This window comes from Gardnerella sp. DNF01199S (genome assembly GCF_049244155.1).
Lineage (GTDB): Bacteria > Actinomycetota > Actinomycetes > Actinomycetales > Bifidobacteriaceae > Bifidobacterium > Bifidobacterium piotii.
In genome coordinates this window covers 1,211,101-1,441,786 of the sequence record NZ_CP058380.1, presented here as the reverse complement: position 1 = coordinate 1,441,786, position 230,686 = coordinate 1,211,101, and the positions used below count along the sequence as shown (strand labels likewise).

The window sequence follows — 230,686 nt, the reverse complement described above, 5'->3', positions numbered from 1 at the left end:
TAAGCCCACAAACCTTGCGCTGGCTATAATCGACGAGCAACACAGATTTGGCGTTGAGCAGCGCGATTCGCTTATACGAAAAATGAGCAATAATGCGGATGTTCATCTTCTTGTTATGACAGCTACGCCAATCCCTAGATCTGCTGCAATGACTTGGTTTGGCGATTTAGACGCGTCTTATTTAACGGAGCTTCCAGGCGGCCGTAAGCCGATTCGCACGTTTGTTATAAACGAGCTGGACTTTGCAAAAATGGCCGCAATGTTTAGCCACGTTCGTTCCAGAATTGACGCGGGGGAGCGCGCGTACGTTGTTTGTGCGCGAATAGACGATGATGATAATGGCGATGTTGATAATGGCGATAGTGGCGATTCGCATTATGGTGCGGCTGCTGGCGATTTTGGCGCATACGGATCTAATCCACTAAACGATTCGCAAGTTAACACGCAAGCGCAAACCGATATTCAAGTTCACACAGTATCGCAAATTTCAACTCGTCTTAAAAACCTCTCTCAATTTAGTGGCGTCAAATTTGCTGAGCTTACAGGCCGCACAAGTGACGACGAAAAGCGCAAAATTATGAGCGACTTTGAAAGCGGAAAAGTGCAAATCTTGGTTTCTACAACTGTAATCGAAGTTGGTGTAGACGTTGCAAAAGCAAGTTGCATAGTGATTTTTAACGCAGAGCGATTCGGGCTTGCGCAGCTTCATCAACTTAGGGGACGAGTGGGGCGCTCTGGTACGCAATCATGGGCTTTTCTGGTATCTGCAGCTCAAGACAACGAGTTGGCGGCAGCGCGTTTGCAAGTTGTAGAAGAATCGCTAGATGGCTTTGTAATCGCGCAAAAAGACTTGGAGCTTAGAAACGTTGGAGATGTTTTAGGAGACAGTCAGTCTGGCGGAAAATCAAGCTTAAAGCTGCTACGAGTTGTTAAAGACGCGCATATTATTGCAGACGCAAGGCAGTGCGCAACTTCGATTCTTGCAAGCGACCCGACTTTGCAAAATCGCACTCAACTCGCTGGAGCTGTTTTAGACTTTACTCGCGGAAGCAGCACGGCAATTTTGAGCAATTAGAAGAAAATCGAGAAGAAAATCGCACATTTTTTTACAATTTACGTGCGAAAAAGACAATTTTTGAATATTCTAGAGATATAAGGTAAAAACGCGAGAGACGAGGCAAAGATGACTGAACGCGAACAACAAATATTGTCGTGGATTCAGCAGAATCCTATGATTAGTCAGCAAGAGCTTGCAGATTTAGCTGGCATTACGCGATCGGGCGTGGCCGCGCACATTTCTAATCTGATTCGCAAAGGATACCTTAGAGGCAAAGGCTACATTGTTACGCCGCCAAGCTACGTGACTGTAATTGGCGGAATAAGCATGGACGTTTTGGGAATTGCGTGCGGAGACCTTATGGACTACACGTCGAATGCTGCAAAAGTGCGGTATGCGCTTGGCGGAGTTGGGCGAAATATCGCAGTTGCTTTAGAGAGGATGAACACGCGCGCAAGTCTGGTCTCTGTGTACGGAGGCGACCACAATGGCGAGTTGTTCAAAATCGATGCATCCGTAAACGGACTAGATATAGGCTACTCAAAGCAGCTGCCAGACGCAATGACAGCGTCTTACATGTACGTTGGAGACGCTTCGGGGCAAAGGCTTTTGGCACTAGACGATATGAGCATCTACGATTACATGACGCCAGACTTTTTGCGTGAAAGAATATCAATCATAGAAAACGCAGACATTGTTGCGCTCGACACAAACATTTCGCAAAAGTCATTTGAATGGGTGTGCGATAACTACCATAAGCCGATTATGGTGCGCGCAATAACGGATGCAAAAGCTACGAGAATACTTTCGCGCTTAAATTGCATTGATACTCTTGTTTTAGACACTGCAGAATCGCAAGCGCTTACTGGAATTTGCGCTGTAGACGAAAGGTCAGCTGTGCAATGCGCAAAGGCGCTGCTTAAGCGCGGAGTTAAGCGCGTGTTTGTTAATTCTGGGCGAGAAGGCGTTGCGTATGGAATACTTGGGGAAGGCATTGCGTTTTATCCTGTGCCTTTGCGGCGCGTTCAAAGAATGATTGTTTCTAGAGGAAACGGATCCGAAGGTGCTAAGGCTGTTGGCAACGACAACGGTTCTAGCGATACTGCGACTGCTGCTTTGATTTACGCGCGATACAACCACTTTGATAATTCCAAGACGGGGCGATTTGCGGTTGCTGCTGCTGCGCTTAACATGGAGTCTGTTGAAGCGGTGCACGAGGCGATGACGCCAGAGCTTGTTGAGGAGCGTATGCAAAGCATTCATGAGCGCGCTTGAATACTGCCTGGCAAATATAAAAAAGACCGCAGCTAAAAACTGCGGTCTTAGTTTATTCTGCTATTTTCTTGTGATTGATTAGTAAATCACTCGCAATCTTCTGGCTTAGGGATTAAGAACGAGCATGCAAACGCGAGCGCAAGTAGCACGATTCCAGCAATCATCGAAGCAGCGTAGCCAGTGGTGGCTCCAGCGTTCTGCGCAAAATTGGTCATAACAGCGTAAAGAATCGCAAAGCTCAATCCTGCACCAAGGTTAAACGCTCCAGCATTCATACCAGGCAAATATCCAGGATTATCCTTAGGCGAAAGCACAATTCCAAGGCCGTTAAGCATAATGTTTGCAACACCTGCGTAGCTAATTCCAAGCCACAAGGAAAGCACTACGAGTCCCCAAACAGAAGGCATCTCGGAAACATACATTCCAAATACAACGCCAAGAACGCTTACGAGGATTCCAGCGCGCAAAACGAGTCGGTAGCCAAACTTTGCAGCAAGCATGCCAGCAACAGGGCCAAACACAAAGCCAATGATTGCGTATGGCGTAAGAGTTGCAAAGCTCACAACACTTGCGCTCATTGCAGCACCAGACTTAGCATCTTGTGCAAGCTGTGGAACAACGCCATTCATGATTGCAAAAACGCCCGTCATTGTAAGAAGCGTGCAAGAAAGCAAGCCCCAAGTGCGGCGTTGGCTCATATATTTTGTAGAAACAAGCGGAGCGGAGTTTTTGCCCTCTACGTTCCAGAAGATTACAAAGAAAACGATTGCAAGAACTACAAGAACTGCAACAAGCGTCAAGTTGGCGCCAGCAAGCTTGCCGATTTCGTTAATCGCAAGATATGCAGCCAAGAACGCGATGCCAAGCGTTACAACGCCAACCCAATCCATCTTAGGAGTGTCTTGAGCGTGCGATTCTTCAGTCTGGAATATAACCAAAAGAACTGCAATTACGCCGATTACAGCCATAGTCCAAAATACGGATCTAAAGCCAAAGTTGCCTGCGAGCCAGCCGCCTGCAAGTGCGTCCACGCCTGCAATTCCGCCGTTTACAGACGTTAAAATTGCCATCAACTTTGCGTAGCGCTTTTCTTCGCTAACGCGCACGCGCAGCATAATCAAGCACATTGGCACAACAGGACCGCTTGCGCCTTGAAGGATTCGGCCAATCATAAGAACCGTAACATTTGGTGCAATGGCGCTAATAACGCATCCTAAAATGGTTGAAACCAGAATGCCTGTAAGTACTTTTTTGCGACCAACAATGTCTGCCAAGCGAGGTAGGAATAGCGAAAACAGCGCTGCCGCCGTAAAGAACACGGTTTGTGTTAGCGCGATTTGCGTATCCGTTGTTTTAAGCTCGTGCGTCATAGTGGCGAGTGCTGGGGAGAGCATGGATGCGTTTAGCTGGAACGCAAAAATGGCCACTAGAAGTGCGGTCATAAGTGCTACGATTGAGCGCCCGCCCTTGTCTAACATGTGTGGAGCTGGAGATGAAACCTCAGTCATAATAACTCCTATATATTTGTTTGGTTATTAGGGATCTTCTCTTGTTAGGGATTTTCTCTATTATCTTTTATTTATTTGTTTGATGTCTATTGTTTGACTTATTTGGTTTATTTGACTTATTTGGTTTATTTGATTCCATCGATTCGCTTTAGAGCGTCGATAATCAAATCCCAGAACTTGTTAAAGTCAAGCTTAGTGGCCACTTGCGTATGGCATTCGCTGGCTGATGGCTCTGGTCCGCGCAAATCTGCAACCGTCATTCCAAGTGTTAAATCGCCTTTAATTTCAACGTCTAGAGGGCATCTGCGAGTTTGTACAACACTGTGGTCAATCAAGTACGCAACCGTGCAAGGATCATGCACAGGTGGGTCAATAAAATCTTGATTGTTTTGGTATGTTTTGCGGAAGAAGTCCATCAAACCGCTTGCAAACGCAGAAAGAGGTGTGCTGATTGCGTCGATTTTAGCTTGTACTTGCGGCGTGCAAAGTGCTTGGTGCGTTAAATCAAGACCAACCATTGTAATAGGCCAATCTTCATTAAACACAACGTGAGCGGCTTCAGGATCTACCTTAATGTTAAATTCTGCGACCGCGCTCCAATTGCCAACGTGGTAGCCGCCGCCCATAAGCACAACTTCCTTAACGCGGCTAACGATTCGCGGCTCCATTCGTGCAGCCATTGCAATGTTTGTAAGTGGGCCAGTTGGAACAAGCGTAATCGTGCCTGGCTCGCTGTTCATAATCGTGTTGATAATCCAGTTTACTGCGTGGCCTTCGTCTAATGGGCGAGTTGGCTTTGGAAGCGTTACTCCGTCTAGGCCAGTTTCGCCATGAATGGATGCAGCCACTTCTAGCGGGCGAATCATTGGACGATCGCATCCTGCGTGAACTGGAATGTTTGTTGCGTGAGCCATTTCTAGCGTTGCTCGCGCGTTGTACGTAACTTTTTCTAGGCTTTGATTACCGCCGACTGTTGTTACGCCAATCAAATCAATGTTTGGGTTGCCAAGCGCTAGAAGAATTGCCATCGCGTCGTCGTGGCCAGGGTCGCAATCTAAAATGATTGAAGTCATTGCTGCTCCTTAGTGGTTTAGTTATATGTCAGTTGTATTTGGGATTTAGATACTTTATGCTTAGGCTTTTTAGCAAACTTCATTGTTTAGCGTAGTTTGGGATAAATCGCCAGAAACCAGTGCTAAGCAACATTTGTTGATGTTAATAAACAAATGACCAATACAATTTTAACAAGGATAAAATTTGACACAAGTCAAAAAGATGCATAAGGCAAAATAAATTAAAATGATATGCTTAAAATATGCACGTAATTGCAGGAAGATTTAAGGGCACGCCATTATGCGCCGCAAAGTCATGCACAAGACCAACAACAGACCGCACAAAAGAGGCGATTTTTTCTAGACTCGACTCGTGGGGAGTGTGCGGGGGAGCGCGCGTACTCGACTTATTCGCTGGAACCGCGGCGTTGGGTGTAGAGGCGATTTCTAGAGGCGCAAACGAGCTGGTGTGTGTAGAGGCGAACGCGGCTGCGGCGTCACTAATTGCAAAAACCGTTAAAGTGCTAGAAAGTCAAAGCGCGTGGAGCCAGGATTTAAGCGTGCGCGTAAATAAAAAGCGCGTGGAGCAGTTTGTGCAAGACTACAGTGGCGAGGCGTTCGATTTGGTGTTTGTAGATCCGCCGTATGCGTTGGAGACGGCGCAAGTTGAGCTTTTGATTGAAAACATGGTTAAAAACGGCGTTGTAAGCGATGCTGCAGATACGTTGATTGTTCTGGAGCGTAGCGCACGCAGTGTTGCGCCTAAGATTTGTGCAGGGTGGGAGATTTTCGACACGCGAAACTATGGCGAAACTGCCGTAATGTTTATTCAAACCTCGCATTGATGGCTTTGTTTGCGTTTAGAGCGTGACCAAGTGAGGTAGAGATTCAAGATTTTTCTTGTAGTGCGTTTGTATTAAAAAACACCAAAATCAAGTACAATCGCACTACAGTTTTGTTTGTTTGTGTAGTGCGATTGTATGACGACACGCCGTAAACTCGGTACAATCGCACTACATGGCAGGTCCTGTCGTTCGCGCGGTCTAAGCGCGCGAACGTCTTCGCCGCCGTAGAAGCACACCGTGCTTCTACGCTAAGCGGCTCAGCGCGCCAAATTGCCTTCGCGCGCTGAGCTTTGAGCGCTACGGCAGGTTGGCGCGCCTCGGCGAATCGCCAGAAACCTCCCACCCAAGGCTAATCAGCGTTTTTCTATCTTGCCTACTAAGCGACTTGCAATCAAGCTTTTCAATCAAATCTGGTCTAATTTGGCTTGTGCGCTCCAACGCATCGTCTCTGCGGAATCGATCCACTTTAGCGTGGTCGCCCGAAGTAAGAATCGCAGGCACACTAAGGCCGCGCCAAGTTGTTGGACGCGTGTACTGGTGATGCTCAAGAATCGCGTCCGCGCCCGTGTACGACTCTTCCACAATCGACTCAGGGTTACCCATAAAGCCTGGAATCAAGCGCGTAATGGCCTCTACCATAACGCTAACAGCAACTTCGCCTCCATTAAGAACGTAGTCGCCAATCGAGTACTCGCGCACATCCACTCCGCGAGACTTGTAGTATTCTGGGATTCGCGCGTCATAGCCTTCGTAACGGCCGCATCCAAACACAAGTCGCTTTGCGTTTGCTAATTGCGTTGCGTCTTTTTGCGAAAACAGTGGTGCAGAAGGATTTGGGAAGATTAGAATTGTGCCGTTATCAACGCTATTGTTTGCGATGCAGTTATTGTCGTCGCAGACATTGCAGACATCGCAGCCGTCGCCGCTGTTATCTGCGATATTATTGCCACTAAAAAGCAGCTCATCCAGGCACTCCGACCACACCTCTGGCTTCATCACCATTCCAGCGCCGCCCCCAACTGGCGTGTCGTCAATAGATTGATGAACGTCGTGTGTCCATCTTCTAAGATTGTACGCGTTAATTTTAAGCAAGCCATTATCTTGCGCTTTGCCGAGCAAGCTAAGATCAAGCATGCGAAAATATTCAGGGAATACGGAGATTATGTCGATTTGCATTTTTATAAGCCTTAAGCTTAAGTCTTTAGCTAAAGCCCAGGGATTAAGCCGCCTGGAGGGTCTAAAGTTAAATATTCGTCTTTAAGATTTACTTCTGGAACAAGCGCTTGAACAAAAGGAACTAGCGCAATTTTATCATCGCCAACTGGCTCCAAAAGGCGGATTTTAAGCAGCGACTGCGCGCCGTCCACAACGTCTACGACTTTGCCGATTTCGCGAGGAGCAACACCAAGTGAATTATTCTTACAAATGCGCGCGCTAAGGCCTACTAAATCCTTAATATACCAGGCGTTTTCTTGCTCTAACTCTTCCGCGCTTTGAGCCTTAGTGTAAAGCTCCAAGCCGTTTAATGCCTCTGCATCATTACGATTTAGACTCTGTTCAAAAAGCAGAATCCAGCGGTTTTTGAAAGTGCGAGAAGCTTCAATTGTAAACTCGCGCTTGCCGTCTTGAGTGTAAAGCACATTGCCTGGTTCAAAGCGATTATAAGGCTCGTCTGTAAAGATTTGAACCGTAACTTCGCCTTTTAATCCTTGCGCTTTTCCAATACGACAAACCCTCAGTAGGGTGTTTGAACCTTGCTGAGGGTTGTCAAAAAGTTGGTTTTTAGCCACGTTCAATCTCACTTACGTACGTCCATAATGTCTACGCGCACATTGCGACGGCTTAGAGCCTGAACAACAATGCGAATAGCATTAGCGGTACGACCGTTTCTTCCAATAACGCGACCGATGTCTTCTGGATTTACGCGCACGCGCAAAAGTTCGCCGCGAGCGTTTGAATGAGAACGCACGGATACGTCATCTGGAAAATCCACAATGTTCTTAATGAGATGTTCCACAGCTTGAGCCAGCATAATTACTCAGCCTTTTCCTCGGCTTCAGCATCTGCTGCTGGAGCTTCTTCAGTGGCTTCTTCGGCTTCGTTCTTAGCGGCTTCTGCAGCGGCCTGAGCCTTTGCAGCGGCTTCGGACTTAGCAGCCTTAAGCTTCTGAGCTTCGGCTTCTACAGCTTCAACGCGAGCCTGAGCGTCTGGGCCAGCCTCAGAAGTCTTCAAAGTGCCTTCTGCACCTTCAAGACCCTTGAACTTCTGCCAATCGCCGGTAATCTTTAGCAGCTTCAACACTGGTTCGGTTGGCTGTGCGCCAACGCCAAGCCAGTACTGTGCGCGATCAGACTTAATCTGAATCAAAGATGGCTGCTTGTTTGGATCGTAGATGCCGATCTCTTCGATGGACTTGCCGTTGCGCTTGTTGCGCGAATCAGAAATCACAACGCGATAGAAGGCGTAGAACTTCTTGCCCAATCTCTTAAGACGAATCTTGGTTGCCAAAATGGCTCTCCTTATAACTAGAGTCGTAGAATTTCGCTCGGGTGTGGGGCACTCCTTGCGAGTTCCACTGTTCCTCGCGTGGTCGATAAGAGGGCTTCGATTCACGCGAATAACTTTTCTATTATGACTGATTGCGTGGACTATTTGTTTTGCTAATAATGTTGCTCAAACTGGCGTGTTGAGCTACAAACTCGGGCTAAGACGCTGGCGTCTTTTCCTTGCTTGCTATTTGCGCGACTTCATATTTGGTGTGTAGGAGGGCTGGGTGTTTCTGCGTTCGCGCGGATTAGCCGCGCTCACGTCTTCGCCGCGCAGAAGCAGTGCTTCTGCTTTGAGCGGCTCAGCGAATCGAGGTGACTTCTCGCGCATTATGCAGCTCGAAGTCGTCGATTCGCCGCGAAAAATCTCGAATCTCTACCTTACTTAGTGGGGTATTGTATGCAAAGAGCATTGTTATTCGGGCGAATAAGCGGGGAGATAGAGGAGGAGCTAGAGGGGGAGAGAAACGCAAACGATTAGCGCAAAGTGGTCGCTGCCGTCCACGCGAATTGTGCTTTGCTCTGTGGCTTTAGCGCTGCAGCCTGTTGATTTTACTAGCACATGGTCAAGCGCAAGATTTGGCCATTTTTGCCACGTTGGCCAAGTCTTTAGTCGCTTGCCGATTTGCATTGATGCGTCTAAAAAGCCTGATTTTAGTAGCGTTCTAAAGCTTGGGTGGTCTGGGGTGGAGTTTAAGTCTCCGCCGATTATTGTGACTTTTTTGCATCCGCTTTTATTATGATTTTCGCCGATTTTTGCAAGCGCCATTATTCCGCTGCACCAAGCCGCGCATCCGCGCATAGGCGATTTTGGATGCGCTGAGGCGAATGTTATTAGAAGATTTTCCGCGGAAGAATCGCAAGCCTCCGCCGTAACAATTGGCACGTTTGCTGCATCAATCTTAATCGACTTACCAAAAGATTTAACATTGCTTAGTCGCGTATAAATCGCGTTAAAGCCGCCATTTTCGTGGTCGTTTGCGTTGCCTAATTGCACATGCGCAAAATCACGCTTAATGCCAAGTTTTTCAAGGTTTTTTACAAGTTTTTTGCTTACTTCTTGCAAAAGAATCGTATCTATTTTATGCGTTTTTGCGATCTTTATTATTTGACTTGCGTTTGCGTGGCCATATCTGCAATTAAGCGTCATAACGCGGATTTCTAGTGATTTTTCCTGCGATCTTGTCTGCGATTTTTCCTGTTTTATTCGCATCAATCGTTTTGCAAAATAGGGCGAATACGATTTCAAAGAGATTACGAACAACACAATATACGCAACGCACAAAAATACGTAAGATTTATAAAATTCATTTTGCGAGCGCGTTGCAATTGCACTTACAATGCTGGCGATTAGCCCAAACCCTGCGCAAAACGGCGCAATCGGAAGCAGTGCAATAACATAGGGCAGTGGTTTTAGCCCGTCTGCTCCAGCTGGCAGCCACCTAAGCAACTGCCAAGCTAGAAGCAAAACAAGCGCAACAAGTAAAATCGCAAGTAAAATCGAGTAAATCATCTACTGATTATCTGTTATTAGCTTATTTGCCAAAAAGACCTGCGAGTCCGCCGCCCAAGTTTGGCGGCAAATCAGGCATTCCGCCAGCAAAATCACCTTCGCCGCTCATAAGGTTTTGAAGATTTTCTGGCAGATTATTAGGCAAATCCTGCTTCTTCTTCATAAAAGCAGATTCGCCATTCGCGTCATCGCCATTATTCGAATTATTTGCATAAGAATTTCCAGACAAGCGGTCTCTTAGCGCGCGCTCCTCAGCCTCGCGGCGCATAGGATTACCAGACTTTCCGCCCTTCTTCTTGCTCTTTTTGTCTTTACGCTTCGACTTTCCTGCGCCGCCGCCAAACCCAGGCATTCCGCCCATTCCTGGCATTCCTGCGCCGCCGCCATTGCTCATGCGCTTCATCATCTTAGCTGCCTGCTCAAAGCGTTGCAAAAGCGCGTTCACTGCGGAAACCGAAACGCCCGCGCCAGCTGCGATTCGCGCGCGCCTAGAACCATCAATAATCTTTGTGTCTTTGCGCTCCTTAGGCGTCATCGAGCGAATAATCGCCTCTGTGCGGTCTATCTCGCGGTCGTCAAACTGCTCAAGTTCCTGCCTGTGCGCCGCCATTCCAGGCATCATGCCAAGAATTTTCTTCATAGAACCAAGCTTTTTAACCTGCTGAAGCTGATCCAAAAAGTCATCTAGTCCAAAAGTTCCTTCGGAAATCTTAGCCGCCGCTTTTCGAGACTCTTCCTCGTCGAACTGCTTTTGCGCATTCTCAATAAGCGTTAGAATATCGCCCATATCTAGGATTCTGGACGCCATTCTATCTGGATGGAAAATCTCAAAATCCTTCAAACCTTCGCCAGTAGAAGCGAACAAAATCGGCTTGCCTGTAACGCTTGCAACAGATAGCGCAGCGCCGCCTCTCGCATCGCCATCTAACTTAGAAAGCACAACGCCCGTAAAGTCAACGCCCTCGTTAAATGCTTGAGCTGTGCGAACAGCGTCCTGACCAATCATGGCGTCTATAACAAACAGGATTTCTTGCGGATTAACAGCATCGCGAATTTCTCGCGCTTGATGCATAAGAGCATCGTCCACGCCAAGGCGACCAGCGGTATCAATAATAACCGTGTCGTACATTTTTGCGCGCGCGTAGTCAATGGAATCTCGCGCAACTTTAACAGGATCCCCAGTGGCTAAACCAGCCGAAACAACTTCGCCGCCGCCATCACTTTGCACGCCTCGCTCTGGCGCAAAAATCGCCACGCCTGCGCGCTCGGCAACAACCTCAAGCTGCGTAACGGCGTTAGGGCGCTGCAAATCCGCCGCAACAAGTAAAGGCGTATGTCCCGAATCTTTAAGCCAGTAGCCCAATTTTCCTGCAAGCGTTGTTTTACCAGCGCCTTGCAAACCAGCAAGCATGATTACGGTTGGGGGGTATTTTGCAAAATTCAGCGGTCGCTCAACGCCTGCGCCCAAAACGTTTGTAAGCTCGTCGTTTACAATTCGCACAACCTGTTGAGCAGGATTTAGCGCGCTAGAAACCTCTTCGCCTAGTGCGCGCTCGCGGATTTTAGCGGTAAAAGATCGCACAACGTCTAGAGCCACGTCTGCGTCTAAAAGTGCGCGGCGGATTTCGCGAATCGTGCCGTCTATGTCGGAATCGGATAATTTGCCTTTTCTGCGCAAGTGCTTGAATGCGCCAGAAAGTCTTTCTGTTAACGAACTAAATGCTGCCATAATTGCTCTATTCTATCTGCTGTTGTTAACGTTGCGTGATTACTGCTATTTTGGTTGCGTTTACTAGCGTTGCGTTTATTAACGTTGCGTTTTCTGTACTTACGCTTACTTCAAATGCCACGAAGATCCTTGAACCGCATCTTCAATCACAATTCCCGCGTTATTTAGCGCGTAGCGAATCGCATCCGCTGTCGCAAAATTCCTCATCTCTCTGGCATTCGCTCTAGCTTGAAGCAGCGAGTTGATTAAAGCGTTCAAAGCAGTGCGCTTCTTGCTGATACTGCCGCTGCCGCTGCTACTGACGCCCTTGCTGCCATTTGCGCCTTCTGCAGAAGATTTCGCATTAGAAGCCCAAGGTTCTGCATAAATGTCTAATCCGAGTGTGTCTAGCATGGCGCGCACTTGCAAAACCTCGTTATATAGCAGTTCTTGAATGATTTCGATTTGTGATTGCGCCTCATTTTGCGATATTTTATGCGCTTTCGCAGCGTTTTGCATTTGTGTATAGTAGTCAAGAAATGCATTTCCTTGTCGAATTGCTGTAAATATTGCTGCGTTTGCGCCGGAAACGTTAATATCGTCGTTCATTGCGCGCGTAAAGTCTTCCGGAAGCTCGTCCGCGTTTACGCTTACTACCGCTTCTCGTGTCGGCTGCGCTTTAATTACGCGTCCGGCTCGCTCAAGGAAGTTGCTTATGCGATTGTAAGCAGCTTTTGATTCTACCAAAGCTTGATCCGACCACTCCAACATTGCGCGATACTGCACAGCTCCCAGCGCGTAACGCACAACCCAAGCCGAATTATTCGCCAAAACTGTTGGCACGGAAAGCCCATTTCCCAACGATTTGCTCATCTTCTCGCCTTTGGCTGTAACCCACGCGGAATGCATCCACACATTCGCGCTTTCCCAGCCGGCGGCACGCGTTTGTGCCATCTCGTTTTCGTGATGCGGGAATCGCAAATCCAATCCGCCGCCGTGAATGTCAAAATCGTCGCCAAGATAACGGTGGCTCATAGCAGAGCACTCAATATGCCAACCTGGGCGCCCCTCGCCAAAAGGTGTTTTCCAGCGCGCGTCCGGCTGATCGAAATCGCAAGGAGCTTTCCAAAGCGCAAAATCCCTAGGATCGTGCTTGTCTGGGGAAGCGTCGGCCGGGTCGGTCGGGTTGTAAATATCGTTGCCGGCTGAGTCTACGCTTGGGCCTTTTGTATCCGCAATTGAGGACGCTTCGTCGCAACTGTTTACATCACGATTTTGATTTTGGTGCGTAAGCTCGCCGTAATGCTCCCAACTTGGCACGTCAAAATAAACGTTGCCAGTAGGATTTCCCGAATCGTCTTTAATAACGTAAGCGTGACCGCGCTCAATCAAACGCTCAATCAGCTCAACCATATCCGTAATATGACCGGTAGCTCGCGGCTCAACCGTCGGCGGCAAAACGCCTAAAGTGTTATAAGCTTCACTAAATTCGCGCTCGTAAAAGTAGGCGCGCTCCCACCAAGTTTGGCCGGCTTCACTAGCTTTTTTCATGATTTTGTCGTCAATATCTGTGACATTGCGCACAAAAGTAACGTTGTAGCCTAAACGTAGCAGCCAGCGGCGGATTACGTCGAAGGCGATTGCTGCGCGAATATGACCTATGTGCGGCGAGCTTTGCACAGTTGCTCCACACACGTACATTCCAACGTGGCCAGGAGTAACGGTTGTAAACTCGCTAGTGCTGTGAGTTGCCGTGTTGTATAAGCGCAATCGCGCGGCTGCTGCTGTAAGAGTTCTGTTCGTATTTTCAAGCATAATCTCAATTATAATAACTCACGCTCACGTCTTCGCCGCACGTAAAGTCCACTGGACTTTACGTTTAAGCGGCTCAGGCAGGTCGTCGCGCTTGCTTTTGTTTCCAAAATCGGCCGAAATGTAAACAAATGCGGGCAAAAAGAAACAAACGCAGGAAATCGCTCGCGCGCTACGCTTTGAGCACGCCGTAACTCGCGAGCGATTTGCAGAGAATGTTGCTCAAATCGGCGTGTTGAGCAACAAAATGCGTAGATAGGCATAGGACTATGATTGTTCGCAGGTAAAAGTCACAGATAGAAGTCGCAAGTAACCGCGCTTTAATTTTGATTACTAAAATCGCAAGAAAGGATTGAAAATGATTGATTCTTTTGATTTCGCAAAGTCTGAAGTAAAGTCTGACGTAAAATCCTACGCAAACTCTTCCGTACTCATGACCGATATGTACGAGTACACAATGCTAGACGCAGCGCTAAAAGACGGCACAGCAGACCGCAAATGCGTTTTTGAGATTTTTACGAGGCATCTTCCGCAAGGCCGACGCTACGGAGTGGTAGCAGGCACTGGCAGAATCCTAGAGGAGCTAGCGCGATTCCACTTTAGTGACGAGGATTTGCGATTTTTGCAAGACCGAAAAATCGTAAGCAAAGACACCATTAAATGGCTGGAAAACTACCATTTTAGCGGCAAAATTCGCGGTTACAGGGAAGGTGAAATGTTCTTCCCAGATTCGCCGATTTTGCAAGTTGAAGGCACTTTCGGCGAGTGCACGCTGCTAGAAACGCTGCTGCTTTCCGTGCTTAACTACGATTGCGCAGTGGCGAGCGCCGCCGCACGCATGGTTTCCGCATCTGCTGGAAGGCCGTGCATGGATATGGGTGGCAGGCGCACAAACGAGTGGTCGGCAGTGGCTGCCTCTCGCGCGGCAGTAATCGGCGGTTTTAAGGGCACTGCAAACTTGCTTGCGGCCAAGCTTTACGGGCTTAAGGCGATTGGAACGGCTGCGCATTGCTTTACTCTTGTGCATGATTCGGAGCGCGCAGCCTTTGAGTCGCAAATTGCCGCGCTCGGCAAGGGAACAACGCTGCTTGTAGACACGTACAACGTGGAAGAGGCTGTTAAAACCGCCGTTCAGGTTGCTGGCGCGGATCTTGGCGGCGTTCGCATTGATTCGGGCGATTTGTGCGTTATGGCTCGTCGCGTGCGCGCGCAGCTCGATGCGTTGGGTGCTAAAAACACTAAAATCACAGTTACTAACGATTTAGATGAGTACGCTCTTGCGTCTTTGCAAAACGCGCCAGTCGATTCCTACGGCATTGGCACAATGCTTGTTACGGGTTCGGGCGCGCCTACTTGCGCAATGGTTTATAAGCTTACGGAGCGCCAGGGCGCGGATGGCGTTATGCAACCTGTTGCTAAGAAGTCTAAGAATAAGGCGACTGTTCCAGGGCGCAAGCTTGCGTATCGTTCATACGATTTTAGTGGCGGTGCGAATGGCGGTGCTGCTGGCAATGGCGCGGCTGACTGCGAACACGTAATTTCTGGTTCAGAGAGCGCACTCGCGACTTTTAAGCCGCAAGATTCTTGGGAAGATTTGCTAGTTGACTACGTGCAAAATGGCGAATTTAATACAGAGCTTATGGGTCATGACGCGATTATGCGAGCACAAGATTATTGCGCCAAAGCGCTTAGCAGACTTCCGATTTCTGCTCAAAGTCTTATGCGTGGCGACCCTGCGATTCCTACAGAAATCAGCGTTTTAGGCTAGTTTTGCTAGTTTTGCTAGTTTTGCTAGTCTAGGCTGGCTTAGGCTGGCTTAGGCTAGTTTATAAATCAGCTTTAATTTGACGTTACTCTAAAAGCCCAGATTGTTCATCTCTTCGTAGATTTTTTTGCACTCTGGGCAAACAGGGTAGTCGTTTGCTTCGCGCTTTGGAATCCACACTTTTCCGCACAGCGCCACAACAGGGCGGCCAGTCAAGCGCGATTCGATTACGCGATCTTTGGAAACGTAGTGTGCAAAGCGGTCTGCGTCGCCGCCATCGTCCATTTTTGCGGATTCGTCTACTTCTGGCTTTTCGAGCACACTTGTGCTTGTGCTAGACCCAGAATCTGGGAGGCTTTGCGAATCGTCTTCCATAACAGCGTTCAAATTAGCATTGTTTGAGGTTTCGCTATATTTTGAATCATTTGAAAACGTCATTGCATCCCTTTCGTACAAATCCTTTTCACACAAATCATGTTTGCATAAATCGTGTTTTGTTGCTTGCGATTTATGTTTATACAAGCATAAGCCATAATCGCAACAAATGCGCGACGACCTACCTTTTCGCTTAGAGCGTCGTGCGAATCGACGATTTCGAGCTGCATAATGCGCGAGAAATCACCTCGATTCGCTGAGCCGCTCAAACGTAAAGTCCAGTGGACTTTACGTGCGGCGAAGACGTTCGCGCGCTTAGACCGCGCGAACGACGACATGACTTGTAGTGTGTTTGTACTGAATTTCCGTATTTTTTGATACAAACACACTACACAAACAAGCAAAACTGTAGTGCGATTGTATTTGATTTTGGTGTTTTTTGGTACAAACGCACTACACAAACAAACAGAACTTTAGTGCGATTGTACCTAAAATACGGCGTGTCGTGTCGCTTGCGCAGGTTAGCTGCGCTCGCGTCTAGCTCGTGGCAGATTCGTGGTAACCTAAAAGCATGACTATAGCTGTTTGCCCAGGCTCCTACGATCCCGTTACAGCCGGACACTTAGACGTGATACAACGTTGTACGCATCTTTTTAACGAAGTGCATGTTTTAGTGGCGGTTAATGCGGCCAAAACGCCCATGTTTTCCGAGTCGGAGCGCGTGGATATTATTCGCAAAGCGTTGGAAGACTTAAAAGACGATTCGCCAATCGGCAAGTTTGCGCCACCTTTGCGCGGTGCTGCTAAATCGCCAGCATGTAAAATAGTTGTTTCTTCTACAGATGGTCTTATTACAGATTATTGCAAAAAAGTCGGAGCAACCGTAATCGTTAAGGGATTGCGCCAAAATGGCGACTACGAGGCGGAGCTTGGAATGGCGCTGGTTAATCGCAAGTTGGCTGGCATTGAAACCATGTTTTTGCCAGCGGATCCTATTTTGGAGCATGTTTCTAGCTCTGTTGTAAAAGATGTGGCTCGTCATGGTGGCGATGTTTCGGGAATGGTGCCAAATAATGTGATTCCACTTTTGCAAAGCGTTTTCTCTAAAACAAATGCAATATCGTAATCATAAAATTAGCGAAATATTATAATGGCAAGTTAAATATCACCGAAATAAGTACAATATTACTAAAATAAATACGTAGTAAATAAATACGTACTAAAATACATACAATAAAATTGTTAAGAGATAAGAGAGCAGCTACTTAGCGAAGGAGCGAAAATGAGCGAAAACGAAGACGACACAATGGAAAGCCAAGTATCGGCAAATCGCAGCCAAAAGTTGCCATTAAATCCAGTGATTGCAAACAACGACGATTCGCCTAGTGCTGCTTTTGAAGCTTACGATGCTGTGCCTGCGGCAAGTAAGGCTAATGATGATGCGGCTAGTGATAGTACGGCTGCTGGCGATTCTGCTGGCGATTCTTCTGCTGATTCTGCGGCTGCTGGCGATAATGTTCAAAACTTGTTCCCAATGCCAGATTTGCGCGAGCGAGAAGACGGCGGCGCAATAGAATTCGAAGACGAAGAAGAAAACGTGTTTAAGGCAGCGGATCCGCAAACCGTTAGTGAGGAAGTGCGCACAAAGTCGCGTGAAGAGTTCACTACTGTGTACGACATAATCGACACGATGGAAACGGCGTTAAATAGCGCAAAGGGAGTGCTTTTTGCTGCTGGAATGGCAAAGGTGGATCGCGAAGAGTTTGGCGATTATTTGTCTAGGCTAAAAGACATGCTGCCTGTTCAGCTGGAGCGCGCTAGTGCGTTAATGCGAGAGGCAGAGAGGCGTTTGCGAACGGCTCAAGCTCAAGCAAATTCTGTTGTAAGTTCGGCTCAAAGTCAGGCTGCGCAAATGGTTGAGGAAGCTCAGGAGCGAGCCAGATTCTTGGCAGGTCAAGAAAATGTTGTTGCGATTGCAAAGAATCAAGCGCGCGAGATTGTAAACAATGCGCAAGCAAAGGCCGAAAAGCTTACTCGCGGTGCGGATCAGTACAGCGCCACGGTTATGGAAGGCTTAAAGCAGCAATTAGATAAGCTTGAGCAAGACGTTCAAGCAGGTCAGCGTGTTTTGGAAGAGCGTAGACGCGCAGCTGCACATGTGCAAAATCAGGCTGCTAGTAAGATAGATGAAGAATTTAACAGCGAAAGCAGTGAAAGAAGCGACGACGAAAGGAATTAAAATGACATCGCATCCCTCCCAGTCTTTGTGGGCGGTTCCAGTTGCGCAAATGGCAGCGCGTGCAGGAAGTAGCATGCAATTGCATCGCGATTTTCCAGCGCCAGAAGGCATTGGAGACAGCGTTATTGGCGTTAAGCCAGGGAGTGATGTTACGGTAGACGGCAATTTTGATTCCGTAGTGGACGGGCTTATGTTCCAGGGCACGATTACGGCGCGAGTGCATGCAGAGTGCTCGCGATGCTTGATGCCGTTGCATAGGGATTGGCCTGTTGATGTGTGCGCGTTTTTTGCGCGCGTGGAAAGCGGCAAAGGCGGCAAGAGCGCAAATGGCGGCGCGCGTTCTAATAACTCTAAATCTAACAGAGCTAATGGCGATAATGATGATTTAGAAGATGCTGATATTTGGGACGAGGGCGACGATTCTGGAAACGTGTATCCGTTGGTTGGTGGCGGCGATTTTGCCGACATTGAGGCGCTGATTAGAGACACAATGGTTAGCGAGTTGCCACTTAAGCCTTTGTGCGAGCCAGATTGCAAGGGGCTTTGTTCTCAGTGCGGCGAGAATCTAAATGAGCATCCAGAACATCATCACGACGTTACGGATATTCGTTTTGCTGCGCTTGAAGGTCTTAAGGAAAAGCTTGAAAACTCGCAAAATCGCGGCTGATTTGCGCTTTGACTGAGCTTGAAATTGCATAACGCATTTCAAGCTCCTTCAAAGCGTGATTTGGCTCAAATGTAAAGTCCAGTGGACTTTACATGCCAAATCAGCCGAGCGGCTACTAATAGATGCGCGCGCCAACCTGCCAGAGCGCTTGAAGCGTAGCGCGCGAGGGCAATTTGGCGCGCTGAGCCGCTCAAAGCAGAAGCACTGCTTCTGCGCGGCGAAGACGTTCGCGCGCTTAGACCGCGCGAACGAAACGCCTCGATAGCGGCGAAAAATCTCGAATCTCTACCCAGTTTGGCGTAATTTATGTGAGTTTATGTAGTGAGATTCTGAATAATGTATGGCGCTTGCTGTAATATACAGAACGCTTAAGCTCAATCGGTTGAACGAAATAGAGGAAAGATTATGGCACTGCCAAAGTACAAGACCTCGCGCGCTAATACTCATTCGCGTCGCGCCAATTGGAAGGCTTCTGCCGTGCAGACTATTACCTGCCCGAACTGCGGTTCGCCAGCGTTGTCTCACATGGCTTGCCCAACCTGCGGTAACTTCCGCGGTCGCGTGTATCGCGAAGCAATTCGCTCTGCGCACACCAAGTAGGTTATATTTTAAGAGAACCCTGCCATCGACGGGTGGCAGGGTTTTTGCGTTTTTTTGCTAGTTTGTGTTGTTTCCCGAAAATGTACGTGATTTATGTGTTTTTTGGTACAAAGTCGGGAAAAGTTGACGGGTTTTGTTGTTTTGCACGCTGATTATAGCAACAAAGTCGGGAAGCATATAGTGCAAATCAACGACTTCAACGCATGCGCTATAATGTTGAAAATATGAGTGGGAACAATACAAAAGATCAAAATGGCGTCAAAAACGATATAAGTGGCGTTCAAAATGACGACCAGCACGGCGCATACACGAACTCAAATCAGTCACAAGACGCTAGAACTAGCAGCATTGGCGTTGCGCGCACTCAAGATGGCCACATGCAAAATGGTGACCCTACTCAGGAGCTTTTGCGCGCGCTTGGCACTACGATTTCGCCAGATTTGCTTGTTGAGGCTCTCACTCATCGATCTTTTTCGCACGAGCATCCAGGCACTAAAAACTACGAGCGCCTAGAGTTTTTGGGAGACGCTGTTTTGGAGCTTGTTTCTACGGAAACGCTGTTTTCTGCTCACCCAGATATGACGGAAGGCCAGTTGGCTAAGCTTCGCGCTAAGGCTGTTTCGGAGTGGGCTTTGAGCGCTGTTGCGCGAGATAAGTTGCACGTTGGGCCGTATATTCTTTTGGGTCATGGCGAGATGGAGCATGGCGGCGCTCAAAAAGACTCGATTTTGTGCGATATTGTTGAGGCGCTTATTGGAGCGACTTTTGTTGAGCATGGTATTGACGAGGCGCGCGCTGTAGTGCATCGCTTGATTGACGAAACTTTGGCGGAGGTTCTTACGGAAGGCCCTGCGCTGGATTGGAAGACTTCGCTTACGGTTTTGGCGCACGAGATGGGGCTTGACGAGCCGCAATATAGGATGTCGGTTTCTGGCCCAGATTATGCGCCTGTGTTCCGTGCGCGTGCGGTTTTGGCGCACGAAAGTGGCGATGAGTTGCTTGGCGAGGCGGATGGCTCTAGCAAGCGCAAGGCTCAGCTTGCTGCTGCAGATAAAGCTTGGCATGTGTTGGATAGAAGGCGTAAATCGAGCAGAGAAAGCGGTAATTAGATTTTCTGATTGCTGTGATATAGGCGATTCGAGGCGGTTCTATGGCTAGCAGTCGTAATAATAATGATTTATTATTTGACAATGGTTTAGTATCATCAACGGCTGCTGGCGACTTTTGCGACTTACGCTACCACTGTGCGCGCTACGTTGACTATTTGCGCGCAAACAAAGGCCTTGGAAGCGCCACCTTGCGCGCGTATAGCGCTGATGTTTTGCAATGCTTAGAGTGGTGCAATCGCAATGGTTTTTGCGATTTGCGCGCGGTTTCTACGAGTGTTTTGCGCCAATGGATGTATTGGCTTAACAAGAATCACGCGCGCTCGAGTTTGGCGCGCAAAGTGGTAGCTGTGCGCGGCTTTTTTGCGTGGGCTACGCACGTTGGTTTGATTAGCGCGAATCCTGCGCAAATTCTTGCAACTCCTAAGATTGCTAATGAGCTTCCTACTGTTTTAGACGAAGCGCAAGCGCAAAAGTTGCTTGATTATGCGGATAATTGCGCGGATAACTTTGCGCAGGATTCAACTGAGCAGGATTCAACTCCGCAAAATTGCACGCAAAAAAAGCCGCGCGCGCAAAAGTCGCAAGCTTCCGAGCGTAAAGAAAATACGCCACAAAAATCGCCACTAAAATCCCCTCAAGAACATGCAATCGCCCTTAGAAACGCTGCGATTCTAGAGCTTTTATACGCAACGGGCATGCGCGTGGGGGAGCTTACAAGCATTAATGTGCAAGATGTGGATTTTGAAAATCACACTGTAAAAGTTACAGGTAAAGGAAACAAGCAGCGCGTTGTGCCTTTTGGCGTTCCTGCTGCAAACGCTTGCAAAGAGTGGATTGAGCATGGGCGAAATGTGCTTCTAGAAAAGCATGCAGAAAGCTCAACAAGCTCGCAAGCGCTGTTTTTGGGCGCGCGAGCAAAGCGCATTGACCAGCGCATTGTTAGAAGTATTGTTCACGCGGCTGCAGCTGCTGCAAACGTGCCAGATGTTGCACCGCACGCGCTGCGCCACAGTGCTGCAACGCATATGCTCAACGGTGGAGCGGACCTTCGCGAGGTTCAAGAGCTTTTGGGACATTCGTCGCTTAACACAACGCAGCGCTACACGCACGTTTCTATTCAGGCTCTTAAGCAGCGCTACTCGCAAGCCTTCCCGCGTGCGTGATTTTTGCTCCACCCCCACGCCTCATCTGTCCAGGCTTTAATCATCGAGCGGAACCTCGTGTATAGTCCCGCCTGTTTCTTCCATGTGTGCTATGGATTTTTTTAGACGACTTATATTTTCTGGATTGTAAAACGGATCTGCTGAAACTTCGAATGGTATTCTGTGTTCTCTTCCAACTTTCTTAGCAAATATTGTAAATGCTGCACTCATTGAAAGCCCTAGCTCTCGGCAAACATTTTCCATAAGTCGTTTATCGTCTGCATTTAGCTTGAAATTAATGTTCACTGTATTTGTTGTCATCTAAATTACCACCTTTCTAAATAAGATTTTAATAAAAATGCAATAAAAAATAAAGTATTTTTCTTTGTGTTTGATTGATATATGGAGAAAATGAAAAGATGTGATTTGAATCACGTAATGTCAACGCGTGGCTAAATGTATAATCGATTTATAAGCTTGATAGGAGGGTAAAACAGTGGTTGATGATTCAAATAAGCCTGAATCAAGCGCATCATTGAATGAGAATGCAGCGAATCAAAACGAATCCAGCGCCGCAGACGTTGAAATGAGCCAGTATGTGGCAGATCGCGCTCGCGTAAACGAAGAGAAAATTCGCCAAGACGAGCAAATCGTTGCCGAATTTGGTGAGTACAATTATGGCTGGCATGATTCGGATGCTGCAGGCGAAGCTGCTAAGAAGGGTATTGATGAGTCGGTTGTTCGTGCAATTTCTGCCGATAAACATGAGCCAGAATGGATGCTAAACCTTCGTTTGCAAGGCTATCGCGCGTTTCTACAAAAGCCGATGCCTGATTGGGGCGTGGATTTAAGCGGTTTTGACGCAGACGATTTTAAATACTACGTGCGCCCTGTCCATGATCAAGCGAAAACTTGGGATGATTTGCCAGAAGATATTCGCAAAACTTACGATAGGCTTGGCATCCCAGAAGCGGAGAAAAAGCGCTTAGTTTCAGGTGTTGCAGCACAGTACGAGTCGGAAGTTATTTACAATTCGATTCGCGAGGACTTAGCAGCTCAAGGCGTGATTTTTGTTGATACAGATACAGCAGTTCAAAAGTATCCAGATCTTGTAAAAAAGTATTTTGCAACTGTGATTCCAGTTGACGACAACAAGTTTGCGGCTCTTAACACAGCGGCTTGGAGTGGCGGCTCGTTTGTGTACGTGCCAAAAGGTGTGCATGTGGACATTCCGCTTCAGGCTTACTTCCGCATTAACACGCCGAACATGGGTCAGTTTGAGCGCACGTTGATTATTGCAGACGAAGGATCGTACGTGCATTACGTTGAAGGTTGCACAGCTCCGATTTATTCCACGGATTCGCTCCACGCTGCAAACGTTGAAATCGTTGTAGAAAAGCATGCGCGCGTGCGATACACAACCGTGCAAAACTGGTCAAATAACGTGTACAACTTGGTAACTCAGCGAGCCTACGTGCGCGAAGGCGGCACAATGGAGTGGGTTGATGGAAACATTGGCTCCAAGGCAACGATGAAGTATCCTGCTTGTATTCTCGCCGAGCCGTACGCAAAAGCGGAGACTATGTCTTTGAGCTTTGCGGGCCGCGGTCAGTATCAGGATACGGGTGCGAAGATGATTCATTTGGCTCCGCACACGAGTTCTACGATTGTTGCTAAGTCGATTTCGCGCGGCGGCGGACGCTCTGCTTACCGCGGTCTTGTGAAGATTGTTAAGGGTGCGAGCGGCTCTAGCTCTTCGGTTGTGTGCGACGCTTTGCTTGTTGACGATTTTTCTAGGTCCGACACTTATCCGCATGTTGACGTGCGCGAAGATAACGTTTCGATGGCTCACGAGGCCACTGTTTCCAAGGTTTCCGAGGATCAGCTTTTCTACTTGATGAGTCGAGGTCTGGAAGAAAAAGAGGCTATGGGCATGATTGTGCGCGGCTTTGTGGAGCCGATTAGTCGCCAGCTGCCGATGGAGTATGCTCTGGAGCTTAATCGTCTTGTGGAATTGCAAATGGAAGGATCCGTGGGGTGATGAGCGAAGATTTGAAAAAGAATTTGAGCGATAATTTGAGCGATAATTTAGGCAATAAAATGACGGAAAAAGAAATTAATATTCCTGTAGCAGACCCTAACGATCCTTACGCTGTTCCTGCTGCAATGCCTTCTAGTGCAGATAAATCCGTTCGCTCTTTTAACGTGCAAGACTTTGCGATTCCAACGCGCAAGCAGGAAGATTGGCGATACACGCCAGTTGAGCGAATCTCCGAGTTTTTTGAAAGCTTTGAGCCGTCTAACAACGTTACGGTAGAGCTAAAAGGCGTTGATGGCGATTCGCATGCAACTCTACAAATTTTGCCGAAAAGTGAGGCTCCGCACACAGAAATGAAGCCTTCGGATCGCGTGGCTGCTGTTGCGTGGAATTCTGCAAAGTCGGCATACGTTTTGCATGTTTGTGGCGAAATTACAAAGCCAGTAATATTGCAAATTCACGGGAACAACTCGCAATCGCTTGACGCTGCGAAATCATTAGACACTGCGCAATCACTAGACGCTTTGCACTTAGTGATTGAAGCAGATTCCAGCACAAACGCAGATATTATTGTGGAGCACACGGGAGTTGCAAAGCTTGCCGAAGGCGTGGAAATCATTCTTGGAGATAACGCGCACGTTTCTACAACGTTCATTCAAGAGTGGGATTCGGGCAGCAAACACGTTGGAAATCATAGGATTCACGTGGGCGCGGGCGCTTCACTTCGTCACACAATGGTCACGCTTGGTGGAGACGTTGTGCGAATCCGCATGGATCAGGATTTTGGCGGCGAAAAGGGCGATTTGAACATGCTTGGCATGTATTTTGTGGATCCAGGCGAGCACGTTGAGCATCGCACGATGGTTGTGCACAATCACCCAGAATGCAAGTCGCGAGTAGTGTATAAGGGCGCGCTGTACGGCAAAGGAGCGCATTCTACGTGGGTTGGAAACGCGCTTATTAAGCCAGAAGCTCCTGGCACTGATTCGTACGAGTTGAACCGAAATTTGGTTCTAACTCCTGGCGCGATTGCTGATTCGGAGCCGAATCTAGAAATCGAAAACGGCAATATTATTGGCGCAGGTCACGCAAGTTCGGTTGGTAGATTCGACGACGAGGAGCTGTTTTACTTGCAATCTCGCGGAGTTAGCGAGGCGGATGCTAGAAAGCTTGTTGTGCGAGGATTCTTTAACGAGCTTATTGATGAGATTGGCGTGCCGCAAATCGTAGATCATTTGATGGCTGCGATTGAGAGGCGTTTAGCTAAGACGGAAGAATCAGCAAATGCACGCGAATCGCAAGCAGCCGAAAAGTCGCAAGCAACCGCACCATCACGCGAATCGCAAGCAACCGACGAATCGAAATATGCGGAAGAATAGGAGATAAACATGTCAACTTTAGAAATCAAGGATTTGTACGCGTCTGTAGAAACAAAAGAGGGACGCAAGCAAATCTTAAAGGGCGTAAATCTTACAGTTAATTCTGGCGAAACGCACGCGATTATGGGTCCGAATGGCTCTGGAAAGTCTACTCTCGCATACACTTTGGCAGGTCACCCAAAGTACGAGGTGGATTCGGGCCAGGTGCTTCTAGACGGCGAAGATATTTTGAAGATGACTCCAGACGAGCGCGCAAAAGCTGGGCTGTTCCTTGCGATGCAATACCCTGTAGAGGTACCTGGCGTTTCGATGACGAACTTTTTGCGCACAGCAAAAACAGAAGTGAGCGGCGAGGCTCCGACTTTGCGCGCGTGGGTTAAAGAGCTTAACGAAGCAATGAAGCGCTTAAGAATGGATCCAAAGTTTGCATCTCGTTCTGTAAACGAGGGATTTTCGGGCGGCGAGAAAAAGCGCGCGGAAGTTTTGCAACTAGAGATTCTAAAGCCAAAGTTTGCGATTTTAGACGAGACGGATTCTGGACTAGACGTGGATGCTTTGCGAATTGTTTCGGAAGGCGTAAATCGTGCTAAAGAAAGCACTGGTTTGGGCATTATGATGGTTACGCATTACACGCGAATCCTTAAGTATATTAAGCCAGATATTGTGCACGTTTTTGCGCAAGGTCACTTTGTAAAGACGGCAGGGCCAGAACTTGCAGACGAGTTGGAAGAAGAAGGATACGACAAGTATTTGCCAGAAGGCGCCAGCGAGTCTGCAATTGCATGAATCGACCTGCATGGGCGCTTTGACTGAGCTTGAAATTGCATAACGCATTTCAAGCTCAGTCAAAGCGTGATTTGGCTCAAATGTAAAGTCCAGTGGACTTTACATGCCAAATCAGCCGAGCGGCTACTAATAGCCGCGAGGAATAGCGTAGCGCGCGAATGCACTTCGATTCGCTGAGCTTGCTTAAGGTTGAAAGCACAGTGTGCTTTCAACGCAAGCGAATACGTTAGCGCGCTTAGACCGCGCTAACGATGCAAAACGATGTTTCGAGCTACAAAATGCGTCAACATCTCTCGTATAATGGCGTGTCTAAAGCTGCGAGTAAACTCGTTTAGGTTTGGCTAAATCAAATGGAAGAGGTTTGTAATGACTGTTCGCGGTGATATTAGAAATGTGGCAATCGTAGCGCACGTTGATCATGGTAAAACAACGCTCGTAAATGCCATGCTTCAGCAGTCGCACGTATTCTCCGAGCGAGAAGAAGTGCCAGACCGCGTAATGGACTCCAACGACCTCGAGCGCGAAAAAGGCATCACCATTCTTGCCAAGAACACGGCCGTGCAATACACTGGCCCGCTTGCAGAAAAGTACGGTCATCCAGAGGGAATTACAATTAACGTAATCGATACCCCAGGTCACGCCGACTTTGGCGGCGAGGTGGAGCGCGGCATCTCTATGGTTGATGGCGTTGTGCTGCTTGTTGACGCTTCCGAAGGCCCACTTCCGCAAACTCGATTCGTTCTACGCAAGGCACTTGAGGCAAAGCTGCCAGTGATTCTGTGCGTTAACAAAACGGATCGTCCAGATGCGCGTATTGACGAGGTTGTTAGCGAAGCTACAGATTTGCTTCTAGGCCTTGCGCAAGACGTTGTAGAAGAAGGAATCGACCTCGATATTGATTCGCTTCTTGATTTGCCTGTTATTTATTGCGCTGCAAAAGCTGGCTATGCATCCTTGAATCAGCCAGAAAACGGCGGTTTGCCAGACAACGATAATTTGGAGCCGCTTTTTGACTCCATTATTTCCAATATTCCAGCACCAGAATACGAGGAAGGCGCACCTCTTCAGGCACACGTTGCAAACATCGATTCCTCTGACTTCCTTGGCCGCTTAGGTTTAGTGCGAATCTACAATGGTATTTTGGAAAAGGGCAAGACTTACGGGCTTTCTCGTGTAGACGGCTCGATTGAAAACTTCCGTGTTTCCGAGCTTTTGCGCACTCAAGGCTTGGAGCGCACTCCTGTTGCATCTGCAGGTCCTGGAGATATTGTTGCAGTTGCAGGCGTTAACGACATTATGATTGGCGAGACGATTGTGGATCAGAACGATCCAAAGCCTCTTCCATTGATTCACGTTGACGACCCAGCTATCTCCATGACTTTCGGCATTAACGATTCGCCGCTTGCTGGCACAGAGGGCAAGGATCACAAGCTTACAGCGCGCATGATTAAGGATAGGCTTGATCGCGAGCTTATTGGTAACGTGTCTATTAAGGTTCTTCCAACAGACCGCCCAGATGCTTGGGAAGTTCAGGGTCGTGGCGAGTTAGCGCTGGCAGTTTTGGCGGAGCAAATGCGTCGCGAAGGCTACGAGCTTACAGTTGGCCGCCCTCAGGTTGTTACTAAGACGATTGACGGCCAAATTAACGAGCCTATGGAAAACACTACGATTGACGTTCCAGAAGAATACATGGGCACTGTTACGCAGCTTATGGCGGATCGTAAGGGGCGCATGGATTCTATGAGCAATCACGGATCTGGATGGATTCGCTTGCAATTTACTGTTCCTTCTCGCGGTCTTATTGGTTTCCGCACAGCTCTTCTTTCTGCAACTCGCGGAACTGGAATCGCAAGCTCTATTTCTGCAGGCTACGCTCCATGGGCTGGTCAGATTGTAACTCGTCAAAATGGCTCTATGGTTTGCGATCGTAAGGGTGTTGCAACTCCTTACGCTATGCAGCGTTTGCAAGCGCGCGGCGTGTTCTTTGTGGATCCGCAAAGCCCTGTTTACGAAGGCCAAATCGTTGGTATTAACAATAAGCCAGACGAGTTGGATGTTAATATTACGCTTGCTAAGCATATGACTAACATGCGTTCTTCTACAGCAGATGTGCTTGAGACTTTGACTCCACCAATTAAGATGAGCTTGGAAGAGTCGCTTGACTTTGCTAACGAAGATGAGTGCGTGGAGGTTACGCCTGAGTCGATTCGCGTGCGCAAGATTATTTTGAGCCGTGATGAATGGTATAAGTGGCGCGCTAAGCAGCGTAGGCAGAACAACAACGCTGCGTGATTGCTTAAAATATTCCTCAAAATGATGTTTAACATAAAGTCGCATTCTGTGCTATTTGCTAGCAAGTGTGCGGCTTTATGCGTTTTGGCGGCATTTTGCGCGGTTTTGGGCACCTTTGCGCACCGAATGGGCGCTATGTACGGCTTTCCGTACGGTCTTGTAATCGCGCTTTTGCTTGTTACTTTAAGCGCGTGTTTTGCTCGCATGCTTTGTGGCATGTTTGGCTTGATTTTGCATGCAATCGTGTGTTGCTCGGTTGTGTGGATGATTGCGCTTGGATTGTTTAGGATTTTTGGCGCGTTTAATGGCGTGCTAGTTGCCATTGGATTTGGCGTGGATAATCTTCCGTGGATCGCGCAAAATGCTGGATATTTTTGGCTTTATGGCATTATTGTTGTTCACGTAGTTTTGCTTTGTATGCCTAATAAATTCTGCATTATTTCTGGCGCCAAATAAGTGGTAGTGGTGCTAAATAAGTGGTGCCAAATCAGTGTAAGGTAGTCTTACTTATAGTCTTAGTCTTATAGTCTCACAGTCATATAGTCTTAAAGTAGTTTGAGGAATAGTCATGAATAGCAATAAGAACAGCAGTAGTGACCGCAAATTATGTTATTTAGGGCCAGAAGGTTCTTTTACTCATCAAGCTGCTTTAAAAGTTAAAGAGCAATGTAAATCGTTAGGTGCTTCGCGTCTTATTCCAACTGCGTGTGAGAATATTTGTAATATCGCTAGCAAAATTGAAGATTGCTACGATTTGGGTATTATTGCGTGGGAAAACAATATTGAAGGCGTAGTAATACCTAATTTAGATTTATTAATTGATGCAAAAAATATGGTTGGCATTGCTCGCGTGAGTGTTGATATAAGTTTTGATGCTGTTGTTTGCAAGTCGGATTCAATCGATAACTGTTCGACTATTGTTGCTCACCCTCACGCGTTGGCACAATGCCGTAAGTTTACTCAAAAGCACGGTTTGAAAGAAAAAACTGCGTCTTCAAACGCTGCTGCTTGTAGGGATTTAGTTAATGGCGAAGTTGCTTTGTGCCCTAAAATTTGTGCTGATTTATACAATAGGCAGATTGTGAGCGAAGCTGTTGAAGATTTTTCTGGCGCGCGCACTGAGTTTTTAGTGTTAGCTCCTAGAGATGAGGCTTTCAATTTTGTTAGTATGCAGCGCGAAAGCTATTCATCTTTTTCTTCGATTATTGCCTTTATTCCGCGTTGTACAGGTGCTGGAGTATTAGCAAATTTGCTTGATGTTGTGCGCGATCATGGTCTTAATATGACTGCTTTTATGTCTAGGCCGATTAAAGGTCAAGATGGTTTATATAGTTTTATTGCCACTGTTGATGCTGCTCCTTGGGATTCTACGTGTAAAGCTATGATTCAGGAGGTTGTTGAACATGGTGATTGGGTGCGAGTTTTAGCAGTGTATCCTTCCTATAATCGCAAGAATCCGATTATGAATGATTGGATGCTGCCAAATGGTGGAGTGTGTATTGAGACTTCGAGCGATTTGAGTACTTTGAACGTAATGCGTGCAGAAAGAGAATTATTATGGTAGAAGATGCTGAATTTTCTCAAAAATTTTCTGTTGGTATTGTAGGACTTGGGCTTATTGGTGGCTCAATCGCAAAGCGTTTGGTGGCCACTGGCTCTTGCAAAGTGTACGCGTATAATCGCCATCAAACAATGTACAGCGAGGCGCGCGCCATTGGAATCACTTGCGTTGAAAGCGTTGCGGATCTTGCGCGTATGCAGCCGAATGTTTTGATTTTGTGCAATTCGCTTGCATCTATGCCAGAAGTTCTTGGCGAGATTTCGCGCGGAATCAACAAGCAGCGCACTACTTTGACGGATGTTGGCAGCGTTAAGGGGCTTGTGCGCGAGCAGGTTAAGGCCGCAGGTCTTGGTGATTGCTACATTGGCGCGCATCCTATGGCTGGAAGCGAGTTTACGGGTTGGAGCGCGTCGAGCGCGGAGTTGCTGCGCGGCGCACTTTGGGCAGTTAGCGTTGATGAAAGCAGCGATTTTTGGCGGTTTTTGGCGGTTTTGCGCGTGATTGTTAAGCTGTGTGGAAACCGCGCGCTTGTGTTGAACGATTCTATACACGATGCTTCTGCGGCGCTGATTTCGCACATGCCGCACGTTGTTTCTACAGCGCTGGCGAACGTTTTGTGTGAAAGCGCGAATCGCAATGTTGCGTTGCAAATGTCGGCTGGTTCTTGGCGAGATATGACTCGAGTGGCGCTTACGGACCCGAATCGCACGCGCGCGATGGTTGCGGAAAATCGGCGAAATGTGGCGGATTTGCTTGGTAGTGTTATTGCGGAGTTGAGTTTTGCTAAGAAGATGCTTGAGGGGAGCGATGGCGATTTGGCGGAGGCTTGCGATGAGTGTGATGAGCGTGATGTGGCAGAGCGCGCGTTTTTTGCTAAGGCTGATTCTTGGCGAGAATACAAGTATAAGGAGCGCGCGGCGGCTTTCGATGAGTCTGGCGATTCGCGTGATTCTGCGGCGGCTGCTTTCGATTCGCGCGAGCTTCGATTTTCGCTTGATTGCCCAGGCGATTGGCAAAGTCAGCTGATTCAAAGCGCGCAAAGCGGTGAGCAGATTGTTGGGGTGTCGTTTAGCGACTCTGTGGTTACTTGCGATTTGCGCAACTCGAACTGGTAGATTCGAGCGGCATATAATTAACATATGACCGAATCGCAGCAACCGCATCAACCGAGCACTGACCAATCGAACCAATCGCATGCAAATCAATCGCAACAATCGCCATTTTCCCCAAAAATCCAGCAGTTTCTAAACCACATAAGCGTGGAGCGCGGGCTTTCTCCAAAAACCGTTGAAGCATACGAGTCGGATCTTACAAAATACACGAACTGGCTGCGCGAAGCCCGAAAAATCAACGATGTTAGCAAAATCACGCAACTAGACATCGAAGAATACGTGCGCGCAATGTCATCACAAGCAATGGCAGCGCAAAACTTAGGCCCTCGCACGATTGCGCGGCGAATCGCAAGCATCCACGAGTGGAACAAATTCATGCTTTCCAACGCGCAAATCGCAAGCGACCCTTCTGTAGAAGTCAAAGCGCCAAAGCAGTCAGAACATCTTCCGGACGTGCTCAGCATTAGCGAAGTTGAGCGCGTAATCGATGCTGCTGGCGGCTTTGGTAGCACAGATGCCGTCTCGCTGCGAGACCGTGCGCTCGTGGAATTTTTGTACGCTACGGGCGCGCGCGTTAGCGAGGCGGTTGGCCTAAAATTTGAGGATATTGATTTAGCGGAATCGGTTGTGCGACTTAGCGGAAAAGGGCAAAAGCAGAGGCTTGTGCCGATTGGAAAGTGCGCGGTTAGTGCGTTGCGCGATTATTTAGATAAAGCTAGGCCGATTCTTGAAAGCCGCGCGCAAAAGTCGCAAGCAGCCGCAAAGTCGCAAGTAAACTCATCATCAAAATCCGCAAATTCTCACATGATTTTCCTAAACAAACGCGGCAAATCGCTGTCTCGCCAATCCGCGTGGGAGGCGATTTCGCACGCTGGTAAGATGGCAAAAATCGGCAAAGAATTGCATCCGCACACGCTTCGTCACTCCTTTGCAACGCACCTGATTTCGGGCGGCGCAGACGTGCGCACAGTGCAGGAGCTGCTTGGCCATGCATCCGTTACAACAACGCAAATTTACACACATATAAGTCCAGCCGCGCTTATGGAGGCGTATGTGATGAGCCATCCGCGCGCAAGGTAGCTACACGTAGACGCGCAAATCCACTGAACATACCTTTTGATAGACTGGAGCGTATGCCTACTGATTTACTTGGACGCGAATATGAGACTTTCCGCGCGCCCGATGCGCTTACAACGCACGGTTCTGCGCGCATTATTGCTATGTGTAACCAGAAGGGTGGCGTTGGTAAAACTACCAGCTCCATCAATATCGCTGGTGCGCTGAGTCAATACGGTAGGCGCGTTTTAATTGTTGACTTCGATCCGCAAGGCGCTGCAACGGTGGGGCTTGGGATTAATGCGAACGCGCTTGACAACACTGTTTACACGGCGCTTTTTGATTCTTCTGTAGACGTGCACGATGTGATTCGCCACACTGCCACAGAAAACATTGATGTTATGCCTGCAAACATTGATCTTTCGGCAGCCGAGGTTCAGCTTGTTACCGAGGTTGGTCGCGAGCAGATTTTGGCTGGCGTGTTGCGCAAAGTTCGTAACGAATACGACGTTATTATTATTGACTGCCAGCCTTCGCTCGGCTTGCTTACCGTCAACGCGCTTACGGCGGCGGATGGCGTGATTATTCCTGTTGCTGCGGAGTTCTTTGCGCTTAGAGGTGTGGCGCTGCTTATGCAGTCGATTGAAAAAGTGCAGCACAGAATTAACCCAGATTTGCAAGTGTTTGGCGTGCTCGTTACCATGTTTACGCGCACTTTGCACAGCGAAGAGGTTTTGCAAAGGATTTACGAGGCTTTCCAAGGGCGCGTGTTGCATTCTGTTATTTCGCGTTCGATTAAGCTGCCAGATTCTACTGTTGCGGCGGTTCCGATTACGATTTTTGCTCCTGAGCATAAGACTGCTAAGGAGTATCGCGAGGTTGCGCGCGAGCTGATTTCTAACGGCGTGGTTGCGTAATTTTTTGCTCAAAATGCTAATTAGAGCTACAAAGTGCGTCGAATCGTTCGCGCGTTACAACGCGCCATTCCTCACGGCTATTAGTAGCCGTTCGGCTGATTTGGCTTAAGGCATAAAGTCCACTGGACTTTATGCCTTAAGCCAAATCACGCTTTGACTGAGCTTGAAATGCGTTATGCAATTTCAAGCTCAGTCAAAGCGCTTTGCAGCACAGAAGCAGTGCTTCTGCCTTGAGCTGCTCAGCGCTACGAATTGCCTTTTCGCGCTACGCTTTAAGCGCTCAGGCAGGTCGTCGCGCAGATTAGCTGCGATGTTTGCGCTCGGGTATTGGCTTTAGCCTTACGATTGTGTGCGCGTCGATGAACATTTCTTGCTCGGGTCGGCTTCCGTTTGCTGCTGCGTCGCGCATAAGGTGCAATGTTGCTCCGTCCCAGCTGATTACGTGGCCGATAGCGTCGTGGTATTCAATTTTTTGCGTGCTGCCAGTGGTTGTTTGTGCGCTGCCGTCGGTTTCTTGTGCGCTGCCAGCGTTTTGCAATCTTTCGCCGCCGCCTAATTGCGCGATTTTGTATGTTCGCACCACAATTCGCGCGCCAACTGGTATAAACTCTGGCAGAATCTGCCGCCTAATTAAGCTAATCGTAGTGCTGCCTTCCGTGTTATTTGTGTCTTCGTGTTATTTGCTGTGTGTTTTGCTTTGACTTTGTTAATTGTATCGTAGTGCTATCAAACTCGTAACGTTTTGCAATGCACTGTAACGCGCGAGCGATATTTCCGCTTTTTGTTGTTGATTTTGTGGTTTTGCGCCACAAAGTCGGCATACATCAAATATCACTGTATCGTGATATAATTATCAATATGGTTTAATTCGTAAAAGAGAAATCAGAAAAAGAAAGAGGGGTGAATGTGCCTGTAATTTCAAGGTTTTATGGGATTGTTATACGAATGTATTTTGCCAGTGCAGAGCATAATCCGCCGCATATTCATGCTATCTATGGTAATTATGTTGCTGCTTTAGATATTCAATTGTGCAAAGTAATTGACGGATATTTGCCAAAGCGCGCAGAGTGCATGGTGATTGAGTGGATGACAGTTCATAAAGATGAGTTGATTTTTATGTGGAATACTCAAGAATTTAAGAAGATAGAACCGCTAAGTTGATATGTGTAGTTAGCTAGCAAGTTGATAAAGTACTAAAAAATTAGTGCGTTAAAGCACATTTGAGGCAGCAATATTAGCTAGGCGATAAGTGCAACAAAGGAGAAAATATGAATTTCCACAAGATTAAAGATGTAAAAGCGTGCGCAAATATGAGGCTCCTCGTGCATTTTGTAAACGGAATTGTTAAAGAATACGATGTTCATAATCTGCTGCGCAAGTTTTCAGCGTTCAAAGCATTGGAAGACGAAGAGTTGTTTAATAAGGTTGTTGTGGATACAGGCGGATATGGCATTATTTGGAATGATGATTTAGATGTTTCTTGCGATGAGTTGTGGAACAATGGCAAGCAGATTAAAACGCCATTTGACAATTTAATGTCTTTTGCGGATGCGAGCGATTTGTGGAATTTAAGCGAGTCGACTCTTAGAAAAGCGGTGTCGTATAAGAAGCTTGTTAAGGGCGTTGATGCTCAAAAATACGGTAAGCAGTGGGTTGTTACTCGTAGTGCGATGGTACGAGAGTATGGGAATCAAGTTGGTGCTTAGAGCTACAAAGTGCGTCAATTGACGATTTTATGTAGTGCGTTTGTATAGCGACATGTTGCTGTCTTTAGCAAGTGTTGTCTTTTTATATTTTGTTATTATCTTTCGTGCTCTATACGGTATTTACATTTGAATATTGACTTTATGATTAATAGATGAAATACTAGATAAATAGTAACTAGATATCGGCAAAAAACTATAAGATTTGCCGATGTGTGTTATAGTGTTTTTATAAGAGGGAAGAGGGCAATAAAAACATGAAGTGGTATGAAGAAGTGCTTGACGAAATTGGTGCAAGCAGAACTTATTCTCATGGGGAATTAGTGAGCAAGCTTAAATCGTTGAAGTCAAATATGTCAAATAGTACTTATCATTGGTCTATATCGTCTTTAGTTCGCAATGGAAAATTGCTTAGGCTTGGGTATGATTCGTATAGTCTGCCAGAAGCTTCTCGCAAAAAACAGTATTATCCAGATTATTCCAATAAGGCTATTAAATTAATAAAGGTTATTGCTAGAAAATATCCCCGCGTTCTTTTTACAGTCTTTGAAACAGTTTTAATGAATGATTTTTTGAATCATTTAGTTGCTCAAAATACAATTTTTTTGCAAGTTGAGAAAGAAAGCAGTATATATGTTTTTCGATTTCTTCAAGAAGCTGGATATAAAAATGTTATGTATAATCCTAGTAAAAAAGAATTTGATTTGTATTGGTCAAAAGATTGTATTGTTGTAACAGATATAATATCTGAATCTCCAGTTTTTGCAGCGGATTCTTATTTGTCAACTGATTTTCATTCAATAACCTTAGAGAAAATTCTTGTTGATATGTTATCGGATAAATTAATATCTACAACTTATAGTATCGCTGAATTTAGTGATGTTATTGCGCAGGCTAAAAGTGTATATCTTCTCGATAAAGTGAGAATGCTTAGATATGCAGCAAGGCGTAATCGCAGGAATATGCTCGTAAAGTACCTAGAAGGATAGAAGGTGGTTATGTTTCTTAAAGAAAATTTTACAGCAGAACACATCTCTAGGCTTAGGGCTGAAACGAAATCTGATCCTTCTATATTAGAGAGAACTGTTTTTGCTTTTGGTTTGCTTGAGGCGATTGCTAAAGTTGGTCTTCCCTTTATATTTAAGGGCGGAACGTCTCTTTTAGTTATGCTTAATTCTCCAAAGCGTTTAAGCACTGATATTGATATTATTGTTAATCCGAATACAGATATTGATGCTTATATTGAAAAAGCTGGGAAAATATTCCCGTTTATAAGTGTAGAAGAGAATATTCGAGAAAGCTCTCGTAACATAGAAAAGCGTCATTTTAGATTCCATTTTCTTTCTCCAAGAACTGGTAAAGATATTAACGTGCTGTTAGATGTCTTGTTTGAGAATAATCCATACGAAGATATAGTTAAATATCCAATTGAGAATAAGTTCCTTTTAAGCGATAATAACAATCTTATTGTAAATGTTCCTAATAAAAATTGTATTTTAGGAGATAAACTCACTGCGTTTGCACCTCATACTACTGGCATTCTTTTAGGCGACGGCAAGGAGTTAGAGGTTATAAAGCAATTGTTTGATTGTTGGACGCTTATACAAGAAATGGACGATTACAACTTAGTAGTTAAATCCTATAACAGAGTTTCTCAGATTGAGCTTGAGTATAGGAATCTTAGTATTAGTTCATCGGATTGCTTAAAAGATACTATTGATAGTTGCATTTGTATTATGGGCAGAGGTTCTGTAAATTCAAATGATTATGAGAGTTTTTCTTTAGGTATAAATGCTATTAAGGGTCATGTTTTTTCCGAAAGAATCAATGGCGAGAATGCTTGTATTTATGCTAGCGAAGTAATGTATCTTGCTGCATGCATTTTAACTGGCAAAACTGTTTTCAAACGTATTACAAATCCAGATGAATACAGAGATGTGTGTTTGAAAATAAGTGGTATGAAGAAGATTAGTAGTATTCGAAACGCTAATCCATTGGCGTATGTTTATATGATTGAAGCGTTGCAAATGTTAAATGATGTTGGGCTGTATAACGAGAGCATTTTATAGACCGCGTGCGCGACGACTTGCCTTTTCGCTTTGATGTAGTGCGTTTGCGCGACGACCTGCCTTTTCGCTTAAAGCGTAGCGCGAAAAGGCAATTCGGAGCGCTGAGCCGCTCAAACGTAAAGCCCAGTGGACTTTACGTGTGGCGAAGACGTGAGCGCAGCTAACCTGCGCGAGCGACAAAACGCTGAAATTCGGTACAAACGCACTACGGTTTTGTGTGTTTGTGTAGTGCGTTTGTATTAAAAAATGCTGAAATTCGGTACAATCGCACTACATTGCTAGCGACTTGCGGTAGGGCGCTTGGGGGACCAGCGCGCTTGTGGTTAGCGGCTTGTGGTCAGCGGCTTGTGGTTAATGGCATGTCAAACCACAAGATGTTGTGGTTTTCGCGACACGCGGGTCACAAAAAACACTTCACCTACTGCATAAAAGTATTCGGTTATTATCTAGTATTCAATAGATTTTTTTGCAAAAGCCAATCATTATAAAAACTTTTACGCACTCCGCAATTTGTAGAGGTTTTAACTTGCAATTCGTTCTGGGGGGGGGGGTATATTTGCTAAATGCTTTTGCTTGAGTACTTTAGTAAAGCTGCGCGTTCTGCTGCTTTATTGTTGTGCTCACATGTGGAATTGCATTAAGCGTTGTGTAAATGTTGCGATTGCTAAATGCTAGTTCATGTATTTGAATGCTCTTAGTACTTCTGTACTGGATACACGTGTAGTATTCTGCCCAATTTTGGGATTCGTGTAAAAGCAGGGTGTTGCTTATGCAATAGCCGAAAATGGCTAGGATGTACAAACTAGCCAAAAATGACAATCGAAGGTGAGTCGATTATGTTACCTGCAAAGTTTGCTCGTTTCACATCTCGCGTGTGCCGTATTGCGCAGAAGGTTTTTTCTGTGAGCGATACTGACAATGCGAATAGCGTGGCAGATGCGCCTGCTGGTTCTGACTCTACCTATTCAACGCGCCCAGATTCCGATTACCACAGTGCGCCAATTTATTCGTACTCAAATATGCAAGTAAATTCTTCATCATCTTCTTCCTCATATTCTTCATCATCTGAGAATGATTCATTAGGCTCATACGTAGGTAAAACAGCAAGAAAATCGCATATCTTGCAAAACTCGATTCTCGCAATAATTGTCACCTTTGCCACCATAGTAACCATGCTCATCGTGCCGCCGCTAAAAGAAGCTAATGCAGCTAATGTTAGTTGGGATTACATTGGTAATGGATATATTTCTCCTAACTCTGTTGCGAGTTATGATGTATATAGGGATTTCGATGTTCAGCCGCCAGATATAAATACGGTAACCGTTAATGGAAAGAAAAAAACGACCATCACTTGGAATGTTCTTTTTAACGCAAATGGATGCAGAATTAAAAAAATAGAAAATCCAAATGTAGTGTGTAATGCTGACAATTTTGGACATGCGTATGGTGGTAGACCTGATTTTTACCTTATTCTTCCAAAAAACATCAAAGATAATAGCATAAGAATTACAAGGTATCGTACAGGATTTGTTATCGGTGGTGCTGGGGGCAACAAGTTTAAGTGGGAAGTACGAGGCAAAGATCAAACACCAGGCGAGTTTAATGGTGGTAGTAATGCTACGCGCTTACCGGGTGATTCTGATTATGAGAATTTCTGGAAAGCATCTGTTGAAAAATGTGGTTTAGGTACAGATGCAACATGTGAAGTCGATACATGGCGTAGAGCTGGTGATTTTGGTAGATTATTGAAATCTTGGGAACAAGATAACGATGCAGATTCTATTCGCTGGATTGTTACTGCAGAAGTTGAAGAAGGCGTTGATCCTTATAAGTTACCTTTTATGGCAGGTTGGATTTCCTACAGAGGAGATAAGCACAAGTTTACAGTTTTTGGTCCATATGATCACGATGGTGACGGCATACCAGACTTGGAAGAGTTTAAGTATGGTTTAAATCCTAAAAATAATGATGATATCCAATTCCCAAAGAAGTCTAAAAATGACGCTGTTTACGGTGAAGTTACTTCCGTAAAGCCTTATATCAACACTGGTGAGTGGGTTGGCGATTCATATTACGGCGACTTCAAATATTACAAGGACATGCCAAGTCATAGCGGCAGAAATACGTCTGAGATGATTCCAACTGATGCTGGAATAGAATTTACGTTTAAAAAGAATGAATTAGGAAATAAAGAGATTCTTCCGCCCGGTGTTACAAGAACTAATAGTCCTAATAATATAAAACCTGGCGAGGCGTATATTAATCCAAAAACAGGCGAGGTTAAGTATAGTCCTAAGACTTCTGATAGAGGTAAAACTATACATTTTGAAGTTCAAATAAACTATCCTGATCCTAGACCTAACAATTGTAAAATGAACAATTCAATTGTTAAAGTAAAGGGTGTTGACATTCATGTAGTTTCGCAAGCCTCACTGTATAATCCGTACTACGACACTACTACAGTAAAAGCTGGTGAAGGTAAAGATTCTAATTCTCCTAGGGATAGGGGAGGCAAAGCATTCCCATCTGGCACTAGTTTCAGAGCAGAAACTTATAATGATTATCAGAATCCACCAACATGGGCAAAGATTAAGAATGAGTCAACTGGTGTTGTTGCCTTCCACCCAAATAAGTGGGTTCCTGCTTCTAAACCTAATCAGCCTGAAAATAGACCTGTAGTTGTGTATTATCCTGATGGCTCAACTTCAAAGGATCGTGATTCTGGTAATAATGGTAATCCAGTTAATGCCCCTGTAATAGTCACTAGAGATGCTTCTGAATCAGGTGACTTGCAGCTCCATATTCATAAGAACCAAAATGGTCAAGAGATTGATTACACCAATGGATTCGTATTCCGCAAGAATCGTGATGTTACTCCACAGCCATGGATAGATTCTTGGTCTGTACGTGAGCCTGGAGATATTAGTATTCGTTCTGTGTGCGCTGATACTACGAATCCTATGAGTTTGAAGTATCATCTTAACGGTATTAATGGCATAAAAATAGAAGGTGATACACCTTGGCAGCATGCAACTGATGAAGAACAGGAAAAGTGTCGAAATGGTCAGGGTTGTGCAGCAAACAAATTATTTGATAGCACAGGCAATACCATGGAGCGTACGCGTGGCCATATTAAAGGAAAACCAACAAAGATTGGCAATTATCAGTGTACTGTGTATGCTTTGAAACCTAATGCTTTGAAGAAATTTGAAGAGGCAAAGAAAAAAGATTCCAAGATTGAAAGCTCAGACGGTTCTGCTACTAATATCATTAATACAAATACTTTCAATGGTCTAAGAGAAGGTGTTGATTATACATCTAGAACTGTGCCAATTAAGGTTCACTCTGACGCGCATTATTATAACCCGCAGTACACGAAGGTAAGTGTACAAGCTGGTAATACAGAAGGTGTAATGAATGCTGCTCCAGTAAGCCAAACTGGTGCCAATGGTGTTGCAGCTGATGATCAAAGCCAAAAGGATTTAGTGCAAGACGGAACATATTTGCCAAAAGGCACATGGTTTGAGCTTAAAAAGTATTCTAAGCATAAAGATTCTAGAGAAAAGCCTGTTTGGTCGAATTTTGAAGCAGATCAGAGCAATAAGAAAAATGGTAGTAATGAGGCAAAAGATAAAACTACTGATAAAAGGTATGGAAAGATTACGTTTAAACCAGAAAAGACTACAGAAGCAAGAGATTATTTAGTTCCTGTAATTGTGCATTATCCAGACGGCTCCACGTCGGAAGATTCTGATTCTGGTAATCTCGGAAAGCCGATTTACGCTCCTGTCTCTGTAACTCTTACAGAAGTTGCAGATGATGATTTGAAGTTGAAAGTTTATGATAGTAAAACTCATGGCGGACGACTTATTAAAGATAATGATAGGAATGGTGTGCGCTTCCGTAAGGGTGAAACGTTAGGCGATGGCAGTAATGATACTAAACCAATGTTCTTTGATTCTTGGTCAAGCAAGAAACAAGGAACTATTTACCAGAGAATGCTCTGCTATAAAAAGAATAGGCAAACTGGTAAGCCTGAAAGTTATGAACTTGATGGAATAAACGGTTTGAAGCTTGCAGGTAGAAAAAATGTCTACGATGGTGATTTGGTTAATGCTGTAGGTGGTAAAACTTCTCAATGGAAGATAGCTACAGAGCAGCAAAAAAAGGATTGTAAAGATAAAAAACAGTGTGATACGAAACATTACTTATATGGTAATGAGAATGATACTACTGCTCGCACTTGGGGATGGCTGCACGGCAAAGTGAAAGATAATGGCGACTTTGTGTGCACTGTGTACGCTATTAAAGAACTTAAATACAATGGAAAAAATGGTGAATTACAAAAAAAGTTTGATACGGCTGTAAATGAATTTGTAAAGAAACCTGGTGACCGTAAGTTTGAAGATGTTGTTAAAGGAGTATTAACAGATAAGCAAGATAAAACAAATCCTCAGAATAGCACTCAAAGACACGTTGATTGGGACTCTGTAACATTCCCAATTCACGTACACTCGGACGCTCACTACTACAACCCTAAGTATGAGACCATTACTATGGAGGCTGGTACTAAGAAAACATCAGAACGTCCAAAGAGTGCTCGTGATGCTAACAAAGCAACACTTAACCAGAGTGAGGTTCAGGAAGGAGAACTTCCTGAAGGTACTTGGTTTGAGTTTAAGATGTATAAAGGATATGCTCATAAACCTCCATTGAGTTATTCGTTCTTTGAAGATGGGCAAAATAATACTGATAATAATAATTCAGCTAAAAGCAAAGATGGATTATATGGTAAAGTAACATTCCGTCCGCACAAGTGGTTCCCTGCTACAAGTGAGAATAATCCAGATCAAACTCCTGTTGTTGTGCATTATCCAGATGGTTCTACATCAGAAGATTCTGATTCTGGTAACAACGGTAAGCCAGTCTTTGCTTCAGTTAACGTACTTCGTTCTCATGATGAAGATGCTAATAATCTACACCTGAATGTAAGTGATCGTGAAGGTGGCGGTAATTGGAATGATCCTACGATTAACCTTAGTAAGAACGAGGAACTTACAGTTAATAATAGTAAGGGTCGTTGGCTTGATTCATGGTCACAGTATAAGCCTGGTAAAATTAACCTGCGCACTATTTGCTATAGGAATAATCCAGATGGCACTAAGTCTCATTATCAATCTGGTGGCATTGCTGGAATTACCATGCAAAATGTAGAAAAGTGGGATCATACTGAAGATCCTGAAAAGCAGAAGAAATGCGAAGAAAATAGCAATGAATGTGAAGTTAAGCATTTATACGACGACTATATTTCTAACGGTAATTCGCAAAAAACTACCGAGCGTACTCGCGGATGGATTAAGGGTACTGCAAAGGAAACTGGCGACTACGAGTGTGTAGTGTACGCGATTAAAGAGAAGCAGTTCAGTAAAGATACTAATAATTTGCTTACTAACTTTGATAATGCAGTAAAAAAACTTAACAAAGATGCAAGTAAAAATAATACTGATCCTTTAAGAGATTTCCAGTGGAATATTAGTGGCAGTGGCAATAACATTGTTAAGGCTAAAAAAGGTGTCGATTATGACTCTCGCACAATACCAATCCACATTCACACTCAAGCTCACAACTACAATCCTGTGTATGATAAAGTAAATGTTCGAGCTGGTGATGAAGTACAATCTGGTTTGCCAAAGAATAAGAAGCCAACTGGGAAGCATGTAAATACTAAGTCGCTTGCGTATGGAGCTATATCAGACAGTGTATCGTTCCCTGACGGTACGTGGTTTGAGTTGAAGAAGGATGACGGTAGTGCTGCATCTTCATCTGAAGACGCATATGATTGGTCATTCTGGAAGAATGGTCAGAAGGATAGTAATGCTCCTAGAGATAATAACAATCCGCTTAATCACAATGGTAATGATACTGGAATAGGTGCAGGCTCTAGGTATGGTAATGTTACATTCCATCCAGACGTAACTGTTACTCCAAAAGACCACTATAAGACACATGTTGTTGTGCATTATCCAGATGGTTCTACATCAGAAGATCCAGATGCTGGCAATAACCAGTTTAAGCATGATGATAATGCAACTAATACTATGAACCCTGTGTATGCTCCAGTTAAAGTAACTGATTTGGGCTATAGCGGTAACGATTTGCGAATGAGTCTAACTAAATCTAAAGATACTAACAGTGTGCTTAATGGTAGTAATGATCTTACTGTTATGAAAGGCATTGGTCTTATTAGAAATCCGTTTGTACAAGCTTGGAGCGTAAAAAATAAGACCAAGATTCATCTACGTATGATGTGTTCAAAAGACAACACGAATAAGTGGAGTCGCGGACTTGAGGATACATTGAACATGCATTTGGGTCATGATTATGGCGAAAACACTCCTGAATGGACTTTTGCGACCGAATCTCAGCAGAAAGATTGTAGAGAAAATGGAAATTGTTCTGCTGACCATGTTTTGTATGGAATGCTGAATGCGAATAATACTCAGGCAGGAAGTGTGGAAAGTTCAACCGCTCGCAGGGAAGAAGAAATCGAAGGTGCTCCAAAAGAGACTGGAACGTATGTTTGCTCTGTTTTTGCACTGAAAGATAATGCGCTTACTGCTTTTAATCAAGCTGTTAAAGATGGTATTCCTCAGAATGATGGTAGTTATTCATCAACCGATATGTGGAATGTAAAACTTGCTGGCGTAGCGCAATCTAGAGACTGGGATCGCATATCCTTCAAAGTACACGTGGTCGAACAATTTAAGCTGCCAAAGACAGGTGGGGAAGATTGCGTGAACTGGAACATGGTGATGAGCGTTGTGTGCGTGCTTGGCACGGGCGCTATGGCGGCTGGATTCTTCCTTGACCAGACCAAGTGGGGGCGCGCGATGCTGGAGGCGTTGCTGCGTAAGGCGTTGTTGCGCGAGACACTGATGCGCAATGTGAAAATTAAAGCTTTTATCCGCAAAACTGCCAAAAAGCTTCGCGCTTTAAGGCGACGTAGCGAAAGGTGGCGATGCTGATGAAAATTTTCTGCAGCTTAAAAACTGCAGTGTCAACGTTCCATATGTCGGCAATGGCGTTACGTAGTTGCGTTACATAGTAACGACAATTATGCCGAAGCATGGTTCGGATTTAATCTTGCTGCGCGCGGCGCAAATCGTAGCCGCCGACAGAGTTCATGCGGCTTTGCGATGACTCCGCCGACCGTGCGCAACACAAAACATAACACATATCTCTCAAAGTGTTCGCAAGAACAAAACAAACAAGGAGAAAATATGAATAAGATAACAAAGCAGTGCGTGGCCGCGGTGGCCTCGCTCGCGATGGCTGGCACGCTGTGCGTTGCTGGCGCCGTGGTTGCTGGCAGCTCCGCTTGGGCGGCTAGTACTCCAGAAAAGGCTCCATGGGATACGACTCTTGAATCCAACAAAAAGGGTTCTATTACCATTACCAAGTACAGGGATGAAATTGACTCAACAAGTGGTAAACAGGCCAAAAAGACTCCTGTAGAAGGTGCAAAGTTTAAGGTTTACAAGGTTCTTACGCTTAATAAAAAAGATGTTAACCTTAAAGAATATTCTAATTGGCTAAATGTTGCTGCTATGGTTGATACACTCAACAAAACACCAGATCTCAACAATGCCGATCAAATTACTCTTGATGCTGGTTCTACAGAGCAGGCAACTAATAATAGTGGTGTTGCAAAGTTCCCTAACCTTGAAATCGGCTTGTACAAGGTTGTTGAAACTCAAGCCGCTAAAGATTATGCGCTACTTTCTAGCCCATTCTTCATGACGATTCCAGAAGTTACTAGCAAAGATGGTAAAACTAACCAGTACAAGTACGATGTAACTGTTGATCCTAAGAACGTATACACTGCTGATGCTATTCACAAGACAGCTGATACGTCTGCAATGGTCGGCGGTGGCGATACATTGCCATACACCATTACGACTACTGTTAAGACCAGTACTTCACATGAAGCTGGTAAATATACAGAGGATGATTTTACTGGTTTTGCCGTGTGGGATGACGCGTTGAAATCTGCTTATGATTCCGACACTAATGTTGTTAAGAGCGTGAAGATTGGTGATAAGGATCTTAAAGCGGCAAATGGTAAGACTTATTACAACGTTAGCGTTGTTGATACTCCTAATGACACTAACCGTAGTCGCATTAAGATAGAGTTTACTGAAGACGGACGCAAAGTTATTGCAGAAAAGCTTAATAATGATGCTGATAAGTCTAAGCCTTCACAATTAACTGTTGAGCTTAAGTTTACTCTTAAGACTACAGTTGCTGCTGGCGAACTTATTAACAAGTACGGCTTCCAGCCTGGCTATCCATCTACTACACTTGAAGATAAGAAGCCAAAGCCTGTAAATCCAGATAATCCAGATCCAAATTCTAAGGTAACTCTTCGTGACTTCCAGATTAAGAAGGTTAACGGAACCGATGGTAAGTCTCCTCTTAAGGGTGCTAAGTTTGCTGTCTTTGCTAATAAGACGGATGCTGATAACTGTGCAGCTGATTCTAGTCGTCCTGCTGAAAAGTGCGATAATAAGTCTACTAAGGGCTTTACAAACAATGCTAATGGAACGCCTGAAACTGGTTTGACTACTGCTTTCAAGGCAAAGGTTGGGCAAGAATTCTACGTTGTGGAAACCGTGGCTCCAGAAGGATTCGTTTTGTCTCCAGCTGTTGACAAGGTAACCATTCCAAATGAGAGTCTCACTACTGCTTATGTTCACAACTTCAAGGATCTTCCAAACGGTGGTCCTGATGGCGGCAAGAATTGGTTCAACCTTCCAAAGACTGGTGCTGCAGGCGTGATTATCTTTGCGCTTATTGGCCTCGGTCTTGTAGGCTCTGGTATGTTCGTATTCCTTAAGAATCGCAAGAAGGAAGAAGAGCAGGCTGCGTGATTTGCTTAGTATAATCAGCAAATCATAAGTGATTGAGTCTATAAGATTAAATCCATAAACGATTGAGTCTAGGAGTAAAATCCTAGACTCAATCCTATGTGGCCTGTTTAGCTAGAAAAGTGCAAAATCTCATTGCGTTTGTAGCAAAATCAAACCAAATATTATCTTTCATTCAATAGCTTGAGCTTGGAGGAGTTATGAAGCTAGCCGATATTAGCAATTGGTGCCGCTCATTGCGTGCGCGCGCTGTTGCTAAATTGTTCAAAAATAAGGCGAAGCGTACCTCCAATGCGGCTGGCGCGAGCAGTGTGGCTGGTGCGAGTGATTTGCTAGCGGATAAGTCGGAAGCTTCCGAAGAACAAATTCCACGCTCAATCTCAAGCCAAAATATAAACCAAAATACACTTAAAACTAAAAAAACAACTAAAAAAACAACTAAAAAAACAACTAAAAAAACAACTAAAAAAATAACTAAAAAAATAACTAAAAAGAAAAGCGCACTGATGCGCATTATAGAGCCGATTGCGCTGGTTCTTGCGGGAATTCTGTGCTTTAGCTACCCTGTGTGCTCAACGCTGTGGAATAATCACGTTTCCAAGGAGATTTCCACTGCGTACGATAAGTACAACCACGACCAGGCTGGCGACGTGCGGCGCGCGCACATTCGCGACGCAAAGCGCTATAACGCAACGCGCAAAGACATGCTCACGCGAGATCCGTACGGCGGCGACGGCCAGGAAAGCATAACTAACACGCCCGCGTACAAGCGCTACCTTAAAACGCTTGAGGAGCCGATGGGCATTATTGGCATTGTAAAGATCCCGAAGATTGGCGTAAAGCTGCCGATTTATCACGGCACGCTGCAAGATACTCTGGCGCGAGGCGCTGGGCACTTGTACGGCACGGATTTGCCAGTGGGCGGCAAGGGGCGACACACCGTGATAACCGCTCACACGGGATTGCCGAACGCAACCATGTTCGACTCGCTAACCGACCTTAAAAAGGGCGACTATTTTTACCTTGATGTGCAAGGCGAGACCCTGCGATACAAGGTGTTCCGCATAAACGTGGTGGATCCGCACGACATAAGCCTGCTGCAGCGCGAGCCTGGGCGCGATTTGGCAACGCTGCTTACGTGCACGCCGTATGGAATTAACTCGCATAGGCTGCTTGTTACGGGGTATCGCGTGCTGCCAGACCCTGTTGCGGCGCCAGAGGACCATGTGCAGTGGCCGCTTTGGATGACGCTGTTTGTTATAGCTATGATATTCTCGGCTGCGATTCTTTCCATGATGATTACGGCGGCGGCTGGCAAGAGGCGGCGCAAGTGGGATATTCGCGGCAAGCACATATTGCGCGACGACCTGCCTTTTCGCTTCGAGCGTAGCGCGAAAAGGTAATTCGGAGCGCTGGGCTTGCTTAAGGTTGAAAGCACGGTGTGCTTTCAACGCAAGCGAAGACGTTCGCGCGCTGTAACGCGCGAACGATGCGTGGCGAGATTAAACTGCGCTAGTGCTATTTCCCGAAAATGTAGCTCTACATGTGGTTTTGAGCTACAAAAAGCGGACTATTCACACAATTTGGAATATTGGCTTTGTGTTAATCGTTGTTACAAACGCTTTTCGTTGAATTTCCGCATCTTCGTCCGCTAACGGCTGTGTTACGTAACTTTTGTTAACTAGGTCGATTTTTCTGCCCAAGCAATCAGCGAGTGATTGCATTAGCTCTTGTTTTCGCACAATTCGCGAGGTTTCGCGTTCTAAGCTCGATTCGTTTTGCAGCTCGTATATAAAATCCACGTCTGAGTTGCGATTGGTGGTTCCTTGCGCAACCGATCCGAATAAATACAGCGATTTTACGCCGAGTCTGCGGGCGATTGGAGCACAAAGTTTTTGTACGATTGACGGGGTTAGGGTAGGAGGGTAAGCCAGTTTTGTGCTTTTTGAGATTTCCGCGGATTTCGCAGATTTCTCTGGATTTGCAGCTGTTGCACTAATTGCCATTTTTCCTCCTTACGCCCAAATAATTTGTTAATTTTGACTTGATGATACCTATACATAAGTTTATACGTTTGCGCGACGACCTGCCTTTTCGCTTCTAGCGTAGCGCGAAAAGCGCTTTGACTGAGCTTGAAATTGCATAACGCGTTTCAAACTCTTTCAAAGCGTGATTTGGCTTAAAGCATAAAGTCCAGTGGACTTTATGCGCCAAATCAGCCGAGCGGCTACTAATAGCCGCGAGGAATAGAGCGCTGAGCCGCTCAAGGCAGAAGCACTGCTTCTGCGCTGCGAACGATAGGACCTACCTTTTCGCTTCGAGCGCGCATATTCTCAGGCGATTATCAGACTTATAGCAAAATTGCGAGTAAAATAAAAAGACGTGATACTTGATCGTCATAATCGTTTAAATTTGGCTGAACTTTACGCCAGCTTGCAAGGGGCTAGTGATGGTGGGGCGCAAGGCGCCTCTGCGACAGATGCAGAAGCCGCGGAATCCGCGGAAAAGTCGCAAGCAACCGCCGACGAAAAGTCCGCGCAAAAATCACCTATAAAAAGCGAAACGCCGCATCTTCCGCCCGAGCAAATGGACGAATTCGTAAACATGATGCAAGTGTACGAAGGCGCGATGTACGAAATCAGCACCAAGCTGGAGATTTTGGACGGCGAGTTTCAGGTGCGATTTTCGCACAACCCCGTGCATCACATGGAGCGGCGACTAAAATCCGTGCACTCGATTTTTGAGAAGCTGCGCCGCAGAAACCTAAGCATATCAACGCGTTCGATTCGCGACAACCTGTTCGACGTGGCTGGAATCCGCGTAATTTGCAACTATCGTGACGACGTGTACGCGGTTGCGCAATACCTTTCCAAGCAAACGGATATTCAGGTGCTGCAAGTTAAGGACTACATTAAAAACCCAAAGCCGAATGGGTACCGCAGTTTGCACGTGATTTACGCTGTGCCAGTGTTTTTGTCGTCGGGCGCGCATTACACGCCTGTTGAGGTGCAATTCCGCACAATTGCAATGGATTATTGGGCGAGTTTGGAGCACGCGTTGCGTTATAAGGCGGATTTGCCAGACGCAAAGTTGGCGGAGCATTCTAAGACGCTGCTTGAGTGTGCGCAGAATTTGCAGGCCATTGAGGCGAAGATGCAGGGGATTCATCGCGATATTAATGGTGCGCCGCGCGTGGAGGATGCGCCTGAGTCGTGACAAGCTAATACATATTGATCTGTTCGACACGCATAGTCGTACAAATGTACTATAATTAGATACTTAATAAGAATTTAGGAGGATATATGGTAGATTTTGGAAATTTTAATGGCAATTATGCTGGCGATTTTGCGCAAAACCCAACAATTGTAGACTCGCAAGCTACTTATGTGCGCGAGCATGCTGAGCGCGTGAGCGTGCGTCGAGTTTACGCAGAAATGACCGTTGGACTAATCGTCACAACGCTTGTTGCAATGTTTACACAAAGTACGGGTGCGCTTTACTCTTACTTGTATGCTACGGGTAGGTTTGGTTTCTTCGGCATTATTATTGCGCAAGTGGTGCTTGCTGTTGTGCTTGGAATGCGCGTTATGAAAATGAGTGTTGTGGCAGCTCGCGCGCTTTTTTATGCGTATGCGGCACTTACAGGCTTTACACTTAGCACGATCTTTACTGTGTTTAGCCTAGGCTCTATTGCAATGGTTTTGGCTTTAACTGCTGGATTCTTCCTGTGTCTTACAATGCTTGCGCTTACTACAAAAGTGAATATGCTTAAGGCTGGCCCAATTCTTATGGTGGCTTTGTTGGTGCTGTGCGTAAGCCAGGTAATTCTTATGTTTGTTGCTCCAAGCGCTGGAACTATGCGATTTATTGCTGCGATTGCGGTGTTGATTTTTGCAGGTCTTACGGCTTACGATGCACAAAAAACTCGTGCGATTTTTGAAGCGTATGCTAATCAGCCAGAAATGATTAAGCGCGTTTCGATTATTTGCGCGTTTAATCTTTATTTGGACTTCATCAACATGTTTGTGTACTTGCTAGAGTTACTGGGGAATAGACGCGACTAGGTGCGGAGCCTGCGCGTTTTTTCCTAGGGATTATGGTAAAATATACGCTTGTGTGCTTTGCGTGCTTATAGTGCGACTAGCACACATGGATGGGTGTCCGAGCGGTCTAAGGAGACGGTCTTGAAAACCGTTGTAGGGAAACCTACCGCGAGTTCGAATCTCGCCTCATCCGCAAATAGGGTTTCTAGCAAATCGCTAGAAGCCCTTTTTCATGCCGAAAACCCTCGATATATCAACGTTTTTGGCTTGTTTTTAGTGGTTTTGTGTAGTGTGTTTGCGCGACGACCTGCCTTTTCGCTTGAGAGTCACGCGAAAAGGTAATTCGGAGCGCTGAGCTTGATTAAGGTTGAAAGCACACGGTGTGCTTTCAACGCAAGCGAGGTCTGCTGCGTCTCGATTGACGCAGCAGACACCACGCTATGCGTGGCTTAGCATGCGCCAAATCAGCCGAACGGCTACTAATAGCCGTGAGGAATAGCGCAGCTAATCTGCGTGCGAGTCGACGATTTCGAGCTGCATAATGCGCGAGAAATCACCTCGACTCGCTGAGCCGCTTAGCGTAGAAGCACGGTGTGCTTCTACGGCGGCGAAGACGTGAGCGCAGCTAATCTGCGCGAACGACGACCTGCCGTATTTTAGATACAATCGCACTACAGTTTTACGTGTTTGTGTAGTGCGTTTGTATAAAAAAATGACGAAATTCGGTACAATCGCACTACACCCTTAATACTTGTTTTGGTTACGCAACGGCCACAGGAACTCCCGCAGAAAGCAGCTTCTTCTTAAACTCAATCGGATTCAAGATATCGCAATAATCAAATCGCACAACCCTAACAACTCCGCAATCCATAAGCCACCGTTCTCTATTGCGTTCCTTCCTAACTGCATCACGATTATATCTATATAAGGTATTTGTGCTTAAGTTGTTGATATTTTCAACACTTCCATCAGAATCCTCAGTGCGCAAGTCGTAAGCAGCCGAGCGGCTATCAAGCAAAGTTCTATCTTCAATCAAATATTTATCAGTGCCATCAAACTCTCCAACAATAATTTTTCCGTTAACTTTCCACATAAAATCTGCGCGATATGGGCTCTGTGGATAATTCGGGTTTGGAAACTCGTGCTGCAACTCTGGCTCCACAAAACCAAGCTCAAGCATTATCGCCCGCGCAAGCGATTCTCCGCCGTTTTCGCTCTTAGGGTTCGCATAGTTTACCAAAGTCTCCATTCGCGACAAAACATCAAATTCATCGGTGCCAAGAAAATTTGGATTGTTGATAGGCGAATAATTTACACCATAAAAATCCGCGTTTTTTGGATTCTGAACACTGTTCAAGAACTGCGGCGTATCACTACAACAATCCATGGAGCCGTAAAATTTACGACAAACACGCAAAATTTTGTTAAGATCTTCACCTTTTCGAGCAGCAGAATCGAAAGTTGCTAGCGACTCGGCGAACGACCCCTTCCAAGCGCACACGTAGAGAACGTTGTAAATGCTGGCAACATGACTAATCGCAAGCTCTTCATCAGTTGCAATATGTCCAAATGACGATGTCGTCAAAAAATTCGTATTCTCATCTAATTTATTAAAATTGTCAGCATCTGAATCTAGATAAATTCCGTTTTGATTTTTAATAATATCTTGAATTGCAATCTTTTTAATCTGATTTCGCAACACAGGATTTTTGATTTTGCGCATATTTATATCATGATTGCGCTTAGCTTTTTTGCTACATGCTATAAAAATTTCTATATTGTTGGCATGTGTTGTTGGTAGTGCAACAACTTCCAGTCCAAGCAATGCTGCGCCAGTTGATGCTGTGAATTTCCATTTTTTCATCTTTATTTTTTGTGAAATTCCCGTAGCAACAAATCTAACTCTGTCCTTGTAGTGCATGTTGTTCCAAATTTCAGTTCTTACATATAGACCGCAATACGGTTCAAATAAATTTCCAGATTTGAAATTAGGACGCAAATCATTGCGAGAGTTGACTTTTGAGGCCATTAGGCATGAATTATTTCGCTCCGACTCAAGTAAATTGTTCATGAGTCTGGCAGGGAGATTTGTATTTCTACAAGATGTCTCTGTGTTGTATAAAACTTTTCTACTTTCCATAGGCTGATAATAAGTGGCGACGTTTTTCTTGTAAATAGATTTTTAGCAATGTGGTTAAAGGCTATTTTTTAATGATTGTGTAGTGTGTTTGCGCGCCAACCTGCCGGAGCGCTTAAAGCGTAGCGCGCGAAAGCAATTTGGCGCGCTGAGCCACTCAAGGCAGAAGCATTGCTTCTGCGTGGCGAAGACGTTCGCGCGCTTAGACCGCGCGAACGATTACCTGCCTTTTCGCTTAGAGCGTAGCGCGAATCGACTTGCATGAGCGCTTAAAGCGTAGCGCGCGAATGCACTTCGATTCGCTGAGCCGCTCAAAACAGAAGCACTGCTTCTGCTGCGCGCTTTGACTGAGCTTGAAATTGCATAGCGCGTTTCAAGCTCCTTCAAAGCGTGATTTGGCTCAAATGTAAAGTCCAGTGGACTTTACATGCCAAATCAGCCGAGCGGCTATTAATAGCCGCGAGGAATAGCTCGGCTAATCCGCGCGAACGACGACCTGCCGTATTTTAGGTACAATCGCACTACGGTTTTGTTTGTTTGTGTAGTGTGTTTGTATGTAAAAATGCTGAAATTCGGTACAATCGCACTACGGTTTTGTTTGTTTGTGTAGTGTGTTTGTATTAAAAAATACGGAAATTAGGTACAATCGCACTACAGCTAGATAGAAAGATAGTTGCGCTCTTGAGATTTGATGGAGTCAAGCACGAATAGCGCGCCGCTTCGATTCTCTTTGCTGCTTACAAAATCTTGCGGAGAATAAGGCGCCGCGCTGTTAAACATTTCCTCGTATTGCGAAACACTTAATTGCGTGCGATTGTTTAGTGCTTTTATGTGCTGATTAGAAAACAGCGCGCTACGCCAGCCTGGAACCAGTGTTGCGCTAAAGAATTCCGCTACAGCGCCAGAACCGTATGAGAACAAGCCGATTTTTTGGCCTGGGAGTAGGGGAGACGGGCGCGTCGGCGATTCGTTTGAGTGTGTTGCGGAGGATAAGTCGCAAGCAACCGTTGATGATGAATTGCTGGCAGACGTTGATGAATCGCAAGCAGACTCTGATGAATCGTCATCAATCGCAGAATCGCCAGAATTCCTAAAATAATCGTAATCAAGTAAAGAAATTAATCCCAAATAGAGCGAACCAGTGTAAATATTTCCGATTCGGCGACTATATTGTGTGCTGTCTTGGTATCGCGCAAGAAGACGTTCGCGAGTATCGCTTGTAAGAGACGCGCCGTCATTTGTGTGTAAAACGCCATCGCATGAGTGCGGCGCGCCCGAATTTGCTTCAAAACCAGCTCGAAGCGCCTTAAGCCCCATTTTTGTGTACGGAAGATGGAAGCAAATCGCCTCAAAATCGTTGAAATTGCAGGCGTTTTCCGTACTATACCGCTTCCACACGTCGCAGAACATGCGAATGTATTGCTCGGTTGAAAACTTTCCGCGCGCCAAGGCTGTGCTTTGATATACGGGCCGCCAAAAATCCTGGATTTCCGCCGATTTTACAACGCTGTCATCGTTGATTTGCAACACGCGCGGATTCTCGCTTACAAGCATCGCCACAGCACCAGCGCCTTGCGTCACCTCTCCAGGAGTGCCAACGCCGTAGCGCGCAATGTCTGCAGCAATCACCAAAACTTGCGCGCCAGGATGAGCCAGAACGTAGTCACGAGCCATCATAAGCGCCGCAGTTCCGCCATAACACGCCTCTTTTACTTCCACGCATCGCACCCAAGTGCTAAGGTTCAGCAGTTTGTGAATGTAGAGCGCGCTGGATTTGCTGGCGTCGACGCCGCTTTCTGTGCCAACAATCACCATTTTGAGTCGGTTGCTGTCGATGTACGGCAGTAGTGGCAGCGCAGCTTGAGCGCCAAGCGTTACGATGTCTTGATGATTTGGCGGCACCGCTTGCTGGTTTTGACCTATGCCGATTGTGAATTTGTTTGGGTCAATTCCGCGCGCGATTGCCAGATCTTTCATGCTTAAGTAGCAATTTGGAGTTGCGAAAGTTATGCGGTCGATGCCGATTTTTGGCGGAATTTGGGGCGTGTTTGGTGTGTTTTGTGGCGTGTTGCCTGGCGTGTTTTGTGAAGTATTGCTCATAGTTTCCTGTTTTTTTTTAAGTGTGATTTTTTAAGTGTAATTTTAGTGGTGTAAATTTTTTAAGGGCGATTTTAGTGGTGTAAATTTTACGGCGCGGAAGCTTTCGATTTTTCTGCGGAAAAATGGCCATTAACCGCGCGTTTTTGCGGTTTTACGTGTTCCTGCGCTTGCGCAAATTCTCAAGAATTATTCTTGCAGAATTCGTGTTCAAATCGGAAGAATTTTTGTTTAGAAGCTCGTGCACAACCTTCTGTATTTCGTCCCCATGCGCTCCAGAAGCGATGGCGATGTTTGCAGCCTGAAGTCGCATGTGGCCAGCCTGGATTCCAGGGCCCGCGAGTGCGCGAAGGGCTGCAAGGTTTTGGACGAGTCCAACGGCTGCTAGAACGTTGCGAAAATCGTTGGCATTCTTGACTTTAGCAAGATGCAACGCGACTTTTGACATTGGGAGCGAGGCGATTGCGCCGCCCACAGTGCCGATTTGCAATGGAATTTCGATGCGGCCGTAAAGGATTTGGTCGTTATTTTGCAAGGTCCACGTTGAAAGAGGCGTGTAGCGGCCTGATTTTGCGGCCCATTCGTGCGCGGCGCCTTGCAATGCGCGCGTGTCGTTGCCAGACGCGAGTGCTGCGGCCACTATTCCGTTTAGGATTCCTTTGTTGTGGGTTGCAGCGCGCTCCGCGTCTACGGCGGCCAGGGAGCTTAAGGAGGCGATGCGGCGCGCAAGGCGCATGCCGTCGGTGCGCTGCGAGTTGCGTTGCTCGGTGTTGTGTTGCTCGGCGTAGTGTTCGCAATTTTTGCCGCTGTTCTCGCAGCGCTCGTCGGCATCTCCAGCCGCGGCAGTTTTTGCGCTAGACACAAGCGCTTCTACGGGTATGCGTACTTCGGCGACTGTTGCCGCGAGGCTGGAGTTGGCAAGAATCGCCACCAGCGCCTTGCGCCCAACCCAGCTCTCAAGCTGGGTTTTAACAGCTTCGCCAATGGTGTTTGCAATGTTTGCTCCCATTGCATCGCACGCGTTTATGTCTAGTGTTAGCTTGGCGAAGCCTGTTAACGCCGCCGCCTGCGCGCGTTCTAATCCGCCGCCGCGTTGATATATTGATGGGTGCGCGGAGCGCGCAACCTCACTAATCGCCGTGCGTTTTAACTCGTCGCGCATTATGCTATCTAGTTTTTTTGCTACGCTTCCGTCCGCGTCTTCAAAAACGATTTGCGCGCGCGTAACGTAATGCTCGCTGCGTGCAACAACGCCGTTTTCTAGGCTTTTTGACGCGATTTTTGCGCCGTTGCATGCAGCAGCGATCACGGACGGCTCTTCCGTAGCCATCAGAACGTTTCGCATAACGCCGTTTACTTTTAGGCCGCGCACAACGCCTACTGGCAGGCTGAATCGCCCGATTTGGTTTTCAACCATGCTGTTCGCAACGCTTGCAGGAATATTTGTTTCGCCACTTTGCGCGAGCTGTTCGAGCAGAAGTTGCGCGCAATCGCAGCTAAGCGCGCCTTCTGATTCCAGTGTTTTTATGCGCTGTTCTACGCTTAATTCTCGAAAAGCTGACATATTTCTCCATTTTTTGCGCTATTTTCACGATTTTCATTTTTACGTTTTTTCACTTTTGCAATGTCTCTTTGACGCTATTGACGCTATTCAAGTCGCCAGTAACCGCCACATTCGCTAGCAGTCGCCACATTCGTCGCCAGCAACCGCGCGATTCGCGACACTCTGCACGCATACTGCGACTCACTCCGCGCGTGTCACAACACGCATCCTTCAGTCGTCACAACGCCAGTCGCGACACTCCGCACGTCAATCGCACGCTTCTACTTTCGCATCCTAACTTGCATGCTCACTCCAATTCCGCCGCCCACGCACAGCGCCGCAACGCCGTTTTGCATGTGATTGTCTTTAAGTGCGTAAAGAAGTGTTGTTAAAATCCTGGCTCCGCTAGCTCCCAAAGGATGCCCGAGCGCAATCGCGCCACCTCTTACGTTCAGCTTGCTTTCGCTTATGTTCAGCTGCTGGCACACGGCTATGCTTTGCGCAGCAAACGCTTCGTTAATCTCAAAAAGGTCAATGTTTTCAACGGTGTAGCCCGTGTTTTTTAGCATGCGCTCCATAACGTGTTTTGGCGCGTATCCCATAAGATCTGGGCTGATTCCGCCTTCTGCAAATCCCACGATTTCTGCCAAATAGTCGATTCCGTGCGTGATTGCGTAGTCTTTGCTCATTAAGACGAGTGCTGCTGCGCCGTCGTTGATGCCGCTTGCGTTTCCAGCTGTTACAGTAGGAGAGTGTTTTTTGCCAAAATCCGCCTCACTCATTCCATCAGCTTCGCGACTGCCAGAATCTGCCTCACTCAAACCACAGTTCGCTCCACTCATTACATCAGCTTCGCACGTTCCAAAATCCGCCTCAAACAACGTTTTAAGCTTAGCCAATTTCTCCATAGACGTGTTTGCGCGCGGATGCTCATCGCGGCTAATAATAGTTCCGTCCATAAGCTTTACAGGCGCAATCTCCGCGTCAAAATCGCCGTTATTTTGCGCAAAAACTGCTTTCTGATGGGATTTTAGTGCAAAAGCGTCTTGCTGCTCGCGCGTTATGCCAAACTTTGCAGCCACGTTTTCCGCGGTAACTCCCATTTCTTTGCCAGTAAAAGCGTCACAAAGTCCGTCTTTTTTTAGTCCATCCACCAGCGCGCTGTTGCCGTAGCGAAGACCACCAAATCGCACGTTTTGCGCGTAAAACGGCACGTTGCTCATGCTTTCCGTGCCGCCAGCAACTACGATTTGCGCATCTCCCATGCAAATCGCAGCTTGCGCAAGGCGAATGGCTTTAAGACCAGACCCACAAACTTCGTTGATTGTCATTGCGCAACTTGACTCATCAAGTCCCGATCTAAGCGCGATTTGACGCGCAACGTTTTGACCGCTACCTGCTTGAAGTACGTTTCCAAAAATCGCTTGATCTACGGATTTTGGGCTGATTCCTGCGCGTTCAATGGCGGCTTTTGCTGCGATTGTTCCTAACTCAACAGATGTTAGCGACTTCAACGCGCCTCCGAATTTGCCTATCGGTGTGCGCGCTGCGCTTACAATCACAATATCACTCATACGTTTAGCCGCCAATCAGTTGAAAACTAGCCGATTAAAGCTATCTTGATCAAGCTATCTTATTGAAAATTATTAAAAATTGCATGTTGAAAACTAGCACATTTAGAGTAATAGGTTTCAAACACCAACCGAACTACTTTATCGTATTTTTACGCAAAATTGCGATTTGTGAAGAATTATGTTTAATTTTTTCACAATTTGCGCACAATCGCATTTTTCGCATTTTTCGCATTTTCCGCATTTTCCGCTTTTTGTACGTGTTTTGGCCTGAATTTGGTACAAAATGCGGAAGTATCGTGTGGTATAAAATGCGAAAGTATCGCTATTTGCGGAATGTGATTGACCCATCGCTAGGATCCATCGACTCCACAATCGCCAGCGAATCCAAGTCATATCCAGCTTCGCGCAACGCATCTCCACCGCCTTGGAAGCCTTTTTCAATTGCAATGCCAATGCCAGCAACTGTGGCTCCAGCGTGATTGCAAATGTCAATCAACCCTTGTAAAGCCTTGCCATTAGCCAAAAAATCGTCCAAAATCAAAACGCGGTCGTCTGCGCTCAAATATTTTCTAGACACTATCACAGGGAATTCGCGCTGCTTTGTAAACGAGAATACGGTAGATACGTATTGATCGCCATCCAGGTTGATTGATTGCGCTTTCTTTGCAAAAACCACTGGAATGTTGCCAAAATGACGCGCAGCAACGCACGCGATTCCGATTCCCGAAGACTCGATTGTTAGGATTTTGTTGATATGCGTGTTTTGAAAATGCTGCGCCCAAGCGGCTCCCATTGCGTCAAAAAGCGCGCAATCACATTGGTGATTAAGGAATGCGTCGACTTTCAAAACATTTCCTGGCTTAACAATGCCGTCTTTTTGGATGCGTTCTTCCAGTTCTTGCACGATGATTCCTTTCAAATTGCGCCGTATTTTGCGTACGTGGCGTGTATCTGTATAGCTTACCCCCCGCTTTGACTCACTTTACATGCTACGCTTTAAGCTCGAAGGTATGTCGTATAGCCCGAGTTTGTTTCTTTCCCCTCCGAGTTTGTTTCTTTCCCCCGCATTTGTTTACCAAATCGACCAAAAAGGGAACAAACCCAGGAAAGTCGTTCGCGCGGTCTAAGCGCGCGAACGTCTTCGCCGCGCAGAAGCAGTGCTTCTGCCTTAAGCGGCTCAGCGCGCCAAATTGCCTTCGCGCGCTACGCTTTAAGCGCTCCGGCAGGTTGGCGCGCTAACGTCGTCGACTCGCAAAACGCTGCGATTGTGTTTGGCTGCCGTCCGTTAAAATTGGTTAGAGTTTAATTTTTGCGATTTGGAACACGGGGGAGAGTGGCTTTTGAGCAAGTACGGTTACGATTTTGATTTGTTTGGCAATCCAGAAGATGCCAGCGAGCAGAGCGATGCCCCTATTAATGAAGTTTTCGACGAGCAAAGTGGTGCTTCTGTTAGCGATGCCCCTATTATCGATGCTCCTATTAATGAAGATATGACGAGCGAAGTTTCTGCTTCTACGGTTGCTGGTGATTTTTCCGCACAATATTCAAATTCCGCACAATCTTCCCAAATAGTTCAATCTTCTGCAGCTGAACAATACGCTCAAACATCCGCACAATCTTCCAACCTTCCCGAAATCAACCCACAATCGCTTTTAGAAGGCTTAAATCCCCAGCAATCCAAGGCAGTCCAATACACTGGTCCCGCACTTTTAATCGGAGCTGGCGCAGGCAGCGGTAAAACGCGTGTTCTTACGCGCCGAATCGCGTGGATTTTGGCTAATCGCAAAGCGTGGCCGAGCCAGATTCTTGCAATCACGTTTACAAACAAGGCAGCTGCGGAGATGCGCGAGCGCCTGGCAAGCTTAATCGGCAATAGCGCAAATAGCATGTGGGTCTCTACTTTCCACTCTGCTTGTGTTAAGATTCTTCGCACTCATGGCGATTCAATCGGCTTAAAATCGGGCTTTTCTATCTACGATTCTTCCGATTGCGAGCGTCTTGTTAAAATAATCGCATCCGAATTGAACATCGATATTAAAAAGTTTACGCCGAAACTTTTATTGTCTAAGATATCTGATTTCAAAAATAATTTGGTTACATGGCAGGAAAATCTTAAAAATTACGCACCAGATTATAAGCCAGGCGCGTCTGTATTTGGCGCATCTAGCTTTAATGCTGCTGGCAATGCTGATGCGCTTTACGCTGCCGTTTACGCGGAGTACCAAAATAGGCTTAGTGTGTCGAATTCTGTTGATTTTGACGATTTGATTATGCTAACGGTTAAGCTTTTGCGCCAAAATCCGCAAGTTAGCGCGTATTACAAGCGAAAGTTCCGCTACATTTTGGTTGACGAGTATCAAGATACTAATCACGCGCAATACGTTTTGATTCGCCAGCTTGCAGGCGTGGGTGATGCAGGTGTGGGTGATGCAGGTGTGGGTGATAATTCCTCAGTTCCACAAGTTTCCGCATCTTCACCAGATTCTCCCCAGCTTTCGCAATCTTCAATCACGGTTGTTGGCGATTCCGACCAGTCGATTTACGCTTTCCGCGGTGCAGATATTCGCAATATTCAAGACTTTGAGCAGGATTTTCCAAACGCTACAACAATTATGTTGGAGCAGAATTATCGCTCTACGCAAACAATTTTGGACGCTGCAAATGCTGTGATTTCTAACAACACTAATCGCAAGCCTAAAAAGTTGTGGACATCTTTAGGCAAGGGATCTCCAATCGTCGGTTACGTGGCCGATAATGCGCAAGGTGAGGCTTCTTGGGTTGCTCAAGAAATCGCGCGTTTGGCAAGCGAAGATGGCGTAAACTACTCAGATATTGCGATTATGTATCGCGCAAATTCGCAATCGCGTAGCTTAGAAGATGCGCTTATTAAGTCGGGCTTGCCTTATCAACTTGTTGGCGGAACTAAGTTCTATGAGCGTCGCGAAGTCAAAGATGCGCTTGCTTACTTGCAATCGATTGCAAACCCTGATGATGATGTTAATATGCGCCGAATTTTGAACGTTCCAAAGCGTGGTCTTGGTGCGCGCGCTGAGTCGCAGATTACGTCTTATGCAAAAGAAAATTCTATAAGTTTTTGGTCTGCTCTTAGTCAAATAGATAAGATTGCGGAGCAAATTGGTATTTCATCTAGAACTTTTAATGCGCTTAAGAGTTTTAGGGATCTTATTACTTCGCTTATTGACTTTATGAAAGCTAACGATTCCAAGCCTTCTAAGGTTGTAGAGAACGTGCTTAACGAAAGCGGATTGTTGCAAGATTTGCGAGAGTCTAAGGATCCTCAAGATGAATTTAGAGTAGATAACTTGTCTCAATTGCAATCGGTTGCAGCCGAGTATGAGCAGAATACGCCTGATGCTAATGTCGCTGGTTTTTTGGAGACTACGGCTTTGGTTGCGGATTCGGATCAGCTTCCAGACCAGGGCGAAGATACTGGAAAAGTTACGCTTATGACGCTTCACACAGCTAAGGGCTTGGAGTATCCTGTTGTGTTTTTGACTGGAATGGAGCAGGGCACTTTCCCTCATTCGCGCTGTGTTGACAATCAAAAGGAGCTTTGCGAGGAGCGTCGTCTTGCATACGTTGGCATAACTCGTGCTAAGAAAATTTTGTACGTTACTTGGGCAGCTGAGCGATCGCAATGGGGAAAGTCTGCAGAGATGATTCAAAGCCAGTTTTTGGACGAGATTCCTGCTGATTTGATTTGCTGGAAGCGCACAGAAGCGGCCGTTATGCGAGCTGGACTAAGGGGAGCAGGCAGAGATTTTGGCCGTGATTTTGACCGTGATTTTGCTGGCGATTTCTCCGACGATTTTGGCAACGACGGCGTTTGGGGTGACGATTCGTATACAACTTACGGAGGCTCGAGTTACAGCGGATCTCGCTACAGCAAATCGCATTATGGCAGCTCGTATGGTTCTTCAAAGTCTTATGGCAAGTCGTATGGTTCAAAGTCGTATGGCTCTAGTTCATACGGCAGCTCATACAGCAAGTCGTATGGCAACTCATACGGCAAATCGTATGGCTCAAAATCTGGCAAAGTTACCACGCGAATCGCAAGAAAATCAAGCGCATCGTACCAGAGTCAATCGTCCACCTCAAATTTGCAATCGTCCGCATCGTCATTATCTTACAAAAAGCAGAGTTTGCAAGAAAAAGATAACAACTTAAACATTAATGATTTCCACGAAGGCGATAAGATTTCACACGACACATACGGTCTTGGAACTGTTCTTAAAACACAAGACAAGGGCAGAAACTCAATTATTACAGTCGATTTTGGATCGGATGGCGTAAAACGACTTATGTTAAGAGTTGCACCAATCGAGAAATTGTGAAATTGTGAAATTGTAAAATTTTTTGTTTTATAGATGTTGTACGCAAAATAATACAACCTTATTAAAGATTGCATTAAATTGTTAATTGTGATGTTGTTATAACTATTGCGTGATTATATACACGAAAACAAAATATTCAAGACTTGTTTTCTATTAAGCTATACGAAAAAATATAAAAGTAGGAAAATATAAGAGTAAGAAAAGTATAAAAGCAAGAAGAATAAAAGTAAAAAAGAATAAAAGTAAAAACTGCAAATGTTCAAGATTTTAGACTCAAGGGGAAGTTGATTAAGTTCTGAATCTTTGCAGTTGTATTTATGCGAGATTTAAAAGGCGTGGTGCTTGCAAACGTGAGTGCCGTAAAGCGTGTTGCATTAAAGAAAAAGCAACACTAAAAAATAATAACTAGATTTAATGAGGTATTTATTATGAAGAACAAATTATTCGCATCGCTTCATGCAATTGTGTTTGGAATTCTTATTGCCATAGCGCCATTGACATTTGCAAAACCATGCTCAACTGGTGGCATGAGCAAAATGTCTAAGATGCCTAAAATGCATATGATGATGCAACCTATGGCATGCTACTACACAAGCCGCGTGGCTATTGGAATTGGCGTAGTTATTGCGATTTTAGGCATCATTGCGCTATTTGTTAAAGAACACGTTCGCGCTGGCTTAAATATTGCTGTAATTGCTAACTCTCTGTTTATGATTGCTACTACAACATTCCTTATTGGTGTTTGCAAAAGCCCAATGATGCATTGCGCATCTGTTATGCGCCCAACGTTGATTGTGTTATCTGTACTCGCGTTGGTGTTTGCATCTGTTAGCGTGTATCTTGACACTAAATCTGCTTGCTAGTGCGCATCTAAGTAATTTGCTATGCACACTATTACATTAAAGCGATTGCCGCTAGAAAACCTAAAGCAAAAGCCGCTAAGAACCGCCGCGTTAATCGTGGTTTCCGCGTGCTTAGCTGCAGTGTTTTTTGGCGGCTCGCTAATCTCCCTAAATCTTTCAAACGGCCTAAACAGCATGCGCGCTCGCCTTGGCGCAGATATTATGGTAATTCCGCAAAACACCTACAATCGTGCGGAAGCGTTGCTCACTAATGGCGGATCGAGCACGTTTTACTTTACGAACAATATTGAGGATTTTGTGCGAAAGTCAAAAGGCGTTGAAAAAGCAAGCGTGCAAACTTACATATCTTCTTTATCTGCTGGATGCTGTGCGGAAAAGTTGCAAATCATAGGTTTTGACCCTACTAGTGACTTTGTAATCGCGCCATGGATTTATTCGCAACACAAAAGCGAGCTTAAAAGAGGGCAGATGATTGCAGGAGCAAACGTGCTTGTTTCTTACCAAAACACGGTTCGCTTGTATGGGCACGAATGGCCGATTGTTGCGCAACTTGCTAAAACGGGCACTAGCTTAGATAACTCAGTGTTTGTAAACAGAGATACGATTCCAGCGGTTGTTAAATATTCGTCGAAGGTTGGTCACACTGCGATTCCTGCAAAATATGCACGCAAGGCTGTTAGTGCGGTTCTTGTAAAAGTGCGTAAGGGTTTTAGCGCTAAGAGCGTTGCGGAAAATATTCGTAAAACTAGCGGAATTAAAAGCCTTGGAATGGTTTTTCCAGGCGGAATTACAGAGCAGACTAAAAAGAGCTTAGAGGTGCTAAACAAGGCGATTTTTCTTGGCATTCTTGCGTTTTGGCTTGTGGGCGTGTTGATTCTTGTGTGCGTTTTTGCGTCTTCTACATCGGAGCGCAAGAGGGAATTTGCTTCTTTGAGGATTCTGGGCGCAAATAAGCGCATGCTTTTTGGCATGATTTCGCGCGAATCGGCTGTGATTGGCGTTGCAGGCGGCGTGATTGGCGTTGCGTTTGCTTCGCTTATTTTGTTCCCATACAATATTGCGATTTCTAGCCAGTTACAATTGCCGTACTTGGAGTCGAATGTTTGGTTTGTATGCGCGCTTGCTGCGATTTCTGTAGCGTTTTCGCTCGCTAGTGTTTTGGTAACTTCTGCGATTATTGTGGGGCGAATCGCAAGCAGGGAAGCGTATTTGACTTTAAGAGATGGCGAGTAAGATGGCGGATAAAGTTGTTAGCAACGATTTAGGCGATTCAGTCGATTCAGTTAATTTAGGCGATTCAGTCGATTCAGTCGTAAATCTTAAAAATGTTACTCGCGAATTTAAGCGCAAAAATCGCAAGTTTATTGCTGTAGATAATGTTGATTTTTCGCTTAAAGCTGGCGATTTTGCGGCGATTGTTGGCAAGTCTGGAAATGGAAAGTCAACTCTATTAAACATGATTGCAGGGCTTCTAAAGCCTACTCGTGGAAGTGTTACGATTTTTGGATGCAATATTTCGATGCCTTCTATAAGCGACGAGCAAACTTCTGCGATTCGCGCAAAAAACATTGGTTTTGTTACGCAATCGCAAACGCTTCTTGCTAATTTGAATGTGCTAGATAACGTTATTTTGCCTGTTATGATTGCGCGCACATCTTCTAAGCGAGTAGGCAATTTTACGGAAAAACTTGAGCTGAATGATTACGCTAGTTTGGCTTCACGCGCTATGGATTTGCTTAAGCGACTTAACGTGGACGATCTTGCTCATTGCTATCCGCGCGAGCTTTCTGGCGGAGAAATGCGTCGCGTTATGATTGCGCGCGCTTTGATTAATAAGCCGCGTTTGTTGATTTTGGACGAGCCTACTGGCGATTTGGATTCGCAAAATACTCAAACTGTTGTGTCTTTGCTGCGCGATTGTGCGGCTTCTGGCGCGGCTGTTTTAGTGGTTACTCACGATGAATCTGTTGCTGCAAGCGCTGACTGTGTTTACACAATGGACTCTGGCGTGCTTCGCGCAAAATGATGATGTTGAGGCGAGCGCAACTATCTACAGTGCGGAGTAGTATGGGAAACGATGCCTATTTTCGTAGGCATTATCTGGAGCCTTAGCCCATCAGTGGGTCGGCGCGCAAGAATTATGGCGTTATTTCAGCGTTTTAATGCTTTCGCGTTCGTGTGTTTACACGAAGAAGCACTGGAGAGGCCGGCTCAGCGTGAATAATCGTAAAAGTTTGGTTCACGTTCCGTTCAGATAACGACAGAATAAAGGATTAGTAATGACTAATATTCAGCGTTCTCGCCGTCAGGTGCGTCTTTCTCGCGCCCTCGGCATCGCTTTGACCCCAAAGGCTCAGCGTATTTTCGAGAAGCGTCCATATGCTCCAGGTGAGCACGGTCGCACTCGTCGTCGTACCGAGTCCGATTACGCAGTACGTCTTCGCGAGAAGCAGCGTCTTCGCGCTCAGTACGGTCTTTCCGAGAAGCAGCTTCGTGCAGCTTACGAAAAGGGTACGCACACTGCAGGTCAGACTGGTGACGCAATGCTCACCGATTTGGAAACCCGTCTTGACGCTTTGGTTTTGCGCGCAGGTTTTGCTCGTACAACCGCTCAGGCTCGCCAGTTTGTTGTGCATCGTCACATCTTGGTAGATGGCAATCTTGTTGATCGCCCATCCTACCGTGTTAAGCCAGGCCAGACCATTCAGGTTCGCGCTAAGAGCCAGACAATGGTGCCATTCCAGATGGCTGCGGAAGGCGTTCATCGTGACGTTTTGCCAGCAGTTCCTGGTTACCTCGATGTGAATCTTGCCTCTTTGAAGGCTACTTTGACTCGTAAGCCGGAAGTCGATCAGATTCCAGTTGAAGTCAACATCCAGTACGTCGTCGAGTACTACGCTCGCTAAATTCTGGATTTCATTCTTAAGGACATACCGCTTGACCCCTGCTGTGCATTGCATAGTGGGGGTCAATGCGTTTTACTTGCGCTCCGACCTGCCTTTTCGCTTAGAGCGTAGCGCGCGAGCTTCCTTACTTGGTATTGCGCGAGGTTTGAGTATTTCTCTCCTCGCAAATCCCGTCGCTACGCTCCTCTTTTATTGCTCGTATAGAAATACATCAAACCTTCTGAATGTCTAGAACTTTTGCGTATCTTTCATCACCGAGATTCTCGATTTTTCTTGCTGCTTCAGCGAATCACCATCAAAGATGCTGAGGTTCGCTTCATCCGCTGCGAAAAATCTCGAATCTCTACCGCACTTGCGCGCCAACCTGCCGTAGCGCTTAAAGCGTAGCGCGCGAAGGCAATTTGGCGCGCTGAGCTTGCTTAAGGTTGAAAGCACGGTGTGCTTTCAACGCAAGCGAAGACGTTCGCACGGCTAATCCGTGTGAACGACACGACCTGCCTTATAGTGCGATTGTATAAAAAGCAATCTGAGTTATGCTAAAAGCTGGTTACGTGTTGGTGAGTATTAACTTTTGTTAGGGAAGGGTCGCAAGCAACCGAACATTATGCAATAAAACACTTTAATAATAAAACAAAATCACATATAATCATTACAACAATGCCCGTTATGTTACAAAATATAACATTGTGCGAGTGTTGAATCAGAAAATATATAATAGATAATTAAGCGTCTAAAGCGTGTTATTAAGATACAAAAGAATATATAAAAGAATAAAAGAAGATACAAAATACAAGTAAAACAGAATACGCAATAAAAGAAGATTAGAGAGTAGAAGAGACGATGGAGTCAAAGATGTCTCAACAAAATACCAAAGCGAATGCGCTAAAAGCACAACAACTTGCCACACGCGCAATTAACAAACACGCAAAAGACGCGCTAAACAATAACACTTTTGAAGGGGTGGTCTTGTGGTAGAGCCTAAAAAGATTGACGGGTTGCACAATATTCCAACTACGGCTGGATTTGCAGGCCCAGGCGGCGGCTTTGAAGGTGGTGCTGCTGCAGGATTCGAGATTGACGACGCATCTAAGCATAAGAAGGCAGATGAACGCGAAGTCGAAAAAAGCTTGGAAGACACAGATGCTTTTGATGCAATAGACGTTAACGCGATTCGCGCTAGAAGCAAAGCTAGCGGCGCAAACGAAACGGTTATGAGCAAGATTACAAGCACGGGTGTTGGGGATTCTTCGCTTAGTAGCCTTGTAGCTCAAGCCGAAGGAGAAGCTGCTGCCGATGTGCGCGATTCGTTGTATGTAACTCAGCAAATGCCTGCAATACCTTCGGTTTTAAGTGGTATTACGCCGCAAGAGCCGCCGCGCGCAACGCAATCTCCGATTCGCGATTTTGGTGGCGAGTATCCGTATAAGTTGTATCGCCCTGGAACTTACGCGCGCGAGCATATGCGCATTACGGCAACAAAGCTTTCCGACGGACGCGACTTTTTCTACATAGATGACAATCCAGAATACGTTAGCGGCCACAAAACAAGGGAGCTGATTGACCCTAGAAAGTTGGCATATCGTTTTACTTCGCATGTTGATAGCGACGGCAACGAAGTTCCTAGCGAAGTTCCACAAATGCGCCAAGATCCGCTTACAGGAGACTGGATTCCAATGTCTAGGTTGTGGGCAAAGCGGCCAGCTGCGATTCTTGGTGAGGATTCAAATAATCATGATTCTGCGGATTCTGCAGAAGGTTCTGCGCCATCAAGAATCGACCCATTTGCTGGCAGAAAAGCGCAATGCGAGTATCAAGATGGCGAAATTCCAGACGAAGACTATGACGTTGTTGTTTTTGAAAACCGCTATCCAGCTATGGCTCAGGTTGCAGGCGTGCCAAATACAACAACATACGTTGACGGAAATCCATTGTGGAAGCAGGCTCCTGCAGCTGGTCGATGCGAAGTGATTTGCTTTAGTTCAAACGAGAATATGCTTCCAGCTAATCTTTCTGTTTTGCGCATGCGCACGATTGTTGAAGCGTGGGCGTTTAGAACCGCAGAAATTAGCCAAATCGAAGGAATTGAGCAAATTTATCCGTTTGAAAATCACGGCAGTCAAATCGGCGTAACTTTGCATCATCCTCATGGTCAGATTTACGCGTATCCGTTTATTGCTCCTAGGTTAGAGCAGGAGTTGCGCCACACTGAGGCTTATTTTGAGCGCACTGGCAGCAATCTTCTTAAGGATTTGATGAATTCAGAGATTGAAGCTAAAAAGCGTGTGATTATGCATAATCACAGTTGGGTTGCGTATGTTCCAGCTGCTGCTCGATGGCCGCTAGAGGTGCATGTTGCTCCTGTTAGAGACGTTCTTACTTTGGATCAGCTTGACGACCAAGAGCGTTGGGATTTGGCGCAAATCTACATAACACTTCTTAAGCGTGCTAATAAGTTCTTTGGATTATCGTCTTCAAACGCAGGCGATTCGAGCGCTAAATCGTTTGCAAGTTCGGCTGCTTTCGACTTATCTTCTGGCGCGAGTGATGCAAATTCCAGCGAATTCGTTGATTTGCCTTACGTTGCAGCGTGGCATCAAGCCCCTGTGCATGATTCTCGCCGCTCGCATTATCGCCTTAATTTGCAATTCTTCTCGTTTATGCGAGATGCTAATAAAATCAAGTATTTGGCTGGGTCGGAAGCAGGGATGGCATCTTGGATTTCCGATACTACTCCAGAGTTGATTGCAAGCAGATTCCAAGAATTAGGAGATGTTGACTTGGATTAGTCTGACTTGATTAGTCGTGATTAGTTGTGATTAGTTGTGATTAGTCTTGTCTTAATTTGTTTAGTCAGTCTTGATTGCTCTGATTGTTACACGTTTTACTTAAAAAGTGAGATGATTAAGTTATGTTGTTGCATCTTTATTTAGTTCGTCATGGCCAAACCATGTTTAATTGCTACAATCGCTTGCAAGGATGGAGCAATTCTCCACTAACTCAAAAAGGGCTCAAAGACGCCGATTTAGCAGCTCAAAAGCTTAAGAACGTTGTTTTTGCTGCCGCATATTGCTCCGATACAACTCGTGCGCAAATCACAGCTGAGCGTATTTTAAGCGAAAACGAAAAGCATACGCATATTCGTCCGCATCTTGTAAGCGATATGCATTTTCGTGAGCAATGCTACGGCTATTTTGAAGGCCAAGATATGAATATGGCTTGGTGGGCTGCAGGCGCGCCTCACGGAGCAAAAACGTATAACGAAATCGTTGAAAAATTTGGTCTTGCTGCAACTCGAGACATGCTTAAAGAGGCCGACCCATTCCACGATGCGGAGTCAGATATTGAGTATTGGAAGCGCGTTGAAGGTGGTTTCAAAATAATCTCAAGCAATCCAGCGTTAAAAGATGGAGACAACGTTTTGCAAATCTCCCACGGAAACACGCTTTTAAGTCTTATGCATCGTTTTGCCCCTGTTGGCTACGATTTGAGTGAGCGCCCGCAAAATGGAAGTGTAACTCGCCTTGATTTCAACACGGCAGAGCCAATTGATCAAGCTATAACAATTAAGGGATATAACGAGTAAATGCGATTAGTTTGCGCAAAAAATGTTCGCTAAATTTACAAAAAGAGTCTTGACTCTTCGTTAATCTTTTAATACATTGCGTGGGTAGTCGTGTGTAAAACAGCAGGAAAGAGGTTACGATGAGCGTTGGAGACATTGCTGCTCTTATTGCAGCGATTTCGTTTGCGGTGCTTTCGGGATTTATGATTTATCCGCTTATTCGGCTGGGTAAAATGTTCAATCAGATTTCTCAAACTGTTAAGGAATCGGGTGAACACGCTTTACCTGCTATCGACGAATCTGTTACCACAGTAAAACAAGTGAACAAAACCCTTGAAGACGTTAATGCCGTTACAGATGCTGCTCGCACTACAGCTACAAATGTTGGCGCTCTTACGGATTTGTATGGCGCTTTTCTTGGAAAGCCAGTTGTTAAAATTGCATCTGCTTGCTATGCGCTTAAAGACACTTTTAATGCGTTCTTTAATAAGGCTACTGTTCCAACGGATGCTGCAGAATCTTCCGCTAGGCATGCGGCAAATTCTGGCGAGTCGTTTACGCCTAAGGGGGAGTGATGTTTAAGCGTTTATTTTGGATTTGCATCGGTTTTGTAATGGGAGTTATGTCTGTTACAAAAGCTCGCGCGTACGTTAAGGAAAAGTTACCACAAAACGCTAGGAATTTCTTCTTCGATAAAGATCCAAAAAATCTTACTTTAAGCACGATTTTGTCTTTGTACAATGATTTTAATTCCAGCAGAAAAGCCCACGAGTCGCAGATTAACTCTAAGTATGCTAGTAAGTATGCTGATAAGCGTGACGATTCGTTTACAAATAAGTCTTATACTAAGTAGTTACTAAGTAGTCTTATACTAAGTCTGATAAATAAAAAAGGAGTTCGTACCCATGCGCACAGCAGAAATTGCAAAGCGTTATCTTGACTATTTTGGTAATCATGGACATATGGTCGTGCCTTCTGCATCGCTGATTTCTCCAAATCCAACGACGCTTTTCACGATTGCAGGCATGGTTCCATTCATACCTTATCTTTTAGGAGAGCAAACGCCTCCTTCTCGCAGAATGACGTCTAACCAAAAGTGCGTGCGTACGCTCGATATTGACGAAGTTGGTAAAACAACTCGTCATGGCACCTTCTTCCAAATGGTTGGAAACTTTAGCTTTGGTGATTATTTTAAGGAAGAAGCAATCCACTACGCTTGGGAGCTTTTAACAACTCCGCAAGATAAGGGCGGCTACGGTTTTGACCCAGAAAAACTTTGGGTAACTACTTATACAGATGACGACGAAGCTCGCGCAATTTGGAAGAATGAGGGCTTCGACCCAGAGCACATGCAAGTTTTTGGCATGGAAGATAACTTCTGGACTACTGGTGGCCCTGGCCCTGGCGGCCCATGCTCCGAGATTTACGTGGATCGTGGCCCAGAATACGGTAAGGATGGCGGTCCTGCTGCCGACGAATCTCGTTTTATTGAGATTTGGGATTTGGTTTTTGAGAACTTCCAGGTAGACAACGTAAAGTCTAAGACTGATTTGCACATTGTTGGTGAGCTTGATCAAAAGAATATTGATACAGGCGCTGGTTTGGAGCGTTTGGCTTACCTTATGCAAGGCAAGGAAAACATTTACGAGACTGACGAAGTTTACCCAGTTATTGAAGCTGCAGAAAAGCTTAGCGGCGTAAAGTACGGCAGCAATGCCGATGCGGATGTTCGTTTCCGCGTTGTAGCAGATCACGTGCGTTCCGCGTTGATGATTATGAGCGATGGCGTGCGTCCAAGCAACGTTGGCCGCGGATACGTGCTTCGCCGTCTTCTTCGCAGAACTGTTCGCGCAATGCGCATGCTTGGCGTGCAAGACCCAGTTTTGCCAACCTTGTTCCCAGTTTCTAAGGGCGCTATGGAGCCAAGCTACCCAGAGCTTAACAACACTTTCCACGAGGTTAGCGAAGCTGCATACGGTGAGGAAGATGCATTCCGCCGCACTCTAGAAAAGGGCACGACTATTCTTGACTTGGCTGTTGAAAAAGCCAAGAAGGAACACAAGGATGACCCTATTGTTGGTGGCTCCGACGCATTTACTTTGCACGATACTTACGGCTTCCCAATTGAGTTGACTCTAGAGATGGCTGCTGAGCAGGGTGTTAAGGTTGATGAAGCTAAGTTCCGCGAGCTTATGAGCGAGCAGAAAGGTCGCGCTCGCGCGGATGCTTTGAAGAAGCGTCACAATGTGGACGTTAGCGTTTACGACGACATTAAGAAGGCACTCGAAAAGCCAATCGACTTCCTCGGTTACACAGACTTCTCCAGCCGTTCAAACGTTTTGGCAATTGTTGAAGCAGGTAAAGGCTCCGTTAAAAGCGTTAGCGCTCCTGCAAACGTTGAAGTTATTCTTGATCGCACGCCATTCTACGCTGAGCGCGGTGGCCAGATTGCTGATCAGGGCGAGATTATTTCCGATGACGGCGCGATTCTGGAAGTTGACGATGTTCAGCGACCAATCAAGGATTTGATTGTTCACAGCTGCCGACTTACCGAAGGAACTCTTAGCGTTGGCGCTCCTGTAAACACAAATATTGATCAGGTTCGTAGAGCTGCTTTGGCTAGAAGCCACACTGCTACACACACTCTTCACAAGGCTTTGCGTGAGGAGCTTGGCCCACAGGCAACTCAGCGCGGTTCCGTGGTTGATCCAGACCGTCTGCGCTTTGACTTCCAATGGCCAAAGGCTGTTGATAAAGATGCGTTGTTGCGTGTAGAAGCTCGCGTAAACGAGCGTATTCGCGAAGACTTGCAAGTTGTTCCAAAGGAAATGCCAATTGACGATGCTTTCAAGCTTGGCGCAATGCACTTGTTCGGCGAAAAGTATGGCGATATTGTTCGCGTTGTAGAGATTGGCGATGGCTGGAGCCGCGAGCTTTGCGGCGGTACTCATGCTAAGAGCACTGGCAAGATTGGTATGGTTACAATCCTTTCTGAGTCTTCTATTGGCTCTGGTGTGCGCAGAATCGACGCGCTTTGCGGCGAAGAAGCGTACCAATATGGCGCTCGCGAGCATGCTTTGGTTGCTCAATTTGCAGACATGGTGAACGCTCGCCCAGACGAGTTGGTTGAACGTTTGGAATCTTTGCTTAACAAGATGAAGGATTCGGATCGTAAGCTTGCAGCCGTTTACGAGTCTCATCTTGCTAATTCCGTTCCAGCTCTGATTGAGGCTGCTAAATCTGCTGCCGGAAACATTAAGTTGGCTCTTAAGAACGTTGGTAACTTCGGCTCGTTCGAAACGCTTCGTAAGACGGTGCTCGACGTGCGTGCTCGCTTAGGCGAGGATGCTCCTGCAGTAGTCGTGTTGTGCGGCGTAAACGAGGATGATAAGCCAATGGTTGCTGTTGCTACAAACGAGGCTGCGCGCGTACTTGGAGCTAAGGCTGGCGACTTGGTTCGTACCGCTTCCAAGGTTCTTGGCGGTGGCGGCGGCGGAAAGCCGGACTTCGCTCAAGGCGGCGGTACGGACGCTTCTAAGATTAACGAAGCGTTGGAAGCTGTGAAGCAGCATCTAAGCTCGCATAATGCGTAGCTATCCGCTTAAAACAGAACGATATAATCTTTACCAAGAGCAGCACGAAATTCATGGTGTGGTTAGGTATTGATTTAGGTGACGCCAGGGTCGGACTTGCACTTTCCGACCCTGAGCTGACTTTTGCTCACCCAATCGGTAATATTCAAGCCTATGGCGACTCATTTAATGCGATTGAAGACGTTATTAACGTTATAGAAGACAATAGTGTGAGCCGAGTCGTAGTTGGTTTGCCTTTACAGTTAGACGGATCCGAAGGAAAGTCTGCTAAAAAAGCGCGCAGATGGGGTGCTAATTTAGCCAAGCGCATTAAATCGCTTTTTGATTATGGCGATTGGTCGCTTGATTTTATTCCAGAAGTCGTTTTTAATGACGAGCGACTAACAACAGTTACTGCCCATAAGCAATTGTTAGATGCTGATTTTTCCACTAAAAAGCATCGTCCAATGGTTGATCAGCAATCGGCAGTGTTGATTTTGCAATCTGCGATTGACGATTACAGAAATGCTTGCAAAAATGTAAAAGGCGACTCGCAAAGTGATTCGCAAAGTGACTACATAAGGAAGGAAGCGTTTAATGAGTGAGAATATAGACGATTTTTTCAATCAAAACGCTAAATGGAGTCACAATTCATCCAATCCACCTGTTCCGCCAAAATCGCGAAAAGCAAGAACTGCGCGTAAAAATCGCAGAAACAAGCGGAATCGCATAATCGCATTTATTCTTACGCTAGTTTTTGCGTTGCTATTTGTTGTTGGATATGGCTTATATCGAGTTGCAGTTTATGTAAGAAACAATAGTCAGTCGTCAATAATGGAAGACTGGCCAGGCCCTGGAAGCGGTTTCGTTGAATTTACGATTGAACCAGGTCAAGGATCTATAGAAGTGGGAAATAACCTTGTTAAGGCGCAGGTTGTAAAGTCGCAATCCACTTTTTCTAATATTGTTGCAGCAAATAACAAGATTTTGTACCCAGGAATTTACGCGCTTAAAAAACACATGAATTCCATGGACGTAGTGGAAATTCTTTCCGACCAAAGCAAGGCTGGTGGATTCTTAGACGTTAAAGCAGGGGAGCGCGCAGCGGAGATTATTCGCAAGGCTGCACAAATCTCGGGAATTGACATTGCTCAATTTAACGCGATTCAAAAGGCGGACGGCGAGGGGATTTTGCCGCCAGAGGCGGGCGGAAGCTTTGAAGGATGGTTGGAACCTGGAGTTTACAACGTAAAAGCTATTAAGTCAGCCAGCAAGATACTGGCAAAAATGGTAGATAAGCGCATTGAAAAGCTTGATTCTCTAGGTGTTCCTAAGGGTGATTTGCGTCAAAAGATTCTTAAAATTGCTTCCATTGCAGAAGCAGAAGTCAATAATCGCGAATACTACGGCAAAGTTTCGCGCGTAATCTTAAATCGTTTAGCTAAAGACATGCCTTTGGGAATGGATACTACGGTTGCGTACGGAATTGGGATTAAGGCGATTAACCTTACGCAATCGCAGCTAGACGATGCAAGCAACCCGTACAACACTAGGATTCACAAGGGGCTGCCACCTACTCCTATAAGCATTCCTGGAGATAATGCGATTTTGGCGGCGCTTAATCCTGCAAATGGGCCGTGGATTTATTTTGTTACAACCAACTTAAAGACAGGCGAAACTAAGTTTGCGGATAACTACGACGATTTCTTAAAGATCCGCGACGAGTATAAGCGCTCCAACGAAAACGCCAACTAAGCTTTGGTATAACGTGCTTCTCTTTTTTGGTGTTGCGCGAGGTTTGAGTATTTCTCTCCTCGCAAATCCCGTCGCTACGCTCCTCTTTTATTGCTCGTAGAGAAATACATCAAACCTTCTGAATGTCTAGAACAATTGTGTATCTTTCATCACCGAGATTCTCGATTTTTCTTCTTCATTCGATGAATCACCACCTTCGGCGCTGAGGTTCATCTCATTCAGTGCAAAAAATCTCGAATCTCTACCTAGCTTTGCGCAATCTGCATAACTACAAAAGCCTTTAACCACATTGAGCAAAATTTGTTGCAATTCAATTTTCGCTTATTTAGCATAATCGAATGAGTCAGTTTATTATAGCGTGTTTATTTGCAACGCCAACGCTTGTATGCACGATTGCACTGTGTGCAACGGATTTAATCATCCGCGTTGTGCCTAGACTTTGGGTTGTACTAGCTGCTTTTGCGCAATCTGCAGCGAACCTTATTTTTTCGTTGATTACTTTGCACAATGTTAATTTTCTTTTGCGCGGCTGGCTTTGCGCAGTAACAGTTTTTGCATTCTACGTTTTGGTGCAAAAACTTTGCGTGCGCGGAGCACTTGGATTTGGCGATGTTACATGCGCTTCTATGATCGCTCAAGCTTTGGCGCTATTTGGATTTGATTGCATAATCTACTGGTTTGCATCAGTCGGAATATTTGGATTAATTTGGATTTTAGTGTGGAAAATCTGCTCTAGAGTCTGCTGGCGATTTTTCCGCGTTAAGTCTAAAAATGTGCAAAATAAAATCCCGTTCGTGCCTGTTCTAGCTGTATCTGCGCTCATCGCTGTTATGCTTTGAACTTTTGCTGCAATTCTATAGTGATAAGTAAGGTGGAGATTCGAGATTTTTCGCCATGAATGAGATGTTTCGTTCGCGCGGTCTAAGCGCGCTCACGTCTTCGCAGCGCAGAAGCAGTGCTTCTGCCTTGAGCTGCTCAGCGCGCCAAATTGCCTTCGCGCGCTACGCTTTAAGCGCTCCGGCAGGTTGGCGCGCCTGCGAGGAGAGAAATACTCAAACCTCGCGCAATACTAAATAGGAAGTCGCGCAACAGCAAACAAGGAATCACACAATACCAAATAAAGATAGTGGTTTCTAGAAAAGTTTGCCAGATTTTGCGATTGATTGCGTGGATTATGGGCAATACTGAGTGGTTAGTAGAATAAAGAATTTAGAATCGAGTACAGATTTAGAATAGTATGCATTACAAAGTGCAAACTTATAGAAACAATACGTATAGCAATAAAAGATAACGCACAACGCGATTGGAGAAGGCATGCTTAGATGGCAAACAGCAGGGGAGTCGCATGGTGAAGCGCTGGTGGCAATGATTGAAGGCATGCCAGCAGGAGTTAAGATTACTAGCGCAGACATTGTTTCTGCTCTTGCACGCAGGCGGCTTGGGTACGGTCGCGGCGCGAGAATGAAGTTTGAGCAAGACAAAGTGCGTTTGCTTACAGGCGTTCGCCACGGTGTTACTCTTGGATCGCCAATTGCTATAGAAATCGCAAATAGCGAGTGGCCAAAGTGGGTGGAAGTGATGAGCGCAGATCCGCTAGACCATGATTTGCCAAAAGAAGGCCGCAACTCGCCGCTTTCTAGGCCTCGCCCAGGGCACGCAGATTTAACAGGCATGCGTAAGTACGGTTTTAGTGATTCTCGCGAGGTTTTGGAGCGTTCGAGCGCTAGGGAAACAGCTTCCCGTGTGGCTTTAGGTGCTGTAGCTGATGCGTTTTTGCACCAGGCGTTGGGTGTGCGCACAGTTGCTCATGTTATTGGAATCGGCGGCGAATACGCAAACAAAAGTTTACCTCTACCAACACCAGACGATGTTGATGCTCTGGATGCTTCGCCAGTTCGCACTCTAGATAAAGATGCGCAAGCGCGAATGATGGCTCGCATTGATGAAGCAAAAGCCAATGCAGATACGCTTGGCGGTGTTGTAGAGGTTTTGGCTTACGGCATGCCTGCTGGGGTTGGAACGTATGTTGAATCGGATCGTCGATTGGATGCGGCGTTGGCGGCTGCGCTTATGGGAATCCAGGCGATTAAAGGCGTGGAAATTGGAGACGGTTTTGAAGAAGCAAATCGCCCTGGTTCGGCTGCTCACGACGAAATCGTAACAGGCGAAGATGGTAAAATCACGCGTCTTAGCAATCGCGCAGGAGGCATTGAAGGTGGAATGTCAAATGGAGAGACAATTCGCGTGCGTGCAGCAATGAAGCCTATTCCGTCCATTCCGCGTGCTTTGCGAACGGTAGATGTGCTTACTGGCCAGCCAGCTCAGGCGATTAATCAGCGCTCCGATTTTACAGCAGTTCCGGCAGCTTCTGTAGTTGCAGAGGCAATGGTTCGATTAACGCTTGCAAAATATGCGTTGGAAAAGTTTGGTGGAGATTCGCTAGAAGAAACTGCTAGGAATGCTAAGAGTTACGTTCAATCTTGGAAAGAGCATATGAGATGAGCGAAGAATCTTTGCAAAGTTCCACTCATGGTGTGCCTAAATACAAAATGCCGTTAGCTGTTATAATCGGCATGCCTGCAGCTGGAAAAACGCGTGTTGGCAAGGAATTAGCGCATATTTTGAATGTTCCTTTTATAGATACAGACGATTTAATTGAGCAAAAAATCAATATGCCGATTGCTCAATATTTTAAGGATTTTGGCGAAGAGTCTTTTAGAGATATTGAAGCTCAAATTGTTAAAGATGCTATTTTTGCATGTTCTGAGCAATCCGCCCCAATAATCTCCCTCGGCGGTGGCGCCCCAATGCGCGCGCAAACGCAAGAAGTCTTAAAAAAATACATAAAACTCGGCGGCCATGTTGTTTATTTGCAAGTTGATCCAAACGATGCAATTGAGCGCGTAAGCTGGAATTCAAATCGCCCTATGCTAAGCGGCAAAGACGGAGCAAAACGGTGGTTGGATTTGTTTGTTAAAAGAGACCCAGTGTTTTGTAAAGTAGCAAATTTGCACGCTCGCGTTTACGGATTAACGCCAAAACCTGCCGCAAGAAAGCTGAAAGATATGATTATGCAACGAATTGTGCATGTAAGTGGCAAAGATATTGAAGACTATAATGTTCATATTGGCGTTGGTGCTATGAGTCTTTTGCCTCAAATGCTTGGAAAAGAGCCTGTTCGGGTAGCTTTGATTCATACTCAGCCTGTTCAAACGCATAGCGATAAAGCAAGGACTATTTTGCGCGCTGCTGGCTACGATGTTCTAGACATTCTTATTCCAGACGCAGAGGCTGGCAAAACCGTTAAGGTTGCGGATTTTGTGTGGTCGCGCCTTGCAAACGCTGGCTTTACGCGTTCAGACGCGATTGTTGGCTTAGGTGGTGGAGCAGCCACGGATTTGGCTGGATTTGTTGCGTCTACTTGGATGCGCGGAATCCGCTACGTAAATTGCCCAACTTCTCTTCTTGCTATGGTAGATGCTTCGACTGGCGGAAAAACTGGCGTAAATACTGCGTTTGGCAAGAATTTGGTTGGTAGTTTTTACACGCCTGCAGGTGTTCTGGCAGATACTTGCGCGTTTTCTACGCTTCATAACGATATTTTTGTTGAAGGCTTAGGAGAGGTTGTAAAATCAGGGTTTATTGGCGATTCTAGCATCCTAAAAATTCTGGAAAATCCGCAAAATGCTAGCAAATTACGCACTCTTGATGGCTCTTCTGTTTTAAGCGATTCACATTTGAACAATATGGTTTGCGATTTAATAGAAAAAAGCGTGCGCGTTAAGGCGTATCATGTTTCTAACGACTTAAAAGAGCAAGGTTTGCGCGAATTTTTGAACTACGGTCACACTCTTGGGCATGCAATTGAGCAAATCGAGCATTTTTCTTGGCGTCACGGAAACGCGGTTGCTGTTGGAATGGTTTTTGCGGCGGAGCTTGCGAAAATTTTGGGCTATTTAAGTCCAGAAGACGTTGAGTATCATCGTTCGCTTCTAAAATCACTTGGATTGCCAATATCTTGGAATGGCGGCGGCAGTAATGACGATGCTTTTGCTAAGGTTCTTGACTTAATGCATAAAGATAAAAAAGCTAGAGGCAACACCTTGCGATTTGTTGTTTTAGACGGTATTGGAAACCCGATTCACTTAGATAATCCGCCGCTGGAGGCGATTCGCGAAGCATTTAATAAGATTAGAGGTTAGAAAATGGTAGATGCAGAAATGGTAGATGCGGAAAATCAAGAAAATTCAAAAAACGCTATAAATATTCGCAAAGTTTTAGTAGTAAATGGCCCAAATTTGGGGCGATTAGGGGTTCGCCAGCCAGACGTTTATGGCAGTCAAGATTTTGAAGCGCTGTGCGCGCTTTGTAAAAAGTGGGCGCAAGAGCTTAATTTGCAAGTAGAAGTGCGTCAAAGTGACGACGAAGCGCAAATGGTTCACTGGATGCATGAAGCTGCCGATACGCATACTCCAGTAGTTATGAATCCTGCTGCTTTTACGCACTACAGTTATGCGCTCGCGGATGCTGCTCACATGGTTTTGGATGCTGGAGTGCCACTAGTGGAAGTGCATATTTCTAATCCTTCTGCTCGCGATGCTTTTCGTAAAATTAGCGTGATTAGCGCTGTTGCTACTGGAACTATTACAGGCATGGGGCTGTACGGTTACAAGCTTGCGCTAGAAGCTGTTGCTCATTGTATAACACCCGAGTCGAGGCTCGAAGATACTATGGAGTTCCATGGTTAGAAGAAAACATGGTAACTCTCAGGAGCATATTACAAAGCATATTTTTGTTACTGGTGGCGTTGTTTCGTCCCTCGGAAAAGGTCTTACTGCATCGTCTTTAGGTAGGCTTTTGCGAAGCCGCGGTCTTCACGTTTTGCAACAAAAACTTGATCCTTACATCAATGTTGACCCAGGTACAATGAACCCATTCCAGCATGGTGAGGTTTACGTTACAGAAGATGGCGCAGAAACAGATCTTGATATTGGTCACTACGAGAGATTCCTCGATGTTTTTCTTAGCCAAAAAGCTAATGTTACAACTGGCCAGATTTATCAATCCGTGCTTAGAAAAGAGCGCGCTGGCGAGTATTTGGGTCAGTGCGTGCAAGTTATTCCACACATTACTGGCGAAATTAAGTCGCGTATGCGTGCGCAAGCTAGCGACGATGTAGACGTTATTATTACGGAAATCGGCGGTACTGTTGGAGATATTGAGTCGCAGCCATTCTTGGAGGCTGCTCGCGAAGTTCGCCGCGATTTAGGTCCAGAAAATTGCATGTTTGTGCACGTTTCTTTGGTGCCTTATATTGCTGCAGCTCATGAGTTGAAGACTAAGCCAACCCAGCATTCCGTAATGATGCTTCGCTCTCTTGGTATTTCTCCAGACGCGCTTGTTTTGCGTTCAGATCGTCCTCTTAATCAAGGCATTAAAGACAAGATTTCGCTTATGTGCGATGTTGATGCAGAAGGCGTTGTGAATTGCGTGGATGCTCCAAGCATTTACGATGTTCCAAAGATTTTGTTCAACGAGGGCTTGGATGCTTACGTTGTGCGCGAGCTTGAGCTTCCATTCCACGATGTTGATTGGAACGAGTGGGAAGATTTGCTTGAGCGCGTTCATCATCCAAAGCATGAGCTAAACATTGCAATTGTTGGAAAGTACATTGATTTGCCAGATGCGTATCTTTCCGTTACAGAGGCCATTAAGGCTGGCGGTTTTGCAAACTGGGCTAAGGTTAACGTGCGTTGGGTTGCTGCAGATAAGTGCGAAACGCAAGAAGGTGCTGCTGCGGCTCTCGACCAAATGGACGGCATGGTTATTCCAGGCGGCTTCGGCATTCGTGGCATTGAAGGTAAGATTGGCGCGCTTCGTTATGCTCGCGAGCATGGCTTGCCAACGCTTGGTCTTTGCCTTGGCTTGCAATCTATGGTTATTGAGTATGCTCGTCACGTACTTGGACTTGAGGATGCTAATTCCACAGAGTTCGAGAAGGATTGTGTAGATCCAGTAATCGCAACTATGGAAGAGCAAAAAGATATTGTTGCCGGCAAGGGAGATATGGGTCACACAATGCGACTTGGCTCTTATCCTGCAACTCTTGAAGAAGGCTCTATTGTTGCCGAGCTTTACGGTTCTACGCATGTTACCGAGCGTCACCGTCACCGTTATGAAGTGAACGTGGCGTATAAAGATCGCTTGCGCGAAGCTGGCTTGCGTATTAGCGGCCAAAGCCCAGATGGTAATTTGACTGAGTTTGTGGAGCTTCCAAAGAGTGTTCACCCATTCTATGTGGCAACTCAAGCTCATCCAGAGTTTAAGTCTCGTCCAACTAAGCCTCATCCTTTGTTTGCTGGATTAGTGGCGGCTGCTCTTGAGCATCAAACAAATAACGCTAAGTGATTTAATCAAACTAGTTGATTAGATTTGACTAGCTATTTGACTTAAATTATTAAGTGGTGTAAACTCGTGACTTTGGGTGCGATTTTACACCACTTTTTATTTTGATTAATATTTGAATGTCTTGTTGCATATTTTGCATCGTTTAACATGATTGTTACATATTCCAGATGCAAATTTACATTTTTGTAATATCTCTGTAGATGTAAAAGACTTGGCAAAATATCACATAAAATACGATTTAATCTAATATTTTTCTATTATAATAGTTGTTTTTACGATTTTTAGACAAAATAACAGTAAATTTTACATTTAAACTTTGAGCTTGCGTTGTTTAATAAAATCCGTATGATTGAATTTTAATCAACGAAGAGGCCTCCTTATTGGCTTTGCAAAGAATCCATCTGGCAATAAATACTAGGTGGATTTTATTTATTAATCCTATAGAGCCTGTAAAGCGTAAAGGCTTTGCAAAGCTTGTAATGAGACTTTTTCGTGATAATTAATGGAATCCTGCCATACCCGACGTTAGGAGAAAACATATGAAGAATAAGGCATTACTTTTTGCCGCAGCTGCGTGCTCGGTTGCTATGCTGCTCGGTGGATGCGGTTCTTCTGCCTCGAAGACCGCTCAAACAAATGGTGGCAAGGTTGTTATTACCGTAAACGACTCCGAGCCTCAGAACGAGCTTGTTCCAGGAAATATTAACGAGAATGCTGGTGCTCGTCCTGCTGTATTGGTCAACTCCACGTTGGTCACTTTTGACGAAAAGGGCAACACGGTAAACGAAGATGCCGAGAGCGTAACTCCAAACGCGGATGCAACTCAATACACTGTTAAGCTCAAAAAAGATAAGAAGTTCAGCGATGGCACTCCAATCACCGCAGAAAGCTTTACTAAGGCTTGGAGCTTTGTAGCAAACGCTAAGAATGCTCAGAAGTGCTCTTCCTTCTTCCAGACCATTAAGGGCTACGAAGACTTGCAGAAGAATGATGCTAAGGGAGACGAGCAGCTTTCTGGCTTAAAGGTTGTAGATAAGTACACCTTTACTGTTGATTTGAACCAGCCAGATTCTGTGTTTGCTATTAAGGTTGGTTACCTTGCATTCGCTCCTCTTCCAGAATCCTTCTATAAGAATCCAAAGGCTTATGGCGAAAAGCCTGTTTCCTCCGGGCCATACTTGTTCAAGTCTTGGGATCACAACAAGCAGATCGAAGTTGTAAAGAACCCAGATTATGATGGCCCACGTAAGGCTCAGAATGACGGCGTTACCTTTAAGATTTACACCGACGGCACCGCTGCTTACCGCGATGTTCAGTCTGGCAATCTTGATATGACGGATAACATTCCAGATACCGAAACCAAGACTTTCCAAAAGGATACCACTGTTAAGGCATACAACCGTCCAGGTTCTGTAATCCAGCAGTTTGGTATTCCTGCATCCTTGCCACACTTCGATGTAACTACTGAAGAAGGCCGCTTGCGTCGTCAAGCTGTTTCTATGGCAATCGACCGCGAAACCATCATCAAGAAGGTTCTTAACAACACTGCATCTCCTGCAAACGAGTTCACTTCTCCTTTGACTCCAGGCTACAAGGCAGATCTTAAGGGTCACGAAAACCTTAAGTTTAATGCCGCAAAGGCTAAGGAACTTTGGGCAAAGGCAGATAAGATCTCTAAGTATGATGGTCCTCTTACCTTTACTTACAACGCCGATGGCAACGCTAAGTCTGTGTTCGACGCAGTTGTAAACTCCCTCAAGAATCATCTTGGAATTAATGCTGAAACAACTCCAGTTCCAACATTCCAAGAGTTCCGTAACGCATGCGAACAGCGTCAGGTTAAGGGTGCATGGCGTGCAGGCTGGATGCCAGATTACCCAAGCCCAGAAAACTACTTGACTCAGGAATTTGCTTCCGTTGCTGCGGATGGCAATGGTTCTAACGAAGCTGATTACAAGAATCCTAAGTTCGATGCTTTGCTTAAGAAGGCTTCTCCTTCTCAGCCAGCTGAGGCAACTAAGCTTTATCAGCAGGCTAACGAGATTCTTCTTGAGGATCTTCCATACGTCCCACTGTTCTACTCGAACGCTAAGGCTGTTATGGTTCCAAGCTTGAAGGGCTTTGTAATGGATTGGCAGAATATGCCACTTTACTACAAGCTCCACAAGTAAAGATCAAAATCAAGTAGCTATTAAAATCAAGTAGCTATTAAAATCAAGTAGCTATTAAAATCAAGTAGCTATTAAAATCAAGTAGCTATTAAAAAATAAATCATAATTAAATAGCATGTAAAAACGTGCTGCTGCCTTCGAATGGCGAATAAAATTACAAAATTCTATCCGCTGTTCGAGGCAGCACTTTGTGTTTTTACTTAGGTTGGGTTAAATCAATATGCAAGCCACAAGTTGGGTGTGTGCTATGCGAATTTTTAAGTAAATATATAAGGAGAAACCAATGGGTAAATATGTTCTGCGCCGCGTTTTGCAGATGATTCCTGTGGTTCTCGGCACAACATTGTTGGTATACGCTTTGGTGTTTGCTTTGCCTGGAGATCCAGTAAAAGCAATGTTTGGCGATAAGCCAATTAACCATGCTGTAGAAGCGCAAATTCGTGCCGAGTATAACTTGGATAAGCCATTTATTATTCAATATTTGTTGTTCTTAAAGAATGCGCTTACTCTTGACTTTGGCCATACTTTTGCTGGTCAGCCAGTAATTGACGAGATTGGCCGCGCATTCCCAGTAACCATTAAACTTGCGTTGATGGCGTTTGCTTTTGAAGCCTTGTTCGGCGTAGCTTTCGGCATAATTTCTGGCTTAAAGAAAGGAAAGTGGTACGACAGTGTAATCCTGGTTGTATCACTTCTTCTTATTTCTGTGCCAACATTTGTTACTGGCTTTATTGGCCAATATTTGTTTGGTGTTAAGTGGCATATTATGCCTGTTACTGCAAGCAATGATCCTGGATTCTACGATCTTCTTCTTCCTGCAATAGTTCTTGGATCCGTTTCAATGGCATATATTATTCGACTTACAAGGTCGGAAGTTTCGTCAAACATATCGCTTGATTACGTGCGCACGGCTCGCGCAAAGGGCTTAAAAGAAGGCTCCGTTATTGTTCGACACATTTTGCGTAACTCGCTTATTCCTGTTGTTACATTCTTAGGTCAAGATTTGGGCGCTCTTATGGGCGGCGCAATGATTTCGGAAACAATCTTCAACATTCATGGCGTTGGATTCCTTACCTATCAAGGAATTCTAAAGGGAGAAGGAAACCTTGTTGTTTCTATAGTTACGCTTCTTATGTTGATATTTGTAGTCAGCAATCTTCTTGTTGACATGTTGTACGCGGCTCTAGATCCGCGCATTCGTTACGCGTAAGGAGAGCACATTATGGAAGATAATTTGATGGAAGATAATTTGACTACAAATAATGCAAATTACAATACATTGCCTGGTCAGGAACGCTATGTTGCTCCTCTTGACGATACGCCTCTTCAAGAAGTTGATTCTGTAGACGAATCCGCTCCAGCCACAAGCATGTGGTCAGATGCTTGGCGATCTTTGCGCAGAAATCCATTGTTTATTGTTTCTGCAATTTTGATTATTGCAATTATTTTTGTTGCGCTCTTCCCAGGCGTTCTCACAAAGCACAATCCTAATTACTGTGTTTTGGAGCACTCGCTTGAGCCAGCTTCTGCTGCACATCCGTTTGGATTCGACATGCAAGGATGCGATATTTACGCTCGAGTTGTATATGGAACACGTACATCTTTAAGCGTTGGCTTGCTCGCAACGGCTTTAGTGGTGTTAGTTGGTTCGCTAATCGGCGCTTTGGCTGGATTCTTTGGCGGATGGATTGATGCTGTTCTTAGCCGAATCACCGATATCTTCTTGGCTTTGCCAATGCTGTTAGGTGCAATCGTAGTTTTGCAAATGTTCCGCACATCTAAGTCGATTTGGAAAATCGTGTTTGTTATGGTTCTCTTTGGATGGGTAGGCGTTGCTCGAATCGCAAGGAGTGCTGTTATGGAATCCAAGAATCTTGAATTTAACACAGCATCTACCGCTTTAGGTTCTACTCCAATGCGAAACTTGTTCCAGCACATTATTCCAAACTCGCTGGCTCCAATCATTGTTGTAGGTACAACTTCTCTCGGCTCTTACATTGTTTTGGAAGCAACACTTAGCTTCTTGGGTATTGGTTTGCCAACTACAACAGTTAGCTGGGGTGTAGATATTTCTACCGCTAGAAATGTTCTTACTACGAATCCAGAAGTCTTGTTCTATCCGTCTATTGCGCTCGCCATTACCGTTCTCGCCTTTATTATGATGGGCGACGCCGTAAAAGATGCGTTGGATCCAAAGAGCCGTAAGGCGTAAGTTAGCGTGGAGGAATAGTGATTATGAACACAGCAACACGTAAAAATGTAGATACTATTGCAATGCAACGCGAGCAGGGTCCTTTGCTGGAAGTTAAAAATCTTCAAGTTGACTTTACAACGGATTCTAAAAAGGCCGTACACGCTGTTCGCGATGCAAGCTTTAACGTTTACCCAGGTCAGTGGGTTGCAATCGTAGGCGAATCTGGTTCTGGAAAGTCTACTTCTGCAATGGCAGTTCTTGGTTTACTTCCTGGAACAGGTCACGTTACGGGTGGTTCTATTAAGCTTAAAGGTCAAGAAATAAGTAATCTAAAGCCTAAAGATTATGCGGCTTTGCGCGGAACGGCAATGGGATTGGTTCCGCAAGACCCTATGAGTAATTTGAACCCTGTTTGGCGAATTGGAACTCAAGTTAAAGAAGCTCTTCTTGCAAATGGAGTTGACGTTAGCCATGAGAAGCGCTCCGCTTTGGCAGAAGCTTTAGCAGGAGACGCTGTAGAAGTTAAAAGCAACGAAGACGAAATCTTCCTTGGCTCTAAAGAACTGAGCGCATTGTTGGACGAAGCAAAGCAAGCTTTGGCGCAGGCTGGTCTTAGCGAGCAAACGAATGCCGAAAAGTTTAATGAAGCTATGGAATACTACAAAAAAGAGTGGGTTCCAGGCTCCGAAACTCGTTGGCGCGTTGCAGACGATTTAATCAAGTATGGCGTTGATGACGACAAAGCTTGGGAAATCGCCAAAAAGTATGTTGTTGGTGCAAGCGTTGAAGACCGCATTGCTGGTTTGCTAGATGAGGCTGGTTTGCCAGATGCTGCAACTCGCGCACGTCAGTTCCCGCACGAGTTTTCTGGTGGTATGCGTCAGCGCGCGTTAATCGCGATTGGCTTGGCTTGCCGTCCAGATTTGCTTATTGCAGATGAGCCAACTTCCGCACTAGACGTAACTGTGCAAAAGCGTATTCTTGACCATTTGCATACGCTTACAGATTCGCTAGGTACTTCCGTTCTGTTTATTACTCACGATTTAGGTTTGGCTGCAGCTCGCGCGCAGCACGTTGTTGTTATGTATAAGGGTCGCGTTGTTGAGTCTGGTCCATCTCTAGACGTTTTGCAGCACCCTCAGCATCCATACACTAAGCGACTTGTTGCTGCAGCTCCAAGCTTGGCTTCTCAGCGAATCATCTCCGTTAAGGAGCATGGCGGCAATGCTGATAATTTGCTTGAGCATCACGTAGTAGGCGAGCAAGCTCTTGAAAAGAGCGAGCATATTATTACAGTCGACCACTTAACGCGCGAGTTTAAGCTTCCGCGCAAGAAGGAGCTTTTTAAGGCTGTTGACGATGTTTCGTTCTCTATTAAGCGCGGAACAACGTTGGCAATTGTGGGCGAATCTGGTTCTGGTAAGTCTACTGTTGCAAACATGGTTTTGAGATTACTAAAGCCAACAAGCGGAACTGTTACCTACGAGGGCAAGAATATTGCTGACTTAAAGGGCGCAGATTTGCTTGATTTCCGCCGTCATGTACAGCCAGTATTCCAAAATCCTTACGGTTCGCTAGACCCAATGTATTCGATTTATCGTTCTATTGAAGAGCCTTTGCGAATTCATAAGATTGGAAGTAAAAAGAGCAGACAGAATCGCGTACGCGAGCTTTTAGATATGGTTCGCATGCCTGCTTCTGTTATGACTCGATTCCCGAACGAGCTTTCTGGCGGTCAGCGTCAGCGCATTGCGATTGCGCGCGCAATGGCATTGGACCCAGACGTAATCGTTTGCGATGAGGCTGTTTCTGCATTAGACGTGCTTGTGCAAGATCAGGTTTTGCACTTGCTTAACGATTTGCAAGCAGAGCGCGGATTAAGCTACTTGTTCATTACTCACGATTTGGCTGTTGTTCGTCAAATCGCAGATGAGGTTGTTGTTATGCAACACGGCAAACTTGTTGAGCATGCTACAACTGACGAAGTGTTTGATCATCCTCAAAAGGAATACACTCGCGATCTTCTCGACGCAATTCCAGGTGGAAATTTGGAGCTTGGATTGGATTAGTCGCAAGACTTGTATTAGTGCAAGCTATTAGATGTAGATAAAAGTGCAGGAGATAAAACTTCTGCACTTTTGTTTTATAACGCGCTTTAATAGACTTTAGAATTTTAGTCTGTTTATTTAGTCTGTTTATTTAGTCTATTTATATTCGCGTGTTTATATTCGCGTGTTTATATTATTAAATCATGGCTGATTTTTCTCATATTCTTGCAACGCGTCCAGATTTTGACGAGTCGGATCGCGAATGGTTGCATCACCTTGTAGCAGATTGGCAAGTAATAGCAGATTTAAGTTTTGCAGACTTGCTTTTGGTTATTCAAAACGGCAATGGCGATTACGTTGTAGCAGAACAATGCCGTCCGTCTACAGCAATCACACTTAGAACCGAAGATTTACTCGGCGTAAAGCTAGACGAATCAATGCATAATGAGCTAGAAGCAGCAATGAGTAAAGAAACAAGTTTCCACTCTTCTGTGTTAAGAACTGTTGGCAGAGCTACTGTTTGCAACGTTTACGCTCCAGTTCGCCACAACGGCAAAACGCTTGGTCTTGTTCTTAGAGAAACAAATCTTGCAACAAGAGAATCAAACGGTAGGTACGAGACGGAAAGCATTAATGCTGGCAAAACGTTGTTCGACATGATTGCGCGCGAGCAGTTTCCGTACCACGATTCAATGCTAAATCAGCGCCACAATGCTCGAGTTGCAGACGGTTTTATTATTTTAGAAGAAAGCGGTGTTGTTCGCTATGCTTCTCCAAACGCAATCAGCTGCTTCCGCAGACTTGGCGGATTAAACACTATGCAAGGCGAGTTCTTGTGCGAGTTTGGAGCGCGTCTTCTTCACACAAACGATGTTGTTCCCGAAAGCTTGCCTTTAGTTTTAAGCGGTAAAGCCGATGTTGATTGCGAGTTAGAAGTAAATAATTCCGTTGTTTCTATGCGCTCGCTGCCGCTTTATGGTCCTAACGATAGAACTGGTGCAGTTGTTCTTTGCAGAGATGTTACGGAGGTTCTTAGAAGAGAAAAGGAGCTTCAGACTAAGAACGCTACCATTTCCGAGATTCATCATCGTGTTAAGAATAATCTTCAAGCTGTTTCTGCTTTGCTTCGTCTTCAAGCTAGAAAAACCAAGTCGTACGAAGTTAGAAAAGAGCTAGAAGAAGCTCAAAGGCGAGTTCAAACTATTGCTCTTGTTCACGAAGGTTTAAGCCAGACTGCCGATGAGGTTGTTGACTTCGACAAAGTGATTTCTAGCTTGCTTAAAATGACGATTGAGCTCGCTTCACAAAATCAAAATATTACGGTTGATTTTTGTGGTAAATTCGGCAAGCTTGCAGCTCAAGATGCAACGCCTCTTTCTCTTGTCTTAACCGAGCTTGTTACAAATGCAGTTGAGCATGGTTTTGAAGGCATGAGCGAAGGTCATATTACGATTTCTGTTGGTCGTGGTGGAGACAACCTTAGTATTGTTGTAGAAGACAATGGCGGCGGAATCGAAAGCGAATCCTTGCATGGAATGGCAAAGTCTTCTGGATCTGGATTAGGAACTCAGCTAATCAACACTTTTGTTACTAACGATTTTGGTGGCACTGTTAAGTGGGAATCGCGAAGAGAAGGCGGAACTCGTGTTTTGCTGGATATTAAGTTGCGCGTTCCTGGAGTAGAGTAGTCTCTTACTTAAAATTCAGTGTTTTGATTTCTGCGCGCTCGCATTGCTCTACGCTTTAGCGAGCGCCTTTCATCTTCGCTAAGACCGCCCCAAACGCCGTAATCTTGGCTTGTTTCTAGAGCGCATCTTAAGCAATTGTCGGCAACATTACAAGTTCTGCACACTGCTTTGGCTTCTTCAACTTGCTGATTGGATGAGCTGTTGTTTCCTACTGGGAAGAAAAGTTCAGGATCCTTATCTCGGCAAGCTGCTTTTGCACGCCAGTCGAATGCGCTACTCATAAGTAAATAACCTCTTTTTAATACGCGTACGTTTTGACTAAATTTGCTAGATTTTGTATAAAACTATCCGCACTCCAGGAAAGCATGAATATAACTTTTTTTCAAGACTTTTACAAAATTTTTTTAATCTTTTTGAGTGATTTAAGTCATATTTTTATGTAAAACTCAATATTTGCAGCAAATTAGCTTTTCCAGGAATCACCATTATGCATCTTCCTGGTGTTTGATAATCTTCCACGGTTAGTGTTTTTAGTAAGTCGTTAGGTATTCCAAGCATTGAGTCTGTTGCAGCATCGCCTGTTGGGAAGATTATTCTTACTGGCGCTTGCTCTGGTACGCGTATGTGTCTTGCGTTTTGAGCGCAAAATATTACTGTTGTCTTAGTGTCTTTTAGTTTGCATTGCAATTCTTTAGACTTTTCGTCGCTGTTAAAAGGCTCTAAAAGTGAGTCTGCGTCGTCTTGAATGTGAATGTTTTTTGAATCAAGATTTTGCACACTAATAGCATTTTTAATCACATTTATAAGATTAGACTTTCCTCGTTTGCTTCCACCAATAATCGCTATGTTTCCAAGATTTATTGGCAAAATTGCTTCGCTTAAGTTAATTCCATCGTCTTTTAAGCCGATTAAAAGTCCAAACTCGCTATCTTTTGTGTTTTTGCAGTATTTATTAAGTGTTGAATTATTTAAGTATCTTGGTAGTGGAGCGCTAAACAATTGTTTAGGAGTTTTGTAGCAATAGAATTTTCCAGCCAATTCGATTGCTTTTATAAGCGAATTTTTATTTTTACTTTGTGAGCATTGTAACGCTACTATTCCGTCTCCCGTATTGCAATATGCTGCTCCAGGATTATTCGGGTTTATGCTTGCTGCAACTTGTGACCCAAGTAGTTCGTGCGATTGCATTGCGTCTCTAACTCTTAAACAAATGTTTATAGACATATTTGCCTTCATATCTGCGTTTACTTGTCCCATTGGATTTTGTGTGCACGCTATAAGATGCATTCCAAGGGACCTTCCAACCGAAGCTATGCGTATTAGGCGATTCATGTAATCGGGGAGTTGATTTTTAAGAGCATGGAACTCGTCTATAACAATCACCATTGAAGGCTCGCTTGGTTTTACTTGACTAATATCGTGGCAGCCTTGATTTGCAACTAATCTTTCTCGCCTGTCTAATTCCATTTCTAATCCGCGCAATGCTCTTGCAGCATGCTTAAGATTTAAGTCTCCAACGTTTCCAACGCTGTGTGGAAGTGTAGAAAGTGAATCGAATGTAGCTCCTCCCTTAAAATCCATAAACACAAATTGCAATAATTTAGGTGAGTATCTAAAAGCTAGAGCCAAACACCAAGATGTTAGTAAAACGGATTTTCCAGACCCTGTTGTTCCTGCTACAAGCGCGTGCGGCCCATTTTTAACAAGATCTATACAAAAATAACCGCTGCTGTTTATTCCGATTGGAGCTTCTAAAGAGTTTTTAGAAGACATTAGCCAAGCGTATACAACATTTTTCCATGGAGGAACACGATTTTGCATGTTTTTATAGTAATTTGTAGAAATAATTTGATTTGCGTTATTAATCAGCATTGCTTCCAGGTTGATTGGAATAAGAGTTTCTGGAATACCTTTAATATGAGAGTCGACTGTTGTTTTGCTAAAGTGAACGCTTTGATTCGTATTATTCTTTACTAAACTTTTGTTGTTTTTGTTTGAATTGTATTGAACAATTTGCGGTATTAAGCAAGCAATATACATCATTATGCTAGGAACAATCATTGCAAGCATCATCCAACTTTTTTGCAAAAACGCCATTATAGCAAGAGCAATATTGGCTAAAATAGGCACAATATTTGCCATTATTTGCATCCAAAACATTGGTTTTGAAGCCATGCTTTTAGTATTGTTTGCATTGTTTTCGTATTCCATAACGCAATAGTGTATTGCTGTTAAGAAATATGCAAGTAAAAACCACAAATGTGGTTAAAGGCTAAATTGGCTAAATATGATTAGCTAAAATTATGTTTATTGCTCTGCAAGCGTTCCAACGTTTCCAGGCGCATGCGTTCCAGCAGATAGTTGATCGAATAATTCAATGTTTTTAGCATCGTCTAACAAAACGGCTGATCCAACTGAATACACCCAATAATCTGGATTAGTCCAATAGACTGTTCCTGTTACGCCGTCTTTTCCTGTTGCTTCCTTAAAAGCAAGACCCATGTTCAGCAGTGTTCCAGGATTCGAGTTTTCGTCTAATATTGCAGAATCAAGCGATGCTTTTGCAAAACCTTTTACTTTCGAGAAGTTTGTAAGCGTGCTGCTAGATAAAGCTTTTTTCATTATTGCGCTAATTACCATTCGCTGTCTTGCAGCTCTTCCAAAATCAGATTGAGGGTCTGCATATCTCATTCTAGAAAATGCTAATGCAACGTTTCCGTCTGCGCTGTGGCATCCTGCAGTCCAATTAAGCCCACTGTAGACATCGCTAACTGTGCGATCGTAGCATAAGTCTATTGTTCCAAGCGAGTTTACAACGTTTGTAAGTCCTGCGAATTTTATTTCTGCAACGTGGTCTATTTTGTGGCCAGTAATTTTTTCAACGGTTTTTGTTAGTGCTCTATTTCCAAGATCTTGTGCAACTGTGTTAATCTTCATTTGCTGGCCGTTTACAGAAACTAGCGAGTCTCTTGGAATGGATATTAAGGAGCTGTGCCCACTTACTGGTTTTGTTAAAACAAGAATCGTATCTGTTCTAAATCCAGTTATTTCTTTTGCTTCTTCGCCTTCTCGTTGATCCGATCCTAAAATTAGCCAAGTTGTTTCTTGAGTATCTGGAGTATCCGTTAGCCAATTATCTCGCTTAATTTGAGAGTCAACCCAGTTCCAAGATAAAACGCCTAGTGCTCCTACAAGAATCAATATTGTTACTAAAAGCAGGGATAAGTACTTTAGTAAGCGATGTTTTTTTCTAAAAGCAAGAGTTCCAGCAGAAGAATTACTTGCTATTGGTCTAACTTCGTTTTGACTAAAGTTTTGGATTCTTTTTGGAGTAAAACTAGATGCACTTGCATTGTTTTGGCTTAAACGCTGACTTTGTTCGGGGTAGTATTGCTCGCTATATGCTTGTGTGCCAGTGTTTTGTGTGCGATAATTTTGCGAGTTTTGGCTTACTTTTCTAGGCTTTGGCTCAAACGACGGTGCACGCTGAACAGTCTCTTGCTTGTTTAATTCGCTGTTTTTATGCGCGTTATTGTGTGCGTTTTTAGGCGGAAAGCTCGGTATTGAATTCGCGTTTTTATTGTGTTTATTCGATGGAGTAAAGCTAGGTGGATTATTTTGATTCCCCAAAGCGTCTTCTGGACGTTGCTGGCTCATTTATCCTCCCTAAGCCATACATTTGCAATATTGATGGCGTCTATATGTATGCATAATTATTAGTGAAAACTACCAATGGCATTATAAAACAACGTAGTTATAAACGATTTAACAACGTGCTTTTTCTAGTGTATTATTTTCCTTTTGGAACAGCGCATATTGTATTATTTAGGTATTTATCTGCAATTCCCATGTAGTGACCAGTTTGTGGGTTTCTTATTGTTCCGTCTTCTGGGTTAACGATTCCGCCGCTATTTGGATCAATAAGTCTGCCTAAGCTGTCTTTTGCTAATCCAGTTTTTGGATCCACGCGCCCAATTTTAACTGCATTTGGATCTGCATAGGAATTAGAGGAATTAAGGCTATTCTCGCCAGAATTTGTGGACTCCGCAGAGTCGTTAGAATCTGCACTAGAAGAATCGGAGTTCTCTTTAGAATCAGACTTTTTACTGCTCTTTGAGTTCTTTTTTGAAGACTTTTTACTTTTACTTGGTTTTTCGCCTAAATCTTTAGTTAACGGCTTATCTTCTTGCATTAAATCCCAAACGTCTTGCGCACTTTCGTCTAAAATAACACGATTTTCATCGTATGGGTCGGTTGTAATCGGTATTGTTTGTGCGTAAATGTGCGAAGGCTTTAGATTACGAAGGCTTGCAGCTAAACCAACCAGTGTTGTAGGGTTTGCAAGACCCTGGCTCATATTAAGTGACTTTAGAGCTGATTTTGCAAGTTGATAAAGTTGGCCCGACTGTGTTAGAAGATTCTTAGATAGCGCTTGATGAATAAGTTGCTTAAGAAGATATTGCTGGCGCGTTGTTCGCATAATATCGCTTCCGTCGCTTGCGCTGTCGTGCCTCATCCTTGCATATTGTGTTGCTTGCACGCCATCAAGGTGTTGGAGTCCGCGCTTTAGATTAACGCCCGTGTAGTAATCCCTAGTGTTTACAGGAATGCACAGGGTTACTCCGCCAATCGCGTTAATCATATCGCTTAAACCGCTAAAGTCTGCAACAATAAAATCTGTTATGTTTAAGCCAGTAATCTCGTTTACTGTTGCAAGCGTACATGATGCTGCGCTTGCTAAGTCGCCTCCCTTAGCGTAGCCAAGTGCGAAAATCGAGTTAAACATAACTTTACGTCTAGCTGGAATTCTGCCTTTAGACGTATTGCACGCTGCGGCTTTAACCATTGAATCTCTTGGAATTGAAACAATGTTTATATAAGACCTATCTGCGCTGATTTGAACAATCATTGCTGTGTCTGATTGATGATTTTCGTCTTCTCCACCGCCCTGAAAAGCGCGATTCTTACCTTCTCGAGTATCTTGACCAAGAACAAGAATATTAATAGTTTTACCAGCATTAGGGTCTATTGACTGAATCTGTTTGGCGCTTGTTGAGATGGTTTTTATAACGCGCGAACTAATAGTAGAAGAAAAGTCAAGCCATACGGATGCGATTATTGTAGTTAAAAAGGTTAGAACGGCAATAATTGCCATGCAAATGATTTTACGAGTATTATTAAGCATTTGACTATTGAGAGTATGGTGTGGTGCAGATGAGTCCCAATAGTTAGTTTGGTACCGACGGTCTTGATTATACCGAGAGGCTGCCATGCTTCCTTCTTTCGTAAATGCACATATAAATCACCATTATAGTGTATTCTATTGAGATTTTAACATGCATAATACATACCCCTTGCGTAAACTGTTATGTATGGATTCAATAACCGCTGAAACTTGCACTTTTGAAAACGATGTTTTACAAGTCTTTTCTGCTATGAATAGAATAAAGCCTCGCGAGGTTGATTCTTCTATTGTTTCAATAATGAGCGTTGAGCAAGATACGCGGTTTTACGAAGAAACTTTGCAAGCGGTTATAAATCAAAGTGTTCTTCCTGGAACTATTGTTGTAGCTGATTGTGCTAATAGAACACAAAAAGAGTTAGTAAAGTCTTTTGACGTTCAAATAGAGCCAACTCAATTATCGGGATTAATTTCTAGTGCAGATTTTTCCAACGGAAATCAAGCTTTTAGTAATGCGTATGGCAATGCGTACAGTGGCAATAATGCTGAATCCTACAAACAATATAAGCAAGTAAAAGTTGTTATTCTTCCTATTAAGTCTGCAAAATCATTTGGAGATGCTGTAGAAAAGTCTTTAAGAAAACTTTTGCCATTGCAAGGCGTTAAGTCGTTATGGCTTTTGCACGACGATTCAAAACCTTGCGATTCAAAATGCTTGGAAGCTTTAAGAGAGACTTGGCGAAACACTCCAACAGCTTGCGTTCTTGGTGCAAAACAAGTTGATTGGCAAGGAAAAATTCTTCATAACGTTGGCATGTATGCGTGGAAGCATAAAGTGCATTCACTTAGCGTAGAAGGCGAGCCAGATCAAGAGCAATACGATTTTAGGGGAGACGTTTATTCTGTTTCTCTTGCAGGCGCTTTAGTTTCGCTTAGCACTTGGCAGACAATGCGAGGAACTCAGCCTTGGCTTACCACTTTTGAAGAGTCTAACGATTTTTGTAGGCGAGTCGTTTTAAGCGGTGGGCGAGTTGTTGTTGTACCACAAGCCAGAATCGCGCATAGAAGAGCGCGTTTTGACGGTCTTCGCACTAGGAGCGGCGAAGAGCGCGATGCAGAAAAAACCAATATTTGCTACGGCTTAGCTTATTCGATTATGGCAAAGCAAAGATACATGTATACAGATGTTAGCGTTATTATGTGGCCTCTTATTTGGCTTTGCTCTGTTCCAATGTCAATAATCCGCGCACTTCAATCTTTGTTTGCTAAGCAGCCGTATGTTGCGTTTATGCGTCTTATGCTTCCTTGGATTGCGTTAGCGCAATTACCTCGCGCTATTTTTGCAAGAAGACGAGTGTCTAGAGTTTCAAAAGTTTCCTTAAAACGACTCACTTCTCTTATAGCAAGTCGTAGTCAAATTACGCGTTGGAAAGACAAAACTATTGCTTTTAAGACTCAAAAAAAGGGTGTTATTTTAAGTCCGCTTGCAAGAAAACACTTGCATAGAAGAGTTTTGTTTAGATGGAGCGCTGCAATTTGTGCATCTCTTCTTGTTTTTGCAACCGTAATACTTCTTTACGGAGCGCCAATTAATAAGATTCTTTCTGGATCTTCGCTTTATTCAAGCCAGCTTCTTTCTACTGGAACAAGTTTTAGTGATTTGTTTAAGTCTGCGATTGGAGCATATATTCCAGACGACGGTTTTGCGTCTCCTCTTCCTCCGTCTCCGCTTCTTATGATTTGGATGCTAGCTTCCATTGTGTTTGGTGGAAATACGTTAGCTGCAATAAACGCCATATTTTTCCTTGCTGCTCCCGCTATGCTACTAAGTTTTTGGGCGCTCGCAGGCGTGTTTACTAGATCGGACATTGTGCGAGTGTGCTCTGGTCTTTGTTGGACAATGATTGCGATGGCTTTTGGCGTTTTTGCTAGAGGCGATTTGCCAATGATTCTAACAATGGTATTTTTGCCAGCTGCATTTGCGTTCGCTTTCCACGCTGTAGGAATGTACGTTACAGAAGACCCTGTTGTTCCAGTTGCGTCAATCCAAAGCGCAGCTTGCGCATCTTTGTGCTTTATGGTTCCGCTTGCTGCAAGTCCTCAGCTTTTGCTGCCAATGTTTGTTATTTTTGTTGCATCAATAATTATGGTGCGCTCGCATCGTTTTATGCTTGCGCTAATGCCTGTTCCATCTGTTCTAGTTCTTTTGCCAACTCTTGGTAGCGTTGTGCGCTATTTTGGAACTGGAATGTGGCGTCAAATTTTTGCTAGTATGGCTTTGCCTTCTCAAAAAATAAATGGCGCTCCTAGAGCTAGTAGTTATATAGACGTTTTGCTTCGAGCGTTTAACATTGATTTGAATCATTTTTCTTCGGGTTCAATGTTAATTTTGCAACTTCGCGGAATAATCATGATTGTGTTCGCAGCCTTAGCTGTACTAATGGCTTTGTGCGCGCTTGCTCTTCCGTTTGCTTTAAGAGCTTCAAGAATGATGTGGGTTGTAATAGTTAGCGGAATGGTGCTTTCTTTAGTCGCTTGCCGCGTTGTTGTTGCATCCGATTTTGACGGTCCTATTAGTGCAAGTGTTCTTCCAGGAGTAAGCTTGAGCGCTCTTGGTGTTCTTGCATGCATGTGCATGGTTGCAGGAAAAGCAGTTCGTAGATTTGAGCCTTTGCGAAAATCTAATTCTGCTAATCAAGACAATAATCCAGACGATTACACTACTCGCGTTTCTAAGCGTGCAGCTATGAATCGTTCTGCTAAAGCAATGATGAAAAAGCTTATTCATCTTGCAAGAGGAATTTTAGCTTTTGGAATTTTTGCAGTTGCTGCTTTGCTTGGATTATTTGCGATCATTAGCGGACCTGTAACCTCCGTTTACGCAAGCGATAGTGGCCTGCCAATGGTTGTTTCGGACTACTTAAATAAGAATAGTGCAAATCGCGTTCTTGCGATTAAAGCTGTGAATAGTCGTGAGTTGAATATTTCGCTTATGCGCACCGCTCGTGGCGATTTAGTTGACTTATCTCCATCTTTACAAGTTAGAGATGTTTTATATGGGAATTCTCCTAGTACGAATACGCTTTATTACGCGGCTTCTAAGCTTCTTTCTCACGCAAGCGATGAGTCGATTGTAACCTTAAAGCAGCTTGGTATTGGCGGAATTTACATTGTTAATGATTCTAAAGCCAAAAACGATTTAGCGGCTAATAATTCAATGATTAGCTTAGAAGGCGACGCAAATAAAGACGCAACAGAAAAGTTGATTGCAAACGTAAACGCTTCGGAAGGAACTCAGCTTGTTGTTTCATCTAGTCATGGAACGTATTGCAGATTTGACGATGTAGCAGACATGTCTTCTTCTAAAACTTCGATTTATAGCCATTCGCGTCCGCTTTCTTGGAGAATTCCATGGATTGTTGTTTTTGCTTTAGTGCTGCTATTGTATTGCCTGGTTGCTTTGCCTCGTTTTAACAGCAATAACGTAATAGAGCGTGAATAAATAGAGCGTGAATAATTAGGATGATTAGTTAGAAGCTATGATTGATTAGACGGATAAATGGCAGGTAGATTAATGAAGTCAGATACGAATTCTAAAAATAGTCATCGTCATGCACAAGATGCTGCTTCGATTAGCGCTTCTGTTCGTTTTAGAAGATTCAAGCTGTGGTCTTTGTCTATTTTAAGCGCTGCAATACTTGTTTCTTGTGCTGTTGTTGCGTCTTGCGTATGCCCTCTAAAACAGCTAACAGACGACCCGATTTTTCCTATTGGAAGCGTAGAAAAGCGTGTTAGTTCTACAAATTTGCAAACAGTTTGCCCTAGCAGAATAGCTTTACCAGATTCAGCAAAATATGGCGATAGCGAGTTTCAAGAATCCGAAGGAGACTTAAAGTCAATATCTAGATATGCGTCTTTTGGCAACGTTTATAAGTCCACTTTTAACGGCGTAAAATATGCTGGCGATTCTAAAGATTTAGTTAACAAATCTTTTAACAATCCTTCTAGTTCTTCTAGTGATCCTAGTGATTCAAGCGAAAGCCAAGATAGAGCCTATTTTGCAGAAAGTAATGTAGATAAAGACGCTCAAGTTTTGGAAAGTAGTCTTTTAAGTGCGCAATCTGGAACTGGGTCTGCTGCATCTGTTGCGTCTTGGGCTACAAACGGCGACTTAAAAGGATTATCTGCCACTTCTTGCGTATCTCCTTCAATGCGCCAAAACTTTATTATTCCAAGAATAGCGGAAGGTGTTTCTGTAAGATTAAATTCTGTTAATCTTTCGTCTAAGCCTACTGTTGTAAGCGTTAAAGCATGGTCAACTAATAAATCGGGAGCGCAGCTAAATCTTTCTACAGGAAGCACTTTTACTGTTCCAGCACATAGTGACGCTTACTTTAACATTTCTGCAGCTGCATCAAAGTCGGATGGTCTTTATATTCAAGTTTTAAGCGAGCAAGCTCCAGTTTCGTCGTTTGTTAAGTTTATTAGTTCATCTGGTCTTGCTTCTAAAGGCGTGGATATTATTTCTCCGCAAGAATCAGCATCTTTAGAGCCTGTTTTGCCAGGAGTTAGTGAAGGCGACCAAGCCAAAGCTTATATTTGGTCTAATAAAAGCGGAAAAGTCGATTTGTATTGGCTCGATGATTCTGGAAAAAAGAGCATAAAGCAAGTAGATTTTAGTGCAAGACAGATTCAAGTTGTTGATTTACCAGAAGTACCTAAGGGCGTTGGAGCGATTTTTGCGCAAAGTAACGTTCCGATTTTTGCTATGGCTTCTGTTGAAAAAAGTGGCAAAGATGGTCAAAGCGATATTGCTTTTGTTAATGCTGTTCACTCTATTACAAATAGTGCGCTTGTTTCCCCATTTTCTGCAGACGAAACTTCGCTGCATATTGCAAACGGATCTGTTGATAATGCCAATGTAAAGCTTAGTGCTTACGATTCTTCTGGCTTAAAAGTAGCGTCTAAGACTATTGAAGTTAAGTCTTATACTGTTTCAACGATTTTAGCAAAAGATATTAATCCTAAAGCTGTTATGTATACTCTTAAGTCTAAATCTGGAGTTTCGTTTGCGTCTAGGATTCAATCAAAAGCAGTAAACGACGCTGGTTTTGCAAGCGTTGCGTGGCTTCCTTCCAAGTCGCTTGACCCTAACAGTATAAGTGTTAAAGTTCGCTCGAATCCTTCGATTGTAAAGTAGACTTAGGGCTTTTAGGCTGTTATTTACAATCCCCAATCTGGGTCGATTTCTTCTGGTCTTCTTCCGTACAATTCTGCTAAACGTTGCACTATCTCGTCTCTAATCGCGTATTGAAGCTCCGCTCTGCTAGTAACGTGTGTGCATAGTGGAAGTCTGTATAAAACTATTCTTTGTGGTATTCCTTTAGATGCAGGAAAAGCTTGAGACATTATTCTTTTATTACTTTCCCACAAAACTGGCTGGCTTGGAGGAACATCTTCTACAGCAAATTGAACGTCTTTTATAAGATTTGACCAAGCGCTGTTAAGTCTTCTAATTTGAGCTGCCACCATTGAATCGAACATTCCGCTGGCTGTTCTGTATCTAGGAAGTCGCGTGCCAAACATTGGCGCACGCATACCGCGTCCGTGGCGGTTTCTGTATCTTTTTTGTTCCCATACTAAAGACGTCATACACTTAACTTTATTTGTATGCTAGGGCATTTGATTAATATGCAAACACAAAACGGTGTAGTAAATATGTTGATAATATGGAATACTTGAATTGCACAGTTTGTACAGGAGGAAAGCGTTGGAGCCAAATATTCATGAGTACAATGAGCAGGGGATTTGTGAGCGTCTTGCTTTGTGTTCGCTTATTGGTTTTGACTTAGACAACACTCTTGCATGTTCTAAAAAGCCTATGACTAGTCCAATGTGCAAGGTTTTTGGCGATTTAATCAATAAAATGCCAATTGCGCTAATTACGGGTGGAGACTTGCGACTTGTTAAAAGTCAAGTTCTAAGCGTTTTGCCTGCTTCTACGAATTTAGACAATTTTCACATTATGCCAACTAATGGAACAAGCTATTATCGAATTGTTGATGGCAGTCTTAAATGCGTGTATTCTCACACGATTTCCGTAAAAGACGCAAATCGAATTATTTGCGTTGTTAAAGATTGCGCTAAAAAAATGGGATTGCTAAAAAGTAGTGGAGACAAAGACCTTTGGGGTAGTCAAATAGAAAATCGTGGTACTCAAATCACTTTTTCTGCACTAGGGCAGCTTGCTCCAATCGAACTTAAAAAGGATTGGGATCCTAGCGGCAAGCTAAAGGAGCAGCTAGCTGAACAAATTTCTGCATATTTGCCCGACTTTTCTGTGCGAGCTGGCGGAGAGACAAGTGTTGATATTGTTTGCAAAGGAAACAACAAGGCTTATGCTCTTGATTCTCTTTGTAGTATTTGCGAAATTTCGCTAAAATCTGTTGCTTTTGTGGGAGATCGTATGTATAAAGGTGGTAACGATTACCCAACTTCTTTAACAGGAGCTCTTGCGATTTGCGTAAAAAACCCTAATAACACTTTTGAATTGTGCTCTAAGCTATTAGAAAGTCTTAAGTAAAGTTTTAAGTAAAAAGCCTTTAACCACATTGCTCTAATTTTATTGCTATTTGTTTTTAGCATTGCTATCGTCTTTTTATGATTTACAAAAACCTTAACAAAAGCAAACAAAATCGGCTTATTTCCAACGTTTCTTGGGTAAATTTGCTTAAGACCATTCTTAATCTTGCTTTTCCAATTTCTTGTGCTGGCTGCTCAATTGCAGATTGCGTACTTTGCAACGAATGCAAATCAAAGTTTAGTAAGTGGCATATGGATCCGTTTAGCGGAGTGTTTTGCAAAAATATTTATTCTTGTGCAACATACGGATGGGCTGTAAGAAGGTGTATTTTGCAATGGAAAGATCATGGAAACCAACTTTTAGATAAGCCTTTTTCAGACTTGCTTTTTAGCTTGATTATTAGTGTTGTTGGAAGCTCAAGCAAAGTGGCCATTATTCCAGTTCCTTCGTCTTTTGCGTCTAAAAGAAAGCGCGGAAGAAGTCATATGGAGCCAATAGCTAAAAATGTTGTTAAAAGTCTTAAAAAACAAGGCATTGATGCTACTTTTGTTAAAGCAATTAAAATGATTAATGTAAGGGGAAAATCGGTTCAAGCAAGTGGGAGTAGGCAAAGGTCTTTGCGCACGTCTAAAGGTTTATCTGTAAACGTAAAGGGCATTAAAAGCGGGTACAAAGTGATTATTATAGACGACATTATTACTACGGGGTCTACGCTAAAAAACTGCGTTAAAGAGCTAAATAAAAGCGGTGTTACTGTTTTTGCATGTTTTGCGCTGGCTGGAGTGTGGTCTAAAGAAAGCGTTTTATACTCTTAGATTTGCGTGATTATGGGCCTTGCGTGATTATGCTCTTAAAACTCGCGCAATCTTTCTATTCGCTGTATGTAAGCGGCAATGTTATCTCAAAATTAACTCCGCGCTTATCGTCTACAACTCTAATGTTTCCGTGATGAAGCAGAGCAGCCCATCTTGCAATAGAAAGTCCTAATCCAGTTCCGCCAGACTCTGTTCCTATTCCTTGACTTCCCTTAACAAATCTGCGGAAAATGTCTGCGCGATTTTCTTCAGGAATTTGCGTTCCAAAATTAATCACATTGCAAACTAAAATATTTTTTTCGTGATTCGACTTAGCGCTTATAAGAATCTTAGTGTTGTCTGCAGAATGCTTGATTGCGTTAGATACTACGTTTGTAAACAATTGAGATAGGCGATTTTTGTCTCCAACAAGCATAATGTTGTTTTCAATATTAAGACTTATGCTGTGATTGTGACCCGCGTCTGCGATTCTTACTGTTTCTACAATGTTGTTAATAAAGTCTTTAAAGTCAAAACTTGTAATAACAAGGCTTTCTGCGCCTGCTTCTACTCTAGATAAGTCAAGAAGAAAAGTGATTAAATCAGCTAATTTATGTGTTTGATTTACGATTGCTTCCATATTTGACGGTGTTGGTTCCACAACGCCATCTGCAAGGTTTTCTACCATTGCTTGCAAAGCGCTAACAGGCGTTCTAAGCTCATGGCTAACGTTTGCTATAAGGTCTCGGCGCATGTTGTCTGCGTGCTCTAGTTCTTCTGCCATCTCGTTAAAAGCAAGAGTGAGTTTTCCAACTTCGTCTTTTCTGCTTTCGATTTGAACACGCACAGAATAGTCGCCATCTGCCATCGTTTCTGCAGCATCGCGCATTTGTCTAAGTGGGGAAGTTAATCCTCTAGAAAACGCGTATGTTATTCCTAATGCAACTGCAAGAGTTAGTGGCATTGCAATCCAACCACTTAATCCAACTTTTAGTAAAAACCATGCCATAACAAATGCTATAGCGGTTGCAAAAACAATAATCGCAGACAATTCGCCTTTTAATGACGTAAAAAATCCTATTGCGCTTTTAGGATGAGGCAGTGGGTTTTTTAGTGGGCTTTTTAGAGTATTCTTCATTGAATTTTTTAATGAACGCTTTAGCAGATTGCTATTTTTTATGTTCTTATGATCTTTGCTATTTTTGAGAATCAAATTCTGGCTCATAATCTTCTTTAGGTGGCTCAAAAGCGTAGCCTACTCCATGTATTGTGCGAATCCAATCAGATCCAATCTTATGTCTTAAAGATTTAACGTGGGAATCAACTGTGCGCGTTCCCGAAGCATCTGGCCAATCCCAGACTTTTTCTAAAAGCGTTTCTCTTTTTAACACTTCGTGAGGATGATTTGCAAAAGTCGTAAGTAAAGAAAATTCTGTAGGCGTAAAGTGGATTGCTTTTTCGCCAATCGTAACAAGTCTCTGCTTTGTGTCAATAATCAAGTTTCCAAACTTAATTAAAGTGTTGTATTGTTCTCTTTTTGCTATTATTGCAGCGCGCTCAACTCTTCTTAAAAGCGCACCGCATCTTGCAATAAGCTCTCTAGGGGAGAATGGCTTTGTAACGTAGTCGTCTGCTCCTGCGCTTAGTCCAGCCAACTTATCTGCTTCTGAGTCTCTTGCTGTAAGCATAAGAACAGGAATCGGGCATTTAGATACTATTCTTCGCGTTGCTTCTATGCCATCCATAAGCGGAAGCATAATATCCATGATTATAAGGTCTGGTTTTAAGCTTAACGCTGCTTTAACGGCAGACACTCCATCGCAAACAACTCTAGCTTTCCAACCTCTAGCAGCAATTCTTTGTGCTATAGCTGTAGCTAAATCTGGCTCGTCTTCTACAACAAGAATTGTTCGAGGAGCACTTGTTTGTAATGGAGTGTCCAACATTTTACCTAGTTTAGATTCCTTTTTAGCTATTTAATTATTAACTTAATCTAGTGGCTTAAGGAATACAGCTCCAAGTGCTGGAACAGTAATCCTTGCAGAATACGGCCTGGAATGATACTCTTCGGCTGCAGCAGTAAATGTGCCGTTGTGAATATCGGATCCGCAATACTTAGCGTCGTCTGTAGTAAGAATCTCTTGCCACTTTCCGCCCTTAGGTAATGCCACTTGGTAATCTTGCCAAGCTTGACCAGAGAAGTTAACAACAACAACGATTTCTTCGCCGTTGTCTCCGATTCGCATGTAGCTTAATGTGTTGTGGTCGGAATCGTCGCTAGTAAGCCACTGGAATCCGTCTGGCGTAAAGTCTTGGCTCCAGAATGCCCTAGAGCTCTTATACAAAGCATTAAGATCTGCAACCAGCTTTTGAACTCCTTGATGGAATGGCCATTGAAGCTCGTGCCAATTAAGCGAATTGTTGAAGTTCCATTCGCAAGACTGGCCGATTTCTCCGCCCATAAACAGAAGATTCTTTCCTGGGTGAGACCATTGATACGCCAAGAGCGCTCGAAGGCCAGCAAACTGTTGCCATTCGTCTCCAGGCATCTTTCCAAGAAGAGACCCCTTGCCGTACACAACTTCATCGTGGCTAAGTGGCAACACGTAATGCTCGGAATACGCGTAAACCATAGAGAATGTGATTTCGTTGTGATGCCAACGGCGATTAATCGGCTCTTCTTTAAGGTATTGCAAAGTGTCGTGCATCCAGCCCATGTTCCACTTTAAGCCAAAGCCTAAGCCGCCCATGTCTGTAGGAGCAGTAACGCCTTGGTATGCAGTGGACTCTTCTGCAATCATCATAATTCCAGGATTATTCTTATATGCAGTAGCGTTTGCTTCCTTAATAAAGTCAATAGCTTCAAGGTTTTCGCGTCCACCATACATGTTTGGACGCCATTGGCCAGCTTCGCGGCTGTAATCCAAGTAGAGCATAGAAGACACGGCATCTACTCGCAAAGCATCAACGTGATATTCGCTAAGCCAGAAGCACGCGTTAGCAACCAAGAAGTTGCGAACCTCGTGTCTGCCAAAGTTAAATATGTACGTTCCCCAATCTGGGTGCTCGCCGCGAAGTGGATCTGGGTCTTCGTAAAGCGCAGTGCCGTCGAATCTACCCAAAGCAAAGTCATCCTTAGGGAAGTGTGCTGGAACCCAATCCATAATCACACCAATGCCAGCCTTATGGAGCTTGTTTACTAAGTACTTAAAGTCGGCTGGGCTTCCGAGTCTGGAATCAACAGCGTAATAGCCAGTAACTTGATATCCCCAAGATCCCGAGAATGGATATTGTGTAAGAGGCATAAACTCAACGTGAGTAAAGCCTTCTTGCTGAACGTAGTCAACTAAGTGATCTGCAAGCTCGCGATAATTGTCGTAATCGCGATTCCAGCTATTTGCTTGAACTTCGTAGATGCTAACAGGACCATCGTGTGCATTCGTCTTTGCGCGATGCTCAAGCCACTCGTTATCGTGCCACTTAAAGTCGGAGTCAACAACAACAGAACCAGTGTTAGGTGGAACTTCGTGCGAGCGCTCCATTGGGTCTGCCTTCATAATCCAGTTTCCAGCTTGAGTCATAATCTCAAACTTGTAAACCTCGCCTGCGCCTACTCCTGGAATAAAAAGCTCCCAAATGCCACTAGAGCCAAGCGAACGCATTGCGTGACGGCGGCCATTCCAATAGTTAAAGTTGCCAACAACTCTTACAGCGCGAGCGTTTGGTGCCCACACAGTAAAGGATGTTCCAGTAACTTTTTTAACCATTTTGCCTGTTTCTGGGCTTACAAGACCCCAAGAATCAGTAATGCTTTTAACATGAGCACCTAGTGCTTCCCAAAGTCTTTCGTGCCTGCCTTCGCCAAACAGGTACATGTCCATGTCGCCGATTTGAGGCAAGTAGCGATATGGATCGTCGTCTACGGACTCGGCGCCGTCCACTTCTACGGTACGAATGCGATAGCTAGGAACAGACCATTCTTTGCTTTTAGTGTGCTTAGTTGCAGGAACAGTGGCAACAAAAATGCCATTGTATTCGTGCTGAGCTTCGTACTCGCCGCTCTTAGTGAGAATTGTTACTTTCTTGGCCATTGGTCGTAAAACGCGAACCGTGGCAGTACCGGCGCCATTGCCAGTTCCGAGATGTCCACCAAGGACCTCGTGAGGATTGTAATATTCTGCATTGCTCACCGCAGCAAGCACGTCCTGACGAACGGCAACTGCGATTGCATCTTCATTGATGTTAGATACTGTACTCATGTTGTCTATCATACAACATTATTTGCGTATGTCTTGTGTGTTTTGAGCAAAGTTTGACTAATAAGTCAAAAAAATAATTTAGAAGCGTTCAAGTCTTTGCCTTATGGGAAACTGAAATGAGTTTTTCTGTGCATACGGAGGGTTCTGTGGGTTATCAAGTCGGCGATATGGTCGTCTATCCTCGTCATGGTGCGGCTAGAGTCGAGGAAATTAGTGAACGTACTGTTAAGGGTGTTACTAGGCAATATTTGCGCTTAGTCGTATTGTCTTCAGATGGTTTAGAGATTAACGTTCCTGTAGATAATGTTAAAAAGGTTGGCGTTCGAGACATTGTTGGCGCCAAAGAAGTTGCTAAAGTTTTTGAGATTTTGCGTACGCCAATCATTGAAAAAGAAATGAATTGGTCTAGAAGATACAAGCTTAACGTTGAGAAAATTGCCACGGGCGATGTTAATAAGATTGCGGAAGTTGTTCGCGATTTGTCGCAGCGAGACGTTGATGAACACGGACTTTCTGCTGGAGAAAAGCGCATGCTTGCGCGCGCTCGCAGTATTCTTATATCGGAAATCGCATTATCGGAAAAGATTGACGAGACTCAAGCAGAGCGTTTGCTTAACGTGAATCTTGGTTATGCTAATCCTTTGCCTGGAGATGAGGAACACCATACTCATGCTCCAGAAGAAGCAGCTGCAGATACTCTTAGATTGCTTGCGGAAAAGTCTAAAAAAGCTAAGAAGAAGTAAGTCTATTTTTATTAGCTTAAATTTTATTAGCTTAAATTTGCTACGTAGGAGCGCATTGTGTGCAAACCGCCGAAAGTGATTTCGATTGTAGGACCAACAGCATCTGGCAAAACGAGTCTTGGTATTGCGATTGCAAAGAAATTTGCTGAACGTGGTGTAAAAGCGGAAATTATTAACGCAGACGCATATCAAATGTACCGTTATATGGATATTGGTACAGCAAAAGCCACTAAAGAAGAGCAAAGCGCGGTTAAGCATCATTTAATAGACATTATTGATCCGCAAGAGGTAATGAGCGTTGCAAAGTTTCAAACGCTTGCGCGCCAATGCATACGAGATTTGCAAGAAAAAGGTATTCGCCCGATTCTTGTTGGAGGATCTGGTCTATATGCTCGCGCTGCTGTAGATGATATAACTTTTCCTGGCACGAATCCTGCTGTTCGCAAAGCTTTGGAAGAGCGCGAAAAATCGCAAGGAGCAATGGCGCTTTTTGAAGAATTACAAAAGCTAGACCCCGTTGCAGCTAAAAATATGGATCCAAGAAATTCGCGCAGAACAATTCGCGCGCTAGAAGTTATTGAGCTAACAGGTAAGCCGTATTCTGCAACTTTGCCAAAATACAAGTATTTGATTGATTGCGTGCAAATCGGATTGGACTTAAGTAGAGAAGATTTAGATGCACGAGTGGATCTTCGCACAAAAATGATGCGCGAGCAGGGTTTTGTAAACGAAGTTAAAGAGATTCGCTCAAAGCTTGGTGTTACTGCTATAAGGGCTTTGGGATACAAGCAAATAATGGACTATTTAGACGGTTTATGTAGTGAAGACGAAGCGTTTGACGATATTGTGCAAAAAACTAGGCGACTTGCGCGCAAGCAAATGGGCTGGTTTGGAAGAGACTCGCGTATTCATTGGATTAATGCTTTGAAATCAAATGTTGTTGACGATGCTATGGAAATAATCGACGCGGCGGATAATGGCAATTTCAAAGATGATTTGATTGCTGAATCAACTTCTCATCATCTCGGCGTGTTAATTGACGAATAGTAATAATAGAATAAGTTTTTAGATAATTAATCTTTAGATGTTTATGCGTGAACCCTAGCTTAGGCTGGGGTTCATTGCGTATAAGGCATATTGGGAATGATATTGAGAAACGATATCGAGATACTTATTTGTATGAACATAGGAGATTTGTGTGAATAATCATCATTTGTCAAACTCTTCCAGTGAAATCTTAGAGAAGAATGATTTAAGTACTTCTGGAACTAATGCCGCTTCTTTGCAAGATGCTATTAAAGCAAGTGATGCGCATCAGCATAAGCTAACTATCACTTTGGCTTTAACGTCTATTGTATTCTTGGCAGAAGTAATCGGATCTATTTTAACTAATTCGATTTCTTTGCTAATTGATGCTGGTCATATGCTAACGGATATTTCCGTTTTAGCTGCATCTACGGTTACTGCGATTTTAATGCGCAAAAAGCCTAATGCAAAGCGCACTTGGGGGTGGGCAAGGCTAGAAGTGATTACTGCTGCAGCTGGCGCTCTTGTGCTTCTTTTTGTAGGCGTTTATGCGATTGTGGAGTCGGGGATGCGTCTTTTTGGCGCAAGTCATAATGAAATTCACAGTGTAAGTCAGCTGCTTTTCTTTGGTATTCTAGGTCTTCTTGCAAATATTGCTTCGCTTATAATTCTTGTTTCTCAATCTAAAGACAATATGAATATGCGAGCAGCGTTTTTGGAAGTTATGAATGATGCTTTAGGCTCTGTAGCAGTAGTTGTTTCTGCATTAGTTATGATAGCTACAAATTGGAGCGGTTTCGACGCTGTAGCTGGCGGAATTATAGCAATTTTGATGATTCCTAGAGCGTTGCACTTGCTTAAAAATGCTGTAAAAGTTTTGCTTGAGCAAACTCCAGAAGGATTGGATATAGAAAAAGTTCGTGACCATCTTGAACACGTTCCGCACGTTCTTGCTGTTCACGATTTGCATGCAAGCACTGTTTCTACAGGAATGCCTATTTTTATGGCGCATGTTGTTGTTGAGCGCGATTTGACGATGGGGCAGTGTGCGGATATTTTAAGCCAGCTTCAAGATTGTTTGCGTGAGCATTTTCCAGTTTCTGTTTCGCATACAACGTTCCAGTTGGAGCCAGAGGGATATACTACTCAAAGTTCGTCGGAGCATCACGAGTAGTTTTGTTGAGTAGTTTTTGAGTAGTTTTGTATTGCAACAGTTACGCGTGTTGTAAATACGTATAAAGTAGAGTGATATTATGCCGTTAAAAGAGTTAATAGACAACGCGCATAGCGATCGCGTTAAGCGCATTTGTGCAATAAGCCGCGCAAAATCGCGAGGGGATGGGCGCTTTTTAGTTGAAGGACCGCAAAGCGTTAGGGAAGCTGTACGGTACGTGCATAAGTCGATTTTAGACATTTATGTTTTGCAAGATGCTGTTAATAGTGGCAGTAATCGTAGTTATAGTAGCGTCAGTAGTGGTGGCCCTATAGAAGTTATCGCTAAAATCGTTGACGAATCATTAAAGAATAATTGCTATGTTCATCCTGCAACAGCAGAAGTTATGCGAAAAATCAGCACGGATTGCCAGGGGATTGTTGCACTTTGCGATTCTAAGGTTTTAGACGAAGAATTTAGTAAAGAATTTAATAAGATTGGCAAGATTAGTGAGATTAGTGAGATTAGCGAAATCGATGAGATTAGTGAGATTGAGAAAGAAGTTGGCGATGATGCTAAATCTTGCAACAATAAAGACATATTAATTGCATCATGTTGGCAAGTAAGAGACCCAGGCAACGCTGGGGCGATTATTCGCGTTGCAGACGTAGCTGGATGCAATGCTGTTGTTTTTGTTGACGATTGCGTAAGTCGATTTAACTCAAAGCTTGTTCGATCTAGTGCAGGATCGTTATTCCACTTGCCAGTAGTAAAAATGAGCGAAAACGAATGGTTTGATTGGGCAAAAAATGCAAAAATCAAAGTGATTGCTGCAGATATTTACGGAACGGAAAATAAAAAACCAAAGTCGTTTGCGAGTGTTTTAGATTCGTTTAGAAATGAGTCTAATATCGCCGATAATGTCACCTCTAATGTCGCAATATTATTTGGAAACGAAGCCAGAGGATTGCCGCAAGAAGTCTTAAATAAAGTAGACGAAATATCGGTAATACCAATCTACGGAAAAGCAGAATCAATGAACTTAGCAACCAGTGCAGCGGTAATGCTAATGGGCTTGGCTATGTCTAGTCATGAGCGAAAAATGGGGATTTGAGACGTTTTTTGAATGCTTCACAAAAGTACGCATACACGGATAGGAAGGGTGCTGTGGCAAAGAGTCAGCCATTTGACGCAAAGTCAATTACAAAGGTAGTAAAAGAGGGCATTGCTTGTGTTCAAGCCGCTAAAACAATGGAAGATTTAAAAGCGGCAAAAACTAAGTATGCTGGCGCTCAGTCTGCAATGACACTTGCTAGCAAAGCTATTGGAAGTCTTCCAGTAGAAGAAAAGAAAGAAGCTGGCAAAGTAATGTCTGCTTTGCGTGCTGATTTTGGTAGGGAATTTGCGGCGGCTCAAGAGCGTATTAAAGCTCAAGAAGAAGCAAACATGCTTCAAAAAGAAACAGTCGATATGACTTTGCCAATAAATCGTAAGCCGCTTGGCGCTCGCCATCCGATTGCGCGTATTATTGAAGATTTTGAAGACTTTTTTGTGTCTATGGGTTGGCAGATTTCTGCAGGTCCAGAGGTGGAAACAGAGTGGTTCGACTTTGATGCATTGAACTTTGGTCCAGATCATCCTGCTCGCCAAATGCAAGACACTTTCTACGTGCAGGGAAATCAAGCAAAGGATGCTGCAGGATTTGTTGGATCTAACATGGTTTTGCGTACGCAAACTTCTTCCGACCAGGTTCGCGCGTTAATTGAGCGAGGCGTTCCTCTGTACATTGCATCCCCAGGTCGCGTGTTCCGCACGGATGAGCTTGATGCAACGCATACGCCAGTCTTCCATCAATGCGAAGCTTTGGCTGTAGATAAGCACTTAAGCATGGCAGATCTAAAGGGTGTTCTTGATCGCCTTGCTGTTGCAATGTTTGGTCCAGATGCAAAAAGCCGTTTGCGCCCAAGCTACTTCCCGTTCACGGAGCCTAGCGCGGAGTTGGATCTTTGGTTCCCAGATAAAAAGGGTGGCCCAGGTTGGATTGAATGGGGCGGATGCGGAATGGTTAACCCGAACGTTCTTAAGTCTGCAGGCTTAGACCCAGATGTTTATACGGGATTTGCTTTCGGTGTTGGTTTGGAGGCGCACTTTGCTGCTTCGTCACGATATTAACGATATGCACGATTTAGTTGAAGGCGATAAGCGCTTCGCAGAACAGTTTGTGATGGGAGAGTAACTCATGCCAATGGTAGATATTGACTGGCTTAAAGATCATGTTGAAGTGCCAGAAGGTTTGACTTATGATCAGCTTGCTAAAGATTTGGTGCGAGTTGGCTTGGAAGAAGAAGAGATTCACGATTCTCAAGTTACAGGTCCTATTGTTGTAGGCTACGTTGTTGATGCTACTCCAGAGCCGCAAAAAAATGGCAAGGTTATTAATTGGTGCCATGTTGATGTTGGAGATAAATACAACGAGGTAGACGAAAATGGCAATAAAGTTCCTCGTGGAATTATTTGCGGCGCTCCAAATATGGCTGCTGGAGAAAAGGTTGTTGTAACTCTTCCTGGCGCTGTTTTGCCTGGCGATTTTAAGATTGAGCCTCGCAAAACTTACGGCCACATTTCTAATGGAATGTGCGCGTCCGAGCGCGAGCTTGGTTTGGGAGATAGTCACGATGGCATTATTTTGCTTCGTGAATATGGATTCTCTAAAGCAGAATATGAGGCATTAAAGCCTGGAGATGACGCAATGTCGCTTCTTCACTTAAACAAGCCTTTGCTAGAGATTAACATCACTCCTGATCGCGGATACGCGTTCTCGTACAGGGGTGTTGCGCGCGAATATCACCATTCAACTGGTGCTGCATACACGGATCCAGTGGTGGAACTTAATAATAAGGCAAGTCAAGTTTCTGTTGAAAACGTGTCTACAGATATTGAAGTTAGCATTGAAGATACAAATCCTATTCATGGCGTTGTTGGATGCGATCGATACTACGCGCGTGTAGTTCGCAACTTTAATCCACAAGCTGCAAGCCCTAATTGGATGCGTAGGCGTTTGACTCGCGCTGGAATGCGTGGAATATCTCTTGCAGTAGACGTTACAAATTACGTAATGCTCGACTTAGGTCAGCCTCTTCACGCTTATGATTTAGATAAGATTGAAGGTCCTATTGTTGTTCGCCGCGCTAAAGCTGGAGAGCATTTAACAACTTTAGATGGTAAAGATAGAGAGCTTAACGTTGAGGACTTGCTTATTTGCGATTCTCCAAAGGGAAATCACGGTTCGCGTGTTCTTGGACTTGCTGGTGTAATGGGCGGAATGTATGGAGAAGTGACGAGCGAAACAAAGAATATTCTTGTTGAAGCTGCACACTTTGATCCCGTTTCTATTGCGCGTACAGCTCGTAGACACAAGCTTCCAACCGAGGCTTCTCGCCGCTTTGAGCGCGGAGTAGATACTCAGCTTCAGCCTGCAGCTGCGCAAATGGCTGTTACAATGCTTAGCGAGTTTGGCTCTGGAGAGCCTTCTAATACGCCTACAGACGTAAACAATACTGTTGATAGAAACGTTATTGTTTTCAAAGCTAGCGAGGTAGAGCGCGTTTCTGGCTTAAGCATTGATTTGAACCGCATTAGCGATATTCTTACGGATATTGGTTGCTCGGTTGCTGGCGGAGGAAATGGTTCGTTCTCTGTTTTGCCTCCAACTTGGCGCCCAGACTTGAATGATCCATGCGATTTGGTTGAAGAAATCGCGCGCTTGGTTGGCTACGATGAGATTCCTGTTAAGGTTCCAGCTGTTCCTGTTACTGGCAAAACTGGTTTAACTCAAGATCAAGCAACTCGTAGAGCTATTGCTTACGAGCTTGCAGAAATGGGCTTGGTTGAGTCTTTGAGCTACCCGTTTGTTGGTAAGGAAGATTTTGATGCTTTCCGCGAAGACGTTGATTCTGTTGCTAAAATTAGCGTAAAAATCGCAAATCCTTTGGCTGGCGATCGTCCTTGGCTTCGCAGGAATGTTCTTACCACTTTAGCTGGAACAGTCCGCAGAAATATTCGCCGCGGTTTGAGCAATGTTTCGCTTTATGAGCTTGGTCACGTGTATTTTGCAGATCCTAATGCTCCTGCAATTCCTGCTTTGCCTGGCTCGGCTCGTCCTACGGATGCTCAACTTGCAGCTTTGGATGCTGGTTTGCCTAAGCAGCCTTTGCATGTTGCAGCGCTTTTTACTGGCAAAGCAGAAGAAACTGGTTGGCTTGGTACGCATCGAGACGTTGATTACAGCGATGCTCTAGAAGCTGTTCAGCGTTTAGGAAAGCGCATTGGCGTTGATTTTAAGATTTGTCAGCTTAGTGCGAACGATGCTCCTGCTTCTTGGCATCCAGGAAGAAGTGCAAAAGTGTTTGTTGCTGTTGCTGGCGGCGACGATGTTGAAATTGGCATTGTTGGAGAGCTTCACCCTAGCGTGAATGAGAATTTGGACTTGCCAAAGCATTCTGCAGCATTCGAGCTTGATTTGAGCGCATTGTTTGACGCAATGCAAGTTAAGCCTGTTCAAGCAAAGCCTGTTTCTACATTCCCACCTGTTAAGCAGGACTTTGCGTTTGTTGCTCCTTCTTCTTTGAGCGCTAGCGACTTAGAGAAAGCCATTGTTAAAGCTTCTGGCGATTTGCTTGAGTCTATAGAGTTGTTCGATGTTTATGAAGGCGAGCAGCTTTCAGATGGTTTGCGCTCTCTTGCTTATTCGGTAACGTTTAGAGCTGCAGATCGTACGCTTTCTGGCGAAGAAATGGAAGCGGTTCGAGAAGCTATTACAAAAGCGGCTAAAGATTTGCATGCAACTTTGCGCGTGTAAAATCGTGAATTAGCTTTCTTAATTAATGCGGCTGAATAACTATTCTTTAGTTGTTTGGCCGCATTTTTTATTGTGATTTTATTGTGATTTTATTGTGATTTTTATTCAGTATATTCGTTATATCCAATATGCAAATATTAATAAAGATCAATATATATTAGTAAATATTGGCCAATTTTGGTAAATATACGGAAAGTTATGCATATATACATGTATATTAGATTGGAATAGTTTTTTTAGAAAGGTTTGTCAGCTATGGTTCATGCAAAGAAGAATTTTGGGAATTTTGATGATAATGACTCTGCTGGCAAACAGCGTCCTGCAACTAAGGCTGCGCGATTAAACGCGATTGAGCAGGCGCTTTTAAGCGAGGTTATTACTTCTCAATCGCAGCTTGCTGCTGTTTTGGCTGGTAATGGTTTTGATGTTACTCAAGCAACTTTGAGTCGCGATTTAGACGAGATAAATGCTGTTAAAATTCGTCTTACAGATGGAAGAATTGCGTACGTCTTGGGAGATGGCACTGGCAACCGTCACGCAATGGATACGGTTAGGATTGATCAGCAAGTTGCAAGAACTCTTTCTGGTCTTATTACAGAAGTTGGATTTGCTAATAATATTGTTGTGATTCACACTCCTTCGGGTGCTGCTCAATATGTTGCTAGTGTTATTGATAGACAGCCGTTAAAGGGGATTTTAGGTTCGGTTGCTGGCGATGATACCGTGCTTATGGTTTGTGTTTCTAACGAAGAAGCAGAAAATCGTGCAAATTGGATGCTTTCTGTTGCGTCACGGTAGTTGAAAATCTGTAGCAAAGCTGCGCGCAAAGATACAATTATTGATATAAATATACAATTATTCGTTATTTTGTAATATGCATTTGTGATATTCATTTGTAATATGCATATTCGATTAGAGTGGATTTTATGATTACTATTGCAACTTCAAACTTGAATGGTATTCGCGCTGCAGAGCGCAAGGGGATGCTTGATTGGGTGCAAAACCACACTCCAGATGTGTGGTGTATGCAAGAGGTTCGCGCTCCGCAAGATGCGATTGACCCGATTATGAGCAAAATCAAGGATTTGTATGCGTCTAAAAGTGGTGAATCTGTGCAAGATGAATCTGTGCAAAATGAATCTGTGCAAGATGACAAGCAATTTTGCGTTACAAATCAGATTTGCAATGTAAAAGGCCGTGCTGGAGTAGCGCTTGTAACATCTTTGCCAGTTGTAGAGCAGCGTTACGGTTTGCCTGGTTTAAGCGAAGACGTGGATTCTGGCCGCTGGATAGAAACCGACGTGCATACGCCTGAAGGGTATGATATTACGGTTGCGTGCGTGTATGTTCACGCTGGAAATGTTGACGATCCGCAGAAAATGCATCAAAAATTCCGCTTTTTAGACACTATGCTTACGCGATTAGGGGAGCTTAGAGATATTGCTGCAAGTGGCGGAAATCAGGCGATTTTGTGTGGTGATTTTAATATTGCTCACACTCCTCTAGACATTAAAAACGCTAAAGCGAATGAGAAAAGTGCTGGATTTTTGCCAGAGGAGCGCGCGTACATCGACCGCTGGATTAACGAGTATGAATTTGTAGACGTTATGCGAATGCTTGCTGGCAATATTCAAGGGCCATACACGTGGTGGAGTCAGCGCGGCAAGGCTTTTGATAACAATGTTGGATGGCGTTTAGACTATCAATTTGCTACTCCAGAGCTTGCGGAAACTGCTTGCGGATTCGTGATTGATCGCGCGCCAAGCTACGATTCGCGTTGGTCGGATCATGCTGCGCTAAGCATAAGATACAATGTGTGATTTTGCTTTGCTTGTGGTAATCTTGTGAAGTTGAGTAAAAGTGGCATTGGCTGTTAGAAAAGAGGAATTATGGGATGGTTTAAGTCGAAGCGCAAGGCTAAAGCTGATAGTAAAAATGCTGGAAATCTTGCGGATTTGCAATCCCAAAATTCGGCCTTAAACGAGCTTATTGAAGGCGGATACAGCGCAGACACGTATTTGGGTCGAGGAAATCTTAGAGGGCCTTGGAATATTTCAGACGAAAAAGTTCCTGATTTAAGTACATATATTGACTTCGGAGCTATTCGTATTCCGTATTTGCAAGGAATAGAGTTGCGCGTAAAAAAGCAGCGCGAGTCTAACCAAGTTCTTGGCATAACAGTTACGTATAGGTCTTCTAGTGTAGAAGTTGAGGCGTTTGCAGCTCCTAAAACAGAAGGAATCTGGAGCGAAGTTCGCGCGGATTTGCTTAAGGGAAATTCTGATGCCAGGGAAGTGAATGGCGTTTTTGGCAAAGAGATTATATTACCAGTTAAAGTTGAAGATAAGACTGTAGATACGCGAATTGTTGGAGTTGACGGTCCGCGTTGGATGCTTCGTGGAGTCTTTTCTGGTGTAGCTGCTGGCGATTCTTCGGTTGCTGGCGATTCAAAAAAGGCGAGTGATGAAGCAGTTTTGCTTAACAAGTGGTTTAGCGACATTGTTGTAGACCGAGGCAGTGAGCCATTGGCTCCTCGAGATATGATTCCAATGCATGATGTTTCGGTTCCTAGAGATTCTGACAATGGTGGTTCTGGCGATTCTGCTGGTGATTCTGGTGAAATTCCAGGCCGTCCAAAGGGGCCACTTGGCGCAGATCAGCAGGTAGAAGTCAAAACTACGCTAACTCGCGGTCCAATGTTCTCTGAAGTTCGTTAGTAAAGCTTTATAGTAAAAGTCGTTAGCAAAAGTCATGTAGCAAAAGTCGAATAGCAAAAGTCGAATAGTCGAATAGCAAAAGTCATGTAGCAAAGGATATTGTCTTGGAAAAAAATGCGAGCAGCAAAAAACGCTCAGGATTAGCCTCTTTAGCTTCCATTGGATCCGATGGAAAAGCGTTTTCTGTGATTGACTCACTTGGCGGAGTTCGAGGCGTAATCGAATCCATGCTTCCAGGCTTACTGTTTGTTATTTGCTTTGTTGTAACGCGAAACGTGCAAACAACGGTTATTGCGTCTGCAGCTCTTGCAGTTTTGCAAGTGGTGGCGCGACTTATTCAACGCCAATCGATTATGGGCGCGTTAAGTGGGCTTGTTTCTGTAGGGATTTGCCTTATTTGGGTGTGGACTAGTCATCAAGCGCGCGACTACTACATGATGGGCTTTATTACAAACGCTGTTTATGGTGCGCTTCTTGCGATTTCGCTGATTGCGCGCGTGCCAGCTCTTGGGCTTGTGATTGAGTCGATTCGCAAAATGCCTACGGAAAATTTTGGCGCGTGGCTGCACGAATGGCTTGATTACAGGCCACTTAAGCGTGCATACATGTATGTTACTGGATTGTGGATTGGTGTTTTTGCGCTGAGGCTTGTTTTGCAAGTGCCATTATATTTGACGAATCACGTTGTGTGGCTTGGCACTGTTCGATTGCTTATGGGATTGCCGTTCTGGGCGCTGGCAATTTGGGTTTCTTACTTGATTATTGCAACGCCATTTATGCGTCTTCATCATAAAAATCGCGAAGAAAATTATCGCGAAGAAAAGCAGATTGATGAAAAACAGATTAGCGAAAAGCAAAGTGAAGAGAAGCAGAGCTAAGGGGTAGTACATGCAAGTGACGATGCGAATCGAGAGATATGCGGATCAAGGAAGATGCGTAGGTCATCTTGACGGACGCGTTGTATTCGTGCGATTTGCGCTCCCTGGTGAGCTGGTTGTTGTGCGCATGGATGAGCCGATGCGTGCAAAAGCGCACTTTTTTACTGGCGAAGTTGTAGAAGTTTTGGAGCCTAGTGCGGATCGTGTGGAGCCGCAATGGAAGCTCGCTGGCCCGCTGTCTCAGGGCGGCGGAGTTGGCGGCGCGGATTTAATTCACGTTTCTTTGCCTGGTCAGATTCGTTGGAAGGCCTCCGTAATTGCCAATCAATTCCAACGTTTAGCGCATATGGATGTTGCGGAAAGCGATGTTAGTGTTGAGCGCATTCCAGGGGACGAGGAGCTTAACGGATTTAATTGGCGTACGCGCATGGAGTTGGTTGCAGATGATGAAGGGCGATTGTCTATGCGTAAGCGCGAGTCGCATGACCGCATTGCGATTGATACTATGCCGCTTGCGTCGCGCGCAGTTTTGGCTGTTGCGGATTCTTTGGATTTGTGGAATCGTTCTTTCTCGCCAAATGCGCAAATTCGCCTTGCTGTTCCAGAGCCTCGGGTTGAGGGTTTGGATTTTAGTGACAGGGCTGCGCTACTTAATGCGATTGGCGAAAATTATGCGCTTATAGTAAATGATGAGTTGATTGCAGGCTCGGCATTGTTGCGCGAGCGCGTGCGCGTTGCGGTTGCTGGCGATTCATCGCGTATGCGCACTTTTGACTACGATGTTGACGCGCGCGGTTTTTGGCAGATTCACCGCGCAGCTCCAGAGCATTTAGTGAACTACGTTTTGGGATTAGTTCGTTCTGCTCTTGGTGGTCGCACTAAGAATACGGTTTTGTGGGATTTGTATTCTGGTTCGGGTTTGTTTACGATTCCGCTTGCGACTTTGGCTAATGTTGGCGGAGATGCTGCTGGTGCTGCAGGTTTCGCTGGAGCTGCAGAGCCAGCTCGCGTGCTTAGCATTGAGGGTGCGCCGATTGCTGTAAAGAACGCAAGGCGAAACATTGGGCGCGCAGGGCTTAGCAGGGATGTTGTTGAAGCTTTGCAAGGTGATGTTGCACAAACGCTTGAATCGCAGGTGTTTAAGGCGAGTAAGTCATCTAAGATTGTGCGCCGATTTGCGCATCCAGATGTTGTTGTGTTGGATCCTCCGCGCGCTGGTGCTAAAGCTCAAGTTTGTAAGCAGATTGCGAAGTCTGGGGCTAGAAGCGTTGTGTATGTTGCTTGCGATCCTACTAGTCTTGCTCGCGATGTTGGCACGTTTAGGGAGCTTGGTTACAGCGTTCAGTCTTTGCGCGCGTTCGACATATATCCCAACACTCATCACGTCGAGAGTGTTGTATTGATGTCAAAGGCTGATTAGGTGGGTGCAAGTTTGCCCTTGTGTAGCAGGGGTTAGCGAGGGCTATCGTTAAAAGGTTTAATGCGAAGCGGCTTTAAGCTGGGTTCTCGCGGTTTTTGAGTGTGTTTTGGCTGTATGAGGGAACATGTCTACGTTCTAGGGTCGAGTGCACAAGATGGATAACGTTAAAAAGTGCACCCACCTTGCACCCAGCTGGTGAAGTGGGGATATACAGTATTACAAGCATAATATAGTAAGAAATAATATGATGTTCTAAATCAAAGTTTCAGAGTACAGAGCAATAGTTTCAGAGTTCAAAAGCAAAGCTTCATTGTATACAACACGTAATGAAGCTAGATTTCAAATTATCATGTGAAGAATCATGGAAGATATTATCTGAAATCATAAAATCATCACCTTCAAACCTTGTATATTTTAAAACCCGCGCGACTAATCAGCTAAATCCGCTAATTTAGGAGACTTAGTAGGCTCATGGTCTTGCAATCTAAAGCTCGAATTAATGCGAGGCTGAGATTATGTGAAATTGCAGGTAAGCCAGTAGGTGATTTACATCCAGTTTGCAATGGTATTAGTGAACTGCGTTTCGCTTTTGGACCAGGATATCGTGTGTATTTTGCACAAAAAGGCTCAAAGTTAATGCTATTACTTGCTGGTGGGGATAAAAGTAGTCAAAGTAAAGATATTAAGCAAGCGAAGATACTTCTTGCACAGTTAATTGAGGAGAAGAAATGGTAAATATAAGTAAATGGGATGCGAGTGAGTATCTTGAGGACGATGATGATGTTATTGCATATCTCAATGCTGCAGCAGAACTTAACGATCCTCGCTTGTTGCAAGCTGCTATAGGTGATATTGCAAAAGCTCGAGGAATGAAAGAGATTGCTCAAAAAGCTGAGGTTGGTAGGGAAAGCCTTTATAAAAGCCTAAGACGAGATGGCAATCCTAGCTTTCAAACTATTGCGAAGGTTGTTCAAGCGTTAGGTGGACGCATTGCAATAGAACCAGCAAATGCGTGACACACACAGTTATCGTGGCAAAAATCGCAAATCTAGCAAAATCTGCCACGATAACGTGCGTCCTGTTTACAGCGTCATGCAACAATTACAATGACTGAATTGTAAGGCGTAAGACTAGAATTACATACATTTTTAATACATTTAGTATATTAAATATATTTAGTTGATATTTGAAACAAAATGGCACTTATAGCAACAGAACAACAATTCCATATACATAAAACATCGTTTTATGATTTTATTGACATCCATATAAATTCAATAGTAGAATTTCTAATGTGTTGTTTAGTTGCACCGTAAAGATGCATGCAACTAGCGCTTTGCTAGTTTCTTTTATCAGTACGGTTGCTGATCATCATGGTTAATTAGGAGAGAAGATAAGATGAAAATTTGTTATAAAATGATAGCTACATGCTTTGCCTGTCTACTGATTGCTAATGGATTAGTAAATGTAGCATATGCCGATAATAATTCTGGCGTTACAACTCAAGAAAGTAGTTTTGTAAAAGTACGAAATTATATAGCATTCCAAGGTGAGCGTTTCAGATTACTAGATACATTCCAAGACCCAAATTCAGCAAAGCAAAACTTTTTATCTAAACATTTTAGTGTTATCAACAAGGCTAAGAAAAGTTATTCATTGCCTGAATTAACTGAAAAAACAGCAACAATTTATAAAAGCATTCTTTCACAAGAGGATGAAAAAAATACATTGAGAACAGACGCGACAGAATCTGTTGAATTTTTAGATTGGTATGAAAATAGATCTGAGAATGATGCAATACTTGCTGAACTTGAAAAAATAAATAAACAAATTTCTAATGGATTTCTATCTAAAGAAGAAGGCATAGAAAACGCTTATCTACTTTTGCCAACATTACCAGAAAATCATAATGATAAACCATATTACGCAGACCGTAGTTTAGGGATTAATGTTTCTGCCGCGAAAAAATATGCTGCAAAATATGCTGTAAAACCTAATCCAAAATACGGTTATAAAAAAAGAGGCTGGTGGATTTGGGAACGCGATGAAGATTGCACAAATTTTGCTTCTCAAATTTTGTACGCCGGTGGCGTATCAATGGATATGTATAATAATCCATCTAAAGGTTGGTGGTGGAAGGCACAGAATGACACTTCTATCTCTTGGGTTAATGCTAATACTTTCAAAAATTATATGGGAAGTGGCTACAATACAAAGCATTGGAAACAGCTTGTTCATTCTGTTGCTGACGGTGATTTTATCGGCGTTGATTATAACCAAGATGGAGAAGTTGATCATATCGGTTTCGTGTATCAAAAAGGTCGCGATGGTTTGAAGATTGCACAACATTCCACGAATTATTTAGCGTGGGATGGTGGATGGCCAAAACATGACGGAAAAGCTATTTATTATAGAGTACGTCGATAAATAGTAAAATTTTGTAACATTTTCATTTAAGAAGAATGTAAATAATGAATTTGCTAAAGAATATTTGTAAACGCAAGTGTGCGTGGTTATTGTTTATTCCACTTGACACTATATGCCTACTTACTCTGGCATATAGATATTTTATTAACACATCGAATGGGTATGTTTTATATGACGGTCTTGCATGGACTAGTGTAGTAAGTCTTGTATTGTTGGTTTGCGTTATTGCATTTTGTCGCGAGCGCAAACGCTGGATAATGTCAATAACACTAGTAGCGCTTTTCGTTATATCTACGCTTATTTGCATGTATGCGCAATCATTAGCAGAGCTATTACAAGTTCCTATGGTAAATTATGCATATTATCCCGGCTCTGAAGTAAATACAGTTCTTATATGCCTGAATTTTTGCGTACATAGTGTATTGGTTATGCTTCTTGCATTTAATAGTTATAAGACTTTCATCGAGAAAGAACAATCAGAAAATAGTGCATCTTGCAATATTGTTCCCGAGGAGAAAAAATTTAAAAATATTCATTCTTTCTGTGCAAAATATTTGTGGATTATTTTAGTAGTGATTGATGCTATAAGTATTGTATTACTTCTTCGATTTTGGTTTACAGGATTGCATGATGCAGTTAATTCAACATTGTATAAGGCAGTACAATTGTCTGGATTTTATGTGCCAATTTGCTTTGCAATTGCTGTGTTATCTTTGCGCAAAGATTCAATGCGATGGAAAGCATTAATACCTATTGTAATTATTATTTTTGATACATTAGGTACATTGCTATGGTCAAGTGATACAGAACTATTGTATGGGTATTCAATCAATCCATACCCTGGACCTCATATTTTCACTCTTGTTACTACGTGGAATTTCTACCTAATCACTTGTACAGCTTTTGCTTTAATGTTGCACAAATATAAGGAAAATGTACGATTAAAATCAGTTGATAGCGTTCAAAATAAAAAAGATTAGATGCTGATTCAATCTGCGCAATAATCGCGATTGTGCCTTGCAATTATTGTGCGGATTGAATTGAAGCCTCTTGGCGAGCAACATCAAGCGCTTTATTGAATGCGTCGCTAGTCCAACTTGCTCCAGCAACAACTGAAATATGCAAATCTTTCAACGGCTTTCCAACTATTTTACCTGGAATAGCGCCAGCAAAAGCATTCATGTGCTTTTTTGAAATCGGCGTAAACGGATGAGGAGTCATTTGCACATCGCTAATATTCCCATTTGCGACGCTTAAGCGCACATCAAAACTATCTTCTGCAACCGGACCATACGTAGCTTTGATTTTGTAATCGCCATCTTTGTAATTGCCAGTATCGGTTTTAGACTGGTTTTTAGAATCCCCAGAATCTTCACTTTGCGCAGAAGACTGAGATTGCTGAGCGCCAGCATCGTACTTCCCTGAAGGATTACCGCCATCATCCGCGCTTTGACCAGAATTGTCAGCGAACTCATCGTTCATAGGAACAGCTTTTGGCTCTCCACAAGCGGACAACATAGCAGATGATGCAGCTATAACAGCAAGCGCAGCAACAGTTTTGCAACTTTTTTGGATTCGACATCCTTCAGGGTGGATGCCCTATATCTAGCGACTGGCTAGGATTTCGACTCCAATTTCCCTTTTTTCAAAGGTAAGATACAGAACAAGAGAATAGTTTGAACTTAGACCAGCTTTGGGCTCTTTTAGTTTCATCATGGTTTTGAGTGATGCAGACTCAACGACGTATTCTTTGATCGCAAGTGTATCGCTTACCTCACTTCGGTCACATAAATCTAATATTGTCAGAAAGACGGGTGCATATATTATGCGAGTTCAGATAATCCAGAACTGCTAAGTTCGAGCCATCTTGTGATTGAGAGGCTCTCTAAAAAGTCGCGATCATGACTTATTACTAGCAGAGCGCCTTCAAACTGCGACAGCAAATCTCTCACCTCACGGAGGCTTTGAATATCTAGACTATTAGTAGGTTCATCTAAAACAATGAGTTGTTTTGGTGGGGTAGCTAGTAGGAGCTTCGCGAGTGAAAGTCTAAACTGCTCGCCACCCGAGAGTTCAGATACAAGGCTGTCAGGCGTTGCGCTGCTAAAATCAAGCCGAGCAATGACAGCGAATACTCGTTGCCGTTCAAGGTTGGGTATCCCTTGCACAAGCTCGTCCCAGATCGTTTTTGAGTGATCAAGATGTAGTGAGTTCTGAGAGAGAATACCAATACTTTCAAGATCAGGGGTCAAAGGTTCTGCCCAAGCCGGACCAGAGCACCTCAAGGAGCTATTGTTAATGCTTGCTATGAGGCGCGACTTTCCAACACCGTTAGCACCAACAAGTGCAACGCGATCGTCACCACCGATAATGGTTTGCCAGCCAGTGCATGAAGACAAACATATAATCTGACGCCTACTGCCCTCTTGATCTGACAGCAAACCGTCGAGACGCATAGTATGTTCTTTTTCGATGTTATTTTTTGCGGCCAATTCGGTCTCAGCGGCATCTTGGCGTTTCTCTGTTAACTGTGATCGTTGTCTGCTTAAGGTACCCTCAGACTTACTTTTGAGACCGTTCATAGACATTTTAGAGCCGCGCTTCTGAATCGATGCACGTTGATTACCGTTCCTACGAATTGATTGCCGTTGCTCTAATTCTCTAAGAGAACTTTTCAGCCTTTTTACCTCTTTTCGCGCTTTGTTAAGCTCGTGAGTGGCCTCAGCTCGCCTATTCTTTACATGGTTCAAGTAATCAGCGAAGGATCCATCTATCTGAGTCAATCTACCATCACGGATTTCCCAAATCTTGTCAAAGCAATCCATGATATTTCGATCATGTGTTGCCACGATAAGGGTGTATTTAAAGTCGGCAATAAAGCGCACCAGCCGCTCTCTTCCAGCGAAATCAAGGTTATTCGATGGTTCATCAAGCAAACAGATTCTCGGCTTGGCAATCTGAGCTCGCGCTAACCCCAAGTTCGCGAACTCACCACCAGAGATTTCTGAGATCAACCGTGAATACTCTAGTTGTGGGAACCATTCTTCTTTAACAGACTCAAGCAGGCTCGCAAGTTCCCATTTATCACTTAAATACGCTAAGTCCTCCTCATTATAATTACCTTCCTCAAGTCTTTCGGAAGACCTCAAGAACCACTCAACACCAAGAAACTCGGCAACCGTGCGATTATCATCAGGGCTACGATTCTGTGCCATGAAATACGGTGCGGATCCTAGGACTACGGAGCCATGAGATGGAGAAATCGTGCCTGCGATGATACGCAAGAGCGTTGACTTGCCACTTCCATTATCACCGACAACTGCGATACGTGTATTAGAAACATGGCTTGAGATGTCGTTCAATACGAGCACATCTCCATCAAAACTGTGACTCACGCCATTCAAACGTACAGCACTCTGATCCATATTCTTACCTCACAGAGAAATAATAAAGATGAATTAAGGTCGTGCTATTAAGGAAAAGCGCATCGGACTTTCTGTAACATGCTCACAGTCTGTGAAACCCGCAGCTAGAACAAGTGACCGAACATCTTCAGGTTCTCTGACCCGTCCTTGAACAGCACAAGCTAGCGCCAGTTTGCCTATAGCATCAACATGTGATGAAGAAGAAAATCTGATCGCCTCGGAGATAACCAAGTTCGCCCTAGATTGGCGAATCGATCGAAGAATATTTCTTAGTATTTTTGTACAACAGTCATCATCCCAATCAGCTAAAATCGAATCCAACAGAACGACATCTACGCTCGGAAGACTGTCGTGGAAAAAGTCCAGTGGCATAAACTCAATGGTTTTATTGGCTTCAATTCCGTATATTTAGTTTTTACCTGTCTATTTAGTTTTTACTGTTTTTATCCGTTTCATTCTTACTTGAATGAGATTTTATGTGTGTTATTAAATCTCTTAGGAACGAAATTACTGGTAATGCCAATGGCGTCCATGACCATTGGTTATTTGTAATAAGGAAAGCTATTAGTCCAGAAAGCAAGCATAAAACAAATAGTACAGCGCTTATCCATGTATTTCTTTTAGATGTTTCTATTTCTGCTTTAACAAGTTTGTCTTGTCGTTTAGACTCATCGACCGTAAAAGCATCTGCCTGATTAAGTATTCTTTCTTGTACATTCGTTGGGTACAAATTAAAACTTTCTGGATCTGGCAGTATTCCGCTCCATTCGTCGCTATAACCTAGAGTCTTGAGTGCAAATATAAGTGAAGCAGCTTGTTTTTCTTCAAAGGTAGTTGAATCTATTGTTTCGTTAATGTCATTTGACGTAATTCCGTCGACACTCCCAGCAGTATTCGAGTCATTCTTCGATTCATGATTTGTTTTTGAGCGTTCTTCATTGACGCCTGGCGATATTGTTCCAGCTTCTGAGTCTGATTCGCGCTCGGAATCGTCGGCATAATTGAAATCATTTTTCACAAACTCCTACCTTTTGCTAGTGCGGTTTGATTCTCAAATGAGAATTTAATAGTTTACGCAATATAAAACAGTCTACACAATATAATGAAACTATTTTACATTATTGTTTATTGCTTAGCTAGTGTATAACAAGATTGTTTTTGATTAAAGCAGTAATGTTTATTGAGTTATAAAAGTGATTGTGTTTTTGTTTTAACATTTTTATCTCTGGTTTGTGTTGGCGTTGGTTGCGTATGCGTGTGTGTTTTGAGTGTTGAGTGTGTTGCTTTCGGTTTTGTTTGCTACTAGGGACATTCAAAACCGAAAGCTTTTTGTTTTTCATTCTTTTTGTTTTTCACTCTTTTTGTTTTGAACTGTTTTAGTCTATGATCCCTGTTTTTTTTGTAGTGTTTTTGTTGTTTTGTATTATTATTTGTTGTTTTTTGGCCAAGGGTATAGTGTTATCAAATTTGTCAAATAAGCTATTGGATTTGTGTAGTTTGTAGTGAATTATTTAAGTTTGGTAGCGATTTGAAGGTAGTTATGTAAGTTTGCATGTAAGCCTGCGTGTAAGTAGTTATGTAGTCTTGCATGCAAGTTTGCATTGTTTGGAGAGAGTTTTAGTGGAGAGCTGGTTGCTGTGAAGTCAATATTTAGTAAGAATAATATTTTTATTCGCATGAGATCTATTAGTCCGGCATTGCGATGGGCTCTGGTTGGCTTATGTTTTTCTATGCTTGGCAATCAAGCGTATGAAGGATCGGTTTTGCCTATACTCGCGCTGATTTTTACCGCCGGTCTTCTTGTTGTTTTGCCGCAGCTACCAAACACGAGCTACGCTACAGACTAGGGATGTAGTTGTGATTTTGAGTATTCTAATTGTAGTCTATTTGCATAATTTAGTATTTGGGGGAATAACCCTATTTCTATTTGTTACAAGTAAAACTTAGAACACCTTATACATTTTATGTGTTATCAAAAATAACAACAACAATTGTATGGCAAAAAATTATGGAATAGGATGAGTATTAAACCTAATGATAGGTCTTTTATATATTGTAATTACAAAGGAGAATTTCTGTGAAATGTCATATTTTTAAGTCTATTGCTGTAGTTGTTGCAGCATTATCAACCTGTATTTCTCTGGTATCAACTGCTCAAGCCAATGAGATAGTGGATAACGCGCCAAGTGTTGTAGAAAGCAATGTCAGTGATGCGAATATAGATAATTATGCTAAGCGTCTTGAAATTATTTTTTCAAGGTATCTCAAGTTTAATGAAATTAATAAAAAATGGACTATAACACAAGCAGGGGAGTTTTCTCATGTTCCTAAAGAAGTGCTTGAGAATTTAATTCATAAGCTCAATGCAAATGCATCTGTTGGTGAGATTTCGTCTAATGATAATCATGCAGTGCGTTCGAAGGATTATGCTAAATGTATAATTAATGCTACTGGGCTAGGCACCCTTGCTGGAGTATTTCATGGTGCTTTAACAAGGTTACTTGAAAATCAGCTTTGGAAGCAAGCTGCTATGTATATTTTAAAGGCAGTTGGTCCAGTCGCATTTAGAGGTGGAGCTGTGGGCCTAGCTGCATGTTTAGCAGCTTCTGCTATTTGGTGTGCGACTCCGTGGAGTGAGTGAGGAGGATATTCTTATGTACAAAGTTCTTATGTTCGTGCTGAAGTTGGTTATGTTTACAGCTGTGAATTTTATGTTCCTTTACTTGTCGATGGTGGTATTCGGCCATGATTTTGGTGTGATGTTCAAAACGTATGGGAATGCGCTCGGTCCGTTTACGTTCGTGCTTGCTTTGATGACAACGATGTCGTTGCCTAATGAAGGAACAATTTTTGAGGGTAAGCGGCAAAAGTGTGCTAAAAAACCGAGTTTTCGTTGAAATATCAATGAAAACTTGCTGTAGTTAAGCTAAAAAGCTTAACATTTAGTATTACTTGGCATTGAAAACAAAAGGGGCTTAAAAGATAATCGTGCTATTACTGCATAAAATACTTAAGAAATTATCATAAGCCCCTTTTCGGCCTATAGACCTTCTTTTTAGTTTTAATGCAATAAATTTAATATTCCTAATTTTATTTTCAAAAATCACTAGATTGGTTTTATATATTTTTTGAAATATAACAAAAACTATTCTATACAAAGCTTAAAATGCACTCATCTAATCATCCCTTGAATCATCTCACGTGCTACGAAGCATCATCAGAAGATGACTGGACGAACGAGTAGGTATTGAAGAAAGCCAACCAAGCTTGTGTTGGCTTCGCCTTGTCGCTGCCATCATTGCGTTGAACCGCACCATCAGATGCGGCAATTAACCAACCGAGCAAAGCGTCTAAAGCAGCAATGATCTACTAATACTGTGACATTTTGACATTCAAAGAAGTTTGTGTACAATATATAATTGTGTTGTTGTAATTAATTCAAAGGAGTAATATTATGAAACACAAATCCACAGTAAAAATGTGTGCATTTTGCCTATTGTTTACAATTGGAATATTTCCATCAATGGCATCCGCATCCCCGCCTCACAGTGAAGACTTTCTTGCCAATCAAGAAACTGCAACTAATACTGTTAAGTTCCAAGGGAAGACTTTATATTTATTAGATACCTATGTCAATGGCGATGCTGCCAAGGCTAAATATGTTGCTCTCTACGCGAGTGACCTCAGAGCTGCTCAAACCAAATATTCTCTACCAGAACTAACCGTCGACACAGCATCTATGTACAAACAGATTATTATTACTGAAGTTTTGGATGGCCGTCCAGATTTACAACCATTGGTTCAATTTCTTGATGTTTACGAAAACCCTAAAGAGAACTCACAAATTATCGAACAGTTAGATGCGTTCAATCTTAAGATTTCCGAAGGTGAGCTTTCTAAAGACGATGGTATTGCTCTCGCAAAAATGTGGATTCCAACCAAGCCTAAAAATGGGAATGATAGACCAGTTTATGCTTTGCGAAATTCCGGTATCGACCTTAGTAAGGCTCGCGCTTATGCCGAGAAGTGGGCAACAGGGATTAATGGCAAATATGGTGAGGAAAAGAAATGGTATGGTGCCCCTGTTGACTGCACTAATTTTGCTTCGCAGATCCTACACGCCGGTGGTGTACCAATGGATACCTATAATGATCAAAATAAAGGATGGTGGTGGAAATCGAAGGGAGATCGCTCTACATCATGGGTGAATGCCAATGTTTTCAAAAACTACATGGGGTCTGGTTATAGCACAAAGCACTGGGATAGTTTCGTGTCTAATGTGCGTAGTGGAGATTTCATTGCTGTAGACTTCACAAGTGATGGGACTGTAGATCATGTGGGCTTCGTTCACACCAAGAGCGGTAGAAAGTTGCGGATTGCACAACATACCAACAACTACCTTAAATGGAATGGCGGATGGCCAGATTCAAATGGCAGAGGAACGTACTATCGTGTCCGCCGCTAAAGGTAATAGGCTACAGCTAATACCCCTAGTAGCTGTGCTAGCAGGCCTAGGAATACTAGTTTATCGCTTCTGGTTGAACACCTCTGCTCTGTACGCTCCATTCTACGCTCTCATGGCGTGCGGGGTTGTTGGTGCGTTGATTCAGTTATTGGTTGCAATAACAACTACTTGTTTGTACCGCAGAAAAGTTATAGCTATCGTGGATGCGACAGTGATTATAATTACATTGTTGATTATTCTATTTGGCGATTATATAGCATGCAGTGTGCTGAAATTGCCTGTTGTTAGCTATGCTTGGAGCCCTGGAACGCAGATTAACACCGTTGCTACAATCTTGTCCGGTGCTGTGGTGACACTCCTAGCATTCTGGGAACAACGCAAAATAAAGTGACAGTAAAACCATATGAAAAATCTACAGTTAGGTATATTCTTGCGCATTCGATGACTAGTTTTTCTCATAAGGGAATGTAGTACCGATTGCTATATACCTGCCAGATTCTAGGCGAATAACCTTTGTGCTATTCGCCTAGATTTTTATATATTCTCATCACTGCGAGTGCTATTGCGTCTCATGAGCTATAGGCCAAAAGGGGCTTAGGACAATTTTTAGACATTTTGTGCAATCATATCACGATGTTCCGTAATTGTCTTTCCATTAAGACCTATTTTAATTCTGTGGTTGTTGTAAAAATCAATATAAGTATGAATAGCTTGACGTAATTCTTCTGTACTATCCCAGTTAAGTGGATAATACATTTCTGTTTTCATTCGTCCAAAAAGCCTTCACAGGCAGCATTATCTCCACTGTTTCCTTTTCTTGACATGGAGCGTGTAATACCAAGACCTTCTAATCTCTCAATCCACCTGCCACCTCTATAGTGACCTCCTCTATCTGTATGAATAACTAAGCTTTTACATTCTGTAGTGTCAAGGGTAGATAAAGACCCTTCTAACATTTCATCTACAAGACACTGATCTGGGTGGTTTGGAAGAGCGTAAGAAATCACTTTACCATCGAAACAGTCGATCATAGGGCTTAAATAGAGTTTTGACTCTTTTACTGAAAACTCAGTAATATCTGTAAGCCAAATCTTATTAGGTGAATCTGCATGAAAATTATTGTTAACAATGTTACTACATGCGGGAGTAATTTCTCATATGTAACTTGAATAGCGTCTTTTACGCCTGGCATATCTAACCTCAATTAACTCTTCTTTCATGAGTCGTCTTACTACTTTTTCAGATACTTTAATACCTTTAGTTCTCAACACTAACCATATTCTAGGAGAGCCATAAGTAAAGAAGTTTTCTTCTGCAATCTCGTGTATGCAACCTCGTATATGTGCGTATTTGTCAGGTTTTTTGAAGAGCCTTTTTAGCATAGTAATAACTTGAACGTTTTATCTGAAGTGTTTTAATCAGAAGCTCTAACGGTAATACTAAAAGTAGTTAGTCCTATAACACTTTTTGCGGAGTGAGGATTTCTGATATTAATACGGTTGGGATTATATTAGATTTGTTGGGATTGTATTAAATACAGTTGGGACTTTATTAGCTACGGTTGGGACTCTATTAGAGCGTGGCTAATGCTCGTTTTGTTTTCTAAAACGAGTGTTGTTTAACGAGAAGGGGGGTGAAAACATTGTTAACGCTTAAACCTCAAAGCACGTAGCTTTCAAGGCAAGTGTGGTTTTTACATGTCAAGCTGTTATAAAAACGAGATTATTCCACTCTTTTTTACACTCATGATACGGGTTTTAAGAAAGAGCGGGTAAATGTTGTAAGAATTTTTGGAACAATTAACAAGATTGTGGTTAATGATTAATCAATAAGACACTACTAATAAACAGTTAAAGCCTGATTAGCTATAGGGCGATGAGATACGTCAATAGGATCCTCATGGTTTTTCATGACTCCTATGAAGTACCTCTATTCTACTATGGCTGTTTTTCAGGTATTAGAGTCGGTACTTCATAAAGTATCGGCTCTTTTTTGTATGTGTCTTCACCCTACCGCTGCAGGCGGGAAGGGTGAGCATGAGGACTCGCAAAACTAATAGCAACGATCGAGCAACATATAAGTATACAAGTTGTGTTCGTAATGAAGATGGTAGTTATAGTGAAGAAACTATCGAGATTAAGCCGGGCGAGAATGGTGTAACCGTTGCGGATATTAAGATGCTTCACTCAATGGATGACAGCGAGGTTTACTACAACAATAAGAACCTACGTCCTGCTAGAACTGCTGAAGAAAAAGCTGAGATTGAAGCGTGGAAAGAAGAATATATTCGGCGTTTTAATCTTAAGCATGGTTATGAGCCTAACAAGGATGATGTTGATTATGCTGCTGAAGAGCATTTTCCGCGTAACTATAATCTTTCGCTTGACTTTGATGCAGATGGTGAGCTTGGGGTAGATAAAAGTCATCTTGCTGAAGCTCTCAGTACTACTGATGATTATGGTTTTAGCGGTGATGATTATGGTTTTGAAATGTCAGAGAGAACAGAATCCATGCTTTCAGTGCTGACAGATAGGCAGAGTCAAGTAGTAAAACTGATGTTTTTTGGAGGATACACTCAGTCAGAGATTGCGAGCATGCTTGGTATCTCGTCTGCTGGCGTGAAAAAGCATCTGGATAAGGCTCTCGAAAAGCTTAGAAAAACGCGTTAAAAAATTCTAGAAATTTTATTTGGAGGAGGTTAAAAACTCCTCCTTTTTCTTTGCCTGTGATGTGTAAGGAAGAAACCCCTTACAGAAAGGAGGCAAAACTCGTGAAACACAAGATCGTTATTAACGTCACCGGTGAAAACGGTGAGAAGAAACAGGTTCTACGTGGAGCTGTGATGCGATTACCTCAACGGTTTATCCGCTGGCTGTTTGGTGATTACTCGCAAGTCTACCTATTAGATCCCGGGAAAAGTGTTCAGTCAGTTGATGTCAAAGAAGTTTAAGGAGGAAAACCGTGAACATGGAAATATTGAGAGAAGTCATCAAAGACTTGGAAAACTTAACAGCTCATCTTAAAGCACTATTTGATGATGCCGGTGCTTCTGGTGCTGGTTGTAAAGAAACAGCTCTTAATAATAAGGAGTCTGTTAAAAAGGTGAGCTTAGAGGATGTGCGAGCGGTTTTAGCAAAACTTAGCCAGATGGGAAAGACAGCTGATGTGAAGAAACTCATCGTTAAGCACGGTGCGCAAAAGCTATCGGATGTTCCTGAAAGCGAGTATGAGAGCCTATTGCATGAAGCGGAGGGAATTAAAGGTGACTAAGCATGCTTTACTTTCCCCATCTTCTGCTCATAGGTGGATTAAGTGTACTCCGAGTGCTGTTTTAGAAGAAAAGTTTGAAAACACCACTTCTGTGGCAGCCGAGGAAGGAACGGCGGCACACGCGTGGTGTGAGTACAAGCTGAATAAGCTTCTTAATCGTCCGTGTGAAAAACCGTCAACAGAGTATGACTCAAACGAGATGCAGGAATGCTCGGATGCTTACGTGGATTTCGTAATGGAAAAATACGAGCAGGCAAAACTTAACTGTCAAGATCCTATCCTTCTCATCGAGCAGAAAGTTGATTTTTCAGCTTACGTGCCGGAAGGGTTTGGTACAGCAGACTGCATTATTGTAGGCGAAAAAACGCTGCAGGTTATCGACTTTAAGTACGGTCAAGGCGTGCTGGTTGATGCTTACGAGAATCCTCAGATGAAATGCTACGCGCTTGGAGCTTTAACGCTTTTCGACAGCTTGTATGAGATACAAAACGTTGAGATGAGTATTTTTCAGCCACGTCGTGACAACGTATCAACTTTCACACTACCTGTTGCGGAGCTTATATCTTGGGCTGAAAGCGTGCTTAAACCTAAAGCGGAGCTTGCTATTAAAGGCGAAGGCGAATTTGAAGCTGGAGACTGGTGCAGGTTTTGCAGGGCAAAAGCAGTATGCAGAAAGCGTGCCGAGGAAAATCTAAAGCTTGCAGAACTTGAGTTCAAACCGCCTTCTGTTTTAACGGATAGTGAGATTGAGGAGGTTCTTAAAACTATTCCAACTCTTACAAAGTGGGCTGATGATGTTTTAGCGTACGCCACAGATTCCGCGATAAACCACGGCAAAGAGTGGTCTGGTTTCAAACTCGTAGAAGGACGTTCAGTTCGCAAGTTTAAGGATGAGACAGCGGTTATTGAGAAAGCGAAAGCTCATGGCTTTACCAACATTTTCAAAACTAGTCTTATCGGTTTAACAGAAATGCAAAAGCTGATGGGCAAGAAAAAATTTGAGGATATTCTGGGCGACCTCATTATCAAACCGTCCGGAAAACTTACTCTCGTACCAGACTCGGATAAGCGGGCAAAAGTTAACGTTCAAAATATTAATCAAGAATTTAAGGAGGAAAAGTAAAATGAGCGGATTTAACAAAACTAAGGTTATTACAGGTAAGAACACGCGTCTTTCCTATTTCAACGGTTGGGAGCCAAAGTCTATTAACGGCGGCCCTGAAAAATATAGTGTTTCACTGCTTATCCCTAAAAGTGATGTTGAAACAGTAAACGCTATTGAGAAAGCTATTGATGCTGCGATTGAGGAAGGTGTCGGCAAGTTCGGCGGTAAAAAACCAAACAAGGCTGCTCTTAAAACACCACTCAGGGACGGGGATATTGAGCGTGATGATGAAGCGTATAAAGGACACTACTTCATTAACGCGAACTCAACCACGGCTCCGCAGATTGTAGACAAACAGGTAAAACCAATCATGGACCGTAGTGAAGTGTATTCAGGCTGCTATGCGAGGGTTTCCATCAACTTCTACGCGTTTAACTCTAACGGTAATAAGGGAGTTGCTTGCGGTCTTGGCAATATTCAAAAAATTCGAGACGGTGAGCCACTCGGCGGACGTAGCCTCGCAACCGATGATTTTACGACTTTAGAAGATGATGACTTTCTAGCATAAGGAGCGTGAGTTAATTATGGAAATTGTTATAGCGGTTTTTATTTCAGTGTTTATAGGAGTATTACTTCTTGATTTCACGGTAAAGAAACTCGTGAGTCTTTACGTTGATATTAAACACATTCTAAATAGGAATTAGAAGATTCCTGAAAAACAGGATTTAGAAGATTCTATAAGTGGGGTGGCAGGTTTTCTGTCACCTCTTTTATTAACTTGGAGGTGATGTAATTTGGAAAATTTGAGTGTGGATTTGGAGACGTTTTCGAGTGTAAATCTTGGTAAATGTGGGGTTTACAAGTACGCAGAATCAGAGGATTTTGAAATACTGCTCTTTGGTTACAGTGTGGACGGTAGTGAAGTTCAGGTTGTTGATTTAGCGCAAGGTGAAACCATACCCGAGGTTGTGCTTTCTGCTTTAACAGATGAAACGGTGACCAAGTGGGCGTTTAACGCTCAGTTTGAAAGAGTCTGCTTATCACGCTACCTGCGAGATAAAGGCATCAATATTAACCCTGGTCAGACAGTGAAAAGTGAAGGCTTGTTTTTAAACCCAAGCTCCTGGCATTGCACAATGATCTGGTCAGCCACCCTGGGGCTTCCCATGTCTTTGGAAAGCGTGGGAGCAGTACTGGGCCTTGATAAGCAGAAGCTCACTGAGGGTAAGAATCTTATTAAATACTTCTGCTTACCGTGTAATCCTACGAAAGTAAACGGTGGAAGAACAAGAAACAAGTATTTCCACGATAAGGAAAAGTGGGAGCAGTTTAAATCGTATAACAAGCGTGATGTGGAAGTTGAGATGAGTATTCAAGAAAAGCTCTCACGCTTTCCCGTGCCAGACTTTTTATGGCAGGAGTTTTATCTCGACCAAGAGATTAACGACCGTGGGATAGGAATAGATCCTCTTTTCGTTGAATCAGCCATAAAACTCGACTTAGAGGTGAAAACGCATCTCATGAGTGAGCTTAAGCATGTTACAGGTTTAGAAAACCCGAACTCAGTGTTACAAATGCGCTCTTGGCTTAAAAAGCATGGTCTTGAAATGGAGTCGCTTGGTAAAAAAGAAGTCGCTAAAGAACTTAAAACAGTGGGTAAAGAGTTGGCGGAAGTTTTACGGCTTCGCCAGCAGCTTGCTAAATCCTCGGTGAAAAAGTATACGGCGATGAAAAACGCTGCATGCATGGATTATCGGGAGCGTGGCATGTTTCGCTTCTATGGTGCAAACCGTACAGGAAGGTTTGCGGGAAGGCTCGTGCAATTACAAAACCTGCCACAAAACCATCTGCCTGATCTAGCGGAGGCTAGAAGTCTTGTTAAACAAGGAAATGTTGAAGCGTTGGAAATGCTTTATGAGGATATTCCTGATACTTTATCCCAGCTTATTCGCACTGCTTTTATTCCACGCACGGGATTGAAGTTTATTGTTGCAGACTTTTCAGCGATCGAAGCGAGAGTCTTGGCTTGGCTTGCAGGTGAAAAATGGCGTATGCGAGTATTCGCGGAAGGTAAAGACATTTACTGCTCGTCAGCATCTCAAATGTTTAGTGTGCCTGTTGAAAAACATGGAGTAAACGGGCATTTGCGGCAGAAAGGTAAGATCGCGGAACTCGCTTGTATTGCTGAAGGTGAACTTGTACTCACAGATGAAGGGCTTGTTCCAATTGAAGAAGTCACTACAAAACAAAAAGTGTGGGACGGAGAAAACTGGGTCAACCATAACGGAGTTGTTTTTAAGGGTGTAAAGGATGTAATCGAGTATGAAGGACTTAGAGCAACACCAGACCATCTCGTCTGGGTTAAAGGGAAACCGAAGCCAATACGGTTTATTGAATCCGCCATCTGCAAAACACATCTCATACAAACCGGAGATGGTCGGAGAACAATACGGTTGGGTGAAAATCATCAGTGCAGAGAAACACTGGAATCAAAAGCAAAACCACTGTTATGTACTTACACAATGCGTAGGGTGTGGAAGCGTCCAATGGCAGGACTTAAACAGTCTAAAGTCGGGCAAATCAAAAGGGTGTCAAGCTTGCTCACAGCCGAAACAAATACCAATATGGCTAGAAAAGCGGCTAAGTGCTGCAAAACAGCGATGCATCAATCCAAGAGATCCAAACTACAAAAACTATGGAGCAAGAGGGATAAAGTGGTGCTTCCATTCTGTTTTAGAAGCAGGTCTTTGGATTTTACAAGAGGTAGACAATGTGCAAAAAGACTGGGAATTAGATCGGATAAATACAAACGGCAACTACGAAAAAGGAAATATCCGCTTTGTTCCAAGAATAGTCAATCAAAACAACAAGCAGAACGCTATCCTAACACGGTGGGAGCAACAATATTGGCCATACGCAAGATCGGTAGTTACGAGAATGTTATCGAAAGGAATAGGCAGAGAAGAAATCATATCAAGAGCAAATACAGCTGTAGAACAACACAGAAAAAACTGGCGTTTAATCGAAGCAAGGCTCGAGTTTATGACATACGAAATGCCGGACCAAATCATCGTTTTACCGTATCGGGAAAGCTCGTGCATAACTGTGGCTACGGTGGTGCAGTAGGAGCATTAAAGGCAATGGGTGCTCTTGATATGGGTTTACATGAAGATGATTTGCAACAGTTAGTTAATGATTGGAGATCTGCTAATCCACATATTGTTTCATTGTGGTGGGATGTGGACAGAGCGGTAAAACAGTGTGTACACGAACACGTATCTGTTCGAACACACAATATTGTGTTCACTTACAAGAGTGGGTTTCTTATCATCAAACTGCCTTCGAAAAGATGCCTTTACTATGTGAAGCCACGCGTGGAAGAAAACAAGTACGGTGGTGAATCAGTCACCTATGAGGGTGTGGGATCTACTAAAAAATGGGAGCGGCTGGAAAGCTACGGGCCTAAATTTGTGGAAAACATTACGCAAGCTATAGCTCGTGACATTCTACTTTACGCTATGCAAACGCTGAAAGAATATCGTATCGTCGCTCACGTGCATGATGAAGCCATTATCGAAACTGATAAAAGCGTGAGTGTTCAAAGCGTGTGTGAGCTAATGGGAAGAACACCACCTTGGGCAGAGGGTTTACTTCTTAGAGCTGACGGCTACGAGTGCGAGTTTTACAAAAAAGATTAAAAAAAATTTTAGGAGCAGGGTTAAAAACCTGCTCTTTTTCTTTGCCTGTGATTTAGAAGGCAATACCGCCTTCAGAAAGAACGTAAAAGGATACGCGAATGACTATTAAAAACAATATTAGTAAGCAAAAACGTGGTGTTAAAGGAGACTAAAAGTGGGTAAGTCTTATAAAAAGCATTTAGAAACGACACCGAATTTTAAGCCTATCGTCTACATTTGTGCTCCCTACCGTGGAGATAAAGAAAGAAACGTGAACCACGCTATCCGGTGTGCGGCTTACGCGTATTCACGCGGAGCAATCCCTATCACTCCACACCTGCTTTTCCCGTTCATGGATGATGAGAATCAAAAGCATAGAGGGGATGCGATGTTTATGGACATTATCCTCTTAGGCAAGTGCAACGAGCTGTGGGTGTTCGGGGAGAAAATCACAGGCGGCATGCAAGTAGAAATCAATCTTGCAGAAAAACGCAGGCAGCCGATTAAGTATTTTACGGATAAGGATTTAGGGGGTGAATATTGATGCTTGAATGCAAAATTTATACAGCTTCCTGTGTGGGAAACAGTAGTAACTGCTTGTATCCTGACGAAATAAAAGTCTGTGATCGAGATAGTTTTAATAAGGCTATCTCTTTTGACCATGTCACAGCACAGTTTACTAACAGTTATAGGTCTAAAGATAATTTCATTTCATCTACCTGTATTCCGATGGACTGTGATAACGACCATTCTGATGTTGGTAAAGACTGGGTGACACCTTTTGATGTTGCTTTAGCGTTTCCGAACGTGTGCTTTTACGCGTCTTATAGTAGAAACCACATGAAAGACAAGCATGGGAAGTGTGCAAGACCACGTTTTCACGTTTATTTTCCAATTGAAGAAGTAAGCGATGCTAAAGCTTATGTGGAGCTTAAAACAAGGATTCAATCAGTATTCCCGTATTTTGACAGTAACGCTCTTGATGCGGCACGTTTTCTCTACGGTGTTAAAACTCCGCTGGTAGAACTTTATGAGGGTGAAAAAACAATCACTGATTTTCTCTCGGAAGAAGCTTTTGGTGAATTTGATGCAGGAACAGAAGAAATACCATCAGGGCAGAGAAACTCTAGGCTTAGTCATATTGCCGGAAAACTCATCAAACGTTATGGGGCGACAGATGAAGCGCATGAGAAGTTTTTGAGTGAAGCTGAGAGGTGTAATCCTCCTTTGCCTGACGCAGAATTATCTAAAATCTGGTATTCGGCTAAAAAGTTCGGGCTTAAAGTAGCAAGTCAGGAAGGTTATATTCCGCCTAGCGAGTATGGCAAAAGCTATGAGGAGTATAAGCCGGATGATTTAACGGATATTGCGATGGCTGAGGTTTTTGCCAAACATAACAAGAATAAGGCTGTTTATACGATGTCTGCCGGCTGGCTTTACTGGACGGGAAAGAAGTGGGAAGCGTCTGAGCTTAAAGTTATGAAACTTTACATGCTTATTGCTAAAAAGGTTTTGAAAAATGCCGGTGTTGAGTTTAAGACAGCTTACGAACAGTTCATTCAAGCCGAATCATCAGGTGATAAAGAGCAGGCGGATAAAGCAAAGAGTGAAGTGAATCAGGCAAAACAGTATCTTTCGTTTGCTAAGAAGATGAATGATCACAGCAAAGTGTCCGGGATATTGAAACTTGCTAAATCCATGCTGGAAGTTGCAAACGAAGAACTGGACCGTGATGCTTTCATTCTAAACACGCCTTGCGGAATCGTGGATTTAAAGACAGGCATGCTAAAAGCACATGATCCGTGTTCGTACTGTACGAAAATGACCGCTGTTTGCCCTTCACGGGAGAACATGGGATTGTGGCAGACAACGCTTGATATGGTTACCGCAGGTGATAAAGAGTTTCAGACATTTCTTCAAAGCCATGCGGGTAGTACGCTTATAGGTCAAGTGTTTGAAGAATCGCTTTTGCTGGTGTACGGGTCAGGTGGCAACGGTAAGTCGACCGTGTTTAACGCGGAAGCACATGTGCTTGGAGATTATGCGGGGAAAATACCTGCGGAGTCTTTAACCACTCGGGCTAAAAACGTGAAAGTGGATTTAGCGGAGCTTTGCGGTAAAAGGTTTATTCTTGCCTCGGAAACTGAGGAAGGGCAAAGGCTTTCTATTTCCATGCTGAAACAGATAGCAAGCGTGGATGATATTTCAGCTGAGAGGAAATATTATGCTCCTTTTACGTTTACGCCAAGCCACTCAACTATTCTCTACACGAACCATCTGCCGAAAGTCGGTTCGAACGATAAGGGAACGTGGCGGAGAATCTTTGTCGCACCGTTTACGAAAGAAATCAAGAATCCGAAAACAGACTATGTTGATGAACTTTTGCAAAAAGCAGGTGGGGCAATACTTCAATGGATGATTGAAGGAGCCAAGCTTTATATCCAAAACAGTTATAAATTCCCTACTTGTAAGGTGGTAGAGCAGGCTAAGGACGCTTATCGGGCTGAAAACGACTGGATAGGCCATTTCATCACTGATTATTGCATTAAGGGCGTGAATGAAACGGAGATGAGTAGGAGTCTTTACTTGTCTTACCGCCAGTGGGCAAACCTTAACGGTGAATATGTTAGAAACGATAGGGATTTTTCTAAGGCTTTACTGTTAGCGGGTTATAGCAAAAAACGGACGGGTAAGGGCTACCAGTGGTGTGGGCTTTCCATTAATCCGAATTTGCAGGCACAGGAGGATTTTCTTTGATGTAAAGCACGGTAAAACTGAAAGATACTTCCTGAAAAATGTATTGGCGTGTAGGCAAATGTTTTACATGGTAAAAACCGGGTTCAGAGAAAAATGTTCTATAGGATTTTTTCATACACGAAAATAGGCGTTGCCTACACGCTACCATGCACGTTTTCAAGAAAGAAAAGCCTGATAAATAGGGGTTTTGTATTGTAGTGTACCCTTTTTCTTTACTTTTTATATAAGAGAAAAAAATAAAAGAAATATAAGTATATATAGAGAAAAGTAAAAGATGGGTCTAAAGCATACATGGCTACACAAATAACATTCGCCTGATGTAAACGGGCAAAACCAACGAATGAAACAACTCTATTCAATAAATGAAAAATAAGATTTGAGAAAGGTGGAATAAACCATGATTAACAAACAAGAGAGAACAGTAGAAACCTACAAGCAAGCAGGAGCAGCAATACGACTGACTAAGAGTCTGATTAGCCAATTAGTGGTCGATATTAGCCCGGTGCTTTTAGTGAAAGATCAAGACAGACTGTTAAAAGCCATGAACATGATTGATGAAGTATCTTCGCATGCTGAGGACAATATGTTCAAAGATCACCCACAGTTAAGCAATCACTATATTGACGTGTTTTATGGCGATGTTTCTGATGAGCCGAGAAACGAAGTTGATAAGAAAATCATTGAGATGGCAAAAGAGGTATCTGATGGGCTTTTTAAGAGAAAAGGAAACTGAGCGAAAACTCGTCCGTGATGTTAAAGCTGCTGGAGGCATGGCTATAAAGCTTACGAGTCCTTCTGTTGACGGGCTTCCTGACAGGCTGGTTTTACTTAACGGCGGGAAGATTGGTTTTGTCGAGCTTAAAGCACCAGGTAAAAAGCCTAGAGTTTTACAGGTGAAACGGATGAAAGACTTACAGGCTTTAGGTTTTAAGGTTTTCGTGGTTGATGAGAAGAGTCAGATTGGAGGTGTGATTGATGCTATACGAGCCACATGAGTATCAAAAGTATGCGACTGATTTTATTATCACACATCCGGTTTCAGCGGTTTTGCTTGAAATGGGACTTGGTAAGAGTGTTATAAGTCTTACGGCGATTAACGACCTTATGCTTGACTCTTTTGATGTTTCCAGGACTCTGGTTATCGCTCCTCTTAGGGTTGCAAACACTACGTGGCCTTTAGAGTTAGAAAAGTGGGAGCATTTAAAACACCTAACTTATTCTATTGTGACGGGTAGTGAGAAGGAGCGGATTCAAGCACTAAAAACGCCTGCTCACGTTTATATTATTAACCGTGAAAACGTGGAGTGGCTGATAATGAAAAGCGGCCTGCCGTTTAATTTTGACATGGTTGTGATAGATGAGCTTTCAAGTTTTAAATCGTATCAGGCGAAACGTTTTAAAGCATTACTGAAGGCTAGGCCGAAAGTTAGAAGGATTGTTGGTCTTACAGGAACTCCTTCTTCTAACGGGCTTATGGATTTGTGGGCTGAGTTTAGGCTGCTTGATATGGGTCAAAGGTTAGGCCGCTATATTACGTATTATCGGCAGAACTTTTTTAATCCTGATAAGCGTAACCAGCACATGATTTTTTCCTATAAGCCTAAAGATGGTGCTGAGAGTTTAATCTATAAGCAGATAGCTGATATTACGATTTCGATGAAGTCGAAAGACTATTTGAAAATGCCTGCGTGTGTGATAAACGAGGTGAAAGTAGAGTTATCCGGTAAGGAGCGAAAACTCTATGATGAGCTGAAACAGGATATGGTGGTGTCGTTGGAGGGTAAAGAGATTGATGCGATTAACGCAGCGTCTCTTTCAAATAAGCTTCTTCAAATGGCATGCGGCGCGGTTTATAACGAGAAAAAAGAAAGCGTTCATATTCACGATCGTAAGCTGGACGTATTAGAGGATTTAATCGAGGCTGCTAACGGTAAACCGGTGCTTGTAGCTTACTGGTTTAAGCATGATCTTGAGCGGATTAAGAATCGTTTTAACGTGCGTGAGATTAAAACGAGTGCTGATATTGCTGACTGGAATGCCGGCATGATTCCTGTAGCGTTGATTCACCCGGCTTCCGCGGGTCATGGTCTTAACCTACAGGCTGGCGGCTCTACTCTTATCTGGTTTTCTCTGACTTGGAGTTTGGAACTTTACCAGCAGACGAACGCCAGGCTTAACCGTCAGGGTCAAACCAGCACGGTTGTAATCCATCACATTATCACTAAGAACACGATTGATGAGGATGTGATGAGGGCTTTAAGCATGAAGGCTAAAGTGCAGGATGCTTTAATCGAGTCGGTTAAGGCAAGACTATCAATTAACGAAGTGAGGGAAAGGGGTTCTAGAGAGAACTTACCTCAAAATGGAGGTAAGAATGAACAAAAAAGAATACTTACGGCAAGCCTATCTTCTTGATAAGCGGATTAAGGCTGACATGGACGAGGTAGTAAGACTGCGTGAGCTTGCTACAAGTGTTTCTTCATTAAGATACGACAGAGAGTATGTGCAGACGACTCGAAGCGTGGAAGCTCCGTTTGTGAAAGCTCTTATAAGGGTTATGGATTTAGAAGCAAAGATTAACATGGAGATTACGATGCTTATCAGTTTGAAAGAGCAGATTTTGGATGTGATTTCTAAACTTGAAAGCGTGGATGAGCAGATGATTTTACGCTACCGTTACATGAGTAACATGACGTGGGAGGATATTGGTAAAGAACTCCATGCAGGTGTCAGAACAGTTATCAGATGGCATGGTAATGCGTTAGAACATCTTGTTTTTCCTGAAAACCCTATTCGAATCTAAAAATTGAGAAAAGTTGGCATGCTTTGGCATGGTTTGGCATGAGATGGCACTGCCTTCTATATGGTATTATAAACTTAGCAAAAATTATAAATACTAAGCCTTGGAAGAGTAATCTTTCAGGGCTTTTTTCATGCCTAAAAGGAGGGCACAACATGGATCAGATGGTATTACTAACACAGCAATGGTTAAACAAAACCTATGGTGATAAGCCTGGGTTTGGTTCAGTTATTACTGATGGGAATACTGGTTGGGATACAATTAATGGGCTTATTCGTGCTTTGCAGATTGAGCTTGGTATAACAGAAACGGCAAATAATTTTGGGAAAGGTACTCAGTCACGATTTAAGAAGCGCTGGCCAAATGGTATTGATCAGACAGATGAAAGTAATAATATTAATGGAATTATTCAGGGTGCTCTTTGGTGCAAAGGGTATGAGGCTGAATATGGAGGCATAACAGAAGAATTTACATATAATGTAGCAAACTCTATTTCTGATCTTAAAAGTGATATTGGTCTTTCAGATATTTCATCTACTGTGGATCTAGAACTCATGATGGTTCTTTTATCAATGAAACAATTCAAATTGTTATCGTTGTATGGAGGCAAAGAAGACATTCGTGTAACACAGCAGGCTGTTAACAGTAAATATAAGAATTATACTGGAATTATTCCAACAGACGGTCTGTATGGTCGTGAGATGAATACAGCATTGATTCAAGTGTTACAAGCTGTTGAAGGGTTTACTCCAGCTGAGGCTACTGGCAATTTTGGTAATGGCACACGATCACGTTTAAAGACAATTAGTGAGGGAACGAGTGAGTGGGTTTGGTTGGCAAGCGTAGCCCTCACATGTAATGGGTATTCGCTTACGCCAACTTCAACATGGAATAATGCAATAGTGTCGGCATTGTATAAGTTCCAAGCAGAGCATGTTATTCCTGTTACAGGTAAGGTTGATCCAACAACATGGATGAGCCTGTTAACTTCGAAAGGTGATCCTAATCGTTCTTGTGTAGCGTGTGATACACGTTTTGAGATTACTGACGAGTTTGCTGAGTGTTTGAAGGCTGATGGTTATAGGATTGTTGGTCGTTATTTGAGTGAACCTGATCAAAAAAACACTGCTGAAAAGGACTATTTTAAGGCATTGCGTACTGGAGAATTGGAAAGAATTGTGAGCCACGGTCTTCAATATTTCCCTATTTTTCAAGAGTATTCAACTGAATTACGTCATTTTACAGCAGAAAATGGAGCTCGTCATGCAAAAGAAGCGGTTGCTTCAGCTAAACGTCTTGGAGTTCCGCCAACAGTAATCTACTTCGCGGTTGATTATGATGCAACGAATCCGGAAATTAGTAGCAATATTTTGCCGTACTTCAAAGCTGTTAAAGAAAATATGCATGGTGGTTATCGGATTGGAATTTATGCATCTAGAAATATTTGTACTCGTGTTAGTAAAGCAGGATATGCGGTAGCATCATTTGTGTCTGATATGTCTACAGGTTTTAGTGGAAATCTAGGCTTTTCTATTCCAAGTAATTGGGCGTTTGATCAATTCCATGAAATCCCTGGCTATAAAGGTAAATGGGATCTTGACAGAGTAGCATATTCTGGACGTTTTGGAGCAGTTGGAAGTGTAAATCATTCAACTGGCAATCCACAATCAAAGATTACTTATGTCGCTCCACCTAATCCAGATACGTCTCGTTTAACAAAAATTGAAAAAGTGATAGACCTCATTCAACAATTAGAAAGCGTGTATGATAAATGGCGAAAAGTATATCAAAAGTATGCGGTGGTTCTAGAGTATCATCCTTTAAGCGTGACTCAAGGTGTGATTAATTATCTAGCTAAGGCATATATGACGAATTGGAAATTTGCTATTGCTGGCGCGTTTGCAGATCCATTTTTCATAATATTCATGGAAAAAGAATATCCTGCATTAAAAGATAAGCTGGATACTTATATTGGTAATAAGCGTGACGAAGTTGCTGATATAAGTGGTGGTAAAAACGATATAGCACACTTTGCTTATACGCTTTATTGTTATGCTTATTCTAATTTAGCTCCAGATCATTGGACTGGTTGGGCAGGAGATCTTGCAACAGGCATGGATGACTTACATAAATACCTGCAAAAGTATCCATCTCTTGATCGTATGAAAACAGCATATGCTCTTATTGGTTCAGACAGTAGTGCACAGTCAGAGTATTTTAAAGCAAATCATGTCAGTAATAAACTTGGTATTCGCTGCAATTTTACAGATTTTTGTGATGATGCAGACGCTATCTATTTAGGAATGAATCTACGTAATGCTAGTGATGAAAATTTGCATACTTTAAGCGATATGATGACAACTTATTATAGTAGTATTACTGCTCAAAAGAGATATACTGCTTATGCTCAAGATGGGTTAGATTTCAGTTCATTTAAAGCACTGGAAAATTCTATTAAAGCAAAAATGTATGGATGCCTGGAAAAATTTAAATTGTTTGGATTGCTGGCACGGCTTGCTGGTGAATCAACTGATGAAGAACGAGATGCATGCTGTATTGCTATGGCTCATTATTTACTGGCAAAATCAAAATAATCATAGAGTTAAATCATTGAGATAACAGGTCACGGAGGTGATTGAGGGTGTCTTTATTCTCAATCACCTTTGTGCTTTTGATTTCTTCTTCGTAAAAACTCTTTAACAATGATTGGAATTATAGTTGGAATACATTCAGTGGTTAAGAAATACGTAATGTATAAGTAAATCCAGCTACTACCCAATTGTTGAGGAGACTCTTGTAATATCAATAAATCAATGGCTGGTGCGATAAGCGCTATGGCAATGGTTTTACAAACTCCTAAGTTTTCGAGTGTTTTTTGATTGACGATGATTGAGTAAAGGACAAGTGTTGTTAAACCAAATACGTGAGCTATACCGATAAATAAAACAGGTGAGTCATAAACAATTTCTGGATTAAACAACCTAAGTGAGTTAAGGATTAGTCCTAAAAGAGGGAGTAATAATGAAAAAAGGAATAATCGTATAGCTTGATACATAGATTTCTTCATTACAACCTCCTTAAATTTATATAGTCAAGTGGATGACTACTGTCGTAGACGGACTATTTTCACTCATTTTACGTTAATTTATCTTACTTGGAAAGGGAGGATGAGTCTTGCCAAGAAAACCTAAAAGACCGTGTTCTTATCAAGGCTGTCCGAACCTAACTGACGGCAGGTTTTGCGAGGAACACTTAAAACAAGAGAACAGACGATACGAAAAATACGAGCGTCCTTATGATGCTCACAAGCGTTACGGCAGAGCATGGCAGAAAGTCAGGGATTCTTATGTGAAAGAGCATCCTTTCTGTGAGCTTTGCTTTAAGAACCATATGCTTGTGCCTGTTGAGCAGGTTCATCATATTAAACCGATTGCTGAAGGCGGAACACATGAGAGGAATAATCTTATTTCTCTTTGTAAAAGCTGCCATTCTAAAATTCACGCTAAGCGTGGAGACCGCTGGCATAACAAATAAACAACACCCCAGGGGCGGTCAAAATCTCTAAAAACCTATTCCCCGGGGAACGGGCGCAGGGTCTCGCGTGCAAAAACAGCGTATTCAAAAGGGTAATAGGGAAAATCAGACAAGAAAAATTTTTTTGAGTTAAAACTCATGCGGAAAGGAGGCGGAAAGTTTGCCTACAAAATCAAATAATATCGGCGGTCGTGGCGGTAGACGCGTAGGTGCCGGGCGTAAAAAGAAAGCAGTTGTTGAAAAAGCGAATGACGGAAACCCCGGTGGCAGGCCTTTAAGCGTTCTTGATATTCCGGAGCTTGAAGGTGCTGAAATGCCTCAGCCTCACGAGTTTTTATCCGCCACGCAAAAAGACGGTACTCAGCTTCAGGCTAGAGAAATTTTTGAAGAAACATGGAAGTGGCTAAAAGACATTGGTGTTAGCAGTAAAGTGCCATCTCCTCTTATTGAACGGTATGCGATGAGCTGTGCTCGTTGGATTCAATGTGAGGAAGTAACCAGTAAACTTGGGTTTCTTTCCAAGCATCCGACTACGGGTAAACCGATACCATCGCCTTTTATCAACATTGGTATTAACTACATGAATCAGGCGGTCAGGCTTTGGAATGAGATTTTCCAGATTGTGAAAGAAAACTGTTCGACTGAGTTTGATGGTGTTTCACCTCAAAACGATTTAATGGAACGCCTGCTTTTAACACGTAAAAACATATAAGGAGAAAAAATGTGGAAGTATGGAAAGATATTCCTGAATATGAAGGTCATTACCAAGCTTCTAATTTAGGGAAAATTAGAAGCATAAAACGTAGTACTCAAATTCTTAAAGGTGATTATCAGCGTAATGGTTATAAAAGGGTGTATTTATGGAAGAACGGAAACAAGAGAAACCTACTTGTTCATAGACTTGTGGCATTAACTTTTCTACCTAATCCTAATGATTATTCTGACATAAACCATATTGACGAAGATAAAAGTAACAACAGAATCGATAATTTGGAATGGTGTAGCAGAAGATACAACATGAATTATGGTCAGGTTAAAGAAAAGATTTCTATAGCCAATAGAGGAAGAAAGCCACATAAGAATCAGTTGATAAAGCTGAGTAATAGCTCAAAAAACAGAAAATGGATAAGCAAAGGGAATGTAGAGAAATTTATCAAAATTTCGAACATTCCTTTTTTTATTGCAGCTGGTTGGAAAATCGGAAGGAAGGAAAAGAACCATGATTGAAAAAGTAAACCCGTCACATGTCGACAAGATTGCGGATCGTATTGCCGGAGCAATTGTTGATCTTGCATACAAGCTGGATGAGAATCCGAAGATTGCTGTTGAAGTGATGCTCGGGCATGGTAAGTGTGCCGTGTTTATTGAAAGCACGGTGATGTTTAAGTTTAAAGATATTAAAAATATTATCCACCGTTTAAGCCCTGGGAAAGTAAAGATTGATATTACGGTTGTGCCGCAGGATAAGCATTTAAGCCGAAACCAGGATGGTATGGTTCGCTGCGCTGATAACGGGATTTTTAAAGGCGTACCACTAACAGGCGAGCAGAAGAAACTTTCTGCTATTGCTCGAAAGGTTTATGAAAAGTATCCGTATGACGGCAAGTATGTTCTTGATGGTGAAAAGCTTATCATCTGCCAGTCTCACGCTAAACGAGAAGACTTATTGAAAGAGTATCCGAATGCGTTTGTTAATCCTTTAGGCGACTGGACGGGCGGTATCAACGTGGATACGGGAGCGGTTAACCGAAAACTCGGGTCAGATATGGCTGATGCTGTTACGGGCGGCGGTCTTCATGGTAAGGATCTTACGAAAGCTGATGTGTCGGTTAATATTTACGCGTTTTTGAAAGCGCAGGAGACCGGTCGGGTGGTTGAGTTTTCTTGTGCTATCGGGGATGAAATGGTTGATGGTAAACCGTATGCGCAGATTGTGAAAATTGCGAAAGATTATATTGACTCGGTGGGTGGTTTTGAAAAGCTGGCTTGCTGGGGTCTTTTCTAACGGGAGGAAAGCTTATGGAAAAAGAAATGCAGTATTATTTGGCTGACGTAAGTGAGCTTATCCCGTATGTGAGAAACGCTCGCACTCACTCTGAGGCGCAGGTAGCTCAGATAGCGGCAAGTATTCGCGAGTTTGGTTTTCTATCCCCGATTCTAGTGGCTGAGGATAATACGATTCTCGCAGGGCATGGCAGGCTTGCCGCGGCATTAAAACTGGGTCTTAAAAAAGTTCCGTGTGTGAAAGAAAATCATTTAACTGAAACACAAAAGCGTGCTTATATTATTGCGGATAATAAGCTTTCACTTAACGCAGGCTGGGACAATGAGCTATTAGCTGTTGAGTTGTCGGAGCTCGAAGGAGCTGATTTTAATCTTGATCTTCTCGGGTTTGACGAGGCGGAGCTTTCCAGTATTTTCGATGCTGATAAAGACGTGAGTGATGATGATTTTGATGTTGAAAAAGAGCTGGAAGAACCGTGTTTTTCTAAAACAGGTGACATATGGACGCTTGGCAGGCATCGTGTTATTTGCGGTGATGCTACTAAGTTAGAAACATATAAGACGCTTCTTGAGAATACTAAAGTGAATCTGGTGGTTACTGATCCGCCTTATAACGTGAACTATGAGGGTTCTGCTGGGAAAATCAAAAACGATAATATGGAGGATGATAAGTTTTACCAGTTTCTTTTCAACTCGTTCGTGAACATGGAGCAGGCGATGGCAGATGATGCATCTATCTACGTGTTTCATGCTGACACGGAGGGATTGAATTTTAGAAAAGCATTCCAGGACGCGGGGTTTTATCTTTCAGGTTGTTGTATTTGGAAGAAACCGTCGCTGGTGTTGGGTAGAAGCCCTTACCAGTGGCAGCATGAACCATGTTTGTATGGGTGGAAGAAAAAAGGTAAACACAAGTGGTACGCGGGTAGGAAAGAAACTTCAGTTTGGGAGTTTGAAAAGCCTAAGAAAAACGCTGATCATCCAACCATGAAACCAATAGCTCTTTTAGCGTATCCGATTAAAAACTCGAGTATGACGAACTCGCTTGTGTTAGATCCGTTTGCTGGAAGTGGTAGCACGCTTATAGCCTGCGAGCAGACTGGTAGAATCTGCTACGCTATCGAGCTTGACGAGAAATATTGTGACGTGATTGTGAAACGTTATATTGAGCAGATTGGAAATGATAAGAGTGTGAAAGTTTTAAGAGGCGGTAAAGAATACTCGTTTACTGAAGTATTTACTAACAAGTAAGACTCGTATTTTATATGAAAAATAGTTTACGACCGCTTGATAAAAACCTTCTTTAGAGTGATTTATATATGTACCCGAAAAACCTAAAGGAGGCAAAATGGAATTAAAATACGGGTTAAAAGGAAAAGATAGGCAGCCGCTTATTAAAGCTATAGAGGATTCTACAGGAGTAAAGGCTGTTTACTTAAAAACTCCAAGTATGTCTTACAAGATAGGTGTTTTCAACATTAGTAAAGATGGTACGGTCACGTGTAGTAGTGAAGAAAATTTAGATGATTTAAAAAACATGTTAGACGCTGACTATGGTATAAGTCTTCCAGTCTGCGCGTGTGATGGTACGCAATATTTTAGTGTTGAGTTTCCTAAAGATAAGGCTGATGTGGTAAAGCTTAAGAAAATACTTGATAATAAGGGCGATCTTATTAAAAAAGCGTTAGGAGTGAACAGTCTTAATATTAAGGAAGAAGATGATAAGCTTATTTTTCCTTGGTTTGAGCAGGCTAACCAACCAGGCTTGGCATCCTATGCGAAGTTTATAAACAGTCTTTGTAAAATGAGCGTGGAAATTAAACGCGTAAATAATAGTAAGCGTGAGACAGTTAACGATAAGTATGCTTTCAGATGTTTCCTTCTTAGACTCGGGTTTATAGGAGACGAGTTTAAACAAGACAGGAAAATTATGCTTTCCCGTTTAGAAGGCTCCTGCGCTTTTAGAAACGGGGGTGAGCGTAATGCTGTATGCGAGTGAAGACCAGGCGTACGAGTTGAGTGAAGACTGTACTACAGGCTCTTTGGTTGAAGAAATTTTCGCGAATTTAGAGCAAGAGAACGAGGTTTTTGTAAAAGCATGTTTTACTGTAGTAGATGATTTTTGGGTGATTATTATTTCCGCATGATTTTAGAAACGTTTAACGGTTTTTAAGAGTAAAAAAATTAGCGAAAACTGGTTGGGAAAAACGTGTAAATACCCGGTGTTTCTTGGCTTAAAAGCTTGCTATTGTGCGCTTTTAGAGTGATATATAGTACTAGCAAAAAGCACAGAAACAAAGGAGAAACCTGTGAAAAAAGAAATTTTACAAAACCTTACAAACGAAGTTAAAACATGCAGACGCTACGCGCTAAACGCAATCAAAAAAGCTGAAGAAGGGAAAATTAGTTCGGCTATCAGCATGCTCGACATTGCACAAACAGCAAAAACCTGCGCCAGTAAAGCTCACGAGGAGCTTTGGAAGGTAAGCGGAGGAAAACTCAACGATACGGAGTTTGAACTGTTTGCGGATGCTGAAACCTTGGACAAGGATATTCAAAAAGCTTATCAAGCGATTCAACAAGCAAGAAGCTAAAAGAAAGGGGGATAGTCAGCCATAGGGTTGGAAGGCTGGAGAAAAATCGTGGAATTATCCGCGATTTTTTCTCGTTTACGGCTTGCTATTATGTGCTTTTAGAGTGATATATAGTACTAGCAAAAAACACAGAGATAAAGGAGCAAAACCATGTGGGAACAAGATACGCTTAAAGTAGAAAATCAGGTTGTAAACTACAGTATGAAGGTTTTTGAGGAGCCAAGCGAATATGGGATTAACCAGGGTCGAATTTCCAAGCTTACTTTGAGAAACAATAACAAGGTTATCGCAAACTATGATAGAGGCTGGGATATGATGCCAACAAGCAAGCTTGCGAACGAGGCTTTAGAAATGATTCTTGACGCTAGAAACTAAAAACTTTAAGTTTAGTTAAAAGTAGCAGGGCTTTTAAGGCCCTGTTTCTCGTTAAGAAAAACTAAGAAATGATGTGGACGCAAGTAAGCGTCTTTTTTTATGCCTAAAGAAAGGAGGAGCTTAAGTTGCAAAAATACGAGGTTACTAAGTTTAAAAAAGAAGATTCAACGTATAGTAAGGATTTAGCGGATTATGCCGTGAGTTTTATCGAATGTTTAACACACACTAAGGGAACGTGGGCGGGTAAGCCTTTTAAGCTCCTTGACTGGCAGGAGCAGATTATCAGGGACTTGTTTGGCGTGGTGAAACCGAATGGTTACCGTCAGTTTAATACCGCGTATATTGAAATACCTAAGAAGATGGGTAAAAGTGAGCTTGCCGCGGCAGTGGCACTGCTTTTATGCTGTGGGGATAATGAGGAGCGAGCCGAGGTTTATGGTTGTGCGGCGGACCGTCAGCAGGCAACAATCGTGTTTGATGTGGCGGCGGACATGGTTAGAATGTGTCCGGCTCTTAACCGTAGGGTTAAAATTTTAGCTTCGCAAAAACGTATTATTTTCCTACCAACTAACAGTTTCTACCAAGTCTTGTCGGCTGAAGCGTACTCTAAACACGGGTTTAACATTCACGGTGTCGTGTTTGATGAGCTTCACACGCAGCCAAACCGTAAACTTTTTGACGTGATGACTAAAGGCTCCGGGGACGCTCGCATGCAGCCACTGTATTTTCTGATTACCACGGCTGGTACGGATACGCATTCGATCTGCTATGAGACGCATCAGAAAGCAGTGGATATTCTCGAGGGCAGGAAAATTGATCCAACTTTTTACCCCGTGATTTATGGTGCAAAAGATTCGGATGATTGGACGGATCCTAAGGTGTGGAAGAAAGCTAATCCTTCTCTTGGAGTGACGGTTCAAATGGAGAAAGTTAAAGCTGCTTTCGAGTCAGCCCGGCAAAATCCTGGTGAAGAGAATGCTTTCCGTCAGCTTCGTCTTAACCAGTGGGTGAAACAGTCTATTCGTTGGATGCCGATGGAAAAATGGGATGCTTGCGGTTTTCAGGTGAACGAGGAAGAACTTGAGGGCAGGGTTTGCTACGGGGGTCTTGACCTTTCAAGCACTACCGATCTTACGGCTTTTTCGCTTGTGTTTCCGCCTTTAGATGAGTCGGATAAGTTTCGTATCCTACCTTATTTTTGGGTGCCTGAAGACACACTTACCCTTCGAGTGAATCGTGATCATGTGCCTTATGACGTGTGGGAAAAACAAGGGTTTATTAAGACTACGGAAGGAAACGTTGTTCACTATGGGTTTATTGAAAAATTCATCGAAACTTTAGGTGAACGTTTCAATATTCGTGAGATTGCTTTCGACCGTTGGGGTGCGGTGCAAATGGTGCAAAACCTTGAAAACATGGGGTTTACCGTGGTTCCGTTCGGACAAGGGTTCAAGGATATGAGTCCGCCTACCAAGGAGCTTATGAAGCTTGTGCTCGAGCAGAAAATCGCACACGCAGGGCATCCGGTGCTTCGCTGGAATATGGATAACATTTTCATCCGCACTGATCCTGCAGGAAACATTAAATGCGATAAGGAAAAATCAACCGAGAAAATCGATGGTGCTATAGCCACCATTATGGCGCTTGACCGTGCTATAAGATGCGGTAACGCGAACACTCAAAGCGTGTATGACAATCGCGGGATTTTGTTTATGTAGGAGGTGACAATGAACATTTTTAGCAGACTATTTAAATCAAGAGATAAGCCTGAAAACAGGATGTTAGGCGGTGGTTATCGTTTCTTAATGGGTACGTCCTCGTCGGGTAAGAGGGTGAATGAGCGTTCGGCGATGCAGATGACGGCAGTTTACTCGTGTGTGCGTATCCTGTCTGAAGCGGTGGCGAGTCTGCCGCTTCACGTGTATGAGCGGACGAGTACGGGTACGGCTAAAGCGATTAAACATCCTTTATATAAGGTGCTTCATGATGAGCCGAATCTTGAAATGACAAGCTTCGTGTTTAGAGAAACTTTGATGACGCATCTATTGTTATGGGGTAATGCTTACGCGCAGATTATTCGAAACGGTAAAGGTGAGGTTTTAGGCTTATACCCTTTAATGCCTGATCGTATGAGAGTTGACCGTGATGAGAGTGGCCAAATTTTTTACGAGTATACGTTAAATGATAGTGATGTTTTAGCGGGTAAAGAAACGAGTGTGAAACTTAAACCTTTTGACGTGCTTCATATTCCCGGTCTTGGTTTTGACGGGCTTGTTGGCTATTCGCCTATTGCGATGGCAAAAAACGCTATCGGTATGGCGATAGCTACGGAAGAGTATGGTGCATCGTTTTTCGCTAACGGTGCTACACCAAGTGGAATCTTGGAATACCCCGGAACAGTAAAAGATCCGTCTGGTATGAGGGATAGTTGGAATAAGGGGTTCTCGGGTTCTAACTCGCATAAGATAGCGATTTTAGAGGAAGGCATGAAGTATACGCCTATTTCTATTTCGCCTAACGAAGCACAGTTTCTTGAAACTCGTAAGTTTCAGATTAACGAGATTGCTCGTATTTTTAGAGTCCCACCACACATGGTTGGTGATTTAGAAAAGTCGAGTTTTTCTAATATTGAGCAGCAGTCGTTGGAGTTTGTGAAATACACGCTGGATCCTTGGGTGGCGCGTTTTGAACAGTCTATTACGAGGCGGCTTTTTACTGATAAGGAGAAAGAAACTTATTATGTGAAGTTTAACGTGGATGGTCTTCTTCGAGGAGACTATCAGAGTCGTATGAATGGTTATGCTACCGCTCGTCAAAACGGTTGGATGAGCGCGAACGATATTAGACAGTTAGAAAACTTGGATAAGATTCCCGCCTGTGAGGGTGGTGACTTGTATTTGATTAACGGTAACATGCTCCCGCTTAACCGTGCTGGAGCGTTCACTGTAATTGGTAGAAATAAGTTAGGTGATTAAGATGAATTTGTGTCTTGATAATATTAATATAACATGTTATATTAACATTATTATAGTATAACTGTTTAGACAGTGGATGAATCATTTAGGCAACGAAGACATAACGAATTATCTTAACGTTAAGCGAAAAATAGAATTTAATCTCTATGGATACTTAGCTAAGATAATATCCTACACTATGAGAGTATACAACAAATTAATAATAGCAGAAAGGATGGAATAATTTATGTGACATTATAAAAAAATCATAAAATGTACAAGAATAGTGATCATTCGAGATAAAATCTGATTAATCTCAATCTTAGTTAAAGATGTTGTTTTTAAGGAGGTGCTTACAAATGATTAGAAAAAGAAAGATGTTATCAGCAATAACCACTTATGTAATGGTTGTTGGAATGTTGTTTTTCACATCCAATTCTGTTGCTTATGCGTATACTTTATCTCAACCAAAATCGTTTTATGATAGTATTTCATGGACATGGTTTTATAGCGATAAGGCTACGCCAGCATATAATTGTCTAGGATTTGCAACTGGTAGTATGACGTACGAATGGCCTAGTGACTTTGGTGATGATGGTGCTACTAAAGCGCAATTGGATAATTATCTGGCAAAGAAAGGTTATAGACCTTATAAATATGATCCATTTATTCTAGCGTATGGTCATTCTCCTGATAAAATTGTTCATTTTGCAAAGGTTACTGGTCTTAAGTGGTGCCGTGCTAAATGGGGACAATTGGAGCTGTTTAACCATGGTAGTCATGATCCTTATTACCCTAATTCTGTTTATGGTTCTTTGCAACACAAATACACTGCGAATTAGAATTCTAGGAGGTGTAATACTATGTCTAAGAAAAAAATGTATATTTCGCTAGGAACTTTACTTTTATTGGTTCTATTTGTATTTACTGGAATTTTTATTATTGGAAATAATCCAGCATCAAAGAATAGTGGGAATATAGCTCATAAATTGATGCCAGTAAACGTAGCTTATGCTGAAACGTTAGATGATATAAAGGGATCCATGAATAAGTTGATGGTGGAATTAGAAACTGAGACGAAGACTAATCCACAAGTGGCTATGCAGGCACATCCAGGAAAGTTTATTAGGAATTCTAAAAACTATCAAAGAATATTGAAACTGGGACTGAAGGCAATTAAACCTCTTTACGATGCTATTTATGATAGTAGAGATGCTGGATGCTATGAATATATTCTAGCTATGGCTATTGAAGACATAACTGGCGAAAAGTTTGTTTACAATTCTGACTATGGTTGGAAAAATTCGTTAGAGTTTAGGATGGCTTATGACGAAAAAGTAAACAATACAAGGTTTAATGTTGAAAGAATCAGTAATAATGAAACTTTGAATGATCATGACCGAACTCAGAAATTTAAGGAATTAGGGATTTTTGCAGTTTCTGATTTAATTAAAGAGTATAGGAAAAGTGATTCCAAAGTTTCTAAACCATCGATATTAGAAGCTGTTAAGGGAATTACTAGTAAGTATAAAGAACTTGCAATAACGGAAAGAACTCCAACTGAGAGTATTCTAGATGAAACACAATTATTTGATTCTCTAGTTTCCTTAAATGGAAGAGCATACAAGTAAGGTGGATTATTTAACTGTAAAGCTAGTTCTTTAGGTATTATATGAGTGTTATACGAACATGAAGCGACCAAGAAAATCTTGGTCGCTTCTTTATATAAGAGAGGAGGAAAAAGGTAATGAGGAAGTTTTGGCAGTGGAAAAACCAAAAGGAAAACAATGAGACTAATGAGAATAATGAGATTTTTGAGAGGACACTGTTTCTTAACGGTACGATTGCTGAAGAATCATGGTTTGATGATGATATTACACCACAACTTTTTAAAGACGAGTTAAACGCTGGTAGTGGAAATATTACCGTGTGGATTAACTCACCTGGCGGCGATTGTGTGGCTGCGGCACAAATCTATAACATGCTCATGGATTACAAGGGTTGTGTGACGGTCAAGATTGATGGGATTGCAGCTTCGGCTGCATCAGTGATTGCTATGGCTGGGACAAAGGTTTATATGAGCCCGGTGTCAATGCTTATGATTCATAATCCTATGACTGTTGCTTTTGGTAACAGAAATGAAATGGAAAAAGCAATATCAATGCTTGATGAGGTCAAAGAGTCCATTATTAACGCTTACGAGATTAAAACAGGGCTTAACCGTGTGAAACTCTCGCATTTAATGGATTCGGAAACGTGGATGGATGCTAACAAGGCGGTAGAACTCGGGTTCGCGGACGGTGTTTTAACTAGAGGTGAAACCACTGATATTGGCATACCACAGGTTTCAACATTGTATTCGAAAGCAAGCGTGCAAAACACGCTGTTGGAAAAAATATGTAAAGCCTGCCGGATAAGCGGTAAGGAAACAAACAATATTAGTGCAGACGATCTTATGGATCGTCTTTTTTTAATCAAAAATTGGAGGTAAATATGATGAACACTATTTCAAACATGGTTGAGAAACGTAATAAGGCTTGGCAGGGTGCGAAAGCTTTCCTTGAGTCTAAACGTGACAAGGACGGGCTTATTTCAGAAGAAGACGCGAAAACCTATGATGAGATGGAAGCGAAAGTGAAAGCTTACAGTATGGAAATTGAACGCTTGGAGCAGATGGAAGTAATGGATAAGGAGCTTTCAAAACCAACATCTGAGGCGATTGTTGCAAAACCTATGAAAACAGGTGTGAACCTTGAAAAACAAGGGCGTGCGCGTGACGAGTATAAGCAGGCGATGCTTACAGCTCTTAGAAGTAATTTTAAACGAGTCGATAACGTGTTGCAGGAAGGCGTGGACGCTGACGGCGGGTATCTTGTGCCGGAAGAATACGATAATCGTCTGATTGAAACGTTGAAAGAAGAAAACATTATTCGCTCTCTTGCTACCACGATTACTACTAGTGGAGAGCATAAGATTAATGTTGCGATGAGTGATCCTGCTGCAGCTTGGATTGAAGAAGGCGCAAGCCTTAACTTTGGGGATTCCAAGTTCGCGCAAATCCTGCTTGACGCTCATAAGCTTCACGTTGCGGTAAAAGTTACTGAAGAACTCTTGTATGATAATGCGTTTAACCTCGAGAATCATCTTCTCACATCCTTCGGCATGGCGTTGGCTAACGCTGAGGAAGACGCTTTTCTTAACGGGGATGGCGTGGGAAAACCGACTGGTATTTTCAACAAGAAAGACGGCGGCACGTTCCTTAAAGAAACTACCAGTATTAAAACTGATGATCTGATTGATCTTGTTCACGCTTTGAGGCGACCATACCGTAAAAACGCGAGTTTTATTATGAACGATAAAACAGTCGCGAGCATACGAAAACTTAAAGACAATAATGGCGCGTACGTTTGGCAGCCTTCATACCAGGATGATGAGCCGAACAGGATTCTCGGATACCCGGTATACACGTCTGCTTACGCGCCTGAAAACATGGTGGCTTTTGGCGACTACTCGTACTACAACATTGGCGACCGTGGTTCACGCTCGTTTAAAGAGCTTACCGAACTTTTCGCTGGAAACGGCATGATAGGTTTCGTTGCAAAAGAGCGTGTAGACGGCAAACTCGTGCTTAAAGAAGCAGTACAGATTCTGCCTGTTAAAACAAGCGTAGCAGCTTAAAAGACGGTTAAAAGTTAAGGAGGGGTGTTGATGATAGTTACAGTTGAGGAAGCAAAAAACTATCTTAGGGTGGATAGTCGAGAAGATGATGAGCTTATCAACACCCTTATTCGTTCTGCTGAAAAACTCTGCCAGGGAGTAGCTCGTAAAAACGATAGGAGTTTGATTAGTGAAAACTTTGACGAGTATCGGCTCGCAGTCTTATACGCTACAGGCTACTTGTATGAGCATCGGGAAGAAGCAGACCATCACACGCTAACTCTCACTTTACGTTCGATGCTTTTTACTGTTAGAAAAACGGGGTTTTAAATGAGAATAGGCTTATTAAACGAGCGTATTGTGCTGCTTAAAAACAGTGTAGAGGTTGATGAGGTTGGTAATCATAAGATTAAGTGGAGTAAATATTACGAGTGTTACGCTACGGTGAGTGCTGAAAGCCCAATGGAGCAGACTTCTGCGGGAAACGTGTGGGATGAGTCAAAAATAGATTTTACTATCCGCTATTCGAAAGAAACCACTGTAATATCATCCACCAGGTATCGTGTTATTTTTCATGATACGGTTTATGAGATTTTAGGTGTTGACCACATGAATTATAAGAAGAAAAGCCTGAAACTTCACTGTAAGAGGTGTAAAAAGTGAGCAAAGTAAGTATTGGCAGCCTCTCTAAAGAAGTTATTAGAGAGCTTAAAACTTACGCGAAAGTTACAACCGGGAAAGTAAAAGAAGCAGTAAAAAACGCTGGTAAAACAGCAAAAGAAGAAATTAACGTGACAGCTCCTAAACGAACTGGCGCGTATGCGAAAAGTTGGTCGGTTAAAACATTAAACGAAACAGGCAGCAGACTAGTTCTCGTAGTGCATTCTAGAAACAAGTATCAGCTTACACACTTGTTAGAGTACGGTCATGCTAAACGAGGTGGTGGACGCGTGGAAGCAAGAGCACACATTGCTGAGGCTGAAAGTAAAGCAGTACGAAATTTTGAAAAAGAAATAGAGGAGGCGGTTAAAAATGGGTAATCTTTTAAACATTATGAGAGAGATAGGTTTTCCTTTCGCATACCATCATTTTGCTGAAGGAGAATCCCCTAATCCGCCTTTCCTCCTGTTTCTTACGCCTGCGAGCAGTAATTTCGCGGCAGACGGGAAAACATATTTTAAAGCAAACGAAGTTCATATTGAACTATACGCAGACTATAAGAACCCCGTGCTGGAAGAACAAGTTGAAGCCGTGCTTGACAGGCACGGCATTTTTTATAACAAAACAGAAACGTTCATAGAGTCGGAACAGCTTTATGAAACACTCTACATTTTTGAAATGGAGGTAACAGAAAATGGGAAACAAGGTTAAATACAATCTTAAAAACGTGTACGCGGCAAAACTTAAAAAAGATTCGAGTGGTTTCTCCTACGATGAGCCTAAGCCGATTCCAGGGGCGGTGAGTATAAGCCTTGAGGCTGAGGGTGAATCCTCACCGTTTTACGCTGACGGGATTGTTTACTTCAGGTCGACTGCTAACAACGGTTACAGTGGCGACTTGGAAATTGCTCTTATACCTGAATGGTTTAGGACGGAAATACTGAGAGAAGAACTAGATAAAAACGGTGTGCTGGTTGAAAACGCGAAGATTAGTGAAACAGAAAAATTCGCGCTCCTGTTTGAGTTTGATGGTGACGTGAACGCGATCAGACACGTTTTATATAACTGTTCAGCAACACGACCGTCTATCGAGTCAGAAACTAAGGAAGACACTATAGAACCGGGTACGGAAACTTTGTCGCTTACGGCTGATCCTAGAGAAGATGGTTTGGTGAAATCCCGTAGCGGTGACACTACTTCAAAAGAAACCTATGAGAACTGGTATAAGAGCGTGTACGTTCCGCAAGCTAACGCGGAAAACAAATAAGTTTTAAAGGGGGTAAACGTGTTAGAAAAAACAGTAAAAGTAAATGGTAAAGACGTGAAGTTTCGTTCTTCAGCCACTATTCCAAGATTGTATCGTATTAAATTCAAGCGTGATATTTTCAAAGACCTGTCAAAATTAGAGCAGTCTTTCAAAATCAACGAGGGTGTTTTTGAAATAGCAGATCTTGAAATTTTTGAAAACGTGGCTTATATCATGGCTTATCACGCGGATAATAGTATTCCAGCGAGTATTGATGAGTGGCTTGACGAGTTTGAAATGTTTTCTATCTACGAGATTCTTCCTGAAATTCTAGAACTTTGGGGAGCAAACTTGGAAACTGAAGTAAAATCTAAAAAAAATTTAAAGCAACAACACGGCAAATGACAACCGCGTTGTTTCTTCTTAGATGCACCGAAATTGGGATTAGTATTTGCGAACTGGATCTTTTAACTATCGGCATGATTTTAGACATGTGGACGGAGAAAGCAAACGATAGTGTGAAATACGATAAGCTCGCAAGCCAAACAGAATTTGATAGGTTCTAGACGAAAACCAGTCATTCTCACATTGCGGTATTAAACAGAAAATCTGAATTTTTTCACGCGTAAATTAAGAGTAAAGGGAGGTGAAGTTATGGCAAACAGGATTAAAGGTATTACTGTTGAAATTGGTGGGGATACTACAGGCTTAGATAAGTCTTTACAACAGGTGAATTCGACTATTCGCTCAACCGAGCAGTCGCTTCGTGATGTTAATAGGCTTTTGAAACTTGATCCGACAAGCACGCAGCTTTTAAGCCAAAAGCAGGCTTTTTTGCAGAAAGAAATCCAAGAAACGTCTAATAAGCTTAACGTTTTGAAACAGGCGGATAAGCAGGCTAAAGTACAGTTGGAAAACGGGGAGCTTGGTAGAGACAAGTATGATGCGTTGCAGCGTGAGATTGTTGAGACAGAAAATAATCTTGATAGTTTAAAAGAAAAATTAAAACAGGTAGGTAGTGTTAGTTTAACCAAGCTTAGTAGCCAGTTTGATAGTACGAGTAAAAAGATAAAGAAACTAGGAGATGGTATGTCATCTCTTGGTCAAAGTTTAAGCACGAAAGTTACGCTGCCGATTGCTGCTATTGGTACTGCCGGTTTTACTGCTGCAGCAGACTTACAGGATGCTATGGGTGCGACAGAGCAGATTTACGGTAAGTCTGCTAACAAGATGCTTAAATGGTCAGGAAGTTTGAAATCCTATTATGGTATTGCTCAAGGTCAAGCTTTAGAGTATGCGAATACTATGGGCGCGATGTTGAAAAATATTGGTGGGAAAAGTGATGCTGAAGCAGCTGAGATGAGTCAGAAGCTGGTTGCTCTTGCAGGCGACTTGTCTGCTATGTTTGGTGGCACAACCGAGTCTGCTGTTCTTGCTTTAACGGGCGCGCTTAAAGGTAATAATGCGATGCTTGACAATTATGGTATGGGTGTTAACGAGGCGACTATTAAAGCTAAAGCTCTTGCTATGGGTTTGCATGATGGTAGAGGCGCGATGAGCTTGCAAGCGAAACAGGCTGCTACTTTGGCTCTTATTATGGAGCAGACTGCTGACGCTCAAGGGCAGGCTGGGCGTGAAGCCGCGGGCGCTTCGGGTTCTATGAAGATTCTAAAAACAGAGTTGCAGAATATTGCTGCGACTATTGGTAATGTTTTACTTCCTGTCATAACACCATTAATGCAGAAAATTTCAGCATGGCTTTCTAAATTTAAACAGCTTTCTCCAGAAAGCCAAAAACTTATAGTGACACTTGGGCTGATTGCTGCGGCAGTTGGCCCTTTTTTAGTGGTTCTTGGAACGTGTATTTCTAAAATAGGTGTTGCTATACAAGGGTTTTCTAAACTAGCTTTGTTTATAGGTAAAATGTTCGCAAGTTTTACTTCCGGCTCTAGCATTCTTGAAGGGTTAGGCGCTGTTTTAGGTGGAGTATCCGCGCCAATACTCGCGGTTGTTGCGGTTATTGGTGTTCTGGTAGCAGCTTTTGTAACCTTATGGAACACTAACGAAGAGTTTAGAAACAGTGTTATTGCTGTTTGGGAGAAAATTAAGGAAACTTTCACCGGTTTTGTTAATGGTGTTAAAGAAAAACTGTCAAGCCTTGGTATTGATTTTACGAGTATTGTTGAAGGGCTTAAAACAGTGTGGAATGGTTTGTGTGCTATTCTAGCTCCACTGTTTGAAGGCGCTTTAAATTTAAGTTTTACTAGTTTCAAAACCGTTCTTGATTTAATCACAGGCGTTTTAGACGTTTTTATAGGATTGTTTACCGGTAACTGGTCTCAGCTTTGGGATGGTGTAAAAGAAATTTTTACTGCTGTTTGGAACGCGGTTAAAAACACGTTCATAACAGTATTTAACACGTTAAAAAACGTTTTTAACGTGTTTTTGTCTTTCTTTGGCACTAGTTGGAACAAACTGTGGTCGAGTGTGAAAAACTTTTTCATGAACGTTTGGAATAGTATCGTATCGTTTTTCACTAACGTTTTAAACGGTATTAAAAACACGGCAACAAGTGTTTGGAATGGTATTAAAACCGCGATCATGAGCGTGGTAAACGGTATTAAAACAAGCATTTCAACAGTGTTTAATTCAGTAGCAAACATGGTTAAGTCTGTGTTTAACGGTATTAAAAACACGGTTGTGTCAGTTTGGAATGGTATTAAAAACGCTATCATTACTCCAATCGAGGCGGCGAAAAACAAGGTTAAAGCAGTAATCGACGCTATAACGGGGTTTTTCTCTGGCATAAAACTTAGTCTTCCTCATATTAAACTGCCGCATTTTAGTATTAAAGGACAATTCTCTCTTACGCCACCGTCTGTACCGTATCTTGCTATCGACTGGTATAAGAAAGCAATGAACAAGCCGATGCTGTTAAACGGGGCGACTATTTTCGGTGAGAAAAACGGGCGTATGCTTGGCGGCGGTGAAAAAGGCCCGGAAGTGATTATGGGGTTGAATAGTTTAGAAAACATGACCGTTGGAGCAAACACGCAAATGCTTAATGTTATGAACCAGATTCTAACGATTATGGACGCGTATTTCCCACAGTTTTCTAACCAGAGTATTGTGCTCGACACTGGTGAACTAGTGGGTGGTATCGCGCACAGGATGGACAGTGAGCTTTTTAAGCTTCAAACAAGAAAAACAAGGGGGTGGTAAAAGTGTATGGGATGCTAATAAACGGGTTGCATAGTTTTAACGATCTAGGGCTGGTTGCTACAAGCCGTCCACGCATTCAACTTCCAGAACCTAAATTAGAGTATTTGCAAATACCAGGCAGGCAGGAAAGTATTGATATTAGTGAAAGTCTTGCCGGTGAAGTGTTATACGAGATGCGTGAAGGCTGTTTTGAATTCATTGTCGCAAACAAAAACAAGTGGAGTGAAACATGCCATAGTGTTAAAACGTTAATCCACGGCAAGAGTGTGAAACTGTCTCTTGATGATGAACCATTGTTCTACTATCAGGGTCGAATGTGGGTTAGTGGTTTTAAGTCGGATAAAAACTATTCAACTCTCACACTCAACTATAAGCTGCAACCATATAAGTATAGTGTAGATGATTCGGATGGGGTTCACACAATATGGGGTGTGCAAGTAGATGATAAGCGTGAAATAACACTCGTTCACGATTTTGACATGACGCTGATTCCAGAATTTAACAACCTGTCATCTAACAGTATGCTACTGGATTCTAATGGTAAAAAGTATGAGATTAAAACAGGTGTTAACCGTTTCCCACAGCTTCGTTCAAAAATAAACATGAGTTTAACATTCGTTGGAAACGGGATGGTAAATATTTCCTATAAAAGGGGGTGGTTGTGAGTGTACAGGATTATGCTTGATGATAATACGATTTACTATCCGAATGATGATAAAGCGGTACTTGATGATATCACGTTAAATTTGGAGCTTAATACTGCGGGAACGTTAACGTTTACTTGCCCTAGTCAAAACCCTTGCTATGAGCTTATTAAAAACCGGAAATCAATAGTAAGCGTGTGGCGTGACGATGAGGAGATTTTCTTCGGCGAGGTTAGAGAACAAGTAAAAGACTTGCATGGTAGTAAGAAAGTAACTTGCGTAGGGTTGTTAACTTACTTAGCGGATAGTATTCAACCTCAGAAAGAATACCATGATCAGAGTTCCTACCAGCTTTTAGAAAAACTTTTACAAGCTCATAACAGTCAGGTAGATGATTATAAGAAAATAAGAATTGGTTTCGTCACCGTATCTGACTCGAATGATTCACTCTACAGGTTTACTAATTTTGAAACCACGCTTGAAGCGATTATGGGTAAAATGGTTGAAAAGCTTGGCGGATATTTACGTCTTAGAAAAGAAGACGGGAAACTTTACTTAGACTACCTACGTTTAGAAGAAATAGGTAAAACTACAAGCCAGCATATTAGTTTCGGCTTGAACCTGCTTGAATACGCGGAAAACCTTTCAGCAGAGGATGTTACTACAGCGGTTATTCCTCTCGGGAAAGAGTTGGAAAACGAGAATAGTGAAAACGAGGTTCTTAAAAAGCATGTTGATATTACTTCAATAAACAATGGGAAAAACTATATAGTATCTCGTGAAGCGCAAAAAACATTCGGCTGGGTTTGTAAAGTTGTTAATTTCAATAATGTGACAGTTCCAACTAATCTTATGCACAAAGCTACTAAATGGTTACAGGATAACCAGTTTGAGCATGTAGAAATAAGCCTTAGCGCGGTTGACTTATCCGAGTTAGGTTTACATTATGCGACGATTAAGTGTGGGGATAGGGTTCGTTGCCTCGCTCCACAATTTGGCATGGACCGAGTGTTTCCTGTAGTAAAAAAGACTATACCGATTCAAAAACCAGGCGAAATGAGAATCGTGCTTGCGAGCAGGATTTCTAAAGGGTATGTGCAAAACTTGTCGCATGCTGTTCAAACGTTAAAAGAAGAAGCGGTTGAAACTAGAAAAATAGACAACGAGCGTGTTAAAGCTGCGATAGATAATATTAAAGCGCAAATGGGTAATTCTCAAAGCGGCTATAAGATAAGCGAATACGATAGTAAAGGCATGTGGGTTCGTGACCTTTACATGGATACGCCTGATAAAAACACTGCTACAAAAGTTTTACAGGTTAACATGAATGGTATTGCTGGAAGCCATAACGGTTTTGCAGGGCCTTACAATACTGCGATGACTCTTGACGGCATGGTGTATGGTGACAGGATTATCGGGCATTCGATTGACGCGGAAAAACTTTCAGTTTCTTACACTTCCCAGGTAGAAAAGCAGATTAGTAAAGCAAAAAACGAGGCTATAAAAGACACTGGTAGGCGGCTTGAAAACTATTACACGATAAGTGAAATCAACACGAAACTAAATGTTACAGACGGTAAGATTGAGGCTGGTGTTGAAAGCGTTAACCATAGTCTTAAACAGAAAAACGGTAACTATTACGGTTCGTATACTCCAAGCCAGTTTAACGCTCCTATGAGCTTGTGGCTGAATGATAGTGAAAAAATGCAGCATGTTGGTGATTTTTTCTACGACACGTCAACCGGCTACGCTTACAGGCTTATTGTTAAGCAGGAAAGTTTAGCCGTAAAATTTAATGAGAAGTCGCATACGGAATCAGCTTTTGACGATTTTGTAGACATTTTTTACAAGTATGAGGATAAAATTTACGCTATACCTGGTTTAACTGGTGAAAAAATTTCTGGCGCAACAGTGTTTGTTCCATCAAGTGAGTTTTGGCTACATTTTAGAACTAACTGGTCTCCGTTTGACAATTATGGTTTTAAGATTGATAGCATTAAAAAAGAGTATTCAGGAGAAATTTCAGGATACGTGTCTAAACTGCCTGAAGATATTAACATTATTGAGGTTGAAGGTGAAAATTATCCTGAGTCTGAACACCCGTATAAAGGTGGAACAAGCAAACTATGGCATTACGTTTCCGCTGACAGTATAAGTAGTTTTAGAACGTTCGATTGGCTGAGAGTTAAAGATAAAGACATTGAGGCTGCTAAATCCACGGCTGATAAGGCTATTTCTAAACTAACCATAGTAGAAGATTCCATATCTTCAATGGTTAAAAAAGGTGATTTTGGTAGTTTCATGCAGCAAAACTATAACAGTTTCCTTCTCGGGTTTAACCATTCGAGTAAATACGTGCAAATAACACCCGGGCAGATAGAACTTTACGATGGTGAAGTTGATGAGGATCATAAAAGAGCTGTTTTTGATAAAAACGGGAACAACTTCTACCGTAACGGCGTGTATATTGGCTATGTTGGAACCGGCGAGTGGGAAGAAGATAATTCTCACAAGGGTCTAGTTTTTCATCTTACTAACGACGGAAAGTATATGGCTTTCGCGCAACGTAAAACGGCTGATGAAGAAACATACGCTACTATGCTGTGTTTTTCACGTTCGCAAAGCATTTATAAAGAGTATGGTATTCACGCTGGATGCAACTTTTACATGCATGGTAACAAGATTATAGATCCTGTTTGGCAAGACGGTGCAGGAGTAGACGCGGATATTAACTATGTGCAGATTATTGAAATGAACCAGGATGGTAAAGCTTCAAAATGGGGGTCTAACGCTCACATGGTGTTTAAAAACGGGATACTCATGAAAGTTAAATACTATTAAAAACGCGGAAGTGAAGCGCGGAAGTGAAAGTAGAGGAGAATTTGTTATGGAAAAACTCATTATTCCCACAAACAAAATAGTGGCTAATAAGGGTACGCGCTTAAAAGATGTGACAGAAAGTATTACAACACCCGTAGTTGATAATACGAAAATTTTATGCGAAATCAGCCACAAGCTGGATATTATTCTAAAAAGATTGGAGGAGAGTAGTGGTAAAACCGACAATTAGCTACGCGGTAGCTGTGCAAAAATATAAGGCTGAGTTAAACGAAAAAATAGTCGAGTTGAATAAGCAAATACCAATACCTACTTACATGATAGAAGGCATTGTTGCAAGCGTATTATCTGATATGCGTTCGGCAGTGATTGCGGAAAACTCGATGGAATATGAAGTGTATGTGAAACAGTTAGAAGACTATTTTAATTCTAGAGAACGCGAACTTAACGACGAGATTTTGAAAATAAAAGCCGAAAAAGACGAAAAAGATGAAAAAGATGAAAAAGATGAAGCGGCTGGGAAAAGTGTAAAAGATGAAATGGTTGATGAAGGTGAAAAAGATGGTAAGGAGTAGTCATGTGTTGAAAAATAATATCAGTTGAAATGCTGAAATGTTGAAATGTTAGGGCAGGTGTGGTTTAAACCATGCCTGCCCTTTTTTATTACTTTCTACTTTTTGTTTTTTGTTTTTATAAGAGTACTGGCAAATGTTAGGAAAACTTGTAAGGAGAATTATGAGAGGATTTTGGAATATTGCTCAACTGGCTTTCACACTGGTAGGCGGCTGGCTGGGATACTTTTTAGGCGGATGCGACGGGCTTATCCTCGCACTCGTTTTATTTGTGGTTGCGGATTATATTACAGGCGTGATGTGTGCGGTCACGGATAAGAAACTGTCTAGCAGCATTGGTTTTAAGGGCATTTTTAGAAAGGTGCTCATTTTTATGCTTGTTGGCATAGCAAACATTATAGATTTTCATGTTTTAAAGCAAGGAAGCGTGATTAGAACCGCAGTAATTTTCTTCTACCTATCTAACGAAGGATTATCTTTAACCGAAAACGCGGCTCACCTGGGGCTTCCCGTGCCTGAGAAATTAAAAAACGTTTTAGAACAATTACACGACAAGAACAGGAAGGACGATACTCATGAGTAAAAAAGGAATAGACGTATCAGAATGGCAGGGTGACATTGATTTCAACGCGGTGAAAGCATCCGGCGTTGAGTTTGTGATCATTCGAGCAGGATACGGTATCGGATGCAAAGACAAGTGGTTTGAACAGAACTATCGTAAAGCAAAAACAGCTGGTCTTGACGTGGGAGCCTACTGGTATTCGTACGCAAACTCTGGTTTTGAGGCGGCTGAGGAAGCTCAAAGCTGTGTGAACATGCTTTCAGGTAAGAGTTTTGAGTATCCTGTTTACTTTGATTTGGAAGAAAAAAGCCAGCTTAACCGTGGGCGAGCTTTCTGCGATTCGCTGATTACCAGTTTTTGCAATAAGCTGGAAGCTTGCGGGTATTATGCAGGTTTTTACACTTCGCTTTCAACTGCTAATAATCTCGTGTCATCTCATGTTAGAAACCGTTACGCTTTGTGGATCGCACAGTGGAACACGCACTGCAGTTATCAAGGCTCGTATGGTCTTTGGCAATACTCGTCAAGTGGCAGTGTGCCTGGAGTAGCCGGCAGAGTTGACATGGATTATGCTTACATGGATTATCCGAGCATTATTAAAAACGCTGGATTAAACGGATGTAAAAACGGCGGATCCAATCAAGCTGCGCGCACGTCAAGTATTGATGATGTGGCGCGAGAAGTTATTAACGGCGCTTGGGGTAACGGAAATGAGCGTAAACAGCGTTTAACTTCTGCCGGATACGATTATGCGAGCGTGCAAAATAAGGTTAATGAGCTTCTTGGTGTTAAAGCCTGTAGAAAGTCGGTTGATGAGCTTGCACGTGAAGTAATCCGAGGCGCGTGGGGTAACGGCAGCACGCGTAAACAGCGTTTAACTTCTGCCGGATACGATTATGATACGGTACAAAAACGAGTAAACGAACTCTTGTAAAACAGTTTGAAACATGTAAAGCCCGAGGCTTGTTCCTACATTGGAGCAATCCTCGGGCTTTTTTTTTATTTTTTAAGGTTAAATTATCAAGTCAAGAGGTTAAAAAACACTGTTTTTTCTTTGCCTGTGATGTAAGGAGGCACAGGCAAATGAATATGGAAGAAAAACAGCAAGTCAAATTACTAAGAGATGAAGGTCTTAGCTATACGCAGATTGCAAACCGTATGGATGTTTCCGTTAATACGATTAAAAGCTACTGCAAACGTAATAGTCTAGGCGTAATCCAGTCTATGAAAATACAGACGGCATTATGTGAATCTTGTTCAAAACCAATCAAGCAAAACAAAGGAAGAAAAGTTAAACGTTTCTGCTCTGACGCGTGTAGAAGCGCATGGTGGAGTAAGCATACACAGTTGGTAAAAAGACAGGCAAACTATGAGTGTGCTTGTCTTAACTGCAAAAATTCTTTTATCTCTTACGGTAATAAAACCAGAAAATACTGCTGCCACGCCTGCTATATAGAACATCGTTTTGAAGGTGGACGTCATGCAAATCAGTAAGGATGTTCACGGGCTAAAGGATGTTAAAGCTAGAGCTTGGACAAAAGAGAGTATGCAGGCGGATTTTCGTTTTGAAATAGCCGAAAAACTTACCGCTTCACTCTTTAAAAAAGGGCTTATCAGCGAGCAAGAAAAAGAAAAAATAAGCCGTCTTAACAGGGAAAAATTTCACCCGTTTTACAAGGAATTATTGGGCTAAAAGCTTGATAAACACTGCTTTTAGAGTGATGAATAGTATTAGCTGAAAGTTAGGGGAAATAGTGAAAGAAATAATAAAAATAGACTCTACAATACGAAAAACCGGTTTTGAGAAAAAGACGCGGGTTGCAGCGTATGCGAGAGTTTCTAGTGATAGTGATGAGCAGCTTCTCAGTCTAGAAGTGCAAAAGGAGCATTACGAAAACTATATTAAGTCTAATCCCTGCTGGGAGTATGCGGGACTTTACTTTGACGAGGGTATTAGCGGCACGAAAATCGATAAGCGTGAAAGTCTTAAACAACTGCTTAAAGACTGTCAGAGCGGTCAAATAGACAGGATTATTACAAAGTCTATTAGTAGGCTTGCAAGAAACACGGTTGACTGTCTTGAAATAGTTAGAAAACTTACCGGTCTCGGTATTTATTTGTATTTTGAGAAAGAAAACATTGATACCGAGCATATGAGTTCGGAGCTTATGCTTTCTATCCTGAGTTCTATTGCGCAAAGCGAGTCAAGATCCATCTCGGAAAACAACATGTGGTCAATCCAAAAAAGGTTCGAAAACGGAAGCTTCGTCATTCCCTGCCCTGCGTATGGGTATAAAAACGAGAATAAGAAAATGATTATAGTTCCAGAGCAAGCCAAGGTAGTAAAAGAAATTTTCAACATGGCTCTTTCCGGCATGGGCGGAAAAGCAATAGCACGAGTATTGACCGATAAAAAGATTCCAACTAAAAAGGGCGGAAACTGGACTTCAACTACTGTGAACGCTGTTCTGACTAATAAAACATACACAGGGGATGTAATTTTTCAAAAGACATTTACGGATGATAGTTTTAACCGCCATAAAAACTGTGGCGAGAAAAAACAGTATGTTATTGAAAACCATCACGAGGCTATCATCAGTCATGAAACTTTTAATCTTGTAAAAGAGATTATCGCGTGGAGAAGAAGTGAAAATAACATAGTATGTGGTAGTGGTAAGTACAATAAGCTTTATGCGTTTTCAGGTAAAATTCGTTGTGGTGAGTGTGGAAGCAAGTGTAAAAGACGAATAATTTATCAACATAATAAGGCGTATGGCATATGGGTTTGTATAACGCATCTTGAAGATATTCATGCTTGTTCACAAAAGTCTGTTATGGAAAGTTATCTTAAAATTTCTTTCCTGCAAATGTTAAACAAGTTAAAAGCAGGATACGTTCAAATATTAACGCCTTTCATAAAAAGCTTAAGAAACGTGAATAATAAAGACGGTTTGAACAAAGTTATCGAACTCGAAGAAAAAAAGCTTAAGCTGCAAGAACAAGAGCAAGTACTCAGTAAGCTTTTCGCCGGTGGATACATTGAGATGGATTCCTACTATCTAGAAAGCAATCAGCTTAAAACGGAAATAGATACTTGTCTTAAGGAAAAACTTAAGCTTTCCAACAGTTTAAACGGTAACTTAACGCACTTAAACGAGGCACAAAAACTTCAACGGTTCGTAAGCGTCACAGAAGTATTTAGCGAGTTTAAGGATGAGGATTTTCTGGATTTTGTAGACGGCATAGTAGTAAAAAGCAGAACAAGATTTCTTTTTATTTTGAAATGCGGATTGGAATTAGAAGAAGAGGTGAAAGAAACATGGCACGCATCCCATATGGTTACCGAATAGTAGACGGTAAAGCGGTTATAGATGAAGTAAAAGCTCAAGAAGTAAGAGAGTTTTTTCGTTTCTATCTTGAATTTAAAAATATTTCTCAAGCTGCTAAAAAATCAGGTATAAAAAGGGATTGGCCAGTCACGGGCAAAATTCTTAGCAAGAAATTGTATTTAGGAACAGAGTTTTATCCTCAGATTATCGATGAGGATATGTTTAGACAAGTGCAACAAATAAGGCATGAGAATGCTATCAGGAATCATCGTTATAAAGAGCCTAAGCCAATAAAGGAAATTCGGCTTATTACAAGCTACCAGTTAGAAAAGGTAGAAAAGAAATACGATGATCCTTATCGGCAAGCAGCATACGCGTACAGTCAAATCAAGGAGGTGTAAAATGAATGCCAACGTTACAATTATTCCACCAAGAAAAATAGCGGGGAATACGGTAGATAAGCATAAAGATAAGCCGAAGTTAAGAGTAGTAGCATATTGTCGTGTCAGTACTGACAGTGAAGAACAGGCAACAAGTTATGACACGCAAGTTCAGCATTATACGGATTATATTTCAAGAAATCCTCTCTGGGAGTTTGCCGGTATCTACGCTGATGACGGTATTTCAGGAACCAGCACGAAAAAACGCGTCGGTTTCAACGACATGATCCACGATTGCATGAGCGGCAAAGTAGACATGGTTATCACTAAGTCGATTAGCCGTTTTGCGAGAAACACTATCGACTGTTTAAAGTTTGTTAGACAGTTGAAAGACAAAAACATTCCGATCATTTTTGAAAAAGAAAACATCAACACCATGGAAGCAAGCGGAGAACTATTGCTTACTATCATGGCTTCTTTAGCTCAACAGGAATCCGCGTCGCTTTCTCAGAATGTGAAGCTTGGACTTAAGTTTCGCTACCAGGAAGGCAAAGTGCAAATCAACCATAACTGGTTTTTAGGATACACAAAAGACGATGAGGGGAATCTTGTAATTCTTGAACAGGAAGCAAAAGTTGTAAGAAGAATTTATAGAGAATATTTAGAAGGAGCAAGTCTTAGAGATATAGCGGAGGGTCTTGAAAAAGACGGTATTAAAAACGGTGCCGGGCATTTAAAATGGAATTTATCTAATATTAAAGGCATCTTGCAAAACGAAAAATATATTGGTGATGCACTTTTACAAAAAACCATCACGACAGATTTTATCAACCATGTTCGTATAAAAAATGATGGAACAGAACCACAGTATTATGTAAAAGATAGTCACACGCCTATTATTCCAAGAGATATTTTCTTTAAAGTTCAAGAAGAAATGGTAAGACGAGCCAACATGTTTAGCGGTGAGGAGAACAAAAAAAGGAGAGTTTATTCCAGTAAGTACGCTCTATCCAGCCTGTGTGTTTGTTCTAAATGCGGGGATGTTTACAGAAGAATTGCTTGGAACAACCGAGGAGTGCATTCTGTTGTCTGGCGTTGTTGCACCAGAGTGGAAAATGGTCCTAGTGCTTGTGATGCTCCGACAGTACAAGAGGAAGAACTGCAGTCTGCCATAGTGAAAGCCATAAACAAGGTGTTTAGTATACCGGATGAAGTATTGGATACGTTGAATAACAATATTAGAGAAATTATCGCGGGCAATAATTTAAGTGAGCTTGAAACGGTTGATAAAAAAATTGCAGACAAACAAGCGATACTGCTAACCTTGCTTAAAGCTAAAAAAGACTACACGAAAACTGCCAACGAGATTGATGAACTGAAGGGTAAGAAACAGCAGCTTCTTATAGAAAAAGCAGGTCAAGAAGATGCTAAAAGACGAATCAGAGAAATGGAAGATTTTCTGAAAAGTGAGCGTCACGATATTAGTGAATATGACGAGAAGCTAGTAAGAAAGTACATCAAGAAAATAAAAGTTTACGAGGACAGGTTCAGCGTAACTTTTAAATCAGAGATTAGTGTGGATGTTCAAAGGGCATCGTAAAAGCCAAAAGAATGTGAGCATTTGAAATGTTACAAAACTCAGCCTAGGGGGAATCATCTCTAGGCTGTTTTTTTGTTTTTATGCTAAAATCAAGCTATTAAGCCAATCTTAAACCTTTTAACGATAGCTTTTCCTATCGTTAAAAAGTGCACCCAATATCCATTCTGTGCACTCAAAAAGTGTAGCTATACTACCCGTTCTCTCAATCCACGTCGAGAGTGTTGTATTGATGTCAAAGGCTGATTAGGTGGGTGCAAGTTTGCCCTTGTGTAGCAGGGGTTAGCGAGGGCTATCGTTAAAAGGTTTAATGCGAAGCGGCTTTAAGCTGGGTTCTCGCGGTTTTTGAGCGTGATTTTGCTGTATGAGGGAACATGTCGACGCTTTAGGGTCGAGTGCACAGGATGTTAACGTTAAAAAGTGCACCCACTTTGCACCCAGCTGGTGAAGTGGGGAATGTCAATCAACGTTGAAGCTCTAACCCTGCTATCGCGCGATTAGCAAAGCTAATCGATGCGAAGCAGAGGTAGGTCTCATGTCAAGAATCTCCAAGAGAAGCGACCGAATAGGAAGCTTCGATTGGAAAGATTCGACGGCGGAGGCTCTAGTATTGATGACAAGAATAAATTAGAGTTTGTGGAGGACTGGATTGAATATAAAAGTAAAAGAAATTGAGAATAAACTAGAAAAGGAATCTGTATCGAGAGAAGTATTGTATGATCTTCAAGAATGGTTTGGAATGCCAGAAAGTACAGAAGAATATATTCAAGATTCACAGGAAAAGCCTTTTCTTGCTTGTTATATTAATGATAAACTTGTTGGGTTTATTGTGTTAAACGCAACCAGCAAGGATTGTGCAGAGATTTTTGTGATGGGTATAAAAAAGAAATTCCATAGAATGGGAGTTGGCTCGGTACTTAACAAAGCATACGAAGCTATGGCAAGGAAGATGGGTTACACATACTCACAGGTAAAAACTGTTCAGATGGGACACTACAAAGAATATGATATTACAAATCATTTTTATATCGCGATGGGATATAAAGAATTGGAATGTTTTCCAACTTTATGGGATGAGTGGAATCCGTGTCAAATATATATTAAATATCTAGGAGTGTGAGAACTCTAAGTTTATTTGCTTGAAACCTTTTAACGATAGGCAGAGATAATTGTTAAAAGGTTCATGGATATGTTTCTGCATACGAACATGTCGATAAGACATACCTAGTGTTTACTCGTTTAATGTGAAAGCTGCGGCGGAGGCTCTAGTATTGATGACAAACGAATAGAAAAAAAGAGAATTGAGGGAAAGTGTATGTTAGAAAGTAGACCTGAATTTAAAGATATAAAATCATTTGAAGAATTCAACAAATATTATTGGTATCGAGAGGAGTTATCAAAAGTTTGTAAGTCTCTTGGATTAGAATATAGAGGAACAAAAAAGGAACTGAATTATATTATAGAAGAATATTTTAAGGGAAATAAAATAAAAAAATCTTCAAGGAATAAAAATAAAAAGATAACTGATAATATAACATTAAATACTCCATTACTAGAATGTGGATTTTCATTCAATCAAAAATTTAGAGACTATTTTTCAGAGCAAACTGGAATTAAGCCATTTAAATTTAATGCGAATATGGCAGAAGCTTGGCGAAAAGTAAAAAGAAAGAACGACAAAAATTTTACAATTAAAAATATGCTTGATGTATATAATGGAGACTCTGATTACGCAAAATATGATAATACTACTAACCAATGGAACCAGTTTGTAAAAGATTTTAACTTAGATGAACGTAGTGATAAATTTTCTAATAAGATGAAAGTTGCTGCAATTCTTTGGAACGAAGTGAGAGAATCTAACCAAAGTAAAGTATATTCAAAAGAGCTTTTAAGCAAATATGCAGATAAAATAAAAGGATATTGTAAATGAGTAAATTCTACATTATATAATGTGCATTATATATCAAAAATATAAAACTAGATATGTTTCCAAATACGTACTAGTATAAAAAACCTATGATATGTTTACCAATACGAGGAAAACATTAAAAAAAGTCAATGATATGTTCGCGAAAACGAAAAAATGAACTTTTTATCCATAGTGTTGACTCCAGGCAACTGGCGACAATGAGTTTAATGTAACCTACAGTGTAGACCAGCTCATTACAGAGGGAGAAAATACAAAGACCGTCCACTCTGCTTATATAGTGAGTGTCTATGTAGATGGTTCTGGAAATATGGTACTGGTTAAGAATCCGACCATTACCAACATACCTAAGAAATCAAGTTATAAACCAAAAGCCATTGAAAGTGAGGGGACGGTTGATTCCATTACAACCAATGAAATCAATGAGTTTTTAACGACGTTCTTCAAGCTCTATCCTACAGCGACAGCCAGTGAACTTTCCTACTATGTGAATGACGGGATATTAAAACCAATCGGAAAAGAGTACATCTTTCAAGAACTGGTAAATCCTATTCACAATCGTAAGGATAATCAAGTCACGGTATCGCTGACAGTGGAGTATATCGACCAGCAGACCAAAGCAACGCAGGTATCTCAATTTGATTTGGTACTTGAAAAGAACGGGAGTAATTGGAAGATTATAGAATAACAAATATTGGTACATTATTACAGCTATTTTGTAATCACGTACTCTCTTTGATAAAAAATTGGAGATTCCTTTACAAATATGCTCTTACGTGCTATTATTTAAGTATCTATTTAAAAGGAGTTAATAAATATGCGGCAAGGTATTCTTAAATAAACTGTCAATTTGATAGTGGGAACAAATAATTGGATGTCCTTTTTTAGGAGGGCTTAGTTTTTTGTGCCCAGCTTAAGAATACTTTTATCATGTGATTATGAAGTATACAGAAAATATCTGTATGCTTATGATTGTGCATTTATTTCCCAGTGATAAGAGTATCTGTCACTGGGATTTTTTATGCCTTTTTGGCTTTTGAATGGAGGAAAATCACATGAAAATTATTAATATTGGAGTTTTAGCTCATGTTGATGCAGGAAAAACTACCTTAACAGAAAGCTTATTATATAACAGTGGAGCGATTACAGAATTAGGAAGCGTGGACAAAGGTACAACGAGGACGGATAATACGCTTTTAGAACGTCAGAGAGGAATTACAATTCAGACAGGAATAACCTCTTTTCAGTGGGAAAATACGAAGGTGAACATCATAGACACGCCAGGACATATGGATTTCTTAGCAGAAGTATATCGTTCATTATCAGTTTTAGATGGGGCAATTCTACTGATTTCTGCAAAAGATGGCGTACAAGCACAAACTCGTATATTATTTCATGCACTTAGGAAAATGGGGATTCCCACAATCTTTTTTATCAATAAGATTGACCAAAATGGAATTGATTTATCAACGGTTTATCAGGATATTAAAGAGAAACTTTCTGCCGAAATTGTAATCAAACAGAAGGTAGAACTGTATCCTAATATGTGTGTGACGAACTTTACCGAATCTGAACAATGGGATACGGTAATAGAGGGAAACGATGACCTTTTAGAGAAATATATGTCCGGTAAATCATTAGAAGCATTGGAACTCGAACAAGAGGAAAGCATAAGATTTCAGAATTGTTCCCTGTTCCCTGTTTATCACGGAAGTGCAAAAAACAATATAGGGATTGATAACCTTATAGAAGTGATTACGAATAAATTTTATTCATCAACACATCGAGGTCAGTCTGAACTTTGCGGAAAAGTTTTCAAAATTGAGTATTCGGAAAAAAGACAGCGTCTTGCATATATACGTCTTTATAGTGGCGTACTGCATTTGCGAGATTCGGTTAGAATATCGGAAAAGGAAAAAATAAAAATTACAGAAATGTATACTTCAATAAATGGTGAATTATGTAAGATTGATAAGGCTTATTCTGGAGAAATTGTTATTTTGCAAAATGAGTTTTTGAAGTTAAATAGTGTTCTTGGAGATACAAAACTATTGCCACAGAGAAAAAAGATTGAAAATCCGCACCCTCTACTACAAACAACTGTTGAACCGAGTAAACCTGAACAGAGAGAAATGTTGCTTGATGCCCTTTTGGAAATCTCAGATAGTGATCCGCTTCTACGATATTACGTGGATTCTACGACACATGAAATTATACTTTCTTTCTTAGGGAAAGTACAAATGGAAGTGATTAGTGCACTGTTGCAAGAAAAGTATCATGTGGAGATAGAACTAAAAGAGCCTACAGTCATTTATATGGAGAGACCGTTAAAAAATGCAGAATATACCATTCACATCGAAGTGCCGCCAAATCCTTTCTGGGCTTCCATTGGTTTATCTGTATCACCGCTTCCGTTGGGAAGTGGAATGCAGTATGAGAGCTCGGTTTCTCTTGGATACTTAAATCAATCATTTCAAAATGCAGTTATGGAAGGGATACGCTATGGTTGCGAACAAGGATTATATGGTTGGAATGTGACGGACTGTAAAATCTGTTTTAAGTATGGCTTATACTATAGCCCTGTTAGTACCCCAGCAGATTTTCGGATGCTTGCTCCTATTGTATTGGAACAAGTCTTAAAAAAAGCTGGAACAGAATTGTTAGAGCCATATCTTAGTTTTAAAATTTATGCGCCACAGGAATATCTTTCACGAGCATACAACGATGCTCCTAAATATTGTGCGAACATCGTAGACACTCAATTGAAAAATAATGAGGTCATTCTTAGTGGAGAAATCCCTGCTCGGTGTATTCAAGAATATCGTAGTGATTTAACTTTCTTTACAAATGGACGTAGTGTTTGTTTAACAGAGTTAAAAGGGTACCATGTTACTACCGGTGAACCTGTTTGCCAGCCCCGTCGTCCAAATAGTCGGATAGATAAAGTACGATATATGTTCAATAAAATAACTTAGTGTATTTTATGTTGTTATATAAATATGGTTTCTTGTTAAATAAGATGAAATATTTTTTAATAAAAAATCAAGCTATTAAGCCAATCTTAAACCTTTTAACGATAGCTTTTTCTATCGTTAAAAAGTGCACCCAATATCCATAGTGTGCACTCAAAAAAGTGTAGCTATACTAGGAGTTCTCTCAATCCACGTCGAGACTGTCGTATTGATGTCACGGGCTTAATAGGTGGGTGCATTGAAGGCTTTGTGTAGCAAGGCTTAGCGAGGGCTATCGTTAAAAGGTTTAATGCGAAGCAGCTTTAAGCTGTGTTCTCGAGATTTTTGAGTGCGATTTTGCTGTATGAGGGAACATGTCTACGCTCTGGGGTCGAGTGCACAGGATGTTAACGTACTTCGCTTGCGTTGAAAGCACACTGTGCTTTCAACTTTGAGCAAGCTCAGCGAATCGAAGTGCATTCGCAAATTATGTTTTAATCGCTCATGCAAGTCGATTCGCCACTTTGCACCCAGCTGGTGAAGTGGGAAAATAAGGTTTAGGCTAATTATCATGGAGAAGAAATCTAAGTTTCGTTAGTCTAATAATAAGGAGAGATGGCTATGGATAAGATAGATGAGCTAAATAAAGATGTGATAGTCATCCATCCTCAGCGTGTAATTAAGGATTATGCAGTTGGGGTTTATGCTCGTGTGAGCACAAATCGTAAAGAACAGTTGGATAGTCTTGCTGTTCAGGTGTCTGGTCTTACTCGTCTTGCTGCTGCTCACATGACTTGGTTTGTTGCAGATATTTTTCTTGATGTTGCTTCAGCTAAGGTTGGATCTTCAAGAAACGAGTTTAATCGAATGATTGAAGAATGCGAGAAAGGTAATCTTGATATTATTCTTACTAAAAGTGTGAGCCGTTTTGGTCGTGATACGAAAGAAGGCTTAGAGGCTATTAGAAAGATTCGATCATGTGGCACGAGAATTATTTTTGAGACAGATAAAATTGATACGGAAACTGTCGATGATGAACTTTTAATCAGTGTGGTTCAAGCTTGTAGTCAAGCAGAGAATGATTGGCGTAGTGAGAATATTGTTTGGGGATTAAGACGTAGAGCAGAAGATGGCACATCAGGTCTTTATAGCAGAGTTTGTTATGGTTATAAAAAAGATAAACATGGAATGCTTATTATTGATGAAGACCAAGCGCAAGTGGTAAGAGATATTTTTGACTGGTATTTAAAAGGATTAAGTATCGGCGGTATTATTAAAAGGTTAAAAAGTAAAGGTGTTAAGTCTCCAAAGGGAAAAGACGTTTGGAGTAAACGGGATGTTGAGAGCACTTTGACTAGGCGTAAATATACAGGCGATGTGGCGATTGCTGTTCCGGGAAATGCGGATTGTCAGTATTTGAATACAGATCATCATGCAGGCATTATTTCTAAAGAGAAGTTTGAAGCGGTTGAGCTTGAGATGGCGGCTCGGAGTAATTTGGAAGTTGGAGAGGACGGAACGGTCAAACGCAAGTCTAAGAAATATAGCTCAAAAGGTAAAATGAAACCTGATTATTAGTATGTGCACGAGGAGGTGCTTAAGGAATGGATAATAAGAAGTTTATCGCAGAGACGAAAGATGTTCGTTTAACGGTGAAACGTGCTGATACCTTTGGTGTGAGCTTTGTTAACTGTGAACAAGATATATTGAGGGTTGAGGAAGCGCAAAATGTTATAAGGCTTATTCAAACTAAAAAAGTCTCAGCTTCGAATTGGCTGAGGTGGTTTACTCAGGGTATGCCTGAAATTGTTGTGAGTTTGCCACATGATGTGGAAGTTTGTGAGGTTGAATCTGATTCTAATCAAGTGCTCATCACGGATATTGAGATTGGTAAGCTTTATGTAGAAGTGAACAATGGCAAGGTAGAAGTTGTTAATTTGAAGGCGGATGATGTCTTTCTTAAATGTTATAATGGGTTGGCTTCAGCAACAAACGTAGAAGTAACTCATGTTTGTACGCTTGATACGTTAAATGGCATGAGTATTTTAGAAGGAACAATCACCAAGGATGCAAGCCTTGAAGTAGATTGTGAGAATGGTGTCACCGAGGTTTCAGATAAGAAGAAGGTAAATTGTAAAAACGATGGATTTGCGCATTACATGGTGCACTGTCTTAATGGGAAAGCTATTGCGAAGTAGCAGACATATAGATCAAAAAAGAAGCAATAAAACTTGATATAAGTTGGAATTAGAGCGTATATAGACATACCGATAAAGGAGGAAGCCGTATATGCTCTATGTAAAATTTGATGATTTCGAAGATGTTAGCGTCATGGGAAATGAGAAAGATCATGGAATGTTTATTCCGATTAAGGATGGGAATGTGTATGCTGAGTGCGAACGGTGCGGTGTAGTTGAAAGGATCACCTCACCATGCGAATTCATTGCTAGCACATTTAGGTCAAGAGTGAACTTCAATGAAGGTTATGAACTTTGCGAGAAGTGCTTGCAAGAGGTTGAGTTTGTTACTGTCGCTTTGAGAACTGGAAAATTACCTAATCGAGAATTGAAATGACTGAAAAGCAAAGCAGTGATAACCGTAGTAATACATGAAAAACTAAACGTTAAAAGGTGCACACACTTTGCACCCGGGCGGTAAATGATAATTTAGGGAGGCGTTTTATGTCAGTAATTAAAATTGAAAACCTCACTTTCTCATATTATGGATATGTAAAACCCATATTTAAAAATGTATCGTTTTCCTTTGATACAAACTGGAAAACGGGATTGATAGGAAGAAATGGAATCGGTAAATCAACTCTATTTAAGTTACTTTTAAATCAAGAAACTTATCAAGGTAAAATAAGCAAGGATGTTGAATTTATTAAATTTCCACCAAATATAAGCGATACTTCAAAATTAGGAATTGAGTTATATAAAGAACTAATATCAGATGATGAAGAATGGAAGTTATTTAGAGAACTCAGTTTGCTAAATGTAGATGAGAACCTTGTTTACAGAGAGTTTGAAACGCTTTCTAAAGGGGAACAAACAAAAATCCTTTTAGCTATTTTGTTTACAAGAGAAGATGGCTTTTTACTTATTGATGAACCAACAAACCATTTAGATATGGACGGAAGAAAAATTGTAAGTGAATATCTGAAAAGTAAAAAAGGATTTTTGCTTATATCTCATGATAGAGATTTTTTAGATGGTTGTATCAATCATGTTATTTCTATTAACAGGAATTCTATTGATGTCCAATCGGGAAATTTTACATCATGGTATGAAAACAAAGTGATGAAAGACCAATTTGAAATTAGTCAAAATGAGAGATTAAGAAAAGATATTAAACGATTAAAAGAGTCTGCAAGACAAAGTCAAATTTGGTCTGATAAAATTGAAAATACTAAAAATGGTGTAAAAGTATCAGGTGTAAAACCAGACAAAGGACATATAGGTCATCAATCAGCCAAGATGATGAAAAAATCTAAGAATTTGGAGAATAGACAAAACAAGGCAATAGAAGAAAAACAGAGTTTACTAAAAGATATCGAAACAAAGGAAAGTCTATTATTGCATCCATTACATCATCATAAAAATCCTCTAATATCGGTTAGCAATTTATCATCATGCTATGGAGAGAGACAGATCCTAAATAATGTAAGTTTCGAGATAAAGCAAGGCGACATAGTGGCTATATATGGGGGTAATGGTAGCGGAAAATCAACCTTGATTAAAATTTTATTAGGTATAAATCACGAGTATACAGGTGAGATAAAATTAGCAGGTAATTTAAAAATCTCGTATATTCCTCAAGACACGTCTAATTTAACAGGTAGTCTAAATGAATATATTCACAAGCAAGATGTTGATGAAACATTGTGTAAAACAATTTTAAGAAAATTAGATTTTTCAAGAGAATTATTTGAAATGGATATGAAGAATTATAGTGATGGACAAAAAAGAAAGTTTTAATTGCTGTAAGTTTCTCAAAGCCAGCTCATATATTTGTTTGGGACGAACCACTGAATTATATAGATGTAATATCAAGAATCCAGATTGAGGAAATTATAAAAGAAGCAAAGCCTACACTCATATTTGTGGAACACGATAAGCGATTTGTAGAAGATATCGCTAATAAAATAATACAATTTTAAGTAAAATCCAAATCCCAGTTTGTAGTGCCTTAGACTTTTATCATCATACGACATTCCCCTTGTCAGCTTCTTTCCTGCAACGAACGTTAAGGCTCTTTTCTTGATGCATGGTTATCATCAGGGTAGTTTTGATACGTCGAGAGTGTCGTATTGATGTCAAAGGCTTAATAGGTGGATGCATTTTTGCCCTTATGCAGCAGGGTTTAGCGAGGGCTATCGTTAAAAGGTTTAGCGTGTGGCTGCTTTAGGCTGGCTTGGCGTGATTTTTGAGTGTGTTTTGGCCGTTTGAGAGAAGATATCAACGCTCTAGGGTCGAATGTACAGGATGTTAACGTTAAAAAGTGCACCCACTTAGGGGCATTCACTTAGGGATTTAATTCCTAAAAATTATCGGCGTAATCGGTATTACTACCGGCTACGCCGATTTTACTTATGGAGTGGAATATCAACTGCACCTATGTAATTCCACTGTATCCATATGGTTTGTTTCTTGGTTCTTGTACCTGCTACCTTTTCAGATTTTTCAACATAAATCTTATCTACAAAGGTTCGAATGATCTCTGCATTAAGTTCTTGTATATCTGTGTATTGTCGTACTAATTTCAAGAAAGAATCTACGTTGAGACATTCCTCTTGCGCTTTAGAAATAAAGGCTTCAAGGGATTCAATCTTGCTTTTCAGTTCAGCTTGTTCCTTGTCGTAGGACTCAGACATGCTCTTAAATCGTTCATCAGAAATTTTACCGTCTAAGTTGTCTTCATAGAGATGCTGAACAATTGTGTCAAGTTTGCTAATTCTTGCTTTTGCTTGCTCGAGTTCCCTATTAGAGGACTTTAACTTTTGGGTTAGTTCTTTCTCGCTTTTCTTCATCACAAGTCCCACGAACTCTTCTTCGTGCTGTTTGGCGAATGAAGTAATCATTCGTAACTCGTGAAGCAGTATTGCTTCGATCTGAATATTTCTAATTTGATGTGATGAGCATTTGCCTTTTTGCTTACGATATGTAGCACAGACAAAGTATTCTTTATCATGGCTCCAATCTTTTCCTCGAACCTGATAAAGCTTGTTACCACAATCCGCACAAAATAGCATTCCTGATAACACTGGCATTTCTCCAAGATTGGCACGCACTCGTCTACCATCTCTTATACGTTGAACAATATCAAAAGTTTCCTGGTCAATAATTGCTTCGTGTGTGTTTTTGAAAATTAGCCAGTCTTCTTTGGGATTCAATAATGTTTTCTTGCACTTGTACGATTTCTTTCTTGTTTTGAAATTGACCGTATGCCCAAGATATTCTTGCTTTTCAAGCATATTAGAGATAGTTTTTTGATTCCAGACTCCCTTAATCTCTGATTTCGCGGAAGGAATTTTAATACCAAGAGAGAAAAAATGCTCCGATGGTGTTGGAATATTCCTTTTGATTAGCTCATTGGCAATCTGGCTAGGCCCATATCCGTTAACGCAGAGTCTAAAGATTTCACGCACTACACTGGCAGCTTCTTCATCTACAATCCAGTGGTTTTTATCTTCAGGATCTTTAAGATATCCGTAAGGAGGATTGATGCAGAGCGGCTTTCCACTTTGTCCTTTTGCTTTAAATACAGCTTTTATTTTTCTGCTTGTGTCTTTAGCATAGAACTCATTGAAGATGTTGATGAAAGGTGTCATGTCGTTGTCTGACTGATTATTGCTATCTACGCCGTTATTTATTGCAATAAAGCGAATATCAGCGTTAGGGAATACCATCTCTGTATACATACCAACTTGCAGATAATCTCTACCCAAGCGTGACATGTCCTTGACGATAATGGTTCCAATCTTTCCTTCGTCAATGAGAGCAGTTAATTTAAGCCAATCAGGTCGCTGGAAATTAGTACCCGAGTAGCCATCATCTACAAAGAACATAAGATTGTTGAAATGATTATCCTCGGCATACTTTTTCAGCATGCTCTTTTGATTGATAATGGAATTGCTGTCACCTTGTAATTCATCGTCTTTGGATAAACGGCAGTAAAGTGCCGTTATCTTGCCTACATTATCTAGAGTATAAGAAGGCTGTCTATTTAGTTTATTCATCTGTTTTTCCTCCTTTCCGACAGCCTTCAAGCGGTCAGTATATATTCCCGTATAACTCAGAATTTATCAAGTCATTTAGCCTCTATTACATGGTTTAAATTGCTAAAAATAAGGTGTTTGATTAGGTCTTTGACACCTTTCTGAGCACTCTTGCTTTCAAGAGAGTTAACCGTAAATTCAGTATTTCCGATTCTTAACACTTCGGTTTTTACCGGTGTATCCTTAATTTGTTCATCCATGCATTTTGACCTCCTTGTTTAAGAAAGTTGCAATACTTTAATTGCTTCAGGATGTACCAGTTTCCCATCCAAATACTCAAAAGAGAGGTAACCTATCTGGTCTATAAGAGAAAATATTTCGTTTAGAACCTTGATGGTTGAGTTATGGCGTTCGATAATCCAATAGTTGGAAAAATCACCAAAAGCGATAACTTTTGCTCCCTTTTGAGAAGAAGGCATGGCATTGTCAATGACCACAGGTCTGCCCATTAAGTTGCCATCAAAATCAGGTAGGATGTACGATCCGGTAGTGTCCTTTAAGGTTTGAAGATAAAGAGCAGTTTCATCATTCATAAGCCACGTGGCATTTTCTCGATACTTACTATCTAGCGAGAAGAATAAACGTTTGATGGTATCTGCGGAAATCTCTTTTGTTTGCACAGCAACCTCAGCACCTGATGTATCTGATAAAATTCCTGTCGGCTTAGTTATCCCATCGCCATTTATAAAAGCTTCCGACTCACTCAATGTAAATTGCTTTGTCAGTTCGCTTGTGATGAACTCTTCAATATCAAAGTCAAGATCAGCTGTAAAATCCGTACCCAAACGAATAAGGTTAACTAGGGTATAATCCGTTACATCAATACGCTTAAAGCCATCTTTAATAGGCATATGCGTAATGATATTCGCATCATAATCTTTCATCCATTTAGTGAACGGTGTACCTTCATAGATGAACAATTTGCTTGATTGCGAGTGTGCTTTTACCACTGTACACAGTTTTCTAAGATTACTTTTGTTTGCAAGTTTTGCTTCGAGTTTTGCTAGAGAAGAAGTCGGCAAATCATAGGCACCTGTATGAATGTGGCGCAGTTTTCCTGCAATATTGTTCGCATTACCATTTGCGTCGCGCAGTACGTTCCAAAACGTGTTGTGGTAGTCCTGACTTGCTAGTTTCATTTCTTTTTCAATATCTCTGTTAATCATAATTGTTAGTTCCTTTCATTACTGTTTTCTGCAATTACTGCAGTAATTTGCTTGATTTTGCCCATTTACCCTTTTGAATTCGCTGTTTTTGCACGCGAGACCCTGCGCCCGTTCCCGAAGGGGTACTCTTTAGAGATTTGACCCCCCCCTAGGGGGTTAGGTTCAGAAAGTAGTATGCGAATAAATTTCCAACAGCACAGTATCTAGGCAGGTTTTCTTTCTTCAATGTTGTCAAAAAGCTGAAATCATTTCAGTATTTTGATTTGCGCATGATAGTATTTCTTCTTCATGTTCAACACAGGTTTGCGATACGAATTACGCAATCATAGGCACCACCTCCTTAAACGTGGCATGATGTGGCAGTTAAATTTCGTTATTGCCTTATAGGGTTATATGGGGATATAGGTTATTAACTGCCACTAGTTGCCACTTAAAAAATCGCTAAACTCACTTTTAAGCCTGTAGCCTTTAAGAAGCGTGGTTTTTTCTCCGCCTGTATTGGGACGCTTTCTTACGACCTCGGCAAATTTTCTTAATTCCTGATTGAAGTTTCTGCTGTTCTCAGAGAAACAGCCGTTATCAATGCACCACTTCTTGTAGTGGTCGTATACAACTGCCGTTCGAATCTCAGAGCTTTGGTCTTTAACGAGTACATCTTCAGCAAACTGCGCCATTTTGTCACTGTCGTGGGCATAACTAAAAATGGCATCGAGGACGCTCTTAGGTGGCTTAAAGCCTTCATCTCGGAGGCTGGTAAAGCCTTCAAGAAGCCAGTTTAAAATGGCACTTTGCACCTCTTTTTTAGAGAACTCCGCCTTTAAGGTTTTATCCTGTTCCCACGCTTCAAAATGCCTGTTAAAGGGAATAATCTGCATGCGGTCGCTACTAAACACTGTCATATCGCTGATGATGGGAAGATAATTGGTGTTCACATACAGTTTGAACTGTGGTTTAAAGTCAAAGCTGTTCTCATGCAGGAATCGAGCGTTTAAGGTATCGCTTCCTGTCATGTATTTAACTTGGGCTGAATTAAGGAATAGTCCTCGGCTCGGCTCAGATATATTGGCAAAGCGAACACCGGCAAGGCGTGCTACATCCTCTGTCGGCTGTGAGCTGTTGGGGTTCTTCTTTAGAGCAATGGTTTCCGCGCGTACCGCTTTTCCGTAATCGCCCATCACAGACAGAACGCTTTCCATGAGTGTGCCTTTACCGTTTCTTGTGCTTTCTCCAAAAAGAAAGAACATGCACTCATAGCGTGTATCACCGCTTAACGCATAGCCTAATGACTTTTGAAGATACAAGGTTTTCTCGCAATCTCCGCTCATAATTTCATCAACGAACCGGCTAAAACGCTCACTTCTTGCCTTCGGGTCATAAAACACAGGTGATACTTTGGTAATAAGATCTGTTGCTAAGTGCTTGCGAAATACACCGTGCTGAAGGTCTAAAGTTCCGTTTTGGCAGTTAAATAGATAAATGTTCTTATCGAACGCTTCCATCGAAATGGGGTATACGCTTTGGGCTTCCTTAATATAAATCTCACGGTTACGACGGCTGCTCCATTTGTTCCAATATTCAACAAGCATGGAGCGGGTTCTCTCGTCTTTAATGGCACCGGCATAACGTATAAGAGAAAGAGCTAAATCCTTGCATAGTTCCATCGTTTTAAGAGTTCCAATATCGCAAGTCCAACGTACACCATCGAAGATGAACCACATCTTGCGTTCCGGTACATAGTGCAGAATGTTTTGGAAGATATCAGCAAACAATCTGCCATTACCTAAATCTCCGTTGCGATATCGGATATTTTCATCAGGCTTTAGTTGCTGTAATTTAGATAAGAGATCATCAAAGTCTTCCTCAGCACTTGCATTATGGAAAGGCTCATAGAAGGTATGACATTTAGAAACAGCTTTCTGAATGGTTGTGTTGCCATAAGTATCCGCGCCACGGTGTTCATCCCACTTAGGACGGAATAAAGCAGACTTACGAAAAAGTCGGTCTATTTGCTCCTTGTTACCGCCACAGTAAAAGGCAAGAATAGACACAAGCGCGGCATCTGCTTCGCTATGAGAAGGGTAAGCCGAAATGTCACCATGCCAAAGTGCTGTAAATTTAGCTCCATTTATGGCGTTGCCAGCTTTTTCAATAACAGATGTATCGCTTAAATATGACCTTGTACACGCGTTATTTTCTTTTTCATGAGTGTTTATGTTTCGCTTCATGTACGTGTCTAAAAGCCACATGATGGCTTCATCGTCTTCTAAAAGCTCGCCTTCCTGATACACGTCGCCCGTAACTGTTAGATAGCGATTCGTAGCTAGAGCGCTGTAAACCTCAATATCCCCATGCTTGATGTAATAAGACTTTTTATCGTATGCGCCGTTAAACAGAAGCAAGATATGAAAGCCATGCTTACTTGGGCTGTATTCGATATAAGCGTGCTTGAAATGGGCAATAATCTCTTTTGCCCAGTCTTTAATGATGCCATTATCGATGCAGTGGTCTAAATCGATGCCTAAGAGGTTATCAACAAGCTTTATACCAATTCCGTCGTATTGGTCTTTTACTTTCATGGCAGCATCAAGCGAGGTGAAATCGCTTAAGTTGTCTGTAGCTGCTTTCTTTCCCGTTATGGGGTTATAAGGCGGCTTAGTGAGCCTACCGTTTTCTTGCTGCTCGTACTTCCATGAACAAAAGATATTCTTGTTCTTTAGTGCTTTTGGCAGTTTCTCTAGATCCATATTTGATCCTCCTTTTCTAGAAGGCTTATCCCTTCTACATCACAGGCAAAAGAAAAAGACGACTTTTTAACCTGTCTTAAAAAGTTTTTTTGGTCTTCTACTTGGTAGCCATGAAAGAGGGTGTAATCTGACGGTTTTAGAAAAAATTTTTGACAATAAAAATCTCCTAAGCATTCATTAGGCATTTGCCTTGAATGAATAGCAAAGGAGACTTTTTAATCTGCTATATTCTGGTGCTATTAGTTCTTTATATCGTTGATATACTCACAGAATCGTGATAATATTTAACTATTAAAATAAGGAGGGAATTATGGCTGTTAGTTATAAAAAACTATTACATCGCATGATTGAAGAAGATATTTCCAATCAGGACTTAATGAGAATGAGCAATATTTCCGCCAACATTATTACGAAACTACGCACTGGGCAATATATATCACTGGAAAAAGTGGAAGGTATCTGCACAGCTTTACACTGCACGCCCAACGATATTTTGGAATTTATAGCGGAGGATGAAAAGTAATGGCTAATAATCAAAAACTGGAACTTACGTGGCTTGGTAAGGATAAAGAAATCAAAATAGAGCCTAGGATTCTAGTTGAGGATAAAGAAAAATCAAACTGCAAAAATGATCCTAATACAGAAAACATGCTCATACATGGAGATAACCTACTCGCACTAAAAGCGTTAGAAAACAAATATGCAGGTAACCGCGATCACTTCTTCATATTTGAAGTAAGTACCGTAGATGAGAATCCGCTAATCTATCATTATACATATAAGAAAACTACAATATATTTAGCAGAAAAATAGGAGCAGTTCAATTGACTGTTCCTATTTTTAATATTCATAAAATCTAAAGTCTTTATACTCTTTAACAATGGAGTCGCCAACCAGAACAGACTATACTGACCAGCGACTACCTTAAATTTAATGTTTCAGATTTATTTTCTTATCTCTAATTTCATAAACTACATCTGCTACATTTTCGAGTAATCGTTTATCGTGGGTGATAAACACGATAGTTCCGGTGTACTCCTTCATTAGTATTTCCAAAGCCTCTAAACTTGGTATGTCAAGGAAGTTACTGGGTTCATCCATTATTAGGATGTTATATCTACCCATGAGCATTTTAGCAAGCAACAATTTTATAATTTCTCCACCGCTTAAAACAGATAAACTTTTTCCAATATCGTTCTGTTTGAACCCCATAGATGCTAGCACTGAACGAATTTCTGATATATTGTAGTCACAATCCTTCTGCATAAACTCCATAACATTCTGATTACTGTTGTACTTGTAACCATTCTGTGCAAAGTAACCTATTTTTGCCTTAGGCGAAATAGAAATTCCTTCTTCATGGTTTAAGATCATTTGGATTAAAGTTGTTTTTCCGATTCCATTACCACCAGTTAACGCCACTTTTGCTCCTAACGGAATTTGAAAAGATGCATTTTCAAACAGAGCCTTATCCCCAAATACTTTATTAATTTCTGCACCGACTATAGGGTATGGATTATGGAGCTCCAATGCTTTACTTTGCCTGAAACGAATTCTGCGAATGCCTTCCGGAGCTTCTACTTTTCCTAAGGCCGCAATCCTGTGCTCTAGGGTTTTAGCAGCATTATACATCTTTTTTTCCTTACTTCCTATTGATTTTTGATGAGCTAAACGCCCTCCGTCTTCAGTACTTTTTTCTTTGAAGAACCTTTTGCCTTCTGTTCTATTTTACGAGCCTGTTTTCGCTTTTCCTCCGCAGCCCTTTCCAATCGGGCACGTTCCGCAATAAATTGTTCGTATTCTGCAGCTTGGCTCTTACGTTCTTCCTCTTTCTGACGAAGATAATCAGAATAGTTTCCCCAATACTCAGTGATTTTGCCATCTTTCAGTTCCCATATTTTATCTACTATTTCATCAAGAAAATAGCGGTCATGGCTAATAACTAACAGTGCACCTGTAAAATATTTTAGCTGTCCTATTAGAAAATCAATTCCTTCACGGTCTAAATGGCTCGTAGGTTCATCCGCTAAAATACCATGAACCTGTGCCGATAAGGCCTGTGCTATTTTAAGCCTTGTTTCTTCACCACCGCTCATAGTCTGTATATTTAATTGCTCAACACCTAGCTTGCCTACAAGTGCAAAATCTTTTTCCTCCTGCAGAGTTACTTCGTCCAACTGGGGAATATAGGCAAGTTCACCCAGACGATTCATTTTACATCCTGGGGGAGTTAATTCTCCTAAAAGTACCCTGAGTAAAGTGCTTTTTCCAGCACCATTTGCTCCTACTAAACCAATACGGTCATAATCATATACTTCTAATTCATTTATATCTAAAACATCGCGTCCTTTGAATTCCACACGAATGTCTTTTGCTTTTAATATTAATTCCATAACATTTCCTCCTGTCTATAATCGCATGCTTTCATTTGCTTGTATGCAGGGAAAACCCTGCGATTTTAGCAGGAAGAGTTACATGAAAATAAGATACATAAATATTCCTCCAATATTGTTTATTTTAAATCTAATTTTCTAACCTCAGTTATCATTTGGCAAACTATAGCAATGCCAATAATTAAAATACCTGATAGTAAAAACCAATGATTTACACCGATTTTATCAGCAAAGAATCCAGAAAGAATTAACCCAATTGGCATAGCAAGTGACATGATACTTCCGATCAAAGAAAATACACGTCCTAAATATTCAGGCTTAATTTTCTCCTGAAAAAGAGCTGTTTGCACACCGCTATAAAATGGCACCGAAAGCCCCATTATTGCACAGCAAACTACGAATATTACAAATCCATTTGGAGGAAGTATTCCCGAAACGGCTAAACTGGTCCCCATTATAAAAAATGAACTTGTTATTAGTAATACATGCTTTTCGAAGCCCCCTAATCTTCCTAATAATAAGCCTCCTGCTAGCATCCCAAATGCAAAGGAAATTTCCGTAATAGAAATATGCACAGGCGTTCCATTAAAGTGTTCCATGCTTATTAAAGGAAATAGTGCATTGATTGGCATATAAACAAAAGTATATAGTGTTCCTAAGAGTAATAAGGCAAACAATCCTTTGTTTTGTCTCAGAACCACAACTCCTTCTTTCATCTCCCTTATGAAATTTGGTTCTAAACTTTGCACTTGATTACCCAGCTTAGGTATACGTACAATTGCTACCGTAATAGATGCAATCACAGCACCCAATACGTCGATGGCAATAATAGCATTTAAATCCCAAACGGAGTATAAGAGTGCTGCAACTGCCGGACTAACAATATAGCTTATAGACTGCAAAGACTGACTATAGCCTGCGCATTTCGTTAGCTGTTCTTCTGGTACTAAAAGTGGTGTAACCGCATTGAGTGCTGGGGTATGAAAAGCTGTTCCAATGCTACGGATAAACAATACTATCATAATCATCCAGACAGGTAGCTCCATACAGAATGCAACAATAGCAAGCACTGCACCAGCTGCTGCGATAATTAAATCGGCACCAATCATTATCTTCTTCCTATCATGACGATCCACTAGCACACCAATGGCAGGTCCCAAAATCGCATAGGGTAAAAAACCTACTAATGAAGCCATAGACAAGACCATCGCAGATCCTGTTTTTTCTGTAAGGTAAAAAATAATCGCCATTTGCAGGATGGCACTAGTGATTAATGATACTGCTTGCCCTGCCCATATTGCATAAAATTTTCGTTTCCAATTGTTGTATTTTTCCATTTATATTATCTCCTGCATATTATTTTGCTTGAATTTCTATTTTGAATAGCATTCTAGGCAATAAAAAATGCAGGCCAAACCCCACAATGTGGCTTTTGGTCTGCATACATACAATTTGGAAACATTCATATTAAAGACATAGTTAAATAAAGGTATAGTTAAATAACCAATATCCTCACCGTAACTAATGAATGCTCAATATCGTATAAATAAGCACAACAAAAAAGCCTATCATCGGGTATAGATTCTGCTTTTTTTATTGCCAGCTTATCTTAAACGCATTGAGGCTGTCATAGTTTCGGTTCCTCCTACATCTTTGTTTATATCAATTTATAGTATAACACAACAAGATGATATGTTCAATATAAAAGTTATGGAATGAGACTCATACTTCCAATTCGATGCCAGATTTAAAGGATATGACGAAGTTTTCTTCATAGACTGTAACGCTCTGGATTATCTTCCTTAGTAGCAAGCGATTAGCTTTCACAAAATCTTCTGTTTGTAGTTTTAAAAATTCATCAGGATTTTCTAACTCAACCTCAAAATATTTCATTTTACATTCCCTCATTTCATTTATTGATAAATTGAGTTTGCAAAAAAGAGTGGACAATTTTTGTCTACTCTTAACCTTTAAAATAGTTTTTTTTTAATCGATTTGAAGTTGCCTAAATTATTACTTATTCGGTAAAATGAAGTATTGCTTTCAACAGATTTCCTTCAACTACACTTCACTTGATTCAAACAAGGTGGGTACATTTCTATTCCCACAAACTCCTTGTCAATGGAAACAAACACGTACCCACAGGGTAAATGGAAATAGAAACTGATAATTTCTAGCTATCACTTCTACTCATTCCAAAAATTTTCTCACTCTGATACTTACCCACCATAAAGCAAAAAGCCTTGCAATCAAGGCTTTCATTATCCCTTTCGTTCAAAGGTTTCTAAGCTTTTACGAGCAGAGCGACACACTCAGCGGTTCGCTATCTCCGTTCTGTCTGCGTGCTAGCACTTGTCAATCACGGACAGCTATCGCATGGGCGGAAGTAAATGCTAATCTTCGTCGTTTTACTCCTTGACTAGCAAACTTACCGCCTCAACATGCTACGTTTGTAGGTTTCACAGGAACTCCTATTGCCGAAACATATCAGACCTTTGGTCAGGAAATTGATAGATACACTATGGATCAGGCGGTCGCAGATGGACTAACTGTTTCTATTAAGTATCATCCTCGTATTGCCAAGGTGTTACTTGATAAGACCAAAGCTAAAGAAATTGAAAATTACTATAAAAAGTGTGCCGATGATGGTGCAACGTATGATGATATTGAAGCCAGTAAACGTGCAATGAGTTCTATGGAAGTTATCCTTGGCGAGCCTTCTCGCTTGGAGAGGCTTGCTATAGATATTCATGACCATTATATTTCATCTTGTGATAGTGACCCAGATAGAATTCAGAAAGCAATGATTGTCTGCTCTAGCAGAAAAATTGCATATTCACTTCTTTTGAAATTCAAGGATAAATATCCGGAATGGTTTGAAGAAAAGAAAACTCCTGACGGAGTTACTGCAACAGATGAAGAACTTAAAGAATTAAAGCCTATGCCATTTATGGCTATGGTATCGAGTGTTGGAAGTAATGATGAAGCTGAGATGTATAACTATCTTGGTGGAGTTAAAAATGATAAACGTTGCGAAGAACTGGATGCAGCCTTTAAACAGGAAAAGTCTAATTTCCATATTGTTATCGTAGTTGATATGTGGATTACGGGATTTGATGTTCCGTCACTTACATATTTATATAACGATAAGCCTTTGAAGAAGCACTTGCTGATTCAAACTATCAGTCGTGTAAACAGAAAATATCCCGGCAAAGAATATGGTATGGTTATCGACTATATTGGCATTCGCGATAATATGCGTGAGGCCATGAAGGTTTACGGTGGTGATACATCAGTTGCTCCCACATCGGATGACGTTGAGCAGGCTACCTCTGCATTCAGGGAGGAGATTGAAATACTTAAAGCACTGTTTACAGATTATGACTTAGCTCCATTCCTTAATACGAAATGTGACCCTGTTGAAAGATATAAATTACTTTCCAAAGCGGCTGAGTATGTCTTTACATCAGCACAGGTCTTGCAGACAGAAGGAAACGGAAAAACTAATCAGGTCTCATTTAAGACATATTTCTTAAAGTCTGTTAAGAGAATGAGAAGTGCTTTTGATATTTGCCAACCTTCTGGAAATCTGGGCGAAGAAGAATCTGCGCTTGCACAGTGCTTTATGGCTATAGCAGGCTTCGTTCGTAAAATGAGTGGAACCAGCGATGTTGATGCTGAAACTATGAATCTTGTGGTATCAAAGATGGTTGAAGAGGCATTAAAATACAATAAGGTAGAAAGTGTTCTTGAAAGTGGCGAGGAAGAAGATATCTTCTCTCCTGAATACTTTGAAAAATTATCAGATGTAGAAATGCCTGCTACAAAGTTAGAATTACTTATCAAAATGCTCCGTAAGCAAATAAAGGAATATGGCAGGGTTAACCAATTAGCAGCGAAATCTTTCCAAGAAATGATTGAAAAGACTATTGATGAGTACCATGAAAGACGTAAGCACCTTACTGCTGAAGAAGCCGGGGCAACACAGGAAGCTGCCTCAGAAGATATTATTAAGGCTGCAACTGAACAAGCTTTAGTGATACTTCGTCAGATGAACGAAAATCGTGAGAGTTTCCGTAAAATAGGATTAACCTTTGAAGAAAAGGCATTCTATGATATTTTGATTGCTCTTCGTGACCAATATAAGTTTGAATACGGCATTGACAAAGAAGTTAACGGTGTTGTGGTAAACGATAAATGCAAGACACTTGCTAAAAAAGTTAAGGAAATAATAGATACCGAGTCTTCATTTGTAGACTGGCTCAACAATCAGAATGTGCGTAATCAGTTAAAATTGAAGATAAAGATTTGTTTGGTTAAGAACGGCTATCCGCCACAGTATAGTCCTGAAGTGTTCACAAAGGTTATGGAGCAGGTAGAAAATTTTGAGGAGCATTCTGAAACAACTTCAGAAAGTTAGATTATTCCTTTTCCTTATTGCTTCTATGTGAAGAACTATGATGTTTGTTGAGAATAGTGCCCTATATGGTAGAAAGAAGGATGGTGAATAACATGGGAAGTATTGTTTTAGAATTACAGAATGAAATTGTGTCATCAAATTGCGATGTTGTTAATATATTACGCAAAGCACATTTGATTGCATCAAAATTAAAGCTTGCTGATTTTGATCAATGGATTAAACACGAATTAAATGGTTATCCTGACGAAGAATCTTGCCCTGAGTATAGAAAGGTTCGTGGAAGTTTAAAAGCTTTCAATCCTTATCGCGGTTGGATTCCAACCTCAATACAGGATAATGAATACGAAAAAAAGATTTGTGAAAGAAAGTTAGTAAATTCAATTTCTGAAATCATTTCTTTATGTCAGTCCTCAGGAAATGTATTAACTTTAGATTTTTCAGGCGAACAACTTGCATTGTTTGATAAAATGGCTGATTCGCTACCTCCAATGGATTATGCATTACATGTACCTACAACTGCAGTTAAAGACATTGAAGAAAAAGTCAAAAATACTATTTTAGAATGGACATTGAAATTAGAATCGGAAGGTATTGTAGGGGAAAATATGGTTTTCTCTGAGAATGAAAAAGAATCCGCAGTGAACATGCCGCAAACCGTGAATAATTATTACGGGAATACAAGTGTGATCAATTCGCCATCCGATAATGTACAGATAGTGTCTGGAAGTGAGAATACAGTTACATTTTCCTATGATAAAGTTAAGGATGTAGTTGATGCCGTTGAAAAAAGTATTAGTGAATCTGATTTATCAAAAGAGGATATAGAAACAGCAGCAGAATTATTAGCTGACATCAAATTAAAAATTGAAGAAGAGAAGAAACCGCATATTTTAAAATCAGCATTGGTTGTACTAAAAGACTTTTTAATCAGTACAGGTGCCGGCGTTACTGCAGGGTTAATACAAGCTCAAATACAAGGTTTGTTCTAACCAATCTCAAATACCATTTCGGTATCTGAGTATAAAAAACGGCCACACAGAGTATCTCTACTCTTGTATGGTCGTTTTATTTCTTATGTTCCCGCTTAAAGGCTTTCAGTCGGTTTTCTTTTAATCCCTTACTGAACACTCCTTTTGCACCCACCTTGTGAAGTGGGAAAATATAGCTCAAAAGGTAAAGTGAAACCTGATTATTAGTATGTGTACGAGGAGGTGTTTAAGGAAATGGACAAGCTCGTTCGTTTTTGCCGTGAAGTAGCGACATTCGGCTTGACGGTTGCCTTAATTGCGATGCTGGTTGCCTTAATATGGGATGGCACACTTGCTATTAGAATTGGTTTTACCTCTTTTGTTATTGGTGTCACAGTGATCTCGCTTAAGACTGTCCTTCGAAAGACTGATTGAATTTTGTTTGGTTCAAGTCAATAGTTGAATATCTCACGTTGGGTGACTATTACTGATCTCTGTCAGTAATAGTCACTTCTTTTTATGAATCTTAAAGTCAGGCTCAATGTCCGTCCTGTTTAGTCGATTGCCCTAATACCATGTGTTAGATGGGGTGATGATAGGACATATACTACAAAATTTTTGCCTGAAAAGATTGCGTTCTTAGGTGTTGAGAGGCACTCAATTGTTTCTGTTGGTAGTTATGGTCAATTGAAGAACAGAGTTAACAGATACTATTTTGAAGCTGGTATGGACTCTATGATGGAAGAATTGGAGCCTGAAGTAGTTCTTGTGTATAGTAAAATGCAGATGAAATTAAAGAGAAATATTTGAAAACTCAATTTGTTGAATATGAAGATTGAAGTAGCATAGTGAAAAACTAATGGGGGCGTGATAGGACAGGATTAAATAATGATTCGTGGGAGGAATAGTTGTGAATAAGTTTGAATTGTTTTCTATGATTTATTACGCGTTAAATCATTATTGGAAAGAAAATAAAAGTGAAGAATTGACTTCATTTTTAAGTGATATGAATCCTTTTTTATTTGATGATATTGGCTCTGCTGTTCCTTCTGTGTATGCAAAGTATAGTTTGCTAGTAAATGAAGAAATCAGCATTGATAATAGTTTTAGTATTGCTTGTAAATATGTTAAAAGTTTAGGTTTGCAGGCTGTAACGGATGCATTTGCTTGCGTTCGTGAGGACGATTGGAAAGCGCGGTGCGTGAAATACATGTCATCAATTCATAAGGGGCAAAATATTTAGTGTACGGAGCAATTCTTTTTCTGTGTGTCTTTTACGTGTAAAAAGCAAGTTGACTATTTTGGGCGTAATTTTTAAGTTGAACTTGAAATTTACGCCCATTATTAGAACACCACGGCTTCCAGCCAACAATCTAATATTGCATGGACATGGTGTGAGGAGAATGGATATCTTGCCTAAAATCAAGCTATTAAGCCAATCTTAAACCTTTTAACGATAGCTTTTTCAATAATCGTTAGCATAATAATGATAGTTATTAGGAATAGTTATTCCAGTAGTGCGTCAATATTTCGTTTTGAATATAGAAGTCTGCGCACTTCCATAGTGTCGTCGATGACAACGTAAAAAACAGAAAAGTTGCGTACGCTAATCCTGTAGTAGGGGTGTTCTCGTGTTGTTGATGATTGGTAAGGAGCAAATAAGAGGGGCGATTCAAGTCGTTTATCGATTGCTGATTCTATATCGTCAACAAGTCTGTGAGCAGCTTTTGGATTTTGCAGTGTATTGGTTATATAGTCAACTGTTTCTAATAAATCTTCTTTGAATAGTGGGAGAAAGGTTAATTTATACGTGTTCTTGCTCATTAATCCTTCTCCTTGCGCTATCAAAGACGTCGTCTTTAGAAAGACGCGTAGAAGTGTTTGCGGCAAAAGTATCTGCTTCGTCGAGTTTTCTTTCAATGTCGTCAGTGAGGGCAGAGTATTGTTTGATGCTCATTAGAACCATAGTTCCATAACCATTTTTTGTAAGGAATACTGGTGTATTTGAATTTATAACTGTTTCTTCTACTTCTGGGAATTTATTTCTTAAGTCGGAAACTGGGCGAATATTAATCATAGTATCAACCTCCTTTTATCAAAAAAGTATCATAATATTATCAAGATTACAATTATATTAGTGGCTTGGCACTCAAAAAGTGTAGCTATACTACCCGTTCTCTCAATCCATTTAGAATCAATTTGTTTGTTGTCAAGAAAATAAAATAATAGACTATAAGACTTTTGAAAACAATGGCTTTATTTAGATGAATAATGTTTGGTCTATCTAATTTTATATATTTTCAATCTTCACAGTTTGCGTGGATATATATCAGCATATTTGACAAAATCATATAGTTTAAGTAAATTTCACAAGTAATATTTCAAGGAAAGGTGGGAAAATTGTGAAGTTATTTCTTAAAATGTCTCCATTGGCAACTGCCGAGGCACAATGTGTGTGCAGTCAATTTTGATTGGCTATAAACATTAAACATTTTGAAAGGAGAAATAATGGAAACAATAGTATCCGCTTTATTAGTTTTTGTTTCTACATCCATTGACTACTTAGTTGTTTTGACTATTTTATTCGCTAGTCAAGGAAAGAAAGGTTTGAAATCAATTTATGTAGGGCAGTATTTAGGTACAGGACTGCTTGTACTGGCTAGTCTTATTGCCGCTTACTTTTTAAATTTTATTCCACAAGATTGGATTATCGGACTCCTTGGTCTAATTCCGCTAGCTTTTGGTATAAGAGCAATTTTTGTGGATGAAGATATTGATGAAGAAGATATCGAGGGGAAAATTACCGGAAATGGATCAAAAATCTTAGCATTTACAAGTTTAACAGTGGCAATGGGTGGAGATAATTTAGGAATTTATATCCCCTATTTTACAGGAAAGAGTTTGATTGAGATTAGTATAAGTTTAGTAATATTTGCCTTAGGGATTTTGATTCTATGCAAATTATCTCAAAATCTCGCCTCAATTTCTGCTATCGGAGAGACTGTGGAAAAGTACGAAAAAGTAATTGTACCTGTCGTGTTTATTGGACTCGGTCTCTATATATTGATTGAAAATGGAACTATTAATTATTTCATAGGTCAAGTCCTAAAAGTGGTGTAAATTCATTTCCTTCCCTTTATCTGCTATTTTTATGTTCAAACTCAAACGAGAAAAATAAGTGGTGCTTCCCACCGTCACGGCGTTTCACCGTGCTATAAGATGCAGGAGGCTGATTAGGTGGGTGCTTTTGCCCTTGTGTAGCAGGGGTTTGCGAGAGTTATCGTTAAAAGGTTTAGCGTGTGGCAGCTTTAGGCTGGCTTGGAGCGGTTTTGAGCCCACTTTGGCTGTATGAGGGAAGATATCAACGCTCTAGGGTCGAGTGCAATAAGTTCAATGACTGTTGCTTGTGCACAATGTGATATACAAATGTATCAATCACTTGGATTTTCAATTAAGATTGGGAACTTGTTTGCATTTGAACCATAAGTCACAGTCATTAGATAAAAAATGAAGGAGTAAACTATGGAACATAATTGTGGATTTATTAACGATAAAAAAGCATTTAGATATAGGGCTGCAGCCATCATAGTCGAGGAAGGTTGTGTGCTATTTGCAAGAAATGCTGAGGACGACTATTACTACTCAGTTGGCGGAGCGGTTCACATGGGCGAGACATCAGAAGAAGCCGTCAAGAGAGAAGTATTTGAAGAGACAGGTCTTAATTACGAGGTCGATCATCTTGCTGTCATACACGAGAACTTATTCATCGGCAGCTCTGGCTTAAAAGGAGTAGACTTCCATGAGCTGACATTCTACTACATGATGAAACCCATGGGCAAAAGAGATTTTACGAGCCATAGTACTACAGAGTCAGGTGCTAAAGAGACAATGCATTGGTTACCTATAGATGAGCTTGATAAGTTCAAGGCTTACCCGACATTTATGAAAGAATATCTTAAATCGGAGCATAGTGGAATAGAGCATATAATTTCAGATGAAAGATATTAATGAATCCCGCTATTATGGCAAGAGATTGTTACATAAACATTATTTCTGTTTATGTTCGGACAGAACAATCAGCCGAAAACATTAGCCAGGATACCATTAGAGCAGTTCGAAGATGTACTCTCTTACATAGATCATGAAAACATAGATCATGATACAATTACGCTTATCTGAGTCTCGAAAGGCGCAGAATACGCGTTGATTCCGGAGCAATGATCATTGAATTCGGTGGAGAGGAAGAAGAAAATCAGAAGGCTAAAGCGGAGTCTCAAACCTTGATACTTGAAACACTTATGTTTTGGATTGATTACCGTAGTGCTTTTACACTGCCACGACGTGGAATATCAGATTGTATAAATTAGCATTTGAAGGAGAAATCAATGAGCTTAGATGAATTGAGGAATGATATCATCATAAAGCAGAAAAAAGGATTGCCATTTATCATGGCATCGGTGATTATATGGCTTCTGATAGTACTTGTGTCAATTTTAGATATCAATATGGATATGAAAAATTTATTGGTATTTTGCTGTTCATGCCCATTATTACCTCTGGCTTGGCTCATTGGTAAACTTATAAAGGTGGATATCTTTTCAAAACAAAATCCACTTGGACAATTAGGCTTCATTTTCACCTTAAATCAAATGATTTATTTATTAATCGTTATGTGGGTGTTTAGTGCGGTTCCGGAAAAGATGATTATGGTGTATGCAATGGTCTTTGGCGCACATTTACTGCCGTATTCATGGTTGTATAAATCAAAGGGATATACAGTTGCTGCAATTTCTATTCCGATGATTTCCTTGATTTTAGGATGTGCATTAAACGGGACAACGGTTGCTGTTGCGGCATGTATTATTGAGATAGTATTTGTTTGTGTATTACATATGGAATTAAAGAAAATGGGAGATAACTACAACAAATCCCAGTTTGTAGAGCTTAGCAAGGATCAAGTTTCTATGAAATAGAAATCTAGATCTAAAAGCGTTATGTGTAAATAATTAAGGCGGTAGTAATACCGTCTTTTTTGATGCCTAAAAAGGTTTCAGAATTCAAGGTTAAATTTTCAGAGTTCAAAGAAATAGCTTCATAGTTTAAGGGTAAGTTTTCGTTGTATCCAACACGTAATGAAACTAGACCACTCAATCTCATGTGGAGATATTATAAAATCCAGACTATTGAATTTTCTTTAGTCTATTCTTATGTTCAAAAATCAACCTATAGAATAGATGGAGTTATCTCCGGCATCATGGCACTTGACAGTGCTATAAAAAGCGGTAATACAAAGGCAATGCGAAGGTAACACGAACACGAAAAACATGTATGGCAGCTGAGGGATCTTATTCATATAAATTGTGTTGCAATATGCGACACAATAATTTATTATATGCGTATGGAGGTTGGTTTATATGGCAGTTACTAAAACAGCGAATGTGAATGTGAGAATACAAGAAAATATTAAGCAGCAGGCGGAGCAGATTCTGGAAACGATTGGAGTTCCTAGGGCTACGGCTATTGACATGTTTTATCGTCAAATCATTCTTAATAAGGGTATTCCGTTTTCGCTTACTATTCCAAAGTCTCTTCCAGCACAAGATGATATGGATGAGAAAACGTTTAACGCGTTGATGGCTAAAGGTTATGATCAGGCGGTTCGTGGTGATAGTTATCCGATAGATGATGTTTTTGAAGAGCTTGAATGTTGATTAGCAGCCGTGGTGTAAACTTGTTTTTAGAAGAATACGCGTAAAAAATTATTACGTTTATTTTTGTGTTGATGAAAGTAGATTTCCCAATATGAACATATGCTATGGTATCTATAGCGTTCTCTTAATCCATGTTGAGAGTGACAGGAAAATAGCCGCAAAAGCTCGGTAACGCTGCGGTTTTCTGGCAATCGGGGGACTTCGGAATCGGGCAGACAAAACACTCTGCGGAAATTTATCCAAAGGAGAACCAACCAAAAGTGTGATGGTGAGTTGCCAAGATAGATGTCAATAAATGGAGTTGTCGGGTTAGATGTCGGGTAGTTGTGGTTGTGAGATAGATATCAAAATCAGTGAGACTTGATTTATTCGCAAAATTTACTATTCCTATTATAGAACGTTAAAAGGAGGAACTTTGAATATAGAGTATGTTGTAGTTGGCATATGTATTGTGGCAGTGGTAATGATTGCTGCTTTCCTAATTAATAGGCTGAAGAAAACAAATATTCCCAAAGACGAGAATAACTCTGATTTGAATAATAGTGCGATGATAGTAAAGAAAACAAGTAAATTATCTCAGCCAGATCAAAAGCTCGATGAACTTGTCATTCAGATGGAAATGCTTCCGGCAGAAGCAATATCTGATGATAGTGAGCTGGTGGAGATAACTGATAGTAAAATTCTGGGGCGTGTGAGCAATTTGTTTTCCGGATTGGTGCAGGCTGGTATAGCAGGTTCCAATGCAGTCCAAACTGCAAAAGCGGGAAGTGAGGTTTTGTATCGCGCTATAATCCCGGCTGGTGCTAAACTTACCAATTCTAAGGCTATGGAAGGAGCGGTTCGAGGACTCTATTTTGGTGCTAATGGAATCAAGGGTCATGCAAACCTTGTAGCGGTTAAAGCTAAAAATGTAGTAGCAAATAGTGTGGGTGTAGCCATGGGATTGGCATCAATTGTTGTTGGGCAGTATTACATGACGCAGATAAATGCAGAGCTTGGAGTAATCCGTGATGGAATTTCAAAAATATCTGATTTCCAAGATAATGAATTTCGAAGTCGGATTTTTTCACTTGTTGCTCATATTAAGAAAATTGCCGACTTTCAAGTAGAGATTCTTGAGAATGATGAATTGAGACTGTCAAAGATTGCGCAGCTCGATAATCTAGAAGAAGAATGTACTCAGTTACTTGGTCAGGTTAATTTAACTTTGGCGGGCTTTACAAAGAAAAATGACCTGGATTATGCATCTTATGAAAAGGAATTAAAAGAAGCGCAAAACTGGTATACATACCAAAAAGCATTGCTTGATGTGCTGTATAAGATTTCCGACTTGAGGTATACGCTTCATCTGGGGGCTGTCTCAAGAAAGCAGTGCCTAGCGCTTTTGCCGACATACACAAAGCAGGTGGAAGATACTCAAGCATTATTGACTGGCTGGCATCAGACATCCGTAAATCGTTTAAGCATTGATACAGATGAGATCAAGCGTAAAAGAGATGGAATCGATCGCGTCATCCATTTTATTCCTGGATTATTTGATGATGACCTTAATTTTAGGTCGATTAACAAAAAAACAGTAGATATGATAACGGCTCAAGCATCAGTCAAATCCATTAAACATCCGCAGGACACCTCTGACCTGTATGCCGAGGATGTGCAATTGATTTCTAAAGACGGTAAAATCTACTACTTACCAATGGGTAAGGCAGAATGAATGTGAAAAAAGAAGAATGATAAGGTGACAGGTACGTTGTAACAAAAAGTATGACAGTATTCGTCCTCTTGACATGAATGGTGCCACCGTCACTCAGAATGCCATTCACGCCAACTATGATAATTTGTTAATTAGTGAGAGATGTACTTTAGCACCGTTAGTTTCAAATAGTTGAATTTCATCAGTGGACGTTAGCATTATTATTATTATCTTATCGTTCACTTGAGACCCTGGTGATTTTAAATGCACTAGCTTACTAAGAAAGCATCTAAATGAGTAAATGTTCAAACAGTCGTAAGCAAATGCAGCTAGTTTCTATTCTAACAAGCGTAATGGTTCCAGTTATTGTAGCTTTCGCTATTATGGAGTTATATCATCTGCTTGGAGTAGCCATTGCAATGGAACTGATTCTTATCGCTTGGATAGTCGTGCTTATTAAGTCAAGCAAGTAAAACAATTCTCCGACTAGACAGCGAGACTAATTAAATGGATGACATCATACAAGTACATGTTTTGCAACTCCTAAGTGGAGTGGACGCGATGTATTTATTCTAAAGAGTGTCCACGGCTAGCTTAGGTGAGGTCAGAGACTTTTTGCGATAGATTTCTAAATAGCGTTGAGTTCCATGAGCCTATTCTTCATAATGTATTTAGATTAAATTCCGAAATGGAAATAATTCTAAATAGGAAGAGACGTGCGTTTACGAGATGTTGTTCACAGATATAATATACGTTATAAAGGCATCAAGAAACAGTTAGAAGTTGATTTCATAGCTAATCTTGGAAGTAAAAGATATTATAGTATTGATGTCACGTATGGATTAGGTGGGTGCATTTTTAGGCTTTGCGCTTTTGTTTTCTTCTGCGTAAAAACTCTTTAACAATGATTGGAATTATAGTTGGAATACATTCAATAGTTAAAAAATATGTAATGTACCAGTTCATGAACCAGTCAATCCAGTTAATATCTAATTGTTGAGGAGATGCTTGTGATATAAACAAATCAATAGCAGGGGCGATGAGCGCGATAGTGATGGTTTTACAAACTCCTAAGTTTTCGAGTGTTTTTTGATTGACAACGATTGAGTAAAGGACAAGCGTTGTCAAACCAAGCCCGTGAGCTATAACAATGAATAAAAATGGTGAGTCATAAACAATTTCCCAATTGAGTGATTTAAGAGAGTTAATAATAAGACCTAAAAGAGGGAGTAATAATGAAAAAAGGAATAATCGTATAGCTTGATACATAGATTTCTTCATGTCAACCTCCTTAAATTTATATAGTCAAGTGGATGACTACTGTCGTAGACGGACTATTTTCACTCATTTTACGTTAATTTATCTTACTTGGAAAGTTGGGATAACCATATCCAAAAAATCTAGCGGTCATTGGCAGACAGGACTTAAAGAACTGGATAAATACGGCATTGAGTATCATATCGTGAAAACATATCCCAATGGGGTGAGGGTTGGATATGTGCCGAATTATAAGGCACTGAAAAAGAAGAATGGTGTTAATTAAGCGTGGTTTTCGGCTAGCTGGTAAGCAAGGGCATGGTCTTTTTGTTACAACGTCTAGGTTTTCGCAGAAAGCTAAAGATTATTCTTACAATCAGCATATTATTTTGGTTGATGGTGTGAAGCTTGCAAATCTTATGATTAAGCATAATTTTTGTGTTTCAACAAGAAAACGTTTGAGATTAAAACGATTGATACTGATGCTTTGCTTGAATATCAAGATGAGTAGTGTTTTTGTGTAAGTTTTGTGACTTGATTTTGTTATGTTTTAAGTTTATTAGCTGGTTTCTTACGGTTTTTGAATGCAATTTGCTTTTAATATTACGTATAAGTGTAAATGCTGATGCTAATGCTGATATTAATGCAATGCCAATGCAATGTCATGTAATCGTTGTAAGAAACAAGGGGTGATTATATGGCGAAAACAGCTAACTTGTATACTCGTATTGATCCAGAGTTAAAAGAGCAGGCAGAGCATATATTGAATTCTTTGGGTCTTCTTCCTTCGAGTGCTATTACCATGTTTTATAAGCAGGTTGTTTTACGGCAGGGGCTTCCTTTTGATGTGAAATTGGGTTATAGAGAGCCGCGTGATGTGAGTTCTATGACTCAAGGTGAGTTGAATGATGAGTTGGAAAAGGGTTATAAGTCGGTTTTATCTGGTGATGTGAAGCCTGCGGATAAGGTTTTTGAGTCCTTGCATAAGGCATAGGGTTTGTGTCGTGTGATAATTTTCTTATTTTTTATTTTGTTTTTGAAGAAAAGTATGAAGTTGTGGTTTCTCGTGTGCTTTATGGGAAAAGGGATATTGAGAAAGTTGTAAATGGCAATTAAACCTTTTGCGATATCTCGCTTCTATCGTTAAAGCGTGTACTCATTTTGCCACGCATCTGTTTATGTATGGAAATAAAATCCTGTAGATTATCGGATGATTTTTAGTTACAATTATTTTATAGGCTGCAGATTTGCAGTCTTTGTCCATAATTTACATCCCGTCAGTTTTATTAGACTCAAAGATGATTTGTACTACGAGATGAATGAATATTGGGCAGATGATAGTGAAGTATCGAGCGAAGATTGAACATGAGAATCGTAACTGCAATTAGGTAAAGATTAAGTTGTAGGTGGAGGTATAAATGAAGCATATCAAGCATTATGCTTTTTTGACTATGGTAGTTTGTCTTATATCACTTATTTCAGGTTGTAAGAATCAGAATAATTTTAGCGATAATAATAGAGAGCTAAAAACAGAAAATCAAAAGTCTGCAAGAAATGAAGGAAATTCAGAAAATAATGAAGATGTTGACTGGAAAGAGATAAGTAAAAATGGTGTTGATGAAACTTTGCTAATAAAAAACATAGATAAAAAGGTTCTCACGTATGTGGCTAAACAATTACAAAATCTATGCGATGAGATTGGTGAAAAGGGGCGCAAAGATAAATTCTATTGGCTGACAGGACAATGGTATAACGATGTAGTATATTCTAAACAATATATTAGTGTCATATTATTAGGTAAAAAAGCAATGAAACCATTGTTCCTAATAATATATAAAAGCAAAGAGGCTGGAATGTATGAATGGGTTTGTAGTAAAGCTTTAGATGAAATATCTGGGTTCGATTTTTCTGAAGTAAACAATGGTGCAGGCTGGAGCAATTCTAAAGAATTTTTAAAGGCATTTACCGATAAGATTATTGAACAAAAAAATTAACAACTCTCTGTTTGCAATTGTCTTGGATGTTTACACTCCTACAATATTTCCAATATTAACTTTCATTCTGCAATGAGCATTAAGGCTATTTTGCTGTCGAGTGATTATTAATTTAGTTGTTTATGTTTTGGGTAACAAATCGGTGTAGAAATTGTAAAAAAGTTCCATACACTGTTTGATTTCTCATGGTCAGGGCTTGTTGGTTATTCCGGAAAATAGGGTTCCTGAGTTTAAGAAGTTGTTTGTTGGGTATTATGAAGGTGAAGATTTGCAGGTGATTGCTTCGTTTATGAGGGAATATTGTTGGAAGCATTAAACGCTCGCGATGATATTGGTTCTTCTGTTTCTTCGAATCTTGCTATTTATGAAAGAGTATAGTTTGCTAGTAAGTGAAGAGATTAGCGTCGATAGTATAGACAAATTAATAAAAAAAATAGAATATTTATTAAGATTATTACAGTAATCAGAGAGAATGGGAGATCTTGTTTACTTAATAGTCTGTTTTATAATCATTTGATACAGAGTCGTGTTAACGAAAAGGAGGCTAGTGGTGTTATGAGGAGTAAAACTATTTTTTGTAAAACCATTTTTCAAAGTTGTCTTGTTATGCTTCTGCTGCTAGGCTCTCTATTTTCTCTTTCTGCATGTGCTGACGATGAGGAGAAGGCGGAGCTTGCGTCGTATCATTGGGAAACAGTGGCGGTGTCTCGGGAAGAGTTTCGTATACCAGAAAACTATATGAATAAGAATGAGTTGTATCTCTTTGTGTCACGAGATATTCTTGATTCTCATTATGATTTGTCTAAAGTCACTCTTGGCGGTGAGCGTATTAAGTTAGTTGACTCATCGTTTAATTTACCTGGTCCAGGGCTTAAAGCTTTATTTTTAGTTGGGAAATTTGATTTAAAAGACAAGCCAGGCTCTTGTAAGTCAAGCTCTTGTGTTCTTAAAGTACCAGGACTTAATAAAACAGGTAATGTTGCTGTAGGTTATAAGAAGAAATAGTAATATTTTGCAAATGTTAAACAAATGTTTTGTGATTGCTTATATTTGAGTTTTTGACGTAATGCTCGTATAATTTTCCACGTAAAGCACATTTAAGTTTATGAGGTGTTGCGCTATGACTGCCCAAATGATCGCTAGTCTTAAGAACGGTTTGAAAGGCATATAAAAGCACATAAAACAGCTTAAGATACATATTCTTTAGCAGTATTAAACACGCATTGCACATGATGTTTGTCATTATGTTTGCACGTGCGCGTTGGTTTTTGCACGTTTTTTGCATGTTTTTGCGCGTTCTTATCGTTCTTGTAAGCAAGCGTTATCTTTTTATCTAACTGATTTTCATTGTTGAAATTTATTCAATAACAGTAAGAATTAAGGTTTAATAACAGTAAGAATTAAGCTTTAATAATAAGTAAGAACGAAGCAATAATAATGAATAATAATATAGAAGACGCAACTAATAGTCGCAATAACAATAATAAGCAGTCAACTAGCAACTTAATATTGCGTATTGATAATGTAACAAGATCTTATTCTCGTGGATTCGGTCATAAGAAAACAACTCGCCAAGTTTTACATAACGTATCTTTTGATATTCATTCTGGTGAAATATTTTGCTTGCTTGGCCCGAATGGTGCAGGTAAAACAACTACCGTAAAAATTGTTGGCACGTTGTTAGCTCCTGATAGTGGTAGTGTTCGTATTGCCAGTATTGATGCTGTGGGTAATCCTCGAGAAGCACGTAAGCACGTGTCGTTACTTCTTGGAGGTGAGCGAGGATTTTATCAAAGGTTAAGTGCATTAGATAATCTTCGTTATTTTGCTGATCTTTCCGCTGTTCCATATAGGGAGCAAGGTAAGCGTATTCACGATGCTCTTGAGCAAGTTGATTTACTTGATAAAGCTCATGATGCTGTTCAAACTTTTTCAAGGGGAATGTGGCAGCGATTGCATATTGCTCGATCGCTGGTCGCTAAAACGGATCTTATGCTTTTAGATGAGCCTACCACTGGTTTGGATCCTGAAAATGCTAGGAAAGTACGTGAAATTATTCATGCTTTACGAGATCAAGGAATAGCGATTTTGTTAACTACGCATGAGATGAGTGAGGCTGAAAAATTAGCTGATACTGTTGCTGTAATAAATCACGGTAATATTATCGCTCAGGGAAGTGTGCAGCAGTTGGCTTCTTTGCAGCATATTGATCATGTAACAATGTACGCGTATGACGGTGAAGCATCAAGCGGAACTCCTAGTGTTAAGGAAGAATTGCAAAAACTTGATGGAGTGTTGTGGTGTGATGTTTTTGAATCGCATGGAGTGTTAAATATTACTATCGCGTGGAGTAAAACATTATCTCAAGAACGAAATATTAAAATTCCTGTTGATGGGATTACACGTTTAGGTGATCGCGCTGCAAGTTTGGAAGAAACGTATCTTGCTATTGTTCAAAATGACAATATTTCTGCATCAAATATTTCTTCTTCTGCTGCTACGCCGTCTTCTTCGTCTTCTTCACTTTCATTGAATAAGTAGGAGGTTTAATATGAATACTTCTACTCGTTCATATGCTTTTGTGATTCGTGGCTTGTGGTTTCAGCTTAAAAGTTTAGCGAAAACAACGTTTTTCTTGCAAAATGCGATACTTGCTCCAGTATGTTTTGCGTTGATGAAAATTGTTGCATACTATGGTTTTTCTCATGATTGCGCTAATTGTCTTAATAATATTTGGGTTGATTCTTCTATAGCTGGATTATGGTCTGCTACGACTACTGCTGTTGGAATTATTGGATACCAGCGTTATTTAGGAACATTGCAATATTTAACTTTAAGTGTTATCTCACCTTCTGCAGTGTTTCTTCCTATTGTAGGATCCGCAGCTTTACTTGGTTGTATTGGTATGCCGCTTGCGATTATTACCGTTGCTGTTTTCTGCCATGGGTTCTTTATGATAACATTCACGCAGTTAGTTGGATACTTACTTTCTATGCTAGCTTGCGTAGCTTCTGCTGCATTATTATCTGGAATTTTTGTATTATGCCGTAAAGCTACAGTTTATGAAGGTTTGATTTTAATTCCTGTATGGATGCTTTGTGGAATAGTGATACCTGTAGAATCAATGCCATTGCCAGCTCGCGTTATTGCGTTTATTCATCCGCTCACGTCTGCAGTGTGGGTGGTTCATGCGCAATCGTTTAATGCTACTACTGTGTTAGCAATTGTGTTATGCGTTGTATTATCCAGCGTTTTGCTTGTTATTGCAGGTTTTATGTTACGTCATGCTATTCGACTTGCAACGCTTAATGGAAGTTTGAACATAATATGATACGAAATAATAATCAGGTTGAAACTATGCGAAATAAAATGCGAAATAAAATTATTCAAAATAATAAGTACGCTGAATTGCATAAATATAGTCAATATTCTCAGTATGGTCACGTGAGCGTGTTATCTAGTATACGAACTGGCGCAAGAGTGAGTATACAGAGTATACCTAGCTTAAATAGTTGGAATACTGCTGTTATCCGTATGATTGTTGAGCCTCTTTTATCCACGTTCTTATACGTTTTTCTAGCTGGAGCTGTAATCGGAGGCTTCAATGGAGCAGCTAGTTATGCGACTAGCGCGGGTTTCAATCATAGTTTGATTGCATCAACTCTTGCTGCTGTTATGGGTGCGTGTTCTATTTCCACAAGTATGACTGTGTCAGAAGCACTAGCATGGGATCGTTTTGAAGGCACAACACCATTCGTGCTTACAAGCGCAAAAGTTGCATTACCATTATGGTTCGGTCGTATTATTGCGCTCGTGACTATTTCTTTGGTGAGTGATGCTGTGACTTTGTTTATAACAATGCTTGTAGTAAGCCCGAGTGTTTTCTTTGTGATTAATATGAGCGCGTTGATGCTGTTGTTCCTTATTGTTCCTGTTGCTTCTACGGGATTTGGTATTGCTATAGCTTCTATAAGCATGATGATGAATGATGTTTATACTATTTCTAACGCGCTTAGTGCAATACTTCCTATTGTTTGTGGTGTGATTGCTCCAATTAGCGTATTTCCTAAGATGATGCAATACGTGTTATATGTGATTCCAGTAACTCATGTTACGCAAGTATCGCGTAGCATAGTTGATGGTTCTGTAAATGTTGGCGTATCGCTACTTGTGATTCTTATTGTTGGTGCGTTGTGGGCAATTGTTGGTGTGATCATATGGAATGTTGGTGTGGCGATTCAACGACGTAAAGGTACTTTAACAAATATAGGATTTTAGGTAATAAATATGTGAATTTAGTTAATTATATAAATATTAAATTCGCGTATGGGGAGTGGGTGTAAGAATAGTGGCATGTTGATTATTGCGTAAGATTGTTCAGCAAGCTATTAAGCCAATCTTAAACCTTTTGCGATATTTTCTATCGTTAAAAAGTGCACCCACTTTTTGTTTGCATATTTGGTTGTATCATACATTATTTTTCTAGTAGAAGCTGTGCTTTATGGAAAAGAAAAATTTTATGGATGCGAAAAGCCTGCACTTATTGGAAAAATAAAAAAATTTTTCTTTAATAAAGCTTGTGTGTGGTTTTTTTTTAATAGTAATACTATTAAAGCTAAACAGACTATTATGGATTCTAATTTTAATAGAATTGTATTCTTATTAGAATTGCATATTGAGAATAAGGAGAACTTATGAAATTAATTAGACCAGATAGTAAATATATCCAAGGTTATATAGAAGCAAATGAAGAAGATGAAATTTTTAGGCCGAATGCAGAAAGACGTTTTAGAAATTATGAGACAATTATAGAGAGTTCTTATAATATTGAACATGGTATAAATTTGCCTGAAAATTATGTTAAAGCTACTACGTTTTGGCTGATAGATAATGAAAAATTTATTGGTGAAATTAATATTAGGCATGAATTAAATTCTTTTTTAATTAACTATGGTGGTCACATAGGGTACGAGATTAGACAATCTGAATGTATGAAGGGCTATGGAACAAAAATGCTTTCTATGGCACTTGCATATTGTAAAGAGACTTTGAATCTACATAAAGTTTTAATTACGTGTGATGATGACAATATCGGCTCGATACGAGTTATAGAAAATAATGGTGGAATTTTAGAAAACAAAGTGAAAAATAGCTTATCAAGAGGAAACGTTACAACAAGAAGGTATTGGATTAATATATAGGAAAAATATTAAATTTTATCTATACTGACCGCTCAAGCGGTGTTTAGGGTAATTTTTAGATATTTAGGGTAATTTTTTAGATATTTTGTGCGATCAAAGCTGTGCAATCATAGCACGATATTCCGTAATTGGATTTTCTGAGGAAAGATGATGAGTGAGACGAAGGTAAGGCCAGTGCTTTTCAAGGATGCTTTTTGGGGTTATGTGATTACAGAAACTGTTGCTGGTATTTGCACGCTTATTATTGCGTTGCTTGTACAGCAGTTCGTAGGGCACCGCGTACTAGGTTGGGAAACTGTGGCAATACTTGCACTGAGTGTTGTGGTGTTTTCGCTTCTAAGTGCAGCGTATCTGCAGTGGGATAAGCATCGTAGACCGGATGACAGGTCTGGCGATTTACTCAGAGGAATCATCGATTTTGTGCTCAGGCTGCTGGTGACTTCTGGTATTGCTTTATTGCTTGTTTCCAATATTATGCTGCTAAGCATTATTATTGGCGCAGCAATCACTAGTGTGTTGCTGTTTGTTTTTGAAAAGCCTTGGCAGCCAGGTATGACGGATGCGCAATTACAGGAAGCTTCAAAGAAATCGGTTGAGCTTGGCGTTCAAATGCTTGAAGAAGAGCGCGTAAAGCGCGCCGAGGCGAGAAACATGATTGCATTACAGCATGAGAGCGCAAGTAAAACAGACACTTCTAGAGGTGTGTCTTTAACATTTTCCTCGTTAATTGTTGCGAATATGCTGATGGAAGCAGTATGCGATGTTGCAACATTTTTGTTTGCATTGATGCTGCAATGGTGGATGCTGGGTACTATCGCTGGCTGGCGAACGCTACTCGTCATATTCTTGGGCAATATGATATTTTCTTGCGCGGCGGCTGCGGTTATGGTTCTTATGGGCGCGCTGAAGGCTGATCAACAGAAATGCCTAACAAAAAGTTGGCCTTTCTTAGTCATTGCTGTGCTGCTTCGACTGCTTATCTTCGGTGTTCTCGCTTGGCTGCTTACATCGAGCTTAGTATGGGTAAGCGTAGTTGTTGGTATTGTGCTTACCGATATTGTTCTTGTTATCAAGCAGCACCAATGGAAAAGAACCGCAGTAGCAGCGTAAGATTTTATAAGACTGTTTTCTTCTTCTTTGAGCAAAAGGTTCTACATACGTCGAAAGCGTTGTGTTGATGAGAGTAGAAAAGAAGTTCAAATACTCGCGATTATTTACGCTAGAAGAGAACAGACTAAGCGACTGGAATAATTAGAACAATTGTAAATCGTAAGCGCAATATAGGAAACAGAATGTAGGAACAGAAAAATGTCAGATTCATCGATGAAAGAGAAAGAAAAGCAGGAACATACTCCCACAGATGAGAAAAATCCTCTATGTTGTGAATCACATGAGCAAATATGTGAAAACCTTAACAGTGCAAATAAAGAATTGTACAAGTATAAGGTTTTACAGCCGAGTGCGGAAATCTTTTCCATCTTAATGATTATTGGAACTGCTTTTATGGCATCCAATAAGCTACAGCTTTTTGGATGGATTACCTATTGTTTTGCAATTCTGTTTCTTGTTGGAGTTTCTCTTATTTGGGTTATTTGTGTTATTTGGCAACGCAATCTACACAGTCGTTTTCGTAGTGAAAATGTAGATTGTAACAAATCTTTTCTTAGCTATGATAATCAACAGGGGAAGGGTAGACTCTCACTGGTTCTTTGTTGCTTTTTTGTGTTAAGTGGTATTCTAACTGCATTTTTTGAAATAACTGCGTTGCATCTTCCAAATCGGTGGCTTTTGCAGACTTGGGTATATGTTATATGCGCGGCAATGCCAGTTGTTTGGATGATTACGATTGCTCTTGAATGTGTTTTCTATAATCTCTATCTTATTTCGCGTATACGGAAAATAGGTATAAGAATTGTACTTCGTTATCTATCTGTTCTACTTTGCGTATTGATTATCTTAGGTCTTGGATTTTTTGACGTTTTATTTATTGTTGGAAGATATTCTGTGAAACAAAATGATAATGGTACATACACAGAGCACGTGGATGATATGTATGCTCCTTTTGAGTATTATCTTTATAAGTCTGAAGGCCCATTTTTCCTTAAGTATCTTCGACCAATGAAAGATTCAACTGATACTGATCCAAAAATAAGTGAATCTGAGTGGTATAGCAGAATCGATCGCAATAACAGGGAAGATACAAGATTAAAAGATACAAGATTAAAGGTTGAAGAGCCAGAGAAAAATTCCGATTTGCATGATGACACTGAGCGTGATTTAGAATCAAAGAGGGAAAGAAATGCAGCGCTTAAGATATTTGATAAGTATTTTGCGGCACAAGGCTTTGTGTTCAAGGAGAGTTATACCGCCAAGGGGGATATGTACTTTGTTTTGAATGAAAGCCGTTCGGACATTACTTATCTGCAGTATAACAGGGACTCTCAGGATGGAAAATGTGGTCTTTATATTCTGTTTAAGGCTTCAAAATCTTCAGATGGAAGCTGGTCGCCGAGTGATGCTCATATGCAGAACACCTATACTTATGAATATAGCACTGGGCTAATTGCAAAGAGCAGTAGGGCATATTGGTAGTAGGGTTGATTGGTAGTAGGGCAGAATCGTTGGATGCCAGAATCGAAGAGTGTCGTAAGATTGTCGGATAGTAGCATCCATAGTTGCGCGGTTATGTTTGTTGTTTTACTGTTTCTAGGTTATGTTGAAAGTTTTGGCGTTTAATCTCGTTTTGCTCGTATTCGCGCGTGCGATACTTCCGCTTTTTGTTGTGGGATACGCCGTTTATAGCTACAAAATGCGGAAGTTTGTAGTGCGCTTTGACTGAGCTTGAAATTGCATAACGCATTTCAAGCTCCTTCAAAGCGTGATTTGGCTCAAATGTAAAGTCCAGTGGACTTTACATGCCAAATCAGCCGAGCGGCTACTAATAGCCGCGAGGAATAGCGCGCTTAGACCGCGCTAACGATTTTCCAATTCGGAGCGCTGAGCTTGCTTAAGGTTGAAAGCACACTGTGCTTTCAACGCAAGCGAAGACGTGAGCGCGGCTAATCCGTGCGAACGACAGAACCTGCCATGTAGTGTGTTTGTACCGAATTTCGGTGTTTTTTGATACAAACGCACTACATAAACACGCAAAACTGTAGTGCGATTGTATTTGATTTACGACAGTACCTGCCTTTTTGCTTAGACCGCGCAAGCGACACGACACACCCGAAAAGCTTTCCTTAAAAAAACCTGGGAAAATTCTTCAAAAACCTTGAAATGCGTATTTTTACGGTTTGATAGCGAATCATATGTAAAATTTACGGCAAATAGTATTAGTTTAGTAAAATCACAATAAAATATTTAGAACAAACCTTAATGTTAGCTGAATGTTTTAGTTGATTTTCGGTAGAGTATGTTGTATCTTTTAAGTCAGTTACCGATGAATCCCTAGTTCTCGGTTACTACGCGGGAAACCGCAAAGGCAAATTTTTCTATGCGCCCCTAACGCATAGGAGAAGAAGAAAGGAAATAAAATGATGAATAAGAAGGCTATCGCCGCTTTCGCTGCTGGCGCAACTTTGCTCGCTGGCTTTGCAATGGCAACCCCAGCAATGGCTGCTAATAATGATGACACGCCTTTCAAGAACCAAGGAGAAGTGAGCAGCTTCTTTAACGAATTGCTCATCCCTCAGAAGAAGGCTGCTAAGACTTATACTAAAGCTCAGGTCTTGAGGCTCGAGGCTGCTGTTGAAGAGGCTAAGGCTACTGTTGCAGATAAGACAAAGGCAGCAAATGATGCTCAGACAGCTACCTATGATAATGATACTGATGGTGCAAAGAAGAAGGCTGCTGTAGAGAAAGCTCAGAAGGAATTGAGCACAGCTCAGGAGGCTCTTGAGACGGCTCAGAAGGCTTTGAATGAAGCTAAGCCTGCTCCAGCTGAAGCTGATCCAAAGAATCCTCAGGACACAAAGCCAGCTGAGACTTCTAAGGATGCAAAGGCTAAGCAGGGTCAGTCTGGCCAGGCTGGTGCCAATGGTGCTGCTGCTGGTGCTAAGACCACTGTGGTTGAGAAGAAGAAGGATGCCGGTAAGAAGTTGCCTGCTACTGGTGTTGGCGTAACTTTGACCGCTTTGGCTGCCACTATGCTTGCTGGCATGGGTGCTGCTGTTCGCAAGGCTCGTCACTAAGCACTGATTTGGAATTGTCTTTAAGCTTAATGGTTATGTTTTGTAATTTGTTAGGCATTACGTAAAGACAGTTCTAGTGTTTACAAAATAGTAAAGGGGTGAGTGGTTAATCCATTCATCCCTTTGCTATATCAAAATGTTCTAATAATGTTGCGACTTTAGCAGTTAGGAATTTATAGCACATAGTTGTGTTTTAAATGGTACTAATAGAAAACAAAGCGATTCTAGAAATAATAATCATAGAATTACAATTGATGCAAAGATGCTATTTTATTTCTCTTAAATAATGAACATATTTATTCTTTAGAAAGAAAATAAGTATTCTGCATATAACTTATGTAAGGAGTTTGATATGTATATCTCAAAAATAATATTAAATAATTTTAAGAGTTTTGCTGGAAGTCATGTATTAAAATTATCGGACGGAATTAATTTTTTTGTTGGAAATAATAATTGCGGTAAAACAACAATTTTTAGAGCGATTGAATTTATACAATCGGGAAAGAGTAAAGAAGAGTATATAACAAAAGGGAAAGAGTCAGAAGATGTAAGTGTTGAAATTGAATTTACAGGTACAGATATTGAAAAATTAGTTAATAGTGATAACTATGGTCTAAAAAAATACCAGGACTATCTTATAAAGGAAAATTGCAGTGATGAAACTTGTAGCATAAGAATACTAAGAAGTTCCGAGAACACTTCTATTGTGCAAGGTAAGAAAACTGTTAATTTGGATATTAAAAATATAAGGGTTTATAATCCAAACTCCAATGAAGAAGGAATTAAAAGATACGAAAACCCTACGGGAATTGATAAAACCATTGCAGCGTTGTTTGATGTGCAATTTGTGTATTCCGACTTAAAGAATGAAGAATATCAAGATTTTGGTAAGACAAAGATAATAGGAAAAATAATAAATGATTTAACAAAAGATTTTCAAAGAGAAGATGATGGAAACGGTAATAAAACTTTATGGGGAAAGTTTAAGGATGCGCACAAAGAAGCGTTTGGAGACAAAGGCTTACAGAAAATACTGGAAGATACAGAGCGCAAAGTAACAAAAATACTAGATGAGCAATACGGAGAGGGCGAAGTAAAATTCGATTTTGAACTACCTGAAATAGATAGTTTCTTCAAAAATGGTGTTGTACTTGTATCTGATAATGGGATTGCTACGCCAGTGTGCCAAAAGGGAACAGGTATGCAGAGAGCGCTGGCTTTGAGTCTGATTCAGTTATATGCAGAGATAAATAATAAATCTGAAGACAGTGTAGAAAAGCCAGTTATATTTTGCATTGATGAGCCAGAAACATTCCTGCATCCAAATGCACAAAATAATTTGATGAAATCATTTAATAAATTATCACAAAGATCTCAGATTCTTATAACAACTCATTCTCCGTATTTATTGAAGGCATTCTATGAAGTTAATCAAAACACGGATAATAAGCCAAGCTTAAAAGACAAATTAAATATATTTAGTAAGGAAGAGGCAAGCAAAGAAAGTGCGAATAGCAAAGAACGATATAGTGGATTTAATAAAAAAGAGATGCTGAACGTATCTGGGGAATACTCTCCAACGTGGGGAGAAATAAACTATTGTGCATTTGATATGCCTAGTGTTGAATATCATATTGAGCTTTTTAATGCTCTACATAAGAAGGCAATAGGAAAGCATTATGATAAAGGAAAGGGAACTGTATCAGAAAAAAGTATAAGTAGTTTTGACAAATGGCTAATTGAACAGGAAACTGAAAATAGCACTGACGATAATCATTTTAACATTAACCATGTTGGCAAGCCATATTGTAAACGTGATAAATCTATGAGCACATATATTAGGAATTATATTGATCATCCTGGTGATCTTATAGATAATCATGTTGAAAAATGCGATTGCGAAGAATGCTCTAAAGCTGTAATACAAAACAATATAAAGCGCACAAAGCCTAGCGATGAAGAGATAAAGAAGTCAATAGAATTTATGACTAAAATATACAAAAATAACTTTTGTAACAGCGGTAAGGATGCATAAAGCCTATTAGTCTGCATCATATGCGCGTTTGTTGTGTGTGTTTTGTGTTTTGAGTGTTGAGTGTGTTGCTTTCGGTTTTGTTTGCTACTAGGGGTATTCAAAACCGAAAGCTTTTTGTTTGTTTTTGTTCTATTTGTTTCCATACTGCGTTTTGAGCGTTTTGAGCGTTTTACGCGTTTTTGCGTATAGCTAAAACCTTATACGCGATTTTGCAATTCACATACGCGATTTTGCAAGCCACATCTGCATTTGTTATTTCGTTGCATTGTTATTTAGTACCCCTTGTTATCTCATTTCTTTTTTACCAAATTGTGTTATTGCAATCAAAAATACAAACACAGATATTGCAATTGCACATGGCAAAAATGGTATAAGATTAAATCCGTTTCCTAATCCTGTTGATGTAACTGCATGTAGAGAGCGGGAAACCATATATCCGCTGTAACAATAAGGATAAACTATCCAAAGTGGAGTATTTGCTATTAATACTCCAGGAATAACAAGAAGTATATTTAATCCAACGGATAACATTGACTTCTCAAAAAGCACAGTAATCGCCCACATGACTATTACGCTTGGAATCATAGTCAAAAACAGATCTAAACACCATTTTAGTAGATACATAATTGGGAGCGTTTCTGTAACTCCTGTGCTACTGGTTGCAAACAATCCTGCTATAACGAATACAGCAAAAAATACGACCATTTCCATAAGCAAATAAAATAGCAGTACGCAAAATTTTGCAGCAGAAATCGCGTATCTGCTAACAGGCAGTGCCAGCATTTTTAGTATTCCGTTATTGCTTGTTTCTCGTCCTGCAATCATCACGCAAACAACGATCATACTAAGCGGAAGCAAATAGTATGAATAGACTAATGCGCTTTGAATAAACATAGCAGCCCATGCGTGTGTATATTCTGGAGTGAAGTAGCTATGAAGGCTTGCTACACCAGATCCAACCACAAGTAATGGCGCAATAAAAATCAAAGGAATAATTTTACTACGCTTTACTTTCTTAAATTCGATTCTAAGAAGTTCAAAAAATCTCATTTTCATAATCTCCTTATTCATAGTTATATAGTGCAAGTTTTTACTTATAGTGCGTGTTTTTATTCATAGTGCAGGTTCTTAGCCGCCCACAATCCAGAACATAAAAACAGAAGTGTTTCAACTATGGATACGATTACGACCGTAGTATTAGGTTGCGCGCTCATGGCAACTGCTGGTTTTAGCATAACTATAAAAGGTGATGCCATAAAAAGCACAATGTCTGAAGAAGCCAATGCCATGCCGCTTAAAAATCCTGCTACACCAATTCCAAGCGTTACCCACATGTTTTCAAATCGTGATGATACAAAAATCATAAAGGACAATACAGGCATTGACGTAATAAATGAATATGCAGCAAAAGATATAAGAGTACTTACATTAAACGTACCTTGTGGCAAATCTGTTACACCGATTTTTGCAAGTGCTAAATTTTGTATGCAAATAGCGATTAGTAACAGAACGGTCAGCAACATAAATTTGCATAGGTACATAGTTGGAACACTCATAGGAAGCATATGCATCTTTTTTACTGCATTTCCCTTAAATTCCATGTTGTAGATAATGCATGCGGCGACTATTATGCCGAACATGTTTAACACCATAATCATGCCGTAAAGCTGTGTAAGAAGAATATCCATAGGAGCTAAAGGCAGGTTTAATAATGTATTTTTTCGTACAATAAAATTCACAAAAGCGTACGCTGCTCCCATAACGCCAATAGCAATCATAAGAGCTATAAAGCCAGTTCTCTTGCATTTTTTTAGTTCGATTACAAGCGTTTTCATAGTCTTGCACTCTGCTTCCTGATCTTATTGTCTTCATCAATCATGGATAGGAACATATCTTCCAAATTGTCGGAAGCAAAACCAGATTGTAATGCATTCTGTCGTAGTTCATCTAAACTACCTTCAAATAACAAGTGTCCGTGATTAAGTATTCCAATATCATCTGCAATAAGCTCAATTTCGGATAGCATATGAGAAGAAATAAGAATCGTGCAATCGTAAAGATCTGGCAGTGACTTAATCAGATTTCGGATTTCGTGTATGCCAGATGGATCGAGTCCATTTGTTGGCTCATCTAAAATCAAAATAGGTGGTCTACCAAGCAATGCTCCAGCAAGACCAAGCCTTTGCTTCATGCCAAGCGAATATTTTTTTGCAAGACGGTCTCCAAACTCAGAAAGACCTACTAATTCTAATGCGTCATCAACTGCACTCTTAGGTAGTTCTAAAATGCGACGTATAATGTCAAGATTTTCTCTACCTGTTAGATTTGCATAGAAAGATGGTGATTCAATAAATGAGCCTATTTCTTTCAAAATAGGTATGCGATCGGCAGGAAACTTTTTTCCGTCGATCGTAAATGCACCTTTTGTTGGAGCTGTAAGCCCTAGGAGCATTTTCATTGTTGTAGATTTTCCAGCTCCATTTGGCCCAAGAAAGCCGTAAATGCTACCTTTGCGAATATGAAGTGAAACATCATTAACAGCAATAAATGACTTATATTTTTTTGTTAAATGTTCTGTTGTAACAATATTGTTCATGGCAATATCTCCTTTCGGAATCTATGATATTGCGTCAACCTTTCTACAACATTCTCTTCACCTTACATCTACCTTACATTTTTATTCGAGGTCAAAAAATGAATATTCACATGGCATAATATATGTTAGGGGGTTCTCCATGAATCGGAATGATTATTTATTGAACAAGCATCTGCTACTTGTTGATGATGAGCAGGAACTTCTAGATATGGTTGTATCCATATTAAACGAATACGGTTTTTATAATATAACGACTGCAAAAAGTATAAAAGATGCAGTAGAGGCAACACAAAAATTACGTCCAGAATTAGCAATCCTTGATGTTATGCTCCCCGACGGTAATGGGTTTGAGTTAATGAAGCAGATAAAACAATATAGTGATTGTCCTATCTTATTCCTTACTGCTTGCGGTGAAGATGAAGATAAGTTTAAGGGATTTGACTTAGGAGCAGACGATTATATTGTAAAGCCGTTTCTTCCAAAAGAGCTAACGTTTCGCATTATGGCAATTTTAAGACGAAGCTACAAGAGCGAAAATCCCATTGTTAAACTGAAAAATAGTCAGATTGATTTTTCTTCTGCCCAAGTAATAAAAAATAACGAACATATTCCACTCACAGCCAAAGAATATGATTTACTTTCTGCACTTTATAGAAATGCTGGATGCATTGTAACAATTGACGCGTTATGTGAAGCTGCATGGGGTGATAATCCTTTTGGATATGAAAATTCTTTAATGGCACATATACGTCGTATCAGAGAAAAAATAGAACTCAATCCATCGCAGCCTGTTTCTTTAATAACAGTTAAAGGCTTAGGGTATAAGCTGATTGTGGAGTAAAGCAGAATGAAAAGCATACCAAAACTAATACAACGCTTTATAAGTATTTTTCTACTAAGCTCTGTGCTTATAGTATTAATGAATATTATTGCGTTTATTGTACTTATAGGAAATTACGCTCCCGATAAAGAGATGTCTCCTTATAGCATAGCCAAAGAGACGGGAGAAGCATTACAATTATCCGCAAGTGGGGATTATGTATTATCAAAAAATATGTCTTCCAAATTGACAAATTCTGGCGCATGGGCAATTTTGATTGATAATAATACATTGAAAGTCGTATGGAAAACAAAAGACGTTCCTGCAACTATTCCAAACGATTATACTTTGTCTGATGTAGCTAATTTGAGCGTTGGTTATATTGATGGTTATCCAACTTACACGGGTGATAATAAGAATGGAGTTGTCGTAGTCGGATTTCCGCATAAAAGCTTTTGGAAACATACACGACCAAGTTGGAAATACAGTTTAATCTCAAATTTTCCGCAGATTCTTTTAAGCGTATTCTTCATCAACATTTTGCTTATTCTTGGAATTTATTTAATAGCTAATATAAAACTACTAAAATCAATTAATCCGATTACAAAAGGGATACAACGTTTATCTAGTGGAGAAAGCGTGCATATTCCAGAAACAGGAGCGCTTTCAGAAATTTCATCTAACATAAATTCTGCTTCCGATATTTTGCAAATACAAAAAGAACAATTGAGAAAAAAGGAGACTGCAAGAGCGAATTGGATAGCTGGAGTTTCACATGATATTCGTACGCCGTTATCTATGGTTATGGGGTATGCAGGACAGTTAGAAAATTCTCTCCATATTTCGCAAGAAGATCGTAAAAAAGCGACGATGATTATTAAGCAAAGTGCAAGAATGAAGAATTTGATTAATGACCTTAATTTGGCTTCAAAACTTGAATATAATATGCAACCAATTATGAAAAAAGAAGAAAATGTTGTTGCTGTTGTTAGGCAAGTTGTTGTGGACTTTATGAATATGGGTATGCAAGATGAGTTTTCGATTAAGTGGGAAACAGATGCTAAATTGACTGTTTGCAATATTAGCGTAGACAAAGATTTATTAAAACGAGCAATATCTAATCTTATTCAGAACAGCATATCTCACAATGAAAATGGGTGTACGATTTATGTATCCGTTGCTGAAAATAATAATAATTGTATTATTTGTGTTGAAGATAACGGTATAGGTGCTTCAGATGAAAAAATCGACAAGCTTAATCATGCACCGCACTATATGATTTGCGATACAAGTACTGCAGAACAGCGTCATGGTTTGGGTCTGCTGATTGTTCAGCAGATTATTGGCGCTCATAATGGAACGGTTGATATAAGCAGAAGCAAATACGGTGGGTTTAAGGTTGAGTTAACAGTTCCGAATAAAAAATATTTATAACGCATTTGCGATTATGTTTATAAATTATGCTTATAAGTTATGCTTATAAAATTATGCCTTAAAATTGTGCCTACTAAGCATATCTGTTAACTGTATAAGTATTATCTTTGTTTTGGTTTTTGATTAAATACTTCTAAGCGCGAATCGCCAAAATGGTGTATTTCTGCGCGTGTTGAGATTGTATATATAGTTGTATAATATGCTATGTATTGTTTATTTATTCAATATTATTTATTCAATATATGACCGTGGGAGGTTGCTATGACTAATAAGAAGCGTATTGTATTGGCGTATTCGGGTGGCCTCGATACATCTGTAGCAATTCCGTACCTTAAAGAGCAAACAGGCCAAGACGTTGTAGCCGTGTCATTAAATGTTGGTCAAGGCGGAGAAGCGCTTGAAGTCATAAAAAACCGCGCTTTAGCTTGCGGAGCTGTTGAGTCGTATGTAGTTGATGCTCGCGAAGAATTTGCGGATAACTATTGCATGCTTGCGTTAAAAGCAAACGCAATGTACGAAGACGTGTATCCTTTAGTTTCCGCGCTTTCTAGGCCACTTATTACTCGTCACTTGGTTCACGCAGCGCACGAATTTGACGCTGACACAATCGCACACGGTTGCACGGGTAAAGGAAACGATCAAGTTCGCTTTGAAGTTGCGATTCAGTCTTTGGACCCAGATTTAAAGGCAATTAGCCCAATTCGTGATTTGTCGCTTACTAGAGATGTGGAAATCGCTTTTGCAAACGACCATAATCTTCCGATTACTCAAAGCAAGAAAAGCCCGTATTCCATAGACCAAAACGTTTGGGGAAGGGCAATTGAAACAGGCTTTTTGGAAGATCCGTGGAACGCTCCAACCGAAGAATGCTACTCTTACACAAAGAATCCTTTGGAAGCTAAAACTCCAGACGAAGTTACAATCACGTTTGAAAAAGGCGTTCCAGTTGCGATTGACGGCCACAGCGTAACCGCGCTTCAAGCAATCGAAGAGATGAACAAGAGGGCAGGCGCTCAAGGAATCGGCAGAATCGATATTATTGAAGATCGTTTAGTTGGCATTAAGTCTCGCGAATTGTACGAAGTTCCAGGCGCGCAAGCTTTGATTACAGCGCATCAAGAGCTTGAAAATTGCTGCTTGGAGCGCGAGCAGCACAGGCTTAAGCGTGCTCTAGACAAAAAGTGGGCAGAATTTGTGTACGACGGCCAGTGGTTCTCGCCAGTTGTGCGTTCTTTGAATGCGTTTATAAACGAGACGCAGGAGCATGTTTCTGGAGATATTCGCATGACTTTGTACGCAGGAAAGGCTGTTGTAACAGGCAGAAAGTCGGATGAGTCTTTGTATGACTTTAACTTAGCTACTTACGATTCTTCCGATACCTTCGACCAGTGCGCTTCCAACGGATTTATTGAAATCTACGGATTGTCTAGTAAAGTTGCTGCAGCTCGAGATATGCGCGTTGCTAAGAACGACTGAGAACGACTGAGAACAACTAAGAACGACTAAAAAGACGAAAGAATAACTATGCACGATGCAAATGCCAATGACAGCGCAAATGACAGCGCCACTGCCAGCGCAAATGCCAATACTAATCATCCAATAGCCTTGTGGGGCGGCCGTTTTAGCTCGGGGCCTTCCGCGGAACTCGCAAAGCTTAGCAAGTCAACGCAATTTGATTGGCGGTTAGCGGATGACGATATTGCAGGCTCTCGCGCGCACGCACACGCTTTGCATCGTGCAGGTTTATTAACAAATCAAGAATACGCAGATCTTTGCAAAGCGCTAGACGAGTTGCAAAACCGCGTAGATAATGGCATTTTTGCTCCAATTGAAGAAGACGAGGACGAAGCAACAGCATTAGAGCGCGGCTTGCTTGAGATTGCAGGAAGCGAACTTGGTGGAAAACTTAGAGCTGGACGCTCTAGAAACGACCAAATCGCAGCTTTAATACGCATGTTTTTGCGCAGACACGCACGCGCATTAGCGGAACTCGTGCTAGATGTTTGCAATGCTTTAGTCGCTCAATCTTTAGAAGCAAAAGACGCTGTAATGCCTGGCCGCACTCATATGCAACACGCTCAACCAATTTTGCTTGCACACCAGCTAATGGCTCATGTTTGGCCGCTTTTGCGAGACGTAAATCGCCTTGCGGACTGGGATTTGCGCGCAAACAAAAGTCCATACGGAGCAGGGGCATTGGCTGGCAACACTCTTGGCTTAGACCCCGAAGAAGTTGCTAAAGAGCTTGGTTTTTCTGCTGTTTGCGCAAATTCGATTGATGCTACAGCAAGCCGCGATGTTGTTGCGGAGTTTGCGTTTATTGCATCTATGATTGGCGTTGATATTTCTCGCTTAAGCGAAGAGATTATTATATGGAATACTCAAGAATTTGCGTTCGTAACTTTAGACGATGCCTATTCGACTGGCTCTTCGATTATGCCTCAAAAGAAGAATCCAGATATTGCGGAGCTTGCTAGAGGTAAAGCTGGGCGATTAATCGGAGATTTAACTGGATTAATGGCCGCTCTTAAAGGTCTCCCAACCGCATATGCTCGCGATTTGCAAGAAGATAAAGAAGCGGTTTTTGACCAAATCGACACTCTAGAAGTTTTGCTTCCAGCATTTGCAGGAATGGTTAGAACAATGCGATTTAACACGCCTCGCTTGCTTGAGCAGTCTGCAACTGGTTTCGCTCTTGCTACAGACATTGCAGAATGGCTTGTAAAACAAGGCGTTCCTTTCCGCAATGCGCATACGTTATCGGGACTATGTGTAAAACGTGCCGAAAGTCTTAAATGCGATTTAAGCGATTTGAGTAACGACGATTATGCAACGATTTTAGACGGCATTATTGATGCAAATAAAATACCAGATCTTAGACTTGTTCTTTCTAGCTATGGCTCTGTTTCTTCTAGATGCGGCAAAGGTGGAACAGCTTTTGTGCGCGTAAAAGAACAAATTAATCAAGCTCAGCTTGCGATTAGTGAGTATAAGAAATTCGCTGAATCTGTAAGCGACGGAACAGCTTATAAGAGTGTCTCCATGTGCTGCCAAAATTGAAAGGCTTGTAGCGCGCAAATGCGCCCGATACTTTCGGTAATTTTTGCAATAATAAGGAGATATAAATGGCTCAGGTGAGGAATTACAAAGAAGCTGGATTTGCTTCTTTGTTTGAAGAGCTAAAGTGGCGTGGATTGATTTCTCAATCTACTGACGAAAATCAACTTGCTCAAGCACTTGACGGAGAACCATTAACTTATTATTGCGGCTACGATCCTACTGCTGCATCGCTTCATATTGGCAATCTTGTTCAGCTTATTAACATGCGTCATTTGCAAGCTGCAGGCCATCATCCTATTGCTTTGGTTGGTGGTGCTACGGGCTTGATTGGAGATCCGCGCCAAAGCGGAGAGCGCACGCTTAATTCTAAAGATATTGTTGCTGGCTGGGCGGAGCGTTTGCGCAAGCAAATTGGCCGCATTTTGCCTCTTGATGGAGAGAATCCTGTTCGTTTTGTAAGCAACTACGACTGGGTTTCTAAAATGTCTGCTATCGACTTTTTGCGCGATGTTGGCAAGAACTTTAGAGTTGGCACAATGCTTTCTAAAGATATTGTTGCTCGCCGCTTAAACTCCGACGAAGGCATTTCTTTTGCTGAGTTTAGCTACCAAGTTTTGCAAGGAAACGACTTTTTGTACTTGTTTGATAATTACAACGTTACTTTGCAACTTGGCGGATCTGACCAGTGGGGTAATTTGACTTCTGGCATGGATTTGATTCGTAAGGTTCGCGGAGCTTCTGTAAACGTGTTTACAAGCCCAATTATTACGGATAATCAAGGTCGTAAGTTTGGAAAATCTGAGGGTAACGCAATGTGGCTTGATCCTACAATGCTTAGCCCTTATCGCTTCTATCAATTCTGGTTTAATCAGCCAGATGATGAAGTTGTTAAGCTTCTTAAGGCTTTTACGTTCTTACCTAAGAGCGAGATTGAGCGTTTGGAAAAGCAGATTCAAGAAGATCCAGGAAGTCGTGAAGCTCAGCGTGTGCTCGCTTGGGAAGTTACAAGTTTTGTGCATGGCGAGGATGTTACGAATCAGGCGATTGCTGCTTCTGGAGCGCTTTTTGGCAAGGGCGATTTAGCTGGAATTGACGAGCAAACTCTTGAAGCTGCTTTAGATGGTGTTAAAGTTAAAGCACAAGATGGCACTTTGGAATTTGCTAAAGCGCATGTTGAAGATCGCGTTGTTGAGGCCGCTGTTGCTGCAGGATTGTTCCGTACTATTTCCGAGGCTCGTAGAGCTATTGAAGCTGGCGGATTGTACGTTAACAATAATCGCGTAGAAAGCGTTGATGACGTTTTGAGCGATAGCTCATTCTTGCACGGTCGTTTTGCTTTGCTTCGTAGGGGCAAGAAGGCTATTGGCGCTGTTGAGCGTGCGTAGTTTTTAAGCGCGCTTTATTTGTTTTTAGCATTAGATTTTAGTATAATTTTATATTTTTAGACTTTGAAAGGTATGCCAATAATGGGCGAAGAACGCGGATCGCGTAGTGGTAAGTCGTTTGGTAATCGTGGCCATTTTAGCCGTCAAAATGGCGGTAAAAATGGTGGAAATGGTGAGCGTCGCGGAGGATTCCACAAGGGTGGTTTCCACAAAGACGGTGAGCATCGCGGTGGGTTCCATAAAGACGGTTTCCACAAAGATGGTTTCCATAAGAACGGTTTTAAGAAGAACTCAGATCGCAAGTTTGATGGCGATGGTGAGCGCAGGTTTGATCGCGATAATCGCAGATTTGACAGAAAAGATAATCGCGAAGATAGATATAATCGCGAAGATAAGCGCAATCGCGATAATCGATACAATCATAGCGATTACAATAAGCGCACAAATCGTGGTTTTGAATCTGATTCAAAGGAATCGGGCAATCCAAGATACAAGAAGTTTGATCGCGATAATCGTGGCGAGCGCAATGATCGACGCTTTGAAGATAATCGCGGCGGATTCCACAAGGATGGCTTCCACAAGAGTGGATTTAAGAAGAACGATTCTAGAAAGCACGATTCAAAGTCGTCTTTCCGTTTTGAGAATGGCCCTCGTAGAAACTCGGATGGAACTGTTTCTTACCCATCTCAAAACCCGTATACCGATAGGCGCCCGGGCGAGCCAAAAATGCCTAAGGGTCTAGAGTATTCCATGCTTTCTAAGGAATCTCGCGAGCGTTTGCGTGGTCTTTCTAAGGAGCATTCCGAAAACATTGGCTTGCATATTCTTGCTGCATACGCTTTGCAAGACGAAGACCCAGAGCTTGCTTTAGAACACGCAAAGTGGGCTGCAAAGCAGGCGTCTCGCATTGATTTTTCGCGCGAAACACTAGGATTTATTGCGTACCGTCAAGGCGATTATAAGCTTGCTGCGCGCGAGTTTAGAACAGCTATGCGAATGAATGGCTACACGGATTATCTTCCATTTATTGCAGATTGCGAGCGCGGTATGGGCAACCTCGATAAAGCGCTGGAAATTTGCATGTCGGATGAAGCTAAAAGTGTTAGCGGCGAAGTTAAAGCAGAAATGTTCCTTGTGTACGCAGGCGTTTTGGCAGATACAAATCATGCAGATAAGGCGATTGAGCTTGTTCACGCAATGGGCAGGTCTAAGGGCTTGCCTGGCGAGTATAGAATGCGCGCTGTGCAAGCGGAGCAGTACTTCCTTGAAGAGGCTGGGCGAAGCGATGAGGCGATTGAGCTTGACGCTTTGCTTGACCGCTTAGAAGAGCAGTTTGCAGATATTGAAGACGAAGAAAATCCAGAAGATGTTGTGATTGACTACGATTTGGAACATCTTAATGATGCGATTATGGACGAAGTTGGCATTAGTGAAGATGACGCGCAATTTGCTCCAGATGATGATTCGGATGATGATTCGGAAGATGATTTTGATGATGATTCAGATGATTCAGATGATTCAGATGATTCAGATGATTCAGATGATTCAGATGAAGATTCAGACGATTCACAAATCGCAGATAATACTGAAACTGTAGAGATGAGTGCAGTTAAGCCTAAAGAGGAATAGTACAAATCATATTTTCTAAGCCCAGCTTCTGTATTGTAAAAGTATAGTAAGCTGGGCATTTTCTACTTTGGTATTCTTAAATCGTGAGGATATTTTATGCAACTTGATGAACGAGCGAATTTTTCAAATAGCAAATCTGTGTTAAGCAAGGATTTTCGCTTAGCTTTGCTTGACTTAGACGGAGTAGTGTATAGAGGCGGAAAATCCGTTGAATACGCAGCCGAATCAATTGAAAATGCTCAAAAAAATGGCATGTTTATTGAATACACAACTAATAATTCTTCTCGTTTTCAAGAAGTTGTAGCAAGTCAGCTAGAAAGTTTTGGCTTAAAAGTAGAGCCGTGGCAAATCATAACGTCTTCACTTGTAGCTGCTCGAATGGTTGCTCGATATGTTCCAAGCGGTTCAAACGTTTTAGTTCTAGGCGCAGATCATCTTGTACAAGAGGTTCGTAGCGCTGGTCTTAATCCAGTAAAGTCTTGTAAAGATAATCCAAAAGCCGTTATTCAAGGCTGGTATCCGCAAATGACTTGGCAAGAGATGGCACAAGTCGCTTTTGCTGTAGAGCGCGGAGCTAAGTATTTTGTTACTAATCGCGATTTAACAATTCCGCGCGAGTTTGGCATAGCTCCTGGATGCGGTTCGATGATTCAAGCTGTAGTAAATGCCACTGGAGTAGAGCCTATTGCGTCTGCTGGAAAGCCCGAGTGCGCAATGTACGACGAAGCGCGATTGTTGGTTGCTGCAAACGCAAAGCACAACGATGAAGAGATTAAAGAATATGCGCAAAAAGACGAATTTGGAAATCCTGTAATAAGTATTGAGCGCTCGCTTGCTGTGGGAGACAGATTAGACACAGACATTGAAGCAGGTACCAGAGGAGGGTATGAGTCTCTTCTAGTGCTTACGGGCGTTACCAATCCGCGCATGCTGCTTGAAGCTCCAAAACATTTGCGACCAAGTTTTGTTTCTAAGGATTTAAGGGGATTGAACGAGGTGCATGTTGCTCCTAAGCGCGTTGACGATTCTACGTTTACATGCGGAACTTCTAGAGCTCAAATCGTTTGTAAATCTATTGAAGTAAACAATCCTAATGATTGCAATGCTTTGCGTGCTGCTTGTGCGCTTGCTTGGAGTTTAATGGATAGTGGAAAATCGCTTGAAGATTACATTCTTCCAGAGTTTTCTTTGTGATGTAATGCGTTGTGCGATTTGTGATTTGTGATTTGTGGCTTACGACTTGCAATTTACTACTTACTACTTACGTCTTACAGCTTACGATTTGAAACTTTAAGCGAGGTTTTTATGCTAGACGAAGATGATTTAGCTCAGCGCTTAGACTGCGCGCTTGTAAATCGCAGTTTAGTGAAGAGTAGAACTACATCTCAACGCTTAATCAAGTCTGGAGTAGTAAAAGTAGATAATCGCATTGTTAAAAAATCGTCATTTTTAGTGAAAAAATCGCAAAAAATAAGCCTTGACGAATCAAAAGAAGAAAATTCTTGCGTTAAATACGTTTCTAGAGGAGCGCTAAAACTCGAAGGCGCATTCCGCTTATTTGAGAATTTAGGCTTAAAAGTTGATTCAAATACTAAAGCATTAGATATTGGCGCTTCCACTGGCGGTTTTTGCGATTATTTGTTGCAAAATGGCGTCAATAGCGTTATAGCTTTAGACGTTGGACACGGTCAATTGCACCCAAAAATCGCAAGCAATCCGCTCGTTATTGAAATGAGTGGCGTAAATATTAGAAATGTTTACGCGGAAGATTTGCCATACAAGCCGAATCTTATAGTCTCCGACGTCTCTTTTATATCTCTTAGTTTTGTGATTCCAGTAATTGCACGTATTGCGCAAAATAACGCGAATATTGTTCTTCTTGTAAAGCCGCAATTTGAAGTTGGTAAGGGAAATCTTGGCAAGCGCGGAATTGTAACAGATAAAAACCTAAGACTTAAAGCCTTAGAAAATGTTAAAGAATGCGCTAAAAACAACTGTTTAAGCGTTATTGCAACTCGCGAATCACCTATAGAGGGAACTCACGGGAACGTTGAATATCTTCTTTATGCGCGATTTAATAGTCAAATTCAATAGTCAAGAGATTATTTGATAAATATTTGCATAAGATTAATGCGCAATATTGCAATATGTAGATTAATGCACAATATGTAGTGCAACAATTACAATAACTATTAATGTTTGTAAAGCTGCGATTAGACTACGATTAATCTATAAATAAGCTACGATTAATCTACAAATAGCTACAAAGGGGGTGCTATGCAAGAACGTTTAGAAGGTAATTCTGCTTCTCGCAATGCTCTTGTGGTTACGCATGCGCGTCTTGATGGCAACAGTGCTGTTGTAAATCAAGTTACTACTCAGCTTAAAAATGCTGGTTTTAATGTTAGCGTGTTTCATAGTGCTGCAGTTTCGGATTTTGCGCAAAAAATCGCTCAAGTGGTAGATAAAAATACAGAAATTGTTGTTGTGCTAGGTGGGGATGGCACAATGCTTCAAGCTGCAGAATTAGTGCATTGCACTCCTGTTCCAATAATTGGAATAAACCTTGGGCATGTTGGTTTTTTGGCGGAATTTGAAAGCTTCCAAATAGATGAGGCTGTACGCAGAATTGCGCAAAAAGACTACTTCTTAGAGCATAGAATGGAAGCGCATGTAGATGTTTGGCTCCCTGGAGCGAGCGAGCCTTTAAGTGATTGGGCGCTTAACGATATTACTTTAGATAGGGCAGATCGTGGGCGAATGGTGGAGCTTTCGATTCGCGTTGACAATGTTGAAATGTCGTCTTTTGGATGCGATGGCGTGATTGTTTCTACGCCTACTGGTTCTACTGCGTACGCGTTTTCGGCAGGCGGCCCGATTATGTGGCCAAACGTTGAGGCTTTGCAACTGGTTCCTTTGGCTGCGCACGCACTATTTTCTAGGCCGCTAATAATCGGAGCAGGATCTACTTTTACGATTGATATTTTGCAAGAATCATCTTCTGGTGGGTGGATTTGCTGCGATGGAAGGCGTCAAAGAGCTTTGCCGCAAGGTTCTAGGATTCAAATTAGGCAATCTAAAGATGAGTTGCTTTTGGCACGACTTTCTGGCGTTCCATTTACGCAAAGATTAGTCACAAAGTTTGATTTGCCAGTT

Annotated in this window: 206 protein-coding genes, 1 tRNA gene and 5 pseudogenes (2 of these 212 running past the window's edge); 164 read left to right on the top strand and 48 right to left on the bottom strand. The window is 41.8% G+C overall.

The features are described 5' to 3' along the window. Both HXT45_RS05885 and HXT45_RS05880 read left to right on the top strand, forming a co-directional pair. Window positions 1-1,075, top strand: the final stretch of a protein-coding gene (locus HXT45_RS05885) for an ATP-dependent DNA helicase RecG (RefSeq protein ID WP_421781642.1). It extends 1,370 nt beyond the left edge of the window; only the last 1,075 of its 2,445 coding nucleotides appear in the window; its start codon lies beyond the left edge, outside the window; it ends in the stop codon at window positions 1,073-1,075. A gap of 108 nt (window positions 1,076-1,183) precedes the next feature. Then, window positions 1,184-2,332 carry a PfkB family carbohydrate kinase gene (locus tag HXT45_RS05880; protein ID WP_020757721.1) on the top strand — a complete coding sequence of 383 codons (1,149 nt, stop codon included), beginning with the start codon at window positions 1,184-1,186 and terminating at the stop codon, window positions 2,330-2,332. A gap of 86 nt (window positions 2,333-2,418) precedes the next feature. Here HXT45_RS05880 and HXT45_RS05875 read toward each other — a convergent pair whose 3' ends face one another. Together HXT45_RS05875 and HXT45_RS05870 are read right to left on the bottom strand one after the other, a co-directional pair. Then, the gene (locus tag HXT45_RS05875) at window positions 2,419-3,840 is read right to left on the bottom strand and encodes an MFS transporter (RefSeq protein ID WP_421781640.1); all 1,422 of its coding nucleotides are present in this window, start codon (window positions 3,838-3,840) and stop codon (window positions 2,419-2,421) included. A 125-nt stretch (window positions 3,841-3,965) separates the two neighbouring features. Beyond that, window positions 3,966-4,913, bottom strand: a complete 948-nt coding sequence (locus HXT45_RS05870) for a nucleoside hydrolase (RefSeq protein ID WP_421781638.1) — start codon at window positions 4,911-4,913, stop codon at window positions 3,966-3,968. Window positions 4,914-5,155: 242 nt separating this feature from the next. Here HXT45_RS05870 and rsmD point away from each other — a divergent pair, with 242 nt between their 5' ends. Further along, window positions 5,156-5,737 (top strand): 16S rRNA (guanine(966)-N(2))-methyltransferase RsmD, encoded by a 582-nt coding sequence (gene rsmD / locus HXT45_RS05865; protein ID WP_115761542.1) that lies wholly within the window; start codon window positions 5,156-5,158, stop codon window positions 5,735-5,737. A 297-nt stretch (window positions 5,738-6,034) separates the two neighbouring features. On the opposite strand, the gene trmD is transcribed toward rsmD, so the two are convergent. The 7 genes from trmD to cysS all read right to left on the bottom strand — a co-directional run bounded on the left by trmD (window position 6,035) and on the right by cysS (window position 13,319). Continuing rightward, entirely contained in the window at window positions 6,035-6,913 is an 879-nt protein-coding gene (gene trmD, locus HXT45_RS05860; RefSeq protein ID WP_421781636.1) for a tRNA (guanosine(37)-N1)-methyltransferase TrmD, read from the bottom strand. 29 nt (window positions 6,914-6,942) lie between these two features. Next, the gene (gene rimM / locus HXT45_RS05855) at window positions 6,943-7,527 is read right to left on the bottom strand and encodes a ribosome maturation factor RimM (protein WP_421781634.1); all 585 of its coding nucleotides are present in this window, start codon (window positions 7,525-7,527) and stop codon (window positions 6,943-6,945) included. Window positions 7,528-7,535: 8 nt separating this feature from the next. Continuing rightward, complete coding sequence (locus HXT45_RS05850; protein WP_004131855.1) at window positions 7,536-7,769, bottom strand: RNA-binding protein; 234 nt, start codon at window positions 7,767-7,769, stop codon at window positions 7,536-7,538. Window positions 7,770-7,771: 2 nt separating this feature from the next. After that, window positions 7,772-8,245: a 30S ribosomal protein S16 gene (gene rpsP / locus HXT45_RS05845; RefSeq protein WP_116438250.1), complete on the bottom strand. Its 474-nt coding sequence runs from the start codon at window positions 8,243-8,245 to the stop codon at window positions 7,772-7,774. A 489-nt stretch (window positions 8,246-8,734) separates the two neighbouring features. After that, window positions 8,735-9,796: an endonuclease/exonuclease/phosphatase family protein gene (locus tag HXT45_RS05840; RefSeq protein WP_421781632.1), complete on the bottom strand. Its 1,062-nt coding sequence runs from the start codon at window positions 9,794-9,796 to the stop codon at window positions 8,735-8,737. Window positions 9,797-9,818: 22 nt separating this feature from the next. Further along, a complete protein-coding gene (ffh, locus tag HXT45_RS05835) occupies window positions 9,819-11,525 on the bottom strand; it encodes a signal recognition particle protein (protein ID WP_004131860.1) in 1,707 nt (568 codons plus the stop codon). Between the two features lie 105 nt (window positions 11,526-11,630). After that, complete coding sequence (cysS, locus tag HXT45_RS05830) at window positions 11,631-13,319, bottom strand: cysteine--tRNA ligase (RefSeq protein WP_128813764.1); 1,689 nt, start codon at window positions 13,317-13,319, stop codon at window positions 11,631-11,633. Window positions 13,320-13,674: 355 nt separating this feature from the next. Between cysS and HXT45_RS05825 the strand changes: the two genes are divergently transcribed. Further along, complete coding sequence (locus HXT45_RS05825) at window positions 13,675-15,084, top strand: nicotinate phosphoribosyltransferase (RefSeq protein WP_421781629.1); 1,410 nt, start codon at window positions 13,675-13,677, stop codon at window positions 15,082-15,084. 87 nt (window positions 15,085-15,171) lie between these two features. Here the strand turns inward: HXT45_RS05825 and HXT45_RS05820 are convergent, their stop codons facing one another. Further along, on the bottom strand, window positions 15,172-15,519 hold the full coding sequence (locus HXT45_RS05820; protein ID WP_004574702.1) for a DUF3039 domain-containing protein: 348 nt from the start codon (window positions 15,517-15,519) through the stop codon (window positions 15,172-15,174). 508 nt (window positions 15,520-16,027) lie between these two features. On the opposite strand from HXT45_RS05820, the gene coaD reads away from it, so the two are divergent. From coaD to HXT45_RS05790, 6 genes are all read left to right on the top strand, one after another. Then, entirely contained in the window at window positions 16,028-16,582 is a 555-nt protein-coding gene (gene coaD, locus HXT45_RS05815; RefSeq protein ID WP_020973209.1) for a pantetheine-phosphate adenylyltransferase, read from the top strand. Window positions 16,583-16,738: 156 nt separating this feature from the next. Further along, window positions 16,739-17,695: a hypothetical protein gene (locus HXT45_RS05810; protein ID WP_421781627.1), complete on the top strand. Its 957-nt coding sequence runs from the start codon at window positions 16,739-16,741 to the stop codon at window positions 17,693-17,695. 1 nt (window position 17,696) lies between these two features. Continuing rightward, the gene (locus HXT45_RS05805) at window positions 17,697-18,362 is read left to right on the top strand and encodes a YceD family protein (protein ID WP_421781625.1); all 666 of its coding nucleotides are present in this window, start codon (window positions 17,697-17,699) and stop codon (window positions 18,360-18,362) included. A 405-nt stretch (window positions 18,363-18,767) separates the two neighbouring features. Next, the gene (gene rpmF / locus HXT45_RS05800) at window positions 18,768-18,962 is read left to right on the top strand and encodes a 50S ribosomal protein L32 (RefSeq protein WP_004113441.1); all 195 of its coding nucleotides are present in this window, start codon (window positions 18,768-18,770) and stop codon (window positions 18,960-18,962) included. Window positions 18,963-19,165: 203 nt separating this feature from the next. After that, window positions 19,166-20,071, top strand: coding sequence for a ribonuclease III (gene rnc / locus HXT45_RS05795; protein ID WP_421781623.1), 906 nt, complete (start codon window positions 19,166-19,168; stop codon window positions 20,069-20,071). Between the two features lie 41 nt (window positions 20,072-20,112). Continuing rightward, window positions 20,113-21,234 (top strand): tyrosine recombinase XerC, encoded by a 1,122-nt coding sequence (locus HXT45_RS05790; protein WP_421781621.1) that lies wholly within the window; start codon window positions 20,113-20,115, stop codon window positions 21,232-21,234. Window positions 21,235-21,270: 36 nt separating this feature from the next. Here HXT45_RS05790 and HXT45_RS05785 read toward each other — a convergent pair whose 3' ends face one another. Then, window positions 21,271-21,534 (bottom strand): type II toxin-antitoxin system RelB/DinJ family antitoxin, encoded by a 264-nt coding sequence (locus tag HXT45_RS05785; RefSeq protein ID WP_004113434.1) that lies wholly within the window; start codon window positions 21,532-21,534, stop codon window positions 21,271-21,273. 175 nt (window positions 21,535-21,709) lie between these two features. Between HXT45_RS05785 and sufB the strand changes: the two genes are divergently transcribed. The 9 genes from sufB (at window position 21,710) to HXT45_RS05740 (ending at window position 32,354) form a co-directional block, all read left to right on the top strand. Continuing rightward, window positions 21,710-23,254, top strand: a complete 1,545-nt coding sequence (gene sufB, locus HXT45_RS05780; protein WP_421781619.1) for a Fe-S cluster assembly protein SufB — start codon at window positions 21,710-21,712, stop codon at window positions 23,252-23,254. Then, entirely contained in the window at window positions 23,254-24,630 is a 1,377-nt protein-coding gene (gene sufD, locus HXT45_RS05775; RefSeq protein WP_421781617.1) for a Fe-S cluster assembly protein SufD, read from the top strand. The genes sufB and sufD overlap by 1 nt, the downstream gene beginning before the upstream one ends. A 9-nt stretch (window positions 24,631-24,639) precedes the next feature. Further along, the gene (gene sufC / locus HXT45_RS05770; RefSeq protein ID WP_004113429.1) at window positions 24,640-25,416 is read left to right on the top strand and encodes a Fe-S cluster assembly ATPase SufC; all 777 of its coding nucleotides are present in this window, start codon (window positions 24,640-24,642) and stop codon (window positions 25,414-25,416) included. Between the two features lie 366 nt (window positions 25,417-25,782). After that, entirely contained in the window at window positions 25,783-27,708 is a 1,926-nt protein-coding gene (typA, locus tag HXT45_RS05765; RefSeq protein ID WP_004574694.1) for a translational GTPase TypA, read from the top strand. Between the two features lie 21 nt (window positions 27,709-27,729). Next, the gene (locus HXT45_RS05760; protein WP_421781615.1) at window positions 27,730-28,164 is read left to right on the top strand and encodes an alcohol dehydrogenase; all 435 of its coding nucleotides are present in this window, start codon (window positions 27,730-27,732) and stop codon (window positions 28,162-28,164) included. A gap of 112 nt (window positions 28,165-28,276) precedes the next feature. Beyond that, window positions 28,277-29,272, top strand: a complete 996-nt coding sequence (locus HXT45_RS05755; RefSeq protein ID WP_421781613.1) for a prephenate dehydratase — start codon at window positions 28,277-28,279, stop codon at window positions 29,270-29,272. Next, window positions 29,266-30,384, top strand: a complete 1,119-nt coding sequence (locus HXT45_RS05750) for a prephenate dehydrogenase (RefSeq protein WP_421781611.1) — start codon at window positions 29,266-29,268, stop codon at window positions 30,382-30,384. Before HXT45_RS05755 ends, HXT45_RS05750 begins: the two co-directional genes overlap by 7 nt. Window positions 30,385-30,408: 24 nt before the next feature. Beyond that, window positions 30,409-31,461: a site-specific tyrosine recombinase XerD gene (xerD, locus tag HXT45_RS05745; RefSeq protein WP_421781609.1), complete on the top strand. Its 1,053-nt coding sequence runs from the start codon at window positions 30,409-30,411 to the stop codon at window positions 31,459-31,461. 53 nt (window positions 31,462-31,514) lie between these two features. Continuing rightward, window positions 31,515-32,354 carry a ParA family protein gene (locus tag HXT45_RS05740; RefSeq protein ID WP_421781607.1) on the top strand — a complete coding sequence of 280 codons (840 nt, stop codon included), beginning with the start codon at window positions 31,515-31,517 and terminating at the stop codon, window positions 32,352-32,354. Between the two features lie 301 nt (window positions 32,355-32,655). Here the strand turns inward: HXT45_RS05740 and HXT45_RS05735 are convergent, their stop codons facing one another. After that, window positions 32,656-32,934 carry a DUF6725 family protein gene (locus HXT45_RS05735; protein WP_421782329.1) on the bottom strand — a complete coding sequence of 93 codons (279 nt, stop codon included), beginning with the start codon at window positions 32,932-32,934 and terminating at the stop codon, window positions 32,656-32,658. 326 nt (window positions 32,935-33,260) lie between these two features. On the opposite strand from HXT45_RS05735, the gene HXT45_RS05730 reads away from it, so the two are divergent. The 7 genes from HXT45_RS05730 (at window position 33,261) to HXT45_RS05700 (ending at window position 46,456) form a co-directional block, all read left to right on the top strand. Next, window positions 33,261-33,515 (top strand): DUF4160 domain-containing protein, encoded by a 255-nt coding sequence (locus tag HXT45_RS05730; RefSeq protein WP_032819133.1) that lies wholly within the window; start codon window positions 33,261-33,263, stop codon window positions 33,513-33,515. 107 nt (window positions 33,516-33,622) lie between these two features. Next, entirely contained in the window at window positions 33,623-34,060 is a 438-nt protein-coding gene (locus HXT45_RS05725; RefSeq protein WP_421781605.1) for a helix-turn-helix domain-containing protein, read from the top strand. Window positions 34,061-34,314: 254 nt separating this feature from the next. Beyond that, window positions 34,315-35,046 (top strand): DUF6577 family protein, encoded by a 732-nt coding sequence (locus tag HXT45_RS05720; protein ID WP_421781603.1) that lies wholly within the window; start codon window positions 34,315-34,317, stop codon window positions 35,044-35,046. A 9-nt stretch (window positions 35,047-35,055) separates the two neighbouring features. After that, on the top strand, window positions 35,056-36,126 hold the full coding sequence (locus HXT45_RS05715; RefSeq protein WP_115761678.1) for a nucleotidyl transferase AbiEii/AbiGii toxin family protein: 1,071 nt from the start codon (window positions 35,056-35,058) through the stop codon (window positions 36,124-36,126). Window positions 36,127-36,938: 812 nt separating this feature from the next. Further along, window positions 36,939-43,151, top strand: a complete 6,213-nt coding sequence (locus HXT45_RS05710) for a Rib/alpha-like domain-containing protein (RefSeq protein ID WP_421781601.1) — start codon at window positions 36,939-36,941, stop codon at window positions 43,149-43,151. Between the two features lie 255 nt (window positions 43,152-43,406). Beyond that, complete coding sequence (locus HXT45_RS05705; protein WP_421781599.1) at window positions 43,407-45,056, top strand: SpaH/EbpB family LPXTG-anchored major pilin; 1,650 nt, start codon at window positions 43,407-43,409, stop codon at window positions 45,054-45,056. A gap of 389 nt (window positions 45,057-45,445) precedes the next feature. Further along, window positions 45,446-46,456 carry a class C sortase gene (locus tag HXT45_RS05700; protein ID WP_421782327.1) on the top strand — a complete coding sequence of 337 codons (1,011 nt, stop codon included), beginning with the start codon at window positions 45,446-45,448 and terminating at the stop codon, window positions 46,454-46,456. A 171-nt stretch (window positions 46,457-46,627) separates the two neighbouring features. On the opposite strand, the gene HXT45_RS05695 is transcribed toward HXT45_RS05700, so the two are convergent. Further along, entirely contained in the window at window positions 46,628-47,059 is a 432-nt protein-coding gene (locus HXT45_RS05695; RefSeq protein ID WP_353938755.1) for a nucleotidyltransferase family protein, read from the bottom strand. A gap of 376 nt (window positions 47,060-47,435) precedes the next feature. On the opposite strand from HXT45_RS05695, the gene HXT45_RS05690 reads away from it, so the two are divergent. The 3 genes from HXT45_RS05690 (at window position 47,436) to HXT45_RS05680 (ending at window position 49,289) form a co-directional block, all read left to right on the top strand. Then, window positions 47,436-48,269 (top strand): GTP pyrophosphokinase, encoded by an 834-nt coding sequence (locus HXT45_RS05690; RefSeq protein ID WP_421781597.1) that lies wholly within the window; start codon window positions 47,436-47,438, stop codon window positions 48,267-48,269. 86 nt (window positions 48,270-48,355) lie between these two features. Next, complete coding sequence (locus HXT45_RS05685) at window positions 48,356-49,117, top strand: Bax inhibitor-1/YccA family protein (RefSeq protein ID WP_421781596.1); 762 nt, start codon at window positions 48,356-48,358, stop codon at window positions 49,115-49,117. 87 nt (window positions 49,118-49,204) lie between these two features. Further along, window positions 49,205-49,289: transfer RNA gene (locus tag HXT45_RS05680), tRNA-Ser, on the top strand. Window positions 49,290-49,856: 567 nt separating this feature from the next. On the opposite strand, the gene HXT45_RS05675 is transcribed toward HXT45_RS05680, so the two are convergent. The 6 genes from HXT45_RS05675 to HXT45_RS05650 all read right to left on the bottom strand — a co-directional run bounded on the left by HXT45_RS05675 (window position 49,857) and on the right by HXT45_RS05650 (window position 57,351). Then, window positions 49,857-50,960 (bottom strand): hypothetical protein, encoded by a 1,104-nt coding sequence (locus tag HXT45_RS05675; protein ID WP_219722671.1) that lies wholly within the window; start codon window positions 50,958-50,960, stop codon window positions 49,857-49,859. 344 nt (window positions 50,961-51,304) lie between these two features. Next, the gene (locus tag HXT45_RS05670) at window positions 51,305-51,496 is read right to left on the bottom strand and encodes a hypothetical protein (protein ID WP_115761572.1); all 192 of its coding nucleotides are present in this window, start codon (window positions 51,494-51,496) and stop codon (window positions 51,305-51,307) included. A 394-nt stretch (window positions 51,497-51,890) separates the two neighbouring features. Beyond that, complete coding sequence (locus HXT45_RS05665; RefSeq protein ID WP_421781593.1) at window positions 51,891-53,333, bottom strand: hydroxymethylglutaryl-CoA synthase; 1,443 nt, start codon at window positions 53,331-53,333, stop codon at window positions 51,891-51,893. 151 nt (window positions 53,334-53,484) lie between these two features. Continuing rightward, window positions 53,485-54,894: a hydroxymethylglutaryl-CoA reductase, degradative gene (locus tag HXT45_RS05660; protein WP_421781592.1), complete on the bottom strand. Its 1,410-nt coding sequence runs from the start codon at window positions 54,892-54,894 to the stop codon at window positions 53,485-53,487. Window positions 54,895-55,154: 260 nt separating this feature from the next. After that, a complete protein-coding gene (locus tag HXT45_RS05655) occupies window positions 55,155-56,447 on the bottom strand; it encodes a thiolase family protein (protein ID WP_421781590.1) in 1,293 nt (430 codons plus the stop codon). Window positions 56,448-56,769: 322 nt separating this feature from the next. Then, window positions 56,770-57,351 carry a xanthine phosphoribosyltransferase gene (locus HXT45_RS05650; RefSeq protein ID WP_421781588.1) on the bottom strand — a complete coding sequence of 194 codons (582 nt, stop codon included), beginning with the start codon at window positions 57,349-57,351 and terminating at the stop codon, window positions 56,770-56,772. Between the two features lie 436 nt (window positions 57,352-57,787). Here HXT45_RS05650 and HXT45_RS05645 point away from each other — a divergent pair, with 436 nt between their 5' ends. From HXT45_RS05645 to HXT45_RS05540, 22 genes are all read left to right on the top strand, one after another. Then, window positions 57,788-60,802 carry an ATP-dependent helicase gene (locus tag HXT45_RS05645; protein ID WP_421781586.1) on the top strand — a complete coding sequence of 1,005 codons (3,015 nt, stop codon included), beginning with the start codon at window positions 57,788-57,790 and terminating at the stop codon, window positions 60,800-60,802. 428 nt (window positions 60,803-61,230) lie between these two features. Further along, entirely contained in the window at window positions 61,231-61,665 is a 435-nt protein-coding gene (locus HXT45_RS05640) for a DUF4418 family protein (RefSeq protein ID WP_004131928.1), read from the top strand. A 21-nt stretch (window positions 61,666-61,686) separates the two neighbouring features. Beyond that, window positions 61,687-62,898: an ABC transporter permease gene (locus HXT45_RS05635; RefSeq protein WP_421781585.1), complete on the top strand. Its 1,212-nt coding sequence runs from the start codon at window positions 61,687-61,689 to the stop codon at window positions 62,896-62,898. Further along, window positions 62,888-63,691: an ABC transporter ATP-binding protein gene (locus HXT45_RS05630; protein ID WP_421781583.1), complete on the top strand. Its 804-nt coding sequence runs from the start codon at window positions 62,888-62,890 to the stop codon at window positions 63,689-63,691. The genes HXT45_RS05635 and HXT45_RS05630 overlap by 11 nt, the downstream gene beginning before the upstream one ends. A 253-nt stretch (window positions 63,692-63,944) precedes the next feature. Further along, window positions 63,945-64,571: a 30S ribosomal protein S4 gene (gene rpsD / locus HXT45_RS05625; RefSeq protein ID WP_004113375.1), complete on the top strand. Its 627-nt coding sequence runs from the start codon at window positions 63,945-63,947 to the stop codon at window positions 64,569-64,571. A gap of 968 nt (window positions 64,572-65,539) precedes the next feature. After that, entirely contained in the window at window positions 65,540-67,357 is a 1,818-nt protein-coding gene (gene galT, locus HXT45_RS05620) for a galactose-1-phosphate uridylyltransferase (RefSeq protein WP_421781581.1), read from the top strand. 122 nt (window positions 67,358-67,479) lie between these two features. After that, window positions 67,480-68,154, top strand: coding sequence for a histidine phosphatase family protein (locus HXT45_RS05615; RefSeq protein ID WP_116689430.1), 675 nt, complete (start codon window positions 67,480-67,482; stop codon window positions 68,152-68,154). A 119-nt stretch (window positions 68,155-68,273) separates the two neighbouring features. After that, window positions 68,274-68,708: a DUF948 domain-containing protein gene (locus tag HXT45_RS05610; RefSeq protein ID WP_004131946.1), complete on the top strand. Its 435-nt coding sequence runs from the start codon at window positions 68,274-68,276 to the stop codon at window positions 68,706-68,708. Further along, window positions 68,708-68,986: a hypothetical protein gene (locus HXT45_RS05605; RefSeq protein ID WP_004574662.1), complete on the top strand. Its 279-nt coding sequence runs from the start codon at window positions 68,708-68,710 to the stop codon at window positions 68,984-68,986. Before HXT45_RS05610 ends, HXT45_RS05605 begins: the two co-directional genes overlap by 1 nt. A 52-nt stretch (window positions 68,987-69,038) precedes the next feature. Further along, window positions 69,039-71,726 (top strand): alanine--tRNA ligase, encoded by a 2,688-nt coding sequence (gene alaS, locus HXT45_RS05600; RefSeq protein WP_116689431.1) that lies wholly within the window; start codon window positions 69,039-69,041, stop codon window positions 71,724-71,726. Between the two features lie 53 nt (window positions 71,727-71,779). After that, window positions 71,780-72,310 (top strand): Holliday junction resolvase RuvX, encoded by a 531-nt coding sequence (gene ruvX, locus HXT45_RS05595; RefSeq protein ID WP_115794170.1) that lies wholly within the window; start codon window positions 71,780-71,782, stop codon window positions 72,308-72,310. Then, window positions 72,303-73,460, top strand: coding sequence for an endolytic transglycosylase MltG (gene mltG, locus HXT45_RS05590; RefSeq protein WP_115794171.1), 1,158 nt, complete (start codon window positions 72,303-72,305; stop codon window positions 73,458-73,460). Before ruvX ends, mltG begins: the two co-directional genes overlap by 8 nt. 338 nt (window positions 73,461-73,798) lie before the next feature. Then, on the top strand, window positions 73,799-74,299 hold the full coding sequence (locus HXT45_RS05585; protein WP_115794173.1) for a peptidase A24: 501 nt from the start codon (window positions 73,799-73,801) through the stop codon (window positions 74,297-74,299). 475 nt (window positions 74,300-74,774) lie between these two features. Next, on the top strand, window positions 74,775-75,962 hold the full coding sequence (gene aroC / locus HXT45_RS05580; protein ID WP_415684695.1) for a chorismate synthase: 1,188 nt from the start codon (window positions 74,775-74,777) through the stop codon (window positions 75,960-75,962). Next, a complete protein-coding gene (locus HXT45_RS05575) occupies window positions 75,959-77,662 on the top strand; it encodes a bifunctional shikimate kinase/3-dehydroquinate synthase (RefSeq protein WP_421781576.1) in 1,704 nt (567 codons plus the stop codon). Before aroC ends, HXT45_RS05575 begins: the two co-directional genes overlap by 4 nt. An 18-nt stretch (window positions 77,663-77,680) precedes the next feature. Then, the gene (aroQ, locus tag HXT45_RS05570; protein WP_115794248.1) at window positions 77,681-78,208 is read left to right on the top strand and encodes a type II 3-dehydroquinate dehydratase; all 528 of its coding nucleotides are present in this window, start codon (window positions 77,681-77,683) and stop codon (window positions 78,206-78,208) included. Then, window positions 78,201-79,868 carry a CTP synthase gene (locus HXT45_RS05565; protein ID WP_421781574.1) on the top strand — a complete coding sequence of 556 codons (1,668 nt, stop codon included), beginning with the start codon at window positions 78,201-78,203 and terminating at the stop codon, window positions 79,866-79,868. The genes aroQ and HXT45_RS05565 overlap by 8 nt, the downstream gene beginning before the upstream one ends. A gap of 539 nt (window positions 79,869-80,407) precedes the next feature. Beyond that, window positions 80,408-82,039, top strand: a complete 1,632-nt coding sequence (locus HXT45_RS05560) for a peptide ABC transporter substrate-binding protein (RefSeq protein WP_421781572.1) — start codon at window positions 80,408-80,410, stop codon at window positions 82,037-82,039. Window positions 82,040-82,322: 283 nt separating this feature from the next. Continuing rightward, entirely contained in the window at window positions 82,323-83,249 is a 927-nt protein-coding gene (locus HXT45_RS05555; RefSeq protein ID WP_004131972.1) for an ABC transporter permease, read from the top strand. 12 nt (window positions 83,250-83,261) lie between these two features. Continuing rightward, window positions 83,262-84,251 (top strand): ABC transporter permease, encoded by a 990-nt coding sequence (locus tag HXT45_RS05550; protein ID WP_004131973.1) that lies wholly within the window; start codon window positions 83,262-83,264, stop codon window positions 84,249-84,251. Window positions 84,252-84,274: 23 nt separating this feature from the next. Continuing rightward, window positions 84,275-86,302 carry a dipeptide ABC transporter ATP-binding protein gene (locus tag HXT45_RS05545; protein WP_004131975.1) on the top strand — a complete coding sequence of 676 codons (2,028 nt, stop codon included), beginning with the start codon at window positions 84,275-84,277 and terminating at the stop codon, window positions 86,300-86,302. A gap of 182 nt (window positions 86,303-86,484) precedes the next feature. Beyond that, on the top strand, window positions 86,485-87,969 hold the full coding sequence (locus HXT45_RS05540; protein WP_004131977.1) for a sensor histidine kinase: 1,485 nt from the start codon (window positions 86,485-86,487) through the stop codon (window positions 87,967-87,969). A gap of 8 nt (window positions 87,970-87,977) precedes the next feature. Here the strand turns inward: HXT45_RS05540 and HXT45_RS05535 are convergent, their stop codons facing one another. The 4 genes from HXT45_RS05535 to HXT45_RS05520 form a co-directional block, all read right to left on the bottom strand. Beyond that, a complete protein-coding gene (locus HXT45_RS05535) occupies window positions 87,978-88,250 on the bottom strand; it encodes a WhiB family transcriptional regulator (RefSeq protein WP_248899049.1) in 273 nt (90 codons plus the stop codon). Between the two features lie 154 nt (window positions 88,251-88,404). Beyond that, window positions 88,405-90,180: an FtsK/SpoIIIE domain-containing protein gene (locus HXT45_RS05530; RefSeq protein WP_421781568.1), complete on the bottom strand. Its 1,776-nt coding sequence runs from the start codon at window positions 90,178-90,180 to the stop codon at window positions 88,405-88,407. 96 nt (window positions 90,181-90,276) lie between these two features. Then, entirely contained in the window at window positions 90,277-91,626 is a 1,350-nt protein-coding gene (locus tag HXT45_RS05525; RefSeq protein ID WP_421781566.1) for an LCP family protein, read from the bottom strand. A 133-nt stretch (window positions 91,627-91,759) separates the two neighbouring features. Further along, window positions 91,760-93,241: an LCP family protein gene (locus HXT45_RS05520; RefSeq protein WP_421781564.1), complete on the bottom strand. Its 1,482-nt coding sequence runs from the start codon at window positions 93,239-93,241 to the stop codon at window positions 91,760-91,762. Window positions 93,242-93,341: 100 nt separating this feature from the next. Here HXT45_RS05520 and HXT45_RS05515 point away from each other — a divergent pair, with 100 nt between their 5' ends. Both HXT45_RS05515 and HXT45_RS05510 read left to right on the top strand, forming a co-directional pair. Beyond that, the gene (locus HXT45_RS05515) at window positions 93,342-96,653 is read left to right on the top strand and encodes a glycosyltransferase family 2 protein (RefSeq protein ID WP_421781562.1); all 3,312 of its coding nucleotides are present in this window, start codon (window positions 93,342-93,344) and stop codon (window positions 96,651-96,653) included. Between the two features lie 72 nt (window positions 96,654-96,725). After that, window positions 96,726-98,351, top strand: a complete 1,626-nt coding sequence (locus tag HXT45_RS05510) for a DUF5719 family protein (RefSeq protein ID WP_421782325.1) — start codon at window positions 96,726-96,728, stop codon at window positions 98,349-98,351. Window positions 98,352-98,374: 23 nt separating this feature from the next. On the opposite strand, the gene HXT45_RS05505 is transcribed toward HXT45_RS05510, so the two are convergent. Next, a complete protein-coding gene (locus HXT45_RS05505) occupies window positions 98,375-98,803 on the bottom strand; it encodes a metallopeptidase family protein (RefSeq protein WP_004131993.1) in 429 nt (142 codons plus the stop codon). 118 nt (window positions 98,804-98,921) lie between these two features. On the opposite strand from HXT45_RS05505, the gene HXT45_RS05500 reads away from it, so the two are divergent. Both HXT45_RS05500 and HXT45_RS05495 read left to right on the top strand, forming a co-directional pair. Beyond that, the gene (locus HXT45_RS05500) at window positions 98,922-99,734 is read left to right on the top strand and encodes an HAD-IIB family hydrolase (protein WP_004574639.1); all 813 of its coding nucleotides are present in this window, start codon (window positions 98,922-98,924) and stop codon (window positions 99,732-99,734) included. 77 nt (window positions 99,735-99,811) lie between these two features. Further along, complete coding sequence (locus HXT45_RS05495; protein ID WP_060785639.1) at window positions 99,812-100,549, top strand: ComF family protein; 738 nt, start codon at window positions 99,812-99,814, stop codon at window positions 100,547-100,549. Between the two features lie 55 nt (window positions 100,550-100,604). Here HXT45_RS05495 and HXT45_RS05490 read toward each other — a convergent pair whose 3' ends face one another. From HXT45_RS05490 to glgB, 3 genes are read right to left on the bottom strand one after another with little or no spacing between them, the layout of a single operon-like run. After that, window positions 100,605-101,753, bottom strand: a complete 1,149-nt coding sequence (locus HXT45_RS05490) for a sensor histidine kinase (protein WP_004131997.1) — start codon at window positions 101,751-101,753, stop codon at window positions 100,605-100,607. After that, a complete protein-coding gene (locus HXT45_RS05485) occupies window positions 101,725-102,474 on the bottom strand; it encodes a response regulator transcription factor (protein ID WP_004131998.1) in 750 nt (249 codons plus the stop codon). The genes HXT45_RS05490 and HXT45_RS05485 overlap by 29 nt, the downstream gene beginning before the upstream one ends. A 42-nt stretch (window positions 102,475-102,516) precedes the next feature. Further along, on the bottom strand, window positions 102,517-104,787 hold the full coding sequence (gene glgB / locus HXT45_RS05480) for a 1,4-alpha-glucan branching protein GlgB (RefSeq protein WP_421782323.1): 2,271 nt from the start codon (window positions 104,785-104,787) through the stop codon (window positions 102,517-102,519). A gap of 146 nt (window positions 104,788-104,933) precedes the next feature. Here glgB and HXT45_RS05475 point away from each other — a divergent pair, with 146 nt between their 5' ends. The 15 genes and pseudogenes from HXT45_RS05475 (at window position 104,934) to HXT45_RS05405 (ending at window position 120,989) form a co-directional block, all read left to right on the top strand. Further along, a complete protein-coding gene (locus tag HXT45_RS05475) occupies window positions 104,934-105,530 on the top strand; it encodes a CarD family transcriptional regulator (protein WP_128813736.1) in 597 nt (198 codons plus the stop codon). A 57-nt stretch (window positions 105,531-105,587) separates the two neighbouring features. Beyond that, the gene (gene miaA / locus HXT45_RS05470; protein ID WP_248901306.1) at window positions 105,588-106,577 is read left to right on the top strand and encodes a tRNA (adenosine(37)-N6)-dimethylallyltransferase MiaA; all 990 of its coding nucleotides are present in this window, start codon (window positions 105,588-105,590) and stop codon (window positions 106,575-106,577) included. A 151-nt stretch (window positions 106,578-106,728) separates the two neighbouring features. Further along, window positions 106,729-107,730, top strand: coding sequence for a cation diffusion facilitator family transporter (locus HXT45_RS05465; protein WP_016834654.1), 1,002 nt, complete (start codon window positions 106,729-106,731; stop codon window positions 107,728-107,730). Between the two features lie 79 nt (window positions 107,731-107,809). Next, window positions 107,810-108,823 carry a TrmH family RNA methyltransferase gene (locus tag HXT45_RS05460; RefSeq protein ID WP_421781559.1) on the top strand — a complete coding sequence of 338 codons (1,014 nt, stop codon included), beginning with the start codon at window positions 107,810-107,812 and terminating at the stop codon, window positions 108,821-108,823. Between the two features lie 53 nt (window positions 108,824-108,876). Next, window positions 108,877-109,945: pseudogene (gene pheS / locus HXT45_RS05455) on the top strand (phenylalanine--tRNA ligase subunit alpha). Window positions 109,946-109,948: 3 nt separating this feature from the next. Continuing rightward, entirely contained in the window at window positions 109,949-112,567 is a 2,619-nt protein-coding gene (gene pheT / locus HXT45_RS05450) for a phenylalanine--tRNA ligase subunit beta (RefSeq protein WP_421781557.1), read from the top strand. Between the two features lie 255 nt (window positions 112,568-112,822). Beyond that, on the top strand, window positions 112,823-113,365 hold the full coding sequence (locus HXT45_RS05445; RefSeq protein WP_119529243.1) for an arginine repressor: 543 nt from the start codon (window positions 112,823-112,825) through the stop codon (window positions 113,363-113,365). Window positions 113,366-113,493: 128 nt separating this feature from the next. Further along, entirely contained in the window at window positions 113,494-114,387 is an 894-nt protein-coding gene (locus HXT45_RS05440) for an exodeoxyribonuclease III (RefSeq protein ID WP_421781555.1), read from the top strand. A 69-nt stretch (window positions 114,388-114,456) separates the two neighbouring features. Next, complete coding sequence (locus HXT45_RS05435; protein WP_410294039.1) at window positions 114,457-115,284, top strand: DUF3710 domain-containing protein; 828 nt, start codon at window positions 114,457-114,459, stop codon at window positions 115,282-115,284. Window positions 115,285-115,388: 104 nt separating this feature from the next. Next, window positions 115,389-116,162, top strand: coding sequence for a DUF3159 domain-containing protein (locus HXT45_RS05430; RefSeq protein WP_421781553.1), 774 nt, complete (start codon window positions 115,389-115,391; stop codon window positions 116,160-116,162). Between the two features lie 10 nt (window positions 116,163-116,172). Continuing rightward, window positions 116,173-117,582, top strand: coding sequence for a class I SAM-dependent RNA methyltransferase (locus HXT45_RS05425; protein WP_421781551.1), 1,410 nt, complete (start codon window positions 116,173-116,175; stop codon window positions 117,580-117,582). 471 nt (window positions 117,583-118,053) lie between these two features. Beyond that, window positions 118,054-118,317 carry a type II toxin-antitoxin system RelE/ParE family toxin gene (locus HXT45_RS05420; RefSeq protein ID WP_103014080.1) on the top strand — a complete coding sequence of 88 codons (264 nt, stop codon included), beginning with the start codon at window positions 118,054-118,056 and terminating at the stop codon, window positions 118,315-118,317. Next, entirely contained in the window at window positions 118,311-118,598 is a 288-nt protein-coding gene (locus tag HXT45_RS05415; RefSeq protein WP_004109873.1) for an addiction module antidote protein, read from the top strand. Before HXT45_RS05420 ends, HXT45_RS05415 begins: the two co-directional genes overlap by 7 nt. Window positions 118,599-118,980: 382 nt before the next feature. Continuing rightward, entirely contained in the window at window positions 118,981-120,009 is a 1,029-nt protein-coding gene (locus HXT45_RS05410; RefSeq protein ID WP_103014079.1) for an amidase domain-containing protein, read from the top strand. 428 nt (window positions 120,010-120,437) lie between these two features. Then, the gene (locus HXT45_RS05405) at window positions 120,438-120,989 is read left to right on the top strand and encodes a hypothetical protein (protein ID WP_233186370.1); all 552 of its coding nucleotides are present in this window, start codon (window positions 120,438-120,440) and stop codon (window positions 120,987-120,989) included. Between the two features lie 43 nt (window positions 120,990-121,032). Here HXT45_RS05405 and HXT45_RS05400 read toward each other — a convergent pair whose 3' ends face one another. The 4 genes from HXT45_RS05400 to HXT45_RS05385 all read right to left on the bottom strand — a co-directional run bounded on the left by HXT45_RS05400 (window position 121,033) and on the right by HXT45_RS05385 (window position 124,452). After that, entirely contained in the window at window positions 121,033-121,605 is a 573-nt protein-coding gene (locus HXT45_RS05400) for an FMN-binding protein (protein WP_103014077.1), read from the bottom strand. Window positions 121,606-121,832: 227 nt separating this feature from the next. Next, window positions 121,833-123,434 carry an ATP-binding cassette domain-containing protein gene (locus HXT45_RS05395; RefSeq protein ID WP_103014076.1) on the bottom strand — a complete coding sequence of 534 codons (1,602 nt, stop codon included), beginning with the start codon at window positions 123,432-123,434 and terminating at the stop codon, window positions 121,833-121,835. A gap of 33 nt (window positions 123,435-123,467) precedes the next feature. After that, a complete protein-coding gene (locus HXT45_RS05390) occupies window positions 123,468-123,806 on the bottom strand; it encodes a methyltransferase (RefSeq protein ID WP_103014075.1) in 339 nt (112 codons plus the stop codon). A 55-nt stretch (window positions 123,807-123,861) separates the two neighbouring features. Beyond that, window positions 123,862-124,452, bottom strand: coding sequence for a hypothetical protein (locus HXT45_RS05385; RefSeq protein ID WP_421781549.1), 591 nt, complete (start codon window positions 124,450-124,452; stop codon window positions 123,862-123,864). A 619-nt stretch (window positions 124,453-125,071) separates the two neighbouring features. Here HXT45_RS05385 and HXT45_RS05380 point away from each other — a divergent pair. The 5 genes and pseudogenes from HXT45_RS05380 to HXT45_RS05360 all read left to right on the top strand — a co-directional run. Beyond that, a pseudogene (locus HXT45_RS05380) lies at window positions 125,072-125,218 on the top strand (MFS transporter); the annotation flags it as partial. 293 nt (window positions 125,219-125,511) lie between these two features. Next, window positions 125,512-126,075 (top strand): hypothetical protein, encoded by a 564-nt coding sequence (locus HXT45_RS05375; RefSeq protein ID WP_421781547.1) that lies wholly within the window; start codon window positions 125,512-125,514, stop codon window positions 126,073-126,075. 13 nt (window positions 126,076-126,088) lie between these two features. Then, window positions 126,089-126,331: a hypothetical protein gene (locus tag HXT45_RS05370; protein ID WP_421781545.1), complete on the top strand. Its 243-nt coding sequence runs from the start codon at window positions 126,089-126,091 to the stop codon at window positions 126,329-126,331. Window positions 126,332-126,888: 557 nt separating this feature from the next. After that, on the top strand, window positions 126,889-127,899 hold the full coding sequence (locus HXT45_RS05365; protein ID WP_048730094.1) for an amidase domain-containing protein: 1,011 nt from the start codon (window positions 126,889-126,891) through the stop codon (window positions 127,897-127,899). Further along, entirely contained in the window at window positions 127,865-128,290 is a 426-nt protein-coding gene (locus HXT45_RS05360; protein WP_421782348.1) for a hypothetical protein, read from the top strand. Before HXT45_RS05365 ends, HXT45_RS05360 begins: the two co-directional genes overlap by 35 nt. Window positions 128,291-128,505: 215 nt before the next feature. On the opposite strand, the gene HXT45_RS05355 is transcribed toward HXT45_RS05360, so the two are convergent. From HXT45_RS05355 to HXT45_RS05345, 3 genes are all read right to left on the bottom strand, one after another. Next, the gene (locus tag HXT45_RS05355; protein ID WP_421781542.1) at window positions 128,506-128,667 is read right to left on the bottom strand and encodes an IS3 family transposase; all 162 of its coding nucleotides are present in this window, start codon (window positions 128,665-128,667) and stop codon (window positions 128,506-128,508) included. Next, window positions 128,664-128,975 carry a transposase gene (locus HXT45_RS05350; protein ID WP_421782320.1) on the bottom strand — a complete coding sequence of 104 codons (312 nt, stop codon included), beginning with the start codon at window positions 128,973-128,975 and terminating at the stop codon, window positions 128,664-128,666. The genes HXT45_RS05355 and HXT45_RS05350 overlap by 4 nt, the downstream gene beginning before the upstream one ends. Before the next feature lie 78 nt (window positions 128,976-129,053). Further along, window positions 129,054-129,281 (bottom strand): IS3 family transposase, encoded by a 228-nt coding sequence (locus HXT45_RS05345; protein ID WP_080968708.1) that lies wholly within the window; start codon window positions 129,279-129,281, stop codon window positions 129,054-129,056. Between the two features lie 654 nt (window positions 129,282-129,935). Between HXT45_RS05345 and HXT45_RS05340 the strand changes: the two genes are divergently transcribed. From HXT45_RS05340 to HXT45_RS05280, 13 genes are all read left to right on the top strand, one after another. Then, window positions 129,936-130,568, top strand: coding sequence for a sigma-70 family RNA polymerase sigma factor (locus HXT45_RS05340; protein ID WP_421781540.1), 633 nt, complete (start codon window positions 129,936-129,938; stop codon window positions 130,566-130,568). A 59-nt stretch (window positions 130,569-130,627) separates the two neighbouring features. Beyond that, the gene (locus HXT45_RS05335) at window positions 130,628-130,849 is read left to right on the top strand and encodes a hypothetical protein (protein ID WP_016815920.1); all 222 of its coding nucleotides are present in this window, start codon (window positions 130,628-130,630) and stop codon (window positions 130,847-130,849) included. 11 nt (window positions 130,850-130,860) lie between these two features. Beyond that, on the top strand, window positions 130,861-131,169 hold the full coding sequence (locus HXT45_RS05330) for a hypothetical protein (protein ID WP_421781538.1): 309 nt from the start codon (window positions 130,861-130,863) through the stop codon (window positions 131,167-131,169). Next, a complete protein-coding gene (locus tag HXT45_RS05325) occupies window positions 131,162-132,292 on the top strand; it encodes a DUF2800 domain-containing protein (protein ID WP_421781536.1) in 1,131 nt (376 codons plus the stop codon). The genes HXT45_RS05330 and HXT45_RS05325 overlap by 8 nt, the downstream gene beginning before the upstream one ends. Window position 132,293: 1 nt before the next feature. Continuing rightward, window positions 132,294-132,842: a DUF2815 family protein gene (locus tag HXT45_RS05320; protein WP_018645384.1), complete on the top strand. Its 549-nt coding sequence runs from the start codon at window positions 132,294-132,296 to the stop codon at window positions 132,840-132,842. A gap of 226 nt (window positions 132,843-133,068) precedes the next feature. Further along, complete coding sequence (locus HXT45_RS05315) at window positions 133,069-135,972, top strand: DNA polymerase (protein WP_421781534.1); 2,904 nt, start codon at window positions 133,069-133,071, stop codon at window positions 135,970-135,972. 154 nt (window positions 135,973-136,126) lie between these two features. Continuing rightward, complete coding sequence (locus tag HXT45_RS05310; protein WP_018645381.1) at window positions 136,127-136,495, top strand: DUF4406 domain-containing protein; 369 nt, start codon at window positions 136,127-136,129, stop codon at window positions 136,493-136,495. Beyond that, a complete protein-coding gene (locus tag HXT45_RS05305; RefSeq protein WP_018645379.1) occupies window positions 136,495-138,708 on the top strand; it encodes a phage/plasmid primase, P4 family in 2,214 nt (737 codons plus the stop codon). Before HXT45_RS05310 ends, HXT45_RS05305 begins: the two co-directional genes overlap by 1 nt. A 397-nt stretch (window positions 138,709-139,105) precedes the next feature. Then, on the top strand, window positions 139,106-139,441 hold the full coding sequence (locus HXT45_RS05300; protein ID WP_421781532.1) for a hypothetical protein: 336 nt from the start codon (window positions 139,106-139,108) through the stop codon (window positions 139,439-139,441). Continuing rightward, a complete protein-coding gene (locus tag HXT45_RS05295) occupies window positions 139,413-139,703 on the top strand; it encodes a VRR-NUC domain-containing protein (RefSeq protein WP_004105020.1) in 291 nt (96 codons plus the stop codon). Before HXT45_RS05300 ends, HXT45_RS05295 begins: the two co-directional genes overlap by 29 nt. Next, a complete protein-coding gene (locus HXT45_RS05290; protein WP_018645370.1) occupies window positions 139,684-141,123 on the top strand; it encodes an SNF2-related protein in 1,440 nt (479 codons plus the stop codon). The genes HXT45_RS05295 and HXT45_RS05290 overlap by 20 nt, the downstream gene beginning before the upstream one ends. Next, a complete protein-coding gene (locus HXT45_RS05285; RefSeq protein ID WP_018645368.1) occupies window positions 141,083-141,511 on the top strand; it encodes a DNA-directed RNA polymerase sigma-70 factor in 429 nt (142 codons plus the stop codon). The genes HXT45_RS05290 and HXT45_RS05285 overlap by 41 nt, the downstream gene beginning before the upstream one ends. 152 nt (window positions 141,512-141,663) lie before the next feature. After that, window positions 141,664-144,102 (top strand): glycoside hydrolase domain-containing protein, encoded by a 2,439-nt coding sequence (locus HXT45_RS05280; RefSeq protein WP_004117115.1) that lies wholly within the window; start codon window positions 141,664-141,666, stop codon window positions 144,100-144,102. Between the two features lie 59 nt (window positions 144,103-144,161). Here HXT45_RS05280 and HXT45_RS05275 read toward each other — a convergent pair whose 3' ends face one another. Continuing rightward, window positions 144,162-144,575 (bottom strand): hypothetical protein, encoded by a 414-nt coding sequence (locus tag HXT45_RS05275; RefSeq protein ID WP_004117112.1) that lies wholly within the window; start codon window positions 144,573-144,575, stop codon window positions 144,162-144,164. Window positions 144,576-144,682: 107 nt separating this feature from the next. Here HXT45_RS05275 and HXT45_RS05270 point away from each other — a divergent pair, with 107 nt between their 5' ends. The 42 genes and pseudogenes from HXT45_RS05270 (at window position 144,683) to HXT45_RS05065 (ending at window position 180,716) form a co-directional block, all read left to right on the top strand. After that, window positions 144,683-145,042 carry an HNH endonuclease gene (locus HXT45_RS05270; RefSeq protein WP_014554460.1) on the top strand — a complete coding sequence of 120 codons (360 nt, stop codon included), beginning with the start codon at window positions 144,683-144,685 and terminating at the stop codon, window positions 145,040-145,042. A gap of 160 nt (window positions 145,043-145,202) precedes the next feature. Further along, on the top strand, window positions 145,203-145,754 hold the full coding sequence (locus tag HXT45_RS05265; RefSeq protein WP_076002841.1) for a P27 family phage terminase small subunit: 552 nt from the start codon (window positions 145,203-145,205) through the stop codon (window positions 145,752-145,754). A gap of 11 nt (window positions 145,755-145,765) precedes the next feature. Further along, window positions 145,766-146,269 carry an NUMOD4 domain-containing protein gene (locus HXT45_RS05260; RefSeq protein WP_004125754.1) on the top strand — a complete coding sequence of 168 codons (504 nt, stop codon included), beginning with the start codon at window positions 145,766-145,768 and terminating at the stop codon, window positions 146,267-146,269. Then, the gene (locus HXT45_RS05255) at window positions 146,262-147,047 is read left to right on the top strand and encodes an S-adenosylmethionine synthetase N-terminal domain-containing protein (RefSeq protein ID WP_415699500.1); all 786 of its coding nucleotides are present in this window, start codon (window positions 146,262-146,264) and stop codon (window positions 147,045-147,047) included. The genes HXT45_RS05260 and HXT45_RS05255 overlap by 8 nt, the downstream gene beginning before the upstream one ends. A 14-nt stretch (window positions 147,048-147,061) precedes the next feature. Then, complete coding sequence (locus HXT45_RS05250; RefSeq protein WP_421781530.1) at window positions 147,062-148,297, top strand: site-specific DNA-methyltransferase; 1,236 nt, start codon at window positions 147,062-147,064, stop codon at window positions 148,295-148,297. A gap of 97 nt (window positions 148,298-148,394) precedes the next feature. After that, window positions 148,395-149,045, top strand: coding sequence for a virulence protein (locus tag HXT45_RS05245; protein ID WP_065189400.1), 651 nt, complete (start codon window positions 148,395-148,397; stop codon window positions 149,043-149,045). Further along, on the top strand, window positions 149,029-149,193 hold the full coding sequence (locus HXT45_RS05240; protein WP_180946780.1) for a hypothetical protein: 165 nt from the start codon (window positions 149,029-149,031) through the stop codon (window positions 149,191-149,193). Before HXT45_RS05245 ends, HXT45_RS05240 begins: the two co-directional genes overlap by 17 nt. A 162-nt stretch (window positions 149,194-149,355) precedes the next feature. Beyond that, window positions 149,356-149,640 (top strand): transcriptional regulator, encoded by a 285-nt coding sequence (locus tag HXT45_RS05235; protein ID WP_065189401.1) that lies wholly within the window; start codon window positions 149,356-149,358, stop codon window positions 149,638-149,640. Between the two features lie 150 nt (window positions 149,641-149,790). Next, window positions 149,791-150,015 (top strand): DUF7678 domain-containing protein, encoded by a 225-nt coding sequence (locus HXT45_RS05230; protein WP_421781528.1) that lies wholly within the window; start codon window positions 149,791-149,793, stop codon window positions 150,013-150,015. A gap of 125 nt (window positions 150,016-150,140) precedes the next feature. Further along, complete coding sequence (locus HXT45_RS05225) at window positions 150,141-151,733, top strand: terminase large subunit (RefSeq protein WP_421781527.1); 1,593 nt, start codon at window positions 150,141-150,143, stop codon at window positions 151,731-151,733. A gap of 9 nt (window positions 151,734-151,742) precedes the next feature. Further along, window positions 151,743-152,990, top strand: a complete 1,248-nt coding sequence (locus tag HXT45_RS05220; RefSeq protein WP_103013949.1) for a phage portal protein — start codon at window positions 151,743-151,745, stop codon at window positions 152,988-152,990. Between the two features lie 338 nt (window positions 152,991-153,328). Next, the gene (locus tag HXT45_RS05215; protein ID WP_016815963.1) at window positions 153,329-153,811 is read left to right on the top strand and encodes a DUF7689 domain-containing protein; all 483 of its coding nucleotides are present in this window, start codon (window positions 153,329-153,331) and stop codon (window positions 153,809-153,811) included. A gap of 21 nt (window positions 153,812-153,832) precedes the next feature. Next, window positions 153,833-154,600 carry a hypothetical protein gene (locus tag HXT45_RS05210; protein ID WP_004104990.1) on the top strand — a complete coding sequence of 256 codons (768 nt, stop codon included), beginning with the start codon at window positions 153,833-153,835 and terminating at the stop codon, window positions 154,598-154,600. 116 nt (window positions 154,601-154,716) lie between these two features. Further along, the gene (locus HXT45_RS05205; protein ID WP_415695722.1) at window positions 154,717-155,460 is read left to right on the top strand and encodes a head maturation protease, ClpP-related; all 744 of its coding nucleotides are present in this window, start codon (window positions 154,717-154,719) and stop codon (window positions 155,458-155,460) included. A 2-nt stretch (window positions 155,461-155,462) separates the two neighbouring features. Continuing rightward, window positions 155,463-156,647 (top strand): phage major capsid protein, encoded by a 1,185-nt coding sequence (locus tag HXT45_RS05200; RefSeq protein ID WP_421781525.1) that lies wholly within the window; start codon window positions 155,463-155,465, stop codon window positions 156,645-156,647. Between the two features lie 30 nt (window positions 156,648-156,677). Beyond that, on the top strand, window positions 156,678-156,956 hold the full coding sequence (locus tag HXT45_RS05195) for a head-tail connector protein (RefSeq protein WP_415682663.1): 279 nt from the start codon (window positions 156,678-156,680) through the stop codon (window positions 156,954-156,956). Then, on the top strand, window positions 156,957-157,289 hold the full coding sequence (locus HXT45_RS05190; protein WP_421781523.1) for a phage head closure protein: 333 nt from the start codon (window positions 156,957-156,959) through the stop codon (window positions 157,287-157,289). It abuts the gene before it with no gap. Further along, complete coding sequence (locus tag HXT45_RS05185; RefSeq protein WP_421781521.1) at window positions 157,286-157,666, top strand: HK97 gp10 family phage protein; 381 nt, start codon at window positions 157,286-157,288, stop codon at window positions 157,664-157,666. Before HXT45_RS05190 ends, HXT45_RS05185 begins: the two co-directional genes overlap by 4 nt. After that, a complete protein-coding gene (locus HXT45_RS05180) occupies window positions 157,659-157,997 on the top strand; it encodes a hypothetical protein (RefSeq protein WP_415697967.1) in 339 nt (112 codons plus the stop codon). The genes HXT45_RS05185 and HXT45_RS05180 overlap by 8 nt, the downstream gene beginning before the upstream one ends. Further along, entirely contained in the window at window positions 157,981-158,553 is a 573-nt protein-coding gene (locus HXT45_RS05175; RefSeq protein WP_076002849.1) for a major tail protein, read from the top strand. The genes HXT45_RS05180 and HXT45_RS05175 overlap by 17 nt, the downstream gene beginning before the upstream one ends. An 18-nt stretch (window positions 158,554-158,571) precedes the next feature. Further along, complete coding sequence (locus HXT45_RS05170; protein WP_014554474.1) at window positions 158,572-158,937, top strand: hypothetical protein; 366 nt, start codon at window positions 158,572-158,574, stop codon at window positions 158,935-158,937. Window positions 158,938-159,186: 249 nt separating this feature from the next. Continuing rightward, a complete protein-coding gene (locus HXT45_RS05165; protein WP_421781519.1) occupies window positions 159,187-161,754 on the top strand; it encodes a hypothetical protein in 2,568 nt (855 codons plus the stop codon). An 11-nt stretch (window positions 161,755-161,765) separates the two neighbouring features. Beyond that, complete coding sequence (locus HXT45_RS05160; RefSeq protein WP_421782319.1) at window positions 161,766-162,419, top strand: hypothetical protein; 654 nt, start codon at window positions 161,766-161,768, stop codon at window positions 162,417-162,419. 12 nt (window positions 162,420-162,431) lie between these two features. After that, entirely contained in the window at window positions 162,432-165,239 is a 2,808-nt protein-coding gene (locus tag HXT45_RS05155) for a phage tail spike protein (protein ID WP_421782317.1), read from the top strand. Window positions 165,240-165,285: 46 nt separating this feature from the next. Further along, window positions 165,286-165,468, top strand: a complete 183-nt coding sequence (locus tag HXT45_RS05150; RefSeq protein WP_065189411.1) for a hypothetical protein — start codon at window positions 165,286-165,288, stop codon at window positions 165,466-165,468. After that, entirely contained in the window at window positions 165,449-165,811 is a 363-nt protein-coding gene (locus tag HXT45_RS05145; protein WP_421781517.1) for a toxin, read from the top strand. The genes HXT45_RS05150 and HXT45_RS05145 overlap by 20 nt, the downstream gene beginning before the upstream one ends. A gap of 160 nt (window positions 165,812-165,971) precedes the next feature. Further along, window positions 165,972-166,391 carry a phage holin family protein gene (locus HXT45_RS05140; protein ID WP_421781515.1) on the top strand — a complete coding sequence of 140 codons (420 nt, stop codon included), beginning with the start codon at window positions 165,972-165,974 and terminating at the stop codon, window positions 166,389-166,391. After that, window positions 166,384-167,304, top strand: coding sequence for a GH25 family lysozyme (locus tag HXT45_RS05135; protein WP_421781513.1), 921 nt, complete (start codon window positions 166,384-166,386; stop codon window positions 167,302-167,304). Before HXT45_RS05140 ends, HXT45_RS05135 begins: the two co-directional genes overlap by 8 nt. Before the next feature lie 149 nt (window positions 167,305-167,453). Beyond that, complete coding sequence (locus HXT45_RS05130) at window positions 167,454-167,864, top strand: RNA polymerase subunit sigma-70 (protein WP_421781511.1); 411 nt, start codon at window positions 167,454-167,456, stop codon at window positions 167,862-167,864. Further along, window positions 167,851-168,063, top strand: a complete 213-nt coding sequence (locus HXT45_RS05125) for an SHOCT domain-containing protein (RefSeq protein ID WP_421781509.1) — start codon at window positions 167,851-167,853, stop codon at window positions 168,061-168,063. The genes HXT45_RS05130 and HXT45_RS05125 overlap by 14 nt, the downstream gene beginning before the upstream one ends. 61 nt (window positions 168,064-168,124) lie before the next feature. Continuing rightward, window positions 168,125-169,720, top strand: coding sequence for a recombinase family protein (locus HXT45_RS05120; RefSeq protein ID WP_421781507.1), 1,596 nt, complete (start codon window positions 168,125-168,127; stop codon window positions 169,718-169,720). After that, window positions 169,690-170,100 carry a hypothetical protein gene (locus HXT45_RS05115; protein WP_004111243.1) on the top strand — a complete coding sequence of 137 codons (411 nt, stop codon included), beginning with the start codon at window positions 169,690-169,692 and terminating at the stop codon, window positions 170,098-170,100. Before HXT45_RS05120 ends, HXT45_RS05115 begins: the two co-directional genes overlap by 31 nt. A 1-nt stretch (window position 170,101) precedes the next feature. After that, complete coding sequence (locus HXT45_RS05110; RefSeq protein WP_421781505.1) at window positions 170,102-171,679, top strand: recombinase family protein; 1,578 nt, start codon at window positions 170,102-170,104, stop codon at window positions 171,677-171,679. A 646-nt stretch (window positions 171,680-172,325) separates the two neighbouring features. After that, a complete protein-coding gene (locus tag HXT45_RS05105) occupies window positions 172,326-172,796 on the top strand; it encodes a GNAT family N-acetyltransferase (protein ID WP_004111719.1) in 471 nt (156 codons plus the stop codon). A gap of 195 nt (window positions 172,797-172,991) precedes the next feature. Then, window positions 172,992-173,609, top strand: a complete 618-nt coding sequence (locus HXT45_RS05100; protein ID WP_004574894.1) for an SAP domain-containing protein — start codon at window positions 172,992-172,994, stop codon at window positions 173,607-173,609. 178 nt (window positions 173,610-173,787) lie between these two features. Then, window positions 173,788-174,294 (top strand): annotated as a pseudogene (locus tag HXT45_RS05095) (conjugal transfer protein); the annotation flags it as partial. 250 nt (window positions 174,295-174,544) lie between these two features. Further along, on the top strand, window positions 174,545-174,646 hold the full coding sequence (locus HXT45_RS05090) for a tetracycline resistance determinant leader peptide (protein ID WP_207719977.1): 102 nt from the start codon (window positions 174,545-174,547) through the stop codon (window positions 174,644-174,646). A gap of 15 nt (window positions 174,647-174,661) precedes the next feature. Continuing rightward, window positions 174,662-176,581, top strand: a complete 1,920-nt coding sequence (gene tet(M), locus HXT45_RS05085; RefSeq protein ID WP_002843300.1) for a tetracycline resistance ribosomal protection protein Tet(M) — start codon at window positions 174,662-174,664, stop codon at window positions 176,579-176,581. A 597-nt stretch (window positions 176,582-177,178) separates the two neighbouring features. Further along, entirely contained in the window at window positions 177,179-178,135 is a 957-nt protein-coding gene (locus HXT45_RS05080) for a recombinase family protein (RefSeq protein WP_421781503.1), read from the top strand. Between the two features lie 26 nt (window positions 178,136-178,161). Next, window positions 178,162-178,755 (top strand): DUF4097 family beta strand repeat-containing protein, encoded by a 594-nt coding sequence (locus HXT45_RS05075; protein WP_004114736.1) that lies wholly within the window; start codon window positions 178,162-178,164, stop codon window positions 178,753-178,755. Between the two features lie 91 nt (window positions 178,756-178,846). After that, complete coding sequence (locus tag HXT45_RS05070) at window positions 178,847-179,131, top strand: hypothetical protein (RefSeq protein ID WP_004114737.1); 285 nt, start codon at window positions 178,847-178,849, stop codon at window positions 179,129-179,131. A 107-nt stretch (window positions 179,132-179,238) separates the two neighbouring features. Continuing rightward, a pseudogene (locus HXT45_RS05065) lies at window positions 179,239-180,716 on the top strand (Lsa family ABC-F type ribosomal protection protein). 426 nt (window positions 180,717-181,142) lie between these two features. On the opposite strand, the gene HXT45_RS05060 reads toward HXT45_RS05065, so the two are convergent. The 4 genes from HXT45_RS05060 to HXT45_RS05045 all read right to left on the bottom strand — a co-directional run bounded on the left by HXT45_RS05060 (window position 181,143) and on the right by HXT45_RS05045 (window position 186,744). Then, complete coding sequence (locus HXT45_RS05060) at window positions 181,143-182,795, bottom strand: recombinase family protein (RefSeq protein ID WP_250309538.1); 1,653 nt, start codon at window positions 182,793-182,795, stop codon at window positions 181,143-181,145. Window positions 182,796-182,866: 71 nt separating this feature from the next. Beyond that, the gene (locus tag HXT45_RS05055; RefSeq protein WP_421781501.1) at window positions 182,867-183,034 is read right to left on the bottom strand and encodes a hypothetical protein; all 168 of its coding nucleotides are present in this window, start codon (window positions 183,032-183,034) and stop codon (window positions 182,867-182,869) included. An 18-nt stretch (window positions 183,035-183,052) separates the two neighbouring features. Beyond that, the gene (locus tag HXT45_RS05050) at window positions 183,053-184,000 is read right to left on the bottom strand and encodes a phage major capsid protein (RefSeq protein ID WP_421781500.1); all 948 of its coding nucleotides are present in this window, start codon (window positions 183,998-184,000) and stop codon (window positions 183,053-183,055) included. Between the two features lie 419 nt (window positions 184,001-184,419). Continuing rightward, window positions 184,420-186,744: a phage/plasmid primase, P4 family gene (locus tag HXT45_RS05045; protein WP_421781498.1), complete on the bottom strand. Its 2,325-nt coding sequence runs from the start codon at window positions 186,742-186,744 to the stop codon at window positions 184,420-184,422. Window positions 186,745-187,054: 310 nt separating this feature from the next. Here HXT45_RS05045 and HXT45_RS05040 point away from each other — a divergent pair, with 310 nt between their 5' ends. Both HXT45_RS05040 and HXT45_RS05035 read left to right on the top strand, forming a co-directional pair. Next, window positions 187,055-187,267, top strand: a complete 213-nt coding sequence (locus HXT45_RS05040; protein WP_004121956.1) for a helix-turn-helix domain-containing protein — start codon at window positions 187,055-187,057, stop codon at window positions 187,265-187,267. Next, window positions 187,267-187,557, top strand: a complete 291-nt coding sequence (locus HXT45_RS05035) for a DUF5960 family protein (protein WP_004121959.1) — start codon at window positions 187,267-187,269, stop codon at window positions 187,555-187,557. Before HXT45_RS05040 ends, HXT45_RS05035 begins: the two co-directional genes overlap by 1 nt. Before the next feature lie 117 nt (window positions 187,558-187,674). On the opposite strand, the pseudogene msr(D) reads toward HXT45_RS05035, so the two are convergent. The 3 genes and pseudogenes from msr(D) to HXT45_RS05020 form a co-directional block, all read right to left on the bottom strand. Continuing rightward, a pseudogene (msr(D), locus tag HXT45_RS05030) lies at window positions 187,675-189,137 on the bottom strand (ABC-F type ribosomal protection protein Msr(D)). Between the two features lie 119 nt (window positions 189,138-189,256). Beyond that, a complete protein-coding gene (mef(A), locus tag HXT45_RS05025; RefSeq protein WP_000417519.1) occupies window positions 189,257-190,474 on the bottom strand; it encodes a macrolide efflux MFS transporter Mef(A) in 1,218 nt (405 codons plus the stop codon). Window positions 190,475-190,859: 385 nt separating this feature from the next. Next, window positions 190,860-191,030 carry a hypothetical protein gene (locus HXT45_RS05020; RefSeq protein ID WP_000873143.1) on the bottom strand — a complete coding sequence of 57 codons (171 nt, stop codon included), beginning with the start codon at window positions 191,028-191,030 and terminating at the stop codon, window positions 190,860-190,862. Window positions 191,031-191,610: 580 nt separating this feature from the next. On the opposite strand from HXT45_RS05020, the gene HXT45_RS05015 reads away from it, so the two are divergent. From HXT45_RS05015 to HXT45_RS04995, 5 genes are all read left to right on the top strand, one after another. Continuing rightward, window positions 191,611-193,557 (top strand): type I restriction enzyme endonuclease domain-containing protein, encoded by a 1,947-nt coding sequence (locus HXT45_RS05015; RefSeq protein ID WP_421782316.1) that lies wholly within the window; start codon window positions 191,611-191,613, stop codon window positions 193,555-193,557. 92 nt (window positions 193,558-193,649) lie between these two features. Further along, window positions 193,650-194,546, top strand: coding sequence for an ABC transporter substrate-binding protein (locus HXT45_RS05010; RefSeq protein WP_421781496.1), 897 nt, complete (start codon window positions 193,650-193,652; stop codon window positions 194,544-194,546). A gap of 234 nt (window positions 194,547-194,780) precedes the next feature. Then, a complete protein-coding gene (locus HXT45_RS05005; protein WP_009994761.1) occupies window positions 194,781-194,960 on the top strand; it encodes a hypothetical protein in 180 nt (59 codons plus the stop codon). A 183-nt stretch (window positions 194,961-195,143) separates the two neighbouring features. After that, window positions 195,144-195,335 (top strand): DUF4417 domain-containing protein, encoded by a 192-nt coding sequence (locus tag HXT45_RS05000; RefSeq protein ID WP_016635622.1) that lies wholly within the window; start codon window positions 195,144-195,146, stop codon window positions 195,333-195,335. An 85-nt stretch (window positions 195,336-195,420) separates the two neighbouring features. Next, window positions 195,421-195,768, top strand: a complete 348-nt coding sequence (locus HXT45_RS04995; protein WP_016788772.1) for a hypothetical protein — start codon at window positions 195,421-195,423, stop codon at window positions 195,766-195,768. Window positions 195,769-196,031: 263 nt separating this feature from the next. Here HXT45_RS04995 and HXT45_RS04990 read toward each other — a convergent pair whose 3' ends face one another. Continuing rightward, entirely contained in the window at window positions 196,032-196,349 is a 318-nt protein-coding gene (locus HXT45_RS04990) for a type II toxin-antitoxin system RelE/ParE family toxin (RefSeq protein ID WP_016635624.1), read from the bottom strand. Beyond that, window positions 196,330-196,602: a type II toxin-antitoxin system Phd/YefM family antitoxin gene (locus tag HXT45_RS04985; protein WP_016637256.1), complete on the bottom strand. Its 273-nt coding sequence runs from the start codon at window positions 196,600-196,602 to the stop codon at window positions 196,330-196,332. Before HXT45_RS04985 ends, HXT45_RS04990 begins: the two co-directional genes overlap by 20 nt. Window positions 196,603-197,033: 431 nt before the next feature. On the opposite strand from HXT45_RS04985, the gene HXT45_RS04980 reads away from it, so the two are divergent. The 6 genes from HXT45_RS04980 (at window position 197,034) to HXT45_RS04955 (ending at window position 202,402) form a co-directional block, all read left to right on the top strand. Next, window positions 197,034-197,645, top strand: coding sequence for a CadD family cadmium resistance transporter (locus tag HXT45_RS04980; protein ID WP_421781493.1), 612 nt, complete (start codon window positions 197,034-197,036; stop codon window positions 197,643-197,645). Window positions 197,646-198,047: 402 nt separating this feature from the next. Next, a complete protein-coding gene (locus HXT45_RS04975; protein WP_421781491.1) occupies window positions 198,048-198,533 on the top strand; it encodes an NUDIX hydrolase in 486 nt (161 codons plus the stop codon). A gap of 377 nt (window positions 198,534-198,910) precedes the next feature. Continuing rightward, window positions 198,911-199,498 (top strand): DUF7010 family protein, encoded by a 588-nt coding sequence (locus tag HXT45_RS04970; protein WP_421781489.1) that lies wholly within the window; start codon window positions 198,911-198,913, stop codon window positions 199,496-199,498. 441 nt (window positions 199,499-199,939) lie between these two features. Then, entirely contained in the window at window positions 199,940-200,236 is a 297-nt protein-coding gene (locus HXT45_RS04965; RefSeq protein WP_421781487.1) for a type II toxin-antitoxin system RelB/DinJ family antitoxin, read from the top strand. Window positions 200,237-200,651: 415 nt separating this feature from the next. Then, window positions 200,652-201,950: a hypothetical protein gene (locus tag HXT45_RS04960; protein WP_050566870.1), complete on the top strand. Its 1,299-nt coding sequence runs from the start codon at window positions 200,652-200,654 to the stop codon at window positions 201,948-201,950. 272 nt (window positions 201,951-202,222) lie between these two features. After that, a complete protein-coding gene (locus HXT45_RS04955; RefSeq protein ID WP_101889390.1) occupies window positions 202,223-202,402 on the top strand; it encodes a hypothetical protein in 180 nt (59 codons plus the stop codon). A gap of 385 nt (window positions 202,403-202,787) precedes the next feature. Here the strand turns inward: HXT45_RS04955 and HXT45_RS04950 are convergent, their stop codons facing one another. Next, the gene (locus HXT45_RS04950) at window positions 202,788-203,210 is read right to left on the bottom strand and encodes a hypothetical protein (protein ID WP_421781485.1); all 423 of its coding nucleotides are present in this window, start codon (window positions 203,208-203,210) and stop codon (window positions 202,788-202,790) included. A gap of 248 nt (window positions 203,211-203,458) precedes the next feature. Here HXT45_RS04950 and HXT45_RS04945 point away from each other — a divergent pair, with 248 nt between their 5' ends. The 12 genes from HXT45_RS04945 (at window position 203,459) to HXT45_RS04890 (ending at window position 216,606) form a co-directional block, all read left to right on the top strand. Next, the gene (locus HXT45_RS04945) at window positions 203,459-203,710 is read left to right on the top strand and encodes a restriction endonuclease (protein ID WP_240320590.1); all 252 of its coding nucleotides are present in this window, start codon (window positions 203,459-203,461) and stop codon (window positions 203,708-203,710) included. Window positions 203,711-203,883: 173 nt separating this feature from the next. Beyond that, entirely contained in the window at window positions 203,884-204,180 is a 297-nt protein-coding gene (locus HXT45_RS04940; RefSeq protein ID WP_101889388.1) for a type II toxin-antitoxin system RelB/DinJ family antitoxin, read from the top strand. 424 nt (window positions 204,181-204,604) lie between these two features. Next, on the top strand, window positions 204,605-205,180 hold the full coding sequence (locus tag HXT45_RS04935) for a hypothetical protein (RefSeq protein ID WP_421781482.1): 576 nt from the start codon (window positions 204,605-204,607) through the stop codon (window positions 205,178-205,180). A gap of 555 nt (window positions 205,181-205,735) precedes the next feature. Further along, window positions 205,736-206,185 carry a hypothetical protein gene (locus HXT45_RS04930; protein ID WP_421781480.1) on the top strand — a complete coding sequence of 150 codons (450 nt, stop codon included), beginning with the start codon at window positions 205,736-205,738 and terminating at the stop codon, window positions 206,183-206,185. A 432-nt stretch (window positions 206,186-206,617) separates the two neighbouring features. Continuing rightward, window positions 206,618-207,721: an ABC transporter ATP-binding protein gene (locus tag HXT45_RS04925; RefSeq protein WP_421781478.1), complete on the top strand. Its 1,104-nt coding sequence runs from the start codon at window positions 206,618-206,620 to the stop codon at window positions 207,719-207,721. A 10-nt stretch (window positions 207,722-207,731) separates the two neighbouring features. Further along, window positions 207,732-208,511, top strand: a complete 780-nt coding sequence (locus HXT45_RS04920) for an ABC transporter (RefSeq protein WP_172535032.1) — start codon at window positions 207,732-207,734, stop codon at window positions 208,509-208,511. Further along, window positions 208,508-209,458, top strand: coding sequence for an ABC transporter permease (locus HXT45_RS04915; protein ID WP_421781476.1), 951 nt, complete (start codon window positions 208,508-208,510; stop codon window positions 209,456-209,458). The genes HXT45_RS04920 and HXT45_RS04915 overlap by 4 nt, the downstream gene beginning before the upstream one ends. A 416-nt stretch (window positions 209,459-209,874) precedes the next feature. Next, a complete protein-coding gene (locus HXT45_RS04910; protein ID WP_004132062.1) occupies window positions 209,875-210,381 on the top strand; it encodes a GNAT family N-acetyltransferase in 507 nt (168 codons plus the stop codon). A gap of 150 nt (window positions 210,382-210,531) precedes the next feature. Further along, a complete protein-coding gene (locus HXT45_RS04905) occupies window positions 210,532-211,491 on the top strand; it encodes a hypothetical protein (protein ID WP_421781474.1) in 960 nt (319 codons plus the stop codon). Between the two features lie 198 nt (window positions 211,492-211,689). Then, entirely contained in the window at window positions 211,690-212,973 is a 1,284-nt protein-coding gene (locus HXT45_RS04900) for a YcxB family protein (protein WP_421781472.1), read from the top strand. 941 nt (window positions 212,974-213,914) lie between these two features. Continuing rightward, a complete protein-coding gene (locus tag HXT45_RS04895; RefSeq protein ID WP_275883741.1) occupies window positions 213,915-214,571 on the top strand; it encodes a peptidase in 657 nt (218 codons plus the stop codon). A gap of 352 nt (window positions 214,572-214,923) precedes the next feature. Then, window positions 214,924-216,606 (top strand): ATP-dependent nuclease, encoded by a 1,683-nt coding sequence (locus HXT45_RS04890; protein ID WP_128832125.1) that lies wholly within the window; start codon window positions 214,924-214,926, stop codon window positions 216,604-216,606. 285 nt (window positions 216,607-216,891) lie between these two features. Here the strand turns inward: HXT45_RS04890 and HXT45_RS04885 are convergent, their stop codons facing one another. The 3 genes from HXT45_RS04885 to HXT45_RS04875 are packed head-to-tail and all read right to left on the bottom strand — an operon-like array spanning window position 216,892 to window position 219,202. Next, window positions 216,892-217,656, bottom strand: coding sequence for an ABC transporter permease (locus tag HXT45_RS04885; protein WP_032816711.1), 765 nt, complete (start codon window positions 217,654-217,656; stop codon window positions 216,892-216,894). A 59-nt stretch (window positions 217,657-217,715) separates the two neighbouring features. Continuing rightward, window positions 217,716-218,441: an ABC transporter permease gene (locus HXT45_RS04880; RefSeq protein WP_116438328.1), complete on the bottom strand. Its 726-nt coding sequence runs from the start codon at window positions 218,439-218,441 to the stop codon at window positions 217,716-217,718. Beyond that, window positions 218,438-219,202, bottom strand: coding sequence for an ABC transporter ATP-binding protein (locus HXT45_RS04875; protein WP_004132070.1), 765 nt, complete (start codon window positions 219,200-219,202; stop codon window positions 218,438-218,440). The genes HXT45_RS04880 and HXT45_RS04875 overlap by 4 nt, the downstream gene beginning before the upstream one ends. Before the next feature lie 139 nt (window positions 219,203-219,341). Between HXT45_RS04875 and HXT45_RS04870 the strand changes: the two genes are divergently transcribed. The 9 genes from HXT45_RS04870 to HXT45_RS04830 form a co-directional block, all read left to right on the top strand. After that, entirely contained in the window at window positions 219,342-220,043 is a 702-nt protein-coding gene (locus HXT45_RS04870) for a response regulator transcription factor (RefSeq protein WP_172539762.1), read from the top strand. 6 nt (window positions 220,044-220,049) lie between these two features. Further along, complete coding sequence (locus HXT45_RS04865; RefSeq protein ID WP_004574608.1) at window positions 220,050-221,456, top strand: sensor histidine kinase; 1,407 nt, start codon at window positions 220,050-220,052, stop codon at window positions 221,454-221,456. A 261-nt stretch (window positions 221,457-221,717) separates the two neighbouring features. Continuing rightward, the gene (locus tag HXT45_RS04860; RefSeq protein WP_415688285.1) at window positions 221,718-222,932 is read left to right on the top strand and encodes an argininosuccinate synthase; all 1,215 of its coding nucleotides are present in this window, start codon (window positions 221,718-221,720) and stop codon (window positions 222,930-222,932) included. Window positions 222,933-222,980: 48 nt separating this feature from the next. After that, the gene (gene argH / locus HXT45_RS04855; RefSeq protein ID WP_421781466.1) at window positions 222,981-224,516 is read left to right on the top strand and encodes an argininosuccinate lyase; all 1,536 of its coding nucleotides are present in this window, start codon (window positions 222,981-222,983) and stop codon (window positions 224,514-224,516) included. Between the two features lie 65 nt (window positions 224,517-224,581). Next, window positions 224,582-225,901, top strand: coding sequence for a tyrosine--tRNA ligase (tyrS, locus tag HXT45_RS04850; RefSeq protein ID WP_004574605.1), 1,320 nt, complete (start codon window positions 224,582-224,584; stop codon window positions 225,899-225,901). Window positions 225,902-225,982: 81 nt separating this feature from the next. Next, complete coding sequence (locus tag HXT45_RS04845) at window positions 225,983-227,530, top strand: hypothetical protein (RefSeq protein WP_421781464.1); 1,548 nt, start codon at window positions 225,983-225,985, stop codon at window positions 227,528-227,530. A 96-nt stretch (window positions 227,531-227,626) separates the two neighbouring features. Beyond that, window positions 227,627-228,724: an HAD-IIA family hydrolase gene (locus HXT45_RS04840; protein WP_415684720.1), complete on the top strand. Its 1,098-nt coding sequence runs from the start codon at window positions 227,627-227,629 to the stop codon at window positions 228,722-228,724. A gap of 111 nt (window positions 228,725-228,835) precedes the next feature. Further along, window positions 228,836-229,624: a TlyA family RNA methyltransferase gene (locus HXT45_RS04835; RefSeq protein WP_421781462.1), complete on the top strand. Its 789-nt coding sequence runs from the start codon at window positions 228,836-228,838 to the stop codon at window positions 229,622-229,624. 183 nt (window positions 229,625-229,807) lie between these two features. Continuing rightward, window positions 229,808-230,686, top strand: the 5' portion of a protein-coding gene (locus HXT45_RS04830; RefSeq protein WP_421781460.1) for an NAD kinase. The gene runs 201 nt beyond the window's last position; the window shows 879 of its 1,080 coding nt (coding positions 1-879); the start codon lies at window positions 229,808-229,810; its stop codon lies beyond the right edge, outside the window.

Bases quoted from the DNA above. Each gene is read 5' to 3' on its own strand.
- HXT45_RS04900 (WP_421781472.1), top strand. From the start codon at position 211,690: ATGTCAGATTCATCGATGAAAGAGAAAGAAAAGCAGGAACATACTCCC.
- HXT45_RS05275 (WP_004117112.1), bottom strand. From the start codon at position 144,575: ATGAAGAAATCTATGTATCAAGCTATACGATTATTCCTTTTTTCATTA.
- HXT45_RS04990 (WP_016635624.1), bottom strand. From the start codon at position 196,349: ATGAGCAAGAACACGTATAAATTAACCTTTCTCCCACTATTCAAAGAA.
- HXT45_RS05140 (WP_421781515.1), top strand. From the start codon at position 165,972: ATGAGAGGATTTTGGAATATTGCTCAACTGGCTTTCACACTGGTAGGC.
- HXT45_RS05535 (WP_248899049.1), bottom strand. From the start codon at position 88,250: ATGAGTAGCGCATTCGACTGGCGTGCAAAAGCAGCTTGCCGAGATAAG.
- HXT45_RS05360 (WP_421782348.1), top strand. From the start codon at position 127,865: ATGGCAGAGGAACGTACTATCGTGTCCGCCGCTAAAGGTAATAGGCTA.
- tyrS (WP_004574605.1), top strand. From the start codon at position 224,582: ATGGCTCAGGTGAGGAATTACAAAGAAGCTGGATTTGCTTCTTTGTTT.
- HXT45_RS05175 (WP_076002849.1), top strand. From the start codon at position 157,981: ATGGGAAACAAGGTTAAATACAATCTTAAAAACGTGTACGCGGCAAAA.
- HXT45_RS05850 (WP_004131855.1), bottom strand. From the start codon at position 7,769: ATGCTGGCTCAAGCTGTGGAACATCTCATTAAGAACATTGTGGATTTT.
- HXT45_RS05190 (WP_421781523.1), top strand. From the start codon at position 156,957: ATGAGAATAGGCTTATTAAACGAGCGTATTGTGCTGCTTAAAAACAGT.
- pheT (WP_421781557.1), top strand. From the start codon at position 109,949: ATGCCAATGGTAGATATTGACTGGCTTAAAGATCATGTTGAAGTGCCA.
- HXT45_RS05805 (WP_421781625.1), top strand. From the start codon at position 17,697: ATGACATCGCATCCCTCCCAGTCTTTGTGGGCGGTTCCAGTTGCGCAA.
- HXT45_RS05100 (WP_004574894.1), top strand. From the start codon at position 172,992: ATGTTAGAAAGTAGACCTGAATTTAAAGATATAAAATCATTTGAAGAA.
- HXT45_RS05240 (WP_180946780.1), top strand. From the start codon at position 149,029: ATGCTGTATGCGAGTGAAGACCAGGCGTACGAGTTGAGTGAAGACTGT.
- HXT45_RS05490 (WP_004131997.1), bottom strand. From the start codon at position 101,753: ATGAGCCAGAATTTGATTCTCAAAAATAGCAAAGATCATAAGAACATA.
- HXT45_RS04835 (WP_421781462.1), top strand. From the start codon at position 228,836: ATGCTAGACGAAGATGATTTAGCTCAGCGCTTAGACTGCGCGCTTGTA.
- HXT45_RS05635 (WP_421781585.1), top strand. From the start codon at position 61,687: ATGCACACTATTACATTAAAGCGATTGCCGCTAGAAAACCTAAAGCAA.
- HXT45_RS05610 (WP_004131946.1), top strand. From the start codon at position 68,274: ATGAGCGTTGGAGACATTGCTGCTCTTATTGCAGCGATTTCGTTTGCG.
- mltG (WP_115794171.1), top strand. From the start codon at position 72,303: ATGAGTGAGAATATAGACGATTTTTTCAATCAAAACGCTAAATGGAGT.
- HXT45_RS05300 (WP_421781532.1), top strand. From the start codon at position 139,106: ATGATTAACAAACAAGAGAGAACAGTAGAAACCTACAAGCAAGCAGGA.
- HXT45_RS05520 (WP_421781564.1), bottom strand. From the start codon at position 93,241: ATGGCAGCCTCTCGGTATAATCAAGACCGTCGGTACCAAACTAACTAT.
- HXT45_RS05760 (WP_421781615.1), top strand. From the start codon at position 27,730: ATGATGTTTAACATAAAGTCGCATTCTGTGCTATTTGCTAGCAAGTGT.
- rpmF (WP_004113441.1), top strand. From the start codon at position 18,768: ATGGCACTGCCAAAGTACAAGACCTCGCGCGCTAATACTCATTCGCGT.
- HXT45_RS05295 (WP_004105020.1), top strand. From the start codon at position 139,413: ATGGGCTTTTTAAGAGAAAAGGAAACTGAGCGAAAACTCGTCCGTGAT.
- HXT45_RS05720 (WP_421781603.1), top strand. From the start codon at position 34,315: ATGAAGTGGTATGAAGAAGTGCTTGACGAAATTGGTGCAAGCAGAACT.
- HXT45_RS05640 (WP_004131928.1), top strand. From the start codon at position 61,231: ATGAAGAACAAATTATTCGCATCGCTTCATGCAATTGTGTTTGGAATT.
- sufC (WP_004113429.1), top strand. From the start codon at position 24,640: ATGTCAACTTTAGAAATCAAGGATTTGTACGCGTCTGTAGAAACAAAA.
- HXT45_RS05395 (WP_103014076.1), bottom strand. From the start codon at position 123,434: ATGGATCAGAGTGCTGTACGTTTGAATGGCGTGAGTCACAGTTTTGAT.
- rnc (WP_421781623.1), top strand. From the start codon at position 19,166: ATGCGCTATAATGTTGAAAATATGAGTGGGAACAATACAAAAGATCAA.
- HXT45_RS05755 (WP_421781613.1), top strand. From the start codon at position 28,277: ATGAATAGCAATAAGAACAGCAGTAGTGACCGCAAATTATGTTATTTA.
- HXT45_RS05355 (WP_421781542.1), bottom strand. From the start codon at position 128,667: ATGAAAACAGAAATGTATTATCCACTTAACTGGGATAGTACAGAAGAA.
- HXT45_RS04890 (WP_128832125.1), top strand. From the start codon at position 214,924: ATGTATATCTCAAAAATAATATTAAATAATTTTAAGAGTTTTGCTGGA.
- HXT45_RS05035 (WP_004121959.1), top strand. From the start codon at position 187,267: ATGGCTAATAATCAAAAACTGGAACTTACGTGGCTTGGTAAGGATAAA.
- HXT45_RS04930 (WP_421781480.1), top strand. From the start codon at position 205,736: ATGAGGAGTAAAACTATTTTTTGTAAAACCATTTTTCAAAGTTGTCTT.
- HXT45_RS05180 (WP_415697967.1), top strand. From the start codon at position 157,659: ATGGGTAATCTTTTAAACATTATGAGAGAGATAGGTTTTCCTTTCGCA.
- HXT45_RS04935 (WP_421781482.1), top strand. From the start codon at position 204,605: ATGAAGCATATCAAGCATTATGCTTTTTTGACTATGGTAGTTTGTCTT.
- HXT45_RS05575 (WP_421781576.1), top strand. From the start codon at position 75,959: ATGAGCGAAGAATCTTTGCAAAGTTCCACTCATGGTGTGCCTAAATAC.
- HXT45_RS05605 (WP_004574662.1), top strand. From the start codon at position 68,708: ATGTTTAAGCGTTTATTTTGGATTTGCATCGGTTTTGTAATGGGAGTT.
- HXT45_RS04845 (WP_421781464.1), top strand. From the start codon at position 225,983: ATGGGCGAAGAACGCGGATCGCGTAGTGGTAAGTCGTTTGGTAATCGT.
- HXT45_RS05215 (WP_016815963.1), top strand. From the start codon at position 153,329: ATGATTAGAAAAAGAAAGATGTTATCAGCAATAACCACTTATGTAATG.
- HXT45_RS05345 (WP_080968708.1), bottom strand. From the start codon at position 129,281: ATGCTAAAAAGGCTCTTCAAAAAACCTGACAAATACGCACATATACGA.
- HXT45_RS04925 (WP_421781478.1), top strand. From the start codon at position 206,618: ATGAATAATAATATAGAAGACGCAACTAATAGTCGCAATAACAATAAT.
- HXT45_RS04905 (WP_421781474.1), top strand. From the start codon at position 210,532: ATGAGTGAGACGAAGGTAAGGCCAGTGCTTTTCAAGGATGCTTTTTGG.
- rpsD (WP_004113375.1), top strand. From the start codon at position 63,945: ATGACTAATATTCAGCGTTCTCGCCGTCAGGTGCGTCTTTCTCGCGCC.
- HXT45_RS05630 (WP_421781583.1), top strand. From the start codon at position 62,888: ATGGCGAGTAAGATGGCGGATAAAGTTGTTAGCAACGATTTAGGCGAT.
- HXT45_RS04970 (WP_421781489.1), top strand. From the start codon at position 198,911: ATGAGCTTAGATGAATTGAGGAATGATATCATCATAAAGCAGAAAAAA.
- HXT45_RS05510 (WP_421782325.1), top strand. From the start codon at position 96,726: ATGAAGTCAGATACGAATTCTAAAAATAGTCATCGTCATGCACAAGAT.
- HXT45_RS05370 (WP_421781545.1), top strand. From the start codon at position 126,089: ATGTACAAAGTTCTTATGTTCGTGCTGAAGTTGGTTATGTTTACAGCT.
- HXT45_RS05075 (WP_004114736.1), top strand. From the start codon at position 178,162: ATGGATAATAAGAAGTTTATCGCAGAGACGAAAGATGTTCGTTTAACG.
- HXT45_RS05390 (WP_103014075.1), bottom strand. From the start codon at position 123,806: ATGCCACTGGACTTTTTCCACGACAGTCTTCCGAGCGTAGATGTCGTT.
- alaS (WP_116689431.1), top strand. From the start codon at position 69,039: ATGCGCACAGCAGAAATTGCAAAGCGTTATCTTGACTATTTTGGTAAT.
- HXT45_RS05790 (WP_421781621.1), top strand. From the start codon at position 20,113: ATGGCTAGCAGTCGTAATAATAATGATTTATTATTTGACAATGGTTTA.
- HXT45_RS05715 (WP_115761678.1), top strand. From the start codon at position 35,056: ATGTTTCTTAAAGAAAATTTTACAGCAGAACACATCTCTAGGCTTAGG.
- HXT45_RS05740 (WP_421781607.1), top strand. From the start codon at position 31,515: ATGCCTACTGATTTACTTGGACGCGAATATGAGACTTTCCGCGCGCCC.
- HXT45_RS04950 (WP_421781485.1), bottom strand. From the start codon at position 203,210: ATGAAGAAATCTATGTATCAAGCTATACGATTATTCCTTTTTTCATTA.
- HXT45_RS05560 (WP_421781572.1), top strand. From the start codon at position 80,408: ATGAAGAATAAGGCATTACTTTTTGCCGCAGCTGCGTGCTCGGTTGCT.
- HXT45_RS05440 (WP_421781555.1), top strand. From the start codon at position 113,494: ATGATTACTATTGCAACTTCAAACTTGAATGGTATTCGCGCTGCAGAG.
- xerD (WP_421781609.1), top strand. From the start codon at position 30,409: ATGACCGAATCGCAGCAACCGCATCAACCGAGCACTGACCAATCGAAC.
- HXT45_RS05665 (WP_421781593.1), bottom strand. From the start codon at position 53,333: ATGAGCAATACTTCACAAAACACGCCAGGCAACACGCCACAAAACACA.
- HXT45_RS05010 (WP_421781496.1), top strand. From the start codon at position 193,650: ATGGGAAGTATTGTTTTAGAATTACAGAATGAAATTGTGTCATCAAAT.
- HXT45_RS05615 (WP_116689430.1), top strand. From the start codon at position 67,480: ATGTTGTTGCATCTTTATTTAGTTCGTCATGGCCAAACCATGTTTAAT.
- HXT45_RS05530 (WP_421781568.1), bottom strand. From the start codon at position 90,180: ATGGAATACGAAAACAATGCAAACAATACTAAAAGCATGGCTTCAAAA.
- typA (WP_004574694.1), top strand. From the start codon at position 25,783: ATGACTGTTCGCGGTGATATTAGAAATGTGGCAATCGTAGCGCACGTT.
- HXT45_RS05205 (WP_415695722.1), top strand. From the start codon at position 154,717: ATGAGGAAGTTTTGGCAGTGGAAAAACCAAAAGGAAAACAATGAGACT.
- HXT45_RS05290 (WP_018645370.1), top strand. From the start codon at position 139,684: ATGCTATACGAGCCACATGAGTATCAAAAGTATGCGACTGATTTTATT.
- HXT45_RS05445 (WP_119529243.1), top strand. From the start codon at position 112,823: ATGGTTCATGCAAAGAAGAATTTTGGGAATTTTGATGATAATGACTCT.
- HXT45_RS04955 (WP_101889390.1), top strand. From the start codon at position 202,223: ATGAGTAAATGTTCAAACAGTCGTAAGCAAATGCAGCTAGTTTCTATT.
- HXT45_RS05110 (WP_421781505.1), top strand. From the start codon at position 170,102: ATGAATGCCAACGTTACAATTATTCCACCAAGAAAAATAGCGGGGAAT.
- ffh (WP_004131860.1), bottom strand. From the start codon at position 11,525: ATGGCAGCATTTAGTTCGTTAACAGAAAGACTTTCTGGCGCATTCAAG.
- HXT45_RS05020 (WP_000873143.1), bottom strand. From the start codon at position 191,030: ATGAAATATTTTGAGGTTGAGTTAGAAAATCCTGATGAATTTTTAAAA.
- HXT45_RS05160 (WP_421782319.1), top strand. From the start codon at position 161,766: ATGCTAATAAACGGGTTGCATAGTTTTAACGATCTAGGGCTGGTTGCT.
- HXT45_RS04965 (WP_421781487.1), top strand. From the start codon at position 199,940: ATGGCAGTTACTAAAACAGCGAATGTGAATGTGAGAATACAAGAAAAT.
- HXT45_RS04945 (WP_240320590.1), top strand. From the start codon at position 203,459: ATGGTGTTAATTAAGCGTGGTTTTCGGCTAGCTGGTAAGCAAGGGCAT.
- HXT45_RS05525 (WP_421781566.1), bottom strand. From the start codon at position 91,626: ATGAGCCAGCAACGTCCAGAAGACGCTTTGGGGAATCAAAATAATCCA.
- HXT45_RS05200 (WP_421781525.1), top strand. From the start codon at position 155,463: ATGATGAACACTATTTCAAACATGGTTGAGAAACGTAATAAGGCTTGG.
- HXT45_RS05540 (WP_004131977.1), top strand. From the start codon at position 86,485: ATGGCTGATTTTTCTCATATTCTTGCAACGCGTCCAGATTTTGACGAG.
- HXT45_RS05660 (WP_421781592.1), bottom strand. From the start codon at position 54,894: ATGTCAGCTTTTCGAGAATTAAGCGTAGAACAGCGCATAAAAACACTG.
- HXT45_RS05495 (WP_060785639.1), top strand. From the start codon at position 99,812: ATGATTTACAAAAACCTTAACAAAAGCAAACAAAATCGGCTTATTTCC.
- HXT45_RS05825 (WP_421781629.1), top strand. From the start codon at position 13,675: ATGATTGATTCTTTTGATTTCGCAAAGTCTGAAGTAAAGTCTGACGTA.
- HXT45_RS05550 (WP_004131973.1), top strand. From the start codon at position 83,262: ATGGAAGATAATTTGATGGAAGATAATTTGACTACAAATAATGCAAAT.
- HXT45_RS05005 (WP_009994761.1), top strand. From the start codon at position 194,781: ATGGACAAGCTCGTTCGTTTTTGCCGTGAAGTAGCGACATTCGGCTTG.
- HXT45_RS05460 (WP_421781559.1), top strand. From the start codon at position 107,810: ATGCCGTTAAAAGAGTTAATAGACAACGCGCATAGCGATCGCGTTAAG.
- HXT45_RS05125 (WP_421781509.1), top strand. From the start codon at position 167,851: ATGCAAATCAGTAAGGATGTTCACGGGCTAAAGGATGTTAAAGCTAGA.
- HXT45_RS05785 (WP_004113434.1), bottom strand. From the start codon at position 21,534: ATGACAACAAATACAGTGAACATTAATTTCAAGCTAAATGCAGACGAT.
- HXT45_RS04880 (WP_116438328.1), bottom strand. From the start codon at position 218,441: ATGAAAACGCTTGTAATCGAACTAAAAAAATGCAAGAGAACTGGCTTT.
- HXT45_RS05150 (WP_065189411.1), top strand. From the start codon at position 165,286: ATGGAAAAACTCATTATTCCCACAAACAAAATAGTGGCTAATAAGGGT.
- HXT45_RS05155 (WP_421782317.1), top strand. From the start codon at position 162,432: ATGCTTGATGATAATACGATTTACTATCCGAATGATGATAAAGCGGTA.
- HXT45_RS05340 (WP_421781540.1), top strand. From the start codon at position 129,936: ATGAGGACTCGCAAAACTAATAGCAACGATCGAGCAACATATAAGTAT.
- HXT45_RS05415 (WP_004109873.1), top strand. From the start codon at position 118,311: ATGGTAAATATAAGTAAATGGGATGCGAGTGAGTATCTTGAGGACGAT.
- HXT45_RS04980 (WP_421781493.1), top strand. From the start codon at position 197,034: ATGGAAACAATAGTATCCGCTTTATTAGTTTTTGTTTCTACATCCATT.
- HXT45_RS05420 (WP_103014080.1), top strand. From the start codon at position 118,054: ATGGTCTTGCAATCTAAAGCTCGAATTAATGCGAGGCTGAGATTATGT.
- HXT45_RS05165 (WP_421781519.1), top strand. From the start codon at position 159,187: ATGGCAAACAGGATTAAAGGTATTACTGTTGAAATTGGTGGGGATACT.
- HXT45_RS05130 (WP_421781511.1), top strand. From the start codon at position 167,454: ATGAATATGGAAGAAAAACAGCAAGTCAAATTACTAAGAGATGAAGGT.
- HXT45_RS05515 (WP_421781562.1), top strand. From the start codon at position 93,342: ATGGATTCAATAACCGCTGAAACTTGCACTTTTGAAAACGATGTTTTA.
- HXT45_RS05810 (WP_421781627.1), top strand. From the start codon at position 16,739: ATGAGCGAAAACGAAGACGACACAATGGAAAGCCAAGTATCGGCAAAT.
- HXT45_RS05250 (WP_421781530.1), top strand. From the start codon at position 147,062: ATGGAAAAAGAAATGCAGTATTATTTGGCTGACGTAAGTGAGCTTATC.
- HXT45_RS05675 (WP_219722671.1), bottom strand. From the start codon at position 50,960: ATGAAAAAATGGAAATTCACAGCATCAACTGGCGCAGCATTGCTTGGA.
- HXT45_RS04875 (WP_004132070.1), bottom strand. From the start codon at position 219,202: ATGAACAATATTGTTACAACAGAACATTTAACAAAAAAATATAAGTCA.
- HXT45_RS05685 (WP_421781596.1), top strand. From the start codon at position 48,356: ATGGTAGATTTTGGAAATTTTAATGGCAATTATGCTGGCGATTTTGCG.
- HXT45_RS05285 (WP_018645368.1), top strand. From the start codon at position 141,083: ATGAACAAAAAAGAATACTTACGGCAAGCCTATCTTCTTGATAAGCGG.
- HXT45_RS05725 (WP_421781605.1), top strand. From the start codon at position 33,623: ATGAATTTCCACAAGATTAAAGATGTAAAAGCGTGCGCAAATATGAGG.
- rsmD (WP_115761542.1), top strand. From the start codon at position 5,156: ATGCACGTAATTGCAGGAAGATTTAAGGGCACGCCATTATGCGCCGCA.
- HXT45_RS05585 (WP_115794173.1), top strand. From the start codon at position 73,799: ATGAGTCAGTTTATTATAGCGTGTTTATTTGCAACGCCAACGCTTGTA.
- ruvX (WP_115794170.1), top strand. From the start codon at position 71,780: ATGGTGTGGTTAGGTATTGATTTAGGTGACGCCAGGGTCGGACTTGCA.
- aroC (WP_415684695.1), top strand. From the start codon at position 74,775: ATGCTTAGATGGCAAACAGCAGGGGAGTCGCATGGTGAAGCGCTGGTG.
- HXT45_RS05880 (WP_020757721.1), top strand. From the start codon at position 1,184: ATGACTGAACGCGAACAACAAATATTGTCGTGGATTCAGCAGAATCCT.
- HXT45_RS05280 (WP_004117115.1), top strand. From the start codon at position 141,664: ATGGATCAGATGGTATTACTAACACAGCAATGGTTAAACAAAACCTAT.
- sufD (WP_421781617.1), top strand. From the start codon at position 23,254: ATGAGCGAAGATTTGAAAAAGAATTTGAGCGATAATTTGAGCGATAAT.
- HXT45_RS04940 (WP_101889388.1), top strand. From the start codon at position 203,884: ATGGCGAAAACAGCTAACTTGTATACTCGTATTGATCCAGAGTTAAAA.
- HXT45_RS05255 (WP_415699500.1), top strand. From the start codon at position 146,262: ATGATTGAAAAAGTAAACCCGTCACATGTCGACAAGATTGCGGATCGT.
- HXT45_RS04975 (WP_421781491.1), top strand. From the start codon at position 198,048: ATGGAACATAATTGTGGATTTATTAACGATAAAAAAGCATTTAGATAT.
- HXT45_RS05055 (WP_421781501.1), bottom strand. From the start codon at position 183,034: ATGGATGAACAAATTAAGGATACACCGGTAAAAACCGAAGTGTTAAGA.
- HXT45_RS05875 (WP_421781640.1), bottom strand. From the start codon at position 3,840: ATGACTGAGGTTTCATCTCCAGCTCCACACATGTTAGACAAGGGCGGG.
- HXT45_RS05820 (WP_004574702.1), bottom strand. From the start codon at position 15,519: ATGACGTTTTCAAATGATTCAAAATATAGCGAAACCTCAAACAATGCT.
- HXT45_RS05705 (WP_421781599.1), top strand. From the start codon at position 43,407: ATGAATAAGATAACAAAGCAGTGCGTGGCCGCGGTGGCCTCGCTCGCG.
- HXT45_RS04865 (WP_004574608.1), top strand. From the start codon at position 220,050: ATGAAAAGCATACCAAAACTAATACAACGCTTTATAAGTATTTTTCTA.
- HXT45_RS05090 (WP_207719977.1), top strand. From the start codon at position 174,545: ATGAAGTATACAGAAAATATCTGTATGCTTATGATTGTGCATTTATTT.
- HXT45_RS05045 (WP_421781498.1), bottom strand. From the start codon at position 186,744: ATGGATCTAGAGAAACTGCCAAAAGCACTAAAGAACAAGAATATCTTT.
- HXT45_RS05365 (WP_048730094.1), top strand. From the start codon at position 126,889: ATGAAACACAAATCCACAGTAAAAATGTGTGCATTTTGCCTATTGTTT.
- HXT45_RS05080 (WP_421781503.1), top strand. From the start codon at position 177,179: ATGGATAAGATAGATGAGCTAAATAAAGATGTGATAGTCATCCATCCT.
- HXT45_RS05115 (WP_004111243.1), top strand. From the start codon at position 169,690: ATGGCACGCATCCCATATGGTTACCGAATAGTAGACGGTAAAGCGGTT.
- HXT45_RS05070 (WP_004114737.1), top strand. From the start codon at position 178,847: ATGCTCTATGTAAAATTTGATGATTTCGAAGATGTTAGCGTCATGGGA.
- HXT45_RS04885 (WP_032816711.1), bottom strand. From the start codon at position 217,656: ATGAGATTTTTTGAACTTCTTAGAATCGAATTTAAGAAAGTAAAGCGT.
- HXT45_RS05245 (WP_065189400.1), top strand. From the start codon at position 148,395: ATGGAATTAAAATACGGGTTAAAAGGAAAAGATAGGCAGCCGCTTATT.
- HXT45_RS05210 (WP_004104990.1), top strand. From the start codon at position 153,833: ATGTCTAAGAAAAAAATGTATATTTCGCTAGGAACTTTACTTTTATTG.
- HXT45_RS04840 (WP_415684720.1), top strand. From the start codon at position 227,627: ATGCAACTTGATGAACGAGCGAATTTTTCAAATAGCAAATCTGTGTTA.
- HXT45_RS04920 (WP_172535032.1), top strand. From the start codon at position 207,732: ATGAATACTTCTACTCGTTCATATGCTTTTGTGATTCGTGGCTTGTGG.
- HXT45_RS05050 (WP_421781500.1), bottom strand. From the start codon at position 184,000: ATGATTAACAGAGATATTGAAAAAGAAATGAAACTAGCAAGTCAGGAC.
- HXT45_RS05435 (WP_410294039.1), top strand. From the start codon at position 114,457: ATGGGATGGTTTAAGTCGAAGCGCAAGGCTAAAGCTGATAGTAAAAAT.
- HXT45_RS05335 (WP_016815920.1), top strand. From the start codon at position 130,628: ATGTGTAAGGAAGAAACCCCTTACAGAAAGGAGGCAAAACTCGTGAAA.
- HXT45_RS05230 (WP_421781528.1), top strand. From the start codon at position 149,791: ATGTGGGAACAAGATACGCTTAAAGTAGAAAATCAGGTTGTAAACTAC.
- HXT45_RS05305 (WP_018645379.1), top strand. From the start codon at position 136,495: ATGCTTGAATGCAAAATTTATACAGCTTCCTGTGTGGGAAACAGTAGT.
- aroQ (WP_115794248.1), top strand. From the start codon at position 77,681: ATGGTAGATGCGGAAAATCAAGAAAATTCAAAAAACGCTATAAATATT.
- coaD (WP_020973209.1), top strand. From the start codon at position 16,028: ATGACTATAGCTGTTTGCCCAGGCTCCTACGATCCCGTTACAGCCGGA.
- HXT45_RS05750 (WP_421781611.1), top strand. From the start codon at position 29,266: ATGGTAGAAGATGCTGAATTTTCTCAAAAATTTTCTGTTGGTATTGTA.
- HXT45_RS05040 (WP_004121956.1), top strand. From the start codon at position 187,055: ATGGCTGTTAGTTATAAAAAACTATTACATCGCATGATTGAAGAAGAT.
- HXT45_RS05505 (WP_004131993.1), bottom strand. From the start codon at position 98,803: ATGACGTCTTTAGTATGGGAACAAAAAAGATACAGAAACCGCCACGGA.
- HXT45_RS04870 (WP_172539762.1), top strand. From the start codon at position 219,342: ATGAATCGGAATGATTATTTATTGAACAAGCATCTGCTACTTGTTGAT.
- HXT45_RS05405 (WP_233186370.1), top strand. From the start codon at position 120,438: ATGCTTCTTGCATTTAATAGTTATAAGACTTTCATCGAGAAAGAACAA.
- trmD (WP_421781636.1), bottom strand. From the start codon at position 6,913: ATGCAAATCGACATAATCTCCGTATTCCCTGAATATTTTCGCATGCTT.
- HXT45_RS05195 (WP_415682663.1), top strand. From the start codon at position 156,678: ATGATAGTTACAGTTGAGGAAGCAAAAAACTATCTTAGGGTGGATAGT.
- HXT45_RS05545 (WP_004131975.1), top strand. From the start codon at position 84,275: ATGAACACAGCAACACGTAAAAATGTAGATACTATTGCAATGCAACGC.
- HXT45_RS04860 (WP_415688285.1), top strand. From the start codon at position 221,718: ATGACTAATAAGAAGCGTATTGTATTGGCGTATTCGGGTGGCCTCGAT.
- HXT45_RS05670 (WP_115761572.1), bottom strand. From the start codon at position 51,496: ATGCAAGTCGATTCGCGCTACGCTCTAAGCGAAAAGGCAGGTAATCGT.
- HXT45_RS05425 (WP_421781551.1), top strand. From the start codon at position 116,173: ATGCAAGTGACGATGCGAATCGAGAGATATGCGGATCAAGGAAGATGC.
- HXT45_RS04915 (WP_421781476.1), top strand. From the start codon at position 208,508: ATGATACGAAATAATAATCAGGTTGAAACTATGCGAAATAAAATGCGA.
- HXT45_RS04985 (WP_016637256.1), bottom strand. From the start codon at position 196,602: ATGATTAATATTCGCCCAGTTTCCGACTTAAGAAATAAATTCCCAGAA.
- HXT45_RS05695 (WP_353938755.1), bottom strand. From the start codon at position 47,059: ATGGCAATTAGTGCAACAGCTGCAAATCCAGAGAAATCTGCGAAATCC.
- HXT45_RS05840 (WP_421781632.1), bottom strand. From the start codon at position 9,796: ATGATTTACTCGATTTTACTTGCGATTTTACTTGTTGCGCTTGTTTTG.
- HXT45_RS04895 (WP_275883741.1), top strand. From the start codon at position 213,915: ATGATGAATAAGAAGGCTATCGCCGCTTTCGCTGCTGGCGCAACTTTG.
- HXT45_RS05220 (WP_103013949.1), top strand. From the start codon at position 151,743: ATGAACATTTTTAGCAGACTATTTAAATCAAGAGATAAGCCTGAAAAC.
- argH (WP_421781466.1), top strand. From the start codon at position 222,981: ATGCACGATGCAAATGCCAATGACAGCGCAAATGACAGCGCCACTGCC.
- HXT45_RS05710 (WP_421781601.1), top strand. From the start codon at position 36,939: ATGACAATCGAAGGTGAGTCGATTATGTTACCTGCAAAGTTTGCTCGT.
- HXT45_RS05555 (WP_004131972.1), top strand. From the start codon at position 82,323: ATGGGTAAATATGTTCTGCGCCGCGTTTTGCAGATGATTCCTGTGGTT.
- glgB (WP_421782323.1), bottom strand. From the start codon at position 104,787: ATGAGTACAGTATCTAACATCAATGAAGATGCAATCGCAGTTGCCGTT.
- HXT45_RS05060 (WP_250309538.1), bottom strand. From the start codon at position 182,795: ATGAATAAACTAAATAGACAGCCTTCTTATACTCTAGATAATGTAGGC.
- HXT45_RS05485 (WP_004131998.1), bottom strand. From the start codon at position 102,474: ATGTTGGACACTCCATTACAAACAAGTGCTCCTCGAACAATTCTTGTT.
- HXT45_RS05410 (WP_103014079.1), top strand. From the start codon at position 118,981: ATGAAAATTTGTTATAAAATGATAGCTACATGCTTTGCCTGTCTACTG.
- HXT45_RS05135 (WP_421781513.1), top strand. From the start codon at position 166,384: ATGAGTAAAAAAGGAATAGACGTATCAGAATGGCAGGGTGACATTGAT.
- HXT45_RS05655 (WP_421781590.1), bottom strand. From the start codon at position 56,447: ATGAGTGATATTGTGATTGTAAGCGCAGCGCGCACACCGATAGGCAAA.
- HXT45_RS05870 (WP_421781638.1), bottom strand. From the start codon at position 4,913: ATGACTTCAATCATTTTAGATTGCGACCCTGGCCACGACGACGCGATG.
- HXT45_RS04910 (WP_004132062.1), top strand. From the start codon at position 209,875: ATGAAATTAATTAGACCAGATAGTAAATATATCCAAGGTTATATAGAA.
- HXT45_RS05320 (WP_018645384.1), top strand. From the start codon at position 132,294: ATGAGCGGATTTAACAAAACTAAGGTTATTACAGGTAAGAACACGCGT.
- cysS (WP_128813764.1), bottom strand. From the start codon at position 13,319: ATGCTTGAAAATACGAACAGAACTCTTACAGCAGCAGCCGCGCGATTG.
- HXT45_RS05565 (WP_421781574.1), top strand. From the start codon at position 78,201: ATGGTTAGAAGAAAACATGGTAACTCTCAGGAGCATATTACAAAGCAT.